The organism is Parabacteroides gordonii MS-1 = DSM 23371, assembly GCF_000969825.1.
GTDB classification, from domain to species: domain Bacteria; phylum Bacteroidota; class Bacteroidia; order Bacteroidales; family Tannerellaceae; genus Parabacteroides; species Parabacteroides gordonii.
The window spans coordinates 402,387-633,072 of record NZ_KQ033919.1 but is presented as its reverse complement, the minus strand read 5'-3'; the positions used below and the strand labels follow the sequence as shown (position 1 = coordinate 633,072).

179 protein-coding genes, 1 tRNA gene and 1 pseudogene (2 of these 181 only partly in view) are annotated in these 230,686 nt (G+C 44.1%); 98 read left to right on the top strand and 83 right to left on the bottom strand.

Features of this window, described 5'->3' with window-relative positions; all coding sequences use genetic code 11:
- Positions 1-188, top strand: the 3' portion of a protein-coding gene (gene lepA / locus HMPREF1536_RS02495; protein ID WP_028728570.1) for a translation elongation factor 4. It extends 1,600 nt beyond the left edge of the window; 188 of the gene's 1,788 nt are visible here — the last part of the coding sequence; its start codon lies off the left edge, out of view; its stop codon occupies positions 186-188.
- 160 nt (positions 189-348) lie between these two features.
- Here the strand turns inward: lepA and HMPREF1536_RS02490 are convergent, their stop codons facing one another.
- On the bottom strand, positions 349-1,188 hold the full coding sequence (locus HMPREF1536_RS02490) for a CvfB family protein (protein ID WP_028728569.1): 840 nt from the start codon (positions 1,186-1,188) through the stop codon (positions 349-351).
- Positions 1,189-1,386: 198 nt separating this feature from the next.
- Between HMPREF1536_RS02490 and HMPREF1536_RS02485 the strand changes: the two genes are divergently transcribed.
- The 8 genes from HMPREF1536_RS02485 to HMPREF1536_RS02450 are packed head-to-tail and all read left to right on the top strand — an operon-like array spanning position 1,387 to position 11,046.
- Positions 1,387-2,196: a polysaccharide biosynthesis/export family protein gene (locus HMPREF1536_RS02485; RefSeq protein WP_028728568.1), complete on the top strand. Its 810-nt coding sequence runs from the start codon at positions 1,387-1,389 to the stop codon at positions 2,194-2,196.
- 11 nt (positions 2,197-2,207) lie between these two features.
- Positions 2,208-3,830 (top strand): GumC family protein, encoded by a 1,623-nt coding sequence (locus tag HMPREF1536_RS02480; RefSeq protein ID WP_028728567.1) that lies wholly within the window; start codon positions 2,208-2,210, stop codon positions 3,828-3,830.
- Between the two features lie 14 nt (positions 3,831-3,844).
- Complete coding sequence (locus tag HMPREF1536_RS02475) at positions 3,845-5,653, top strand: aminotransferase class I/II-fold pyridoxal phosphate-dependent enzyme (RefSeq protein WP_028728566.1); 1,809 nt, start codon at positions 3,845-3,847, stop codon at positions 5,651-5,653.
- A gap of 21 nt (positions 5,654-5,674) precedes the next feature.
- Positions 5,675-6,616 (top strand): ornithine cyclodeaminase, encoded by a 942-nt coding sequence (locus HMPREF1536_RS02470; RefSeq protein ID WP_028728565.1) that lies wholly within the window; start codon positions 5,675-5,677, stop codon positions 6,614-6,616.
- 17 nt (positions 6,617-6,633) lie between these two features.
- Entirely contained in the window at positions 6,634-7,902 is a 1,269-nt protein-coding gene (locus HMPREF1536_RS02465; protein ID WP_028728564.1) for an oligosaccharide flippase family protein, read from the top strand.
- Positions 7,880-8,671, top strand: coding sequence for a LicD family protein (locus HMPREF1536_RS02460; protein WP_028728563.1), 792 nt, complete (start codon positions 7,880-7,882; stop codon positions 8,669-8,671). The genes HMPREF1536_RS02465 and HMPREF1536_RS02460 overlap by 23 nt, the downstream gene beginning before the upstream one ends.
- A 12-nt stretch (positions 8,672-8,683) precedes the next feature.
- Positions 8,684-9,850 carry a non-hydrolyzing UDP-N-acetylglucosamine 2-epimerase gene (gene wecB / locus HMPREF1536_RS02455; protein WP_028728562.1) on the top strand — a complete coding sequence of 389 codons (1,167 nt, stop codon included), beginning with the start codon at positions 8,684-8,686 and terminating at the stop codon, positions 9,848-9,850.
- Positions 9,851-9,861: 11 nt separating this feature from the next.
- The gene (locus HMPREF1536_RS02450) at positions 9,862-11,046 is read left to right on the top strand and encodes a glycosyltransferase (protein ID WP_044192672.1); all 1,185 of its coding nucleotides are present in this window, start codon (positions 9,862-9,864) and stop codon (positions 11,044-11,046) included.
- A 53-nt stretch (positions 11,047-11,099) separates the two neighbouring features.
- Here HMPREF1536_RS02450 and HMPREF1536_RS02445 read toward each other — a convergent pair whose 3' ends face one another.
- From HMPREF1536_RS02445 to feoB, 6 genes are all read right to left on the bottom strand, one after another.
- Positions 11,100-12,329: a hypothetical protein gene (locus HMPREF1536_RS02445; RefSeq protein WP_044192670.1), complete on the bottom strand. Its 1,230-nt coding sequence runs from the start codon at positions 12,327-12,329 to the stop codon at positions 11,100-11,102.
- On the bottom strand, positions 12,326-13,087 hold the full coding sequence (locus HMPREF1536_RS02440) for a glycosyltransferase family 2 protein (RefSeq protein ID WP_028728559.1): 762 nt from the start codon (positions 13,085-13,087) through the stop codon (positions 12,326-12,328). The genes HMPREF1536_RS02445 and HMPREF1536_RS02440 overlap by 4 nt, the downstream gene beginning before the upstream one ends.
- Positions 13,088-13,095: 8 nt before the next feature.
- Positions 13,096-14,061, bottom strand: a complete 966-nt coding sequence (locus HMPREF1536_RS02435; RefSeq protein ID WP_028728558.1) for an NAD-dependent epimerase/dehydratase family protein — start codon at positions 14,059-14,061, stop codon at positions 13,096-13,098.
- 2 nt (positions 14,062-14,063) lie between these two features.
- The gene (locus HMPREF1536_RS02430; RefSeq protein WP_028728557.1) at positions 14,064-15,191 is read right to left on the bottom strand and encodes a glycosyltransferase; all 1,128 of its coding nucleotides are present in this window, start codon (positions 15,189-15,191) and stop codon (positions 14,064-14,066) included.
- A 132-nt stretch (positions 15,192-15,323) separates the two neighbouring features.
- On the bottom strand, positions 15,324-16,556 hold the full coding sequence (locus HMPREF1536_RS02425; protein WP_028728556.1) for a metallophosphoesterase family protein: 1,233 nt from the start codon (positions 16,554-16,556) through the stop codon (positions 15,324-15,326).
- A gap of 279 nt (positions 16,557-16,835) precedes the next feature.
- Positions 16,836-19,319, bottom strand: coding sequence for a ferrous iron transport protein B (gene feoB / locus HMPREF1536_RS02420; RefSeq protein WP_028728555.1), 2,484 nt, complete (start codon positions 19,317-19,319; stop codon positions 16,836-16,838).
- A 150-nt stretch (positions 19,320-19,469) separates the two neighbouring features.
- Here feoB and HMPREF1536_RS26950 point away from each other — a divergent pair, with 150 nt between their 5' ends.
- A complete protein-coding gene (locus tag HMPREF1536_RS26950) occupies positions 19,470-19,889 on the top strand; it encodes a 2-amino-4-hydroxy-6-hydroxymethyldihydropteridine diphosphokinase (RefSeq protein WP_046148857.1) in 420 nt (139 codons plus the stop codon).
- Here HMPREF1536_RS26950 and HMPREF1536_RS02415 read toward each other — a convergent pair.
- The 9 genes from HMPREF1536_RS02415 to HMPREF1536_RS02375 all read right to left on the bottom strand — a co-directional run bounded on the left by HMPREF1536_RS02415 (position 19,818) and on the right by HMPREF1536_RS02375 (position 29,351).
- Entirely contained in the window at positions 19,818-20,828 is a 1,011-nt protein-coding gene (locus HMPREF1536_RS02415) for a class I SAM-dependent methyltransferase (protein ID WP_028728554.1), read from the bottom strand. The two genes, HMPREF1536_RS26950 and HMPREF1536_RS02415, sit on opposite strands and share 72 nt — an antisense overlap.
- Positions 20,815-21,945: a glycosyltransferase gene (locus HMPREF1536_RS02410; protein WP_028728553.1), complete on the bottom strand. Its 1,131-nt coding sequence runs from the start codon at positions 21,943-21,945 to the stop codon at positions 20,815-20,817. The genes HMPREF1536_RS02415 and HMPREF1536_RS02410 overlap by 14 nt, the downstream gene beginning before the upstream one ends.
- The gene (locus HMPREF1536_RS02405) at positions 21,938-23,185 is read right to left on the bottom strand and encodes a glycosyltransferase (RefSeq protein WP_028728552.1); all 1,248 of its coding nucleotides are present in this window, start codon (positions 23,183-23,185) and stop codon (positions 21,938-21,940) included. The genes HMPREF1536_RS02410 and HMPREF1536_RS02405 overlap by 8 nt, the downstream gene beginning before the upstream one ends.
- On the bottom strand, positions 23,182-24,267 hold the full coding sequence (wecB, locus tag HMPREF1536_RS02400) for a non-hydrolyzing UDP-N-acetylglucosamine 2-epimerase (protein ID WP_028728551.1): 1,086 nt from the start codon (positions 24,265-24,267) through the stop codon (positions 23,182-23,184). Before wecB (HMPREF1536_RS02400) ends, HMPREF1536_RS02405 begins: the two co-directional genes overlap by 4 nt.
- The gene (locus tag HMPREF1536_RS02395) at positions 24,264-25,565 is read right to left on the bottom strand and encodes a UDP-2,3-diacetamido-2,3-dideoxy-alpha-D-glucuronate deacetylase VimE (protein ID WP_028728550.1); all 1,302 of its coding nucleotides are present in this window, start codon (positions 25,563-25,565) and stop codon (positions 24,264-24,266) included. The genes wecB (HMPREF1536_RS02400) and HMPREF1536_RS02395 overlap by 4 nt, the downstream gene beginning before the upstream one ends.
- The gene (locus HMPREF1536_RS02390; protein WP_028728549.1) at positions 25,562-26,515 is read right to left on the bottom strand and encodes a GNAT family N-acetyltransferase; all 954 of its coding nucleotides are present in this window, start codon (positions 26,513-26,515) and stop codon (positions 25,562-25,564) included. The genes HMPREF1536_RS02395 and HMPREF1536_RS02390 overlap by 4 nt, the downstream gene beginning before the upstream one ends.
- A 118-nt stretch (positions 26,516-26,633) precedes the next feature.
- The gene (recA, locus tag HMPREF1536_RS02385; RefSeq protein ID WP_028728548.1) at positions 26,634-27,692 is read right to left on the bottom strand and encodes a recombinase RecA; all 1,059 of its coding nucleotides are present in this window, start codon (positions 27,690-27,692) and stop codon (positions 26,634-26,636) included.
- A gap of 5 nt (positions 27,693-27,697) precedes the next feature.
- Complete coding sequence (gene bcp, locus HMPREF1536_RS02380; RefSeq protein WP_028728547.1) at positions 27,698-28,156, bottom strand: thioredoxin-dependent thiol peroxidase; 459 nt, start codon at positions 28,154-28,156, stop codon at positions 27,698-27,700.
- 1 nt (position 28,157) lies between these two features.
- Positions 28,158-29,351 (bottom strand): saccharopine dehydrogenase family protein, encoded by a 1,194-nt coding sequence (locus HMPREF1536_RS02375; RefSeq protein ID WP_028728546.1) that lies wholly within the window; start codon positions 29,349-29,351, stop codon positions 28,158-28,160.
- A 526-nt stretch (positions 29,352-29,877) separates the two neighbouring features.
- On the opposite strand from HMPREF1536_RS02375, the gene HMPREF1536_RS02370 reads away from it, so the two are divergent.
- From HMPREF1536_RS02370 to HMPREF1536_RS02325, 11 genes are all read left to right on the top strand, one after another.
- A complete protein-coding gene (locus HMPREF1536_RS02370) occupies positions 29,878-31,242 on the top strand; it encodes a hypothetical protein (RefSeq protein ID WP_044192667.1) in 1,365 nt (454 codons plus the stop codon).
- A gap of 86 nt (positions 31,243-31,328) precedes the next feature.
- Complete coding sequence (locus HMPREF1536_RS02365) at positions 31,329-32,927, top strand: OmpP1/FadL family transporter (protein WP_028728544.1); 1,599 nt, start codon at positions 31,329-31,331, stop codon at positions 32,925-32,927.
- Positions 32,928-33,128: 201 nt separating this feature from the next.
- Complete coding sequence (locus tag HMPREF1536_RS02360) at positions 33,129-33,722, top strand: RNA polymerase sigma factor (RefSeq protein ID WP_028728543.1); 594 nt, start codon at positions 33,129-33,131, stop codon at positions 33,720-33,722.
- A gap of 120 nt (positions 33,723-33,842) precedes the next feature.
- Positions 33,843-34,019 (top strand): hypothetical protein, encoded by a 177-nt coding sequence (locus HMPREF1536_RS27815; RefSeq protein WP_167331511.1) that lies wholly within the window; start codon positions 33,843-33,845, stop codon positions 34,017-34,019.
- Between the two features lie 77 nt (positions 34,020-34,096).
- On the top strand, positions 34,097-34,747 hold the full coding sequence (gene rpe, locus HMPREF1536_RS02355; RefSeq protein ID WP_028728542.1) for a ribulose-phosphate 3-epimerase: 651 nt from the start codon (positions 34,097-34,099) through the stop codon (positions 34,745-34,747).
- 35 nt (positions 34,748-34,782) lie between these two features.
- Positions 34,783-36,066 carry a ComEC/Rec2 family competence protein gene (locus HMPREF1536_RS02350; RefSeq protein WP_225608111.1) on the top strand — a complete coding sequence of 428 codons (1,284 nt, stop codon included), beginning with the start codon at positions 34,783-34,785 and terminating at the stop codon, positions 36,064-36,066.
- Between the two features lie 44 nt (positions 36,067-36,110).
- Positions 36,111-37,160: a DHH family phosphoesterase gene (locus HMPREF1536_RS02345; protein ID WP_028728540.1), complete on the top strand. Its 1,050-nt coding sequence runs from the start codon at positions 36,111-36,113 to the stop codon at positions 37,158-37,160.
- 55 nt (positions 37,161-37,215) lie between these two features.
- On the top strand, positions 37,216-37,800 hold the full coding sequence (locus HMPREF1536_RS02340) for a BamK family beta-barrel-assembly machinery protein (RefSeq protein WP_028728539.1): 585 nt from the start codon (positions 37,216-37,218) through the stop codon (positions 37,798-37,800).
- Between the two features lie 12 nt (positions 37,801-37,812).
- Positions 37,813-39,201, top strand: coding sequence for a phosphoglucosamine mutase (gene glmM, locus HMPREF1536_RS02335; RefSeq protein WP_028728538.1), 1,389 nt, complete (start codon positions 37,813-37,815; stop codon positions 39,199-39,201).
- Between the two features lie 563 nt (positions 39,202-39,764).
- Positions 39,765-40,382 carry an HU family DNA-binding protein gene (locus tag HMPREF1536_RS02330; RefSeq protein WP_028728537.1) on the top strand — a complete coding sequence of 206 codons (618 nt, stop codon included), beginning with the start codon at positions 39,765-39,767 and terminating at the stop codon, positions 40,380-40,382.
- A complete protein-coding gene (locus tag HMPREF1536_RS02325; RefSeq protein ID WP_028728536.1) occupies positions 40,379-42,439 on the top strand; it encodes a VapE domain-containing protein in 2,061 nt (686 codons plus the stop codon). The genes HMPREF1536_RS02330 and HMPREF1536_RS02325 overlap by 4 nt, the downstream gene beginning before the upstream one ends.
- A gap of 145 nt (positions 42,440-42,584) precedes the next feature.
- On the opposite strand, the gene HMPREF1536_RS02320 is transcribed toward HMPREF1536_RS02325, so the two are convergent.
- On the bottom strand, positions 42,585-43,076 hold the full coding sequence (locus HMPREF1536_RS02320) for an NUDIX hydrolase (protein WP_028728535.1): 492 nt from the start codon (positions 43,074-43,076) through the stop codon (positions 42,585-42,587).
- 102 nt (positions 43,077-43,178) lie between these two features.
- On the opposite strand from HMPREF1536_RS02320, the gene HMPREF1536_RS02315 reads away from it, so the two are divergent.
- Complete coding sequence (locus HMPREF1536_RS02315) at positions 43,179-43,427, top strand: hypothetical protein (RefSeq protein ID WP_028728534.1); 249 nt, start codon at positions 43,179-43,181, stop codon at positions 43,425-43,427.
- Complete coding sequence (locus HMPREF1536_RS02310) at positions 43,424-43,702, top strand: Txe/YoeB family addiction module toxin (RefSeq protein WP_028728533.1); 279 nt, start codon at positions 43,424-43,426, stop codon at positions 43,700-43,702. Before HMPREF1536_RS02315 ends, HMPREF1536_RS02310 begins: the two co-directional genes overlap by 4 nt.
- Before the next feature lie 8 nt (positions 43,703-43,710).
- Here HMPREF1536_RS02310 and HMPREF1536_RS02305 read toward each other — a convergent pair whose 3' ends face one another.
- Positions 43,711-45,774 carry a DNA topoisomerase 3 gene (locus HMPREF1536_RS02305; protein WP_028728532.1) on the bottom strand — a complete coding sequence of 688 codons (2,064 nt, stop codon included), beginning with the start codon at positions 45,772-45,774 and terminating at the stop codon, positions 43,711-43,713.
- A 181-nt stretch (positions 45,775-45,955) separates the two neighbouring features.
- Between HMPREF1536_RS02305 and HMPREF1536_RS02300 the strand changes: the two genes are divergently transcribed.
- From HMPREF1536_RS02300 to HMPREF1536_RS02225, 16 genes are all read left to right on the top strand, one after another.
- Positions 45,956-46,552 carry an RNA polymerase sigma-70 factor gene (locus HMPREF1536_RS02300; protein WP_028728531.1) on the top strand — a complete coding sequence of 199 codons (597 nt, stop codon included), beginning with the start codon at positions 45,956-45,958 and terminating at the stop codon, positions 46,550-46,552.
- Between the two features lie 65 nt (positions 46,553-46,617).
- Positions 46,618-47,601 (top strand): FecR family protein, encoded by a 984-nt coding sequence (locus HMPREF1536_RS02295; RefSeq protein ID WP_028728530.1) that lies wholly within the window; start codon positions 46,618-46,620, stop codon positions 47,599-47,601.
- A gap of 196 nt (positions 47,602-47,797) precedes the next feature.
- Positions 47,798-51,115, top strand: coding sequence for a SusC/RagA family TonB-linked outer membrane protein (locus HMPREF1536_RS02290; RefSeq protein ID WP_028728529.1), 3,318 nt, complete (start codon positions 47,798-47,800; stop codon positions 51,113-51,115).
- A 12-nt stretch (positions 51,116-51,127) separates the two neighbouring features.
- The gene (locus HMPREF1536_RS02285) at positions 51,128-52,741 is read left to right on the top strand and encodes a RagB/SusD family nutrient uptake outer membrane protein (protein WP_167331510.1); all 1,614 of its coding nucleotides are present in this window, start codon (positions 51,128-51,130) and stop codon (positions 52,739-52,741) included.
- 48 nt (positions 52,742-52,789) lie between these two features.
- On the top strand, positions 52,790-53,848 hold the full coding sequence (locus HMPREF1536_RS02280; protein WP_225608124.1) for a metallophosphoesterase: 1,059 nt from the start codon (positions 52,790-52,792) through the stop codon (positions 53,846-53,848).
- A gap of 104 nt (positions 53,849-53,952) precedes the next feature.
- On the top strand, positions 53,953-55,362 hold the full coding sequence (locus HMPREF1536_RS02275) for a sulfatase family protein (protein ID WP_028728526.1): 1,410 nt from the start codon (positions 53,953-53,955) through the stop codon (positions 55,360-55,362).
- A 5-nt stretch (positions 55,363-55,367) separates the two neighbouring features.
- Positions 55,368-56,951: a sulfatase family protein gene (locus HMPREF1536_RS02270; protein ID WP_028728525.1), complete on the top strand. Its 1,584-nt coding sequence runs from the start codon at positions 55,368-55,370 to the stop codon at positions 56,949-56,951.
- 35 nt (positions 56,952-56,986) lie between these two features.
- Positions 56,987-59,491 (top strand): carboxylesterase family protein, encoded by a 2,505-nt coding sequence (locus tag HMPREF1536_RS02265; protein WP_225608110.1) that lies wholly within the window; start codon positions 56,987-56,989, stop codon positions 59,489-59,491.
- A 303-nt stretch (positions 59,492-59,794) separates the two neighbouring features.
- Complete coding sequence (locus HMPREF1536_RS02260) at positions 59,795-60,817, top strand: sensor histidine kinase (RefSeq protein ID WP_028728523.1); 1,023 nt, start codon at positions 59,795-59,797, stop codon at positions 60,815-60,817.
- 7 nt (positions 60,818-60,824) lie between these two features.
- On the top strand, positions 60,825-61,577 hold the full coding sequence (locus HMPREF1536_RS02255) for a LytR/AlgR family response regulator transcription factor (protein WP_028728522.1): 753 nt from the start codon (positions 60,825-60,827) through the stop codon (positions 61,575-61,577).
- A gap of 110 nt (positions 61,578-61,687) precedes the next feature.
- Positions 61,688-63,208 carry a 4Fe-4S binding protein gene (locus tag HMPREF1536_RS02250; RefSeq protein ID WP_028728521.1) on the top strand — a complete coding sequence of 507 codons (1,521 nt, stop codon included), beginning with the start codon at positions 61,688-61,690 and terminating at the stop codon, positions 63,206-63,208.
- Positions 63,209-63,228: 20 nt separating this feature from the next.
- Positions 63,229-64,608, top strand: a complete 1,380-nt coding sequence (locus HMPREF1536_RS02245) for an aldo/keto reductase (protein ID WP_028728520.1) — start codon at positions 63,229-63,231, stop codon at positions 64,606-64,608.
- A 205-nt stretch (positions 64,609-64,813) separates the two neighbouring features.
- Positions 64,814-65,215: a nickel-responsive transcriptional regulator NikR gene (nikR, locus tag HMPREF1536_RS02240; RefSeq protein WP_028728519.1), complete on the top strand. Its 402-nt coding sequence runs from the start codon at positions 64,814-64,816 to the stop codon at positions 65,213-65,215.
- Between the two features lie 93 nt (positions 65,216-65,308).
- Complete coding sequence (locus HMPREF1536_RS02235; RefSeq protein ID WP_028728518.1) at positions 65,309-67,228, top strand: TonB-dependent receptor plug domain-containing protein; 1,920 nt, start codon at positions 65,309-65,311, stop codon at positions 67,226-67,228.
- 339 nt (positions 67,229-67,567) lie between these two features.
- Complete coding sequence (locus HMPREF1536_RS02230) at positions 67,568-71,896, top strand: T9SS type A sorting domain-containing protein (protein WP_082207471.1); 4,329 nt, start codon at positions 67,568-67,570, stop codon at positions 71,894-71,896.
- A 12-nt stretch (positions 71,897-71,908) separates the two neighbouring features.
- Positions 71,909-72,979 (top strand): outer membrane beta-barrel protein, encoded by a 1,071-nt coding sequence (locus HMPREF1536_RS02225; protein ID WP_046151778.1) that lies wholly within the window; start codon positions 71,909-71,911, stop codon positions 72,977-72,979.
- 61 nt (positions 72,980-73,040) lie between these two features.
- Here the strand turns inward: HMPREF1536_RS02225 and HMPREF1536_RS02220 are convergent, their stop codons facing one another.
- The 8 genes from HMPREF1536_RS02220 to HMPREF1536_RS02185 all read right to left on the bottom strand — a co-directional run bounded on the left by HMPREF1536_RS02220 (position 73,041) and on the right by HMPREF1536_RS02185 (position 91,546).
- Positions 73,041-75,437, bottom strand: coding sequence for a glycoside hydrolase family 127 protein (locus HMPREF1536_RS02220; RefSeq protein WP_028730507.1), 2,397 nt, complete (start codon positions 75,435-75,437; stop codon positions 73,041-73,043).
- 208 nt (positions 75,438-75,645) lie between these two features.
- Entirely contained in the window at positions 75,646-78,099 is a 2,454-nt protein-coding gene (locus tag HMPREF1536_RS02215) for a glycoside hydrolase family 127 protein (protein WP_028730506.1), read from the bottom strand.
- A gap of 143 nt (positions 78,100-78,242) precedes the next feature.
- Complete coding sequence (locus HMPREF1536_RS02210) at positions 78,243-80,228, bottom strand: retaining alpha-galactosidase (RefSeq protein WP_028730505.1); 1,986 nt, start codon at positions 80,226-80,228, stop codon at positions 78,243-78,245.
- Between the two features lie 104 nt (positions 80,229-80,332).
- Positions 80,333-81,694, bottom strand: a complete 1,362-nt coding sequence (locus HMPREF1536_RS02205) for a DUF6055 domain-containing protein (RefSeq protein WP_028730504.1) — start codon at positions 81,692-81,694, stop codon at positions 80,333-80,335.
- 20 nt (positions 81,695-81,714) lie between these two features.
- The gene (locus HMPREF1536_RS02200; RefSeq protein WP_028730503.1) at positions 81,715-83,400 is read right to left on the bottom strand and encodes a RagB/SusD family nutrient uptake outer membrane protein; all 1,686 of its coding nucleotides are present in this window, start codon (positions 83,398-83,400) and stop codon (positions 81,715-81,717) included.
- A 19-nt stretch (positions 83,401-83,419) separates the two neighbouring features.
- Entirely contained in the window at positions 83,420-86,575 is a 3,156-nt protein-coding gene (locus tag HMPREF1536_RS02195) for a SusC/RagA family TonB-linked outer membrane protein (RefSeq protein WP_044193767.1), read from the bottom strand.
- 312 nt (positions 86,576-86,887) lie between these two features.
- Positions 86,888-88,480, bottom strand: a complete 1,593-nt coding sequence (locus HMPREF1536_RS02190) for a RagB/SusD family nutrient uptake outer membrane protein (protein ID WP_028730501.1) — start codon at positions 88,478-88,480, stop codon at positions 86,888-86,890.
- Between the two features lie 21 nt (positions 88,481-88,501).
- A complete protein-coding gene (locus HMPREF1536_RS02185; RefSeq protein WP_028730500.1) occupies positions 88,502-91,546 on the bottom strand; it encodes a SusC/RagA family TonB-linked outer membrane protein in 3,045 nt (1,014 codons plus the stop codon).
- Between the two features lie 346 nt (positions 91,547-91,892).
- Here HMPREF1536_RS02185 and HMPREF1536_RS02180 point away from each other — a divergent pair, with 346 nt between their 5' ends.
- From HMPREF1536_RS02180 to HMPREF1536_RS02155, 6 genes are all read left to right on the top strand, one after another.
- The gene (locus tag HMPREF1536_RS02180; RefSeq protein WP_028730499.1) at positions 91,893-95,939 is read left to right on the top strand and encodes a hybrid sensor histidine kinase/response regulator; all 4,047 of its coding nucleotides are present in this window, start codon (positions 91,893-91,895) and stop codon (positions 95,937-95,939) included.
- A gap of 6 nt (positions 95,940-95,945) precedes the next feature.
- A complete protein-coding gene (locus HMPREF1536_RS02175; protein ID WP_028730498.1) occupies positions 95,946-96,872 on the top strand; it encodes a hydrogen peroxide-inducible genes activator in 927 nt (308 codons plus the stop codon).
- A 260-nt stretch (positions 96,873-97,132) separates the two neighbouring features.
- Positions 97,133-97,978, top strand: coding sequence for a prephenate dehydratase (locus HMPREF1536_RS02170; RefSeq protein WP_028730497.1), 846 nt, complete (start codon positions 97,133-97,135; stop codon positions 97,976-97,978).
- Positions 97,953-99,137, top strand: a complete 1,185-nt coding sequence (locus tag HMPREF1536_RS02165) for a pyridoxal phosphate-dependent aminotransferase (RefSeq protein WP_028730496.1) — start codon at positions 97,953-97,955, stop codon at positions 99,135-99,137. The genes HMPREF1536_RS02170 and HMPREF1536_RS02165 overlap by 26 nt, the downstream gene beginning before the upstream one ends.
- A 9-nt stretch (positions 99,138-99,146) precedes the next feature.
- The gene (locus tag HMPREF1536_RS02160; protein ID WP_028730495.1) at positions 99,147-100,214 is read left to right on the top strand and encodes a bifunctional 3-deoxy-7-phosphoheptulonate synthase/chorismate mutase type II; all 1,068 of its coding nucleotides are present in this window, start codon (positions 99,147-99,149) and stop codon (positions 100,212-100,214) included.
- Between the two features lie 131 nt (positions 100,215-100,345).
- Positions 100,346-101,119 (top strand): prephenate dehydrogenase, encoded by a 774-nt coding sequence (locus HMPREF1536_RS02155; RefSeq protein WP_028730494.1) that lies wholly within the window; start codon positions 100,346-100,348, stop codon positions 101,117-101,119.
- Between the two features lie 9 nt (positions 101,120-101,128).
- Here HMPREF1536_RS02155 and HMPREF1536_RS02150 read toward each other — a convergent pair whose 3' ends face one another.
- From HMPREF1536_RS02150 to HMPREF1536_RS02130, 5 genes are all read right to left on the bottom strand, one after another.
- Positions 101,129-102,748 (bottom strand): SusD/RagB family nutrient-binding outer membrane lipoprotein, encoded by a 1,620-nt coding sequence (locus HMPREF1536_RS02150; protein ID WP_028730493.1) that lies wholly within the window; start codon positions 102,746-102,748, stop codon positions 101,129-101,131.
- A 15-nt stretch (positions 102,749-102,763) separates the two neighbouring features.
- Complete coding sequence (locus HMPREF1536_RS02145; RefSeq protein ID WP_028730492.1) at positions 102,764-106,087, bottom strand: SusC/RagA family TonB-linked outer membrane protein; 3,324 nt, start codon at positions 106,085-106,087, stop codon at positions 102,764-102,766.
- A gap of 185 nt (positions 106,088-106,272) precedes the next feature.
- Positions 106,273-107,955, bottom strand: coding sequence for a SusD/RagB family nutrient-binding outer membrane lipoprotein (locus HMPREF1536_RS02140; protein WP_028730491.1), 1,683 nt, complete (start codon positions 107,953-107,955; stop codon positions 106,273-106,275).
- A gap of 27 nt (positions 107,956-107,982) precedes the next feature.
- Positions 107,983-111,087 carry a SusC/RagA family TonB-linked outer membrane protein gene (locus HMPREF1536_RS02135; protein WP_028730490.1) on the bottom strand — a complete coding sequence of 1,035 codons (3,105 nt, stop codon included), beginning with the start codon at positions 111,085-111,087 and terminating at the stop codon, positions 107,983-107,985.
- A gap of 175 nt (positions 111,088-111,262) precedes the next feature.
- Entirely contained in the window at positions 111,263-112,291 is a 1,029-nt protein-coding gene (locus HMPREF1536_RS02130) for a FecR family protein (RefSeq protein ID WP_028730489.1), read from the bottom strand.
- 145 nt (positions 112,292-112,436) lie between these two features.
- Between HMPREF1536_RS02130 and gpmA the strand changes: the two genes are divergently transcribed.
- From gpmA to HMPREF1536_RS02095, 7 genes are all read left to right on the top strand, one after another.
- A complete protein-coding gene (gpmA, locus tag HMPREF1536_RS02125) occupies positions 112,437-113,189 on the top strand; it encodes a 2,3-diphosphoglycerate-dependent phosphoglycerate mutase (RefSeq protein WP_028730488.1) in 753 nt (250 codons plus the stop codon).
- Between the two features lie 107 nt (positions 113,190-113,296).
- Positions 113,297-113,857: an RNA polymerase sigma-70 factor gene (locus HMPREF1536_RS02120; protein WP_087880928.1), complete on the top strand. Its 561-nt coding sequence runs from the start codon at positions 113,297-113,299 to the stop codon at positions 113,855-113,857.
- Between the two features lie 97 nt (positions 113,858-113,954).
- Entirely contained in the window at positions 113,955-114,836 is an 882-nt protein-coding gene (locus HMPREF1536_RS02115; protein ID WP_028730486.1) for a DUF3078 domain-containing protein, read from the top strand.
- Between the two features lie 295 nt (positions 114,837-115,131).
- The gene (gene pheS, locus HMPREF1536_RS02110) at positions 115,132-116,151 is read left to right on the top strand and encodes a phenylalanine--tRNA ligase subunit alpha (RefSeq protein WP_028730485.1); all 1,020 of its coding nucleotides are present in this window, start codon (positions 115,132-115,134) and stop codon (positions 116,149-116,151) included.
- Between the two features lie 75 nt (positions 116,152-116,226).
- A complete protein-coding gene (gene crcB / locus HMPREF1536_RS02105; protein ID WP_028730484.1) occupies positions 116,227-116,613 on the top strand; it encodes a fluoride efflux transporter CrcB in 387 nt (128 codons plus the stop codon).
- A gap of 5 nt (positions 116,614-116,618) precedes the next feature.
- On the top strand, positions 116,619-117,260 hold the full coding sequence (gene nth, locus HMPREF1536_RS02100) for an endonuclease III (protein WP_028730483.1): 642 nt from the start codon (positions 116,619-116,621) through the stop codon (positions 117,258-117,260).
- Positions 117,261-117,263: 3 nt separating this feature from the next.
- A complete protein-coding gene (locus HMPREF1536_RS02095) occupies positions 117,264-118,166 on the top strand; it encodes a hypothetical protein (protein WP_028730482.1) in 903 nt (300 codons plus the stop codon).
- On the opposite strand, the gene HMPREF1536_RS02090 is transcribed toward HMPREF1536_RS02095, so the two are convergent.
- The 3 genes from HMPREF1536_RS02090 to HMPREF1536_RS02080 all read right to left on the bottom strand — a co-directional run bounded on the left by HMPREF1536_RS02090 (position 118,130) and on the right by HMPREF1536_RS02080 (position 121,099).
- Complete coding sequence (locus HMPREF1536_RS02090; protein ID WP_028730481.1) at positions 118,130-118,894, bottom strand: MBL fold metallo-hydrolase; 765 nt, start codon at positions 118,892-118,894, stop codon at positions 118,130-118,132. The two genes, HMPREF1536_RS02095 and HMPREF1536_RS02090, sit on opposite strands and share 37 nt — an antisense overlap.
- Positions 118,894-119,907, bottom strand: a complete 1,014-nt coding sequence (gene murB / locus HMPREF1536_RS02085) for a UDP-N-acetylmuramate dehydrogenase (RefSeq protein WP_028730480.1) — start codon at positions 119,905-119,907, stop codon at positions 118,894-118,896. The genes HMPREF1536_RS02090 and murB overlap by 1 nt, the downstream gene beginning before the upstream one ends.
- A 232-nt stretch (positions 119,908-120,139) precedes the next feature.
- Positions 120,140-121,099 (bottom strand): hypothetical protein, encoded by a 960-nt coding sequence (locus HMPREF1536_RS02080; RefSeq protein ID WP_028730479.1) that lies wholly within the window; start codon positions 121,097-121,099, stop codon positions 120,140-120,142.
- A 273-nt stretch (positions 121,100-121,372) separates the two neighbouring features.
- Here HMPREF1536_RS02080 and HMPREF1536_RS02075 point away from each other — a divergent pair, with 273 nt between their 5' ends.
- Both HMPREF1536_RS02075 and upp read left to right on the top strand, forming a co-directional pair.
- A complete protein-coding gene (locus tag HMPREF1536_RS02075; RefSeq protein ID WP_007652950.1) occupies positions 121,373-121,663 on the top strand; it encodes an HU family DNA-binding protein in 291 nt (96 codons plus the stop codon).
- Between the two features lie 341 nt (positions 121,664-122,004).
- Positions 122,005-122,658: a uracil phosphoribosyltransferase gene (gene upp, locus HMPREF1536_RS02070; RefSeq protein WP_028730478.1), complete on the top strand. Its 654-nt coding sequence runs from the start codon at positions 122,005-122,007 to the stop codon at positions 122,656-122,658.
- A gap of 3 nt (positions 122,659-122,661) precedes the next feature.
- On the opposite strand, the gene HMPREF1536_RS02065 is transcribed toward upp, so the two are convergent.
- The 8 genes from HMPREF1536_RS02065 to HMPREF1536_RS02030 form a co-directional block, all read right to left on the bottom strand.
- Entirely contained in the window at positions 122,662-125,031 is a 2,370-nt protein-coding gene (locus tag HMPREF1536_RS02065) for a sensor histidine kinase (protein ID WP_028730477.1), read from the bottom strand.
- A 158-nt stretch (positions 125,032-125,189) separates the two neighbouring features.
- The gene (locus HMPREF1536_RS02060; protein ID WP_028730476.1) at positions 125,190-128,648 is read right to left on the bottom strand and encodes a DUF1080 domain-containing protein; all 3,459 of its coding nucleotides are present in this window, start codon (positions 128,646-128,648) and stop codon (positions 125,190-125,192) included.
- 15 nt (positions 128,649-128,663) lie between these two features.
- Positions 128,664-129,920 carry a Gfo/Idh/MocA family oxidoreductase gene (locus tag HMPREF1536_RS02055; protein ID WP_028730475.1) on the bottom strand — a complete coding sequence of 419 codons (1,257 nt, stop codon included), beginning with the start codon at positions 129,918-129,920 and terminating at the stop codon, positions 128,664-128,666.
- Positions 129,921-130,019: 99 nt separating this feature from the next.
- On the bottom strand, positions 130,020-130,910 hold the full coding sequence (locus HMPREF1536_RS02050) for a sugar phosphate isomerase/epimerase family protein (RefSeq protein WP_044193739.1): 891 nt from the start codon (positions 130,908-130,910) through the stop codon (positions 130,020-130,022).
- 140 nt (positions 130,911-131,050) lie between these two features.
- Positions 131,051-132,583 (bottom strand): RagB/SusD family nutrient uptake outer membrane protein, encoded by a 1,533-nt coding sequence (locus HMPREF1536_RS02045; RefSeq protein ID WP_028730473.1) that lies wholly within the window; start codon positions 132,581-132,583, stop codon positions 131,051-131,053.
- 27 nt (positions 132,584-132,610) lie between these two features.
- Positions 132,611-136,015: a TonB-dependent receptor gene (locus tag HMPREF1536_RS02040; RefSeq protein ID WP_044193737.1), complete on the bottom strand. Its 3,405-nt coding sequence runs from the start codon at positions 136,013-136,015 to the stop codon at positions 132,611-132,613.
- A gap of 83 nt (positions 136,016-136,098) precedes the next feature.
- On the bottom strand, positions 136,099-137,088 hold the full coding sequence (locus tag HMPREF1536_RS02035; protein ID WP_028730471.1) for a FecR family protein: 990 nt from the start codon (positions 137,086-137,088) through the stop codon (positions 136,099-136,101).
- Between the two features lie 67 nt (positions 137,089-137,155).
- Positions 137,156-137,767 carry an RNA polymerase sigma-70 factor gene (locus HMPREF1536_RS02030; protein WP_028730470.1) on the bottom strand — a complete coding sequence of 204 codons (612 nt, stop codon included), beginning with the start codon at positions 137,765-137,767 and terminating at the stop codon, positions 137,156-137,158.
- Between the two features lie 335 nt (positions 137,768-138,102).
- Between HMPREF1536_RS02030 and prmA the strand changes: the two genes are divergently transcribed.
- The 7 genes from prmA to kdsA all read left to right on the top strand — a co-directional run bounded on the left by prmA (position 138,103) and on the right by kdsA (position 143,573).
- On the top strand, positions 138,103-138,954 hold the full coding sequence (gene prmA, locus HMPREF1536_RS02025; RefSeq protein WP_028730469.1) for a 50S ribosomal protein L11 methyltransferase: 852 nt from the start codon (positions 138,103-138,105) through the stop codon (positions 138,952-138,954).
- An 88-nt stretch (positions 138,955-139,042) separates the two neighbouring features.
- The gene (locus HMPREF1536_RS02020; RefSeq protein ID WP_028730468.1) at positions 139,043-139,264 is read left to right on the top strand and encodes a YtxH domain-containing protein; all 222 of its coding nucleotides are present in this window, start codon (positions 139,043-139,045) and stop codon (positions 139,262-139,264) included.
- A gap of 6 nt (positions 139,265-139,270) precedes the next feature.
- Positions 139,271-139,678 (top strand): phage holin family protein, encoded by a 408-nt coding sequence (locus HMPREF1536_RS02015; protein ID WP_028730467.1) that lies wholly within the window; start codon positions 139,271-139,273, stop codon positions 139,676-139,678.
- Positions 139,626-140,015 carry a hypothetical protein gene (locus HMPREF1536_RS02010; RefSeq protein ID WP_028730466.1) on the top strand — a complete coding sequence of 130 codons (390 nt, stop codon included), beginning with the start codon at positions 139,626-139,628 and terminating at the stop codon, positions 140,013-140,015. The genes HMPREF1536_RS02015 and HMPREF1536_RS02010 overlap by 53 nt, the downstream gene beginning before the upstream one ends.
- Positions 140,016-140,253: 238 nt before the next feature.
- Positions 140,254-141,255 carry a type I glyceraldehyde-3-phosphate dehydrogenase gene (gap, locus tag HMPREF1536_RS02005; protein WP_028730465.1) on the top strand — a complete coding sequence of 334 codons (1,002 nt, stop codon included), beginning with the start codon at positions 140,254-140,256 and terminating at the stop codon, positions 141,253-141,255.
- Positions 141,256-141,327: 72 nt separating this feature from the next.
- On the top strand, positions 141,328-142,245 hold the full coding sequence (miaA, locus tag HMPREF1536_RS02000) for a tRNA (adenosine(37)-N6)-dimethylallyltransferase MiaA (RefSeq protein WP_028730464.1): 918 nt from the start codon (positions 141,328-141,330) through the stop codon (positions 142,243-142,245).
- Positions 142,246-142,769: 524 nt separating this feature from the next.
- Positions 142,770-143,573 (top strand): 3-deoxy-8-phosphooctulonate synthase, encoded by an 804-nt coding sequence (kdsA, locus tag HMPREF1536_RS01995; RefSeq protein WP_028730463.1) that lies wholly within the window; start codon positions 142,770-142,772, stop codon positions 143,571-143,573.
- Between the two features lie 81 nt (positions 143,574-143,654).
- Here the strand turns inward: kdsA and HMPREF1536_RS01990 are convergent, their stop codons facing one another.
- On the bottom strand, positions 143,655-144,326 hold the full coding sequence (locus HMPREF1536_RS01990; RefSeq protein WP_369800839.1) for a Crp/Fnr family transcriptional regulator: 672 nt from the start codon (positions 144,324-144,326) through the stop codon (positions 143,655-143,657).
- A gap of 90 nt (positions 144,327-144,416) precedes the next feature.
- Here HMPREF1536_RS01990 and HMPREF1536_RS01985 point away from each other — a divergent pair, with 90 nt between their 5' ends.
- Entirely contained in the window at positions 144,417-146,699 is a 2,283-nt protein-coding gene (locus tag HMPREF1536_RS01985; RefSeq protein WP_081693451.1) for a DUF5686 family protein, read from the top strand.
- Here the strand turns inward: HMPREF1536_RS01985 and HMPREF1536_RS01980 are convergent.
- The 5 genes from HMPREF1536_RS01980 to HMPREF1536_RS01960 are packed head-to-tail and all read right to left on the bottom strand — an operon-like array spanning position 146,693 to position 153,245.
- The gene (locus tag HMPREF1536_RS01980; RefSeq protein WP_028730460.1) at positions 146,693-147,541 is read right to left on the bottom strand and encodes an N-acetylmuramoyl-L-alanine amidase-like domain-containing protein; all 849 of its coding nucleotides are present in this window, start codon (positions 147,539-147,541) and stop codon (positions 146,693-146,695) included. The genes HMPREF1536_RS01985 and HMPREF1536_RS01980 overlap by 7 nt on opposite strands.
- A gap of 14 nt (positions 147,542-147,555) precedes the next feature.
- Positions 147,556-149,574, bottom strand: a complete 2,019-nt coding sequence (uvrB, locus tag HMPREF1536_RS01975; protein WP_028730459.1) for an excinuclease ABC subunit UvrB — start codon at positions 149,572-149,574, stop codon at positions 147,556-147,558.
- Between the two features lie 2 nt (positions 149,575-149,576).
- Positions 149,577-149,777, bottom strand: coding sequence for a PspC domain-containing protein (locus HMPREF1536_RS01970; protein ID WP_028730458.1), 201 nt, complete (start codon positions 149,775-149,777; stop codon positions 149,577-149,579).
- A gap of 60 nt (positions 149,778-149,837) precedes the next feature.
- Positions 149,838-152,501: a DUF5916 domain-containing protein gene (locus tag HMPREF1536_RS01965; protein ID WP_028730457.1), complete on the bottom strand. Its 2,664-nt coding sequence runs from the start codon at positions 152,499-152,501 to the stop codon at positions 149,838-149,840.
- A 6-nt stretch (positions 152,502-152,507) separates the two neighbouring features.
- Positions 152,508-153,245, bottom strand: a complete 738-nt coding sequence (locus HMPREF1536_RS01960) for a copper homeostasis protein CutC (protein WP_028730456.1) — start codon at positions 153,243-153,245, stop codon at positions 152,508-152,510.
- Positions 153,246-153,476: 231 nt separating this feature from the next.
- Here HMPREF1536_RS01960 and HMPREF1536_RS01955 point away from each other — a divergent pair, with 231 nt between their 5' ends.
- Positions 153,477-154,400 carry a DMT family transporter gene (locus HMPREF1536_RS01955; RefSeq protein WP_028730455.1) on the top strand — a complete coding sequence of 308 codons (924 nt, stop codon included), beginning with the start codon at positions 153,477-153,479 and terminating at the stop codon, positions 154,398-154,400.
- Positions 154,401-154,524: 124 nt separating this feature from the next.
- A complete protein-coding gene (locus HMPREF1536_RS01950) occupies positions 154,525-155,721 on the top strand; it encodes an aminotransferase-like domain-containing protein (protein ID WP_028730454.1) in 1,197 nt (398 codons plus the stop codon).
- Here the strand turns inward: HMPREF1536_RS01950 and HMPREF1536_RS01945 are convergent.
- Positions 155,713-157,125, bottom strand: coding sequence for an aminotransferase-like domain-containing protein (locus HMPREF1536_RS01945; RefSeq protein WP_028730453.1), 1,413 nt, complete (start codon positions 157,123-157,125; stop codon positions 155,713-155,715). The genes HMPREF1536_RS01950 and HMPREF1536_RS01945 overlap by 9 nt on opposite strands.
- Before the next feature lie 108 nt (positions 157,126-157,233).
- On the opposite strand from HMPREF1536_RS01945, the gene HMPREF1536_RS01940 reads away from it, so the two are divergent.
- The 7 genes from HMPREF1536_RS01940 (at position 157,234) to thrC (ending at position 165,862) form a co-directional block, all read left to right on the top strand.
- The gene (locus HMPREF1536_RS01940) at positions 157,234-158,253 is read left to right on the top strand and encodes an HlyD family secretion protein (RefSeq protein WP_028730452.1); all 1,020 of its coding nucleotides are present in this window, start codon (positions 157,234-157,236) and stop codon (positions 158,251-158,253) included.
- Entirely contained in the window at positions 158,253-159,803 is a 1,551-nt protein-coding gene (locus HMPREF1536_RS01935) for a DHA2 family efflux MFS transporter permease subunit (RefSeq protein ID WP_028730451.1), read from the top strand. The genes HMPREF1536_RS01940 and HMPREF1536_RS01935 overlap by 1 nt, the downstream gene beginning before the upstream one ends.
- A gap of 65 nt (positions 159,804-159,868) precedes the next feature.
- Entirely contained in the window at positions 159,869-160,162 is a 294-nt protein-coding gene (locus HMPREF1536_RS01930) for a nucleotidyltransferase family protein (protein ID WP_028730450.1), read from the top strand.
- Positions 160,155-160,556 (top strand): HepT-like ribonuclease domain-containing protein, encoded by a 402-nt coding sequence (locus tag HMPREF1536_RS01925; RefSeq protein WP_225607999.1) that lies wholly within the window; start codon positions 160,155-160,157, stop codon positions 160,554-160,556. Before HMPREF1536_RS01930 ends, HMPREF1536_RS01925 begins: the two co-directional genes overlap by 8 nt.
- Before the next feature lie 350 nt (positions 160,557-160,906).
- A complete protein-coding gene (gene thrA, locus HMPREF1536_RS01920; protein WP_028730448.1) occupies positions 160,907-163,348 on the top strand; it encodes a bifunctional aspartate kinase/homoserine dehydrogenase I in 2,442 nt (813 codons plus the stop codon).
- Position 163,349: 1 nt separating this feature from the next.
- Complete coding sequence (locus HMPREF1536_RS01915; RefSeq protein ID WP_028730447.1) at positions 163,350-164,552, top strand: cofactor-independent phosphoglycerate mutase; 1,203 nt, start codon at positions 163,350-163,352, stop codon at positions 164,550-164,552.
- Positions 164,549-165,862 carry a threonine synthase gene (gene thrC / locus HMPREF1536_RS01910; protein WP_028730446.1) on the top strand — a complete coding sequence of 438 codons (1,314 nt, stop codon included), beginning with the start codon at positions 164,549-164,551 and terminating at the stop codon, positions 165,860-165,862. The genes HMPREF1536_RS01915 and thrC overlap by 4 nt, the downstream gene beginning before the upstream one ends.
- Positions 165,863-166,008: 146 nt before the next feature.
- Here thrC and HMPREF1536_RS01905 read toward each other — a convergent pair whose 3' ends face one another.
- Complete coding sequence (locus HMPREF1536_RS01905) at positions 166,009-166,377, bottom strand: DUF488 domain-containing protein (RefSeq protein ID WP_028730445.1); 369 nt, start codon at positions 166,375-166,377, stop codon at positions 166,009-166,011.
- 148 nt (positions 166,378-166,525) lie between these two features.
- Between HMPREF1536_RS01905 and HMPREF1536_RS01900 the strand changes: the two genes are divergently transcribed.
- The gene (locus tag HMPREF1536_RS01900; RefSeq protein WP_028730444.1) at positions 166,526-166,942 is read left to right on the top strand and encodes a DUF5856 family protein; all 417 of its coding nucleotides are present in this window, start codon (positions 166,526-166,528) and stop codon (positions 166,940-166,942) included.
- A gap of 103 nt (positions 166,943-167,045) precedes the next feature.
- Here the strand turns inward: HMPREF1536_RS01900 and HMPREF1536_RS01895 are convergent, their stop codons facing one another.
- From HMPREF1536_RS01895 to HMPREF1536_RS01825, 15 genes are all read right to left on the bottom strand, one after another.
- Positions 167,046-167,483, bottom strand: coding sequence for a DUF695 domain-containing protein (locus HMPREF1536_RS01895; protein ID WP_028730443.1), 438 nt, complete (start codon positions 167,481-167,483; stop codon positions 167,046-167,048).
- Between the two features lie 127 nt (positions 167,484-167,610).
- Positions 167,611-168,612 carry a LacI family DNA-binding transcriptional regulator gene (locus HMPREF1536_RS01890; RefSeq protein WP_044193763.1) on the bottom strand — a complete coding sequence of 334 codons (1,002 nt, stop codon included), beginning with the start codon at positions 168,610-168,612 and terminating at the stop codon, positions 167,611-167,613.
- A gap of 41 nt (positions 168,613-168,653) precedes the next feature.
- Positions 168,654-170,096: a sodium:solute symporter family protein gene (locus tag HMPREF1536_RS01885; protein ID WP_028730442.1), complete on the bottom strand. Its 1,443-nt coding sequence runs from the start codon at positions 170,094-170,096 to the stop codon at positions 168,654-168,656.
- A gap of 25 nt (positions 170,097-170,121) precedes the next feature.
- A complete protein-coding gene (locus HMPREF1536_RS01880) occupies positions 170,122-171,780 on the bottom strand; it encodes a ribulokinase (protein WP_028730441.1) in 1,659 nt (552 codons plus the stop codon).
- A gap of 6 nt (positions 171,781-171,786) precedes the next feature.
- Positions 171,787-173,700 (bottom strand): FG-GAP repeat domain-containing protein, encoded by a 1,914-nt coding sequence (locus tag HMPREF1536_RS01875; protein ID WP_028730440.1) that lies wholly within the window; start codon positions 173,698-173,700, stop codon positions 171,787-171,789.
- A 16-nt stretch (positions 173,701-173,716) separates the two neighbouring features.
- Positions 173,717-174,895 carry a glycoside hydrolase family protein gene (locus HMPREF1536_RS01870; RefSeq protein ID WP_028730439.1) on the bottom strand — a complete coding sequence of 393 codons (1,179 nt, stop codon included), beginning with the start codon at positions 174,893-174,895 and terminating at the stop codon, positions 173,717-173,719.
- A 78-nt stretch (positions 174,896-174,973) separates the two neighbouring features.
- A complete protein-coding gene (locus tag HMPREF1536_RS01865; protein ID WP_052349956.1) occupies positions 174,974-176,500 on the bottom strand; it encodes a RagB/SusD family nutrient uptake outer membrane protein in 1,527 nt (508 codons plus the stop codon).
- 26 nt (positions 176,501-176,526) lie between these two features.
- Entirely contained in the window at positions 176,527-179,628 is a 3,102-nt protein-coding gene (locus HMPREF1536_RS01860; RefSeq protein WP_028730438.1) for a SusC/RagA family TonB-linked outer membrane protein, read from the bottom strand.
- Positions 179,629-179,696: 68 nt separating this feature from the next.
- Positions 179,697-180,311: a NanQ anomerase/TabA/YiaL family protein gene (locus HMPREF1536_RS01855; protein ID WP_052349955.1), complete on the bottom strand. Its 615-nt coding sequence runs from the start codon at positions 180,309-180,311 to the stop codon at positions 179,697-179,699.
- Positions 180,308-181,228 carry a dihydrodipicolinate synthase family protein gene (locus HMPREF1536_RS01850; RefSeq protein ID WP_028730436.1) on the bottom strand — a complete coding sequence of 307 codons (921 nt, stop codon included), beginning with the start codon at positions 181,226-181,228 and terminating at the stop codon, positions 180,308-180,310. The genes HMPREF1536_RS01855 and HMPREF1536_RS01850 overlap by 4 nt, the downstream gene beginning before the upstream one ends.
- 6 nt (positions 181,229-181,234) lie before the next feature.
- Entirely contained in the window at positions 181,235-183,010 is a 1,776-nt protein-coding gene (locus HMPREF1536_RS01845) for an L-fucose isomerase (RefSeq protein WP_028730435.1), read from the bottom strand.
- Positions 183,011-183,324: 314 nt separating this feature from the next.
- Positions 183,325-184,284, bottom strand: a complete 960-nt coding sequence (locus tag HMPREF1536_RS01840; protein ID WP_028730434.1) for a transporter — start codon at positions 184,282-184,284, stop codon at positions 183,325-183,327.
- A 110-nt stretch (positions 184,285-184,394) separates the two neighbouring features.
- Positions 184,395-185,480, bottom strand: a complete 1,086-nt coding sequence (gene gcvT, locus HMPREF1536_RS01835; protein WP_028730433.1) for a glycine cleavage system aminomethyltransferase GcvT — start codon at positions 185,478-185,480, stop codon at positions 184,395-184,397.
- Positions 185,481-185,492: 12 nt separating this feature from the next.
- Positions 185,493-186,713, bottom strand: a complete 1,221-nt coding sequence (pepT, locus tag HMPREF1536_RS01830) for a peptidase T (RefSeq protein ID WP_028730432.1) — start codon at positions 186,711-186,713, stop codon at positions 185,493-185,495.
- 13 nt (positions 186,714-186,726) lie between these two features.
- Positions 186,727-188,130 carry an amidophosphoribosyltransferase gene (locus tag HMPREF1536_RS01825; protein ID WP_028730431.1) on the bottom strand — a complete coding sequence of 468 codons (1,404 nt, stop codon included), beginning with the start codon at positions 188,128-188,130 and terminating at the stop codon, positions 186,727-186,729.
- Between the two features lie 554 nt (positions 188,131-188,684).
- Between HMPREF1536_RS01825 and HMPREF1536_RS01820 the strand changes: the two genes are divergently transcribed.
- The 7 genes from HMPREF1536_RS01820 to HMPREF1536_RS01790 all read left to right on the top strand — a co-directional run bounded on the left by HMPREF1536_RS01820 (position 188,685) and on the right by HMPREF1536_RS01790 (position 194,235).
- Positions 188,685-188,758: transfer RNA gene (locus tag HMPREF1536_RS01820), tRNA-Thr, on the top strand.
- A gap of 113 nt (positions 188,759-188,871) precedes the next feature.
- A complete protein-coding gene (locus HMPREF1536_RS01815; protein ID WP_028730430.1) occupies positions 188,872-189,399 on the top strand; it encodes a DUF4199 domain-containing protein in 528 nt (175 codons plus the stop codon).
- A gap of 21 nt (positions 189,400-189,420) precedes the next feature.
- Positions 189,421-190,371, top strand: a complete 951-nt coding sequence (locus tag HMPREF1536_RS01810) for a glycosyltransferase family 2 protein (RefSeq protein ID WP_028730429.1) — start codon at positions 189,421-189,423, stop codon at positions 190,369-190,371.
- An 84-nt stretch (positions 190,372-190,455) separates the two neighbouring features.
- Positions 190,456-191,019, top strand: coding sequence for a manganese efflux pump MntP (locus HMPREF1536_RS01805; protein ID WP_028730428.1), 564 nt, complete (start codon positions 190,456-190,458; stop codon positions 191,017-191,019).
- Positions 191,020-191,030: 11 nt separating this feature from the next.
- Positions 191,031-192,758 carry a dihydroxy-acid dehydratase gene (gene ilvD, locus HMPREF1536_RS01800; RefSeq protein WP_028730427.1) on the top strand — a complete coding sequence of 576 codons (1,728 nt, stop codon included), beginning with the start codon at positions 191,031-191,033 and terminating at the stop codon, positions 192,756-192,758.
- Positions 192,759-192,822: 64 nt separating this feature from the next.
- Complete coding sequence (locus tag HMPREF1536_RS01795) at positions 192,823-193,848, top strand: FAD:protein FMN transferase (RefSeq protein ID WP_028730426.1); 1,026 nt, start codon at positions 192,823-192,825, stop codon at positions 193,846-193,848.
- Positions 193,849-193,857: 9 nt separating this feature from the next.
- Positions 193,858-194,235, top strand: coding sequence for a hypothetical protein (locus tag HMPREF1536_RS01790; RefSeq protein ID WP_028730425.1), 378 nt, complete (start codon positions 193,858-193,860; stop codon positions 194,233-194,235).
- Here the strand turns inward: HMPREF1536_RS01790 and HMPREF1536_RS01785 are convergent.
- Together HMPREF1536_RS01785 and HMPREF1536_RS01780 are read right to left on the bottom strand one after the other, a co-directional pair.
- Positions 194,232-195,449 carry an LpxZ family protein gene (locus HMPREF1536_RS01785; RefSeq protein WP_028730424.1) on the bottom strand — a complete coding sequence of 406 codons (1,218 nt, stop codon included), beginning with the start codon at positions 195,447-195,449 and terminating at the stop codon, positions 194,232-194,234. The two genes, HMPREF1536_RS01790 and HMPREF1536_RS01785, sit on opposite strands and share 4 nt — an antisense overlap.
- 109 nt (positions 195,450-195,558) lie before the next feature.
- On the bottom strand, positions 195,559-195,804 hold the full coding sequence (locus tag HMPREF1536_RS01780) for an RNA recognition motif domain-containing protein (protein ID WP_028730423.1): 246 nt from the start codon (positions 195,802-195,804) through the stop codon (positions 195,559-195,561).
- 433 nt (positions 195,805-196,237) lie between these two features.
- On the opposite strand from HMPREF1536_RS01780, the gene HMPREF1536_RS01775 reads away from it, so the two are divergent.
- The 7 genes from HMPREF1536_RS01775 to HMPREF1536_RS01745 all read left to right on the top strand — a co-directional run bounded on the left by HMPREF1536_RS01775 (position 196,238) and on the right by HMPREF1536_RS01745 (position 202,416).
- The gene (locus HMPREF1536_RS01775) at positions 196,238-197,530 is read left to right on the top strand and encodes an inositol-3-phosphate synthase (RefSeq protein WP_028730422.1); all 1,293 of its coding nucleotides are present in this window, start codon (positions 196,238-196,240) and stop codon (positions 197,528-197,530) included.
- Between the two features lie 112 nt (positions 197,531-197,642).
- Positions 197,643-198,344, top strand: a complete 702-nt coding sequence (locus HMPREF1536_RS01770; protein WP_028730421.1) for a nucleotidyltransferase family protein — start codon at positions 197,643-197,645, stop codon at positions 198,342-198,344.
- A gap of 3 nt (positions 198,345-198,347) precedes the next feature.
- Complete coding sequence (locus HMPREF1536_RS01765; protein ID WP_028730420.1) at positions 198,348-199,205, top strand: hypothetical protein; 858 nt, start codon at positions 198,348-198,350, stop codon at positions 199,203-199,205.
- Entirely contained in the window at positions 199,205-200,122 is a 918-nt protein-coding gene (locus HMPREF1536_RS01760; RefSeq protein ID WP_028730419.1) for a CDP-alcohol phosphatidyltransferase family protein, read from the top strand. Before HMPREF1536_RS01765 ends, HMPREF1536_RS01760 begins: the two co-directional genes overlap by 1 nt.
- Positions 200,123-200,127: 5 nt before the next feature.
- Positions 200,128-200,850, top strand: a complete 723-nt coding sequence (locus tag HMPREF1536_RS01755; protein WP_028730418.1) for an HAD family hydrolase — start codon at positions 200,128-200,130, stop codon at positions 200,848-200,850.
- An 86-nt stretch (positions 200,851-200,936) separates the two neighbouring features.
- Complete coding sequence (locus HMPREF1536_RS01750; RefSeq protein ID WP_044193727.1) at positions 200,937-201,761, top strand: metallophosphoesterase family protein; 825 nt, start codon at positions 200,937-200,939, stop codon at positions 201,759-201,761.
- Positions 201,730-202,416 carry a hypothetical protein gene (locus HMPREF1536_RS01745; RefSeq protein ID WP_081693448.1) on the top strand — a complete coding sequence of 229 codons (687 nt, stop codon included), beginning with the start codon at positions 201,730-201,732 and terminating at the stop codon, positions 202,414-202,416. The genes HMPREF1536_RS01750 and HMPREF1536_RS01745 overlap by 32 nt, the downstream gene beginning before the upstream one ends.
- Before the next feature lie 61 nt (positions 202,417-202,477).
- Here HMPREF1536_RS01745 and HMPREF1536_RS01740 read toward each other — a convergent pair whose 3' ends face one another.
- Positions 202,478-202,792: a hypothetical protein gene (locus HMPREF1536_RS01740; RefSeq protein WP_028730415.1), complete on the bottom strand. Its 315-nt coding sequence runs from the start codon at positions 202,790-202,792 to the stop codon at positions 202,478-202,480.
- 89 nt (positions 202,793-202,881) lie between these two features.
- On the opposite strand from HMPREF1536_RS01740, the gene HMPREF1536_RS01735 reads away from it, so the two are divergent.
- Positions 202,882-203,064, top strand: coding sequence for a hypothetical protein (locus tag HMPREF1536_RS01735; RefSeq protein ID WP_028730414.1), 183 nt, complete (start codon positions 202,882-202,884; stop codon positions 203,062-203,064).
- A gap of 82 nt (positions 203,065-203,146) precedes the next feature.
- Here HMPREF1536_RS01735 and HMPREF1536_RS28055 read toward each other — a convergent pair.
- Positions 203,147-203,284: pseudogene (locus HMPREF1536_RS28055) on the bottom strand (glucosaminidase); the annotation flags it as partial.
- On the opposite strand from HMPREF1536_RS28055, the gene HMPREF1536_RS01730 reads away from it, so the two are divergent.
- Complete coding sequence (locus HMPREF1536_RS01730; RefSeq protein WP_147337549.1) at positions 203,265-203,624, top strand: hypothetical protein; 360 nt, start codon at positions 203,265-203,267, stop codon at positions 203,622-203,624. The pseudogene HMPREF1536_RS28055 and the gene HMPREF1536_RS01730 overlap by 20 nt on opposite strands.
- An 85-nt stretch (positions 203,625-203,709) precedes the next feature.
- Here the strand turns inward: HMPREF1536_RS01730 and HMPREF1536_RS01725 are convergent, their stop codons facing one another.
- The 7 genes from HMPREF1536_RS01725 to clpB form a co-directional block, all read right to left on the bottom strand.
- Positions 203,710-204,339, bottom strand: coding sequence for an outer membrane beta-barrel protein (locus HMPREF1536_RS01725; RefSeq protein ID WP_028730412.1), 630 nt, complete (start codon positions 204,337-204,339; stop codon positions 203,710-203,712).
- Between the two features lie 30 nt (positions 204,340-204,369).
- On the bottom strand, positions 204,370-205,041 hold the full coding sequence (locus tag HMPREF1536_RS01720; RefSeq protein WP_028730411.1) for a DUF4136 domain-containing protein: 672 nt from the start codon (positions 205,039-205,041) through the stop codon (positions 204,370-204,372).
- Positions 205,042-205,292: 251 nt separating this feature from the next.
- Positions 205,293-205,973, bottom strand: coding sequence for a YiaD family glycine zipper/OmpA-like lipoprotein (locus HMPREF1536_RS01715; protein WP_028730410.1), 681 nt, complete (start codon positions 205,971-205,973; stop codon positions 205,293-205,295).
- 45 nt (positions 205,974-206,018) lie between these two features.
- A complete protein-coding gene (locus HMPREF1536_RS01710; RefSeq protein WP_028730409.1) occupies positions 206,019-206,345 on the bottom strand; it encodes a hypothetical protein in 327 nt (108 codons plus the stop codon).
- A gap of 73 nt (positions 206,346-206,418) precedes the next feature.
- The gene (locus HMPREF1536_RS01705; protein WP_028730408.1) at positions 206,419-206,757 is read right to left on the bottom strand and encodes a DUF6565 domain-containing protein; all 339 of its coding nucleotides are present in this window, start codon (positions 206,755-206,757) and stop codon (positions 206,419-206,421) included.
- Positions 206,758-206,838: 81 nt separating this feature from the next.
- On the bottom strand, positions 206,839-209,535 hold the full coding sequence (locus HMPREF1536_RS01700) for a glycoside hydrolase family 2 protein (protein ID WP_028730407.1): 2,697 nt from the start codon (positions 209,533-209,535) through the stop codon (positions 206,839-206,841).
- A gap of 99 nt (positions 209,536-209,634) precedes the next feature.
- Complete coding sequence (gene clpB, locus HMPREF1536_RS01695) at positions 209,635-212,223, bottom strand: ATP-dependent chaperone ClpB (protein WP_028730406.1); 2,589 nt, start codon at positions 212,221-212,223, stop codon at positions 209,635-209,637.
- Positions 212,224-212,502: 279 nt separating this feature from the next.
- Here clpB and HMPREF1536_RS01685 point away from each other — a divergent pair, with 279 nt between their 5' ends.
- Both HMPREF1536_RS01685 and HMPREF1536_RS26520 read left to right on the top strand, forming a co-directional pair.
- On the top strand, positions 212,503-212,772 hold the full coding sequence (locus HMPREF1536_RS01685; protein ID WP_028730404.1) for a hypothetical protein: 270 nt from the start codon (positions 212,503-212,505) through the stop codon (positions 212,770-212,772).
- A gap of 69 nt (positions 212,773-212,841) precedes the next feature.
- Positions 212,842-213,540, top strand: coding sequence for a hypothetical protein (locus HMPREF1536_RS26520; RefSeq protein WP_147337548.1), 699 nt, complete (start codon positions 212,842-212,844; stop codon positions 213,538-213,540).
- Between the two features lie 5 nt (positions 213,541-213,545).
- Here the strand turns inward: HMPREF1536_RS26520 and HMPREF1536_RS01675 are convergent, their stop codons facing one another.
- On the bottom strand, positions 213,546-214,310 hold the full coding sequence (locus HMPREF1536_RS01675) for an ADP-ribosylglycohydrolase family protein (RefSeq protein ID WP_028730403.1): 765 nt from the start codon (positions 214,308-214,310) through the stop codon (positions 213,546-213,548).
- 41 nt (positions 214,311-214,351) lie between these two features.
- Positions 214,352-214,864, bottom strand: coding sequence for a phospholipase D-like domain-containing protein (locus HMPREF1536_RS01670; RefSeq protein WP_028730402.1), 513 nt, complete (start codon positions 214,862-214,864; stop codon positions 214,352-214,354).
- Between the two features lie 228 nt (positions 214,865-215,092).
- On the opposite strand from HMPREF1536_RS01670, the gene HMPREF1536_RS01665 reads away from it, so the two are divergent.
- Positions 215,093-216,076 carry an immunoglobulin-like domain-containing protein gene (locus HMPREF1536_RS01665; RefSeq protein ID WP_087880950.1) on the top strand — a complete coding sequence of 328 codons (984 nt, stop codon included), beginning with the start codon at positions 215,093-215,095 and terminating at the stop codon, positions 216,074-216,076.
- Positions 216,077-216,164: 88 nt separating this feature from the next.
- The gene (locus HMPREF1536_RS01660) at positions 216,165-216,752 is read left to right on the top strand and encodes a DJ-1/PfpI family protein (RefSeq protein WP_028730401.1); all 588 of its coding nucleotides are present in this window, start codon (positions 216,165-216,167) and stop codon (positions 216,750-216,752) included.
- 123 nt (positions 216,753-216,875) lie between these two features.
- Here HMPREF1536_RS01660 and HMPREF1536_RS01655 read toward each other — a convergent pair whose 3' ends face one another.
- Entirely contained in the window at positions 216,876-217,517 is a 642-nt protein-coding gene (locus HMPREF1536_RS01655) for an HU family DNA-binding protein (protein WP_052349953.1), read from the bottom strand.
- Positions 217,518-217,767: 250 nt separating this feature from the next.
- Between HMPREF1536_RS01655 and yaaA the strand changes: the two genes are divergently transcribed.
- Together yaaA and HMPREF1536_RS01645 are read left to right on the top strand one after the other, a co-directional pair.
- Positions 217,768-218,532, top strand: a complete 765-nt coding sequence (gene yaaA / locus HMPREF1536_RS01650) for a peroxide stress protein YaaA (RefSeq protein ID WP_028730400.1) — start codon at positions 217,768-217,770, stop codon at positions 218,530-218,532.
- A gap of 80 nt (positions 218,533-218,612) precedes the next feature.
- Positions 218,613-219,659, top strand: a complete 1,047-nt coding sequence (locus HMPREF1536_RS01645) for a 6-bladed beta-propeller (protein ID WP_028730399.1) — start codon at positions 218,613-218,615, stop codon at positions 219,657-219,659.
- 129 nt (positions 219,660-219,788) lie between these two features.
- On the opposite strand, the gene HMPREF1536_RS01640 is transcribed toward HMPREF1536_RS01645, so the two are convergent.
- From HMPREF1536_RS01640 to pheT, 3 genes are all read right to left on the bottom strand, one after another.
- Entirely contained in the window at positions 219,789-220,526 is a 738-nt protein-coding gene (locus HMPREF1536_RS01640; protein ID WP_028730398.1) for a hypothetical protein, read from the bottom strand.
- Between the two features lie 148 nt (positions 220,527-220,674).
- On the bottom strand, positions 220,675-221,406 hold the full coding sequence (locus HMPREF1536_RS01635; RefSeq protein ID WP_028730397.1) for a YebC/PmpR family DNA-binding transcriptional regulator: 732 nt from the start codon (positions 221,404-221,406) through the stop codon (positions 220,675-220,677).
- A gap of 35 nt (positions 221,407-221,441) precedes the next feature.
- Positions 221,442-223,904 (bottom strand): phenylalanine--tRNA ligase subunit beta, encoded by a 2,463-nt coding sequence (pheT, locus tag HMPREF1536_RS01630; protein WP_028730396.1) that lies wholly within the window; start codon positions 223,902-223,904, stop codon positions 221,442-221,444.
- A 322-nt stretch (positions 223,905-224,226) separates the two neighbouring features.
- Between pheT and HMPREF1536_RS01625 the strand changes: the two genes are divergently transcribed.
- The gene (locus HMPREF1536_RS01625; protein ID WP_028730395.1) at positions 224,227-226,509 is read left to right on the top strand and encodes a sensor histidine kinase; all 2,283 of its coding nucleotides are present in this window, start codon (positions 224,227-224,229) and stop codon (positions 226,507-226,509) included.
- Here the strand turns inward: HMPREF1536_RS01625 and nrfA are convergent.
- The gene (gene nrfA, locus HMPREF1536_RS01620; RefSeq protein ID WP_028730394.1) at positions 226,481-227,968 is read right to left on the bottom strand and encodes an ammonia-forming cytochrome c nitrite reductase; all 1,488 of its coding nucleotides are present in this window, start codon (positions 227,966-227,968) and stop codon (positions 226,481-226,483) included. The genes HMPREF1536_RS01625 and nrfA overlap by 29 nt on opposite strands.
- A gap of 168 nt (positions 227,969-228,136) precedes the next feature.
- On the opposite strand from nrfA, the gene trmD reads away from it, so the two are divergent.
- The 3 genes from trmD to HMPREF1536_RS01605 form a co-directional block, all read left to right on the top strand.
- Complete coding sequence (gene trmD, locus HMPREF1536_RS01615; protein ID WP_028730393.1) at positions 228,137-228,817, top strand: tRNA (guanosine(37)-N1)-methyltransferase TrmD; 681 nt, start codon at positions 228,137-228,139, stop codon at positions 228,815-228,817.
- A gap of 211 nt (positions 228,818-229,028) precedes the next feature.
- Positions 229,029-230,264 (top strand): 3-keto-disaccharide hydrolase, encoded by a 1,236-nt coding sequence (locus HMPREF1536_RS01610; RefSeq protein WP_225607998.1) that lies wholly within the window; start codon positions 229,029-229,031, stop codon positions 230,262-230,264.
- Between the two features lie 37 nt (positions 230,265-230,301).
- Positions 230,302-230,686, top strand: partial view of a Gfo/Idh/MocA family oxidoreductase gene (locus HMPREF1536_RS01605; RefSeq protein WP_028730391.1) — the start only. It continues 1,130 nt past the right edge of the window; only the first 385 of its 1,515 coding nucleotides appear in the window; it begins with the start codon at positions 230,302-230,304; the stop codon falls past the right edge of the window.

Below are 230,686 nucleotides of genomic sequence, written 5' to 3'. Positions count from 1 at the left end.
CTAAGATTATTGCCCGTGAAACCATAAAAGCTGTTCGTAAGGATGTAACGGCAAAATGTTATGGAGGTGATATTTCTCGTAAGCGCAAGTTGTTGGAAAAACAGAAAGAGGGTAAGAAGCGAATGAAACAGATCGGAACAGTGGAAGTTCCGCAGAAAGCGTTCTTAGCTGTATTGAAGTTAGATTAAAAACAGCATTAATAAACGAACATAAATCAATCTATATAGGGTGACGCCGCACTAAACAAGCGGCGTCACTTTTTTTATGGTATTTGGGGCATTGGCTTAGTCACGTAGAAATAGTTTCATCCCGATGGAACAAAAGTTTCTTCAGTATGAAACAATAGTTTCAGCAAGGAGAAACTAAACTGATGCCTCCATCTTCCAATGTGATGAGATGTTGCCTGTAAAGAGCACCGATAGCTTGTTTAAAACTTTTTTTACTACATTGGAAAAGAGACTGAATGACTTCCGGATCACTTTTGTCGTGTACAGCGATAAAACCTCCCTGGCTTCTTAATGATTCGAGAATAACTCCGGCCAATCCTTCTATTTTCTGATAACCCAGCGGAACAAGGCTTACATCAATTTTTTCATCTTCACGGACTTCTTTGATATACCCTTTGAGTTCTTCCCCCTTTTCCAAACGGCGAAAGACTTCATTATAATATACTAATCCCCAGTGTAGATTATTGATGATAACTTTATAGCCGATCTCTGTTTCGTCAGCTACCAACAAATTTACTTCCTGATTGAATGTATATTCAGGCATTACATTATCCAGATACTTATCGATACGAGCGGAAGCGACGATCCGTCCTGTAATATGATCGAGATGGACATATACCAGATACCATCTGCCTTCACGCATCGGCATTTTCTGCTCTTTGAAGGGTACTAGCAGATCCTTCATTAATCCCCATTCCAGGAATGCACCTGTACTATTCACTGATTTTACTTCCATGAATTTAAATTCACCGACAGTAGCCAGCGGATGGACTGTTGTTGCTATTAGCCTGCCCTCATTATCATGGTAAATAAAAACTTCCACTTCATCCCCCGGCTTTACATTCTTAGGAACATAACGAGCAGGAAGAAGTATCTCTTTCCCATTGCCTCCATCCAGATAAACCCCGAAATCGAGGTCTTTAACTATTTTAAGTGTGTTGTATTTTCCTACTTCAAGCATAATCTTTTTCTTTTGATACAAAAGTACGGGATAATTTAGAAAAAGGAAGAAATTTAGGTCTCTTTTTAATTGGCTATGCAGCAATATATCAATAAATGCATCGTTATAAATGTAACTTTAGGATTGGAACTGTATTTTTCGTCCGTCCATTGAAATAAAAGTAGTATATTTGTAACTTGTTTGAATGAAATAAATTTTATGAGATTAACATTATTCTTTACGACGTTGTTTTTATTATTAATGGGTGCTTGTTCTGTGCCTAAAGATGTGGTTTATTTTCAAGGTGTAGATGCTTTGTCCCTATCACAGATAGAAGAAATATCTCAAACATACAATACAAAGATAGCTCCCGATGATTTATTAAATATTTCTGTAGGTTCGTCTGATCCGTCTGTTGTAACACCTTTTAATCTTCCAGTTTATTCTTATGCACAACAGGGAGAGGATCCGATTGCCCCAGCTGGAGGACTGTATACATATGCTGTAGATAAAGAAGGTAATATTGATTTCCCCGTACTAGGTCGGATACATGTAGCTGGTTTAACAAAGCGTGAACTGAGTGATGAATTGAAAAATAAGATAGTTAAATATGTAAAAGATCCTTTAGTTACAGTACAGATAACAAACTTCAAGGTGATGGTTTTGGGTGAAGTTACTCGTCCTGGAGGATTGGCGGTCAAGGGTGATAGAATATCTATTTTGGATGCTATTGGTTATAGCGGAGATTTAACAATCAACGCAAATCGAAAAAACATATTGGTGATTAGAGAACGTGAAGGTAAAAAAGAATTTGGGCGTATGGATATTACGGATCCGGGTATTTTTGCTTCACCTTTTTATTATTTGCAGCAAAATGATGTAGTTTATGTTGAACCTAATCCGGCAAAACAGAGAAACTCTAATTATAGTCAGAGTAAACAATATAACATAACTGTATTTTCTTCCATCTTGAGTACTGTTTCTGTAATAACAACCGTAGTTCTCGCTATTAGTAATGCCAAAAAATAAAGTAAGAAGATATGAACGAACTGAAAGACAAAGAAGTCATAGCTCTTAAACATATAATTGTTTATTATTTGCACCATTGGAAAGTTTTTGCTGTAGCATTTGTGATATCATTAATTCCGGCGGTATTATATTTACTGTTATCCCCCAAAACTTATGAAATGGCTTCTAACATCGTGATCCAAGATGATAAAAGTTTGCTTTCATCTGGAAGTATGGGACTAGGAGATGCAGCAGGTATTATGAAATCTTTTGGTCTTGGTGGTGTTTCTGGTTCTGGTATAAATATAGATGATGAACTTAGTGCGTTACAATCTGTTGATTTATTAAATAAGACTGTTTTGGATTTGGGATTGAATGTGGAATACTATAAGCCGTATGCTTGGAAATATCAGATGTATGATGAAACACCATTGTTGATTCAGGCTGATTCTTCTGTGTTTACTTCTGTGTATGAGGATATCGCATTGAATGTAGTAGTTGAAAAACAAAATGTAAAAATCATAGTTGAAACTGGTAAAAGAAAGAAAGAATATAAATTTACATCTTTGCCGGCTATATTGAATTTGGAACAGGGAATCTTCACTGTAAAATATGCAGATGATTTTAGAGATTCTTCTCCAAGTGTAGATATGCAGATTGTTGTTAGACCTTCTCGATGGGTAGCAGAGGAAATATTAGACGACTTGGTTGTTGAAGAATATTCAAAGACCTCTAATGTAATAGAGTTGGGGTGGCGTGACTATGAGAAACGAAGGGGGGTCGATTTGCTTACTACTTTGGTGAATAATTACAATAGTCGTGCAAATATGATTAAGCAAGAAGAAGGAGAAAAATCACTTGTATTCCTAAATAATAGGATTGATAGTGTAACTTTTGATTTAGGAAATATAGAAAAAGCTATAGCTATTTATAAGGCTAAAAATAAATTGACGGATTTAGAGTATGATATTCAATTTTACTCAGAACAAATGAAAGAACTTCAGTCTAAGATAATAGAAGTCGAAGCCCAATCTCATGTTATTGAGATGATGGATACTTATGTTAAAAATCCGGCAAATCAATATAATATTGTTCCGACATTGTTATCTGTTCAAGAAGGAGAAAAAGGTAGTGCTATATCACTTTATAATGAAGCCTTGATGGAACGTGCTAGGTTGTTACAAAATTCAAGTGAAAACAATCCGTTGATAGAGGCTATGGAGGATCGGATAAAGAGTTTGCGTTCAGGTGTTTTCTTGACTATAGCAAATGCCAAGAATGGACTAGTTCTGACTTTGAATGATTTGAAAGGCAAGGAAAAGTTGATTTATGATAAAATGTCAAGTGTGCCAGATCAAGAACGTGAGTATATCGATTATAAACGTCAGCAAGAAATCTTGCAGGGGGTCTATTTGATATTATTGCAGAAAAGAGAAGAAATCGCCTTGGCGATTAATGGACAAAGTAAATCTAGAGCTCTTGTCATTGATTCTGCATATGTCAAAAAAATGCCAGTGGGACCTAGAAAGTTATTTGCAGCGATAGGTATGCTTCTTTTTACATTGATTATTCCAATAGGATATTTGTTTGGGAAAGAACAGCTTTTAGAGTTGATCAAGATTTATAGAGAAAGTAAAGCTGCAAAGTTTAATTAAAAAATAGACTTAATATGCAAGTTGTTATTTTAGCAGCGGGAATGGGTAAGCGTTTAGGTAAGTTTACCCGGAATAATACAAAATGTATGATTCAAGTTAATGGTACGACATTGATAGAACGTGCTTTGACTCAATTTTCTGCTTTGGATTTGAAAAAAGTCATTATGGTTGTAGGCTATAAAGGAGATGAACTTCGAAATTTTATAGGTGATTCATACAATGGCTTATCTATTGAATATATAACAAATCCAATATATGATATTACAAATAATATCTATTCATTATTTTTAGCAAAGGATCATTTGCAGCAGGATGATACCTTGCTTATTGAGTCGGATTTAATATTTGAAGATCAAGTATTGGAAAAAATATTATCTGATCCTTATCCTAATATTGCATTGGTGGCTAAGTATGAAAGTTGGATGGATGGAACTGTTGTTACGTTAGATAATGATAATAATATATTAAATTTTGTAACTAAGAAGGCTTTTAATTTTGACCATAAGGACTCATATTATAAAACCGTTAATATATATAAGTTCAGTAAAGATTTTTCGATAACACACTATGTCCCTTTTTTAAATGCATACATTAATTCATTAGGTAAGAATGAGTATTATGAGCAAGTATTGCGTGTAATAGCATTGTTGGACAAACCGGATTTGAAAGCCTTGCCATTATCTACCGAAAAATGGTATGAAATTGATGATATTCAAGATTTGAATAATGCTGAATCAATTTTTGCGGAAGATAAGAATAAATTGCCTCTATATCAAAAGAGATATGGTGGATATTGGCGTTTCCCTTCTTTATTAGATTTTTGCTATTTGGTGAATCCATTCTTCCCTCCAGAGAAGATGAAGAAAGAGATGCGTGCGAATTTTGATATTCTTTTAAGCGAATATCCTTCGGGCTTAAATGAGAATACATTGTTGGCTGCCAAGTATTTTGGATTGTCTCGCGATTATATCTGTCCAGGAAATGGTGCCGCGGAACTCATTAAATCTTTGATGAATATGCTGCTAGGTTCTTTAGGTATAGTTTGTCCTACATTTGAAGAATATCCTAACAGAAGAAAAAAAGAAGAAATTGTAACTTATGTTCCCAATAACAAGTCTTTTAGTTATACCGCTAAAGATTTGGTTGAGTTTTTTGATTCAAAGGACATAGCAAGCCTATTATTGATTAATCCGGATAATCCTTCTGGAAACTTCATACCGAAAGAAGATATTTTTTTCTTGTCTGACTGGGCTGCCAGTAAAAATATCACCTTAATTGTAGATGAGTCGTTTGTGGATTTTTCAGACTCTTATGATGATAATTCTTTATTGCAAGATTCTATTTTGGAAAAGTATTCTAATCTCATTGTGATAAAAAGTATTTCTAAATCGTACGGTGTTCCAGGTCTTAGATTAGGTGTTCTGGCATCCAGCAATGTTGATTTGGTCAAAAGAATCCGTGAAGATCTTTCTATCTGGAACATAAATTCTTTTGCCGAATTTTATATGCAAATTTATAATAAGTATGATTTGGATTATAAGCATGCTTGTAAGTTGTTCATAAAGGAACGAGCTCGTTTTTATTCCGATTTGACTCAAATAGAATTTTTAAGAGTCATCCCCTCTCAGGCAAATTATTTTTTGTGTGAGGTTCTTGACGAATATTCTTCAAAGCAATTAACAGAACTACTTTTGACAAAGTATAATATTCTGATAAAGGATTGTAGTGAAAAAAAATCGTTTAAAGGAGAAAATTATATTCGTATAGCGGTGCGTTCTACAATTGATAATCAGGCGTTGGTGAAGGCATTAAAAGAGTTATAACATTTAGGAAAATTATCAATTATGAAATTTATCAATTTTGAAGCAATACAAAGACTGGAAATATCTTCTTCAATTTGCTTGGAGTGGGTTGAGTCTGCTTTGAGGATGAAGTATGACTGTTGTCTTCCCAGCAAGATAAGTATGAAAATTAATCCGGATATTTTTTTTAATACTATGCCTTCTTATCTTCCTGCCTGCGGACGTTTTGGTGTTAAGATCGTATCTCGTTTTCCGGAAAGAAGACCTTCTTTGTTGAGTGATATATTATTGTATGATTCAAATACGGGTGAAGCTTTAGCTCTGATGGATGGTAGCTGGATTACAGCTATGAGGACTGGTGCAGTAGCTGCTTTATCTATAAAATACTTGAAGTCATCTTTTGCGAAGGAATATGCATTTCTTGGTTTGGGGAATACGGCTCGTGCTACTCTATTATGCTTGTTGTCAATATTGGGCGATGAACCTTTACATATTCGGTTATTAGCTTATAAGGAACAGGAATTGCTTTTTATGGAGCGTTTTAAAGAGTTTTCCAATTTAACTTTTTCTATTTATAATGATACCGAAAGTTTGATTACAGGTGCAGATGTTGTAGTCTCGTGTGTAACAGTCGCTCATGAACTTTTTGCATCAGACTCTTGTTACAAACCGGGTGTTTTGGTTGTACCTGTGCACACAAGAGGATTTCAGAATTGCGACTTGTTTTTCGACAAAGTTTACGCAGATGATACCAATCACGTATGTGAATTTAGGTATTTTAACCAGTTTAGGCAGTTCGATGAATTTACCAATGTCCTATTACTGAAAAATCCAGGTAGAATTTCTGACGAAGAAAGGATACTAGCCTATAATATAGGTATTGCTTTGCATGATATTTATTTTGCGTCTGAAATATATGACAAACTAAAAGATTCTTTTTCTGATATTGCGAGTAATATGACTAATGAAAAATTTTGGGTATGACATAGTTTTGAATAGTCATGAAGTTAGGAAAATACAATAAATATAAACTAATAGCTCATAATACGACATATCTGACAGTATTGGAGATTTTAAAAATGATAATGCCTTTTGTCGCATTACCCTATTTAATTTCTACGGTAGGTTCTGAAAAATACGGATTGGTTGTTTTTGCTCAAGCTATTATTTCATATTTTATTATTCTTGTGAATTTTGGGCTAGACGTATCAGCGGTAAAGAATGTTTCGGTGAACAGAAATGATAATGGGAAACTTGGTGAGGTGGTTTCTTCCGTACTATTGATAAAGGCGTTTCTGTTTGTCTGTTCTTTTATTATTTTGTCGGTACTGTTGTTGTGTGTCAAACAATTTAGGGAAAATGCTGTTTTGTTTTTGTTGTCTTTTTTGTCTTGCTTGTCGGAAATTTTGTTTCCATCGTGGTTTTATCAAGGAGTAGAGAAGATGAAATACATTACTTTGATTCGTTTTTCCTCAATCTTATTTTATACAGTAACTGTATTTTTGTTTATAAAGAGCCAGGGTGATTATTTGTTGATACCTCTGCTTCAATCTTTGGGATGGATTTTATCGGGAACCATCTCTTTTTTCATGTTGATTAAGATTGAAAAGATCTCTTTGTATATTCCGAAATTTGAATCAATGAAGAAATACTTTTTAGAGAGTATACCATTCTTTGTTTCCAGAATATCAGTTGTTGTTAATGCTAGTATGGCTAAGACGGTGTGTGGTATTTTATTTTCTATGCATGAGGTGGCGGCATTTGATTTGGCTCAGAAAATCGCAATGACAGCTTTAGTTCCTCTGCAAATGCTGAATCAGGCAATTTTTCCTCATATCGCAAAGACGCTCGATCGCCTTTTCGTAAAGAAGTGTTTTAAGCTGATTTTGTTAGCTATATCATGCATTGTTGTTGGAGTTTACTTGTTTGCTCCTCTTATGGTTCATTTATTATCAGACGGGAAACTACCGGAGTCGGTTGATATATTGAGAGTACTATGCTTATTCATTTTTAGTGGAGGCATCACTTCCTATACAGGATCACCGGTTCTAGTCTCTTTTGGATATGCCAAGCCTTTTAATAGAAGTGTTATTTTATCCACTATAGTGCTGATAATTATTTATATAGGATTGTATTTTGCTGATTTATTATCTATTATAAACTTTGCATTGGCTTTGGGTATTGCAGAATTAGTAATAGCAGTATATAGATTGTATTATTGTAATCGTTATAATTTGATAAGATTTTATGGACGAACTTCGACGGTTTAATCCGGAAGGCTCTGTTTTAAGGCTTCATCAGAAAAGAATGCTTTGTTTGTTGGAATTTATAGATACAATATGTAAGAAACATCATATTGACTATTGGTTAAGTTCGGGAACACTTCTTGGTGCAGTTCGTCATGGAGGATTTATTCCTTGGGACGATGATTTGGATATTGAGATGTTACGGGCTGACTACGATAAATTAATGAAAGTGTTGCCCTCTGAACTGCCTGATAATTTGATTCTTCAGACAACATATACAGATAAGAATTATGTAGCTCCATATTCCAAATTACGTGAATTGGATTCTTCTATATCTGAAGTGAATGGAGTTGGAACAAATTATAAGTACAATGGTATTTATATAGATATTTTTTATTTAGAGGAAATACCGCGACCCTTAGTAAAACTATCTTCTAGATTACATGGGTATATTTATCGGTTGTCTTACATCAAAAATGATCGATATGGGATAAAAAAGGGAGTGATGAGAAGTCTGCTGTTTTTGTTGACTCATGTTGTTTATCCTTTTTTTCGTTTTATAGCAAAATTATCACCAACACAGGAATTGAGGTTGGGGCTAGGATCTGGTTTTTTAGGGGCAAGACGGAGAAAAGATATTTTCCCTTTGAAAGAGATTATGTTTGAAGGTAAAATGTTTTCTGCTCCTAATAATTGTGATGGTTATTTATCCTTACTTTATGGTGATTATATGAAATTGCCTAATTTAGATAGATTGGTGTATCACATAAGTGAAATTAAATTGGAAAAATAAATATAGACAGATATGAAAAAGGTAATGCTTGTTTTTGGAACTCGCCCAGAGGCAATAAAAATGTGTCCGTTAGTGAAAGAATTTCAAAAAGAATCGGATAATTTTGAGGTCGTTGTTTGTGTAACGGCTCAGCATCGTGAGATGTTAGATCAAGTATTGCATTTGTTTGATATCAAACCGGATTATGATTTGAATATAATGAAACAAGGGCAAGATCTGTATGATATAACGTCTCGTGTTTTGCTTGGCTTGCGTGATGTTCTGAAAGAAGTATCTCCTGATATTGTATTAGTACATGGAGATACGACTACATCTACAGCTGCTGCGTTAGCGGCATTCTATCAACAAATTGCTGTAGGACATATTGAAGCCGGACTAAGAACTCATAATATCTATAGCCCTTGGCCTGAAGAAATGAATAGACAAATAACAAGCTGTATCGCATCTTATCATTGTGCACCAACGTTGTTGAGTCGTCAGAATTTGTTGGATGAAGGTGTTTCTGAAGATAAGATTTGGGTGGTCGGTAATACTGTTATAGATGCTTTGCATATGGTCTTAACGCGGATTGGATCGGATAAAGATATTGAAAATAATATTCGGTGTAATTTGGGACAGAATGGGATTTCTTCTGCTCTATTTTATGAATGGGAACAGGGGAAAAGAAAAATGGTGTTGATAACAGGACATCGCAGAGAAAATTTTGGGGAAGGATTTATTCACATATGTAGAGCAATACGAACTTTGGCAGAAAAATATCCCAATGTGGATTTTGTTTATCCAATGCATTTGAATCCCAATGTGCGTCAACCAATTATGGAGGTATTTGGTGAAGATTATCATGAGAATCATTCAAATGTCTACTTGATAGAACCCTTGGATTATTTGCCATTTGTTTATATGATGAATCATTCAACAATCGTGTTGACTGATAGTGGTGGTATTCAAGAAGAAGCTCCCGGTTTAGGTAAGCCGGTTTTGGTGATGAGGGACACAACTGAACGGCCTGAAGCTGTAATTGCAGGAACTGTTAAATTAGTAGGAACAGATTATGACCGTTTAGTTAATGAAGTTTCAGCGTTGTTAGATAATAAAGATTTGTATGATGTTATGTCAAAGGCTAATAATCCTTATGGAGATGGCAAAACATCAAGTCGTATTGTGGACTTATTTCGTTGAGAAGAATAAGTATGAAGAAAAAGAATGTATTGGTAATTCACAGAGGTTATCCTTTGGGGATTGAAGCTGGCGACAAAGTAAGAACATTAAATATGGTTGGATCGTTGCAACATATGGGATATAATGTGATTTTGTTGGGCTTTTTTACTCGTGGAATATCACTGCTTAAAACAGAAAAGAAAACGTTACCCAAAGGGATTAAATCGATTTTTCTATATTCTTTACCTAATCGTATGCGATTGGCAAAAATAGCTGAGTTGTTTCGTGCTATAGAGACTTTTATTATTTGTAAATTTTATTCTATTGATATTATTCAAGCTGAATTATCTGCATCTGCTCCTTGCGCACGCTTTGTCCCTGATATACCTTTGATAACGGATTTTCATTCAGATCTTGTCCCTGAATTAGAGATGGGAGGATATAGTCAAGATGTAATTGAACATGCTGCATCCGAGAATAGATTTGCATTGAAACGTTCAAATAAAATCATTACAGTATCTGATAAATTATTTGAGAATTTGTCGGTTTATAATAAAATAGAAGCTCAACATTTTGTTCTTCCCTGTAATTTTAATGCTGAACCTTTTATGGTATTGAATTCGGATGTTCGTAAGCAATTACGAACTGAATACGGTCTTAATGATAAAATTGTTTTATGTTATTCCGGTGCTTTTCGAGTTTGGCAATGTATTCAGGAAACATTGGATGTTGTTATTCGTTTGAGACAATTGAACCCTTCTTTTTATCTGTGTATTTTTACGAATGATGATGTTACCCCCTACAGTAGTTTGTTAGAGCAATTAGAGGGTAATTATATGGTGAAAGGATTAAGTCGAACAGAAGTCCCTTCATATTTGTCAATGGCAGATGCCGGTTTTGTGTTGCGGGCTGATAGTTTGGTTAATATAAATTCATCTCCAACTAAGACTTCCGAATACTTAGCTGCAGGAATGATGGTGATTGCTACTCAGTATGCTGGTGATGCTCCTATGCAAATAAGTGAAAGTTCTTGTGGTATTGTTTTTGACGATTTATCAATTTCTGATGACGAGATAAGGATACTGAATGAGAAATTACTTTATTATGTTGAGAATTATGAAAAGTGTTCGGTAAAAGCTAAAAAGTATGTTTTTAATAATAGAATATGGAGCTCTAATGAAGTAAAGTTGGTTGATTTGTATAATGAATTAAGATAAATAAAAAGTGATAGTAAAAGAGCAAAACCAATAGTGAATTTTGCTCTTTTTTTTCAAAAAGTAGAGACTTTATTTTGTTTCTCATCTCGATCAGAGAATAGTAGACCAAGTATTATCATCATGAAAAAGCCTCTATGACCGGTAAATGTGGCATCGGCAATACTTTCAATGAGAAAATATCCTGTGATGAGAAGTGCAATCACTAAATTCTTAGGATTTTGATTTAACTTAAATATTTGGTAAGTTTTATGGGCTACGAAGAAAAAGAAATATATAAACAATAAGATACCAACTACTCCGAACTGGGCTAAACAGGGGTAATAAGTATCAGCAATATAGCTATAATCAACACTATTCATACCCCAAATCTTATCTATACCGTATTTAGCATATAAAGGGGAATAATAAACTCCGGACGAATAAGATGCAAAACTTGCAAAGCCTGAACCAAAAGGGAAATAATCAACAAGAACATCCAAAGATGTAACGTATAACATCATTCTGGCTAATAATCCAGTTTCAACATCTTCAGCATCACCGCTAATTGCAAAATATAAATCTAATTTTTGCCATCCTACTAAAACAAGACCTGCTACAATGAGTAAAAAAGCGATAATTGTTTTTGCATTAATTTTCAAGTTCTTGATATATGGAGAATAAAGAGTCAGTATAAGTGCAAGCAAATAGAAACCATAGAACTTGGAACGGGTTGAAAATAGACCTACGGAAAGCATTAGTATGAATATAAGCCTGTCTTTTTTAGTATTACCTCTACAGTAATAAAATAAGAACGAGACAGCTATAACCGAAGCAGCAAAGAAAGCGACATGGAACATCAAAGCATCTATTATGCGGGGGATAAATACGGATAAAACACCCAAAAAGAGTAGTATAAGCCAAAAGATAAAACAAATAATTCTGAGTATTGATTTTTGATTGTTTGAAAACCTGGGTTTTAAGTAATAAACCGCAAAAAATGCTAGATAGGGTTTAAACTGAATAATGAAATCTGAGATAATTGCTTTTTTTGTATTGCTACCAATATAAAATGAGTAACATAGGTAGAAAATAAAAATGGCTGAAATAACAAGGAAGGATTTATTTACGTACCAACCTTCCGTTTTAAAAATGACATATCCAAAAAATACAATTAACATGAGTGCACATATTTCATCTATCCCGTCAAATCCGATTGTTCCATAGAGCAATAACCCGAATATGAGGGTAAATATCAGATATTTGAAGAATGTGTTATTTATAAATTCTTGTAATACGCGATTCATTTTCTTAATTTTGATTTTGCATGTATAAATTGAGGTATTTTTGATAAAACTTTCAATGGTAAAGAGATATATGGGTTAAATCCATTATTTTTATACATTCTCATATCTTCTTTCCATTTTATTATTGTTTTATTAAAGCTTGTAGAAGCTCCTCCCATTCGCATGCGAACGATATACTCATCGAGATATGATATTTTGAAATTACTTTTATAGAGACATCGAACAAGAAAATCGGAGTCAGCTGCAATTTTGAAACTTTCATCATAATATCCTATTTGTGCAAAACAACATTTTCGCATGTATACGGTTGGATGTAATGGCAACCATCCTTTTTTTACTTTATTTTTATTGTATTTCCCACTAATCCATTGACGTGTGATTTTATTAATATTTTTACAATCAACAAATAGTCCATTGCCATAAACTAGTTCGGAATCTGTTTCTTCAAAACGTTTGACGATATGAGATATTGTGTTTGATGCGTATAAAATATCATCGGAATGCAATAGTCCCACAATATCTCCTGTTGCTGATCGGATCCCTTTATTGATTGCTTCATACATTCCTTTGTCTGGCTCAGAAACGAATGTTGCTATCTTTTCTTTATATTCGTTTATAATTTCAACTGATTTATCAGTTGATGCTCCATCTATCAGAATATATTCTATATTCTGATAATCTTGTGATAAAACACTCTCTATAGAGTCTCTGATTGTTTTTTCTCTATTAAAACAAGTAGTTATTATTGAAACTTTCATTTAAAATCTTATTTGTTATTTTTAATCCATTCAATGGTAGTTTTACTCCCATTTATACGATTAACTGGTAATACTGGAGCTATTTGTCGAATAAGCTCCAAATTATGAATATTATCTGTTGTCATATTTTTTAATCTAAAACTAGTCATAGGGAATACAATACCCATCTTCTTTAGAATATCTCCAAACTTTCCTGCAATATAAAATAGACAAAATGGAATCTTAGGAATTTTTATTCCTGCTATTTGGGCTATTTCATTTGCCCACTCTGTAATGTCGTAAGGTTCATAATCTCCGAGATAATAAACTTTTTTGTTTACACTTTCTTTATCAGCGCTGATTATGGATCGTATTTGGTATATAGTATTATCTATATAGCCATAAGTTTTCTTGCATGCTCTTTCCCCCATGTGAAAATAAGAATGGGAGAGCACAATTTTGAAAAACTTATTATAAGGTTCTCCAAAATAAGGTCCCCATATTGATGTAGGTCGAATGATGGACCAAGTGTAAGTTGATGGATTTTTATCTTTTATAATCTTTTCTGTAATAACTTTACTCTTACCATATATAGTATGTGGAGAGTAGTCTTCAAAGTTTGAAGGTTTATATCCGGGGCGGCAAACATACATTGATGATGTAAAGATGACTTGCTGGACAGAAGTAATGAGCTCTAATGCACTAAGTAAATTGTTTACACCAATAATATTTGCATTATAATCATCCAGACTTTTCCCATTTAAATCAGTTCGTGCTGCTAAATGAATGACTTTATTAGGTTGATATTCTGTTATAACTTTTATTACTTGTTCCTTATCACAGATGTCAACTTTTTTCCATACTGATTCATGCTCTTTAATTTTAGGAGCTTGTTTGTCAATATTTAACAGTGTTATATCCTCTTCTTGTAATAAGGAGGATACAAGGTGTGTTCCGATGAATCCACTTCCTCCTGTTATTAAAAACTTGGTCATATTTAATTACTTTTTTTTAGATACAAACGACTGTATGCTGTTTGATAACTTTGTGACATTTTTTTTGCTGTATACAATTTTTCAAATATACATTTAATTTCAGAACTAGCACTGTTTATATCTACAGATTGAATGATCTTATTTATTTTGATTTTTAAGTCTTCTGGATTTTTATTGTCAAATATGAACCCAACGGTTTGATTCATTTTAGATAGAATCTCGTTGTGGGATGGTATATCCGACAATAACAAGGGGAGACCGATTGTCATACTTTCCAATAGAGTATTGGCTAGTCCTTCAACATCAGATGCCGATATGTAATAATCAGATGCAATTAAATAATCGTATACATTCGTTTTAAATCCGGGGAAAACAATATTCTCATTTTCATATTTGCGTAAGTCTTCCCATAGCGGACCGTTTCCTAACATGATCAGACCTATCTCAGGATCTTTTAGTTGATGAAAGGCTTCTACCAAAATCTGAGGATTTTTCTCAAATGAAAAACGGCCTATGAAAATGAAATATTTAATATTGTCTTTCAATCCTAAATTATTTCGTATTACCTTTTTTTGTTCATTATTGTTTTCCCATACGGGCAATGAACAGCCATTGGGGATACTCATTATTTCCCTGTGTTTATTTTTTTTATATAGTTCGCTTATGCTGTCAGCGCAAGCAATAGGCAAATCTACTCTATGAGTAAAATAATGATTTAGCATATTAACAATGCATCCTTTTAATTTACCATATAATATTTCCTGCTGTAAACCTGGATAAATATGAATAGTGTAGGCGCATTTATACTTTTTGGGTAAGAAATACGATAGATAGAGTGATCTAGGGCAATGAGTATGTATTATATGAGGGTCAATCTTTATAACCATTGCTTTTAGAGTGTTGAACATTTTTCTTATTCCAACAGCATGTTCGTCTGTGATTTGATAAATGGCAATTGGTAATTTTCTAAAATCATTGATACGGGTATTCTCTTTTTCAGGAATCAATGTAATAATAGATACTTCAAATTTTGAAAAATCCATATATTGGATAATATTATACATAACATTTACAGGCCCTTCGTTGCATAGAGAAGAAACGATAAAACAGATTCGTATTGTACTATTCATTGTTGTTTACGGTTTGATATGTAAGAGAATGAACAAAGATACTATTTATTTCGGAAAAGAGTATGACTATTCAGTCTCTTTCTAGTAGAGAGCGGTTTAGCTAAAAGCGCACAATGGTTTTAGTTCTCTTTTTTAATAGGGAATACATTGTATATCTGAATAATCAGTTTTGTCACTTGGTTGATATGCTCCAAAGAATGTCATATAAATATTTCTTTCTTGGGTATCGATCGCATATATACAGAAACTATTGCTTGTCAGGCTGTTTTCTTCGCGTATTACCCGATTGTATACTCTTCCGGCTTCACTAGGAGCTTGATTGGTGCATAGAATCATTTTTTGAGGTAATAAATTATGGTTTCGGTTTTCAAGTTCTTTAATGTTGAAATGTGCAGTACAATGATCATGTCCTCCTAAATAGCAGACAAATTCGCCTTTAGTAGTAGTAAAATTGAAATCAACATGAATATCTTTTCCTGCAGATATTTTGTTTTTGAATGATTTTTTTACTGTTGTGCGGCTTCGATAAGCTTCAATGATCTCCGGTATCATATTCCATGGGTGTACAAAGTCGCCGTCGCATAAGTAGGTTTTAGCATCCGGTGAATATTTTTGAAAAGGGTAATGTTCCAATATAATAATGTTATGCTTATCTGTCATATTTTCTTTTAAAGCAATATTCCCGAGCCAGTCTATTTGTTCTTGGGAAAAATAAGCATAAAACATTGTATTGTATTCGTTTGACGGTTGATCTAACATATCTAAAGAAATAAAACGAAAAAATCCTCCTTGCGGATTTTTAACGTCTGCGTAATAATAATTTCGACCAGTGTGATTTTTGAACAAAATGCTGTTTATTTCCTTTCTACTTAAAAAATCGTTTGGAAATTGCTTTATTATGTTTGAGTCATGGTTGCCTGTACATAGAAAAGATGGGACGTTATTGTTTGCTGAGTAATATTTCATGAATGATTTAAGAAAAAGAATGGCATTTCCTTTTTTCTCATTGGAAATAAAGTCTCCTGTGGCCACTATTGCATTGATTTTTAATTGAGATTGATTTGCGAATTTTACAGATTCTATTAAGTTCTCAGGATATATATAGTTGTTGCTTGTAGATATGGAGGACAAATGTGAGTCTGAAATATGAACAATTTTAAATCGCTCATACTCTTGTGTAGTATCATTATACATGATGGAATGAACTCTTTTTATCGCATCGTTATTGTTTTGTATATAGAAATAAGCATTTGTACTACTTCGTAATAGTTTAGGTGGCAAATCTTTCTCTTGATCACCACAGCCTGTAAATATGAATAAATAGATCATGCTATTGCAGACCAGTTTAAATAATGTGTTTTTCATAAAATATTTTATTACTCTATCCTTGGCTTCAAATAGATTATGCATTTTCCAATACGAAGATATTGTAAATAATCAACTTGAACAATAATATTCTTTATTATTTAAACGAATGGTTTGCATTGTGTTTTTGATTTTTTAGTAAACATCCTTTACACCCAATACAAGATACATTGGATTTGGGTAGATCAATACATCTCTTATAAATTTTCCATCCTGCATACAGAACGGTGGTAATACCTATGATAATAATAGCTATTTCCTGCCACATAAAGAATCCTCCTAATTTATCAAATTAATAACCAAGCTCCCTGTCTGATAAACCACAAACGAAACTCCCCAAGCCAGCACACACGTATAAATAACTACAAATATACCCCATTTCCATGAACCAGATTCATTCACGATAGCCGATATTGTAGCTATACAAGGGAAGTAAATGAGAACGAAAAGCATCAGGCTCAAGGCGATAAGTGGAGTAAATACCGGATTGCCCTCAGCATCCAGATCTTGTTTCAGGCGTTCGGATAAAGTCTGGCTATCTTCTTCTTCGCCCGTGTATAATACGCTAAGCGTACTTACAACAACTTCTTTTGCCGCCATACCCGTGAGTAGACTTACACTCATTTTCCAGTCAAATCCCAACGGATTGAGTACGGGTTGTATTGTCTGGCCAATCATTCCGATATAAGAACTCTTTTGGTGTTCCATATTCTTCAGACGTTCCAGTTCTGCAACAGTATCAGTCTTTTCTGCAGAATCCAGTTCTGCATTCTCCACTTCCGCTATTTGCTTATCGAATACATCTCCTATTTCTGTGTTACGAGGAAAATATCCCAGGAACCAGATAATAATAGAAGCAACTAAGATGACACCTCCCATTTTGTGAAGATACTGTTTCGCTTTCTCCCACATGTGGATCATGATCGCTTTAGCAGTAGGCATGCGATAGGGAGGAAGCTCCATTACAAACGGAACATCTTCTTCATTGAACAGAAAACGTTTGAACAGCCGGGCCATAATAACAGCCAGGATAATTCCGGTTACATATAGTGCAAGCAACACGAAACTTGCATTATTCGGGAAAAAAGCTGCGGTCAATAAAACATATACCGGCAGACGGGCACTACAACTCATCAGCGGATTAACCAGCATCGTAATCATCCGGCTATTACGGCTTTCGATTGTACGAGACGCCATAATCGCCGGCACATTACAACCGAATCCCATTACCAATGGAATGAATGATTTTCCATGAAGTCCCATTTTGTGCATGATCTTATCCATGATAAAAGCCGCACGTGCCATATATCCGGAATCTTCCATAAAAGAAATAAACAGATATAATATGAGGATATTAGGCAAGAAAACGATTACACCACCGACTCCGCCAATGATACCGTCTACCAAAAGATCCTTTAAGGGGCCTTCACTCATGTGTGAACGAACGAAATTACCAATTAAGCCCACTAAATCTTCAATCCACCCCATCGGATACTCTCCCAAGCGGAATGTTGCTTCGAACATTATCCACATAAATAAGATGAAGATGGGGAAGCCCAGTACTTTATGAGTGACAAACAAGTCGATGATCTGGGTACTGGTAGCTTCTTTTATTTTGTTTTGTTCGAACGTTTCCCGTAGGGCTCCGGATATAAATCCATAGCGCGCATTTGTGAATGCCGTTTCGCAGTCTTCGAGTAATAACTCTTCGATTTGAGTCACATTGCGATCACGTTCCTGAAGGATTATTTCAGCACACGGCAATGTTTCTATGAAATTTTCAATCTCAGGATCACCTTCCAGTAACTTGATGGAGAGGTAACGTTTTGAAAGACTCTTTGCGATATTTGCATTCTCCTTAATCGCTTTGCGAACGTTTGTAATACCTTTTTCCAACACCTCTCCATAGTTTATATGGATATGCCGGATTACCGGATCTTCTTCTTCATAAACTTTGATGACCCGCTTAAAAAGATCTTCGATACCGAAACCACTTCTACTTACCGTGGGAACGATCGGAGTTCCGATCATGCGTGATAAAGAATCGTAATCAAATTTATTGCCTTGCCGCTCCAGTTCATCGTACATATTCAAAGCAATGACAGAACGGACATCCATATCGATAAGCTGGCAAGTCAGATATAAATTTCTTTCCAGGTTGGATGCATCTATAACGTTGATGACTACATCCGGCTGTTCCTCGCTAAGATGTTTACGAACGTACAGTTCTTCCGGTGTATATGCTGATAAAGAATAGGTTCCGGGTAAGTCTACAATCCGGAAAGTATAGCCATCCTGTTGGAATGTACCTTCTTTGGCATCAACCGTAACCCCGCTGTAGTTGCCTACATGCTCATGAGCTCCGGAAGCAAAGTTGAACAAGGATGTTTTTCCACAATTCGGGTTACCAACCAATGCCACATTGATTGTTTTTCCTTTATTGATGGCGATTGCCCGTAAATCTTCGGTGGAAGGAGAAATATAAGAATCTGCAGGACGTTTTTCTATTTCCTGCGAGGCCTGCACTTTGGCATATTCAGCTGCACTGATCACTTCTATCATTGCGGCATCGTTGCGGCGTAATGAAACATCATAACCCATTACCCGATAATGAATAGGGTCTTTAAGTGGGGCATTTTGTATAACGTCCACCTCTTTACCTCTGATAAATCCCATCTCGATAATGCGTTTGCGGAAAGCTCCGCGTCCCATTACCTTAACAATAACACCTTTTTCGCCTGTGTGAAGCTCTGATAATCTCATCTTCTTAAATTCTTGTGCAAAGGTAAAAGTAAAAGCTTGTATAACCAATACCTAAAAATAGGTATTCAACGCGGTGCGTAATATAATTTGTTATTTTTTTATAGCTTTGTAATTCAAAAAAGGAAGATTACCGGAAGTAGTAAAACAAGTATGTTGAATAAAGTGATATTATGTCTCGGTTCAAATCGGGATAAAGAAAGGAATATAGAGTTGGCAGATCAGCTTTTGCGTGATCATTTTGTTTCAATATACTTTTCTGAGGCGGTCTATACCGAACCAATGGATATGCGCAATCCTTCTCTTTTTTTGAATCAGGTGGCTATTGCTTTTACTTCGGAAGAGCCGGATCAGTTAATAGCTATATTCAAGCAGATAGAAAAAAAACTGGGGCGTGCGCCTGAAGATAAACAAAAAGAAAATATTCTTATGGATATCGATTTGTTGCAATGGAATGATCGCGTACTGAAACCTTACGATCTTCAACGTCCGTATATTCAATCAGCTCTCAGGGCGTTGTTTGATGCAGGACAAGAAAATGAAAGGAGCGATCAGAAAACCAACTTTGCCTGACAGGCGGATCAGTAGGTTTATACTTTTACATATAATCGAACTGACTACGCTTCTTCTGTCCGAATTATAAAAACCTTTATCAACTTTCAAAGAGTAATTGTAAGGACTTATCAATGAATGATAATCATTGATTGGAAGAATCCGTTCCGTCCAGTTTCCGCTTGCCGGATCACAGGTATTATGTTTGTCTTTTAATATCGGTAGTTTATTGGTTTTGATCGCTTTGTCTATATCCGGATAGATGAGCCCACGGGTTTGAAGAGTCCATTTCTCTATTTCATCAGTGGCAAGATGCGGATAGTTCTTTTCGATATATGTTTTCCTTAAGGTATAATAGTTAGGGATTTCAACTGTTCCTGTCTCACTACTATCCATCAATTTATGTAAACGACGTTTTACATACGGATTGAAGGGAGTGGAAGCGGTGGTGAAGATCATTTGTATTTTCCGGTTCAGACCGAAAAGATCTCTGAAGAAAACTTCCAGATCATAAACATGTTCAATCAAATCTGTAGCAATTAATAAATCCGGTTGAACGTTATTTTTATTGCACCAGCCGGCAAGCGTATCTGAATTACCGTGTAAGATAATATCCGGCCCAATGCCTGTCTCTTTCTTTAATACCTGAATCGTTTCTACCGATTTAGGATTAAGATCAAGATAAATAACTTTGCCGACTCCGGTTGATTTGGCGAGGATGCTGAGAAATCCGCTTCCTCCTCCGTAGTCAACCAAAATTGCATTTTCAGGAGAACAATTAATGATATTGAAGCCTTTTGACAGGCAGGCACTATAGATCTTCATATAATAATCCATCGCCGGCTTCAGATTGCTTATATACTGTTTGTTATAGTCGCTGATAGGAAGTTGATCATAGTCAATTTCCTGCAAACGTGCTGATAACGAACGGGCAATATGTGATAAGTCATGCTTTTTCATAGATCATTTTATAAAGTCGTTCCCCTTGTTGATGGTTGGAATAAGTAGGGAACAGAAATTCTTTTCTTTTCTCAATTAACTCCTGGGTCATAGGCTGCTTCATTAAACTGTTACAGGTCTTTATCATTTCTTCCGGAGTGTTGGCTATATGGCACAAAGGATCCAATCCGCTGCCTGTAACCATTTTCTGGTTTACGATTGTATATCTGCCGCCAAAGAGACTGTTCAGTAATTTAAGTTTTAAGCCTGTGTCCTGGAATGTAATCAGCATGTGGATCTGAGCTTCGTGAGTCAGGTAATCCATACGTTCGTCGGATGGGTTTGCTTCTATTGTGATGTTGGAATAGGGAGCCGCCGCTTCCAGTAGAGCGGATGGCGGGTTCATTCCGGCGATGATACAAGGACAATCCAGCTTACAGAATACATTCTTTATCAGGAACAAAGCCGCCTGTGAATTCTCCGTTACAGATAATTTCCCATGATACAAAACGAAATCAGACGATCCCGTTTTTACTGATATCTGATCATTGATGTGGAAGCTCGGCATATATTCCACTTTCTTATCAGGGAATATTTTACGCAGATAATCTGTATCGGTAACAGAAACAACAATCATCAGGTCTGCATGTTTTAATATATCCTGATATCGTTCGAAGCGCCAGGCTTCTACCAGAAAAAAATACTTCTTGATCAGATTGGTTTCCGCTTTGGCTAAGTGACGGTAATAGTCATGTTCGATATTACTTTCTCTGTATATCTTCATCCGTCCCTGCAATTGCGGGTGATTTATATAGTAGCAGGAATGTAGGCCGTCAAATAATATAGGATAATCATTCTGCAAAAGATTTTTCAGCAGCTCCGGATCTTTCCTGCTGAATACATTGTATGGCAATAAAGTAACATTCGCCAATAATCCGGTCTTTCGCTTATAATAGTAAACCTTTTCGCATAAAGCTTCCAGTTCTTTGGAGCGGGGACGTTCATATTCAAAACAGTGCAGGATGATCTTTACACCACATCTGTGTAGAGCCAACATTTTATAATAAACATCGATCACTCCGCCATAATTGGCCGGCCAGGGAATATTGAATGCAACTATATTGATATATTTATCCATGAGTTTTTATCTTTTCGAATATATGTATGAATTGTTTTGCCTGCTCTTCGCGCGAAAAACGAAGTAACTTACTTTTGTCTATCGGCGAAGATGTATACCCTTTCTCTTTCCATTCTTTATAATAAGATTTCAGGAAACGGCAAACCTCTTTTGTATTGGTTGCTGCAAGCCCGGCATTGGTATCATGGATAGCCGCTGCCAGATGGCTTTCGTCGCTTCGGACACAAAGTATCGGTTTCTCTACAGCCAGCGATTCAAAGAACTTCGTGGTCATGATCCCTTTAGGTCCGGTTCCTTCAGCCCTGTTGGTCAGTAGCAATAGGACAGAACTATTATTTAATATGGATGGGATCTCGGATGCCGGTACGTATCCTTTGAAATCCATATATGATAAGACTCCATATTTTTTAGCTTCTTCAGTGATGATTTTCCGGGAAGCTTCATCTACATACCAATAGACCCGGCAATCTTTTTCTGTAAAAAACTTCTCTGCAGATAGGGTCGCCAATGCATCCAACAACAGGCTGGGATCGCGCATTGCGGTGCTGAGTAACCTGCCCGTATAAGTAATGATAAATTGATCGGTCGTTTTTTGTTCCGGATAAAACAATTCCGGATCGAAACCATTGTAGATCAGTTCTACTTTCGGATTATATTGTTTTAAAACAGCCACATGCCAGGGGGAAATAGTTGTTACATAACCGGCCTTTTCCAATACCCGGTTCCTGTCACGAAGGCTCTTCCGCTTAAAGATCGAAACAAACAGTTTGTTAAATCCGCAAAACGAAGGTAATGCATGAGAAATAAATTCATCACCTGTATACTGTTCAATAACATCCCTTAAATCAACCACTAGAGGCAGTTTATATTTCTCGGCAACCTTTTGTGCAGCCGGTAATGGGAAAGTTCGGAAACTACTACATAATATCAGGTCAAACTTATTTTCTTTAACCAGCTTCCGGGCCGCATTATACATGCGGATGTCTTTATAACCGAAACAAAGATCGAGTAAAAGCGTACTGATCCACTGGAGTTTTTTTACAACCGGATTCTTTGCCGTATAGTAATTAACATAAGTAACCCGGTCTTTTCCAGCGAGAAAAGTAAATGTTTTCTCATCGACGGCTTCCGTCAGAATGACCGGTTTCCAACCATGAAGCTTAAGATACTTACATAAGTACCCCATACGCGGGCCAAAAGCTGGCGGAAAAAGGTCGCAGATGATTAGTACTTTCTTCATAACAAACCAATGATTTTATCTGAAGCATTGCCGGTTCCGTATTCCGGGATTTCTATCCGGGCAGGTTCGTTCTCCAGACAATGCAGAATATCCTGTTTTTTATATCCGGCGATCTGGTTCCATCCGGCTTCGACAGTCTCCACCCATTCTGTTTCATCCCGTAAAGTAATACAGGGAGTATGATGGAAATAAGCTTCTTTCTGTACGCCGCCTGAGTCTGTCAGGATTGTGGCGGCATGTTTCTCCAGCATCACCATATCTAAAAAGCTGATCGGTGGAATGATGCTGATACTTTCCTGCTTTTCCAGTGGGGAAAGCATTTTATATTTTTCCAGGCAATTCCGTGTACGGGGATGCAGGGGAAGGATAGTTGGGAAAGACGGAGACGAAATCTCTGTCAATGCGTCGATTATCTCGGATATGCGTTCCCTGTTATCTGTATTTTCAGCCCGATGAACGGTACAAAGCCTGAATTGTTTACTGTTAAGATGTTGCTGGGATAGTATCTGCGATGACTTATCAGCCAGCTTACCGAACAACAGGGCTGCATCATACATCACATCACCGACATGATGCACGCCTTGCTGTATATTTTCATTTGCCAGATGCTTAACGGCCGCAAAAGTCGGACAGCAAAGCAAAGTTGCCATATGATCCGTTAAAATACGGTTGATCTCTTCCGGCATCTGTTTGTTGAAACTGCGTAAACCCGCTTCCACATGGATGACCGGTATATGAAGTTTAGACGCAGCCAACGCTCCGGCTAATGTAGAATTGGTATCACCATATACCAGCACATAGTCAGGAAGTGTATCGAGTAATATCTTTTCGATCTCAATAAGCATGTGGCCGGTCATTTCCCCATGTGTCCCGTTTCCGCATTGCAGCTGCCAGGCCGGTTGAGGAATACCCATACTATTGAAAAAGATGTCGCTCATATTGGCATCGTAATGCTGTCCTGTGTGAAGAAGAAGCTCTTCAATAGGAGAAGTGTTATTTTTATTATGTTCCAGAATCGCCCGGCTTACCATAGCCGCCTTTACGAATTGAGGCCTGGCACCGACAATAGTAACAATTTTCATTTTCTTGCGAGTTCGTTTAATAAATGGCTGTAAAGCTTTCTTAAATAACTATCTGTGTTTTCCTGTGCACTGGTATTATGCCACAGAAGGGTTAACTCTCCACCGGCATTTTTCACCTGCTCGACTAAATTCATACTGTAGGTGAAAGCTTCATCCTGATTTAATCCCATATATTTTTTTTCTTCCAAAGAGCATTCCATCAATGTCAATGGATGGAGCCAGATAGAAGATAAACGGCGGTTGACGGGGTTGATCCATCGTACCGGATAACTGGTTCCTAACCTGAAACCGGCTATATCTGCGTATCCCATTGTAAAATCGTCTGTAATTCCAGCCGCTTCCAGTTGCGTCATATCCTCCGGTTCACGGCTGGCCAGGAAATGATGCCGGTTGCAGCGTATGCTCTTACCCACATTTTCTTCCAGTATTGTTTTCTCTTTCCCGATAAGGGTGGGAGTGATGCCTGCCTGGTAACTACTGTGTAACCCTATGGTCATACCATTGGATAGAACCGTTTGTATCAGTTGGCATATATCCTTGTTGCGTAAGCTGTAGTGAGGTTTATCCTGTTTGCATTTACCTCCGCTACGGACGAAAAGGATAGATTTGCATATCTCTTTCCCCACCTGATCCTGAAGTATTTTATTCTGTTGAAACATCCAGGGGAATGTGTAATACGGATCGTTTTCGACCGGGCCGCATTTTCCCCGGATGGATTTACTTAACCCTCTTCCGTCTTTGAGGGAACGGATGAAACCTTTCCAGGAACGGTAAAGAGTCGGTGCATCCAGATCGTGTGTCAGATAAATATGTTGTATCTGTTTTTTTATGTCAGGCACCCGAAGCCCGTACCGTTGCAACCAACTGCGTAATAAAAGCCTGTATTCGTCGACGATTGGCCGGTGAAGAAATCCTGCCCGGTAAGGTAAAGATTGTTTTCCGGGAAAACGCCCGTGCTCATCCCGTTCGTTCCGTTGGATAATTTCTTCGTAACGGGTAATGAGAAAGTATGTGCTTGCAACGATGTCAGCGTGAATGACCATCGTATCGCCTACCTGTTCTATTTGAGGAGTCCCGAACAGGAGAGGAGTCCCTTCTATTTCCTGCAACGGCAGTTTAGGTAGGGAAGCCGGCGTTCCGTATATATGATTGTTGAAGAAACCGGACGGAACGATCACTATACTGTAGCGGTCATACAATTTCCTGTTTGCCGTGTATCCGATAGCGGCAATCACCCTCCCGGAGATATCTTCCCCCAGAAGGAAACGTATTATATAATGTAAAGTGCGATCGTTCATTTCCATTTCGTTAACTTTAGCCAGGCTTTATATAATAAACTTAGATTTCCTTTGGTTATTGTGAAGAAAGGGGTTTGAATTGCCCCGAATTCACGAAAAAAGCGTTCAACACCAGGAATCATCGAGCCTTCGAAGTCGAATAGGTCTGTATATTGGGCGGTAAAACGGATGCCTTCCCATAAAATAAGGCTATGTGCACCCGATGCCCGTAATTCGGGATCACCTCCTCCGGCCAGGTAATAAGCGGAACTTTCCTGCCAGGCGATAAAAGCCACGGCGTGCAGATTCCCCTTGTCATCATAAGCTCCCCAAAGATCCCCCTGGTTGCGTTGCCGGCAGGCGACTATGATATTCTTCAGTATCTCAAGCTCTTTAGGAGCCGGTAATTGCTGGCGTTTAAATGTCAGAGCCTGAACTCTCAGGAAGTCATCGACAGGGATGCCTTTCTTTACAGTGATGTTATACTTTTCTTTTGCTTTTGTGATGTTCCGGCGGATATTAGAACTCATATTTTCCCATACAACTTGCTCGTCTTTGATATTCTTCAGCAGGTAAGTATAGCGGGTTGTCTGTTTATATCCTTCCCAGTAAAACGGTAACCAGTCTGTTATCCGGTAGTTGAAATGTTGCAGGAAATGAGGATATTTTTTCAGAGCGTTTGTAAACTCCTTGCAGATAGCCTGGTGTCTTCCCAACGTCCGGGTATATTTGGCATCCTGAGCTTCCGGGGCAAACCACGGGCCCATCGTCTGGGTGAAAGGGGGCATTGAAATAATCCCCCGGTGCGGAATATAGATTGGAAATGAGGCCTGTATTTTCTCTTTTTCTTCAACCAGCAAGACATCCCATAAGGTTTCGCCGCAAGCAGCATCCAACCACCAATCCCTCGAAAACAGAGGCAGGCTTGTTTCCTTACTACAAAGTTGGCGATATTTGTCTTTGTTAGTCATATTATAAGGTTAGAAAATAGTAAATCCCCGATATCTATGGTTTATATGAAGTGTGACGAAGACCGGGAAAAGGTCTTCGTCACACGTTACATACTACATAAAATTATATGTAAGAATATTATGCTTTTAAAGCTTCAAATATCAGACCCGACAGCTCTTCAGCCAATTCCGGGTTGTCATTAATCAGCTGTTTGGCAGCATCACGTCCTTGTCCCAGCTTTGTTTCATTGTAGCTGTACCATGAACCGCTTTTCTTGATGATGTTCAGTTCTGCTCCCAAGTCGACAATTTCACCTGCTTTAGAGATACCTTCGCCAAACATGATGTCGAACTCAGCCTTGCGGAAAGGTGGTGCCACTTTATTTTTCACCACTTTCACGCGAACCTGGTTACCTTTCATTTCGTCTCCGTCTTTCAACGTTCCGATCTTACGGATATCCAAACGTACGGAAGCATAGAACTTCAGCGCGTTACCACCAGTAGTCGTTTCCGGGTTTCCGAACATAACACCGATCTTATCACGCAACTGGTTGATAAAGATACAAGTCGTGTTCGTCTTATTGATCGTTCCGGTCAGCTTACGCAAAGCCTGAGACATCAAACGAGCTTGCAGACCCATTTTGCTGTCACCCATATCACCTTCAATTTCAGCTTTCGGTGTCAGGGCGGCAACAGAGTCGATCACGATAATGTCTACCGCAGAAGAACGGATCAGCTGTTCCGCAATTTCCAACGCTTGCTCACCATTGTCCGGTTGAGAGATCCAGAGGTTTTCTACATCCACACCTAACTTTTCAGCATAGAAACGGTCGAAAGCATGTTCCGCATCGATAAAAGCGGCGATACCGCCTTTTTTCTGTGCTTCAGCGATTGCATGGATTGCCAGCGTCGTCTTACCGGATGATTCCGGCCCGTATATTTCAATTACACGTCCTTTGGGATAACCGCCAACACCTAATGCAGCATTCAGGGCGATAGATCCGGTAGGGATTACTTCAATGTTCTCAATGCTTTCGTCACCCAGCTTCATGATAGAACCTTTTCCGTAGTTCTTTTCAATCTTATCCATTGCGGCGCGAAGCGCTTTCAACTTGTCGGCATTTACTGCCGGCTTACCGTCTGCTGCTTTTGCGTCCGGTGTTTTTCCTTCTTCAAATAAATTTTCTTCTTTTGCCATCCCTTTTATGAATTAAGGATTTGATTTGCATGGTCTTTAGTTTTCACCTCTTTCGGACCGATTATCTTCTCGATGATTCCATCTTCGTTGATAATAAAGGTGGTGCGAAGCGTCCCCATGTATGAACGTCCGTACAATTTCTTTTCGGCCCATACGCCAAATGCTTGTTGCAGGGCTGTGTCCGTGTCAGCGATCAGGTTGAAAGGCAGTTCCTGCTTGGCAATAAATCCCTGATGGGATTTTGCGCTGTCTTTACTCACCCCGACCACTTCGTAACCGGCTGCCTGTAATTCCTTGTAGCCGTCACGCAGGCTGCAAGCTTCCGCCGTACAGCCGCTGGTATTGTCTTTGGGGTAGAAGTAAAGTGCTAACTTCTTACCTTTAAAATCGCTGAGTTTTATTTCATTTCCGTTCTGATCGAGCCCCAATACTTCGGGCGCTTTGTCTCCTACTTGTAATGCCATATTATAGTTCCAGGTCTACGTTAAACATTTCATGCCAGGGCAGACCCTGTTCGTTCAGTTCTTTCATGAATGGATCGGGATCGAATTCTTCCACATTCCATACACCCGGTTTCTTCCATACGCCTTGCATAAACAGCTTGGCGCCGATCATGGCCGGAACACCGGTCGTATAACTTACGCCTTGTGCACCTGTTTCCTTGTAAGCGGCTTCGTGACTACAGTTATTATATACGTAGTAAGTCTGTTCCTTGCCATCCTTGATACCGCGGATACGGCAACCGATGGAAGTCTCGCCCGTATAGTTTTCTCCCAGGTCACCCGGGTTAGGCAATACGGCTTTGAGGAACTGGATAGGAACGATCTCCTGGCCGTTGTACATTATCGGGTCGATACGCGACATACCGATATTTTGTATCACACGCAGGTGAGTCAGATATTCCTGTCCGAATGTCATCCAGAAACGGGCACGTTTGATGGTCGGGAAGTTCTTTGTCAGGCTTTCCAGTTCTTCATGATACATCAGGTATGATTCGCGTGGGCCTACGTTCGGGTAATTGATCGGTTGATGAACTGTCAACGGATCTGTTTCCAACCATTTACCGTCTTCATAATATTTACCACGTTGAGTGATCTCGCGGATATTGATTTCCGGATTGAAGTTCGTTGCGAATGCCTTGTGGTGATCTCCTGCGTTGCAGTCTACGATATCCAGATATTGAATTTCATCGAAATGATGTTTCGCTGCATAAGCTGTATATACACCCGTTACACCCGGATCAAATCCGCAACCCAGGATAGCTGTCAGGCCGGCCTTTTCGAAACGGTCTTTATAAGCCCACTGCCAGCTATATTCATATTTAGCTTCGTCCAGCGGTTCGTAGTTGGCAGTGTCGAGATAACTCACACCGTAAGCCAGACAGGCGTCCATGATGGAGAGGTCCTGATAAGGTAAAGCCAGGTTGATAACCAACTCGGGCTTGAAGTCATTAAACAATGCAACGAGTTCGTCCACATTATCTGCATTGACCTGTGCTGTCTTTATTTTTACATTCTTAATATCAGCAGCGATCTGGTCGCACTTGCTTTTCGTGCGGCTAGCCAGCATGATATCGGTAAAAACATCGGCATTCATCGCGATCTTTTTAACAGCAACGGTACTTACGCCCCCGGCACCAATAACTAATACTCTTCCCATTTACAAATAGAATTAATCTTGTTAATATACAGTTTACAAGGTTTTAAACCAAAGGACAAATATACGATTTATCTTTGGAATAAATTATATCAGTAGCGTAAAAACAATTGTCTGCCCCGAAGGCTGCGGACAACTAGCTGCCAACTCCCGGTAAACTAATATTTTCCTCTCTTATTATTAGTTCAAAAGAATAATTATAAAGGAGGAAAATAATAAAAGGTAAAGACAAAAAGGTTAAGATACTACTACTTCTTTGTTAGTTCCTGCCGGGCTTGTTCCCTCTGCTATGTTCTTACCTGATGCAGCGTTTGTAAATGAAACGGCATCTTACCTTGTATAATAGATCATGTCAGGATAAATATTAAAGTTAAAGTATATATAAATGCTTGATCCTTATTGGGAACGTGTTATATTTGTATGTAGAATGCATTATTTTTATAGTTATTAAGAATGTGCGTTTAAACCCTGACGATGGAAACAGAGTCTAAACAATAGAATAAATATATAATGTAGAGGAGAAACGAATATGAAACCCATGAAATTAACATCTTTAGCGGTGATGCTTCTGGTAGCCTTTAGTGCTGCTGCCCAGGAGGAGTTCTTTGATGATGTGTATTTCTCTTCCAGTAAAGACAAAAAGAAAGAAAAGACAGAAGAGAAGGTTATACAACCCAAACAACAGGAGGAAACGAAGACATCATCGGGAATAGTATTGGCATCGGCCTCCGATTCCAATAGTTCCGCATACGACGAGAATCGTGATGTAGACGAATATAATCGCAGATATACATCTGTGGATGTAGAAGAACCGTACGATGAAGATATGGATGAAGAAGACGGCACTTATATCGAGGAACTGCCTGATAACAATCAGAAGGTTACAAAACAAAAGGAACGCCGTTCCGATTCGGAATATACCGAACGTATTGTTCGTTATCATTCACCGAGTAAGATCACGATTGCCGGTGCAGATCAGGTGGATTTGTATCTGAGTGACGGATATTACAGCTATGGTTATGATACGGATTACTCCGACGGCAATGCCAATGTGAATGTCAATATCAACATGGGCAATAGCTGGGGAGGCTGGTATTCTCCGTGGTATAACAACTGGTATGATCCCTGGTATAGTTATAGTCCTTGGTGGACTTACTCATCCTGGTATGGCCCCCGTTGGGGATTCGGCTGGGGATGGGGCGGTTTCTATGCCGGCTGGAGTAGTCCCTGGTACGGTGGTTATTACGGTCCCGGCTATTGGGGCGGTGGTTACTGGGGTGGAGGCTACTGGGGAGGTGGCTATTACGGACACCATCACCATCATTATTATAGCCCATACAACTATTCATCACGCGGACGTTCGACATCTAGCCGTTATACAACCGGAAGAAATTCTTCCAGTCGCTATAACTCGACTTCATCCGGACGTGCAGTATCCAATAGGTCGTCGAACCGTGCATCTTCTTTAAGAAGTGAAAGCAACCGCACGAGCAGTTCAAGAGGATTGAGTTCTGACCGTTATTCAACTCGTTCATCATCATCCACAAGAGGTGAAGGAACAAGCAGCAGCATTCGTTCAAGCAGAGGAACTTCTTCCAGCCGGGTACAATCGGAAGGAACAGTTCGCACACGTACAGCAACTCGTAGCGAGTATAACGGTGGTTCATCCACACGTTCTTCTTCCGGTATTCAGGCAAGTCCGTCTACAAGAAGTAGTAGTACACGTTCAAGTTACAGCAACTCCGCACCTTCAAGAAGCCAGAGTACATATTCTGCTCCGTCAAGAAGTAGCAGCAGTAGCCGTAGCAGTGGATCGTTCAGTAGCGGAAGCAGCAGTAGTAGCCGTTCAAGTGGCGGCGGTGGTGGCGGCGGTCGTTCAGGTGGACGCAGATAATGAGAGAGATAATATAATTATAGTATAAGGGCCTGTATCCGTACATGTGCCCTTATATATTTAAGGTATTAGAAATAACAGAAACGATGAAAAGAATAACGTGCTTATTTATATCGGCATTTTTCCTGGCCGGTGGTGTCGCATATGCACAAGGTGAAATGGATGCATACAAAATGTCTCAGACCGATTTGAACGGTACTGCCCGCTATTTGGGTATGAGTGGGGCTTTCGGTGCATTAGGTGGGGATATATCGTCTATGTCTACTAACCCGGCAGGGTTGGGGATATATCGTAGTTCGGAGGTGGTAACTACGATAAGTCTTTCGTCAATAAAAGCCAATACAAACTGGAATGGTTCGAAAGCGGATGAGAGCAAGACAAGGTTTAACTTTGACAACATTGCTTATGTGGGTTATTTCCCAACCGGAAATGATGAAGGTATCGTTGGATGGAATCTGGGTGTCTCTTATAATCGCGTAAAGAGCTTTAACCGTACTTATCGGATGAATGGGGCGCAAGACTTTTCGCTGGCTGATTATGTGGCTGATTTAGCATATGGTGTAAAGCCGGGTGACTTTAAGCCAGAGGGGGGGTATGATCCTTATTTTAATTCGAATATATCTTGGCTTGCAATTTTAGGAAGTGATGCAGGTTTTATAGATCCATATGATGGGAAGAATGAATATCACTCAGCATTTGGAGAGCAAGGTGCTGATGGTTGGCGGCCTGCTATCCCTCAAAATGTGGATTTGCTAGTGAATGAAAAAGGTTCTATTGGTCAGTATAATTTCTCATTTGCAACAAATATTTCGGACCTTGTCTTTCTGGGGGCAACAGTTGCTGTAACTGATATGGACTATAGTTTGAATACCAGTTATGCAGAGGATTTTACTAGAACAGAGTGGTTGACATTGGATAATGGTCTTACTACAAGCGGAACAGGGTATGCATTTAATCTTGGTGCTATTGTTCGTCCGACAGATTTTCTTCGTTTGGGTGTTGCCTATAATTCTCCGACATGGTATAAACTGACTGATTATTTTCATGGAGACGCAACAACTACGATAAATGGGGAAGAATGGAAAAATAATACACCTGACTATCAGTCGGGAAGTTATCATCTTCGTACTCCGGATCGTTGGATATTCAGTGCAGCCGGTGTAGGTAAAAACTTTCTAGTAAGTGTCGATTATGAATTGACAAATTACAAGAGAATGAATCTGAACGATTTGGATGGAAACGACCTGCAGAGTACAGATGATATAAAGAAGGACTTTGGTATGTCTGGCACATTAAAAGTCGGTGCCGAGGTGAAGATTACTCCTCAGTTCTCTGTACGTGCCGGAACTTTATGGAGAACATCTCCGATGAAACAGCATGTGAAAGATGGAATTTCTCCACAGAAAGCTGATGGAACTTATTATGCCGATGCAGTAGGTATTGTTGGTACTATACCTAATTATACAGTGGATAAAGGTACTAATTCTTATTCTATTGGTCTGGGATACCGTTTTACTCCGAGTTTCTATGCTGATCTGGCATGTGTATATCGTGAATATAAGGAAGATGCTTATGCATTCCCAAGTACATTCCGGGAAAATGGAGAAGTATTTGTTAAATCCGATCCCGCTTCACTTAAGACAAAGACAACCCAGGTTGCTTTAACTTTGGGTTATAAGTTCTAAAAATATAGTTTGTTAGCAAATGTCCCCTGTTTGTACATAAAACGTACAGGCAGGGGACATTTTTGTATAAAAATAACAGAAATGTTTGCCTGTTTAAAATACTTTTTGTTCTTTTGCTTTCGAAAACGAAATTGTCTAACATTTAAAACCTCATTGCCTATAGCATAAACATTACTCAAGAAACTATAAAATACAGAAGTAATGAAGACTTTAAAATCGATGACAGACGAAGATCTGGTTGTCCTTTATGCACAGGGTAATAATGTCGCTTTTGACGTGTTGTTGAATCGTCATAAGAGCAGTATCCATTCCTATATTTACTTTATAGTCCGCAATAAAGAGTTAACGGAAGATATCTTCCAAGAAACTTTTGTGAAAGTGATTATGACTATTAAACAAGGCCGTTATACAGAAAACGGTAAGTTTAAAGCATGGATCACCCGTATTGCACATAATCTGATCATTGATAACTTCCGTCAGGAACGCAGTGAAAATACTGTATCCAACGATGAGGTGGAAGTGGATCTGTTCAATAATATCAAGCTTTGTGATGGAACGATTGAAGACAATATCGTGCGTCATCAGGTGTTGTCGGATGTGAAGAAGTTGGTGAAGCATCTTCCCGACAGTCAGCGCGAAGTGTTGGAAATGCGTTACTATCAGGATCTGAGCTTTAAAGAAATCGCAGATATTACAGGTGTCAGCATTAATACAGCATTGGGACGTATGCGTTACGCTATCCTGAATATGCGTCGTATGGCTGACGAGAATCATATAGAGTTGTCTTTGGCATGATCGGTTCGCGGAGCGAGCCAATTATGATTTTTATTATCAGGTAAAAATATTCTGTCATTTATGCAATAAGTAGAAACTGCCCCCGTTTTATTATCAAACGAATAAAAAAAGGGGATGCCTATGAAGAGATTTTCTACTCAATGTATGGATGGATTGAAGGATAAAACAAAGAAAAACCGGAACGAGAAGAAAAGTGCACCAAGCCGACAAACGCTTGATTTCTTATCTCAATTTGCAAGGAGTTACCATGCTGAACCTGCTTTGCAACCGGAGTTTTGTGGTTATGTGATGAACTAAGAAATTGAAGGAAAGAGGACACTTGTCATAGTGTTCTCTTTCTTTTTTTTGTACCTTTGCGCAAAAGACTTGAAATTATGAAACATAAGATTGCTCCTTCTTTGCTGGCTGCCGATTTCCTGAACCTGCAAAAAGAGGTGGAAATGATAAATAATAGTGAGGCAGACTGGTTGCATATGGATATTATGGACGGAGTATTCGTTCCTAATATCTCTTTCGGTTTTCCGGTTCTCGACGCAGTAAAACCCATTCTGAAGAAGCCGATGGATGTGCATCTGATGATTGTCGAGCCTCAGAAGTTTGTCAAAGAGGTGGCTGCTGCCGGTGCTTATATGATGAATGTTCATTATGAGGCCTGTACGCATTTGCATCGTACGATCGGTGCGATCAAAGAGGCTGGAATGAAAGCGGCTGTAACATTAAATCCGCATACTCCGATCAGTTTGCTGGAAGATATAATACAGGATCTGGATATGGTGTTACTCATGTCGGTTAATCCGGGTTTCGGTGGGCAGCGTTTTATTGAGTATTCGGTAAATAAAACGGCTCGTTTGAAAGAAATGATCCGGGAAAAAGGATTGGATACTTTAATTGAAGTGGATGGTGGTGTGAATCTGGATACTGGAAAACGTCTGGTAGATGCCGGGGCAGATGTGCTGGTGGCCGGAAGTTTTGTTTTCAGTTCTCCTGATCCGATACGAACAATAAAAGAGCTGAAAGATATGTAAGAGTATATAGATTACCAACCAAAACCGACCTTTGTATGATAATAAAAGAAATACAAAAGCGGCCTTTTATCAGGCCGCTTTTCATCTGGATAACCGGGATCTTACTGCAGGCTTACTTCGATTGCCGCATTGTGTCATTGTTTCTGATACTATTCCCCTTATTGATCATCCTGTTTTCTTATATGGCTGTAATCTCCGGGACGGAAAAGTCTCATTGTAATTATGAGCTTCGTTGGCAGTGGGGAGCTGTATTTCTATTGTTGTTATTGTCTTTCTCCATTCAACGGACGGCTTACTGGCAGGAGAGGGACGAACGACCCGTTTTCTCGTTAGTATCTGAACTGGCAGAAAGAGGGCAGGAGCGTTTATTGAAACCTTTCGACATTTTGCACTTGTCGGAAGAAGAAAAATCTGTATTGGCAACGATCACGTTGGGCCACCGGAAAGGGATGGATCAGGAAGTAAAAAGAAGTTTTTCGGTAACGGGTGTTGCTCATTTGTTAGCAGTAAGTGGTTTTCATGTGGCTATTGTTTGCGGCTTCCTTTCCTTATTCTTATCCTTCTTGCCCAAGAGCGCTTTTTATAGATGGTTGAAGTATCTGTTGACGATCTGTTTACTTTGGTGTTTTGTTGTCATTACCGGATTTGCAGCCTCTGCTATCCGTGCCGGATTGATGCTGACGTTGTATCTGACAGGTAGAACGTTACGGCGAAGAACGGACGGGTATAATACACTGGCTGCTTCTGCATTTTGTATGCTGGCGTTTGATCCGTTTTATTTATTTGATATCGGTTTTCAGTTAAGCTATCTGGCGGTGTTGTCTATTTTGTATTTGCAACCTCGGCTTCAAGGTTTGATCGAGGTTCGTAACCCTTTGGTTGCTGCTCCCTGGAGTTGGATAACTGTTACACTGGCTGCGCAAGCGGGTACGACATTGCTTTGTTTATACTATTTCCGGCAGTTCTCTCTGGTCTTTTTGTGTACAAATCTGCCTTTGACCTTTCTGGCGACCTTTCTGATACCAGCCGGACTGATCTGGGTTTTATTACCTGTAAATTTTCCCGGTTATGAATATCTTCAACTGTTTGTGGAGAAGACGACACATGCTTTGTTACAGATTGTTGAGGCTTTTAGCAGGGTACCGGGAGCAACCTTTTCTTTTCAAATTGACTTGTTGCTGACTATTCTGGGTTATGGGATTGCTCTCTTTTTTCTGTTGTTCCTGCAAACCCGGCGTCCTCGATTCTTATTCGTCTCCTTACTTCTATTGTTATTTCTATTGTTTGATTTGCTTATTGAACGTTTTTTTACTGTGTAGAACGTAAAAAAGTAGTACCTTTGTCCATGTAAACAAGAGAAAATATGATTACAAAAATCATTCACGAAGAGAAAATTCAGAAAGCCAAGAAATACGTAGAGAAAGGCGAAAGTTTTGTTATTGTTACCCATGTTACTCCCGACGGCGATGCCCTCGGTTCAGCTTTGGGATTGTATCATTTCCTTACTGCCTATGGTAAAGATAACGTAACAGTTATTGTCCCTAATGAATTCCCCTTATTTTATAAATGGATTCCGGGAGCAAAAGATATTGTGATACATGAAAAGTATCCGGAATTTGCAGAACAGTTGATCCATGATGCGGATGTTATTTTCTGTCTGGACTTTAACGAGCCTAAGCGTATAGAGAAACTGGCTCCGGCTGTTATTGCAGCAGAAGGCCGTAAGGTCTTGATCGATCATCATCTGAATCCCGCAGATTTTTGCCGGGTGATGATGTCGTATCCCGAAATGTCGTCTACCAGTGAGATGATTTTCCGCTTTATCTGCCGCATGGGAATGTTCGACCTGCTAAATAAAGAAGCAGCCGTTTGTATTTATACCGGAATGATGACGGATACAGGTTCTTTTACCTATAATTCGAATAAGCCGGAAATTTATACGATCATCGGTGAACTGATAAAGAAGGGAATAGATAAGGATTTGATTTATCGCAAAGTCTTTCAGGTGTATTCTGAATCACGCCTTCGTATGCAGGGATATGTCCTGTATGAAAAGATGAGGATTTATCCGGAGAAACATGCTGCATTGATTACTCTTTCGCAGGCCGAATTAGACCGGTTTAACTATGTAACCGGTGATACGGAAGGTTTTGTAAATATGCCATTGAGCATACAAGGTGTATCATTTAGTGTCTTTATTCGTGAAGATAAAGATTATATAAAGATATCTTTGCGTTCTGTAGGTGATTTTCCATGTAATCTGTTTGCTTGCCAGTATTTTAACGGGGGTGGTCATAAAAATGCTTCCGGTGGAGAATTTCATGGCTCTTTGGAAGAAGCTGTAGCTGTTTTTGAGAAAGGATTAAAAGAATTTAATCCTAATAAAACAGAAGAAATAGAGAAACTTGCCTGAGATATGGCGGATATTATTTACATTTGTCGCTCATTTATACATTAAAGAATAACAGATGAAGAGAGGTTTTTATATCCTGATGATTATGTGTGTAGCTCTGGTAGTAGTATCATGCGACAAAACGAAGTCGTATACGGAGTACTTGAAGGCTGAGAGGAAAGCTATCGATCGATTGATCGATAATGAAGGAATAAGGGTTCTTAAAAATTATCCGTCTGATGGTGTTTTTAAGGAAAATGAATTTGTGAAGTTGGATAATGATGTGTATCTGAATGTAATAGACTCAGGTAATGGCAATCGGGCCGTATTAGGAACAACCAAAGTTTTGTGCCGTTTTATAGCAAATGACATCATGGACGCGGATACTGCTCAACTGATGGTTGATAATTTATCTTCCAAGTATAATAATAGATGGGGATTTCCTACCGAATTTATTTTTGGATATAATGTCTATTCCGGTGAATCCAGAAGTTATGATCCGGATATATTTGTAGGTGAAGGGCTGGCTGCAGCCTTATATCATGTAGGAGAAGGGGCTGAAGTTAAATTGATTGTCCCGTTCAAACGAATGGGGAGTTATTTTCAAAGTAATTATACTCCGGTCTATTTTAGCAAAGTGAAATATACATTTGAAAAATAATCGAACTTACGTATGACTTTAATTAAATCTATTTCCGGTATCCGCGGTACAATCGGTGGAGCGCCGGAAGACGGATTGAATCCGTTAGCCATTGTGAAGTTTGTAGCAGCTTATGCTACCTTCATTAGAAAAAGCACAAAAGCAACATCCAACAAAATCGTAGTAGGACGTGATGCCCGTATCTCTGGCCCGATGGTAAAACAGGTGGTTTTAGGTACTCTTACAGGAATGGGCTTTGATGTTGTAGACATCGACCTGGCAACAACCCCCACTACCGAATTAGCTGTTGCTATGGAAGGTGCCTGTGGCGGTATTATTTTGACTGCCAGTCATAATCCGAAGCAATGGAACGCTTTGAAGCTGCTGAATGAAAAGGGTGAATTCCTGAATGCGGCTGAAGGTGCTGAAGTTTTGGAAATTGCAGCTTCTGAAAGCTTTGAGTTTGCAGATGTCGATCATTTAGGTAAAGTGATCGTTGACAATACATACAAACAAAAACATATCGAGAGTGTACTCAATCTCGACTTGGTGGATGTAGAAGCTATTAAGGCTGCTGACTTCCGTGTCGCTATCGATGCTGTAAATTCCGTAGGTGGTGTTGTTCTGCCGGATTTACTGTATGCTCTGGGTGTGAAGGAAATATTCAAACTGCATTGCGCTCCTCATGGGAACTTCTCCCATAATCCGGAACCTCTTCCTGAGAACCTGACGGAGATTTCCGATCTGATGAAGCATGCAAAAGCAGACGTAGGTTTTGTTGTCGATCCTGACGTGGATCGTCTGGCTATTGTTTGTGAAGATGGTGAAATGTTCGGTGAGGAATATACGTTAGTAGCAGTAGCCGACTATGTATTGAGTCATACTCCGGGTAATACGGTAAGTAACCTGAGCTCGAGCCGTGCCTTACGTGATGTAACCCGGGCTCATGGTTGCGAATATAATGCAGCCGCAGTAGGAGAGGTGAATGTCGTGGCAAAAATGAAAGCAACCAACGCTGTGATTGGCGGTGAAGGTAATGGCGGTGTGATTTATCCGGCTAGCCATTATGGACGTGATGCTTTGGTGGGTATCGCTTTGTTCCTGACTCACCTGGCAAAGAAAAAGATGAAAACAAGCGAATTACGTGCCAGCTATCCTCCGTATTTCATCTCCAAGCAGAAAGTTCAGCTTACTCCGGAGATCGATGTGGATGCTATTTTAGCCAAGGTAAAAGAAAAGTTCGCTCAATATGATATTACTGATATCGATGGTGTAAAGATCGATTTTCCCGATAAATGGGTTCACCTTCGTAAAAGTAACACCGAACCGATCATCCGTATCTATGCAGAAGCTCATACAATGAAAGAAGCCGAAGAGATAGGTGGCGAGTTGATTGCGGTGATTAATGAAATGTGTAAGTAAGCTTTATAACATATAATAAAACCGGGGATACTTATTAATTAGGTATTTCCGGTTTTGTTTTTATAGTTAGTATTTTTTGATAGTTTACGGTTCTATTTCTTTGGAGCTATGAATTGATTAGTGTCAATTTATAAATCGCAGGTTTACATAGTGAAATATGGTTATAAACCATTCACTCTTCATTTTTGTCTATCTAATATGCTGATTTGTTTCTATTTAAATAGGTGAATTGTTGGTGAATGGTTGCTCGAAAAGGTGAATAGTTGATGCAAACCTTTCACCTTTTATTTATTACCCCCCTTTCTCCCTTAAAATAATTATCACTTTCCTCCCTATATATTACCATAAAACCAATAATAATCTATACCTTTAGTTACGACTTATAAACCAACGGATGGCGATCGTTAACCTTTGCGACCGTTGTCGTTAAGCATACTGACGGTGCTAGGTAAGCTTGCCGACCTTGGTCGTTAAGTAAATAAGTTATAGGGTTTGCCTTAAAGAGTATTAACTAACCTCTTACTGTACACTAGGGTAAGGGGTAGAAAAACACAATATTGTATATGCCGGCTAAGTATCTGTTTTACAAAAATCCCCATTCCCCGCATCAGACAGAAGAAGAGGAGGGAGTGCTGCATGCCCGTATCGTGGAAGGGCAGGTGCTGCGTTTTGAGAAGTTATGTGAGAAGATTGCTGATCGTAGTACCTTCAATGAAGGAGAGGTCAAAGGTCTGATGACTTGTTTTAAAGAAGAGTTAATCCTGGCGCTGAAGGAGGGTAATCCGGTGGAGATCGACGGGATCGGTTTGTTCTCTGTGACGGCGAAATGTCCGCCGATACGTAACCCCAAAGAGATCAGGGCGGAAAGTATTCACTTTTCGAAAGTTGTTTTCCGGGCTTGCAAGGAGTTGAAAAAGGAGATGAATTCGATGACTTTCGAGCGGGCAACGGATTACAGGAGAAAAGATGCGTATACTCCGGAGCAGCGGCAGGAACGCATCCTGCGTTATCTCTCGAACCACCGGGAGGTGTCCAGTTCTGATTGTATGGGAGTGAATGTCTGTTCGCGTTATCTGGCACAAGGAGATCTGAAACGGTTGAGGGAGCAGGGACGGATCGTTCGCCTGGGTGGGCCGAAAGTGGCTGTTTACGTCTTACCGGAGAAGGAGGATACAAAATGAAAGTTACGTTATTAAAAGGAAATCTAGGTCCCGGTAAGTTGGTGGAGCTGGCTTCGGTGGTAGCGCGTATTAAAGATACGACTCAGGCTAAACCGGTGGAGAATATGCGTGAAATGATTCCCTATTGTACACCGGGAAATCGGGTGGCAGATGCAGAGAAAGTTCCGGTGGTAATTTTTGCATCCGGTTATAAAGATCAGGTTTGGAAGCATTATAACGGACTGATTCTGCTGGAGTTTAATCGTTTAGCCAATCTTTCGGAAGCCAGGCGGCTGCGTGACGAAATAGTCAGGTACAACCAACCCTTGCTGGCTATGATTGGTTCGAGTGGTCTGAGTGTCAAGGTTGTGGTGCGTTATACGTTGCCCGACGGTACATTACCGGTCGACCGGGAGAAGGCCATCTGTTTCCATGCGCACGCTTATCGCAGGGCGGTATTGCATTATCAGGCACAGTTACAATGGCAAGTCGATATAAAGGAACCTTCGCTCGACCGGGGATGTCGATTGTCCTATGATCCGGAATGTTTTTATAATCCGGAAGCATTGCCGGTCAGGATGGAACAACCGCTGGCAATGCCTGAAGAACCGGGATATATGGAGCAGGTCATACAGTCAGACGATCCATTGGCGCGTATCTTGCCGGGAACGGAGCAACGGAAGAAGATAGAAATGCTTTTTGAAACCTGCCTCAATCAAGTTTACCGGGAGCATGGAGCCGGATGGGGAGAGGAAGAACCGAAGGATTTTGTAGCGGCGGTAAGTGCGTTGTGTTTCGATTCCGGTGTCCCGGAGGAAGATACGGTTCGCTGGCTTTATTTCCGGATGTGGAGTTTAGAAGATCAGAACCTGTTGAGACTGACTGTGCATAATGTGTATCTTGCGCGTAAGTCGTTCGGGAAGAAACCTTGTCTGCCGGTTCCTATGAATTTGCTGGCACGCATGGAGGAATTTCTGAAGCGGCGGTACGAGTTTCGTAAGAATGAAATTATCGGTGAGGTGGAATACAGGGAGAAGCATTCGTTCTGTTTCCGTTTCCGGCCTGTCACGGCGGAGGTGTTGAATGGTATTTGCCTGAATGCCATGGAAGAGGGGCTCGATATATGGGATAAAGATGTGCGGCGGTATATTTATTCTCCCAGAGTTCCGAATTATAATCCGCTGGAGCAGTTTTTGTATAATCTCCCGGCATGGGATGGGAAAGACCGGATACGTGCACTGGCGGATACGGTGCCGACCAAAGATGGCGAATGGAGGAACCGTTTTTATGTGTGGTTTATCAGTATGGTTGCCCACTGGCAGAAGACGGACCGTTTGTATGCCAATAGCCTGGTGCCCGTATTGGTTGGGGGACAGGGCATTTCAAAGTCGACTTTCTTTCGTTTGCTTCTCCCGCCGGTGTTAAGGGATTATCATGCGGAAAGTATTAATCTCGAGAATAAAAGTGAAGCGGAATTGCTGATGGCACAAAACCTGTTGATTACCATCGATGAGTTCGACCGCTTAAGCAAGAAATATCAGGCGGATCTGAAACATTTGATCCAGAAGCCGGAAGTGAAAGTACGCCGTCCGCATCAGAAGACATTTCAGCAGATGAGACGTCTGGCTTCATTTTCGGCTACAGCTAATCCGATGGAGTTGCTGACCGATCCGACGGGAAGCCGTCGGTATGTTTGTGTGCAGGTGACAGGGGCAATCGATGTATCGGCGCCTGTAGAGTATGAACAATTGTATGCCCAGGCGGTCCATGCCATTCGTTCGGGTGAGCGTTATTGGCTGAATAGTGAGGAGGAGCAGTTGCTGACAAAAAGTAATGCCGGGTTCCAGGACGAACCGCTGGAGATGCAATATCTGTTTTCTTATTTCCGTTTGCCGGAAGAGGGGGAGAAGGAGGAGCGGTTTACGTCGGTCGAGTTGTTGGATATTATTTCGGAACGTTCCAAACGGAAGTTCAGTAATACTTCCGCCTGCCGCTTCGGTAAGATGCTGAATGCATCAGGCATCCGAAAGATACATACAAAGACTGGGAATTATTATTGTTTGATAAGGAAAGGTTAGAAAAATATGAAGGTGAACGGTTGAATGAAACCGTTCACCTTTTGACGAAACCTTTCACCTGTAAAATGAACTGTTATGTTTTGTATTATAGCAGTTTATCCTGTTTGGGTGAAAGGTGAAGGGTTTTTGTGTCGTTTTTAATATGTTATAGAAATAATCGTCGGAATTCTTGTTCGAAGTTAGGAGTAAATACGTTTTTCCCTAGGTTTGCTTTCACCTCTTCTATCGGCCAGAAACGTCCGCCGTCCAACTCTTCGGTGTCCGGTATGATTTTACCGTCATAGATGGTACGAAATGTATTGACCAGCTCTTTTTCGATGGACGATTCAAAGACATAGCGGGTGATAAATTCCGGAATAAAGTCTGTTATTCCTAACTCTTCGTGCACTTCCCGACGAAGAGCCTCTTCTACTGTTTCGCCATAATCGATATGCCCGCCTACGGCAGTGTCCCATTTACCGGGCTGGATATCTTTTGTCATGGAGCGTTTTTGCAGATATAATTCGCCTTCCTTGTTGAAGATATGCAGATGTATAACCGGATGCAGCTGCTTACTTCCGCTGTGACACTCTTTACGGGTCGCCTTGCCTATTGTTTCTCCCTCCTCGTTTACCAGAGGGAACCATTCGTCTCTCATCTTTTTCTTTGTTTTTGAGGCTACAAAGATAAGGAATAAAGGTTGTTGGAATATGGAATTTAATTGTTACTTTTGTCAAGGACATAATAAAAAGGAATAACTATGACAAAATCAACTATGGCCTTGGAAGCTGAAAAAGCCGAATTGGCGAGAATAATATTAGATTTGGATGATATGGAATTAGTAAAGAAAGTGAAAGCTTCCATTAAACGTATTACCACTCCGAAAGAAGATCCCTTTTTTACTAATCCGGCGAATCTTGCCCATTTCCGGAAATCAGTAAAGCAGAAAGAGAATGGTGAGGTGGTGGAATTGACTCCTGAACTTCAGAAGGAGTTACTTGGTTTATGAGATATACATTAATTATTACTGAGGATGCGAAGATAGATATTGCTTCTTTTTCTTACACTGGTGATAAAGTCGGTGCTAAGAAAGTGAATGTTTTGTTAGATGAACTGCGTGAACATCCTTACACCGGTACCGGTAAGCCTGAACCTTTACGGGGGAACTGGTCTGGTTACTGGTCTCGTCGTATCAATAAAAAAGACAGATTAATCTATACAGTCGAAGAAGATCGGGTGATTGTAACGGTTGTACAAGCAAAAGAACATTATAACGATAAGTGACCATGTAGTTATAACTTACCGATCACTTTTGCCAATTCCTCATCCGATAGCCCTTCGCCATAAGTCGCATAATCCATGCGGAAGGTACAGCCTTTCTTATATTCGGAACAACCGTAAGCTGTTTTACCCCGCAGGATACTTCCTTTCTTACAGACCGGACAAACCGGTTTTTCCGGTTGTTTGGGAGCTGTTTTCTCTTTCGGAGCCTCTTCCTTTTTTGCACGCGGCTTACGCGGTTTCTTTTCTTTTTTCTCCTCTTTGGGCTGTTCTTTGACAGCCTCTTCGATTGTTATTCTACGGGTCGACTGGTCAGACAGAACGTTGATGACTACCTGGTTGACCATTTGCTTCAATTCTTCCAGGAATGTCCGTGCTTCGTAAGTGCCCCGTTCGATCTGACGCAGTTTCTTTTCCCAAAGACCTGTCAGTTCGGCACTTTTGAGTAATTCCTCATGTATAGTGTCGATCAGTTCCACACCGGTGGCTGTCGGGTATAGATTCTTACGTTCCTTGCGGATATAATTACGTTTGAACAATGTCTCAATTATCGCAGCCCGGGTGGAAGGACGGCCAATACCATTCTCTTTCAAGGCATCACGAAGTTCATCATTATCGACCAACTTACCTGCCGTTTCCATCGCACGGAGCAATGTCGCTTCCGTGTAGGGCTTGGGGGGAGTAGTCCATGTTTCCTTTAAAATAGGTTTGTGCGGGCCACTTTCACCTTTTACGAAGTCCGGCAATACACCTTCTTCTTCGGTCGGTTCGGCATCCGGATCCTTTTGTTCGGCACCGAATACAACGCGCCATCCCGGTTTGAGGATCTGCTTTCCGGTTACTTTGAAATCAACCTTGTCTACCTTACCGAGCACGGTGGTGGTAGATATATCGCAATCCGGATAGAAGGCGGCTATGAAGCGGCGGGTAACCAGGTCGTATACCTTCCGCTCGTTTTCCGTCAAGTTACGGGCCGGTACCCCGGTCGGGATAATGGCATGGTGATCTGTTACTTTAGAGTTGTCGAATACCCTTTTGCTCTTAGGGATCTTGGCGGCTAATACCGGAGCTGTCAACTCAGTATAATCGACCAGCCCTTTTAGGGTGTTAGGTACCTTCGGGTAGATGTCATCACTCAGGAAAGTAGTATCCACACGCGGATAGGTGGTCACTTTCTTTTCGTATAATGACTGGATCAGTTTTAATGTATCGTCGGCGGTAAAAGCAAACTTTTTGTTGCATTCTACCTGCAATGAAGTCAGGTCGAAAAGCCGCGGAGCGTATTCTTTCCCTTTCTTTTCAGATATATCGGTGACGGTGAAGTCTTCCTTTTGTACAACTTCAAGGAAAGCTTCGCCTTCTTCTTTTTTAGTGAATTTCCCTTTTGTAGCAGAAAAGGTAGTATTCCGGTAGATCGTTTTCAATTCCCAGTAAGGTTCGGGTTTGAAATTGTCGATCTCTGCCTGGCGGTTGACGATCAGGGCCAGTGTCGGTGTCTGAACACGTCCGATAGAAAGCACCTGACGGTTCTGTCCGTAACGGATCGTATACAGGCGGGTCGCATTCATACCGAGCAACCAGTCGCCGATAGCACGCGACAACCCGGCTTCATATAATGTTCTGAATTCTGTTTGTTCTTTCAGGTGCTGGAAACCTTCGCGGATAGCTTCTTCTGTCAGAGAAGAAATCCATAAGCGGTACACCGGACAAGTACATCCGGCTTTTTGCATTACCCAGCGCTGTATCAGTTCCCCTTCCTGGCCGGCATCACCGCAGTTGATCACCATTTCGGCATTCTGCATCAAGGTCTCGATCACCTTGAACTGCTGCTCGTAAGTGGGGTTACTGATCAGTTTGATACCGAAGCGGGGAGGGATCATCGGAAGGGCACTCAGGCTCCACCGTTTCCATTCGTCGGCATAATCATGCGGTTCTTTTAGTGTACACAGATGTCCGAATGTCCAGGTAACCTGATATCCGTTTCCTTCAATATACCCATTCATTCTTTTTGTAGCCCCCAGTACTTCGGCAATCTCGCGTGCCACACTCGGTTTTTCAGCAATACATACTTTCATCTGCAATCTAATCCTTTCGTAAAAATCACACAAATGTACACTTTCCTGCTGATATTTCCATGAGAAAGTTGCAACCGAAACAAATACTTCTTCCAAATGTAATAGGGGATATAACGGAATGTTTTTATATTTGACGGTTGAAAAAGTATCTGCAAGTATAGAAAAGGGAGATTTATAATAGATGTATATCAACTCGGAACAGGAACGACAACTAATAACGGGATTACTCAATGATGATGAAACCGCATTCTGTGAATTATACGCTTTGTATAAGAACAGGCTGATGTATTTTGCCATGACATTTCTGAAATCCAAGGAATTTGCTGAAGATATTTATCAGGATGCTTTTGCCTCTGTGTGGCAGAATCGTCGGTTCCTTAATCCGGAGTCTCCTTTTGCACCCTATATTTATACTATTGTAAAGAACAGGATATTGAACGTGCTCGCCGGTATCGATAAAGAACAACAACTAAAGAATAAAATTTTATCGGCGGCAGTAGAAATCACAAATGATACGGAGGAAGCCATCTTGGATGCTGATTTGAACGGATTGTTGGAGAAAGCCCTAATGAACCTGACTACCCAACAACGAAGGATATTCGATATGAGCAGGAAAGAGATGAAATCGCATAAAGAAATAGCCGACGAATTAGGTATTTCCGTCTATACGGTTCAGCAACATATCTCAGCTTCATTGAAGATAATCCGCATTTACCTGGCTAAATATGCCGGGACATATACCGATCTATTGTTACTTCTATTCTGCTTAAATGTATAATAAAAGTTAACGGTATCCCAGTTGCGCTGCTTATCTCTGTACTATTAATAGACACGTAAAAAGATATGGAGCAATTGAAGCATATAAATATAATTTTAAAACGATTTATCAGTGGAATATATACCTGTGAAGATGCAAATCGGATCATGGATATGTTTCGTTCGCAGCAGTATACAAAAGAGATAAATGAAGAAATGGATCTGGTTTGGCAATCAGTACCAGAAGAAGAAACGACTTCCTTGCAGCATGAACAGTATACAGCGGAAGCGCGAGCATTATTAACCCGTATACGCAAAGAGGAGAGAAAAATACCGTTTGGCTCATTACTTAAATATGCTGCGATCTTTGCTCTTATTGTATCGGTGGGATTCGGTGCATATCAATTTACACGGATCACGGACATGCAAAATATAGCATACACGGAAATAAGGGTTAAAAATGGAGAGCATAAGCGGATTGTTTTGCCGGATGGGACAAAAGTAATTCTGAATGCCGGTTCTTTCATGAAATACCCGGAACGGTTTACACAGGACTTCCGCCGGATAGAAATGGATGGAGAAGCCTTTTTCGAAGTGGTGCATGATGAAGATAAACCATTTGTAGTATCCACAAAAGATGCCAGTGTAAAAGTATTGGGTACTTCATTCAATGTAAAAGCTTATGATGTGGATGAACAGATTCTGGTAAGTGTACGCTCCGGAAAAGTCCAGGTAGATATGACCGATGCAATGATGCGCTTGTTACCCGACGAACAGCTTGTCTTTTCCCGGAAAAACGGTGAGATACAGAAGCGAAACGAAAGTGCCCGCCATGCAACGGTCTGGATAGACGGAGGCCTGTATTTTAATAAGACCCCGATCCGTAGTGTAGTCAAGGAGTTGGAGCGGATGTATAACTGTAAGATTGAACTGTCGGGTGATAAACCCTATGATGATTATATCTATGGGGAACATGATAATAAAAGTCTTGAGTCTGTACTTAAGTCTATTCAGTATTCTACGGATATAAAATACCGAAAGGAGGGCGATAAAATTATTTTCTATAAATAGATCAGATTATTAACCTGTTAATCGAAAAAGTTATGAAAGATACAACCTGAGAAAACACCAAAAGAAAAGGAAGACCTGAAGCAGACCTTCCTTTCAAAATCCTGTAAAATAATGCCAAGCGTCCACTCCCGGCATTGTTTTATACGGAGTCGTTTTTAATATTTCTATTTAAAACAACAATTAAACTCCCAAAGTTATGAACTTCCTAACTAATAAGAAGTATCGCTGGGCTGGTTATTTCATTCATTTTGTTTTTTTAGCAATTTTGTGTTTGCAACCTGTAACCGCCCAGACCAACCGATCAGAGAAAATAACAATTCAAGTGCAAAATCAGCCTGTAGAAAAGGTATTCAAAGAGATATCAGAGAAAACAGGACTGAAGTTCTTTTATGGAGAAACTGTCCTTAAAGCCAATCAATCCTTAAGCCTAAGCTTTCGGGATGCTTCTCTCTCTACTGTATTGGCAGAAATAACCAGGCAGGCAGGATTAAATTTTGAGCGGACTGATAATACGATTTCAGTCAGCAAGAAAGCAGTCGGAGGAGAAGCCTCTGCTTCCCGGTCATTACGTCCTGTCTCCGGTGTGATTGTAGATGAAAACGGAGAACCTGTTATCGGAGCAAATATTGTGGTCAAGGGAACTACAAACGGCACGGTGACAGACCTGGATGGAAAGTATGTGATTGAAGCCGGAAACAATGACGTTCTGCTGGTTTCTTACATCGGGTATCTTCCTATGGAGATAAAAGTCGGAAATAAGACTGTACATAATCTTAAATTGCAGGTAGATGCCCAGAACCTGGAAGAAGTTGTAGTGGTTGGTTATGGAACGATGAAGAAAAAAGATTTGATGGGAGCAGCCTCTGTCCTGAGCGGTGAAAACCTGGCTACCAATTCTAATATTTCGGTTGGAGGAGCTTTACAGGGTAAGATGTCGGGTATGTCCGTTTTGAGTAGCAGTGGTTTCCCCGGTGCAGAAACTTCCATTAAGATACGTGGTGTCGGGACTTTCGGAAGCGGTAGCGATAGTAATCCGCTGATCATTATCGACGGTGTTCCTGTTACGTCCGGCTTTGAAACATTGAATCCCGGTGATATTGAAACGGTGAATGTCCTGAAGGATGCTTCCTCTGCTGCCATTTACGGATCGCGTGCGGCCAATGGTGTGATTCTGATCACAACCAAGAAAGGTTCGACCGGTGCAGCCAAAGTATCTGTCAATGCGACATGGGGTATTCAAAAAGCTTCCAGCATTATGGATTTGCTGACTGCTGAAGAATTTGTCTCTGCTATCCAGGAGATGCGCGATAATAAGCAGGCTATCGACGGAGGTAATCCTACAACTAAATTTGACGGTATCGATCCCGCTACCTTCGGGAAAGGAACAAAATGGAGCGATCATATTTATAGCTCAGCGCCTACCTATAATATAAATACAAGTGTCTCCGGCGGTGGAGAGAAAACCCGTTATTACTTGTCGGCGGAATATCTGAACCAGGATGGTATTGCGATTAATACCGGTTTCCAGAAAGCCTCTTTACGTGCCAATATTGAAGGGCAGGTTAACAGCCGCCTGACTATCGGTAATAATGTGCACTTGGCTTACCGCAACACCAAAGGAAGCAAGGATAACCGGTATTCCGATGTTATCTTCAATGCTCCGATCATTCCGGCCTACGATGCAGATGGAACCTATGGAGAACCGGATCCGGCCTATACCAGTTCCAAGAATGCCATTGCCGAAGTGGGTTGGAATACCCCGACGAATGATAACTACCGTGTACTGGATAATCTGTTTGTCGAATATAAGTTTACGGACTGGTTGAAATTCCGTTTCAACGGAGGTATTGATATGGTTTATTCGGAAGACAAATCGTTTTTACCTCTTTTCAGTGACGGGGGACAGACCAATAGCCAGAATAGTTATTCGGAAAATCGTCAGAAAGAGTTTATGTGGGTAACAGACTATCTGCTTTATTTCGATAAAGTATTCGGTAAGCACACGATCAATGCGATGGGAGGTTTTTCCCAGCAGCTATTCTCCAAAGATAACCTGAAAGGAGTCGTAAAGGATTTCGTATCGGAAGTCGATAATATGCATGTGATCGATGGCGGAACGAATTCGACCGACCGGACATTGGAAGGTGGAAAGAGCCAACTGGCTTTGGCTTCCTGGTTTGGGCGTATCAATTATGATTATGCCGGGAGATATCTTTTCTCCGTCAATTTGAGAGCCGACGGTTCTTCCCGTTTCAAAGACGGCGAACGTTGGGGCGTTTTCCCTTCTTTCTCAGGAGCATGGCGTATTTCGGAAGAAGATTTCTTTTCGGTAAAACCGATCAGTTCATTGAAGCTGAGAGCATCCTGGGGGCAATTAGGTAACCAGTCTATCGGTTCATGGTATCCGACGATTGCAGCAGTGGAAAGCCAGAAAGTCATGTTCGGCAATGGCGGTAACAATCAGATCCTGTATTCCGGCTATAGTCAGACTGCTTTATCCAACAAAAAACTGAAATGGGAAACGACCACCATGACCAACATCGGTGTCGATCTGGGATTGTTTAACGGCAAACTGTTTATGACGGCAGATTATTTCATAAAGAGCACGGATGGTATTTTACGCAGCATGGTATTGCCGTTGTCGGTGGGGATGACTGCTCCGAATGTCAACTATGCGAAAGTACAGAATCGCGGTTTTGACCTTGAAGTCGGCTATAACGGTAAGGTAAGGGATTTCACTTTCAGTGTTTCAGGGAATGTATCTTTCCTGCATAATGAAATAAAGAAACTAAGTGAAGGAGTCACCGAGGAAGTAACTTCCATCGGAAGCTACGGTGGCGTGACGATCAATCGGGTCGGCGAACCGGTCGATGCTTTGTATGGCTATAAGACCGGGGGCGTGATTACGACTCAGGAAGAAGCCGATAAATATAAAGCGATGGGACAAGGGAATGCCAAGATCGGACGTTTGAAATATGTCGACATGGATGGTAACGGCAAGATAGACAGTGACGACCGTGTCATATTAGGCAGCTATATCCCCAAAGTCAGTGCCGGTCTGACTCTGTCCGCCGACTGGAAAGGATTTGATTTCAACGCTGTGTTTGCCGGAGTTTTCGGAAGGAAGCAACATGCACCGATGTCGTTCCAGAACCGTTTCCCTAACCGTAACATGAGCCGCCACTGGTATGACAACCGTTGGACATTGGGTTCTGATCCGGAAGGAAAATATCCGGCGTTGATCCAATCCGAATCGTATGAAGAGATGACAGACCTGATGGTTGCCAATACATCTTTCGTGAAATTGCGTTCCTTGACTTTAGGCTATACGGTTCCTGTAAAGTCTTTCAGGACACGTGTATTCGTATCGGGCGAGAATCTGTTCACTATTCATAGTAAATCATTCGACGGTTTCGATCCGGAGAATGGCAACGGGGTAGGGCACTATACGAACTGGGGGGATGACTTCCCGACTCCGAGAATATTTTTGGTTGGTTTGAATTTAACATTTTAATAGGAGATGGCTATGAAATCGAAAATAATAGGATTATTGATCTTGTCATGTGTATTGACAACAGGCTGTATGGATAATTTCCTGGATAGGAATCCCTACGGTTCAATCGATGAAACGACATTCTTTACACAAAAAGAACATGCCGACCTGGCAGCGATGGCATGCTATGCCAAATTACAGAAACTGAATGCCCATTGGGCCGATGCTCAGTTGGAACTGGGAATGACAGGCGATTTGTCGTCTGCCGGTTTTAAAGATGCCCAACCTTTTTATGTCGGTTCTTTCAACCCGAACGAGTCGAATCTGGTGAAAGGCATCTGGCAGCGCGCTTATCAGGGAATTGCTGTCTGCAATAAAAATATAGAAGGCGTTAAGAACATGCCGGATGATATAATCGATGAGGATACCCGCAATAAACATCTGGCCGAGATGTATTTTATCCGGGCATTCTGGTATTTCCGCCTGATCCAGTTCTATGGGGATGTTCCTTTACGTTCTGCTTCCGTGTCGGATCCAACTAATAAAGACGATGTGCAGTTGGCTGCTACCCCCAAGGGTGAGATAATAAAACAAGCCATCCTTCCCGATCTTGAATTTGCTGCACAGAACCTGCCGGATGCCTGGGAAGACAAGTTTCAGAATCGGGCGACGAAAGGGGCAGCATATGCCTATCTGTGTGAAGTCTATTTGTATGAAAAGGATTATGAGAATGCTATAAAAGCCGGTGAACAGGTCGACAAGTATGGTTATTCTTTGATCGAAAATCCGGGTAATGTATTGCGGGTAGATTATGAGGCATGTCCTGAAATCATTTTCTCCGTCGGTTTCGGTAGCGGAGTGGAGACGTATCGTGAGTTCTATTGGGGAACAATAGAAGATTTGGGAGAGGACGGACGTGTTATGCGTGGCGATACCTATTCCGGTGATTATTTCTATCCATCCTGGGAACTGGTCGGTTTTTATGAAGCGATAGACGGTAAGCCGGTCAGTGAGTCTCCTTATTACAATGCAGATGAAAGCTGGAAAAACCGTGATCCGCGCTTTGATGCGACATTCTTCACTATCATGGATGATATCGAAACGACTACCGGAAAACAGATGAAATGGAAACAGGATTGGCTGGTGAATACGGCAACCGGTTATGATATTCAGAAAAGGGGAGTATGGTATGGAGAGAATACCTGGAATAAACGGGCGGATATTCATCTGATGCTGTTGCCGCGGGTTTATTTGCATGTAGCCGAAGCCTATGCTTTAAAGTCTTCTCCTGATTTTGCCAAATGTTCGGAATATATAGAGAAAGTCCGTTCCCGTGCCCGTCAGTTCGCGCTGGCCAACCGGGAAAAATATATCCCCGAAGGAATGGCCGATAAGGATGTATTGCCTGCTTTTACCATCCGTAACGCCCAGGAAGCGATGGATGCAATAAATTACGAGTCGAGGGTGGAACTTTTTGCAGTCGATTGTATGCGTTATTATGATCTGAAACGTTGGGGTACTTTGAAAGAAGAATGGCCCCGGGTAGGCGGATTTACCTGGGATGATAAATTGTTGGATCTGCCTTATCCGGCGGATGAGTTGAACTCGAATAAAAATCTGCAACAACATTCCGGTTGGGGTAATTGATTGGTCGATAAATAAGTAGATAATATGAAGAAGTTGATTTATATATGTATGCTGTTGCCATTTCTGATGGCAACAGCTCAGAATAATAGCGGAGTGCAAAGAGTAGGGAAACCTGAGCTGACGGATTCCGAATCGTTTTCTATGATCCTTTTACCCGATCCGCAGAGTTATACCAAATTTGATACCAACCAGCCTCTGTTTGATCTGATGACGGCATGGACGGCAGCCAACCTGGAGAAGTTGTCGGTAAAGGCTGTGTTGTGTACCGGTGACCTGGTGGAGCAAAACGAATATATCGTGCCGGATAATGTAAATGGCAACCAGACTAGTACCCAGCAATGGAAAGCGGCGTCCAACGCCTTTGCAAAACTGGATAATAAGATACCTTATATCATCTGCGGAGGAAACCATGACTACGGATATACCCGTTCGGAAAACCGCCTGTGCCGTTTCCCGGAGTATTTCCCGGTGGAACGTAACAGTGCCTGGAAGAATTCGCTGGTCAGCGTGTGTAATAACGCATTCGGGCTCCCCACGTTGGAGAACGCCGCTTTTGCTTTCGACGAACCGCATTGGGGAAAGATCCTGATCATAACGACTGAGTTTGCCCCCCGTGACGAGGTGCTCGAATGGGCGAAGGAACTGGCTGCAAGCAAGAAATATGCCGATCATAAGGTTTTTGTGCTGACACATTCCTATTTGAGATGGGATGGAACGGTCATCGAGTCCGAGAATTATAAAGTTTCTCCGGCTAATTATGGAAAGGCTGTCTGGGAGAAATTGTTATACCCGTCTTCCAATATTCGTATGTTGATTTGCGGTCACTATTGCCTGGTGGATGATTTTTGCCACAATGTAGGACGCCGTACAGATAAGAATATCGCAGGGAAAAACGTATTCCAGATGATGTTCAATGCCCAGACTGCCGGAGGTGGTTGGCATGGGAACGGAGGCGACGGTTGGTTGCGTATCCTGGAATTTATGCCCGACGGGAAAACGATCAAGGTAAAAACCTATTCTCCTTTATTCGGTATTTCTCCGACAACGGAACAGTTCGCCTGGCGTACGGGAGACTGCGACGAGTTTGAAATTGTGATTGAACCCTAAGCATTTGTAAGGGAAAACTACTGTAAGAATATTTGTTTCTTTAGAAAACTTTGCGAACTTTGTCTACTCTAAAGTTCGCAAAGTTTAACAAGAAACATAATATCATGAACAGTAAACTATGGTTATTAACCGCCGCATCCGCATTTTCAATGACTGGTGTGGCCGCAAACTACACCAACTTTATCATCATCAACCTCGATGATGCCGGTTACGGAGACTTTTCCTATAATGGCGCATACGGATATAAAACGCCGAACATCGACCGTATGGCTGCCGAAGGAGTCCGCTTTACTCATTTTCTGGCCGGACAACCTATCAGCGGGGCATCACGTGCCGGATTGCTGACCGGATGTTATCCGAACCGTATCGGTTTTGCCGGAGCGCCCGGGCCGGGTTCTGACTATGGTATCAGTCCTGATGAAATGACGATAGGAGAACTTCTGAAACAGAAAGGATATAGTACGGCCGTTTTCGGTAAATGGCATTTGGGAGACGCCAAACAGTTTCTCCCTTTGCAAAACGGCTTCGATGAATATTACGGATTGCCTTATTCCAACGATATGTGGCCTTTCCACCCGCAACAGGGAGAAGTATTCAATTTCCCTGATCTGCCTACTTATGACGGAAATGAAATTATCGGTTATAATACGGATCAAAGCCAGTTTACAACAGATTATACGAACCGTACGGTCAACTTCATTAAGAAGAATAAGAATAAACCGTTCTTCATTTATCTGGCACACTCCATGCCGCACGTACCGCTGGCTGTATCCGATAAATTTAAAGGGAAGAGCGAACAGGGATTGTATGGCGATGTGATGATGGAACTGGATTGGAGTGTCGGTGAAGTATTGAAAGCACTTCGCGAACAAGGTCTGGAAGAAAACACACTGATCGTCCTTACTTCCGATAACGGCCCGTGGACTAACTACGGAAACCATGCCGGTTCGGCCGGGGGACTTCGTGAAGCTAAAGCGACTACCTTCGATGGCGGTAACCGTATTCCCTGCGTGATGTATTGGAAAGGTGTTACCCAACCCGGAACTACTTGTAACAAGCTGGCTTCCAATATCGACCTTTTGCCTACATTGGCTGAAATCAGCGGTGCACCGCTGCCACAGCGTAAGATCGACGGTGTAAGCGTCTTGCCTTTAATCAAAGGAGAAAAGGATGCAAACCCTCGCGAGTCGTTTGTCTATTATTATCATAAGAATGATCTGGAAGCCGTTACGGATGGCATGTTCAAGCTTGTTTTCCCGCATAAGTACGTGACTTACGGAGCTTATGTGCCGGGCAACGATGGACAACCGGGACAATTGACCAACCTTGAACTGAAGAAAGCTGAAATGTATGACCTGCGTCGTGACCCGGGAGAACGTTACGATGTCATTTCCCAATATCCCGAAGAAGCAGCCAAGTTGATGAAGATTGCCGATGATATGCGCAAGGATCTGGGAGATAATCTGACACGTGTCAAGGGAACAGGACGCCGCGAACCAGGTAAATTAAAATAACAAAGATGAAAAACGCTGATCTAATTTTGAAAGCAGGCATGTTGGCTACATGCCTGCCTGTTATTGGTTGTAGCTCGAACAAGAAAGCAGAGAAAGAGGCAGGAGAACGCCCGAACATTCTCTTTATTTTGTCTGACGACCACACTGCCCAGGCATGGGGTGTCTACGGAGGCATCCTAGCCGATTATGTTAAGAATGAGAATATCCGCCGTTTGGCCGATGAAGGCTGTGTGCTGGATAACTGTTTCTGTACCAACTCGATCTCCGCACCGAGCCGTGCCGCTATCATGACCGGGGCGTATAGCCATCGTAACGGTGTCTACACGTTGGAAGACGGACTGGAGCCTGCGGTCGATAATATCGCCAAGCAGATGCAGGCGGGCGGTTACCAGACGGCCTTGATCGGTAAATGGCATTTGAAAAGACAGCCTGCCGGTTTCGACCACTTCAATGTCTTCCACGACCAGGGGGAATACGTGAACCCGATCTTCAAGACTGCTGAAAACTGGGTGGATGACGATAAGGGAAAGCAGGGAACCGAGGTCAAAGGTTTCTCTACCGATATCGTAACTGACCAGACGATGGAATGGATACGCAACCGTGATAAGGATAAACCTTTTATGATGTGCTGCCATTTCAAAGCGACGCACGAACCCTGGGACTTCCCCGAACGGATGAAACATCTTTACGATGACGTTGTTTTCCCTGAACCCGAAAGTATGATGGAGTTCGGCCCCGAAGAGTCGGGCAGGGCATTTAAAGGTCAGCAGTTGGAGAACATGGGATGGCGTTGGGAGACAGCTTCCAAAGATCCGGATGCCTGGTGGTGCCGTTACCCGGAACTTCCTTTCTCTACGAAAGGTATGGATAAGGTGGCTGCCCGCAAGAAGATCTATCAGAAGATGATCAAGGACTACTTGCGTTGCGGGGCGACGATCGACGATAACATCGGCCGCTTGCTGAAGATGCTGGACGAAGAAGGGCTGAGCAAAAATACCATTGTCGTTTACGTCTCCGACCAGGGCTACTTCCTGGGCGAACATGGTATGTTCGACAAACGAATGATGTACGAAGAACCTCTGCACATGCCCTTCGTGATCCGTTACCCGAAAGAAATCCCAGCAGGTACACGCAACAAAGACATTATCCTGAATGTGGACTTCGCTTCTACATTGGCTGATTATGCAGGAGTGAAAGCCCCGGAATTGTCGCAGGGAAAGAGTTTCCGCGAAAACCTGAAAGGACAGACTCCGGCCGATTGGCGCAAGGAAATGTATTACCGTTACTGGACGCACCATGATATCCGTCCGGCTCATATGGGTATCCGTAATGAACGCTATAAACTGATGTTCCTCTATGGCGACCGCCTTAATGCAACCGGTTCGGATCCGAAACCGACCACTCCGGCTTGGGAGTTCCACGACCTGCAGGTAGATCCGAAAGAGGATAAAAATATGTACAACGATCCACAGTATGCAGACGTGATCAAAGAGATGAAGCAGGAGTTGTTGAAGCTCCGTGCCGATGTGGACGACACCGATGCAGACACTCCCCGCATGAAGGAGATTATGGATCAATATTATTGGTAATAAACGTCGTCGCTTAAACCACTAAATTATATCACATGAAGAAAATGTACATTATGGTTGCTGCCGGGCTTTTTATGAGCATGACCCCGCTACTGGCGCAACAAACGACAGGGAATATTGTCGAATACTTTGGCAAAGAGAGAGTGGAACGTGTGGATGAAGGCATTATCCTTCATGCCTTCAAGCAGGGATATTTTGTCCCGGTAACAGCCCCTTCAGGTTATTTATTTGCCACTTCGGATGGCCTTGCGTGGGAAATCGCAACAGGCAAATTCCGTACCCCTACGGAAAAAGACCTGACTGCAACGAACTATGGGCGTACCCGGGAGGCGGTACAATGGACGCCGATCACAGCCGACTCGACCGGCAAGTTTACCAACCGTGCCTTACGTCGCGCCTATGTTTATACAGGCTATGAGGCCGATAAACCGCAGGTGGCCCTGTTGGAGTCGAGCGGAAACACCCGTACTTTTATCAATGGCATGCCCCACGAAGGCGATCATTATGATTTTGCCTATACGCTGATCCCTTTCCATTTGCAAAAGGGAAATAACGAATTTATCTTCACCCCGGGACGTTTCGGACGGGTCGAAGCTAAGTTGATCATCCCGTCTAAACCGGTGATGTTCACGAAAAGAGACATGACCCTTCCTGATATTATCAACGGAGAAGCAGGGGAGAAATGGGCGGCTATCCGTGTTGTCAATGCACAGGAAAAAAGCCTTTCCGGATTAAAGATACAATGTAAGTTGGAAAGTGGCGAATCGGCTACCGTGGCTACCGACGATATTATGCCGATGATGGTTCGTAAGCTCAAGTTCCGTATCCCGGCAGCTACCTCAATCAAAAAGGGAGAGACGAAAGCGACTGTAACTCTCCTGGATAAATCCGGAAAGGAGATCGACCGCGCAGAAATCGCATTACAGCAAAAGGATGCTTCCTCTATACATGAACGTACGTTTATCAGTCACGTAGACGGCAGTGTGCAATATTACAGTGTGACCCCATCTACTACGCAGGCCGATAACCAGGCATTGTTCCTATCTGTTCATGGAGCCTCTGTCGAAGCACGCAACCAGGCCCGTGCCTATGCGCCGAAAGACTGGGGGCATATCGTGGCTCCGACCAACCGCCGCCCGTTCGGTTTCAACTGGGAAGAGTGGGGACGTATCGATGCGCTGGAAGTTCTGGCGGAAGCCGAACAAGTATTTAAAACCGATCCGTCGCATACCTACCTGACCGGCCATTCGATGGGTGGACACGGTACCTGGTTCCTGGGCGTTACCTATCCCGACCGTTTTGCGGCGATCGCTCCCTGTGCCAGTTATCCGGATATCGCCCGTTACTCGCGGCGGAATGCCGACGCAGCCAATGCCGGTGAGAAACATTTCGATATGATCTGTCAGGCTGCCAATGCCGGACGTACACTGGATTTGAAAAAGAACTTCCTTCAATCGGGTATCTATATCCTTCATGGTGACTCGGATAATGTAGTCCCCATCCAGCAGGTACGCCAGATGCGGGAGATATTAGGCACATTCCATCCGGACTTCTGTTATTACGAATATCCGGGCGGTTCACACTGGTACAGCAACGAGAGCGTGGACTGGAAACCTATTTTCGATTATTTCCGCTGGCATAAAGTCCCGGCTGCGGACGAAGTGAAGCAACTGGAGTTCTGTACCGCTTCCCCGGCTATCTCTGCCAAAGATTACTGGGTAACCGTCAACCAGCAGGATACGGCGTATGCCTTTTCTTCCGTTTCTTTCAAACAGACAGGGAAAGGCCTTGAAGGAACAACCTCGAATGTGGCTTCCCTTACATTTGATCTGCCCGCATTGAAGCTGTCGGAAGATGCTACTATAACGATCGATAACGAAACACTTCGGGCAGATGGTGGCAAACCGGCCGTTTTGAAAAAGGTTTCCGGTAAATGGGCTTTGGTGGACGAGGTTCCGGCAACGGAGAAATATCCCTCGCGTTATGGTGGTTTCAAACAGGCTTTCGACAATAAGGTGGTCTTTGTATATGCAACCGGAGGAAATAAGGAAGAAAACACGTGGTATCAGAACAAAGCCCGTTTCGACGCTGAAACATTCCTTTACAGGGGCAACGGTTCTATCGACGTTATTTCCGACCGGGAATTTATTCCGTCTGCCTATGCCGACCGCAATGTTGTGCTTTACGGCAATGCAAGCAATAACAAAGCATGGAACAAACTCCTGAAGAATGCCCCTGTGCAGGTTCTGAAAGGTGAAATCCGTATGGGAGATAAGGTGCTGAAGGGCAACGACCTGGGTACTTATTTCGTCTATCCCCGTCCTGACAGTCGTACGGCCAGTGTAGGCGTGGTGGCCGGAACGGGTATCGAAGGAATGAAAGCTACTTATCCGAATGATTATATCTCCGGTATCACCGGTTATCCTGATTTACTAATATTCAACGTAGATGTGTTGAAAGAAGGTATTCGTGGAGTTGAGGTATCAGGCTTCTTCGGCAACGACTGGAGTGTGGAAAATGGTTATTTTATAACTGAATAAAGAGGCTTCCGGCAGGGTGCGGCAGCCTTTTTCCGAGGGATGCGGCACCCTTCCTCGGACACCTGCGGCACCTCTCTCCAGACACCTGCGGCACCTCTCTCCGGATATCTGCAGCAGATGTCTCCGAGTATCTGCGGCAGATGTCAGAGGAGACCTGCCGCAGATGTCGAAAGGTCGCCGCCGGAGATCGCGGAGAGCGACTTTGAGCCCTTTTCGTTTTTAAGTCCCTTTTTTTCGCTTTCCCTCTCTGGGACTGTGAAGTAACGATTATTTTGTTTTTCTTTGTTCAGGAAATAAGATGCTATGGACTCGTTCGATATTTATATAACCCGTAGACTTACGCTGGTCAGCCTGATCAGTACGGTTTTTATTGTTTATCCCAATATAGCCTGCATCCCTTGGGAATTGAAATATATAAAAGGGACAGACCTTGTAGTTCTGTTATCCTTTTTCGTTTACCGTTTCTTTTTCTTCTGGGGATTGATCAGCCTGCTGATACGTTATAACCTGAAAAAGATGCCCGACGCTTTGTTCAAGCAACGGCTGATGCATAACTTCCTGTTCTCATTCGTCGCTTATCTTCTTTATGCCTCTATCTCGTATGGAGTGTCTTCTATGGGGATTCGTACGGATGCGTTGGGAAGTATCCTGATTTTCCAGTTTTTTGTCACTTGTTTCCTTTGTACGTTTATCGGCTATATATCCATGTTGTATTCCGGGCAGCGGGAGAAGGAACAAGAGATCGAGCGTCTGCGTTTTGAGAACCTGCAAAGCCGTTGTGATGCGCTGGCGAACCAGATCAACCCGCACTTTTTCTTTAATTCGCTAAACGGTATCTCCGCATTGATCCGTAAGAAGAACGATGAAAAGACACTGATGTATGTGCATGAGTTGTCCGATACCTTCCGTTATATCCTTCAAAGCGACCGGAAAGGACTGGTCTCGCTGCGGGAAGAACTGGAGTTCGTACAGTCTTTCCAGTATGTCATGGAAGTACGCTTTGCCAACAAACTGGTCTTTTCGGTGGAGGTGGAAGAAGGGCAGCAGGATCTGTTGAGGTTGCCGGTTCTCTCTTTGCTGCCGTTGCTGGATAATGCGGTTGTCCATAACCAGATCGACAGCGAGCATAAGATGGAGGTTTCGATCGTGCTGAACGAATGGGGGGAACTGGTGGTTTCTAACCCGGTTTACCCGAAACTGTCTCCTTCCGACACGAACGGGACAGGGCTCAAGAACCTGGAAAGTCGTTTTACTTTGTTGATGAATAAACAGATCCGGATAGAATGCGATGAGGATATATTCCGGGTTTATCTCCCTTTAAAGTGATACAGCTATGAGAGTACTGATTGTAGAAGATGAAACAGCAGCTTATGAAAATTTAGTGGATATATTGAAAGAAGTCGCGCCCGATATCCGGATTGCGGGGAATACCGAAAGCGTGACCCAAACGATCCACTGGCTTCAAACGAACCCGGCACCGGAACTGATCTTTATGGATATCCACCTGTCGGACGGCTCGGCTTTCAATATTTTCGATAAGGTCGAGCTCGAAACGCCCATCGTGTTTACCACCGCTTACGACCGTTATGCCATCGAAGCCTTTAAGGTGAACAGCATCGATTACCTGCTGAAACCCATCAAGGTGGAAGATATCAAACACGCCCTGGATAAGTATGGCAAACTGAACCACCAAGATATCATCCAGTATCTGTCGCAGTTGACCCGTTTAGCACCTGCACCTAAGTATAAAGATAAATTCCTGTTACCATATAAGGACAAGTTGTTGCCGGTCAGCGTAAAAGATATCTCCTGCTTTTATACATCGGATAAAAATACGATCGTCTATTTGAAAGATGGCAGTAAGTATCCGTATTCCCGGACACTCGAACAAATAATGCCTTCCCTCGATCCGTCCGGTTTTACCCGGGCGAACAAACAGTTTATTCTCAACAGGGATAGCGTCACCAACATAACAATCTGGTTCGACAGCCGCCTGCTTATCACGCTGGATGTGGAAGTGCCGGAGCGTATTTATGTCAGCAAAAACAAAGCGGCTGAATTTAAGTCGTGGCTGGTGAGCGATTAAGGCCTATTCGCGATCATTCCCTTTTTTTTCGTTTTGACGAAACAACCGTATCTTTTAAAGTAGAAATCCATCACCTTTGTAACCGTATTACTAACCAATAAAGAGATACAATGTTAAGAAAAATCAGACTGACAGCAGCCATAGTATGCTTCGTACTCATCACATTGTTGTTCCTCGACTTTACCGGGACATTGCATGGATGGTTCGGATGGCTGGCAAAGATCCAGTTCCTACCTGCCGTGTTGGCTTTGAATGTGGGTGTCGTATTGTTTTTAGTTCTTCTGACCCTGGCTTTCGGACGTATTTACTGCTCGGTGATCTGTCCGCTGGGTGTTTTCCAGGATGTTATCGCGCGGGTCGGCAGGAGAGGGAAGAAGCTACCCTATTCTTATTCGCCGGCACTATCCTGGTTGCGTTACGGAATACTGGCCGTTTTTATCCTGGCCTTGGTGGCGGGGATCGGTTCCCTGGTCGCTTTGCTCGCTCCTTACAGTGCGTATGGGCGTATTGCTAATAACCTGTTTCAGCCGCTTTGGATGTGGGGCAACAATCTGCTGGCCTATCTAGCGGAGCGGGTGGAGAGTTATGCCTTTTATGAGGTGGATGTATGGATGAAGAGCCTTCCGACCTTCCTTATCGCCCTGGCTACAACGGTGGTGCTGATCGTATTAGCGTGGCGCAACGGACGTACCTATTGCAATACGATCTGTCCGGTGGGAACAGTGCTGGGTTTCATCTCCCGCTTTTCCCTCTACCGTATCACGATAGATACGGATAAATGTAACGGTTGCGGTCTTTGTGCCCGCCAATGTAAAGCAGCCTGTATCGACAGCAAAGAGCATAAAGTGGACGGTAGCCGTTGTGTGGCCTGCATGAACTGCCTCGAAGTTTGCCGTAAGGATGCGCTTCGCTATGCCCCGGTATGGAAAACAAAGAAGCAGGCAACCGGTGAGGAACAACCCGCTCCGGAAGATAAAACAAACCTTTCCCGTCGCCGGGCTTTGTCGGCCACTGGCCTGGTTGTGCTGGGCGGTACCTTGAAGGCACAGGAAAAGAAGGTGGAAGAGGTCATTATGAAAAGAGACGGCGGACTGGCTCCGATAAAAGAGCGGAAAGAAACGGAGCGTCTGACGGCTATTGTCCCCCCCGGCGCACAAAGCATACAGAATATGAGGCATCATTGCACAGCTTGCCAGCTCTGTATCTCGGCCTGTCCGAATCACGTCTTGCGTCCTTCCGGTGGTTTGATGACTTTGATGCAGCCGGAAATGTCGTACGAACGTGGTTACTGCCGCCCCGAGTGTACGAAATGCTCCGAGGTCTGTCCGGCAGGAGCCATCACATTGATAACGAAAGCAGATAAATCGTCCGTCCAGATCGGTCATGCCGTGTGGGTGAAAGCGAATTGCATCCCGCTGACCGACGGTGTCGAGTGCGGTAACTGTTCCCGCCATTGTCCGACGAACGCCATAGAGATGGTTGCCTCTGATCCGGATGATCCGAAATCCCTGAAGATACCGGTCGTTAACACCGAACGCTGCATCGGTTGCGGAGCCTGTGAGAACCTTTGTCCTTCGCGCCCGTTTACGGCCATCTATGTGGAAGGGCATGAAAGACACCGAATTATATAATCCGTTTAAAGAATAGACCTATGAAAGATCAACATATCAACCGCCGCGATTTTCTGAATATCGTAGGTATCACGGCTGCCACTACGACCGCCGCACTTTATGGCTGCGCCCCGAAAGACCCGAAAGGTTCCGGTAGCAAAGCCGCTTCGCCTGTTCCGACCGACCAGATGACCTACCGTACTTTCCCGGAGCTGGGGGATAAGGTTTCCCTGCTGGGGTATGGCTGTATGCGCTGGCCCACTATCCCTTCACCCGATGGGAAAGGGGATCTGATCGACCAGGATGCCGTCAACGAACTGGTAGACTATGCCATCGCCCACGGCGTGAACTATTTCGACACGTCGCCCGTCTATGTGCAGGGCTGGTCGGAAAAGGCTACCGGGATCGCGCTTAGCCGCCATCCGCGGGAGTCGTATTACCTGGCAACCAAGCTGTCTAATTTCTCGAACTATACACGTGAAAACTCGATGGCCATGTACCGCCGGTCGTTTAGTGAACTGCAAACGGATTATCTCGATTACTATCTGCTCCACTCCATCGGAGGCGGGCAGGGAATGAAGACGTTCAACGACCGCTATATCGATAACGGAATGCTGGACTTCCTGCTGAAAGAACGGGAAGCGGGACGCATCCGTCATCTGGGTTGGTCGTTCCACGGTACGTCGGATGTATTCGATGAAGTGCTGGCTATGCACGACACCGTTCACTGGGACTTTGTACAGATACAGTTGAATTATGTCGACTGGCGTCATGCAACGGGACGGAATGTGAATGCCGAGTACCTCTATCAGGAGTTGGAAAAGCGGAATATCCCCGCAATTATCATGGAACCGTTGTTGGGAGGCCGCCTGTCGAATGTGCCGCAGCATATCGTTACCCGGTTGAAACAGCGCCGCCCCGAAGATAGTGTCGCCTCATGGGCTTTCCGTTTTGCCGGTTCGCCGGAGTTGGTGCTGACGGCGTTGAGCGGTATGACCTATATGGAACATTTGCAGGATAACATCCGTACTTATTCCCCGCTCATACCGTTGACCGATGAAGATAAGGACTTCCTGGAAGAGACGGCGCAGCTGATGATCAAATATCCGACAATCCCCTGCAACGACTGCAAATATTGTATGCCGTGCCCGTATGCGATAGATATTCCGGCCGTGCTTCTTCATTATAACAAATGTGTGAACGAAGGGAATGTACCGAAGAGCCGGATGGATGAAAACTACCGCGAAGCCCGCCGTGCCTTCCTGGTCGGTTACGACCGTAGCGTGCCGAAACTGCGGCAGGCAGACCATTGTGTCGGTTGCGACCAGTGCAACGAACATTGCCCGCAAGCGATCGACATACCGAAAGAGTTGCGCCGCATCGACCAGTTCGTCGAACAATTGAAACAGGAGACGCTGTGAGACGGGTGATCCGGGTTGGGAAATATTTTATGGTTTCCGTACGTGAGCCTTGGTTTATATCGACCGGGTATAAACCAAGATTCACCGGATCTGTAATTAAGGTAATATTATCTGTAATTTATATTACGCTTTTTCTTTTTAATCCATTTACCTTTGTATCGGTAATAAATAGTATATTTACCGCCTAAATAGAATGCAAAATCGTATGGCAATAAAACGTTTTGGTGTCTCCCTGGAAGACAATCTGCTGGAATCGCTTGATCAGTATGTGAACGAGAATGGCTTCGCCAACCGCTCGCAGGCTATCCGTTTCCTGATAGAGAAGAACGTGGCGGAGAAGAAATGGCAATGCAACCATATCGTGGCCGGTACCATTATTATAATGTACGACCAGGAAAAGAAAGCGATCGCCTCTAAGATTGTCAGTATCGAGCAGGACTATCAGGACGTTATCCTGTCGTCTTCCCAATATTATGTCAACCGGCATTTTTGTCTGCATATCGAGACGGTGATGGGTACTGCCCACCGCCTCACCGAACTGGCCGATAAACTGACCGCTATCAAGGGAATAAAACACGGCAAACTGGTGATGAGCCGGGCGGATTGAGCCTATTTTTTTATCCCTATGGTAACACGTTTTCAAAGAATGGTGTTACCTTTTGAGCAAAAGCAAATAACAAATTATTATACAAGTTGAATTATGAAGAAAGGATTTTTACTTATTTCGGGCTTATTGGTCACTACGGTTGTTTACTCTTCCGTGCCGGTTGAGCCCGTTGAACCGCTGGGAATAGACAGCCTGATCAACCTTCAAGGCGTTGTCGTCTCGGCTAATAAGATACAAGTGAACCGCAACAGCGTGCCGCTCTCCATATCCGTGATCGACAGGGAGGAGATCGAAGCCAGCAGCGAGTCGGCACTCCTTCCGGTACTCTCGCAGCGTGTCCCCGGATTGTTCGTCACCCAGAAAGGGATCACCGGCTTCGGGGTGAACGACGGGTCGGCCGGAACCGTCAACATCCGCGGGGTGGGACAGGGAAACAAAGTACTCATGCTCTTCGACGGACAGCCGCAGTGGGCGGGGATCTTCGGACATGCCTTGCCCGACACCTACGTGGCTTCCGACGTCGAACGCGTGGAAGTGATCCGAGGCCCGGGCTCCCTGATGTATGGCTCGAACGCGATGGGAGGGGTGGTCAACATCATCACCCGCCATCATAAGCAGGAAGGACGCCGCACGCAGGCCCGTATCATGTATGGCTCGTACAATACCCAGAAATACATGGTGAACAACGGCTACAATATCGGCAACTTCAGCAGCTTTATCTCCCTCAACCACGACCGTACCGATGGCCACCGTCCGAACTCCAAGTTCCACATCACCAACGGTTTCGCGAACCTGGGCTATAAGATCAACGAACACTATAGAGTGACCGGCGACCTGAGCCTGGCCAAGTTCAAGACCCAAAACCCGGGCGAGATCGATGCCCCTGTGCTCGATTATCTCGTGGATGTGTTGCGCGGTACCACCTCTTTTGCCCTCGAGAACCACCACGAAAAGACAAGCGGTGCCTTGCGTGTCTTCTACAACTGGGGTAACCACGAGGTCAACGACGGCTACGAACCGGGAGGAACCCCGCGCTCTTACCTCTTCCGCTCGGACGATCATAACACGGGCGTCCTGCTCTATCAGTCGTTCCGCCTGGTGGAAGGGAACACCTTCACGGCCGGTATCGACTACAAGAACTGGGGAGGCCATGCCTGGCAGGATAGTATCAACAATAATAAAAATGAACTTATCGATAAATCGGTTAATGAGATTGCCGGGTATGTAATCATGCAGCAGGACTTGTTCGACATGCTAAGCATCAACGCCGGCGTGCGTTACGAGCATAACAGCGTATTTGGTGGCGAATGGGTTCCGCAGGCAGGTCTTACTTTTCGTCCACTTGAAGGAAATGTGATCCGTGCCTCTTTCTCGAAAGGTTTCCGTAGTCCGAATATTCGGGAAATGTATATGTGGGGAGCTGCTAATGCAGATTTGAAGCCGGAGAATATGTTGAATTATGAAGTAGCTGTCGGCCAGTCTTTCCTCGACGGCCGCCTGTACGGGGAGGTGACGGCTTTCTTTATCGACGGTAAGAACATGATTGAGTCGGTTCGGGTGAATCCCGCGAGCCAATTCCCTCAGGAAAACCGCAACGTCGGCACCTTCACCAACAAGGGGATCGAGCTGGAGGGACGTTATCAGATACTCCGCAACCTCAGCATGGATATGAATTACAGCTACCTGCACACCAGCAAGCCGCTTCTGGCTGCCCCGGCTCACAAACTGAACGTCGGTGCCACTTATTCCCCCGGCCGTTTCACCTTTAATGCGAACGTGCAATCCGTTTACGACCTGTATGTCCGCCTGGAAAATCCGGCAAACAAAATCTCCGAAGTGAAGGAGAACTACACCGTCCTTAACGCCCGGGCTGCCTATCGCTTCGGTTCGCGCGACAAAGGGCTGAACCTCTTCGTCAAAGGAGAGAACCTGACCGCTACCCGTTACACCATCAATTATGGCTTCCCGATGCCGAAAGCCGTGTTCATGGGAGGGATCGATGTGACGTTCTAAGTGATAGAGTAAATAGGATATCTGCAAAGAGACTGCTTTGAAAAAGGCAGTCTCTTTTTGTTTTCCGTCGTCTTTTATGAGTTTTTGTTAAATAGGTTGAAAATTTAACTAGTATGAAATTTACATTTTGTTCGTTTTGTAAAGGGGGATGACGGAAATGTTTACCGTATAGCTTATGTATTTCAAAGCTGAGTTAATCTGTTTAAATTAACTACCACACCTCATCCTAATTTGTAAATTTGCGCCAGTCGGATAATAGATTTTAACTGTCTGGGAAAGGAAAGAACCCATTTTTTCTGGGAGAACGATATTTTATAGAACTTTATTTTATTTAGAATTATGAGTGAGAATGCTACAGTGTTAGTAACTGGCGGTAGGCCGGTCGGGTTTGTTAGACCTCGTGTCTATAACTACAGAAGCAAACCTATTGTTTTGTTTTTTGCCTTGTTCTTATTGATACTATTTCCCGCTAAGTCGCTAGCGGCGGATGTAGAAGTCGGAACGGTTGGAGAATTGCAGGATGCGGTGACCAATGCTAGTGAAGGGGATGTTATCACATTATCAAACAGCTTTGTATTTGGTGAGGTATCGCTTTTGATGCCTACCGTCAACGTTACGATCGACGGAGGGGATAAGGTGTGGAATATAGGGACTTTCCGTATCTCCGGTGCCGGAGATAAGACCCTGACAATTAAAAACCTGAAGGTGGATGGTGCCACAGCAACGAAACGGTTGCTTTATAGCACGGCAACCAACGGTAAGCTGGTGCTGGAGAGGATGGAATTTTACAACTCTTCGTTCGGGGCCTTGGATATGGGCACTGGGGTAGATGCCTCTACGGTTGTTTCCTATACGAGGATATACAATAATACGGCAAATAACACCGCCCCGGCCGTTTGGGTGTCCGGTTATTCGAAGGTGGCGATCAACAATTGCACCATCGAGAACAACATCGGTACGGGTGCGGGCTACGAATGTGGAGCTATCGGCTCGAAAAACTATCTGGGGACACTTGAGCTTAACAACACTATCTTGCGAAAAAATGTGAACAAGTGTCTGCTTTCCGGCCCCTTTGGAGGTGGTGGCGGTGCCATGTCGATGCATTATTTCTACGGAAACCTGACTATAAACGAATGCCTTTTCCAACAGAATGAAACGAACGGGGCAGACGGAAATGTACAAAATACCTTTGACGGCGGAGCAATCTATATAATCGATGGTGGAGGAAGTACCTACGGCGCGTCATTAAATATCAACAAAACGACCTTCGACAGCAACCTGGCTTACGACGATGGCGGCGCCATGATGATACAGGTGACCGGGACAGTGGGCATGACGACCAATATAACCAGCTGCACGTTCTACAACAACCGAGCATACGGGTTGGACGGTGCGAACGTTACCGGAGGAGCTATCCAGTTCTTCCTGAACGGCGGTAGCAGTAAAATGAGCAACATCCTGACAAATTGTACTTTTGTGGATAATGTATCGGGTAACGAAAATTCGAAAGTAGACCAGCGTGGGGGGGCGATAGGCCTGAGCGGAAACAGCTCATGGGGTATCGTGGCTTCCGTTACGAACAACGGCTCTTTGTATATGGGAAATAAGGTCTATAATTCAAGCGGTGTGCTGAATACAGCAAGCAATTATAAAGATATTTCCAATTCGACAACCGTCGCGGCGGGAACAAGAAACGTGCTCAACGCCGACAAGGGCGCTACTCCGGCCTATACCGTCGACGATGTGCTGGGAAAGAACTATAAATTCTCCGCCAACCTCACCGGTGTAAAGGCCGGTGTGAAAGACGAAATCGTGAAAACCGTCCCCATCAAGCCGGAAGGTATTGCCGACAACTCCTACAACTACTCGACAATACTCCCTACGACCGACCAGCGGAATTTCAAAAACTTCAAAGACCAGGGCGCAATAGAGATGTCGTGGGTAAAGTATAATTCCAACGGCGGAACATTCGGTTTGACCCCCCAGACGGAATACGTGGGCGAGGTCTATTACGAAGCCGGTTCCGACAATAAGGCAACCAATTACTACACGATCGGCACGATCGACGGGAAAACCACGGTTGTAGACGGCAAGACCACCCTGAAGGCGACCCACGCCACGAAAAGTTTCTTGGGTTGGGCCCTGACCGACGACGCAACCGAGCCAAATGCCACTTACAAGGTGGGCAACAGCCTGACGTATGCTGAAGGGAACCTCACCCTATATGCTGTTTGGGGCGATGGCGGGAAAGTGGTCTACCACTCCAACTTCGACCCGGATCAGACCCATGAAGTCTCTTATGACGGTGGAAACGTAACTACCGCCACTTACCCGGAAACCGGATTACCCAACCGTCCGAACCATATCTTCACCAAGTGGACAACGAACGCCGACGGCACCGGGACGACCTATCTGCCGGGTTCTACTTTCACGGTGACGACGGCCACCGACCTCTATGCACAGTGGGAACCGAATACGACCCTTAAACTTCAATGGTCTGTCTCCAAGACAACTAACGAACTGCATGAGTTCAACGACGTACCTAATAACTCCACCACTTCAGTAATGGTGGGAACGCCTGTTTATGTGCAGATCAGGCCTGTCAATCTTACTAATATCGATTACGACACGTGGTCAATCGAATATGCGGCTACGCCTGCGGATTACCACTATCCGATGGATGCCCCAATCGCTAAAACGGTGCGCTACGACTTCAACAAGGGAGACGCCCATACGCTGGAGGGTACTTACTATTATAATGTCACCAAGTTGATCCTCTACAAAGCAGGTGCCGAAGTAGCCACCTACCTGTACCGTAACGCAAGTTGTACGCATAAGGTCATCATCGAGGACAACCCCGTCAAACCGGTTCCCGCCCTGCAATGGTCGGTTTCGACCGTCACCTACGAGCAGCCCTACTTCAAAGATGTGAACGACCAGGCGACCACTTCCGTGAATTACGGAACCCCCGTCTTCGTCCAGATCCGCCCGGTAGGACACGAAGGCCTCAACTTTGAACGCTGGGCTATCGAATACACCGTGACCCCGGCAGAGCACTATTACGGCATGAACCCGACGCTCAAAACCGAACGTCACAACTTCAACAACCGGGAAGCACATACCGAAATCGGGACTTACATATATACTGTCACCAAACTGACGCTGTATGACCTCTACGGTAACCAGGTGGTCGAAACATACGACTATGCTACTTCCCCGTACCGTCACACCATCATTATCAAAGACGGTGAAGGCCCCGGCCCGGGCCCCGGAGGAGGCCTGCAATGGTCTGTCTCCACCACTTCGAACCAACTCGAAGATTTCCGCGACGTGGACAACCTGACCACGACGGCGGTGAACAAAGGCACGCCCGTCTACGTCCAGATCCGCCCGGTAGGTTTCAGCAACGTCACCTACGACCGCTGGGAGATCGAGTACACGGCCACGCCCGTCGACTACCATTATCCGCTGGATGAGGCCGTTGCCAAGACCGAACGCTACACCTTCAACAAAGGGGAAGCCCACACGCTCGTAGGCACTTACGTCTACACCGTCTACAAGCTGACCCTTTACAACGGTGAAAGCATCGCCACCGAGCACTACTATACCGAGCCGGCCTACGTCCACACCGTCATTATCCGCGACGGCGGCCTGATCGGCCTGGGCGACATCGCCCCGTATTGCGGGACGGAAAGCGAGTTCCGTATCCCCATCCAGCTGCTCGACCCGGACAATATCCTCGAATACGCCGTCCGCTTCTCCGATGAAGCGCAGCAGGCCGGCTTCAGGGATACGGACTACAAGGACGTGACGGCGAACTACCTGACCGTCCCCGTCAGCAACATCATCGCCAAAGGCATCTACTCCGGCAGCGTTTACGTACGTAAGAAGAGCGATCCGGGACTGGTGGAAGTGCATCCTTTCGAGATCGAAGTGCTGCAAACCACCACGATCACCAAGCAGCCGCAGTCGGTGAAAGTCTGCGACGGCGACAACTTCGTGCTGAAAGTGGAAGCCATCGGCATCAACCTCAGCTACCAGTGGTTCTTCAACGAGGAAGCCATCCCGGGAGCAACGGCCGACACCTACGAGGCACCGCTGACCCCGCAGAACGAAGGCATCTACTACGTCGACGTCTACGGTGACTGCGGACTGGAAACCAGCCGCAAGGTAACCGTCGCCAAGAACGGCCTGCGTATCCAGATCAAATGGAACGACTTCATGTACATCACCAACCCGGACAACGAATACGTCCGCTTCCAGTGGTACAAAGACGGTCAGATGATCGAAAAGCATGCCAACTCGATCTACTATTCCGTGCCTGAAGGCCTGCTGGGAACTTACTGGATCCGCGCCTTCCGTGCCGACGACACCTATATAGACAGTTGCCCGATCACGTTCGAGACGCTGACCCAGTTCCCCGTCACCCGCGTCTTCCCGGCTATGGTGAGCAAGAGCACCCCGATCACGGTGCAGACGGGAACGCCCGGCGACGCACCCGGATCGGCCGTCGTGGAGGTGTACAACCTCAACGGCCAGCTTGTCAACCGCCAGGAGATGAACACCTGGGAGACAACGATCCCGACCGACATGGCTTCAGGCAGTTACATCGTGAAGGTAACGACCGAAGAAGGCAAGACAACAACCCATAAAATCATCATCAAATAAACGAATCCAAATATGACACACATGATATCCAACATAAGAAGCATCGTATTATCGCTGGCTGCCGGCTGCCTTGTAACGACCGTTTCCGCGCAGCAGGGAACGGGCAGCCGCGAACGCAACCGGTACGGCGACCGCCGCCAACAGCCGCGTGAGTACCGCGAGTCGGAGCAGGACACCACGAAAAGGAAGACTTCCTACCTCACCGTTTCGGGCGGGGTGGGTTCCTCTTCCTTCCGTTACGACCTGAATTACCAGATCGAAGGTTTCCAGGAAAAAGGCAACCGGGACAGCAAACTCGGCTACGAGATCGATATCCGTTACAGTTACTTCTTCAACCCGCACTGGGGCTTCGCAACGGGGGTAGGTATCTCCCGTTACGCCACCGTAGGCCGGTTGAGGGGCGATATGTCGGACGACAAGTACATGAAACTGGGCAACATGATCGACGACGACGATTTCTCCGGCCACCCGCGCGAGTTTGAACTGCGTGCCCGCCTGAAGAACCTCGAAGAGAAACAGACGGCCTTCCTGCTCGATATCCCCCTGATGGCGATGTACCAGACACGCTTCGGCGAGGAAGAAAAATGGGGCATGTACGCCGGCCTGGGCGTCAAGCTCCAGATACCTGTGCAGACGAAATACAAGGTGCAGGGCAATCCGGCCAGCGAGCTGAACATATCGGGTTACTACCCGCATATCCCTTCGGACGTGGGTTCGCCATCGGAATCGCCTGTCCCTCACCACGGCTTCGGCACGATCAGCGACCCCGGCCGGGAGCTGGGCTGGAAGGGCAAGAACAAATTGAAACTGGGTGTGGCGGGAACAGCCGAACTGGGCTTCCTTGTTGCCTTGGGTGAAGACACCGACCTGCTTCTGGGCGGGTATATCGACTACGGGTTCACAGACATGAAAAAGAAAAAAGACCAGGGCCTTTTATCCTCTCCGGCTTCATACCATCCGGAAGGAAACAAAACCGTTGGCCAGGGAATACCTTACAATGGCATGCTTAACTCAAATATTACTGATAAAGTCAAGGTAATGTCCTTTGGCGTAAAGCTAGGGTTTAGGTTTAAACTAAATTAAAACTACTAGTATAAATCCTTTAAAGAGAAAGGGGAGGGCCGGGAGGTTCTCCCCTTTTTGACTATTCCACCGCCCACTCAAAAAGACCGGCTGAATTTTTCTCCGGTTGAACCACTTCCAACTTGACGGCAGAAGTTTTTACCGGAGTGAAACGAACGGTATTAGGTTCTCCTTTGGCAATGCCATAAGAAGAAGTGTTCGCTACGGGTTGCCAGTTACCGGAAGCGTCTTTATAATAGATTTTCCAGCTTTGCGGGATACGGCAACCTCCCCAGGGAGCATCGTCATACCAGTAGATAGTGGTGCTGGAAATTTCTTCCGGCTGTTCAAACTCATAAGCGATCCATTCGGTTGTTCCTTCCTGCGGCCACCAATGATAATAAGGAGCCGTACGGTCATTTTCATCCTTTGGGGTCAAGCCGTCGTTGATGGCAGAGATTGATTTTGCCATGTGGGAAGCTGTGATCTTTGCTTTGGAAGCGATCGTTGGTGGCATTACCGGACGGGTGGCACTCACGTCCTGTGGCAACCAGACAGCCATTTCACCGGTACCACGATGTGCCCAGGCATAATAAGGGATCAGAGTCAAAGTGACATCTTTAGTCACCAAACGGCCGGTTTCGTCGTAACCCAGGGTTTGCGCCTGTGTTTTCAGTTCGTCGATACCATATAGCAGTTCCGGTTTACGTTCTACGGTAAATTCCGGCTTACGATTCATAAAGACACTCAGTACGCTGAAGTCATTATCCGGCCATTCGGCGCAATAAACAAGCGGGCCACGTTCCACAGAGATCTTTCCACGGTCGGCTTCCACCTTTGAATTGGCTTTTACCGTACGTGGTTCCATATCAAAATGAACTTCCACGACATCCCCTTTTTTCCACAGGCGGTTTATAGCGAAATAACCCTTATCGAGATTACTTCTGAATGTTTCTCCATTCACTTTTACAGAATAATTCAATTGCTTATTATCGGTAAATGAATATAGATTGCTCGGAACGACTTCACCCTGTACCCAGCCTGGTATACGAATCTTTAAGGTGAAGTTTTGTTTTCCTTTCGGAGAAACGGATACGCGGATATCACCGTTCCAGGGATATTCTGTAGTCTGGGTCAAGGTCACTTTCTTTCCTTCTACATTCAGCTCGGATGTGTTGCTCATAAACAGATTGACATATACATCCTTATTATGTACCGCATAAACATATCCGGGTAAAGACGGAATAAAACGGCAGATATTAGACGGACAGCAGGCACAACCGAACCAGGGCTGACGTTGATGCTGGCCGATAGACTCCAACGGGTTCGGATAGAAGAAACCGCCACCGTCCAGAGAGACACCGGAGATCAGCCCGTTATATAACGAACGTTCCAGTACATCGTAATACTTCGATTCTCCATGCAGGAGAAACAAACGATAGTTCCAATAAACATTACCGATCGCAGCACAGGTTTCACAATAAGCTGACATATTGGGTAATTCATAATTTTCCCCGAATGCCTCACCATTACTTGTGGCACCGATACCTCCGGTAACATACAATTTCTTCGTTACCACATTATCCCATATCTTATCGATAGCATGTACATATCCGGTATCACCGGTCAGGGCTGCGACATCCGCCATGCCTGAATACATATAAGCCGCACGAACGGCATGGCCAACTGCCTCATCCTGTTCCAGAACAGGTTTATGAGCCTGGCTGTACGCATCCGTACGGGAAGTATAACCACGTTTATCGAGAAAGAATTTAGCCAGGTCGAGATATTTCTGTTGACCGGTTACAAGATATAGTTTAGCTAGCGCCATCTCTGCGATCTGATGGCCGGGAACGCGAACGAGCTGTCCGGGCTTATCCCCTATCTCCCGTTCCACACAATCGGCATACTTAATGGCGATGTTAAGGAAGTTCTTTTTTCCGGTGGCCTGATAATGAGCGATGGCGCCCTCTATCATATGTCCTAAATTATAAAATTCATGGCTCAGGTCTTCTACCTTTTCCCAACGTTTGCTTCCGGCCCATTCATGCGGATTCTCCGGATTCATGGTACGAGAAGTATACAGATACCCGTCGGGTTCCTGTGCGGCAGCGACTATCGTCAGTACGCTATCGATATATTTAGCCAGTTTCTTGTCCGGATAAGTCTGCATGGAATAGCTGGCACCTTCAATCGTTTTATAGACATCGGTATCATCAAAAGCAAGACCACCCACCTTATACTCGCTACTGGGATGAGCAGCTTTACAGAAATTTTCATAACGGCCGGTTTCTTCACATTTGCTGAATGCCAGGGGTATTGTCACTTCACGACTGGCTTTCAGGCGTTGTCCCCAAAAGCTGTCGGTTACTTTTACAGAAGTGAATGGTACGGGAGTGATCGGATACCCTCCGTCATGTGTCTGCGCACTTCCGGCCAGGCATATACCGGTTAGTGCTATTACCAGAATACTTTTCATGTTATTAGTCATTAAGTGTATATCATTATACTTATTTATTCATGGTGTAAAAGTAACACCTTATCAATAAATGAGTGTATCATCGGACATGTTATTAAGCAGATATCTAAAGATTTAATGCAGGCATTGACCTCCCGTCAAGCCTGCATTATTTCAAATCAAATACTTAATCTACAAAAAGTGTGTGTGTATAACAGTCTATGATGTTTTAGTTAACTTTCCATTCGATCACACCGCCCGATTCACCTTTCTGTAAGTTGATTACGAGTTTCAGGCCGGAAGTTGTGACGGGTTCGAAGTCGACCGAATTGTAACAATCTTTCTTACAACCGTATTCACCATTAGCCTTCACATCTTTCCAGGTGTTTCCTTCCTTATATTGAACTTTCCAGTTGGCCGGAACACGGTAGTTACCATCGTAATGGTCGAACTCGAGCCAGTAGACTTCGACATTCTTCACTGTTTCCGGTTGGTCGAATACATATTCGATCGCTTCTTCCGAACCCGTTTTCAACCAGAAATAATGATAGGGTTTCGACATATCGTCCGAGCTTGCAGGATCCCACTGATCGTTTACACCGTAACAATACTCACGACGTTCGATTGGCAAGCCGTCTTTCTGGATCGGTGCACTGACAATAGTAAATGATTTTGCACGGGAAGCGATACTCGGCTCCGGAGTTGGCTTGGCATAAGCGGCGGATGCAGGGATCCAGACAGCCATTTCAGCATTCCCCCGGTTATTCCAGGTTGAATAAGGGATCAATCTGACCGGAACATCTTTCTCTCCGACCGTTCCGTCTGCATTACGATCCAGTTCTTTAGCAGTTCCTTCGAGTTCTACGATTCCATTCAGTTTATCTTCCACATATTTATAAGAGAAAGAGTTATTATCCGGAATATACTTATTAAAGACATGTTTGTCAGGCATATCCACCCCTTCAAGACAGTAAACGACCGGGCCGCGTTCAATAGCCAATAAACCTTCGTCCGCTTTTACTTTATCATGTGCTTTGACACGGCGTACATCCATCGGCAAAGTCAGCTCGACAATATCCCCTGCATTCCACTGGCGGTCGATAGCTATATATCCCTCGTAAGCTTTACTTTTAACAGCTTTTCCATTTACAGAAACAGTATATTTATCTGCTTCCTGTGAAGTAAAGGTGTACAGGTCGCTTCCTGTGACAGGTTCGTTTTCCGCCCATCCCGGGATACGCAATTTTAATGCGAAGTGGGCTGGTTTCTGAGGAGTAACGGTCAGTTGCACTTTCCCTTCCCAAGGGTATTCTGTAGCCTGATCCAGTTCGATCTCATTTTCTCCGAGTTTAACAGCACTATTGCTGGCAATATACAAGTTTACGAAAACACTGTTTTCCTGTGTTGCATACATATACATCGGGACAGAAGCCATAAAACGGGTTACATTACCCGGACAGCAGGCACAACCGAACCAGGGAGCACGTTCGTGTTGTCCCATAGACTCCAGCGGATTATCGTAGAAGAATTTATCTCCGCTTAGAGAGACACCGGAGATCACACCATTATATAAGGCGCGTTCCAACACATCCACATATTTAGCATCACCGGTTGCCAGGAACATACGTTGGTTCCAGTAGACATTCGCGATAGAGGCGCATGTTTCACAATAGGCACTGTGATTATGTAATTCATATTCCGGCCCGAAGCCTTCGCCCTGCGCTCTTGAACCGATACCGCCGGTGATATACAGTTTCTTCGTTGCCATATTGTCCCAGATACGGCAGATGGCATTGAAGTAAGCAGAATCTTTTGTCAATGCAGCCACATCGGCCACACCGGAATAAAGATAACCGGCACGTACGGCATGTCCGACAATCTCCTCCTGTTGCAGGATAGGCATATGATCCTGACTGTATGCATTCAGGCGATGACCATCGGTTCCACGTCCTGTTTCTTCCACGAAGTAGCGGGCCATATCCAGATATTTCTGATCGCCTGTCACTTTATACATCTTTGCCAGTCCCATTTCTACAATAGGATGCCCCGACGGCACATGTTTCTGTCCTTCTTTCGGGCCAAAGACTTCGCAAACCAGATCGGCATTTTTTATGGCAACGTCCAGTAACGAGCGTTTACCCGTAGCCCGGAAATGGGCAACTGCGGCTTCATATAAATGTCCGCAATTATAGAGTTCATGGCTATTCAGTTTCTCCCAGCGTTCTTTTCCCCACCAGCGCGATAATCTTTCGCATTTATTGGTTACACAGGTAGTCAGGTAGCCATCCGGTTCCTGGGCGGCACCGATCAACGTGATAACACTATCCAGATAAGCATCCAACTGCGGATCATATTTAACGGCTAATGAATAAGAGGCCCCTTCTATAATCTTGTACGGATCGGTATCATCGAAAGGAAAATCTCCTTTATGTTCTCCTTTGATAAGTCCGCCGGCTAAGGCGAAATTATCGAAACGTCCGTTCAATTCGCATTGTTTGAATGCAGACGGGATAGAGACTGTCCGGTTCACTTCGATACGGGGAGCCCAAAAATTATCTGTCAGATGAACTTCGGTAAACGGAACTTCAACGATCGGTTCATTCGACGTATATCGATCCGGATTAGACTGGCACGCGAACAAACCTACTACGGAGACTGATGCAAATAAAAGTTTTTTCAGCATAGTGTGAATATTTTGTTTTATACTACTTAATCGAAAATTACAAATGCAAATAAAGAGAATAAGAAGCGCTTTATATAGAAATATTGTCCATTAGAATAACAGATTAGACTATTCTACCATTATTACGGACTAATAATACACTCTTATCGCTTTTTCAGGGAAATGGCAATACCGCCGCCTGGGACCATCAACAACTTCAACCGGGTTTGTGAAGTAACAACCTGTTCTTCCTTTTTATAGTCGGCAGCCTGCTTTGCCGCATTTGCCCCATCTTTAAAAATTGTAGCCGTATAGTCGCCGCTATCAAGAAAAGAAAGATCCAGTATCACCTCGCGAGGCTCCCAGTTTGTCATTCCACCGATATACCAATCTGTCCCTGCACGGCGGGCCGATACAATATATTCTCCCATTTTTCCCTGAAGAATACGTGTCTCGTCTATTCCCGTATTGGGAATACTAACGATAAAGTCGGTACATTCCTGTTCCTTCCGGTAGATGGTGGGGTTATCGGCCAGCATAGTCAGCGGTGAATCGTGCACAATATAGGCAGCCAGCTGATGGCAGCGTGTTCCCTGGCTCATCGGGTTATAGTAAATATCTTTGAAATCTTTCTTTGAGGCATTCCTCATCGCTCCCGGCGTATAATCGACTGGGCCGGCCATCATACGGATATAAGGCATGATCACATCATATTGCATCATATCTTTTTCAACCGTACTCCATTTCATTTCTTCCATACCGAACACACTTTCGAAGTTGATTATATTCGGGAAAGTACGGTTAAGTCCTGTCGGTTTATAGATGCCGTGCAAATCCAATGTCAACTTATGTTTTGCTGTCGCTTCGGCAATCCGGTAAACCATATCTACTGCTGTCTGATCATCCCTGTCAAGGAAATCGACCTTGAAGCCGCTGATACCAAGTTCTGCGTATTTTTTGCAGGCAGCTTCCAGTTGTTCATCGAGTACATTAAAAACAGTCCACAAAATAATATCTACATTTTTACTTTTAGCATAATGAACGAGTTCGGGCAAATCCAGTTCCGGTATAACCATCAGCATATCACCGGATTTCGGATCGTACCATCCTTCATCCAGTACAATAAACTCAATCCCGTTCTCAGCCGCAAAGTCAATATAATATTTATATGTATCCATATTGATACCAGCCTTAAAATCCACGCCATAAATTCCCCAGTCGTTCCACCAGTCCCAGGCAACCTTTCCCCCTTTTACCCATGAATAATCTCCGATACGATTCGGGGAAGCCAAAGCATACACCAAATTATTCAAAGGCATCTGTGTATCATTTTCAGATACGGCAAGAATACGCCAGGGGAAGCTGCGTGTACCTTCCGATTTCGCTATATAATCATTGCGTTCGACCACATAACTCATGTGCCGCCACGGGTGATAATCCATACGAGAGGGATAAGAGGCAAACTCTCCTTTCAAAGAGGTCGTTTTGCCATCTCCTTTTACAAACATTCCGGGATAAGCTTCCAGATCGGATTCCGTTATTGTCAGTTTGACTCCATTGGCATAATCTACCGTCACAGGAAGAAAGGCTACATTTTCCGTATCAAAAGAGGTTAGTGGTGCTTTTACATAAAGATTCTGGAAAGCCATAGCGTATGGATCCTTATTCTTTGCTGCCGTGGAATAAGCCATATAGGTTGTATAGTCTTGATCGAAATTAAATTCAGCCAACTCATTTTTCAGGATAAATGGCTCCTTGAAGGATGTATTAAAGCGATATGCAACACCATCGTTATATGCACGAAAAGTGACACTATACTTTCCTTTGAATGAAAGGTTTATCTCATTATAATCCGTAATAAATGAGGGCACACGATAAAACGGAGAATGTACCTTTTCCGAAACTGTCTTGATTTTCTTCGAAGCAACCTGTGGATCCTGTCCTAGTACATGATCCTCCAATATTAAAGCAATTGAACTTTTATTCAGTAGTTGTTGTCCAGCAAAGTTAAGGGAGTAAGTAATTTGTTTATCTACATTGATCGTTGTGACCAGTTTTCCATCCGGTGATTTTAATATATAATCTTTCCCGTATGCAAAGGCTCCCATACAACACATTAAAAACACAGATACAATTTTAAAACTTTTCATGTCAATGTATAATTAGAATTTGGAATAAAAAAGGGAGATGCCCGATAAACAAGCGATATAAAACTCAGACATCTCCCGAACAATTAAAAGAAAATTCGTATTGATTACTCTATATCGGTACCCGAAATTTTAATTTTATAGGGCCATTGAGCATCGACTTCAGTAGATGAATTCATCCAGTGTTCTGTCGGAGCTCCCATTACAACCAACCACAAGTACGATAATTTTACATCGGAAGGAGTTGTAAAGGAAATCTGCCCTTCCGCATCACGGCCAACGGTTCCCAAAACGGATTTCCCTTCAGTCGTAACACCTACAAAACCATAACGCCAACCGGCTTTATCCGCATTAATCATGTTATAGCCTGTAGCTTCTGACAAGCCTTTGAAATAGACTTCTACAACCTGTCCTGCTTCCGGTACCTTAAGTTTAATAGCATTAAATCCGTAATTCTCCGGACATGCCTCCTTTACAACCTGTAACCAACCGCTTCCATCCTCTTTCAGATTTGCTTTAAAGGGGGCAAACGAGTTGGCCCATTGTCGGGTAAGATCATAGACACGGTCGTAATCGAGATTGACCAAATGCAGATAAACATCCATCATTTCATCATTAAACTGCTCCTGTGTCATTTCATTCATCCTTTTATAGGTAATGACAGGATCTTCACCTTTCAATCCCTGTCGGAACATCTCTGCGATAATCGGCAACCCATGTTTAACACCCCAATATTCCAGCACGTAAGGAGAATGATAAATATTATCAACATGAAGGAATGCTTTATGTGTCAACTCCTTAAATGCAACCCAGTGATAGTTTTCATCCTTCATCCAATCTGGATTTACCTGCCAAAGCATCCACTGAGACGCCATTTCATAAATGCCGTTTCCTCCCCAGGCTTCGCCTTGTCCGTCGGCAATGATCTGTAACTGAAAGCTATGACCGAGTTCGTGAGCGACGGCATTCAGTTTTTCGTCCTGTAACCGGTTAGGTGCTGCCCAGAATGCTCCGATCTTATTATCGTAAGTACCGCCATAGGCTGTTCCTTCCAATGAATACATGATCATGACCATCATCCGGTATTTTTCACTCAGAGAACCCGGTTTGACGAATTGCAGTTCATCACGAAAATAGGTATAGAATGTTTCCAGCTTCTTTTTAAGGTTGTCAAGATCGACTTTCATCGACTTTCCTTCCAATTCCGGAGGGTTCGCCAGGTTTTCTCCAAAACCTTTTTGCCAGTAAATAACCAGATTATCGGTATAATCCATCCGGTTATAACTGTAATCGCAAGTATCCGACCACCAATTCTGCCCGGAAAATTCTTCGGGACGATAGAGTTCTTTACCTTCAGGCAGTTTCCCGGTTTCACCGGAACCACCTTCTTCGCTATCTTTACTGCACGACGAACAGGCGGCAAATAATAATAAGGCGGCAACCGGAATGCATTTCAAATATGTTTTCATTCTCATTTTCTTTATACTATTTATTCATACGGGAGCAGATCAATGAGTGGAGCTTTTTCATATTCTTCGCGCATAACCGGCATCCAATAATTCTTCTCTCCGTTAAAAGTCATAGTGCGGATCGGGTCAGGATTTCTCACATACAACTTCGAACCATTTGCATATTTATAAATTGTCATGCTATATCGCGGATGTGAATACACTTCCTCCAGTTTTTTCCAGCGACGCAGATCAAACCAACGCTGCCCTTCAAAAAGCAACTCCATCTGACGTTCATATTCATATTCCGCACGAATGTCTTTACCTGTTGCTGGAGGTAATAAAGCACGCTCACGGACTAAATTGATATACTTTAAAGCTTCCGTATTATTACCCAGTTCAATCTGACATTCCGCATAATTTAAATAAACCTCAGCCAAACGAAATACAAACCAGGGGGTTGAATTCGATAATGTTCCACTCGTATCAAAATTCGGATCCAAGAATTTACGCATACTAAAGCCTGTTATTGTAGCATTCCAGTAAGAAGGGCCGCCACGACTGTCCAGACCGGCAACAACGCCATCCTCTCCAGGCATAAAATACTCAACCGTACGTTTATCGGCACCATAGCCCCATTCATCTCCATCAACCAAAATATTTGCTTTCAAGCGAATATCCCGGTTATCCCACGGATATTCATCTTCTGCTTCAATTTTATATTCAGTACCATCAGCACATTGGAAACGATCGACTATTTCCAATGTCGGTTGCATCGTACCCCAACCACCATAACCACTACCCGTACCACAAGGTGACTGATGCAGGAATGAATTATTAGTTTCAGATACTTTCGACTGCGTATCATACAATTTTTCAAAAATTACTTCAGGGTTGTTCTGATCCAGGAACAAATCGGCATAATCATCCGATCCGGAAACCGATTTCAGATTGTATACTCCCAGATCGATCACAGCTTTATTGGCATCTGCCGCTTTTTGCCATTTATCTGTAGAAGGAGTTCCGAACAACGGACTTGCCATATATAATAAAGTGCGTCCTTTCAAGGCCAACGCAGCCCCTTTGGTTGCACGTCCCAGGTCATCTCCCGAACTATAAATGGCAGGTAATAACATAGCTGCACTATCGCATTGTGAAACAATATAGTTACCAACATCATCCAGATCAGCACGTGTCTCCGTAAATTCCGAATTCAATTCATGCGTATTACTAATCAAAACAACACGTCCGTATAAACTATATAACATATGATAGAAATAAGCACGGAGAAAATATCCCTGTCCCTTTAACTGATCTTTCCATTCTTCATTTTCTTCCGTTTCAGCAGGGACATCATCAATATGCTCCATAAAATAGTTCACATCCTTAATTGCGAGGTAATAAAATTCCCACATTCGATACTTACTTGCATCATAACCGATTGCAAAATACGGGTAGTCAGTTCCTAATGTACCATCCAACGCATGTTCCGTCCAATAAGAATGCATCTGGTGAACCTCGTCTGTCAAACTGGCAAACCGGCTTCCACAAGAGTTTTCAGCCACTATTTTAATATAGCTGTTATTTATATATGTTTCAGCTAATGCCAAATCGTTCCATACAGATTCATCCGTAAATGAGTCCGTCGGTGATACATCCAATACATCACAAGAGGATATCCCGAAAAGCGCAGTTATTAATGCGACACTGCATATATATTTTTTCATTTTCATAATCTCTAATTAATTAAAAGGTTACATTGACTCCAAAATTGATTGTCCGTTGCAACGGATAACCCAAAATACCACCGGAAGAAACCAAATAGCCATCGTCGTTATAATAACTTGCCACTTCCGGATCCGAAACCTTAATGTGATCTAATGTAAACAGATTATTTGCATTCAGATAAACACGTGCCCGTTCAATACCTACGTTCTGTAAAAGAGTCTTAGGTAACGTATATCCTATTTCAATTGATTTTAAACGCAGGAATGCAGCATTCCTCAGCCACCAGGTAGAAGATACTCCGTTGACATCATCCATATAACCCGAGTCATTGATACAAGCACGCGGCCAGCGGGCTGCGGCATTTTCCTCTGCGCTATTGGTTGCAATCCAACGTCCTTCATAAAAATCTGTCAACATATTCATGGTCGGTGTAATCAACTGATGAGCCATAGCTTGTCCCTGGAAAAAGACATTCACATCCAGTCCTTTCCAACCTCCGTTTAAAGTGAAACCATAAATAATTTTAGGTACAGCAGAATAATTATCATAATATCTCATATCATCTGCTGTTATCTGACCATCATTATTAAAATCTTCATACTGCAAATCGCCAACCTGAGTTCCTGCCAAATGAGGGGAATTATCGATCTGTTCCTGTGTCTGGTAGATACCCAATGCATTGTAGAGCTCCAATCCTCCGTAAGCACGGCCTGTCACCCTCCGCCATTCGACTTTATTTGTTGCTTCATCGGAGTAAACCACTTCATTTTTAGCAAATGTAAAGTTTCCGGTTACCCCCCAGGAAAATTCATCATTTCGATCCTGATAAGAAGCAATGAACTCAATACCTTTATTATTCATCTTACCTATATTTTCAGCCGGCAATTTCAATCCGGAATACAATGGGATAGACGCATTACGGGTAATCAAAATATCACTACGTTTAGAAAAGAAATAATCTACATCCAAACTAAACTTACCATTTAAGAATTGAGAAGAGAAACCTAAGTTAGTAGTACGTGCCGTTTCCCAGGTAACCAGAGGGTTCGCAGTACGGGAAAGATACAGACCTTTATTTTGTGAACCGAACTGTATACTACTTTCATTAAATAAATACTGGGACAGATATTGGAAAGCCGTAATATCATCATTACCCATTTTACCCCAGGAACCTTTCAGTTTGAAGAAATTGACAGTCGGTTTTAAATTTTCCCAAAAGGCTTCTTCCGACATGACCCATCCCGCAGAGAAACCGGGAAATAATCCCCAACGATGCCCTGGTGCAAAGTTCATGGAGCCATCGTAACGCAGCGTTACTTCTGCCAGATATTTATCCTTATAGCCATAGTTGACACGTCCGAAAATATTCTGACGGGCTGTCTTTGTGGAATAACCGCTGTTGGACTGGTCTTCCGGATCATCGCTACCGGCATTGATTTCAGGAATTTCTGTCGAAAGGTAGTTCGTACGATAAGCCCCCAAACTGCTAAAATCATACTTACTTTGTTCGTAAGCGACAAAAGCATCTACTTTATGATCCTCATTGAATGTACGGCTATACCCTAAGCGGGCATTCAATGTTATACGGGTAGAATTGTCAGACCATTGATTTACACTGATCGCTCCGGTTTGATCACGCTGATTTTCATATTCTCCCCATACACCTTCATTTTCCCGTCCGGAAGAAACATATTTGTACACGTCATACGGATGGTTAAGTGTCTTACCATTACGGAACATAAAGTCCATAGCTGCATACCCTTCAAAATACAAGCCCTTCGTGATAAAATCCATATCGACACGTATGATAGGCTTTAGATTCAGATAATTGTATGTATATTTAGTTTCACCCGGATCTTTCGTTACCATGACAGCCGGGTTTGTCGATGCATATTCCATGCCGACCAGCGGATACTGACCATCAGGAGAATAAGCTCCGTAAATCGGCTTGCACTTCATCAGGAAATCAAATAAGTAGTTTGTCGAGAACACGCCGCGTGTACGTTTTTCCTGACGTCCCTGAATATCTAATCCGACTTTTATATATTTACCGACCTTTGCATCGATATTGGAAGTTAACTGATACTGGCCATAATCCTGAGCAGCCTTCTTATAGATAGCATCCTGCCACATATACTGTGCAGAAGTATAAAAAGAAATTTTATCATTACCACCGTTCACCGACACACTGTGTTCCGTTTGCGTAGCCCAGTTTTTAGATACCGTATCCCACCAGTTCGTACTCGGATACTGATAGGGGTTTTCGCCATTCTGTGCCCAATTTATTTGATTTTCCTTGAAAGTAGTTTCCAGTCCGTGACCTGTCTGGTACTCATTAACGTAGGTCATATACTGATAAGAGTTCAACATTTCCGGAACCCGTGTAGGCTGTGAAAAACCTACACGTCCGCTATAAGAGAGAGTGGTCTTTCCTTCTTTACCACGTTTGGTTGTAACCAGGATAACACCGTTCGCGGCACGTGAACCATAAATAGCAGCAGAAGCATCTTTCAAAATAGAAATCGATTCGATATCTTCCGCATTCAAACGGCTGAAGCTACGATCGGCAATACCGTCAACTACAATCAGTGGGCTGGTACTGCCAAATGTTCCCTGACCACGGATCTGAATGGTCGCTCCATCTTCTCCCGGTTCACCAGAACGAGTGTTAGCAATTACACCAGCTGTTTTACCAGCCAGGGTATTACTCAGGTTGACAGCCGCCACCTTCTTTAATTCTTCCCCGCCGACAGAAGAGATAGAACCGGTCAATGTCGCCTTTTTTTGTGTTCCGTATCCAACAACCACCACTTCATCCAAACCTATATTACTTTCTGATAAGACCACATTGAATACAGTTTTATTTCCAACTGTAATTTCCTGTGGTTGCATACCTATATATGAAACTACCAAAACGGCACCCGACGGTACTTCCAGTTCGAACTTACCATCGATATCAGTTACCGTACCTATTGTTGTACCCTTTACCTGTACAGCTGCCCCCGGCACTGAAATACCTTGCTGATCGTTGACAGTTCCGGTTATCTTCCTGTCTTGTTGTACAATATCCACAACTGGTATACGATCATTCATCAGATGTGACACATCTGATGCTGTAGCACGTGCTACAGCAAATACCGGAGATAGGCCTAACAGTCCTATTGCCAGCAACATTGTCCTGTTCTTACTTAAGCAATTAATGCCCTCCACAGGATACAAATTCTTCAATTTGTTTTCTTTTACTTTTTTCATACTAATAGATTATTAGATTTATAATCCGTTTGCTATATACAAAGGAAAAGGATATGTAACATTTATTATAAAAGAATCAAACAATACGATCACAAAATAGTCCAATTCGGCCATCTTTACTCGCAAGACATCAAGCATTAATAATCAAACGATTCAGACCAATACTTGAATTATTTTTCTATTTATATGGATAAAAATTACATTTCACAAAGACCCTTAAATAAATGATTGATTCTAATACCCCGGATTCTGTTTCAAATTCGTATTTGTATTCAGATCATCCAAGTGGATCGGGAACAAAATAGCATGATTACCGACCGGTTTATGATTGAACCAACTCTTTGTCTGGAATGTACCGAAGCGGATCATATCTGTGCGACGTCTGGCTTCTGCGGCGAACTCCCATCCCCACTCATCGTACAAACCGCCTAATTCGACAGGAGTACGATCTCCCGGATCTGTGATATTGCCGTTTTCATCCAGGATACCATATTGGATCTTCGTATCTGCTTTCAGCTCTTCCACTGTTACACGGGCTTTCTCCGGATTATTCTTAAAACTACGTTCACGGATCTGAGTGACCAGATTGGCTGCCTCTTGTTCGTCCTGTCCCAGTCGAAGCAAACATTCCGCTTTCATTAATAAGACTTCTGCATAGCGGAAGTAAGGAAAGTCATTACTCAGAGCAGACTTAGCGCCATAGGCAATCTCATACTTCCCTACACGATAACCATCGTATGCTTCCGATTTATATAAACTAGGTAGTTTATTGGTATATTCAAAGATGGTTTCACCGGCTGAATTTTTCTGCGGCCCTTGTAACCAGGTATCCTGCATACGCTGGTCGTCAGGATCATAACTATTAATGAATTGAGGGTTGGCTCCGCTGCCATTCCAGGGTTGAGCCAACATATCGTATACCTGATTACTTTCCGAAGCTAACCACTTCATATGCATTCCGAACACCGGGCCATTATTGGTTCCCATATTAAAGATAGCATCATAAGGGATGGCAAAGATGGCTTCGCCGCTATTTTCATTATCCGTCTTGAAGTTATCTTTATAATTATCTTCCAGAACAAATTTGTTGGATTCAATGATCTTATTACATTGTTCCAAAGCCTTGTCCCACGCCGGAGTACCGGTATATACTTCCGCATTCAGATACATACGGGCTAACAGACAACGAGCTCCCCACTGGGTCAGACGCCCGTAAGTAGACTTATTCACATCCTCTGACAAGGTCGGCAGCACTTCCGTCAACTCTTTGATAATAAAATCAAATACCTCCTTTCGGGTAGATTGTTTTGGAATATCCGTCGAGAAACTGGTTTGTATAGGAACATTCCCATGAGAGTCGCAAAGAATTGCATACCACAAAGCGCGGATTGCCCTGACTTCAGCAACTATCGCATCCTTCCGCTCCGGGACAAAGAAACCTTCATCTGCTCTAAACAGTATCTTATTTGCATTATTAATTCCATTAAAACAATTCTCCCAGGTAGTTTGCGGTTGCCCCTGCTGATTAGTCCAGGTATGCAGATGCATCCTTTTATAGACACCACCGTCATCCCAACCGTTCGGACGGGTGGGTGTAACAATCACATCACCCGATTCTTCCTGTAAATCAAAATATCCATACCAATCCATAATAAAACGGAGAGGCGTATAAGCGGTTGCCAATACAGGCACTTCATCTTCTGTTGAAGGGACATAGACATCTTCTGTAATTTCAGAATAAGTTTCTTCATCCAGATTAAAACAACCATTCAAGGTTAACATGGAACCTAAGCAAAGGGCATATATGCCATATTTATATCTTTTCATGATCAAATGCATTTTGTGTGATTAGAATGTTACGTTAACACCGAAAGTATAGCTTCTCACGGTTGGATATTTATCGCGGTTATCCGTACCTGCATCGAGCAGACCGTAATCGTTTGAGCTCAACGGTACTTCAGGGTCTATGCCTTTATAACCGGTAATAGTTGCCAGGTTCAATACAGAAGCGTAAATTCTCAGGTTCTTGATGATGTTTTGTTTGCCCAGATTGAATGTATAACCTAATGTAACATTGTCGATCTTCCAGTAATTACCATTCTCTATATAATGGCTGACATAACGCTGGTCATCTTTAACCGGGCTCTTTCCATATACCGGATCGAAGGCTGAATTCAGGCGGTTGTACTGGATGGACGACTTGGCATTTTCATAATACATACGCTGATAGTTCAATATCTCGAAACCAAATGCACCACGCATATTGATACCCAGGTCGAAACCTTTATAATTGATCGTATTGTTCCAGTTCAGATAATGTTTGGGAATACCGTTTCCTAATACCTGCCAGCTGTTTGCATCGGTTTCGTCGGCTCTCATCGGTTCCCATTTTTGAGTTTCATTGTTGAAGCCATCGACAATCCATAAGCCATCGTCTGTGATATCGATCGATTTCAAACCATAGAATGTTCCTACGGGCAAACCGACCTTTACAATATGCGAAGTAGTCTGTATGGGTTCTCCTACATATCCGGTATAAAAATAATCATTCGTCATCTGGAACTTATCGTTTTGGATAGACACCACTTTATTGTTATTGGTGGAATAAGACACATTTGTACTCCATTGAAAATCTTTTGTCTGAACCGGAGTAGCATGTACCAGCATTTCAAAACCATTATTTTTCAATTCTCCGGCGTTAGCCAATATCGTTCCGTACAAATAAGGAGGAACAGGTACGCTATAATCCCAGACTGCATCTTTCGTAATACGGGTATAATAATCTAACGTTCCACCCAAACGTCCCTCCAAAACATCCCAGTCTAAACCGACATTATATTCCAGCTTTTTTTCCCAGCGAAGATCCGTGTTATTATTACGAACGGTAATCAGTGCTTTCTTCCAGGTTCCGTTATATAAAAAAGAACCTTGATAGTTTATACTACTGATAGAAGTATAAGGATCAGCAACATTGATACCTGTAACACCGAAACCGGCTCTTAATTTCAGATTATCCAGCCAGGTATAATTTTTCATAAATTTTTCCTTATTGACTCTCCAGCCGACAGAAACACCCGGGAAATTACCCCATTTATGATCGGCACCGAATTTAGAAGAACCTTCGCGACGGATCGAGAACATAAACAAATAACGATCGTCATAATTATATCCCACACGGGCAAACAGGCCAATCAATTTATCGGAATCTTTATAGCTTGACATCGTCGCTTCACCTCTTTGCAGGGCGGCTCCTGCTTCCATTTTATTATAAGAATAAATATCGGAAGGGAAGTCATAGTTGTCGATCGCCATATTCGAATTGGTATTATCTTCGTAGTTATATCCAACCAATGCATTCAGATTATGTTTACCAAATGATTTCTGATAATTGGCAGTAAGTTCGGCCAGATTATTTGAAAAATCGGAGTCTTTACGATAGGCATATCCGTTTTTACCATTCTTTGTATTGGAAACATGCTTTTTGGTTTGGTAATAGCCATCCATAGTGGTGGTACTTCTACGGGCATACATGGCTTTTAATGTCAATCCTTCTACAGGACGATAAGTCAGGCTACCGGTAAAGCGGGTATTCTTACGTTTCATTTCACCGATAGTTTCTTTTACATAACTTACCGGGTTATCATAAAAATACAGGGTACGTTCAAACCAACTTCCGTCTTCATTCTTTACAGGTTCTGTCGGGTTATGGATCAAAGCCTGGCGATATGCATAATTATTCCAGCTACGCGGCATTGTATGTTCACTCAAAACAGCAGATACATTTGCTGTAATCTTATTATCGAACATCGAATGATTGATATCGAAACGGCCGGTCAACGATTCGAAATCCGTGTTGATAAATGTACCCTGACGGTTACGGTAGTTCAAGGATGCAGTATAATTTGTTTGTTTACTACCACCACGTAAAGAGAGATTATGCACATGGCTGACTGCGGTACGGGTAATTTCATCCAACCAATCAGTATCATACCCGAAGTCTTCATTATTAGCACCAGTAAACTCATATCCTTCCGACCATTTCTGGCGCAAATCGCTTGCCGACATGAAATCAGGTTTTCTTAATGTATTAGAGACTGAGATATATCCCGAATAATCGATCGTAGGAGGCATTTCCTTTTGGCTGGTTTTCGTTGTGATGATAATTACACCGTTCGTTCCACGAGTACCGTAGATAGCAGTAGCAGAACCATCTTTCAGGACATCTATAGATTCAATATCCTCCGGTGCCACCGTATTCAGGCTACCGGGAACACCGTCTACCAGAACAAGAGGAGATGTTCCCCCTTTCAAAGAAGAAATACCACGCAACATGATCTGGGTACTTCCGGTCGGGTCACCCGAAGGCATCGATATATTCAGACCAGCTACTTTCCCCTGAACCAGTTGCCCGGCATCGAGAACAGCTCCCTTCACAAAACTTTCTGATTTTACACTGGAAATAGCACTGGTCACATCCCCTTTCTTCTGTGTTCCATAACCAATAACCACCACTTCATCTACCAGTTGTGAATCTTCCATCAACTTCACTGTGACAGACTTTTGATTACCGACAGCCAGCTCCTGACTCTGGAAACCGACGTAAGAAAATTGTAAGATTGCTTTCGTATCAGATACAGTGAGCGTAAACTTTCCGTCCATATCACTCATAGTTCCGTTCATGGTTCCTTTCTCAACCACATTTACTCCCGGTAATTCCATACCTGAAGCATCCTTGATCACTCCGGTAATCGTTGTACCCTTTTGCTGTGAAACTTCCAATAAACTGTTTTCTGTACTGGCAAACAGTTGATGGCTTCCGGCATTCGCACTTAGTAAAAGACAAGCAGATAATAAGAACTTGCTGTAGCCTTGATTGTGGAATCTTTTTCTCATATCATTATATATTAGTAGGTTGTTAACATTGAACAGATCGGATATTTTTATTAAATCAACGACAGCAAAATAAGCGTACATTCGCCATTTATCATGCAAAAATCGTTTAATACGATGAAAGAATAATACATTTACCGGAAAGTTGACCATCGGCAAAAAGGCTTGATAAACAATACACAGACAATTCCAGTAGACTATTTTGTTATTTTATTGGACAGATTCTATTGCTTTTCTATGAACAGATTGCCTGACTGAAGTTCCGGAATAGTGTAATTTTTACCTGCACTGCCCGGATATTCTATATATTTTCTACCTTTGTACCCTATAGTATATCTCCGATAATAACATGAAAGCACTATCTAAAGTCCGATATATTAATATTATCATTGTTTTCCTGTTATCCTGCCAATGGATTTATGCGGAACAATTCAGGTTCATCCATTATGAGGTTGAGAACGGATTGTCTTCCAATACAGTCCGCAGTATCACGCAGGATAGCCAGGGATTTATGTGGTTTGGTACGGAAAACGGGCTGAACAGATTTGACGGTTATAATTTTAAGATATTCAAAAACATTGTCGGAGACTCCACTTCTATCGGCAACAACTATATTTATTCCTTATTGGAAGATTCTGATAAAACATTCTGGGTAGGTACGGATGAAGGACTTTATATCTACAACCCCGAACTCGAACAATTCAAGTATTTTGCAGTCCAAACAGACGAAGGGGTCAATATCAAGAGTAATATCACAGCTATCGCAGAAGCATCCGACGGAGATATCTGGTTTGCCACATTAGGACAAGGTGTATTCTGTTATAACAAACAAACACAGCAACTGAAGCAATATATATCTGTCCCGGGTGATGATAATACGCTGAATTCAAATACAATATTCTATTTACATATCGACAATCAAGGATCGATATGGGTTGCCCCGCAACAAAACAAAGGAGCTATAAGCTGCTATGACCGGGATCACGACCGGTTCATTACTTACCAGATAACAAAGAGGAACGGGGAACCGTGTGACCTGCGAATCTATGCAATCGAAGATGGCGACGAGAATAACCTATGGATAGGAACCTGGAATCACGGCATTTGCCGGCTCAATAAAAAAAGCTTGCAAATGCAATCGTATCTGGCTCCGGGAACACCAAACGGCATTTCTCATGTCCATTATATAGCCGAGTATCAACCAGGCATCCTCTTGATCGGCTCAGACGACGGACTCGCTTACTTCGACACAAAAACAGGAAAAGCCGAAGTCATGACAGCTACCGAATTAAAGAACAGCAGCCTCTCGAATAAATTCATCTATCCTATCTACAAAGACCGGGAAGGTGGTGTATGGGTCGGCACTTATTATGGTGGTGTGAACTACGCCGCCCCGATAAAAGGTATGATCAACGGATATACTCACTCCGACTACAGCAATTCCGTCGGTGGAAATATCATCAGTTGTTTCTGCGAAGATCCGGACGGAAATATCTGGATCGGTTCGGATGACGGCGGCCTGAGTTATTTCAATACGCAAAACAAAACATTCAGGAACTATCTGCCGGATCCCAGCCGTAACAGCCTGTCATATCATAATATCCATGCTTTATTCCTGGATAATGATAACTTATGGATCGGAACATATTCCGGCAACCTGAACATTTTGAATACCCGTACCGGTAAATTCACCCAATACCCGGCCGGCTTGTCCGATAAGCTTCCGGCAGATATGAGTAGTGTTTATTCTATCTACAAAGATAAACAAAGCAATATCTGGCTTGGAACAATGCAGAATATCATACGTTATGACCGTAAAAACGACAGTTTCATCAATGCCAAAGAAACCGGAACTACGACCAGTTGTATATTGCAGGATACCGACCATAATGTCTGGTTTGCAACATTGGGCAAAGGAGTTTACTGTTTTAAGCCGGGACGAGAAGAGTGGAAACAATACACATTCAATCCGGATGATAGAAACACATTATCAACCAACCAGATAAACAGCCTTTGCCTGGATGACAAACAACAATTATGGGCGGGTACCGATAATGGGATTTGCCGGTACGACAAAACGACCGGTAACTTTGTCCGCGTACCGTTGAGCATTTCACAAGCTGCCGTAACCGGTATTGTTTTTAATCAGGGATATTTATGGATCAGCACGATAAACGGTCTTATTTCTTATTGTCCTGACACCGGAGAACAACGGATTTTCTTTAAAAGCGATGGTTTACAAAGCGACCAATATGGAGTCAATGCCGTTTTACTGGCCTCTTCCGGACTTCTGTACCTGGGAACGACCAACGGTTTCTGCGAACTCGATACCCGGACGATCTCCCTCAACGCTTATATACCACCGGTAGTTATTACCAACCTGCAGGTATTCAACAAAGACGTCAAGATAGGAAATGAGAGCCTCCTGCCCCAATCGACAACCAGCATCAAAGAAATCGAACTCTCCTATAAATATAATGTATTCAGTATCGAATATGTCAGTCTGAGTTATAGCGTACCGGCAAAGAACCAGTACAAATACAAACTGGAAGGCTTCGACAAAGACTGGAATTTTGTCGGCAACCAGCGAAAAGCGACTTATACCAACTTGCCGGCCGGCAAATATAAGTTCCATGTAATGGGTTCCAACAACGACGGGATATGGAACGAAGAAGCTACTACTGTCGATATCGTTATTCATCCCCCTTTCTGGCGTACCACTTTCGCCTATTTCCTCTATATCATCTCTGTCATAGGATTGATCTGCTACATTATATATGCCATGAAACTGCGGACGGAGAAACGTCATAAGGCCCGAATGCTTCAGCTAAGTGTGGAAAAAGAAAAAGAGCTGCATGACGCAAAGATCAATTTCTTTACATTGATCGCCCACGAAATACGAACCCCCGTGTCGCTGATCATCGGCCCGCTGGAAAAGATAATGGAAGCTTCGTCCACACTTCCTGCGACAATCCAGGATGCCCTGAAGATAATCGACCGGAACAGCCAACGGCTTCTGTCACTGGTCAACCAGTTACTGGATTTCCGGAAAGCGGAGCAAGGCGCGTTTGTGATCAATTTCTCCGTACAAAACATATACGAACTGCTCCTGAACCTGTACGATCGTTTCAAGCCGATGATCGAACAGAAAGGGATTGTTTTCTCCTTTGGAATGCCGGACAAAGAAATGACAGCCATCGTCGATCCGGAAGCGATCACCAAAGTAATCAGCAACCTGCTGACCAATGCGACCAAATATGCAGACAAGAAAATAACAATGACCTGTGAAACAAACAACCGGTTCGTTGTCGTCAGAGTAAGCGATGACGGCCGGGGAATATCCGAACAAGAACTAAAAAATATATTCCTTCCTTTCTACCAGGTTGCCCAAAGCCATAAACCGGGTACGGGACTCGGACTTTCACTGGCCAAACTGCTGGTGGATGCCCACCACGGCAGGATCGAAGTAGAAAGTGGGACAAATCAAGGCACTACATTTATTGTTACAATCCCATTGGTACAGCAGAACGCCGTTCCAACCGTAGCAAAGAAAAATAATCTGGTAACGGCTTGTACGATTCCCGACGAAGAACCATACACCGCAGAAGATGCCACCAGGCAATCCGCTGCCTCTTCCATCCGCCCTACTCTGCTGATTGTAGAAGACAATACGGATATGCGAAGCTTCCTCCACGACAGCTTCATGGATACATATAATATACTATTGGCCGGGAATGGGCAGGAAGGGCTTGAACAACTGAAGAAACAACCTGCCGATCTGATTATCAGCGATGTGATGATGCCGGTAATGGATGGTTTCACCTTTGCGAAAGAAGTGAAGGAAAACCTCTCGTACAGTCACATCCCATTGGTCTTGCTGACAGCCAAGACCGACAATACATCAAAGGTTGCCGGCATAAAGTCCGGAGCCGATGCCTACATAGAAAAACCATTTTCCACACAGGTGCTGCGCGCCCAGATCGAGAATCTGCTCGAGTCGCGGAAGAAGCTTCGGAAAAAGTTCTCCGAAATGCCGTTCGTTCCCCTGGATAGTGTAGCCGTCAATAAAGCAGACGAAGAATTCCTTTCGAAGATGAACGAGATCATCGAAAAGAATATTTCGAATGTAGACTTCTCCATCGATTTGCTGGCAGAACAATTATGTATCAGCCGATCCGGCCTGTTCGCCAAAATAAAGACGCTGGTGGAAATGACCCCGAACGAACTGATACAGCTGGTTCGTCTGAAAAAAGCCGCCGAGCTGTTAGCAACACAGAAATATCGCATCAACGAAATATGTTACCAGGTTGGTTTCAACAACCCTTCTTATTTCTCCAAATGTTTCCAGAAACAATTCGGAGTTTTACCGAAAGATTTTATGAACAAAAAAAACTAAAGTAGTATGAATATACAACAACTCGAGTACATTCTGGCAGTAGACACCTATCGCCATTTCGCAAAAGCAGCAGAGCACTGCAGAGTAACACAACCTACCCTCAGCATGATGATTCAAAAGCTGGAAGACGAACTGGGTATCAAATTATTCGACCGCAACATGCAACCCGTCTGTCCTACCCCGGCCGGACGCAAAGTGATCGACCAGGCACGTACCGTTTTATATCAGGCTTCCCTGATAAAGGATATCGTGAATGAAGAGGAACAATCGTTGAAAGGAACTTTCCGCCTAGCAGTCCTGCCGACCATTGCCCCTTACCTGCTTCCCCGTTTCTTCCAGCAGCTATCGGAAAAACATCCGGATCTGGATATCCGTATCCTGGAAATGAAAACGGCTCCCACAATGGCTGCCATATTGAATGGTGAGATCGATGCCGCCATCATAGCTAACCAGCCATCGGAAGCACAGCTTCAGGGCGATACATTATATTACGAACAATTCTTCGGTTACGTAGCCGAGAATGATCCCGTATTCAAAAAAGAGCTGATCCGCACAGCCGATATCAGCGACGAACATCTCTGGCTACTGGATGAAGGACACTGCTTCCGCGACCAGTTGATGCGTTTCTGCCAGATGGAGAAAGTGAAACTACGCCAGGCCGCCTATCGCTTGGGAAGTCTGGAAACATTCATGCGCATGGTTGAAAGCGGCAACGGAGTCACTTTTATTCCCGAACTGGCCACCCTGCAACTCAGCGAAGAACAAAAGAAGCTGGTACGTCCTTTCGCCATCCCCAAACCGGCACGCGAAATCGTATGGATCACCCGCAAAGACTTTATCCGGCATACCATTGCCGGTATGCTGATAGAGAGTATCAAAAAGTCTGTGCCTAAAGAAATGCTGACGTTACAGGCCGGATTAAAGGTCGTCTAAACATTATTTTTACTGCATGACGAAAAATATTATCACTTTTTGCTTGTAGTTTCCAAAAAAGCGTTACTTTTGCTGCGTATTTAAAAACAAACGAAACAAATGAATCGATTTAGCTTTACATATTTCTTTTATTACTTTTACTTTAGCAGAGTGAAGGCAGGAATTTGTATGTAAAGCGTTGATGATAGAAATGTATCAATAAATAATATAAAGTCCTGCCGGTTTCGGTGGGACTTTTTTTGTGACAATAAATTAGAAAGATGAAAAAGAAAGTAGCAATTCAGGGAATAGCCGGTTCGTATCACGACATCGCCGCCCGTAGCTTCTATGAAGGTGAAGATATTGAAATTGTTGGATGCAATACATTCAGAGATGTTATTTCAGCCATAAAGAAAGACCCGTCTTTGTTAGGACTGATGGCCATCGAGAATACCATTGCAGGAAGCTTGCTGCAGAATCATGAACTGATCCGCGAAAGCGGTCTGCGGGTGATCGGCGAATACAAACTACGCATTTCGCATTCGTTGGTTGCGCTGCCGGGAACGTCGATACACGATGTCACGGAAGTCAACTCCCACCCCATCGCACTGATGCAATGTACCGACTTCCTCGATACCTTGCCAAATGCCAAAGTGGTGGAAAAAGAAGATACCGCGATGAGTGCCCGATGGATTGCCGAGAATAAGCTCGAAGGACATGCTGCTATCTGCGGGAAACTGGCCGCCCAGATCTACAAGATGGAAATACTGGCCGAAGGGATAGAAACCAACAAACGCAACTTCACCCGCTTCCTTGCCATAGCAGACCGCTGGACAGCTGAAGATCTTCTTGAGAAGTCAGACGTCAACAAATCTTCACTGGTATTCGCTCTCCCTCACACCTCCGGCAGTCTCTCCAAAGTTCTCTCTATTCTTTCTTTCTATGACATGAATCTTTCTAAAATACAATCGTTGCCGATCATCGGCCGCGAATGGGAATATCTGTTCTATATCGACCTTACATTTACTGATTATACAAGATACAGACAGGCATTGGATGCAATCATACCATTAACAAAGGACTTAAAAATTTTAGGCGAATATGCAGAAGGAAAACAAAGTGTGTAACATCACACCCGCTGACCGTGTAGGCAGCGTACAGGAATACTACTTCTCAAAGAAACTGAAAGAGGTAGCCGAAATGAATGCCGCAGGCAAGAATGTGATCAGTCTGGGCGTAGGTAGCCCCGATCTGCCCCCTTCGGAACAGACCATCGAGACCTTGTGCGAACATGCACATAATGCGAATGAGCATGGTTACCAGCCGTATGTGGGTATCCCCGAACTGCGTAAAGGTTTCGCCGACTGGTATCAGACATGGTATGGAGTCGAACTGGATCCGAAGACAGAGATACAGCCGCTGATCGGTTCCAAGGAAGGAATTTTGCATATCTCGCTAGCATTTCTGAATCCCGGAGATGGCGTATTGGTTCCCAATCCCGGTTATCCTACTTATAGCTCTGTCAGCAAACTGGTACAGGCCAACCTGATCTCCTACGAACTAAAAGAAGAGCTGGGATGGCAACCGGATTTCGAAGCATTGGAAAAGACGGATCTCTCCGGCGTAAAGCTGATGTGGGTCAATTACCCGAACATGCCGACCGGCGCGAACGCCAGCATGGAGCTTTTTGAAAAGCTGGTTGCCTTCGGACGTAAACACGGTATCATCATCTGTAACGATAACCCTTACAGTTTCATCCTGAACGATCAGCCGTTAAGCATCCTGAGTGTTCCGGGAGCCAAAGATATCTGTATCGAAATGAACTCGATGAGTAAGGCGCACAATATGCCGGGTTGGCGTATGGCGATGCTGGCCTCGAACGCACAGTTCGTCCAATGGATACTGAAAGTAAAGAGCAACATCGACTCCGGCCAGTTCAAACCGATGCAGCATGCAGCCGTTGAAGCGTTGAAAGCGCCGAAAGAATGGTACGACAACATGAACCGTACCTATCGCAGCCGCCGCGACCTGGCCGTACAGATCATGCACACGCTGGGATGCGAATACGACGAAAACCAGGTAGGTATGTTCCTCTGGGGAAAGATCCCGGCAGAAGCGGAAGGCAGCGAAGCGCTGGCAAACAAAGTGTTGTATGAAGCCAACGTATTCATCACCCCCGGATTTATCTTCGGAAGCTGCGGCGAACGTTACATCCGTATCTCACTTTGCTGCAAGAACGAAGCATTACAGGAAGCATTAAACAGAATAACAAAAATAATAAAATAGAATATCATCATGGAAATGGAATTAGAATCAATCTTATTACCCGGTGTAGACCCTCAGCGTCCTATCATCATCTCAGGCCCTTGTAGTGCCGAAACAGAAGAGCAAGTAATGGAAGCGGCTACCCAGCTGGCATCCAAAGGCGTTAAAATATTCCGTGCCGGAATCTGGAAACCCCGCACGAAACCGGGTGGCTTCGAAGGTATCGGAGCTGAAGGCTTGCAGTGGTTGAAACGTGTAAAGAAAGAAACAGGCATGTATGTAGCTACCGAAGTGGCAACAAAAGACCATGTATTCGAAGCATTGAAAGCCGGGATCGATATTCTGTGGATCGGTGCACGTACCACTGTCAACCCGTTCGCCGTACAGGAAATTGCAGACGCTTTGAAAGGCGTGGATATACCTGTCCTGATCAAGAACCCGGTAAACCCTGACCTGGAGTTATGGATCGGTGCTTTCGAACGTCTGTATGGTGCAGGTATCCGTCGTCTGGGTGCCATCCACCGCGGTTTCAGCTCTTACGACAAGAAGATGTACCGTAACCTACCGTTGTGGCACATCCCTATCGAACTGCGCCGCCGTATGCCAAACCTGCCGATTTTCTGCGATCCCAGCCATATCGGTGGTAAGCGCGAACTGATAGCTCCGCTGTCACAGCAGGCGATGGATTTGAGCTTCGACGGTTTGATGATCGAGTCGCATCCTTGTCCGGATTGTGCCTGGAGCGACGCTTCACAGCAGATCACACCGGATGTACTCGATTATGTTGTCAACCTGTTGGTTATCCGTAACGAGACACAGACTACCGAAAACCTGGCCGAACTACGCCGCCAGATCGACGGCATCGACGAACAACTGCTCGAACTGTTGGCTAAACGTATGCGCATCTCCCGCGAGATCGGTGTGTATAAGAAAGAACATAACATGCCCATCCTCCAGTCACCACGTTACAGCGAAATCCTGGAAAAACGTTCGGATATGGGGCAGACGATGGAACTGAATGTTGATTTTGTAAAGGAGATATTGAAAGAGATACATGAAGAATCTGTTCGCCAGCAGATGATCATCATGAATGAATAATAGCGGTTTTCATCGGCGGTAAGAGACGGTAGCCGTCACCCCTCGTTGACGGTTGTCGTCAACGAGGCCAGACGTTACCCGTCACCTCCCGTTGACGGGTAGCGTAAATTATAGACAAAAAGAATAAGACAATGAAAATATTAATATTAGGTGCCGGAAAGATGGGTTCTTTCTTCACCGACCTGCTGAGTTTTGACCATGAAGTGGCTGTATTGGAAAACGATCCGAAGCGGATGCGTTTCATTTACAATGCCCTTCGCCTGCAGAAACCGGAAGAGGTTGCAGGGTTTGCCCCCGAACTTGTTATCAATTGCGTAACATTGAATTACACGATTGAAGCATTCAAGGCAGTTTTGCCTTACCTGCAGCCGTACTGTATCATTTCAGACATAGCATCCGTAAAGACCCATCTGAAAGAGTTTTACGAAACCTGTGGTTTCCCGTATGTTTCCACTCACCCGATGTTCGGCCCGACATTCGCCAATCTGGGTAGCTTGGAAAAAGAGAATACGATCATCATATCGGAAGGGGATCACCTGGGAAAGATATTCTTCAAAGATATCTATTCCGCCCTGCGTCTGAATATCCGCGAATATACATTTGAGGAACATGACAAGGTGGTTGCCTATTCTTTAGGTATTCCGTTCGCTTCAACAATGGTATTTGCTGCCATCATGAAGCATCAGGATGCTCCGGGTACGACATTCAAACGCCATATGAAGATTGCCCGCGGTTTGCTGTCTGAAGATGATTATCTATTGACGGAAATACTCTTCAACCCGCGTACCCCGAAACAGATTTCCCGCATACAGGAAGAATTGAATATCCTGCAGGAAATTATCAAAGACAAGGATTCGGAAGCGATGAAAGGGTATCTGACCAAGATCCGCAAGAATATTGAATAAGAAATAACATCAGAAATTCCTTCCCGTATCCCACCACAACCGGGTACCGCAATTATCGGGGCCTCCGAGGGCTTCGACCAGAGCGTTGTACTGCTCCGGGTTGGCGGTCTTGATACCGACGAAGAAATTGAAACGACGAGGGCCCAGGGCGGTATCGACCGTTCCCTGGCTATCGTTCACCAGGACGGGAAAGAGACGCGGATAGCCCGTACGACGCTGTTCGGCCCAGGCTTCGCAGCCTTCGGGATAACAGGCGATCCATTTCTGGGTGATGATCTTTTCGAGTTTCACTTCGGGGGAAGCCGTTTCGTCCCAGGCCGGAGTAACCCGGCTCACGGGCTGCACGTCGAAGGCAGCACTGAAAGCATCCTTATACGCAACCGGCGTACGGGTATTCTGAAGATACGGCACGACATCGCCTGCACTCCACTGCGCAAAGGAAGCCCGGATGCCATTCTCGTAGCACCACTGCACGTTCTCCGTCGACCATTTCCGCAGGGCAGCCTCGGCACGGAGAAACCAAACCTCAGCAGCAGTCATCAGCACGGCATTGGTCGACTGGGTAATCGTCGTTTTTGAATGCCCGCTATAATTCTTATGGTTGAACCCCGTTCCCTGGCGAATACCCTTATAGGTACCGTCCACCGGAAAGAGCTCAATACCTTTACCACCGACGGCCCTGGAGAAATATCTCGGCAGGCGGGGATCCTGATACCCCGTCAGATACGACTCCATATTGGCATTCATGATCGCTTCGCCCCAAGCTACGTTGATCTCTCCCAGCGGATTATAGTAGCCGCTGCCGTTGGCCGAGACGGCAACGATATCGTCGTCCTCCTCCAACAATCCTCCCGCGTCGGACAGAGCTTTACGGGCTTCGGAAGCGGCCAGCTGCGGGTCGGCCATCGCAATACGGACAGCCAGGCGGAGACGCAGGGAATTGGCAAAACGGATCCACTCGGCATAAGTACGTTTCCCCACAGGCATAAGGATATCGAACTTGGCAAAGTTCTCCACTTCCGGATGTTCAGCCATATACTGGCGGATCATTTCGATACCGGTATCAAGATCTTTGAAGAAAGCGCGGTAAGCCTTCGGCTGGGTATCGGGCTTCGATCCGGTCTTCGACCCGAAGTCCGTGTAGATAATGGGCCCATACAAATCCGAAACACGGTGCATGCTTTCCACTTTCAGGATGCATGCTATTCCGAAAAAGGAGGCATACTTTTTTTCGGTCAGTTCCTGCGCCTTCAACACTTCGGGTAGGATGAAACCGTAGGTGTTTTCCCAAAAGGAACCGTTCCAACCGTCCTGCATGTTGTAGATGGTGTTGCCCCGTCCCTCGATGAAGGGGTTGAAATCGTGGAAATAGCCCGCGAACATGTCCGCACCGAGGTTCTGCATTACCTGGAACGTCCAGTTCTTTCCCCCACCCCAGTCGTAATTGAAATAGATTCCCTGCTGGACAACTTTCAACGGAAGGCCGTATTTATTGAATTCCTGTTCCTTCAGCCCATCCGGAAAGCCGGTATCGTCTGTATTATACGACTCGAAACTGCCCGTACAGGAAGCCATGCCCAGCAGACAGGGCAGCAGGGCAAAGGCGATATATCTTGTGCACTTTTTCATCTTCATCTGTCACCGTTAGAAAGTAAGTTTAACATTCAGTCCCAAGCTGCGGGTGGTCGGCATACCGAACACATCCACGCCCTGGTTATCATTCTTCGTAGAAAGCACCGCATCGGGGTCGAACGGTGCCGATTTATGCAGGAAGAACAGGTTGCGGCCAACGAACGAGAGCTGCACTCCGCGCAAAAGCTTCGACTTTTCCATCAGCTTCTCCGGGAACGTATAGCCCAGCGAAAGCTCGCGCAGGCGGATGTTCGTGGCGCTATACATATAGTATTCGGAACAACCGTTACGGCCACTCACGATGGTATAGAACTTCGACGGGTCGAGGTGGGTACCTTCGAGATCGACATAGCCAGCGTTACGCGCCTCGCCCGACTCCCAGCTGACGCCTTTCTGATCCATATCGGCCTGTGTTTGCGACAGCACATCACCACCGAAACGTCCATCGATCAGAAAATAGAGGTTGAAGCCCTTATAGCTAAGCGAATTGCCCCATCCGAGCATAAAGTCGGGGTTGCTGTTGCCCACCTTCTCTGTGTTGCCCGAGCCGATCACCACGGGTACCTGGTCGCCATCCACATCCTTGGTGTAGACGATCCGGCCGTTCGCGTCGCGCTTGAAAGCCTTTCCGTAGATGTCGCCCATCGAGCCGCCTTCGACCAGGCGCATGGAGTAAGAGGACGAGAAGCCCTCGTCACCATAAATAAAGGTTTTCAGGTCGGGATGAAGCGCGATCACCTTGTTGCGGTTGGTCGAAAAGTTGAGTAAGGTTTTCCACTGGAAATCGTTTGTCAGCACCGGCGTGACGCCCAGGCTGGCTTCTATGCCCTGGTTCTGGATATTCCCGGCGTTGACATAGTAGTACTTATAGGTCGCACCGGCGGACGAAGGCAGGGTGAAGAGTTGGTTCTTCGTGTTGGTTTTATAATAGGTAAAGTCGAAATCGACCCGGTAATTGAAGAATTTCCATTCCGTACCGACCTCCCAGGAAGTACTCATTTCGGGCTTCAGCTCGTCGAAAGGTGCTCCGGTATTTGTCTGGATCGCCCCCCCGGCTATGATCTGGTCGTTGCTTCCGGCGATGGGGTTACTGAGGAACAGGGGTAGGTCGTTGCCCACCTTACTCCACGAACTCCGCAACTTGCCGTAGTTGACCCATTCCGGCATCGCAAGCGAATTGTTGAGTACCCACGAGAGCCCCACCGAAGGGTAGAAGAAACTTTTGTAGCGGGTGTAGGCCAACGTTGACGACCAGTCGTTGCGGGCGGTCAGGTCGATGTACAGGCTTTCCTTCCAGCCTAGCTGCGCGGTGGCGAAAACCGACTGGATAACGCGCTTTTCATTGATCTGTTGGTTGATATAGGCGGCGGTCGACATGATGATGTTAGCCACCGTGAAAAGGTTTGGGTAGTAGAGCGAAGCCGTTTTCGAGTCGAGCCTCAACGAATTGACTATCCGGCTGTTGATGCTTCCCCCGAGGGCTCCCGTCAGGGTGATGTCGTCCCATTTCTTATTCACCATCGCCATCACGTCGCCATAGTAAAGGTTTTCCGTATAATTGAGGTTGATGTAACGCCCGTTCGCTCCCGCCAGGGCCGGAGCGGTAGAGGCATACATTTTCTGTTCGAATGTATCGTGTGCGTAGTCGGCCGTACCGCGAGCCTGTAAATTCAGCCAGTCCGTAATCTTCAGGAATGCCGTGAGGGAAGCGATGACGCGGGTACGTTTGTCGTCGCTCTTGATGCGGTTGGTGAGCCAGTATGGGTTCTGCTCCATGTCGAGCTCGCCATCGGTGTACCAGTTTTGTTCCATCAGGTTGCGTTGCTCGTTGAAGGTTTCGAAACGGGTACGGTACTCGTTGATGTCTTCGCCCCGCGGGAACCGGTAAAGTCCCACCAGAGGATTCATGTAGTAACCGCCCGAAGCCGGACGATCCTTGATGCCCTGTGTCATCAAATTGACGTTGGCATCGAGTTTGAGGTAGTCGTCGAAGAAGCTGGCGGTTTCGCGAAAGTTGAGGTTATGCTTCTGCATCTTGTTGTGTTCGACGATGCCCCGGGCCGAAGTGTTGGCATAAGAGAAATAACTCTGCATCTTCTCGTTGCCGGTTGTGAACGACAGGGAGTTGATAGCGGTCAGGCCGTTGCGAAAGAAGTCGCCCACGTTGTCGTAACGAGGCAAGGCGGTTTTCGCACCCCAGCTGGTCTTTGTTTCGCGATCCATGCCGTAGTCGTTCTGGAACCGGGGGAGACTCACGGCATGGTCGACCGTCAGGCTCGACGAGAAGGTGACGCGCTGCACATCCTCCTGTCCCTTCCGGGTAGTGATCAAGATCACGCCATTAGCGGCCTGCGATCCATATAAAGCGGCAGCCGATGCACCTTTGAGGATACTTATACTCTCGATATCGTCGGGATTGAGGTTGGAGATACCGTCGCCACCGTCGCGGTTTCCGGCATCCGCCGTGCCACCGATGGCGGATACGGCCTGTTCGTTGCTGCTGTTCAGCATCGGGACGCCGTCAATCACATACAAAGGCTGGTTGTTTCCCGACACAGACCGGTAACCACGGATGATAACTCTTGCCGAGCTACCCAGTCCGAAAGAGGTGCGGTTGATCTGTACACCGGCGGTTTTCCCAGCCAGCGTCTGAATGAAATTCAGGTCTTTCGCCCTCACCAACTCATCACCGGCCACCAATTGGGTAGCGTATGGAAGGGAGGCCTCCTGCTTATGAAGCCCGAGGGCGGTAACGACCACTTCACCCAACTGCTGGGAGTCTTCCGCAAGTTGGATCTGAAGAGTTTTCTCTCCATCATACTGGATTTTCTGCGGAAGATAGCCGATATACGACACCTGGAGAGTAGCCTTGGGCGGCAGATAGAGCGTGAAACGGCCGTCTGGATCGGTCACAGTGCCTTGGCTCGTGCCTTTGATCAGGACGTTGGCACCTATAACCGGCTCACCGCTTTTATCCTTTACGGTGCCTGTTACCCGGCGGGGAGCGTTTTGCTGCATACGGATCACATCTTCGCGGTGGTTCAATATGATTTGTTTGTTAACGACCGTGTAGGCGATATCGGTGTCTTTAAATAAAAGATATAAGAGATCGAACAGGGTTTTACCTTCCCAGTTGTCGCGGACGGGAACAGAAAGGTCAATCACCTGCGCGTCATATATAAAGGAATAAGGGGTTTGTTGCTCGATCATGTCCAATATCTGCGCCAGCGTTTTCCCGGATATATCGGTTTTAAGCACAATCAGGTCGTCCCGGACTACCTGTGCTTTGACCCCGACACACAAAAGCAACCCCAACATTAAGAGGTAAATTTTCATAGTAACGTTATTTATCATGCTTTATAATCAGATCTTATTTCGGGTAAATGTACGCAATTATTACACAAATACAACTTCAGCCCATAAAAAAACTCACCTAAAGGCCCCATCTTCACAGAAAGAGCACTTCAGGTGAGCTTACTATTAATTATGTTGAAATAATTTCAAAACATGTCCAACCGGATTTATTCGGCAGAGGTACAGTAATTTGCATTTTTGTCCCACCATAGGTTGGCTGCAACGTTGTCCTTACCACCCAACATCTGGACACCTCTATTATATTCATCCTTGTTTACCAGACTTTCCTTTACCGGATACTTGATACGTTTGATGAAGTTCTTCGGATCCTTGATATCTTTCGAATAACCTCCGTAAACGGTTTCATCACGGTAGATAGCTACATCCAGGCGCGGCAGGTTCAGGCGGCGTTTGTCGCTCCAACCTTCCCAGGACAAATCGGGAGTACCGGCAATGTATTTCTGAGTGATGATCTTTTCAAGAGCGGTGTTGCCAGCTCCGGCCTGATCGTCATATTTGGCACTTGTTCCGGCCAGGTTCTTTTCCGTAGAGGCCAGGTATGCATCGGCTTCACTACCTACGCCCCATTTTTCGAAGGATGACCTTACACCTTCTTCATATTCGTGCTTGGCATCGCCCGACAGAATACCACGGGCAAACAATTCAGCTTTCAGGAAACATACTTCTTCGTAAAGGAATACGTCGTACGGGCGTGAGTTGTATTTGCCACCGTCTTTCACCAGGTAACCCAGTTCGGCGTAGTTCTTCACCACGTACTCGCCCTTGTTCTGTTCTTCCGAACGGGCACCATACGGCAGACCTTGCCAGTTACCGCCTGTGATAGAAGGCTGGAAGATTTTCGGAGCACGCGGGTCGACCTTAGCCGGATGAACGGAAGATACCGGAATTGCCGGATCACCGTTCAGTGTCGGAGTCGTATTTTCAACGCCGTCAGGCCATGCAACACCACCAATGTTAGTAACCAGTTTCTCAAACGATTTCGACATACTCAACGGGCCGCCCCAGGTGATCTGGAACATCACGTAGTTGTAATCCTGTCCCCATGAGCCGTCAGCCTTCGGAGGCATGTAGGCGTTCTGGCGGGAGCTGCTGATCAGGCCACCGTCGGCATTGATCGCTGCCTGAGCTTGTGCCTTACAAACGTCGGGAGCGACTTCGGAAACGCGGAGAGCCAGACGCAGGCGAAGTGAATTGGCGAAACGCTTCCAGGCCTCATTGTCGCACTGGTACACGATATCGTTGCTCTTATCCGTGAAAATACTCTTTGCACCGGAAGTGAACATCTTCGGAGCTTCGTCGAGTTCGGTGAAATACTCTGTATAGATATCCTCCATCTCACGGTAAGGCGGGTTGGCCTCGGCGTCGTCGGACGGTTTCGGGAAAGGCATCGGGCCGAACAGGTCGGAAGCCATCGAGTGTACATACACACGCCAGATACGTGCAAAGGCAATTGTATTTGCATAACTATCGGCATCTTCACGGGCCGAAAGGTCGCGGATCACAATATTCAGGGAAGCGAGCTGTTTGAGGTATTGTTCCCAGATAACCAGGTTCCACCCATCGTTCTGAACATAGTTGGCTGTCGACCAACCGCCTCCATCGACCAGCATCTGAGAATACAGGTCAACCTGCAAGGCTTTTAAACGCTGTTCAACATCACCGTCTATGATTTTACCTCCACGGACGGTACCGAGCAGACGCGGCTCGTTCATATTATAATCGACATCGTTGGACGGCTTGTTTGGGTTCTCGTTCAACCCCGTCAGATCACAACTGGACACGCCCAGTAAAAGAAGTGAACAAGCAGCTAATATCTTAACATTTTTCATAACAATTCTTTTTTAGATTAGTAGATTTTAGAAAGCCACATTCAGGTTGAAACCTAAGCTACGCATCGTCGGCATAGAACCGTATTCGATACCTTGTGCATTACCTGAAGTATAAGCTGCTTCCGGATCGAACCCTTTGGTCTTACTGTAGATCATAAACAGGTTGCGGGCAACGAAGCTAAGCTTTAATGCTGTGAACGGAGTCTTTGAAAGCATTGACTTCGGCACGCTGTAACCCAGGCTCAGCTCGCGCAGGCGGATATTGGTTGCATCATACATCCAGGCTTCCGTAATACCGGAGATACCGTTCCAATACTTTTCAGCACTTACATTCTGTGTATTCTTGGAACCGTCGGCCAGTACACCCGGAACAACGATACCGTCTTCACGTCCGTCGAGTGTCATTTCTAACGAACCATTGGTTGAACCCTGACGGATAGATCCCATGTATACATCACCACCCTTACGCATATCGATTAAGAAGTTCAAAGAGAAGTTCTTGTAAGAGAAAGAGTTGTTCCATCCCAACATCCAGTCCGGCTGGTTGTTACCCAGTTTCACCATATCTTCTGAACGCAAGGGCACACCGTCGGCACCGACCATTATGTTACCATTATCGTCACGCTCGTAAGCATATCCGTAGATATCGCCAAAAGCACCCCCTTCGTGAGCCACGATTTTCAGGAAGGTAACGGAAGGGTCACTTAAAATCTGCTCTTTCGTATCGCTGGTCAGTGAAACGACCTTATTCTTATTTTTTGACCAGTTCAGCTGAGTGTCCCAGGTAAAGCCTGTTTCAGTAATCACCGGAGTAGCGTTAAGAGCGATCTCGACACCGCTATTCTCTATATTACCAGCGTTGATCATTTTCTTCTTAAAGCCGGTTGCGGAAGGAACATCGATCTTAAGGATCTGATCTTTTGAGTTTTTCTTGTAGTAAGCCAGGTCGACACCTACGCGGTTGTTGAAACCTTTCAGTTCAAGACCCAATTCCCAGGAGTTGATCGTTTCGTTCTTCAGGTTAGGATTAGCCATCCAATCTTCGTTGTTCGCGCTGAAGATACCACCCTTGATATCATAACCGATCTTATAATAGTCGCGCAACATATATGCGTCGGTATCGTTACCTACCTGTGCCCAGGAAGCACGCAGTTTACCGAAAGTAAGGAAACCTGTGCTACCACCCATCTTATTGATCATCTGGGTAAAGATCCAGCTTGCACCCACTGACGGATAGAAATAAGAAGCATTGTCTTTAGGTAAGGTAGACGACCAGTCGTTACGGGCTGTCAAATCCAGATACAGGTAATCGTCCCATGACATAGAAGCCGTTGCATAGACAGAATTGATCTGTTTGCGTGTCTTTTCATACTCGCCGCCATGTGTCTTACCGTTGGCGATAGCATGGAAATCGGGAATGATAAATTCGCCGGAGTTCTCGGTATAAAGAGCGGTAGAGCGATACATGATATTGCCACCTACTGTACCCACGATACCGAAACGATCCCAGTTACCTTTGGCAGTCAACAGGAAGTCGGAGTTGATCTCGTTGAATTTTTCGGATTTGGCCTGCATACTACCGTTTGTTTCCCAGTACGGTGTACCTGTACCACGAACCCATTCATACTGAACGGTATAGTTATCCATACCTGAACGCAGTTTCAAGCTCAACCAATCTGTAAATGTGAAATCCAAAGCTGCGAAACCAATCAAACGGTCTTTCTTATCATTGTTAGTCATACGGTAGGCAGACCAGAAGGGGCTCTCCGCATTTGTCTTGTGATCCACTACGAAACCGGCAGCACTACCATCGGCACGTTTCCAGTTGTTGGATTCATAACCGGAATAATCAGAGAAGCCCACACTACGCGGCATGCTCAGGTAATTCAGGAAAATGTTGTCGGGGTCGGTAGCCAGCTTGATACGGTTATTGGTATGCTGGTTGATATAGTTTACTTTCACGTCGGCAGATAACCATTTAGCCAATTTAGCGGTAGAACGCAAATTGATAGAGGTGCGGTCGAGGCCGCTGTTAGGAACTACCCCTTTGTTGTCAAGGCGGGTCACACCTGCACGGAAAGTAATATCTTCAGAGCTCTTGCTGATGTCGACACTGTTCGTCCAGGAAGTACCGGTACGCAGGAAGTCTTTATACAAATTGTTGTCGCGTGCAGCATAACCGAATGAACCTAAAGCCATGTCCTTTGTCGATCCGTCCATCTTCGGGCCCCAGCTACCATATACATTATTATCAAAGGCACCGGCTGCACCCTGTCCGTAAACGTTCTGGAAAGTAGGAGTCTGCATCGGGTTCTCAGCAGTAAAGTTCAGGTTGTAGTTTACGCCTACGCCTTTCGACTGCGAACCTTTCTTGGTTGTGATCATCACAACGCCGTTACCGGCACGGCTACCATACAGCGCAGCTGCGGCCGGGCCTTTCAGAACAGACATGCTTTCAATATCGTCGGGCGAAATATCCGACATACCGGAACCCTTGTCCACGTTACCGTTACCGTAGAAGTCGTCGGTACCCCCGCTGAAGTTGTCGATAGGCACACCGTCGACTACAACCAACGGCTGATTGTTACCGGCAATCGAGTTGTTACCACGAATCACGATACGGGTAGAACCGCCTACACCAGTACCGTTCTGTTTGATCTGCAAACCGGCCACTTTACCAGCCAGGGCGTTAGCCACGTTTGCATCGCGAGTCTGGGTAAGCGACTCCCCTTTCAGTTCCTGCATAGAATATCCCAGCGCTTTCTTTTCGCGCTTGATACCCAAAGCGGTAACCACTACCTCGTCTATTTTCTGTGTGTCTTCACTTAATTCTACGTCGATCTTAGTTTTGCCGTTGATGGCAACCGTAATCGTTGCGTATCCTATATAACTGAATTGCAGATCTTTTCCACCATCCACATCAAGTGTATAGTTACCATCCACGTCGGTGATTGTACCGTTAGTAGTACCGGGTACCAAAACGCTTACGCCCGGAAGTCCGAAACCATCATTTGCATCCGTCACTACGCCGGAAACCTGCTGTGCACTCAGGTAACCACATGCTACCAGTGCGATGAAAATACCCAGTAATTTTCTTAATCCTGAGCAATTCTTTAATAAAGAGTATCTCATATCATTCTTATTTAGGGTTACAAAGTATTTATGAATTGGTTTTCATAACTTTGTGTTTTTTTAATGAATTAAACAATAGATATATAAGGCTGTCGTTCAAAACAGCACACGTCGGTTGAAATTCCTAAGTATATTCCATAGGCAATCAGATTATTTAACAATTAATACTAGTTTATTATTTTGATATTTCTATTATCGGGATGTCTTGCGTTTGAGTTGAGTTAACAGGTACTTTGTGGATAGTATATTTGATCCCCGAAGCCAGACGGAGATATTCCATCACCTGGGGTAGTTGTTCATCTTTAAACCTGGCTGTAATGATCGACTTCAGTACCAGGGAGTCTTTCACCTCGAACTTCACATGGTAGTGACGGCTTAATACCTTAAGTACCTGCGACATCGGATGATTGCGGAAGATTAGTTCGCCATCTTTCCAGGCTGTTTCATGTTCCGGATTAACGGTTTCCACTTCAAGCTCTTTCGTTGTTTTGGTGAAGGTTGCCTTTTCGCGGGGCCTTATCCGGCGGGATAGTTCCTGTCCGCCGACAGTCTTTACATGTACGTTGACGGAGCCTTCCACCAGCGTTGTCTCGATCCGGTCGTCGTCGGAATACGCTGCGACGTTGAAAGTTGTTCCGAGCACTTCCACTTCATACTCCTGTCCGGCATGGACGATAAAAGGTTGTGCAGCATTATGCGTTACTTCGAAATAGCCTTGTCCTTCGAGTTCCACCTCGCGGCTACCGGCCACGAAGTCGGACGGATACGTCAACTGGCTGGCCGAGCTCAGCCAAACGCGTGAACCGTCGGGCAGGTTGAACATCGAAACGACGCCCGGATTGGTGCGCACTTCAACCATGCGCACCTCCTTTTTACCTCCCTGCATCCAGAAGAATGCAGCTAAAACTAATAACGGAACAAACAGAACTGCGGCTACCCGCTGTGCTAAACCAATCATCCGGCGAAGGCGAACCTTCTTATCTAACTTATGAACTTGCGCTTTGAAACGGCGTAACGATTGTTCGGGGTCGACCGACTGCATCACGCGTACCCGACTCACCACTTCACGGGTGAAATAAAGCTGCTCCAGCAACTTCTCGTTTTCGGGAGAAGCAGCCAGCCACTCTTCCACGGCTGCCGCGTCATTTGCGGTCAACATTCCGTCGATGTACTGTAATAATATTTCCTCGTTTATCGTTTTCATATTCTTCTGCTTCTAATATTAATACAATTCAGCGAATAAACCTACTAAACAGAAATGCAATTATTTTTAGAAAAAATTCAAAATCTTTTCCGCTTGTTCGGTTGTTATCCTATAAGACAGAGAGTTATCACTAATAAAAAAGTTTATGAAAAAGATTGTTTTACTCCGCCACGGCGAAAGTGCCTGGAACAAGGAGAACCGTTTTACCGGCTGGACCGATGTCGATCTCACCGAAAAAGGAATAGAAGAAGCCCGTAAGGCAGGCGACCTGCTGCGAAAAGAGGGGTTCGTTTTCGACAAAGCCTATACCTCTTATCTGAAACGTGCTGTAAAAACTTTAAATAACGTACTCGACCGGATGGATCAGGACTGGATTCCGGTTGAAAAAAGCTGGCGACTCAACGAAAAGCATTACGGCGACCTGCAGGGGCTCAACAAGAGCGAGACAGCCGAGAAGTATGGCGACGAACAGGTACACATCTGGCGCAGAAGTTACGATGTGGCCCCGCATGCCCTCGGAGAGGACGACCCTCGCAACCCGCGCTTCGAGCTCCGTTATAAGAATGTGCCCGACGATGAGCTGCCGCGCACGGAATCGCTGAAAGATACCGTAGAACGCATCCTGCCCTACTGGAAAGAGGTTATCTTCCCTTCGCTCAAGACGTCCGACCAGATCCTGGTGACCGCCCACGGCAACAGCCTGCGGGGTATCATTAAATATGTACGCGATATAGCCGACGAAGACATCGTGCATCTGAACCTTCCCACCGCAGTGCCTTACGTGCTCGAATTCGACGACGACGGCATCCTGGTAAAAGATTATTTCTTGGGTGACCCCGAAGAAATCAAAAAGCTGATGGAAGCGGTAGCCAACCAGGGAAAGAAAGCAAAGAAATAGTTATTTAATTCAAATTCAAAGCCCGGAAGCATAAAAAAATTCCGGGCTTTGCCTGTTTAATAAGGAAATAATTGCCTATGTTTGTACGAAACAAAAAACTAGCTATTGTGATTACGGAAAATGAACAAACCTTACATCTCTTAAAAACGGGGGACGAACACGCCTTCGACACGATCTACAAGCAATATTACCGGGGGCTGTGCGCCTTCGCTTCCCAATATGTAGCCGAAACTGAGATAGAAGAAATCGTACAGGAAGTAATGATGTGGCTCTGGGAAAACCGTGCTTCGCTGGTTCCCGAACTGTCGCTGAAATCATTGCTCTTTATGATGGTGAAAAACAAATGCCTGAATAACATCACCCACAACCAGATTAAGCAACGGGTGCATGAAAAGCTGTTCGCCAAATTCGAAAACCAGTTTGAAGATCCCGACTTTTACATAGAAAACGAGTTGATCGCCTTGGCAGCCAAGGCGATCCGGGAGCTCCCGGAGGATTATAGAAGAGCGTTCGAAATGAACCGTTTCGACAACCTTACCTATAATGAGATTGCAGAAAGGACGGGGGTTTCGCCCAAAACTGTGGCCTACCGCATCTCACAAGCGCTGAAGATCCTCCGCGTCGAACTCAAAGACTATATGCCGTTGCTCATGGTTTTGCTGAGCTAAATGAAATCAAAACAAATGTACGTTTAAACAAAATATAACCAAACATGTTTAAATAATAGGGTACCCTCTATTTAAAACAACTAAAATAAACGATAAAATGAAACGTACATTATTCATGATATTATTTGCCGCACTGGCAACGATCGGATATGCTCAGACCGACGACAAAGGCTATGAGGAAGGAAAATATGTATTGAAAGGCGTATCAGGCCTCAACCTGTCGCAAACGGCGATGACCAACTGGTCGGCCGGCGGCGAGAACTCCGTAGCCGGAAATGCTTACCTCAACGGTTCGCTGACACATAAAAACGGCAACTGGCTTTGGGTGACCAACCTCGTACTCGACTACGGACTGACGAAAACCAAGTCGCAGGGCATGCGCAAAAGCACCGACAAGATCGGACTTTCCACCCAGCTGGGCTACTCGACCAACAATGTCTGGTTCTACACCCTAATGGGCGACCTCAACACGCAGTTCGCCAAAGGTTACAATTACCCGGACAAGGAGCATTATATCTCCAACTTCTTCGCCCCGGCCTACTCCAACGTTTCGCTGGGTATGGAATACCGTCCGAAGAGCAACTATTCAGTCTACCTCTCCCCCGTTTCGGCCAAGATGACTTTTGTGGAAGACGATTACCTGTCGGAGATCGGAGCTTTCGGTGTCGATCCGGGCGACCGTTTCAAGATCGAATGCGGTGCTTATCTCAAGGCTCGTGCCGAAATGCCGGTGATGGAAAACGTGAGCCTGATCACGACGGCCGACTTCTTCACCCCTTACAGCAACCAGTTCGGCAACATCGACGTCAACTGGGATATGCTCATCAGCATGAAGATCAATAAATTCCTTTCCGCCACGCTCAACACGACGCTTAAATACGACAACGACGTGAAAACATTCGACGACAACGGCACCAAACACGGCGCAAAAGTGCAGTTCAAAGAGATACTCGGCGTGGGGCTGGCCTACAATTTCTAACCAATCGGTCAGGTTCTACATGAAGCAGATATCGATCCCCATTAGGGATAAAGCAATTGTGCATTGCTTATGGCACAGTTGTGCCACACGTAGTGCACAAAAATGCCATACCTAGTGCACAATTGTGCCACTACTATGGCACAATCACCGGGATAGCCTGAAACTGACCATTCTTTCCTATCAGAGTAACTTTTCCATCCGAAGCAATCTTTTTTCCTGAAAAACCTGCTACAATCGGTTGCAGTATCCAAAAGAAAGGACTAAATTTGCACGTCGAAAACAAATATGATTAGAAATGATCAATAAAATCAAGGCTCTGCTACAAGAAGTAGAGAACATGAAGGCAGCAAATGCCGAAGAGCTGGAAGCTTTACGCATCAAATACCTCAGCAAAAAGGGAGAAATCTCCGCGCTGATGAATGATTTCCGCAACGTGGCGGCCGATCAGAAACGTGAAGTAGGACAGTTCCTTAACCAACTGAAGGAAACTACTCAGAACAGGATAAACGAACTGAAAGAGAGTTTCGATAACGTGCAGACAGGCAACGATGATATCGACCTGACCCGTACGGCTTATCCCGTTGAACTGGGAACACGCCACCCGCTTTCTCTTGTTAAAAAGGAAATATGCGACATCTTCGGACGTCTGGGCTTCAGCATCGCAGAAGGCCCCGAAATCGAAGACGACTGGCATGTATTCTCTTCATTGAATTTTGCCGAAGACCATCCTGCTCGTGATATGCAGGATACATTCTTCATACAACATAATCCGGACGTTTTACTCCGTACACACACATCCTCCGTACAGACCCGCGTGATGGAGACTCAACAGCCTCCTATCCGTATCATCTGCCCGGGACGTGTGTACCGCAATGAAGCGATCTCTTACCGCGCACACTGTTTCTTCCACCAGGTAGAAGCGCTGTACGTCGATAAGAATGTTTCATTTGCCGACCTGAAACAAGCCCTGCTTTTCTTTGCAAAAGAAATGTTCGGCCCGGAAACAAAAATACGTTTACGCCCCTCCTACTTCCCGTTCACGGAGCCCTCTGCGGAAATGGATATTTCCTGCAACCTCTGCGGCGGCAAAGGATGTGCATTCTGTAAGCATACCGGCTGGGTAGAAATCCTCGGTTGCGGTATGGTAGACCCGAATGTTTTGGAAAGTTGCGGTATCGACAGTAAAGTTTATACTGGCTACGCCCTGGGAATGGGTATCGAACGTATCACAAACCTGAAATACCAAGTTAAAGACCTTAGAATGTTCTCAGAGAACGATGTTCGTTTCCTGAAACAATTCGAATCAGCCAATTAAATTGAAAGCCTAAATCATTTACCATCTTCCCCGGGCCTTTAACCAGCCCGGGGGAAACACACAAAGGAGGATAACATGATAAAGGTTTTAATTTTAATTACAGGAGGTGCAATCGGCACTGTATTACGCTATGGAGTTTCCATGTGGGTACAGCGTTTGTTGCAATACTCCTTTCCCTTCGGAATTCTTTCCGTCAACGTAATAGGCTCTTTCCTGATCGGCTTTTGCTGGAGCCTGGCCGAAAGTTACAACTTCTCCGTCAACACACGGGCATTCCTGTTTACCGGACTTTTCGGCGGATTTACCACTTTTTCTTCGTTTGCACTCGATACAATGTCGCTGATGAAAACCGGCGATTATAAACTTGCATTCATAAACATACTGGCGAGCAATGTTTTAGGACTTATTGCCGTATTTCTGGGTTTGCTGGTCGGAAAAAATGTATTATCTTTCGTGAAATAATAAAGATGAGAAAAGAGGAACGATATAAAGGTGTGCTCAACTGGTTCAACGAAAACGTACCGGTGGCAGAAACGGAGTTGCATTACGACAACCCCTATCAGTTGCTTATTGCCGTGATCCTGTCTGCCCAATGTACAGACAAGCGGGTGAATATGATAACCCCGGCATTGTTTGAAGATTTTCCGACGGCCGAGGTGATGGCAGCGTCCACCCCCGAAGTCATCTTCGAATATATCCGCAGCGTCTCCTACCCCAACAACAAGGCGAAACACCTGGTCGGGATGGCCCGGATGCTGATCTCCGACTTCGGAGGAGTAGTGCCTTCCGACATCGACGAATTGCAGAAACTGCCGGGTGTGGGACGCAAAACGGCCAACGTGATTGCTTCTGTGGTCTACAACAAGCCGGCGATGGCGGTAGACACCCACGTGTTCCGCGTGGCCAACCGCATCGGTCTGACCAACAACAGCAAAACACCTCTCGAAACAGAAAAAGAGTTGGTGAAGCATATACCGGAGAAAATGATCCCGATCGCCCACCACTGGCTAATCCTTCACGGACGGTACACCTGCATCGCCCGGAAACCTAAATGCGAAGCGTGCGGCCTCAAGCCCTGGTGCAAGCACTTCCTGACAACAAAAACGTAAAACATGATGGCCTATAAGCGGGAAATAGTCATTTTTATCATAACTGCTCTCGCTACGCTGTCAGCAGTCTACTACTTTTTCGGTGATATGGAAGAGGGTAAGAATGTGGCGCAAACCGACCTTTATACGCTGACAGCTCCTTCGCCGGAGGCCATTCTGTCCGTAAACCGCCCGGCCGCCTTTGCCAAACTGATACTGACCAAGCAGCCGGTATATCAGGCTTTTGCATCGGAAATACCCGAAATATTCCTCTCGATCGTCCAAAAGAACACGGCGATACCTGCCTTACAGTTCTCTTTCCACACGCAAGGGGTAGTGATGTACGCCAAAGCGGACAAAAGCATCGTAGACAATATCGAGAATAAAATACTGAAGAGTTCCTTCGGAGCATTCGAGCCCCAAAAACAGAAAAAAGGAGAGATTACGTTCACTTATTTCCCGGATGCCGGAAATCGCTTTTTCGGATATTATCAGTACGAGGGCATCTGGGTGGCCAGTTACAGCAAGAAGCTGCTTGAAGAAGTAGCCACCATGCAAACCAACCATACGAATCAGCTGCAAAAAGAACAAATCCACCTGTGCAAATCGCTCGACCGGAATGCGCCCCTTAACCTGCTGATCCGCTCTGAGAAGCTCAACCTCTACGTAAAGACGAACGACTCCACCCAGTGGAAGATTGACGACAGGTGGCTGGGAGCCGACTTGTTTGAGAGCGAAGGCAACATCTGTTATTTCAGCAACCTGCCTTACCATGCCCCGGCCGACACGCTCTACCGAACTATCGCCGATACACTTTCGTTACGGCTCGAACAGCATTTCCCGCAACTCCATATCTCCAGCCAGAGCTACGAAGAGGACGGGAAAGTGTTTTATACGGGGTGCACTTCCACCACGCAACCGTCATAAGCCAGATGCACATGCGGGGGCAATATCTTTTCGACCTCGGCATGCAAACCTATCCGGTGACTCATATGAATGAGGTAGGCCTCCTGCGGACGGATACGTTCAACCTTTGCCAACGCTTCCTCCAACCCTTCGTGCGCAGGATGTTCCCCTTGCTTAAGGGCAGTGAGGATCAGTAGTTTCAATCCTTCCAACTTGGCATATTCTTCTTCCGGCAGCGACTTCAGGTCGGTCAGGTAGGCCATATCCCCTATCCGGTAACCCAGGATAGGCAAGCGCCCGTGCATCACACGGATCGGCAGGATCGGCAGGCCGGCTGCCATAAAAGGCTCATTGCTAATATGATGGAGGGCAAACTTCGGCACGCCCGGATATTTATGTTCACGGAAAGCATACGGTATGCGGGTTTCTATCGCCTCGGCCACATATTCTTCGGCGTAGATATCCAGATCCGTATAACGGGTAAAAGGACGCAGGTCGTCCAATCCTCCTACATGGTCGTAGTGTTCGTGCGAAATCAAAACGGCGTCGAGCTCATACGTCTTACTTCGTATCATTTGCCAACGGAAATCCGGGCCGCAGTCCAACAGGATGCGTTTCCCTTCCGTTTCCACCAAGACAGATGTACGCAGGCGCCAGTCGCGCGGGTCTTTGCTCGTACAAACTTCACACTGACAGCCAATTTCGGGAACTCCGGTAGAAGTCCCCGTTCCCAAAAAATTAATTTTCATTATCCTACATATTTAACCTCCGGCATTATCTCTATGCCGAAACGATCTTTCACAGCGGCACGGATACTTTCGGCCACCAAAGCGATCTCGTGCCCCCTGGCCTCTCCCAGATTGACCAGCACAAGCGCCTGTTTCTCGTACACTCCCACCGCCCCATGCGATTTTCCTTTGAAGCCGCACTGTTCGATCAGCCAGCCGGCAGGTACTTTCACCTTGCCTTCGCCGGCAGGGTAAGATGGTATCTCCGGATACTGCGTCTTCAGTTTCTCGAACTGTGCGGCAGGGATGACCGGGTTCATAAAGAAGCTTCCGGCATTTCCCAGCACCTCCGGATCAGGAAGTTTCTCCCGGCGGATGGCTATGACGGCTTCCCGGATCGTCTTCAGGGTGACTTCCGGGTATTTAGCCAACTCATCCTTCAGGTTACCGTAGTTAACGGACAGGCGGGGGTGTTTATCCAACCGCAGTGTTATATAAGTAACAATATGCGGATCGTTATGTTCGTTTTTGAAATAGCTGCTGCGGTAACCGTACAGGCATTCTTCGTTCGTGAAGATACGTTTCTCGAAAGTCAACTGGTTGTAGGTCTCCACCGTTTCGATCACATCCTTCACCTCTGCACCGTAAGCGCCGATATTCTGGATAGCGGCTGCTCCGGCCTCCCCGGGTATAAGCGACAGGTTTTCGATACCTCCCCACCCGTTCGATACGGCATAGGCAACGACATCATCCCATTGTTCGGCGGCACCGACACGGAGATAGACATGATCGTCCGTTTCCTTCACCGGCGTCATGCCTTTTATGGCCGAGTGCAGGATAATCCCGTTGAAGTCATTTATAAATAACAGATTGCTACCACTTCCTATATGTAACGACAAACATTCCTGGAAATACTCATCATGCAAAATACGTCCCAGCTCTTCTTCATCGGCATACTCCATGAACCAACGTGTTTTAACCGGCAAATGGAAAGTGTTATGCTTTTCCAGCGAGTAATTTTCTTCTATCCTCATAATATCTGTTTATTTATTGCAGGACAAAAGTAGTTATAAAATTGAAAACAGGGAATTCAAAACTGAAAATTACGTCTCACCCAAACGCAACGTTGCATCTAGCTTCGATGTAACGCTGCATTGAGACTAAGTGTAACGCTACATCGACACCCGATGCAACGTTATACTGACACCCGATGCAAAAACAACCATGTCAAAGTGCCTTTACTATACATTAATATATAGGCAAAACCTATAATGTATCGACTATTTCCCTTTGTTTCGTGAAATAGATCATTCGCTGTATTTCTCCGCTTTGGGAAATCAGGGTGGAATATCGTTTCAGGGATTGTATCCACTCCTTTTGTGCGCGGCATATTTCCGGATGTTGCGAATCCATATAATTAATAGCATAAAGGCGGTACATCGACAACTGGAAACTACCTTTCTCTACAAAGCTGTAGGTCGCTTCAAAATTGATGTTCGACAAATAGAGGTAAGCCTGCTTCCCGTTGGAGAACTCACCAGAAGATGCAACATACTCCAGGTCGTCCAACAGGCGGTGCAGTTCGGTCTTCATCACCTCGATATCCTCATCCGACAGCATGTTCAATCCGGCAAAATATTTTACTTCCCTTACAAACGACTGGAACAGGTTATTATCCAGAATAGTATAAGTAGTAGGCATCAGGCGGATCTCCTGCGTCAGTTTCTTCTGCGACTCCAACACTTTCTCCGGAACCACTACGTCTGCCATGCTTCCGGTCATCTTCATTCCGTTATTCTGGTGCATCCACCGGCACAGGCGGAACTTGGTCATTCGCTCGAAAGGCGAATAAAGTGTATAAGGAATAATATTGCAAGCTGTACTGACCACCGCTTTCGGATCATCCTTAACAAAAGAGAATAGCTTAAGGTAACGTTTGATGATATCATGGTAGTTATCGATATGACTGGTGCCATCGGCCACATTCAGGTTAAACACGGCACCTTCCGCCCTGTTCGTACCGACGATCTGATCCAGCGAAATGCCCAGACTCTGCGACAGAAGTGATACCTCATAAAAAGTAAACGGAACTTCCCCCCGTAACCGGCGATAAACTGCTTCCTTTCCTATGGATATTATATCCATAATATAGTTAGCCAAATTAGTCTCCTCCGGGAGATGTTCCCTCATGGCTTTGATAAGCCCGTTATTCAATGCATCTTTCATAATTATTAGTGTGCTATTTTTATTGTTTTTACTCATGTTTTCCATAAAAAAATATCCGGCTTTGTATGGGCAAATGGCATTAAGCCTTGTTTTTGTTTCGATTACCGCAAACAGCCATCAATTAACGTTTTTTGTTTCTCTAATCGTAACAAAAGCCTGTAGCTATTGTTTAATAAGAAATGAACGCTGATTTTCTTGTCTGCAAAAAGACACCATTTAGAAAATACTATGGCGTACATTTGCAATGTATATAATCATTAAAAAGAAACACTCATGAACAAAGCAGAACTTATCGAGGCCTTAGCAGATAAGGCAGGGTTACAGAAACAGAAAGCAAAAAAAGTATTAGATGCTTACATCGAGATCGTAACCGAAAAAATGTCACAAAAAGAGGAAATTACTCTTATTGGTTTTGGTACACTGATACCTAGACCTCAAACAAGTCGCCTGGCTCGTAATCCAAAAACTGGTACTCCGGTACAGATTCCAGCCAGAACAACGGTAAAGTTCAAACCCGGTAAATTCTTGCTGGAAGCTATGAACGGCACTGGCGAAAAAAAATAATATGATTTGTTTTTCTAACTTCCTTCATGTTAACGCATGGGGGAAGTTTTTTTTCACCTCCTTTTCTCTTATTTTATGACATCTGCAAAAATACACATAGTATTTTAGTAAAAAGAGGTGTTTTTAAAGTATACCACAGCAGCCCGGTTCTAATTAAACAACCGCATGTATATCCCCACTCCTATTATCGCAACAAACGAATCCGGACATAACTCTTTGTTTCGGAATACGAAACTTTGTGCCTACACGGGGATTTTATCGGTAAACATTTGTAGGATGCTCTAATTATATCTAATTTCGGCTCCGAAAAATTAATTGTCCGGTACATACAAAATACTCACATGAAAATAGTTAATCTGGGAGAATCAAACTCCATCTTAAACAGGTTCGTTTCTGAACTGCGGGATGTCAATATTCAAAAGGACAGCCTTCGTTTCCGTAGAAATATCGAACGGATAGGTGAAATTATGGCTTACGAAATCAGTAAGGATTTTTCTTATAGCCAAAAAGATATACAGTCACCGCTGGGGATCGCCCCCATGAGCACTCCCGACGACCGGGTTGTAATCAGCACCATCCTGCGTGCAGGCCTGCCGTATCACCAGGGCTTTTTGAGTTATCTCGATTATGCGGAAAACGCTTTCGTCTCAGCCTACCGCAAATACAAGGATCGCCTGAACTTCGATATTCACATCGAGTATATAGCTTCACCGAGATTAACAGACAAGACGCTGATCATCACCGACCCGATGCTGGCTACCGGTAGCTCGATGGAACTGGCCTACGAAGCATTGCTGACAAAAGGCCATCCGGCCCATATCCACGTCGCCTCCATTATCTCCAGCAAACAGGCTATCGAATACCTGCAAAGGAAGATGCCGGATGATAAAACGACCGTTTGGATCGCCGCCCTCGACGACGAACTGGACGACCATTCCTACATTATCCCCGGACTGGGGGATGCCGGAGATCTGGCCTACGGAGAAAAAGAATAGGAATCAGCGGGGTAAGGAAAACCAGAAACAGGAACCTTTACCGACTTCGGATCTTACCCCGATCTTTCCTTTCATCTGTTCCACAATGCTTTTACAGATAGAAAGGCCAAGACCTGTTCCCTGCTTGAAATCATTCCCTTTATAAAAACGGTCGAATACATGTGCACGAACTTCCTCGTTCATGCCTACCCCGGTATCCGTTACAGAAAATTCTATTTCGGACGGACGGATCTCATATCCCAACATAATCGAGCCATGCTCTGTATATTTAATCGCATTGTTTACAAAATTAGCAAGCAACTGAGTCAGCCGGATCTGGTCGAAACTGAATACACAAGGTTCCAGCCCCGGTACACAACCAAGCGTTACCCGCTCGCCTACCTTTATACTCATCGAACGGACGATCTCTTCCAGAAACTCTTTCAGCTTTATCTCTACCGGCTTGAATTCTATCGTATTGGCTTCAATCTTTGCTAAGTCGAGAATATCGGAGATCAACTGAAGCAATAGTTCATTATTCTTCTGGATGATACCGACAAACTGTAGCTGCTCGTCCCTGTCGTCGGTATCGACCAACAAGGTGGAGAAACCGACAATAGCATTCAGCGGCGTACGTATCTCATGGCTCATATTGGCCAGGAAAGCTGACTTCAGGCGGTCGAGTTCTTCCGCCTTCTCTCGTTGCTGCTCGGTTTCTTTCAGTTCCGTGATGTCATAATTCACACAGATCATTTCCAGTTTATCCGGATTGTTCGACTGAGGGTTGCGCATGACATTTACGCGAATCCACTTCCAGCTATCCTTCGTCCTGACACGCAACTCCTTACGGATACTTGTAGCTTTTCCCTCCTTTACCTTTTCAAAGAAGTCGAGCATTACAGCACGGTCTTCAGGGTGCACGGCTTCGTACAAACCGATTATCTCTTCCAACGGTTTACCATCCTTCTCGCCAAGATTATGATACCACTGGCTGATGGCATATCCTTCGCGAGTCAATAAATCAAACTTGGCATATCCGACTTTAGCATAATGGCTTACCAACGTAAAGAAATATTCGAACTCTTCTATACGGTTATAGGCTATTGTCTTATCCGTATTATCCAGGTTTATAAACAAATAGTTTATCAGTTCTCCCTTATTATTATAAAGCATACAGACCTTTGTGAGCAAGTCGATCGCTCCTTCTTTGCGGGTTGGGTAATAATTACTGGATACCACCTTAGTGAACGGATAGCTCAAACGGAAAGATACCGGCTTTTTATTGCGCATCTTGTCGAGGACATCACTGGGGATCACCGGATTATCAAATATATTCACACCTAGAGCATCCTTAGGAGAGCGCAGCCCGAATATCTCCACATCCTTTTTATTTATGTCAATAAGATAGCCATCCTTATCATAAAGTTCAATTCCAACCGGGATATTTGTATAAATATTACGCAACAACTTCTCGCCCCGGTCGAGTGCTTCGTTAATTCGAGCCATCTTGGTTATGATACTGATGATGTTAGCGATCGACGAGAACCACTGGTAATCCTCCAGGCTCCAAAGCCGGTTCCTATCCATGATATCGATACCGATATATCCCCAAGCCTTATTTTTTATTACCAGCGGAACCAGTATCAGGGAGAGTGATCCACGGAGTTGAAGGTAGCGCTTCTCTTCGGCAGCTTCAACGGGCAGTTCATCCAGGTTATTGATCAGCACCGGATAGAAATTCTGTATTTTCCTAGTCGACCAGGGAAGTGTAGAAACGGGTATATTTTGTAAAGAGGAACTAACAGAAGCCACTCCTTCGCTGCATACTTCATGCGTACAACTCAGCGTTTGCAGGTTATTGCCATACTCCATAATACAGGCGCGTCCCTGTGCACCGATAGAATATAATATTTCCGAAAGAACCTCATGGATCGACTTAGGCAGATCATTTGTCTGGATAAAAGAGTGCAGTGCACGCGAAAGGCTTCCTAAATGCCGGAGAAGACTATCCACCTGGTTGGTCATACTCTGCTGGGTATCTTCCACATTATGAGGGAGCAGTTGCAGGATACCCAGCACTTCTATTTTCCCGTTGGCATCGATCTCCCGTTTGCAGATCTTCGAACGGACAAACTTAAACCCGTAGCAAGTCTTCAACGGGAATATCTGTTCATAGATACCTATTTCCTTGAAAAAAGCGAATTCACTAGCAATCCGGCTTCTATAATCTTCACGGATCAATTCCATAAAATGATTGATAGGGATATTCCTGTCATGCAACTCCAACAGACTCATTATATAGTCCGAACATATATAACACCCATTTTCGAAGTTGGCTTCCCACCAACCTACCTGAGCATTATCCAACAACAACTGATATTGATCTATATCCATTTGCTTTCTTATAGCTAATATGCATACAAAATACGTTATAATAAACCATATCCGCAAATTTTAATTACGTTAATATTCAAGGGATTTCGAAGTTTTAGTTAAAACAAAAGCGGAGACAGGTAAAACCTGCCTCCGCTTCGCAAATGGACAATACTATCTTATTTCAGTTCTTTGATACGGATATTACGGAATTTAACCGGCGAACCATGACCCAAGAAGCCGATATGCCCTTTCTTGTTGAACAATCCCGGGTGTTCCTTTCCGTCGGGAGTTCCGTTCTTCACAGCATCGCGGATGTTACCTTCGAGGATAACCACACCGTTCACTGTTACGCGGATATTATCTCCGTTAGCCACGATCTCTTCCTCGTTCCATTCGCCCACTGGCTTGAAAGCCTTGTGGTGATCGGCATTCGTAGGAATAATCCCGTAAACGGAACCATGATGCTGATATTTGGTAATATCCTTATAGATAGGATGTTCGCAATCAAGTATCTGGATTTCCATACCGACATAAGCGGCATCCCCTTCCATCGGGGTACGGATCCCCACTCCGTTGTTAGCCCCCGGAGTAAGCTGGAACTCAAAGCGATAAACGAAATTACCGAACTCATCCTTGGTATACAGGTTTCCGCCATAACTCTTGCTCGGTATCATGGAGATACAACCATCTTCGATGGTATAATCTACGGTGTTACCTGTCCACTGATGCATGTTGGTTCCGTCAAACAAGACTTTGAAACCTTCTTTCTGTTCTTCGGCAGAAAGTTTGAACGGCTCTTTACGTTCCAGTTCCTTCACATATATATTACGGTAGTAAACCTTGCTTCCGTGAGCCTGTAATTCCAGTTGCTCTACCGGGAAGATCGGGAGCTTACGATCCCAATAGTTTTCAAGGATTACGTCGTCTACCACCTTCTCGCCGTTGAGTACAACCGTCACACGGTCGCCAACCATCTTGATATAGAAGCTGTTCCATTCGCCCAACTTGTTGTCTGCCACTTTCGAAGGTTTGCTTGGATTCACCTGGTTATTATACAAGCCGCCTGAACCAACCTGAGCACCCACGTTTACACGGGAAGTATCCCAAATCTGCACTTGGGGCGTTCCACGCAGATAGATTCCGGCATCCGCTTCCGGGCCGGCCGGATCGAGCATCCAGTCTACATACATTTCAAAGTCGCCATATTGCTTTTCGGAGCACAGGTTATCATATCCCGTACCATCGAACACCAACATACCGTTCTCCACCTTCCAGTCGCGACGCATGTTTTCGTCCGCTTTTGCCTGTGCTTTCGCCAGCTGTGCAGGCTTCATCTTTGCTCGGGCGATAGGGTTTTCTACCAAACCTTTCCAACCCGTCAGGTCTTTGCCGTTGAAGATAGATACGAAACCTTCCCCCTGCGGCATTTCAGCCAAATGCTTCTTAATCGCTTCTTTCTGGTAACCGGCGTCCGGATTGTCGAGCACCTGCATCACCTTGTTCAGCAATTCGCGAACGTTCGTACCCATATAATCCTTATTGCCTAAAGCAATATTCATCACGGCATTGGCAGCCGCTTGCTGGACAGGCTTCTGATCGAGGAACTCGCCGGCATACAACATACCGAGGAACGTACCTGTCCGTTCGATCTGTCGCAGGATTGCGATTTTCTGTTCATCCGTCTTGGCTATTTCCATCGCCTTGCGCAGACCCAGCAAACGGTTTTCACCCGTAAAGGACGGATTTGCAACCAACTGGATATAAGCTTTCAGGGCACGATCGAAGTAAGCAGACGAAGAAGCGTCCTTGCAAATAGCGAATAACTCGTCAGCCGCCTCGATACCTTTCCAGTTCAGTAAAGCCTCGAACGCAGCGTCACGGGCATCGCCTTTCCCTTTATGGAAGCCATCCACAATAGCTGCCAGGGCATCTTGCTGACCGGTTGTTGCCAGAACGATATAATAGAGATACTTCTTGCTGTCGCCGGCCTGAAGCATACGGCGGGTAATCGTTTCCTGTTGCTGGGCAGGAGACATAGAGGAGATAGCGGAGATAACAGCCTGCTGTATAGGAGCAATGGCAGAAGCGTCCGCCGTTTCCAACATACCGCACAAGTTAACCAGGTCACCTTCCGAAACCACATCCTTCAAAGCCGTATAAGCAGCCTTCTTCACCTCCGGAGAGCCGGACTTAATCAGTTCGAGCACGTTGTTAAGGTTGGCCGTTGCCTTACGCATAGCCAGTAATTCAGCAGCTGCGATCTTACCTGCATCCGTAGCAGACGGGATAACGCGAGCCACAGCCTGGTCGATATCTCCGTTAAAGGCAGACAGGGCATCCTGACCCAGCAGGATTATCTGTTTGTCGTTGCTGGCAAGCAATTCGGCCAATACAGGGATCACCTGCTTGTCCCCGATCTTAACCAACGTCCAGACCGTAGCCTGTTTCACATCGAAGTCCGTACTCTTCAGCTGAGCGAGCAGCACCTGCATGGCAGTCAGGTCGAAACGCAGTTCGAGGTTCTTGATAACATCATGTTTCGACGGGCATTTCGCCTCGCGTCCGATCCAGTTGATGATATCCACCTTCGCTTCCGGTTTTGCTTTCTGCATCGCCTTCATCACTTCGATATATACCTCTTTGTTTGCAAAGTCTGAAGCATAATTCAGAGCTGCGTTGCGGTAAGCCTTGTCCGTATCCTTCAGGGCTGAAAGCAACAGCTTGGTACTGTTTTCCTTCTTCAGCGATAAGAGGATTTGCAGGGCGGCATCACGTGTTTGCGTCTTTCCGGCTTTCGTGGCCTTCTTCAGCAAATCGTTGGCAGCTTTTTCCACCTCTTTCACGTCGCCTTGTCCGGCCACACGCTTCAACAAAGCGATATAGGCTTCATTCGCTTGCGTATTGGTCATCGTATAGCCCGCAGCAGCAGCGGCATCGGCCATTTCCTTGATGGATGCCTTGCTACCGACACGACTCAGCGCGTGCAAAACGGCTTTCTGCATATTTTCGTCACCCGAACCCAGGAGCGCCTTCAGCAGTTCTTCCGAATCTTTCACCTGTGCTTCGCCGATGGCTACAATAATATCTTTTTGTGTTTTCGGAGTACCCATACGGCGCATCAGAGCCGCTTTCAGGGCTTTGCCTGCATTTTCGGTGCCGATAGATGCGAGCGCACGGGCAGCCGGGCCACTCAGGCTCTCTTCGTTCAGGTAAGAAGACAGGGCATCGATACATTCATCCTGTCCCAGCAGTTGGAGCTGACGGATGATAAACGCTTTTGTTTCGCGTTCGTTCACCATATCGAGCGCTTTCAGATAAGCGTTGGCGGTTGCCAGGCGGGCACTTTCCTCCCCTTTCGCCATCACATAATGCGTCAGTCCGCTCAGGGCATAGTCTACCTGCGCGTTACTTCCCTTACCGGGAGCGTTGATCATATTAACCAGCATCAGAACACCTTCTTCACCGGTTCCTTTCAGATCGCTGATCAGTTTATTATATTCAGCCTGCTTTTCCGCGGGCATCTGCGCCAACACATCGGCCGCAGTTGTCTTAGCTGTACGGTTTGCCGGTGCCTGAGCCATCAGGACGCTGCCGAATAACAGCAAACTGGCAATAGATATATATACTTTTCTCATTTTATTTTCATTTAATTAGATGTTCCAGGGAGAACGCATTGGCTGATCCAGCAAACGATTAGCGGCCTCATCATTAATAAACTCAAGTTTAACGGGGTCAAACTCCAGCGTACGGTTCAAGCGGAGAGCAACGGCACCCATATTCACGATTGTTGCCGAACGGAAACCATTCTGCTCGTTCAGGGCGAAAGGCTGGCGTGTCTTGACACATTCGATAAAGTCGGTCACCTGTGGTTCCGGTTCCGGATAATCAGCCAGTTTCTTCTCCCAGTCGGGGATATCGCATACAAAGTTCTTATATACATTACCGTTCGGGCCGGAGATATAAGGTGTATTCGGATCACCGAAGTCGCCACCCCAAAGAACGATCTGGCAACCATCTTCATAAGTATATGTAATTGAGCGCCATGTACCTACTGCATCCGGGTGCTGCTGCGGAGCATCCACTTCCACCTTCACAGGGCTTGTATGGTCTTTTCCGAGGAAATACTGCACAGGGTCGATATAATGCTGTCCCATATCTCCCAGTCCGCCGCCATCATAATCCCAGTATCCGCGGAAAGTACCGTGTACGCGGTGGGCGTTGTAAGGCTTGTAAGGAGCCGGGCCCAACCACATGTCGTAATCGAGTTCAGATGGAACGGGTTGCGGTTCGAGATACTCCTTACCCACCCAGTAGAACTTCCAATCGAAACCGGTATGTTTACTGATAGTAACCTTTAGCGGCCATCCGAGCATTCCGCTCTGAACGAGTTTTTTCAATGGCTTAACGGGTGTACCCAAACCATAGAACGGATCGGCAAAACGGAACCAGGTGTTCAAACGGAACATACGTCCGTTCTGTTTCACGGCTTCCATCACGCGTTTACCTTCGCCGATAGTACGTGTCATAGGCTTCTCACACCAGATGTCTTTGCCTGCCTTGGCGGCTTCTGTCGACATAATGCCATGCCAATGGGGCGGAGTAGCGATATGTACAATATCTACGTTCGGATCGAGAATCAGATCACGGAAATCGTGGTAAGCGGCAATCTTATCTTTCACCAGCTGTTTTCCTAATTCAAGATGTTTTTTGTCGACATCGCATACCGCTACCAGACGTGTTCCGGCATAGTTCACATGTCCTCGTCCCATACCGCCTGTACCGATAATACCCTTTGTCAACTGATCGCTTGGAGCAATAAAGCCTTTTCCAAGCACGTGGCGCGGCACAATAGAAAAGGCCGCAATACCTCCCAGAGTTTTCAGGAAGTCCCTTCTGTTTGTTCTCATAGTATGAATATATGTAAATGATTAGCTATCACTTCTGTTTTCCATGTTTAAAAAAAGACGTTAGAAAGCAAATGATACCTCTAACGTCTCACAAAGATATTATTTATCCAACAACTCTTGCAAATATTTACGAGTTTTTATGACATAATCATGGCGGGAACCATTTAACTCACATTCAATAGTTACAGCCCCCTTAAAACCCTGTTTTTTTAACTCGGCAATTACTGCTGGAAAATCCACTTCACCGGTAGGTATAGGAACCTCTGCACCTAATTCATATGGATTATCAGGATCCGGATACTTGCCATCTTTCGCATGAAACTCTTTAATTAGAGAGCCGAATAATTTCACAGCATCCAGAGAATTCGCCTTGCCGTACATCAATAAATTTGCCAAGTCGCAGTTGATAAAAACATTTCCGGTACCTATATCTTTAATAGCACGAATCAAAGTAGTAGGTGTCTCCTGCCCCGTTTCAAAATAGATCATGACCTTACGTTCTTTCGCATAGTTGGCCAGCTCCTGCATGACTTTGATAAAATCCTTATATTGTTCAGAAGAAGGATCTTCGGGGATAAATCCGAAATGAGAATGCATGGCCGGAATATCCGCCATTGCACAGAAATCGATCATTTCATGATATACTTTTATTTTATCCGCACGTTCTTCCACAGGAACAAGACCTATAGTAGCCGGCCCCTGCCGAAAGTTCCATACACTTTTACTTCCCGGCACACCGACCAACGTCGTTACTTTAATATTGTGCTTCTTTGATGCCATTTTCACCTGTTCTGCAAAGTCTTTCGTCAACGCATTTTTTTTGTAATTAATCTCGCATGAACCGAATCCCTGATCATGCAGATCTTTGAAACTTTTATCGATATTACTCAAATCATACTGGATAACACCGATTGTGATTTTATCCTGGGCTATCATTTCAAAACACATAAACAGCAAAACGAAGATCAATAAAGAGAATTTAGTTTTCATCGCCTGATATAGATTAAGTTAATTAATAATGAAAAAGAGAGGGACAACCAAAGGGGTGTAAGTCTTTTGGCTTCCCTCTCCATTTATGAAAAAACAAAAGTAACAATTTATTATATTGTTATATTAAAAAGCCGACAGAATCAATATCCCGGATTTTGTTCTAATTTCGGGTTCAAAGATATTTCACTATCCGGAATAGGCAGCAGGTTATTTTTATTCAGATCATAACCATTCGGAAATTTCACCTCTATCAATTCTCCCAAACCACCGATCACATCACACGGATAGAATTCAGGGCCAGCATTCCAACGTTTAATATCATCCCAGAATTGCCCTTCGAGAGCCAACTCTATCCGACGTTCATGACGCAATACCTTACGAGCTTCTACCTGTCCTATTCCCTTTTTGATTAAAGGCAACTTCACATCATTCCGCTCAGAACGGATACGGTTAATCAAATCGATGGCTCCGTCTATATCCGTATTAGTCTCAATCAAGGCTTCCGCTTTACATAACAAGACATCTCCATAGCGCAGAATCATAAAATCAAGTGGCGACTGGTTAGCGACTACCTGCATCGTCTCAATCGTATATTTACGTATGCCGAAACCTACCTTTTGCCCTGTGTGATTCTTTATTTCAACCGGATATAATTGTCCCTGAAAATAAGCACCCGGACGCAAGATCGTAAAATCCAAACGAGGATCTCTGTTTTTATAAGGATCAGACGGATCCACAGGTGAACCATCCAATGTTTCATATTCATCAACCAACAATTGAGTCGGAGCAACAGAATTGGAACCATCCATTCCATATTTCAGATTTTGAGGTTGCCAATGCCGGTCGAACGCACTCCCCTGAGAAAAAGCACCATCCATAAAACAAAGAGCGAATAGTGTTTCGTCATTTCCTTCATTTTCATACTGAAATAATCCATAATAAGAGGGGAATAATTTATATTTCCCAAGTGCATCGATTTTATCGCAAAACTCCAACACCTTGTCCCATTGAGAAGTATACAAATATGACTTCATCTTCATGCCGAATGCAGCTCCCAACGTTGCATGTCCATTTGCTACGGCATCTTTCGGAAGCCGTTTTATAGCTTCATCAAAATCGGCATGTACCTGACCCCATACTTCTTCAGCAGAAGCACGTACCACATTACGTCCTTCTTCCGAAGTAAGTGTTTGTGTTACAATAGGGACTCCACCATACGACCTGACTAACAAATTATAAAAAACACCCCGCAGGAAATACACTTCACCCAGCATCACCTCTTTTTCTGCTTCATCCAACCCTTCTATTTTATTGATATTTTCAAGAAAATAGTTTGCACGATAAATTCCACGGTAACAAAATTTCCAACGTTCGGAAACGATTGCCCCGGAACCTGAAAAGATAGAACCATCCCCAACCTGCATATGCTGTCCTTCCCAATGTGCCCATTGATAAGCATTCGGAGTACAAGCATCTTCACCTCCGCCATATCCATATACATAATCATTCCTCAAAACATTATAAACCCCATTCAAGGCCAGAGTTGCATCTTCAGGAGTCGTCCAGAAGGTTTCGCTTGTAATCTTATCATCCGGAAGGATATCCAAGTAACTCTCACAACTGCTAAAACCCAATGTTGCGACAGATAATATTAGTGTTGCTATTTTTTTCATATTTCTTTATATTAGAATCGTTCAACATTAAAAAGATAGATTTAAGCCTATCGAAAAAACACGAGGTATCGGATAATGTCCATATCCATCAGCAAAAGTGTCCCTTTCCGGATCAAACCCTTCATATTTACTACTTACAATAGTGAATACATCTGTTGCATTTACATATACATAACATTTTTGTAAAAACATCTTATTGGCTAGTGCCGTAGGCAAAGTGTAGCCTAACTGGATATTTTTCAATTTAAACCACGACATATTACATGCCCAGAAAGATGATTGCTGCCTATTCCAAGTGTCATTTACTTTTATTTGAGGTAATTCATTCGATGGATTTTCCTTTGTCCAGGCATTACGCCATCTTTCTGTAATAGAGCCACCCGAAATGCCAAGAGGCTCAGTCCAGGCATTCTGGAAATAACCATGTACACCGGCAATCCCTGCAAACTGGAAATTCAGATCAAAGTTTTTCCAGGAGAGACTACCGTTGATACCATACGTAAATTTAGGTATCGTATTACCAATTTCCTCTTTATCCCTGTAATCCAATTTACCATCGCCATTCACATCCTTATACCTCAAATCACCGGCAGTCGGCACATATCCATTGTCATACATATGTTTCTGTGCTTCTTCATCCGTCTGGTAAACGCCTTCCTGAATAAAACCATATAATGTTTTATAAGAATATCCTTCACGGATCAGATAAAGCTGATCAGGCGCTTTCCCTCCCCGGAATTTTGTTACTTCATTATCCACATACGTTAAATTAGCACCTATGCTGTAGCTAAAATCAGAAGCGGCGATACGATCCTGCCAATTGACATTCAGTTCCAAACCCGCATTTTTCATCTCTCCTACATTTTCAAAAGGAGCGGTCAGTCCACCTAATATTGTCGGAATAGGAAGCTGCACAATAATATCGGACGTTTTCCTTACAAAATAATCGGCTTCTATATTCAGTCTGTTTTTCAGGAAACCCAAATCGAGCCCTATATCTGTAGTGGTGGTTGTTTCCCATGTGATCATCGGATCAACTAAACCTGTAATAGCAGCTCCGGGAGCCAGCGTATTGTTGAAATTATAGCTATTCTCATAATCCTGTGTCAACACTGTCAGATATGGGAAATAGTCTCCATTACTAGGATTGCTGAGATCTCCGATATTCTGATTTCCTAATTTTCCCCATGAAGCACGAATTTTCAGGTTATCGAAAACACCCAGTTTTTTAATAAACTCTTCTTCACCTAAACGCCATCCGGCAGAGAAAGAAGGAAAATACCCCCAACGGTTCCCTTTTGCAAAACGGGAAGACGCATCCGCCCTTAAATTGACTTCTGCAAGATATTTTCCCATTAAGGCATAATTTATACGTCCAAAATAAGAAAGCATACGCCATTGGTATTTATTACCTATTGCCGTCGGATTCTTTGTTCCGGAACTTACCTGATGCAAATCTCCTTTGGAAGGGTCTGTTTTAGAAGCTTCGGTCACCCGCTTGGTTAAAGCTTCCTGCTGATATCCGAGCAATGCCGATATATCATGTATCTCACCAAAGGTTCTATTAAAATTGATATTGGCAAAGAATGTGGAGTAAAACTCATCCGACACTTTACGGTAAACATTTAAAGTGGAAGGAAAATCTAACGGTTTACTTTTATTGGAACCATTCAGATCGGTATAACAATAATGAAGCTGGTTATATTTATCCTGGTTATTATTGTTATATTGTCCACTATATTGTGCAGTCAGACTCAAACCCTCCATAAAGTCAATCGTGGCATAGACATTTCCCTTCATAAAATTATTAATAGACTGATTTTGCCCATTATATAAATCAGGGAAAGGATTACGGGTATCAACTATCGGTTGCCCGGCTTTATCCCCGGAAAGATACAAAGCCTGCGTTCCTCCAAATGTTTTTCCATCCTGTAGATAAGGAGTAGAGAACGGATGACCGTTTGCCATCATATAAATAACACGGCTAATCCCATCATAAGGTTGATTACTCACCTTTCGCATTAAACGGGCTCTTGCTCCCAAACGCAACCAGTTACTTACTTTCGCTTCCGTATTTACAGTCAAACTATAACGTTCCGAATCCGTATTTTTCACAATACCGTTATTCTTTAAATAACCCAGCGAGATATAACTGTTAGATTTTTTCCCTCCTATCGTTGCCGATAAATTATGCTGGGTCGTAAACGAGTTATGGAAAACTTCATCAAAATAATTCGTACTTGGATATTTATAAGGATCATTTCCATTCCGGAAAGCCTGGATCACATCATCCGGAAACAAAGGATTACTACCACTGTTGGTAAATGCAGAGTTCCAAAGTTCCATATACTCCGGACTGTCCGTAATGATATCATATTTTCGACCTAATTGCTGCACACCAAAATATCCCGTATAATTAACAGAGACTTTATCGCCCGAACCTTTCTTCGTCTCGATCAGGACAACACCGTTTGCAGCACGTGAACCGTAAATAGCAGCAGATGCCGCATCTTTCAATACAGTAATGGAAGCGATATCATTAGGAGCCAGTTCTGACATCCGTCCTTCCACCCCATCGATAAGAACCAACGGATCCGTGTTATTCAACGTTCCATAGCCACGCACTCTGATAGTAGCCCCATCAGAACCGGGTGCACCCGAATTCTGGCTAACCCAAACACCTGTCACTTTTCCGGACAAAGCCTGGGAAGGGTCGGTAATAGGCCTATTTTCTAATTCCTGACCATATTTTACAGTCGACACCGAGCCTGTCAGATTTGCTTTCTTCTGGACTCCATATCCTACCACCACAACTTCATCCAGTTTTTGTGTATCCTCTTTCAGATTGATATTCAATACGCTCTTTCCGGAAACCGGTATTTCCTGATCTAAATAGCCTATATAAGAAACCACCAATATGGCTCCTTCCGGAATATTATCAAGCACAAACCGACCGTCCGCATCGGTAATCGTTCCATTTGTCGTACCTTTTACTACAATATTAGCTCCGATAACAGGAATACCGGAGTCATCAAGTATAGTTCCCGATATTTTTTTGCCTTGTTGCACAACCGCTAAAACGTTATTCACAACGTTCTCCCCTTTTGATTTCAGATTATCTTTCAAAAAGATACGATTATCTATAATTTTATAGCTTATACCAGTATTATTAAAAACTCTGTTCAAAACATTCTTTATAGATTCGTTTTTCATCTTAACCGAGATATCTCTTATTTCTCTATCCAATAAGGCTTCATCATAAGAAAATTCATATCCGGTTTGTTTACTGATATGTTCGACTAAAACACCAACTGTCGTTTTATTCAATGAAAGTTCCAAATTTACATATGTTTGAGGGGAGCTTACAGCTAATGATGGCGGAACAACCCCTAGCAATAAAACCAATGTCGCAATATATGCTTTGCTATTCATAATATGTGATTTATAAATTAGTATTAATTTCAGTTATAACTTCTCTTTTCGTATTTTCTGAATACGCTTTCTCTCTCTTCTTTTTACTCCATAGGCATTCCATTTTGTTGTTCATATATAAAGACCTCTTTTCCCTCTATCCGGTATCGGATCGGAGCTAAAAACGTGAGAAGTTTCAGGATGTCAGGCAGGCTCTCATCCTCATTGATTACACACCGGAACTTACGCCGGGCAAGAATAGAAGATTCAATGTTTATATTCACATTAAATTTTACGGAAAGTTTATTTGCTATTTCACGGAGAGTTGCATTTTCAAAAACGAACTGATTCAAACGCCAGGCTGTATAAATATTGGAGTCTACAGTCTCCATAGTATATTCATTCCTGCTTTGGTTATATGTCACTTTTTCGCCCGGGGAAACATCCAGAACTTTATTCCAGGCTCTATCCAACAAATCTATTTTTCCGGTTACTAAAACCGTTTCGACTTTCTTATTTCCGGCGTCTACTTTCACATCAAATGAAGTTCCTTTTACACGCACATGCATATAATCAGTAGAAACACAGAACTGTGATTCAGCATTCTTCGTTACGTCAAAAAAGGCTTCTCCCTGTAAAGAAACCCGACGTTTTTTAGTAGAATACGATTCCGGATACTTCAGTGTAGACCCACCTCTCAACCAAACGGTAGTTCCATCGACAAGTATCACCTTTTTTACATCCTCTCCGGAGTTAACTGTAATACTTATCTGTTTTTCAGGCTTGAAATATTCATATCCGCTATAAGAAAAAGAGAATAAAACAAGGATGATTGCCGCATATTGTATTACCTTATACAAAAGCCGTTTATAGCTGGAACGATCTATCCTTACATTCAGTTTTTCAAGAGCATCATCAATACGGCTTGCATCACCATAAAGCATTGCATTCCAGGAGATACGTAAACGCACTACCTCCGAAAACACTTGCTTATTTTCGGAAGACAGATTGCTCCAATCTGCCACCTCACGCATTTCATCGGGTGAGATATTATCGGCTAAATATTTTGCAAGAAGTCCGTAATCAAAATCCATTCGTCAATTTCTCTTTTTATAAGCGAAACGAACGAACGGGAAAAACTACGGAGACAAATACGATTTATCAGGAAATATTTTTCATTACCATTCCCTCTGTAAGCAAAAGAATATACAACAGGTAAAAATCTTTTTTAGACATATGCTCTTTCAGATACTTAACAGTCAGATAGATATGACTCTCCACCGTCCGTTGCGGTATTTGAGTCCGGGCGGCAACTTCTTTTGCTTTCAATCCATTAATATAAGTCAGAATAAATACTTCACGCCGCTGAGCAGGCAATTGGTCTAACAAATCATATAACCGCTTATAGAAATCTTTCGAATATAATTTTTCCATTACTGAAGTTTCCTCCCTCAGTAAATCACCATACTCCTTTAGATAGGTTTCCTCTACATGAAGGTTGTATTTTCCTGCTGATTGCTGCTTTTTAAAATGATCGAGGCAACGGGTATAGGCCGATTGAAATAAATAGGAATGAAAACCATCCCCGGCATACAACTTATTGCGGTTTTCCCATACGTACAGAAAAACATCCTGAACGATATCTTCAGCAATCTCTTGTTCCACCATAGTAGTAACATATGCCATAACACGAGGATAATAATGACGGAAGAGACTGTTAAAAGCCTCCCGGTTCCCTTCTTTCAATTGACTTAACAAAGCAACATCAAACATACTTGTATTAAATTTATAAAGAAAGCGTGGAAGCTATTGATATTACTACATTTGAGGCTCTGGACGGCCCATCACACTATAATATACAATAGCCCCACGCTTATGATTGCATATAGGTTCCTTCTTCAGGTAAGTATATAACAACATAGGCGTAGGAGCATCTTGGATATTATCCAGTATGATGAAATTGTCCAGATTTCAAATGTAGGATAATATGTAACGCTTCTACGTTTTTTTAGTACGTCTGGCAAAGGTAGTATCAAAATAAATAAAAACAAAGGTAGCATATGAAATATTCAATACCTTTGCCCCTACAAATTACTAAAGATAAAAATATGAATTACTACGAACTGAAATTCACATACGAATCGCCTGTCGAAACAACCGTCATCAACGACATTCTTGCCGCCGAACTGGGTGAGATCGGATTCGAGAGCTTCACCGAAAGCGAAGACGGGTTGCTGGCCTACATATCCGACTCATTATATAATGTAAATACATTACAGGACAAACTGAAGGAATTCCCACTTGAAAACGTCGCCATCCATTACACCGCACAAGAGGTGGAAGGCAAAGACTGGAACGAGGAATGGGAAAAGAACTACTTCAAACCCATCCGTATCGGCAACGACTGCATCATCCGCGCCTCCTTCCATGAACCGGAGCCAGGCTATACATATAATATAGTAATAGACCCCAAAATGGCATTCGGGACAGGTAATCACGAAACGACCTTCCTCATGATCAGCGAAATGCTGAAACTCGACCTCGAAGGAAAAGACCTGCTCGACATGGGATGCGGCACAGCCGTACTGGCTATCCTGGCGAAGATGAAGAAAGCCGGTAAGGTGGTCGGCATCGACATCGACGAATGGGCTTACAACAACGCCCTTGAAAACACACGCCTGAACAATACGGAAGATATACAGGTCGCACTGGGCGGAGCCGAACAGATCCCCGCCTTCGGACAGTTCGATATCGTGTTTGCCAACATCAACCGCAACATCCTGCTGAACGATATCAAACATTATACCGAATGCATGAAGCCGGGCGCGCTCCTTTTCATGAGCGGTTTCTACACCCAGGATATCCCCTTCATCCGCGAAGAGTGCGAACGTAACGGGTTGATATTCCTATCGCATGCCGAAAAAAACAACTGGGTGGCTGTCAAGACGCAGAAGCCATAACTTTATTTAACAGTAAAAGTTAACACAGAAGTAAACTATCACTCGAAGAAAAGCGTTATTTTAGTAGACACATTTAAATGTAAGAGTTATGAAAAATGTAGATTCTAAATTATTACTAGGTTTGGTAGTGGGTGCAGCAGTGGGTGCAGCAGTCGGATATCTGGCAGCTACCGATAAGAGAGAACAGTTACTGGAAGAATTGAACGGTGTAGTTGGAAAAGTAAAAGAAGGCTTTAATTCCGCTCTCGCCAAGTACAAAGAAGGTAAAGCTGAGGTAGTAAAAGCTACAGAAGAAATTGTAGCTGAATAATCATTTATGGAAAAGGATTCAGGAAAAATCTTTCGTGAGCTGAAAGAAGACGTTTCAGCTTATGTAGAGTTAAAGCTTGAACTTTTGAAGTTAAGCACATACGAAAGAAGCGGCCAACTGATCGCGGTACTTTCGTATGGCTTAATTTTACTGTTTCTGGCTTTCTTCGCTATCCTGTTCATATTCCTGGCTTTAGGGTTCTTTATGGGAGATATCTTCGGTTCGATGGGAACCGGGTTTGCCTTTGTGGCAGTGCTATACCTCCTATTGATCGGGCTCATTATAATGAACAAAGGTAAAATCTGCCATACAGTACTCAACGTAGTGATCGCAGCATTAAACGGTAATGACGAAAAAGACGATGCAACAGAAGCAAAACAAGCCCCTGACACCGCTGGAGAAGCTGATTTCTGATAAAGAGCGTATCCGCAGGCAATGTGTTATACAGGAACAAAAACTGAATGACGACTTTTCTTATATCCAGGAGAATGCAGGAAATCTGCTGATTTCCGGTTTTACCACCCTATTATTCCCGAACACTAAATCGAAAAAAACAGAATCTGCCGATCCGTCGGCCTCATCCGCCTCCCCCGCAGAAGCAGCAATCCCTATCGGCTTCTCGGATTACTTAAGCATAGCGCAAGGCCTTCTTCCCGTCGCATGGGACGTTGTTAAGCCATTTTTGCTTACCTGGGGAATACGAAAGGCTCAGAGCTGGTTTACAGGCTTATTGTTCAAGAAAAAGAAATAGCCGTGAACAATTAATTTATGTTAGAGGGCATATTTTTCTCTACATAATAAATGTAAAATAGAAAAAACATGACTACATTTGCAGTCGTTAAAAACAAGGATAAATAATGAAACATAGTATTTCTCTTTTGATCGCATTCACAGGAATGCTCCTGATGTTGGTTTCGTGCGCAACTCCTTGTGGCTGTTAAATGGATTTTACGTAATATTTTTAATAAACCCATAAAAGTTTTATTACAATGATTAAAGTAGGTATTAACGGTTTCGGCCGTATCGGACGTATGGTGTTCCGTGCTGCAGTTAAAAACTTCGGCAATGATATTCAGATCGTAGGTATCAACGACTTGTTGGATGCTGATTATTTGGCATACATGCTGAAATATGATTCAGTACACGGCCGTTTCGATGGCACAGTTGCTGTAGAAGGTAACAATTTGGTTGTAAACGGTAACAAAATCCGTTTGACTGCAGAAATGGATCCTGCTAACCTGAAATGGAACGAAGTTGGTGCTGACGTTGTAGTTGAATCAACTGGTTTCTTCCTGACAGACGAAACAGCTCGCAAACATATCCAGGCTGGTGCAAAGAAAGTGATCATGTCTGCTCCTTCTAAGGACGCTACTCCTATGTTCGTTTATGGTGTTAACCATACTTCTTACGCAGGACAGGACATCATCTCTAACGCTTCTTGTACTACTAACTGCTTGGCTCCTATCGCTAAAGTATTGAACGACAAGTTCGGTATCGTTAAAGGTTTGATGACTACAGTTCACGCTGCTACTGCAACTCAGAAAACAGTAGACGGTCCTTCTAAGAAAGACTGGAGAGGTGGCCGTGGTATCCTTGAAAATATCATCCCTTCTTCTACAGGTGCTGCTAAGGCTGTAGGTAAAGTTCTGCCGGTATTGAACGGTAAACTGACTGGTATGGCTTTCCGCGTTCCGACTTCTGACGTTTCTGTTGTTGACTTGACAGTAGTTCTGGAAAAGGCTGCTACAATGGACGACATCAAAGCTGCTATGAAAGAAGCTTCTGAAGGCGAATTGAAAGGTGTACTGGGTTACACAGAAGATGCAGTTGTTTCAACTGACTTCCGTGGTTGCTCTAACACTTCTATCTTCGATGCTAAAGCTGGTATCTCTTTGGATGACAACTTCGCTAAGATCGTATCTTGGTACGACAACGAATGGGGTTATTCAAACAAAGTTTGTGAAATGGCTCGCGTTATCGCTGGTAAGTAATCAAATACAAATCAGTATATGGAAGCCGTCCGCTGCAAAGTGGACGGCTTTTTTTATTATCTTTGCTTCCCGATGAGAACATATCAACTTATTACGATACTTGGGCCGACCGCTTCCGGTAAAACTCCTTTTGCCGCAGCCCTGGCCGACCGGCTGGAGACGGAAATAATCAGTGCCGACTCCCGCCAGATCTACCGTGGCATGGATATAGGCACCGGGAAAGACCTGGCCGATTACACCGTCAACGGTAAGCTTATCCCTTATCACCTGATCGACATCTGTGATCCGGGATACAAATACAACGTTTTCGAATACCAGCACGATTTCTTCCGTGCCTATCAGGATATACGGGAGAAAGGGAAACTGCCTGTCCTCTGCGGCGGCACGGGCATGTATATCGAAGCTGTACTAAAGGGATATAAACTGCTGGATGTCCCCCAGAATCCGGAGCTGCGTGAGTCTTTAAAAGAGAAATCACTGGCAGAGCTGGAACAAATATTGTCGACCTACAAGGTTTTGCATAACAAAACAGACGTCGACACTGCCCAGAGAGCGATCCGGGCGATAGAGATCGAAGAGTATTACAAGGCGCAAGCCCCGGATACCAACGAATACGATCCGATCGACAGCCTGATCATCGGTATAAATATAGACCGTGAGCTGCGTCGTGAAAAAATATCCAGACGATTGCGTACGCGCTTGGATGAAGGCATGGTCGACGAGGTAAAAGGGATCATCGACTCGGGCGTAAAGCCGGAAGATCTTATTTACTACGGACTGGAATACAAGTATCTGACATTATATATCATCGGTGAACTTTCATACGAGGAGATGGTTTCCCAGTTGGAGATAGCCATCCACCAGTTTGCCAAACGGCAGATGACGTGGTTCCGCGGAATGGAACGCCGGGGATGCACGATTCACTGGATCAATGCCACCCTGCCGACCGAAGAAAAGATAGAAAGGACATTGGAATTATTGAACGGATAAACAATATAAAAAGGAATACATAAATGTTTTTTTAAAATAAACTATCACACTATCACTTTTTGATGTAAATAGCTATATATCTGCTATTTGAACAGTGATAGTTGGTCGTTTTAACTATCACTCATCTATCACTGAACTATCACTATCCTGTTTTAAAATGAAACGGGAAGTAGTATTTTTTCAGAAAGTATATGACTAAAGTTCAGATAGATAGTAATAAAAGTTGGTTGACACCCGGGTGTTGACAGTCCCGACACCCGGGTGTCAGCGGCATTGAGACGGGGGTGTAAACAGTATTGAAACGGGCATTCCGGAAACAAAAAGCAGGTATCCGGGCGTAATAAAGCAATAGCTTTGGAAGAAAAAAGTCCGGGGAAACGGATAAATACGCCGGTATGCAGTAGCACAGATCGTTATTTGAGAGCAAAATGATCATGCATTAGTTAAAATAGCTTATTCCTTGTTGTATCGGATAGATATAGAAAATGTTGAACCTTAATAACGAAATATAAATTCAAACAATTATGATAACAGTAAACGATTTTAAGAATAAAGAGAACTTCTTCCTGATGGCCGGCCCTTGTGTGATCGAAGGAGAAGATATGGCGTTGCGTATCGCAGAAAAGGTTGTTGGTATTACTGAAAAGCTGAATATACCATACATCTTTAAAGGCTCATACCGCAAGGCAAACCGTTCCCGCCTGGACTCATTCACCGGGATAGGCGACGAGAAAGCGTTAAAGATACTCCGTAAAGTAGGCGAAACCTTCAACATCCCGACGGTAACGGATATCCATGAAACACACGAAGCAGCTATGGCCGCCGAATATGTGGATGTCCTGCAAATCCCCGCTTTCCTCTGCCGGCAGACCGACCTGTTGGTTGCAGCCGCACAAACAGGAAAGATCGTCAACATCAAGAAAGGGCAATTCCTTTCTCCGGGAGCTATGCAGTTTGCCGTACAGAAGGTCGCCGATGCAGGTAATAATAATGTCATGGTGACGGAACGCGGGACGACATTCGGCTATACCGACCTGGTTGTCGATTATCGCGGCATTCCTGAAATGCAGACATTCGGTTACCCGGTTATCATGGACGTAACCCATTCCCTGCAACAACCCAACCAGACATCAGGAGTAACAGGTGGCCTGCCCGCATTGATAGAGACAATAGCCAAAGCAGCCATTGCCGTAGGAGCAGACGGTCTCTTTATCGAAACACACCCGGAACCTTCCAAGGCAAAATCCGACGGTGCCAATATGCTGCAACTGGATCTGCTGGAAGGACTGCTGACACGCCTGGTTCGTATTCGCGAAGCGATCCGGTAAACAATCGCTTAACCATAAAAAGAAAGGGCTTTCGATTAACGAAAGCCCTTTCTTTTATATTCTCAAATATCCTGGTCTTTATTATCCCATCTTACTGATCTTCCTCAACTTGTCGTCGTCTATCAACTTGATTTTTCGTCCGTCGATAGCGATGATACGTTCGGAGACAAAGGTAGATAATGTACGGATTGCATTGGAAGTAGTCATGTTCGACAGATTTGCCAGATCTTCACGGGACAGGTAGATACTTAAAGTAGCACCGTCCTCTTCCAAGCCATAACTATCTTTCAGGAATAACAAAGACTCTGCCAGACGACCCCGGATATGCTTTTGAGTGAGATTCACGGTGCGTTCGTCCGCAACTCCCAGATCAAACGACAACTGACGAATGAAGAACATAGCCAGATGCGGATTACCCATCAGCAAATCAGTAACAACTGTCATCGGTATCAGGCAAACGACAGATGCTTCAAATGCAGAGGCATTTGTCAAATAGTTTTCCTGAGCAAAGTTAGCACGGTAACCAAAGTACTGAACAGGCTTAATCATACGGATAATCTGGCTTCGACCGCCAACACCTTCCTTAAAGATTTTCACCTTGCCTTTTAGTAAGCACATCATGTCCCTTGGTTCGTCGCCCTCGCAATAGATCAACTCGTTACGTTTGAAATGCTGGATCGTCGAATTATTACGGAGCACCTCCCGTTCTTTATCGGTCAGAACTCTCCATACTTCTGCTAAACTGGCCGACAGATCGACCTCTTCTTTTTGTTGCTTAACCACGACTGTTTTATAACATACTTATGAAGCACAAATGTACAACTTTTCTTTTGAATTAGTAAAATGTTTAATACGATAAATTGTATTTTCAATTACATTTTACTTTCTTTTACTACTAATTCAAATTTTATTCGTTACGTTTGTAGCAAAAGGGGTGATAATTTGTTGAAAAGATACGTTTTGATATTTGCTCTGATTTTATTGACTGTAACGACTTTCGCCAAACCGGAAAGTGGTTATAGAAGCAGGGTATTGCCCGACTCAAAAGAGAAAACGGAGTCGTCCGTGCGGGCAGATTCCATTATGAAAGAGGTAATTAAAAATGCCGATAAATACCAGCATATCTTATCCAAGTACGAAGCCGAGATCTACATCAAAGGACGTACGGAGATACTCAAACACAACTTTCTGCTACGGTTCGGCCACCATCTCTTTCCTGTCGACAGGAAAAACAAAGACATGATCTTCGAGATGGTAAGCAACTCCAAGTTCACCGCCCCGAACAGTTTCCTGCATAATTTCCAGGCAGTGAACGGGAACAGCATCCCAAACAGCAAAAAGCAGCAGGAAGCATTAGGTTTCCTGAACCTCAACGTATATTCCTCCACCATCTATAACGAGGGGATCATCACCCCCATGACCAAAAGCGCATCGAAGTTTTATTCCTTCAATCTCGAAGAAGTCTCCGACTCTACCGGACTGAAGATATATAAAATCAGGTTTATGCCTAAGCTGTGGAGCCAGAAGCTGGTCTGCGGCGACCTGTATATCCGCGATAAATCATGGATCATCGACAAGATAGATGTGAACGGGCGTTTCGACTTCGCAGAGTTCAACCTGGTAATGACGTTCGGCAGGGACTACCGCCGCTTCATCCTCCCGGACAAAGCCAGCCTGTTCCTTCGCTACCACGTGCTGGGGAACGTGATCGCGACCAGCTATCACTCATCTTTCAAATACAACGCCGTCGAATGGGTAGAAGAAGATAACGAAAGTAAGAAATGGAGATCGTTAGACCTCACCGGATACTATAAACTATCCTCAGACACCGTACCTATTATCCGCGATACGGCTTTCTGGAATAAGGAACGCGACCTTCCGCTGACCCCGGAAGAAAACAAGCTGTACGAGATAGTCGACAAGGAAACCCAGCAGGAGACAGACACCGCAAATATCACCAAATATCTGAAGCTGACGGAAAAGTTCACCAATACGATGAGCATGGATTATAAAACGACCCGTCTCAAATATTCGGGAATCTTCAACCCGTTCCAGTTAGGATATTCGGGACACAACGGTATCACTTACAGGCAACGCCTGCGCATCAGTAAGACATTCGACAAAGACCGCCAGATCCGTTTCCGTCCGGATGTCGGTTTCGTATTCAAAAGAAAGGAAATATTTTTCAGCGTAAACGGCGACTGGGAATACCAACCGGAGAAGAAGGGAATACTCAGCATCTCTTTCGGTAACGGCAACGAGAGCTACTCGTCCGCCATCATGAAGGATATCAACGAGCAGTTAAAGGATTCATCCTTCAACTTCGACGACCTTAACCTGGAGTATTTTAAACATTACTATGCGGAAATACGAAATAATATAGAGTTGTTCAACGGCTTTCAGTTGTGGGCAGGCGTCACGTACCACCGCCGCATTCCGGTAAAGAAAAAAAGTGAAATACCCGATCCGGGAGAGGGAGTGGAAGAACTGATCAACGAGAATTACCACGATTTTACCCCTGTGATCGGAATATCCTATACGCCCCGCCAGTATTACTGGATGGACGGATACCGGAAGGAGTACCTCTATTCCCACTATCCGACCATATCCGTAGAGTTTGCCCGTGCCATCCCCGGAGTAGGCAAAAGTACGGGTGACTATGCGCGTATAGAAGCCGACATCCATCAAAGCATCCCGCTGGGATTGTCCCGGAAACTGAATTATCACCTCAGCGGCGGGGTGTACCTGAATCCGAAGTCGATTTACTTTGCGGACTTCCGTTATTTCTCCCGCAGGCAATTCCCGGAATCGTGGGGAGATGAGTTCGGCGGGGTATTCAACCAACTGAGAAGTTTCTGGTTCAATGCCTCCGACAAGTACGTGCAAGGGCATCTGATGTACGAAAGTCCTTTTATCCTGTCGCAGTTGTTCAAGAAAAAGACATCCAAATATATCCTGTCCGAACGATTTTACTTCAGCCAGTTGTGGACACCGGTGTTACCCAGCTACACGGAAGTCGGATATGGTTTCGGTAACCATATCTTCAACGTTGCCGCCTTTGCCGGGTTCGACAGGTGGAAATATCAGAATATCGGCATCAAGTTCGCCTTCGAATTGTTTCAATGATTTGCCTGCGGACGGACAACCATTATCCCGCTGTTCCGTTTGATGCCTTCGACATATTCCTGCAAAGGTGCCTCATTGACGATCACTTTCTTCTGTGTCGTGGAAGCGTGGACGAAGGTCAGCTTCTCTCCTACCCGGCAAATCACACCGACATGCGATATATCCAAGCCTTTTATCGTGGTGACAAAGCAGACGATATCGCCTTCTTTTATGCCGGATGCCAGCTTGTCGATTTCCGATTCGGGAATATAATAATAAGGACGGGCGCTGATCTCCTTTTCTTTCGAAGCGATCTTTGCTACCAACGACGGATTCTCCTTCAACGGTTTGTAACTATCCGGGTGGGTAGACATGAAGGAGACTGATACCGGAAGGGATACCCCTCCGATCCCGTGGGTTACATCTTTCAGGAAACCTCTTTGTTCGTTCTCGAATATCCAGTCGGTCGTATAATGAAGGCGGCTCGTATAGTCGTCGATCTCTCCGTTGCGATAGCGAAGGGATTGCAGCGTCTTACAGAACATATCGAAGGAAGGAGAAGCACTTTGCAGGGTTCTTGTCAGGGCAACCGTATTTTCCACCAGGGTCATACAATCCATTTCCCGCAGGTTGATCACCAGTCCTTCCGGCTCCTTCTCCAACGTGGCAGCCACATAGGGAACGCCCAGGAAGAAACGGGCGGTCTTAACCATCAACTCGCCGGTGGGCAAGGATTTGTCGGTCAGCATGGTTGAGAGATAGCGGTCAAAGACAGCCCGGTCTGCTTCGGTATAATAGACTTTGTCGGCTGCCTGGCCACAAAAGAAAAAGAAGGTAAAGATGAATAATAAGATTGTCTTCATAGGATCATTTCTTTCTACGCTTTTGTTTTCAACTGATCTTCCAATTTGATCAACTCATCCCTGAACTGGGCGGCTTCGAGGAAGTCGAGCTTTTTGGCTGCTTCGGTCATTTGTTTCTTCGTACGCTCGATGGCTTTTTCAAGCTGCGGACGGCTCATATACTTAACAACAGGATCGGCCACCAAGCTTGGTTCCGGTTCGATATAAGCATACGGTTCGGCGGTAGCCTGCTTTTCTCCCAGCAGAGAGACACTATTCTTAATCACCTGCTTAGGCGTGATACCATGCAGTTCGTTGTAGGCCAGCTGCTTTTCCCGGCGACGGGTCGTTTCGTCCATCGTCAGGCGCATACTATCGGTTATCTTATCGCCGTAGAAGATCACCTTCCCGTTCACGTTACGGGCGGCACGTCCGGCGGTCTGTGTCAGCGAACGGTGCGAACGAAGGAAGCCCTCTTTGTCGGCATCGAGGATAGCGACCAACGAAACTTCCGGCAAGTCGAGTCCCTCACGAAGCAGGTTGACGCCGATCAGGACATCAAAAAGCCCCTTGCGCAAGTCATCCATGATCTGGATACGTTCCAGGGTATCGACATCGCTATGGATATAGTTACAACGTATTCCCATACGGGTCAGGTAAGAAGTCAGTTCCTCCGCCATGCGTTTGGTAAGGGTTGTCACCAGCACACGCTCGTCGACTGCCGAACGCTGGGTGATCTCTTCCATCAGGTCGTCGATCTGGTTCAGGGTCGGGCGCACTTCGATAATCGGGTCGAGAAGTCCGGTCGGGCGGATCACCTGGTCTACCACGATCCCTTCGCTCTTCTCCAACTCGTAATCGGCAGGCGTCGCACTCACATAAATGGCCAGCGGGGTAAGCGACTCGAACTCATCGAACATCAGCGGACGGTTATCCATCGCGGCAGGCAGGCGGAAACCATATTCCACCAGGTTCTTCTTTCGTGAATAGTCGCCACCGTACATAGCACGTATCTGAGGGATCGTCACATGGCTTTCATCGACCACCAACAGGAAATCCTTCGGGAAATAATCGAGCAGGCAGTAAGGACGATCGCCCGCTCCACGCCCGTCGAAGTAACGGGAATAGTTCTCGATACCCGAACAATGACCCAGCTCACGGATCATTTCCAGGTCGAAAGTGACACGTTCGTACAAGCGCTTCGCTTCGTAATGCTTGCCTATCTCTTTCAGGAAGTTCACCTGTGTGCCGAGGTCGACGTCGATCTGACCGATAGCAGCGTTGATGCGTTCCTGGGTAGTGACGAACAAGTTGGTCGGATAGATATTCAGTTCGTCCTGTTCGTCTATCTCCTGCCCCGTTTTCGGATCGAAGGAAGACAGGCGGTCGATCTCATCGCCCCAGAATTCTATCCGGTAAGCCACGCCGTCGAATGTTTCGATAGCCGGGAATATATCGACCGTATCCCCGTTCACACGGAAGCAGCCGCTATTGAACTCCAGTTTGTTGTTTACATACAGTGCATCAACAAACCGCCGCAATAACCTGTCGCGGTCGATCTGCATCCCTTTTTCCAGATGGGTCACCTTCTCGGCGAAGGCTGTCGGATCCGCCATACCATACAAACAGGAGACGGAAGACACCACGATCACATCCTTTCTCCCCGACAACAAAGAAGCCGTGGTACGGAGACGGAGCTTGTCTATCTCTTCATTGATCTGCAAATCCTTCTCGATATAGGTATCGGAAGAAGGCAGATAAGCCTCCGGCTGATAATAATCGTAGTAGGAAACGAAATATTCTACCGCATTGTTGGGGAAGAAAGCTTTAAACTCGCTATACAACTGTGCAGCAAGTGTTTTATTATGACTTAGTATCAAAGTAGGCCGTTGCACCTCCTTGATCACATTGGCAATAGTAAATGTCTTTCCGGAACCTGTCACCCCGAGGAGCGTCTGGAAAGGCACACCACTCTCGATGCCCTCGGTCAGTGCCGCTATTGCTTCCGGCTGGTCTCCCGTAGGGCTGAATGGTGATGATAATTCAAAGTTCATTCTTAATAAAAAGTCTTTTTAGGTATTACCAACCAAAGGATAAAATAGGCTATCACTCCGGAAAACATCGTAAACAGACTCAACAGGATATATCCGACACGAACCAGCGTTGGGTCTAAATCGAAGTAATCCGCTATGCCGGCGCATACACCGGCAATCATACCGTTATTCGAACGGGTCAGTTTTTTAGGTCCTTCTTCCATGATTTGTCTTTTTAGTTTCGTAAAGATACGGATAATATATATAAGGAAGAAGATATGGGGTTATAAATTGAACCAGTAATTCATCTTCAGCATAAAAGTATTGGTTGCCGGAAGGCCGAACATCCGGTCGAGGTTGTTCCCCCAGCCGCTTACCATCCGGTTGTCCTGGTTCGACATCCGGTGTTCCCACACAAAGTAAAGAGTGGAACCCGGCAGATACTCCCAGCGTGCCACCAGGTTGGAACGAAACTCATTGAAACTGAAATCGGGGTTCGCAAACGAAGCCTCCCAGTTGCCGTTCTTTATCGCATAGACGCCATCCGCATAGCTGATCTCATCCGGGGTAAAGACATGGAAGCGCTTGTCGTACGTATGCGACCGGGTATCGGCCGCTTCCTTAAAGTCGCTGAACTTCGCTGTAGAGGTAAACGGAGAGCCGTAGAACTGGATGGAGATATCGGGAGTCACATTCACCTGCAACTTCATAGTCAGCCCATACGTTTTCTGCTCCATATGCCCCATCAGGTAAAGCAGGGACGGGTCATTTTGGGTAAACAGGCCTTTCGACGACTTCAGCGTCCCGACATACTGCATATTGTCCGTGTTCCAGGCATAATCCACCTGCCCCGACAGATAGACATGGTTGCCCAAACGGAAAGTCAGGCTCGGCATCAGCGTATTGAAACGGTTATAGCCGTCGAGATTGTGATTGCCTTCATATTTAAGCATGAACATCACCCGTTTGGCCTTATCCGTATTGACTTTGACGGAAGTCTGGAAGTAAGGATCGAGACGCATATCAGGGCCTCCGCGAAGCATACGGCTGTCGAGGCGATTCCATACGAACGTCTCCTTCATATCCATTTCATACCGGTTCATCGTCATGCTCTGCCAGCGGAGAGCCAGGTCGTTGCTGAACGGATTGCCTCCGTAATCCCACTGGTTTTTCTGTGTCAGCGTGAAAGCATTATAGCGGAACATCTTCCAGATATTGGTCTGGCGATAAGCCACTTCCGACTCATTCGTCCGGTTGTCCGCCTCTTTCATATATCCCATATCATTGAGGTCGAAGCCGGGAGACGACCAACTGAATGTTTCGGAGAAAGCCCATTTCGCGTTTCCTTTCCGTCCGGCTTTCACATATCCGCCTGTCCCGTTCAGGGAACGGCGATCCGGATCGACACCCAGATAATCGGAAGCAGACGCCCGCTGGTAATAATGAACCGGGCTCATCTGCCGCAGGGCAATCGCTTCTTTGCTGCCACTAAGGGAGCTGAACATCCCTTTCATATCGATATAATAAAGCCGGTTCTTGAAATACTGTGTGAAGTCGATCCCGGCGGTAAAGGCATTGCGTACCATGAAATCTTCGAGGTAAGGCTGATCCAGGGCACGGTTGACGGACGTAACCATTCCCCCCAGCAGGCTGTTCCCTTTCCAGTTTTTCTGCACACGGGCAACCGTGTAATTCGTCAGGGGTTCAACCACTTCCACATCTTCCGCGCCGTTACGGGTCACTTTGGCGGACGAACGGGCGGTTACGCTTTGTACCACTCCCACCGTCACCCCTTGCCGGTTCGTCCCTGTCAGCTTCAGGGCGCCGATGATAGGCACATTCTCCTTGCTGTCGGCAAAGCTGTTTATATTGTCTATCCCATCGGGGCTATACGAAGGGGCTGCTCCGATGCGGCGGGTATAAAACATCATATCGCTGCCGTTGGCGAAGTCCAGGATATGTTTCCCTTCGAGGAAGAAAGGACGTTTCTCGTCGTAAAAAGTCTCGTAGGCGGTCAGGTTCATCACCGAGGGGTCGAGCTCCACCTGGCCGTAATCCGGGTTGATCGTCAAGTCGAGCGTAAAATCAGACAAGGCAAATTTGGCGTCCAGCCCGACATTGCCTCCCCAGCTATGCCCTTTCTGGTAGGGGCTTCCGGGTATCTTCGGTTCGTTCCGGTATTTCCCCATCACGTAAGGAAGGAACTCGATACCTCTTGGTTTGGGCAAGTCCGTCATCCCGTGCATCTCCCCGAAAGAGAAAACATGTCCGTTGTTCTTCAGAGGGATCATACTCCAGTTCTGCACTTCGTTGTTGCGGCGGATGATGCGGCGGACATGCAGCCCCCAGATCCCGTCGTCGGAAAGTTGGTTATACCGGAGTTGGCTGAACGGGATACGCAATTCGGCCGTCCAGCTCGAGTCGGCCAGGTCGATATGTGTCTTGCCTTCCCAGACGGCATTCCAGCTCAGGTTGACATTGAGTTTGTCGGTGACTACCAGGTCGGTCTTGTTTCCTCCCAGGTTGATATTGAATTCGGGCGCCGCCCTGTAATCATGGTAGGTATCGAACGCCACACTGATCAGGTCGCCCATGCTGTTGTCGTCGCGGTTCCCGATGAAACGGTTCATCTTCTCCGGCCTTATGTCCTTGCAATAGACACCGACGTAGATATATTTATTATCGTAGAACAGCTTCACATAGGTAGGAGAATTGGTGAATTGCCGTTCATAAGGGATGATCTGGACGAAACGGTCAGACCATTCCCCCTGCTTCGTCCAGAAGTCTTCATCCAGACGGCCGTCCATAACCGGCCTCTCCCCCGCCACCTTCGTTATGGTATAGGTACGTTTGTAAGCATTTTCGAAGGGGACGATAGAGTCCTGCTGTGCATGACAAAAGGTAGTGCACAGCAACAATAAGGCTACAAAGGGCGACCGGTTTTTCATTTCACATTACAGGTAAGCCGATACTTTGTTCCTGTCCGTCTCCACAGTCTCGAACTCGGACGAGACGATGCTGCTACCCATCGGGACGTTCTCGTTGCGGTATTCCATCTTACTATATACGATGCTGCGTGCCGAGGTATGGAACTCCTTCGCACCTGTCTCCGCCTCAATCTGCGCAACGTTGTTTTCGCGTACGCCACAGCCCGGCATGATGATGATACGTCCGTCGGCACGTTTCACCAGTTCGGCGATCAGGGGAATACCTTTCACGGCATCCGACTGCTGACCGGATGTCAGGATACGGTCGCAACCCAGCTCTATCAACTGCTCCAGGGCTGCGAAGGGATCGCGGCAGACATCAAAGGCACGATGGCAGGTCACGGACAAAGGTTTCGCCGCGTCGATCAGCTTCCGCATCAGAGGAACGTCTATATCGCCCTCTTTGGTCAGGCATCCGAACACGACACCGTGTACTTTCAGCTGCTTGCACAGTTCAATATCCAGCAGCATGGCGTCTATTTCCGCCGGTGTGTACAAAAAGTCACCGCCACGCGGACGGATAATCACATTTATATCGATCGACGAGGTCAGTGCCTGGGCTGTCTTGATTTCGCCATAACTGGGAGTGGTTCCACCTTCCGGTATCCCGGCGCAAAGTTCCACACGTTTAGCCCCTCCGGCTTCAGCCTCCACACAACTTTGTGCCGAGTTGGCACAGATCTCGATTATACGGGTTGATTTCATAGACATTCTATTTTATAATGTTCGCAATACAAAGATACGATATTTTCATATGACAGCCTACCGAAATAGTAAAGCATACATGCTTTTTTCAGAAAGGGCGCATCCTTTCCGGAAAGAGGGTACATGCTTCCGTTTCAGAAGGGGTATGCTTTTCCGGACAAGCTGGCGGGGAAAAGAGAAGGATATGTGAGTATTATCGCTACATTTGTACCGGATTAAAACAGCAAGACGATGAACACGGAAAAATTAAAGGGTCATATATTAATTCTGATCGCAAACATATTGTTCGCCATCAATATGCCCATCTCCAAATACCTGTTGCCCTCCCATGTACAGCCTGAAGCACTTACGATCATGCGAATGAGCTCCGCCTGCCTGTTATTCTGGCTCACTTCGCTCTTTATAAAACGGGAGAAGGTGACGATGAAAGACCTCGGCTTGCTCTTTATATGTGCTCTTTGCGGTGTCGGGATCAACCAGGGATTGTTTATCGTCGGACTGAACCGTACTTCGCCTGTCGATGCATCCATTATCGCAACGGGGGTTCCTATCTTCGTCATGTTGCTGGCGGCCATAATCCTGAAAGAGCCGATCACAAAGATGAAGGCTTTCGGGGTATTGCTCGGATGTTGCGGAGGTATCTCGCTGATCCTTGCTTCCACCCATGCTACGGGACAGGCGAGCAGCCTGGAAGGTAACCTGATGATCATCGTTAGCGGCTTCGTCTACTCTATTTACCTCGTATTATCCAAGCCATTAAGTTTGCGCTATTCGGCCGTAACGATGATGAAATGGATGTTCCTCTTTTCTACGCTTGTGCTATTGCCCTTTACCTGGCAACATGTACCCGGAACACCTGCCTTTCACCGGGAGGCATTCGATATGAAAGAGATAGGTGCAATCTGCTTCGTCCTGATCGGCGCAACGTTCATCCCTTATCTGCTGATACCGATGTCCTTAAAACGCATCCGCCCTACAACGGTTAGCATGTACAACTACATACAACCGATCATTGCGTCATTGATTGCGGTGATGGTCGGACAAGATACCTTTTCGCTGCAAAAAGTATTGTCAGCCGCTCTTGTCTTTGTCGGCGTTTACCTGGTGACCCAGAGTAAGAGCCGGGCAGATATGGAGAAAGAGAAAGCCGCCTGACAGCCATACGGGTACACGCCAACTGATCTGTACCCGTTTATATATTAAAATTTATATCTGTTTCCATCCCCTTTTTCTGTTTTACTTTGCAACAATTTAATACTCAACAATACTTAATAGGATGATGAAGTTAGGTTTTGCAAAAAGGATGTCTTATATAAAAGCATCGGAAATCAGAGAGATACTGAAGGTGACGGAACACGAAGAGGTCATTTCGTTTGCAGGAGGTTTACCTGCTCCCGAACTTTTCCCGATAAATGAGATCGACGAAGTAAACCGGATCGTTTTAAGAGAAGCGGGTACCAAAGCGCTTCAATATACGACCACCGAGGGGTGTCCCCCGCTGAGGGAATGGATCGCCGCCCGGATGAACGAACGCTTGGGGACGGCTTTCGACAAAGATAACATCCTCATAACCCACGGATCGCAGCAAGGCCTCGACCTGTCAGGAAAAGTCTTTTTAGATGAGGGCGACATCGTCTTGTGCGAAAGCCCGACCTACCTGGCCGCCATCAGTGCCTTCAAGGCTTACGGATGTAATTTCATCGAGATCCCGACGGACGAAGAAGGTATGGATATGGGGGCACTCGAAGAGGTGTTAAGTAGCACTCCCAACATAAAACTGATCTATGTGATCCCCACTTTCCAGAACCCCACAGGAAAAACATGGAGCCTGGAAAGACGCAGGAAGCTGGCTGAAGTATCGTCGAAATACAGCGTCGCGGTCATAGAAGACAATCCCTATGGCGAGTTAAGGTTTGAAGGGGAGCATCTGCCGTCCGTCAAGTCTTTCGATACGGACGGGAATATTTTATGTACAGGTAGTTTCTCCAAGATTTTCTGTCCCGGCTTCCGGATCGGATGGATTGCCGGAGATAAGGATATTATCCGCAAATATGTGCTGGTCAAGCAGGGCACAGACCTGCAATGCAACACGATCGCCCAGATGACCATCGCCGAATATCTGAAACGGTACGACATCGACAAGCATATCGGACGGATCGTGGAGGTCTACAAAAAGCGCAGGGACGTAGCTCTCAGATGCATAGAGCTTTACTTCCCGGCGAATATAAAGTTTACGCATCCCGAAGGCGGTTTATTTACCTGGATAGAACTTCCCGAAGGTATTCCGGCACGTGAAATACTGGAGAGCTGTCTCGAAAGGAAAATAGCCTTCGTACCCGGCGGCTCTTTTTTCCCGAACGGGAACAGGGAGAATACGTTCAGGATCAATTATTCCAACATGCCCGAAGAGAGGATAGAGAAAGGACTCAAGGTGATCGGCGAAGTCGTGAAGGAATACATTGCCCGGTTACAGTGATTTCCGGATGATGTCTCCCAACATCTTCAGGCGTTCTTCGATAAGGGGGCTCCAACGTTGCCCGTAACTCAGGCGCATACAGTTCCTGAACTGATCCTGCAACGTGAACATGCGCCCGGGGGCGATACTGATTTTCTCCTGCATAGCCCTGCGGTAGAGGTTCGCGGTATCGATCCTTTTGTCCAACTCCACCCAGAGCATAAAGCCTCCTTGCGGGGTGATGCACCGGGTATCATCGGGAAAATAATCCATAATCGCTTGTATGAAACGCAGGCTATTGCCATGCAGCTCATGGCGTAGTTTGCGTAAATGGTTCTCGTAACGATCGTTTTCCATAAAGTTGGCGATGGCTTCCTGGTTAAGGGTCGGCGTGGATATCTGATGGATATGCTTCCGCCGGATAACGGCTTCTTTGAACCGACCGGGGGCAATCCAGCCTACCCGGTAACCGGGTGCCAGCGTTTTCGACACGGAACCGCACCATAGCACACCACCCGCTTCATCGAAAGCCTTGCACGGGCGGGGGCGCGATTGGCCGAAAAAGACATCTCCGTAGAGGTCGTCTTCGATCAATGGTATATCCCGCTCCGACAACATCTGCACGATCGCTTTTTTATGTTCGTCAGGCATGCAGCTTCCCATCGGGTTACTAAAGTTGCAGATAAGCAGGCAAACATTTATTTGGGGCAGTACCTTCCTTAATGCCTCGGGGTCGATCCCGGTAACAGGGTTTGTCGGCAGTTCCAGCACACGGAGTCCCATGCTGGTAGCCAGTTGCAGTATGCCGAAATAGACAGGGCTTTCGACGGCGATGGTGTCGCCTCTTTGTGTCGTGACGGACAGGGCGAGTGAGATGCCGTTGGTCACGCCCGTTGTCGTTACGATGTCGTCTTCGGTCAGGTTCCCGTTCCAGTTATAAGTGAAGCGGGCTATGTCTTTCCTCAACCGGATGTTGCCTTGCGGGTCTTCGTAGCGGGTGCCGTTACCCGGAAGGGAGTACATCGCACGGGTAAGTTCCTTATTGAGTTTAGCGATAGGCAACAGTACATCTTCCGGTATCCCGAGGGAAAAGCGGGTAATGGATACATCTTCGATGGAATGATAGACCTCGGCAATCAGGTCTTCATCCTCTTTTCCGGCAAACTGCACCGGAGGTTGTGTGGTCGCAGGAGCCGAGAGACGCAGCGGTTTATAGTTGACAACATATCCCGACTTCGGACGCGAGATAATGAACCCGTCCTTCTCCAGTTCGTAATAGGCCTGGATTGCCGTATTCAGGCTGACACCGTTTTCATGGCTGATAGTGCGCAGGGAAGGCAGCTTCTCTCCTGTTTTCCACACGCCGTTCTTTATCTGCCAGGCGATTGTTTTCGCTATTTTCTGATATAGGATCTCTTTTTCCATACTTATTCTGCACCCCTGCAAATATACAAAATAGGATCTGTATCAGGCTGGTAAATATGAACCTTTGCATATCTTATTTGTTTTATGCAATAAATATACGTCAAAACTATGGATACAGTAAGTCCCTCTAAAAAAGCATCGGGCAAAGGTATGGTATGGCTGATCGCCATCCTGGTTGTCGCAGTTGTCATTGCTTTCCTGTGGTGGTGGAACTACCGCAAATATATAACAACGGATGATGCGAATCTCGACAGCTTCCGGGTAAGTGTCGCTGCGCAGGTCATGGCTCCCATGCTGAAACAGTATGTCTGGGAAGGCGATACGGTAAAAGCAGGCAGGGTACTGGCCGAACTGGATAGCAGTACTGTCGTGGCAAAGTTGCAAGAAGCCGTTGCACGACGGGAACAAATGATTGCCAACCTGAAGCTGGATAAGGAAAACCTCAACACGGCTATCAAGAACCTGAGCCTGGCGGAAATCAGTTACCATCAGGCGGAAGTGAATTTTGAACGCGACAAGAAACTGTACGGCAAGGATGCTGTTTCGCAGGAGACTTTCCAGAATACCGAGGATATATATAAAAGTACGCGCATAAAGGTGGAAGTTGCCAAAGACCAGATCAAGGTGTCACAAGCGCAGATTGCCGCCGGGGAAGCGGCCATCGCTTCTGCCAATGCAGCCATCGAATCTACCCGTGTCTCTCTGGGGTATTACCGTGTCATCGCGCCGGTCGACGGGGTGATCGCCAAACGCTGGTCGCTTCCGGGGGATATCATCCAACCGGGACAGACACTTTTCACCATCAACGAAGGGAAAGATCTCTGGGTGGCTGTCTATCTGGAAGAGACTAAATACCGTAATATCCGGCTGGGACAACCGGCAGACTTCACACTCGACGCTTTCCCCGACCTTATGTTCTCGGGAAAGATATTCTATATAGGAACGAATACCGCTTCCGAGTTTTCGCTTATCCCGCCCAGCAATGCTTCGGGAAATTACACCAAAGTGGCGCAACGCATCCCGTTGAAGATATCCGTCGAGAAGGCGATGAAGAAAAAAGAGAAGGTGGCAATGCCCCGGTTAGTGTCGGGAATGTCTGCAACCGTTAAGATCATCAAGGAGAAATAATGGGTACGACCGGTAATACAGATAATAGCGCATACAAATGGCTGGTGCTGGGAAACATCATGATCGGTACGTTCATGGCCGTGCTCGACTCTACCGTTGTCAACACCGGGCTGCCTGCTATCATGGGGACGCTCGGTGCCAGTATCAATACGGCGGAATGGGTGTTGACGGGTTATATGCTGGCCATCGCCAGTATCCTTCCGGCTGCCGCCTGGCTCTCCGACCGCTTCGGGTACAAAAAGATTTATTTCCTCTCCCTGCTGGTGTTTACCTTCGGCTCGTTTATGTGCGGCAACTCCACCTCGATCGAGGAACTGATCTTCTGGCGGGTGATAGAAGGATTGGGATGCGGGGCTATCATGCCGGTCGGTATGGCGATAGTAAGTAATGTTTTCCCGCCGGAACAACGGGGGATGGCGCTCGGTTTCTGGGCGATTGCCTCAGCCGCTTCCGTCTCTTTCGGCCCGTCGATAGGGGGCTATCTGGTGGATAACCTGAACTGGAACTATATCTTCTATGTCAACGTTCCGGTCGGTGTGCTGGCCTTGTTCTTTACGGCAATCCTGCAAAAAGAATATAAGGCAGAAACGGTACAGCCGTTCGATATTGCGGGGTTCATTACTTCGGGTATCTTTCTTCCTTTGTTCATGTATGGTTTGTCGGAAGTAAATTCGTCGACCAACACACAGGGGTGGAACAGTCCGGTGGTACTGGGTTCGATGTGGATATCGGCCGTCGTGTTCATCCTTTTTATCTATTTCGAGCTGACGGTGAAACATCCGCTGATCGACCTCAGGATATTCAAAGACCGTAACTTCGCGTTATCCAACCTGATGATGTTCATATTCGGGATAGGGATGTTCGGCAGTACGTTCCTGATACCGCTTTACCTGCAAAACAATCTGGGGTATTCGGCGTTCCAGGCCGGTATGTTCTTTATTCCGGTAGGGATTATCCAGGGTTTCTGCTCTCCCACCGCGGGTGCTTTAGGGCAGAAAATCAATCCGAAGATATTGATAGCGGCCGGATTGCTCCTGATGTCGCTCAGTTTCTATCTTAACTTCTTCCTCTCTTTTCTCACGGAAAAGAGGTATATCATGATGAGCCTTTACCTGCGTGGTGTGGGAATGGGGATACTTTTCACGCCGCTACTGACTTTATCGCTGGCTCGTATCGGTGTCGACAAGATGGCGCAGGCTTCGAGTATTACCAACATCGTCCGCCAGATGGGTGGCAGTTTCGGGGTAGCGATCTTCAGCCATATGCTTACACAGCGCACCAGCTATCACACGCAACGTTATAGCGAAGCATTGAATTATACGGGCGAAGCCTACCAACAGACCATCGACCGCTTAAGTTCTTTCGCCCAACAGACCGCCGGGGCAACCGGCCATACGGCACAATCGCTGGCCGAACAGTTAATCATCAAACGGCTTGAACTGGAAGCATACATAGGCGGCATCAACGATGATTTCTACATTGCGTTCATAGTCACCTTGCTTTGTATCCTTCCGGTGTTCTGGCTTCGCAGGGTTAGAAAAACCAAATGACTTATCTTGCTTTTATCCAAACTAAATCATATCTTTGTTTCCATAAAAGCAAATAGATTGTCTAAATGGAAACAACTCAGGAAATCCTCAACAAACTACGCGACTATAAAGCCGCTTTTGCAGAGAAATACGGGATCGAACGTCTCGGCCTGTTCGGTAGTTGTGCCCGTGGCGAACAAGACGACCGAAGTGACATCGATGTGGTAATCAAGATGAAAACGCCGAGTTATTTTACACGTTTCGATATTCGAGAAGAACTCGAAAAACTCTTTAGAAGAAAAGTAGATTTAATAACCTTACACGAAAATCAGTTCCCTGCTTTTCGTCAAAATGTAGAACGAGATGCGATCTATGTCTGAAATGAGCATATTGCAACGCTTGGAATTTCTCACAATGAAAGCCCGGCAAGCTGTTGACCGTACATCACATATTACGAGTCATCACGACTTTTTATGCTCACCAGACAACATGGATTTATTTGATGCTACAGTATTAAGAGTTCAAGTTACAGGAGAAATGTTGAAACAAATAGAAGATATCACTCAAGGTCAACTATTAACGCCCTATTATCCCCAAATACCATGGCGGGCAATATTTGGTTTGCGCAATGTCATTTCACATGAATATGCAATGGTTGATCCGGAAGAATTCTTCAGAATATTAAAAACAGATCTTCCTGAATTATTAATTGTACTTGATAACATCATTACTGACTTCCGTGCTGGTCGGTTCAATAATAAATTTATACAATAGACTATAATCTGCCCCCTTTTCCTGTCAAGTTTCCACTATTTTATCACTTTCTACTGAAAAAATGCTTGCATTTGAAAAATAATGTGTAATATTGCCCCTGCAATAAGATATGAAAACTAGAAAAGTAAAAGAATGATTGCAGGTATAGCATATTATACATGGGCATTGATGACCCCTTGGGGGGTTAGAATTTACAAATAAACAAGCGCAGCGGCCACGTCCTGCATTGTTGCAATCATTTGTATTGCATCCTTTATGCCGGTTCTTTCCGGTTCTTTTTATCAATTAATTTAGTACAAATATATTGTCAGTTGTCAACCGTCAGCTGTCAATTAAAATAATACATACCGATGAAAGTATTGAAATTCGGCGGAACGTCCGTAGGTTCCGTGAATAGTATTCTGAGTGTTAAGAAGATAGTAGAGGCTATTGAAGAGCCTGTAATCGTTGTCGTATCGGCCCTGGGCGGCATAACCGACAAGCTGTTGGCAACTTCCGTCATGGCTTCCAAAGGGGATGTCGGATACGAAAGAGAGTTTTCTGAAATCATAACACGTCACCTGGATGTGATTGAAGGCGTTATACCTGGCAAGATGCAGCGGATCGAAGTGCAGAAAAAGGTCATGAGCCTGCTGGATGAACTGGGAAATATCTTCAAAGGTGTGTACCTGATCAACGACCTGTCGGCCAAGACTTCCGACACGATCGTAAGTTATGGGGAACGTATCTCTTCCCTGATTGTTTCAAACGTGATCGAGGATGCGCAACTGTTCGACTCACGCAAGTTTATCAAGACGATCAAGCAGTTCAACAAACACATCGTCGATTTCGAACAGACCAACCAGTTGATCAAAGAGACATTCAACCCGCTGCCTAAAGTTTCGCTGGTACCCGGTTTCATCTCGTCAAGTACGGAGAACGGGGAAGTGACGAACCTCGGACGCGGTGGTTCCGACTATACCGCCTCTATCCTGGCAACCGCCCTCGATGCTAACGTCTTGGAAATATGGACAGACGTGGATGGTTTTATGACTGCCGACCCGCGCGTGATCAGTTCTGCTTACGTGATCGACCGGCTGACATTTACCGAAGCAATGGAATTGTGTAACTTCGGTGCCAAAGTGATCTATCCGCCGACGATCTATCCGGTATATCATAAGAATATCCCGATCCGTATCCTGAATACGTTTAACCCGACCGCTCCGGGTACTTATATCTCGAAAGAGAAAGTAAAGGAAGAAGGTAAAGCCATTATCAAAGGTATCTCTTCTATTAACGATACTTGCCTGATCACCGTACAAGGTTTGGGCATGGTCGGTGTGATCGGCGTCAACTACCGCATCTTCAAGACATTGGCAAAAAGCGGCATCAGCGTATTTATGGTATCACAGGCCAGCTCTGAAAACAACACCACTTTCGCCGTCCGTAATGCGGATGCCGATCTGGCTGTGCAGGTGCTGGACGAAGAGTTTGCCCTGGAACGTGCGCAAGGCGATATGAACGATACAGTTGCTGAAAAAGACCTGGCAACCGTAGCGATCGTCGGTGAAAACATGAAACGTACGCCGGGCATTGCTGGTAAGCTGTTCGGTACGCTGGGTAGTGCCGGTATCAGTGTGATTGCTTGTGCACAGGGAGCTTCCGAAACAAATATCTCGTTTGTTATCAAGCTCAAATACCTGCGTAAGGCGTTGAACTCCATCCACGACTCCTTTTTTCTGTCACAATATAAGGTACTCAACCTCTTCATTGCCGGTGTAGGTACTGTCGGTGGGAACTTACTGGAACAGATACGTATCCAGCAACCCAAGCTGATGGAGCAAAACGGCCTGAAGCTGAACGTGGTCGGTATCGCCAATAGCAGGCGTGCCCTCTTCCTTCGCGAAGGACTGAACCTGGAAAACTGCATCGAAGAATTAAAAAAGAACGGTGAAGCAAGCTCTCCCGAACATCTGGTGGAAGAGATCCTGAAAATGAATATCTTTAATTCCGTGTTCGTGGATTGTACAGCTAATCCGGCTGTTTCCGACTTATACGAAACACTGCTCAATAATAACGTATCGGTAGTGGCAGCCAATAAGGTAGCCGCCTCTTCTTCCTACAGCAATTATATCAAACTGAAGGAAACAGCCCGCCATCGCGGCGTTAAGTTCCTGTTTGAGACAAACGTAGGTGCCGGACTTCCTATCATCAATACGATGAACGATCTGAGAAACAGTGGCGATCATATCCTGAAACTGGAAGCTGTTCTGTCGGGAACATTGAACTATATCTTTAATACACTGAGTGCAGACATCCCCTTCAGCAAAGCTATCCTGATGGCTAAAGAGGAAGGATATTCCGAACCCGATCCCCGCATCGACCTGAGCGGAAAGGATGTTCTTCGCAAGCTCGTAATCCTGGCACGTGAAGCCGGATATAAGGTAGAGCAGCAGGACGTTCAGCGTAAGTTATTCATCCCTGAAAAGTTCTTTGAAGGATCGTTGGATGAGTTCTGGTGCAAGATCAAGGAAGTAGATACCGAATTCGAAAGCAAACGCCAGCAACTGGAAGCAGAAAACAAACGTTTCCGCTTCGTTGCCAAAATGGAAAACGGTGCTTGCGAAATAGGATTGCAGGAAGTTGACAGCCACCACCCGTTCTACGAGTTGGAAGGCAGCAACAACATCATCATGATCTCTACCGAAAGATACCACGAGTATCCCATGATAATAAAAGGATATGGAGCCGGAGCCGACGTAACGGCAGCAGGAGTATTCGCCGATATTATCTCGATTGCAAACATTCGATAAGATGAAAAGTATAATTATTCTGGGAGACGGCATGGCCGACGAACCGATCAAGGCACTTGGAGGTAAAACCCCTATGCAATATGCAGATACTCCTTATATGGATAAGCTGGCTGCACTGGGGGTTACCGGACAATTGAAAACAGTTGCCGACGGTTTCCATCCGGGCAGCGAAGTTGCCAACATGGCCGTATTAGGATACGACTTACCGAAAGTATACGAAGGACGTGGCGTACTGGAAGCTGCAAGCATCGGCGTCACGCTCCAACCGGGCGAAATGGCGATGCGTTGCAACCTGATCTGCGTAGAAGGAGAAATCCTGAAAAACCATTCGGCCGGACATATCTCCACCGAGGAAGCCGATCAACTGATCCAATATCTCAACGAGAAACTGGGATCCGACCGGATCAAATTCTATACCGGCGTCTCTTACCGTCACCTGCTGGTAATCAAAGGAGGCGACAAAAGGCTGGATTGCACACCGCCTCACGATGTGCCTCTCCACCCCTTCCGTCCTTTGCTGATAAAGCCGGAAGTACCCGAAGCACAGGAGACAGCCGACCTGCTGAACGACCTGATCCTAAAGTCGCAGGAAATACTGAAAGATCACCCGGTCAACCTGAAACGTATAGCGGCAGGGAAAGACGCGGCCAACAGTATCTGGCCCTGGTCGCCCGGCTACCGTCCGGCCATGCAGACCATGCACGAAATGTACGGCATAAAGAAAGGTTCCGTTATCTCGGCGGTCGACCTGATACGCGGTATCGGTGTATATGCCGGACTTGAAGTCATCAACGTGGAAGGTGCTACCGGGCTTTACGATACCAACTACGAAGGCAAGGCTTATGCCGCCCTCGAAGCCCTCAAGACAAACGACTTCGTTTACCTTCATGTGGAAGCCAGCGACGAAGCCGGACACGAAGGTGACGTAGATCTGAAGATAAAAACAATCGAGTATCTGGATAAACGGGCTATCCGTATCATTTACGAGGAGTTGCAGAAATGGGACGAACCGGTTGCGATCGCCGTCCTGCCCGACCATCCTACCCCCTGCTCGATCCGTACCCATACCAATACACCGATCCCCTTCCTGATCTACAAACCCGGACAGGAACCGGACGCAGTGACCTGCTTCGATGAATTCAGCGTCCTCAACGGCAAATACGGTGTATTGGAAAAAGATGAATTTATAAAAGAGTTATTATGAAATATTACAGCACAAACAAAAAGGCTCCCCTGGCCACACTCGAGGAAGCCGTTGTAAAAGGCCTTGCCGGTGACAAAGGGTTATATATGCCCGAGCACATTGTCCGTCTGGACGAGGGCACGATCAACAATATGAAGAACCAGTCTTTCCACGAAATAGCCTGCACCGTAGCACAAGCTTTCTTCGGTGAAGATATTGATACGGAAACATTGGACGAGATCGTAAAAGACACGTTGTCGTTCGACACCCCAGTGGTTCATGTCAACGACAATATATACAGCCTTGAATTGTTCCACGGCCCTACACTGGCATTTAAAGACGTAGGCGGCCGTTTCATGGCACGTGTGCTGGGATATTTCATCAAAAAAGAAGGTCTTAAACAGGTAAATGTGTTGGTTGCCACTTCGGGAGATACCGGAAGCGCCGTAGCCAACGGCTTCCTGGGCGTACCGGGCATCCATGTATATGTGCTTTACCCGAAAGGAAAAGTAAGCCCTATCCAGGAATGCCAGTTCACGACATTGGGACAGAACATTACCGCTTTGGAAATAGACGGCACCTTCGATGATTGCCAGGCGCTGGTTAAATCGGCTTTCATGGACGAAGAACTGAACCGTCACATGAAACTGACCTCTGCCAACTCCATCAACGTAGCCCGTTTCCTTCCGCAGTCTTTCTATTACTTCAATGCGTATGCCCAATTGGACAAGATAGGTAAGGCCGACAACCTGGTGATCTCCGTCCCCAGCGGTAACTTCGGAAATATCACCGCCGGCCTTTTCGCCAGTTGGATGGGATTGCCTGTCAAGCACTTCATCGCAGCCAATAATCGCAACGACGTATTCCTGGAATATCTGAATACGGGTGTTTATACGCCGCGTCCTTCCGTTGCCACCATCGCCAACGCAATGGATGTAGGCGATCCAAGCAACTTTGCCCGTATCATGGATCTGTTCGACGGCTACGGTGATAAACATGAGGAGATATGCCAGTGGATCCACGGCTACCGCTTCACCGACGAAGATATCGAGTATACAATCAGATACGTATATAAAAACGACGGCTATCTGCTCGACCCGCACGGTGCCTGCGGCTATCAGGCATTGATACAGGATGCACTTGAAGCAGATGAAACCGGGCTCTTCCTGGAAACCGCCCATCCGGCCAAGTTCAAAGATACTGTCGACCGTATCCTGGAAGCGGATATCGAAATACCTGCCAAGCTCAAAGCCTTCATGCAGGGAACCAAGCAAAGCATCGAATTAAGCAAAGATTTCGATACATTCAAAGCCTATTTAATGAAACAATAACACACTTCTTGAAGTCACCGCGGCGATCTCTTCATCTCACCGCGGTGACTTCTTCATCTCACAAAGCTGAGTTCTTCATCTCGCGAAGTCTACTTCTTCATCTTGCAAAGCTTACTTCTTCATCTTTCAGAGTTGAGTTCTTTATCTTAGCTTTGTGAGTTCATCTTCTCATCCAAAAAATCTTTCAGGATTAGCGCATGATTATGATCCGGGCTCTTGGAAGCATAAAGCAATGTGACAACCGGATATTGCCTGATCTTCTCCACAAAAGCCTTTGCAGCATCCGAACCGTTCAGTTCCTTACGATACAACCCGGCAAACTCATGCCATCTAGCATCGGGATCCTGATGAAACCACTGGCGTATCTCCGGCGAAGGGGTAATGTCTTTCGCCCATAGGTCATAATGCATAGCTTCCTTTTTCATTCCTCGGGGCCACAAACGATCAACAAACACTCTGTAACCGTCCGAGCTTTCCGGATCTTCGTACACTCGTTTTATCTTTATCTGTGTCATATCCTTTTTATTTACATCATTTTAGGTATAAACAAGGTCGATAAACCGATTGTTGCAATCAATCTTCATAACTTGTTTTCTATCTTTTCCATAAACTTTCTTTTAATCCGAGTTGTTAGATAAATGCAAAACATAAACATATAAAGTTATGAGTACAACAACCGTAAAAACAGAACAGAAAAAAGAAGCTGCCCGTACATCAAACAAAGAGATCGCAGCATTTATTGGAGAACTTTTCTCATTCAACAGCAGTTTGAAACTTTTCCATTGGAGCGTTACCGGAACCGGTAGTTACGCCAAACACATGGCTCTGGACGAAGCCATCGCTTCTTTACTGGATGTGATCGACAGAATTACAGAAACAACATTCGCTATGGTTGGCGACATGAATATCTCAATCCCCGAAACAAAAACTCCGAAGGATATCGTTAAGCATGCCACCGATTTCTACAACTATGTAGAAAAACACAGAGACTTGTTCCCGGAAGCATTTTCACAATCAATTATCGACGACTACCAGGAAGCTATTCAACAATTGGTTTACAGATTGGTCAGACTGCAATAATCCGCAAACCGATACAACTGTCATTTTAGGTTTATATAGAAAAAGGTTATCTCCAAAAACGGGATAACCTTTTTCATATAATTAATATCACTTACAAAACAGATCAATCGACAGCCCACTGTTTCATTTCATACATATCAAGATACTCCTCCCATTCAGGATCTACTTCCGTATAGATAGAAATAGGAAGCAACTCGAAAGAGGCTAAAGCTTCATTCAACCGTTCGCCAAAAACACGAACCGTACGGGTATAGAAAACCCAGACCTTCTCTCCTCCTCCGGTATAAACACCTGTAAGGATAGACAGTTTATCTTTCTCCATGGCTTTCTTCAAAGTCTCCTGCACGTTTTCCATTTGTTCGGCAAGCTCCTCACTGGGCATTCCCTTTTCATCCCCCTCATATTTCCAGGTGATTTCCACACGCTCTTTAAACTTGCCCGACTGAACAAACTCCGTCAGTTCGTCACGACCAGATACAGCTACCAGATTTCCGGATTCGTCTTCCGACAAGGCAGTAAACCATTCATTGCTTAATTTCATATAATTATTTTCTTTATTATTCTAAGCGATATCATCCGAATAAAAGACAGCGCTTTCATCTTTTAACGAGTACAAACTTAGATAAAAATATGGGATTTATACCGATCCGGCAACAAATACTTATGTTCTATTTTTTGACTAGTCTGGCGGTTAATTTGTGTATGAGTTCTTCTCCCAACTCTACATCTTCAATCTGTTTGATCAATAGCTGGGAAGCTAACCGTCCCATATTGGCTATCGGTTGATGGATATAGGGAATAAAAACAGGCATAAAGTCAAATGCGTCACTCTTATCAAAGCAGACAACGTGTACGTCTTCCCCTATCCGAAAGCCCAGGTTCAATAGTTGCTTGATACCGGTCATGGCAATCGTATTCGTCGCAAAGAGAATGCCATCCATATCCTTTCTTTTCTGAGCTAACCAGGTAATTGCTCCGATTATATCCTCATCCATGTATTTATACCTAACTCTCTTTATAAGTTCTTCATCATACAGGCCGGCATCTTTCAAAGCATTGGTATACCCTCTTTCACGTTCGATCATATGCGGCTGGCTGTTCTCGTAAATGAGCAACGCAACTCTTTCACAATGAGTATCTATCAGATAACGGGTCGCTTCGTAAGCCGCCTGGTAGTTGTCGATCAAAACACCATTCACCTGCAACGAAGGGTAATAACGGTCTATCAGAACCAAAGGTATACGGTTATCTACCAGTTGTGCAATACTTTTCTCACCAAATTCAGTTGGAACGATAATGAAACCGTCGACCTGTCGACTCCGCAACAAACTGATCATCCTTTCCATCTGAACGTCACTTTCGTCAGTATTCATTATTATTACTGCATATCCGGCCTTTTCCATTTCTTCCTGTACATAAAAAGCTAATGTACCGAAGAAGGGGTTGGATATATCGGCAACCAGAAGGCCTATTGTCTGCGAACGACCACTTTGCAAACTCATAGCCAATCGATTCGGCTGATAGTTCATTTCGTGAGCCACCTTTTTTATCTTTTCAGACATTTCCTTACTGACACGACCGTTTTTATTTTTTCCAGTCAAGACTAGAGATACAGTGGCTGTAGAAACACCTACAGCCAATGCTATATCTTTTATTGATACTCTTTTCATACGTTCCATCATAAATCCTCCGCAAAGTAACAAAAAATGCTCTATTTATTACGTTGTTTTACAGCGAATAGAGATAATAAGAAGCCTACTAAAAATATAAGGATCGTTCCAAATACGATTGTCAGATAACTATGGAATACCGTATTATTGCCAAAGCTCATCCAGGCAATCAGGATAACGCCACAAACGACTCCGATCATTGCATGGATACTTTTGACCCTCTTCACCATATACCCTAGCAGGAAAAGCCCTAACATACCTCCGCTGAATATGGCAGCCAGACTCCACCAAGCTTCAAGAGCACTTTGTACAGACATCATTGCCAGGCCTAACCCCATGCCCAGAACTCCCAGGATGAAAGAAGTTACATACAGAACATACATATTTTGCTTATCCGTCATCTTTCGTTTATGCTGGAAGAAGTCTGTCAGGATAATCGTAGCCGAACTATTGATACTGGTAGAAACCGTGCTCATTCCCGCTGCACAAATCGCCGCAATCAGCAACCCGGTAATACCCGTTGGCAAACCATGAACAATAAAATAAGGGAAAACAGCATCGTTCGCCGTCCCTTCCGGAAGCAACTCGGGAGACGCGGCATAGTAAGCAAACAGGGCTGTCCCGATAAAGAAGAAAAACATACTTACCGGAACATACAGAAGCCCTCCGAACAAGGCTGCAGAACGTGCACCTTTATCGTCTTTCGCCGTTTTATACCGCTGTACATAATTCTGGTCGATGCCATAATTTTGCAGATTAATAAAAAGTCCATATACCAGAGTGACCCAGAATGTGGTAGTCCCCAGGTCAGGTCCGAAACTACCTAAAGAGAATTTGTCATACTCCTTTGCGATCGAAAACAACTGTGAAGGACCCTCCGGCATGGAGAACAGCAGAACTATGACACAAGCCAATGCTCCGGCGATCAACACAATACCCTGTATCGCATCTGTCCAGATAACGGCAGTTATTCCCCCCAGGACGGAGTAAATAACTACGCAAAGCCCGGAAACCATAATAATAACAGGAATGCTCCACCCCAACATGGAGTGTAACGGTAACGCCATCAAATACAGGACAGACCCGATCCGGGCTACTTGTGTCAGCAAATAACAACAGGAAGCATACACCCTGGCCCAATACCCGAACCTTTCTTCCAGATAACTATAAGCAGAAATACTATTGATATTCCTGTAAAAAGGGACAAAATATTTAGCTGCGATCCAGGAGGCGATCGGTATAGACAAACTGAATACAAACGGGTTCCAGTTTCCCATATAAGCGTTTCCCGGCAATGCTAGAAAACTGATGCTACTGACATAAGTTGCAAATATAGACATCCCCACCACCCAGGCCGGCAATCTTCCTCCGGCAGAGGTATATTCGTTTGAATTTCTGTTTTTCGAGAAAAAAGAACATCCAAACAATAGAGTTCCTGCCATAAAGGCAAAAAAGACGATAAAGTCGAGTATTGATAGTTCCATAAGTATTCTTCTAATATAAATTATATCACAATCTTGTTTCAATAAAATGGCCTAAGTCCAGATATTTTTGATAAAGTGGCAGGTATTGATGGTGTATATCCTCATCCGGATCATATTGGGTGGCAAAACCTTTTCCCATTATCTGTTGCGCTTCTTCTATCCTGGAATAAACTCCGGCAGCCACAGCCGCGAACATGGCTGCACCTAAAGCGCAGGCTTGTTCTGAACGGGCTACTTTAATAGGCATATTCAATACATTGGCAAGCGTCTGCATCACAAAAGGTGATTTTAAAGAAATGCCCCCGATCGCAGTTATACTCTCTATCTTTACCTGTTGTTTCAGGAAACAATCGACAATCGATTTTGAGCCGAAAGCGGTAGCTTCTACCAATGACTTAAAAAGTAACGGGGCAGAAGTCCCCAAAGTCAAACCAGAAATAAGCCCGGTCACATTTTGGTTTGCATCGGGGGTACGCCTTCCGTTCAGCCAATCGACAGAAACCGGTATGCTTTCACTAACCGGTATTTTCCTGGCTTCTTCCGTCAGTGAGGGTAATATCCTACGATCCAGCAACCGGACAATGTTTTCTGCTTCCTCTTCATTATAAACCGACGGCAAAATGTTTTTCAAAGGCCATAACAACATATCTTTAAACCAGGCATATACATCACCAAAAGCTGATTGTCCGGCTTCCAGTCCGACCATCCCGGGTATTACAGAACCATCAACCTGTCCGCATATTCCGGATATCTGAGAATTCTTTATCTCATCATAAGAAGCCACCATAACGTCGCAAGTAGATGTGCCCATCACACGAACGAATGTTTTCTCAGAGATCCCGGCCCCTACTGCCCCCATATGGCAGTCGAGGGCACCGACACCTACGGCAACCTGGATGGGGAGCCCCAAACGTACCGCCCATTCTTCCGATAAATATCCGGCACAAGCATCACTTGTATAAGTAGATTGATAAAGGTGACCTTTAAAGATATCCAATAAGGGATCCAGTGTCGTAAGAAAATCAGAAGAAGGCAGGCCGCCCCATTTCTCACACCACATTGCCTTATGTCCGGCAGCACAGCGGCTCCGACGGATATTTTCCGGAAGAATATTTCCAGTTAACAAAGCAGGCATCCAATCACAATGCTCCACCCAGCTATATGCAGATTTCCGGATTGACGGATCGACACGAAGCAGATGCAACATCTTAGCCCACACCCATTCTGCAGAATAAATACTTCCACTATATGCTGTAAAATCTGTTTCCCATCGTTTAGACAAATCATTTATCTCACCCGCCTCCTTCACTGCCGTATGGTCTTTCCATAAGACAAACATGGCATTTGGATTATCCGAGTATTCGGGTAATAATGATAATGGCATTCCGCTTTTATCCAATAAAACAGGGGTAGACCCGGTTGTATCGATTGCTATACCGACAACTTTCTCCGCTGTTCCTTCCGGACATTGGCTTAATGTCCGCCTGACAGCCAACTCCATACTTTCCATATAATCTAACGGATGCTGGCGATACTGGTTTATTGCAGGATCACAATAGAGTCCTTTCTTCCAACGAGGATAAAATTCTACATCTGAAGCCAACTCCTCTCCTGTAATTACATCAACCAATAATGCCCGGCAGGAGTCAGTACCGAAGTCAATACCAATTACATATTTATTCATAACTACTTACTTTTTCTTATTTGGGTTTGTAAATAAATAAAGATGACCATCTTCTGCTCCAACCAAGATATCTTTTACTCCATCTTTATTCCAATCCGAAACCGTCGGACAAGTGGTATGTCCTGCCAGTTTCTTTTCTCCCATATCTCCCCTATCGATATAATAGACCTGTCCATTATCTTCTTTGAGATTTTCCAGATAGGCAACATTCTTGCTGTTTATGATAATATCCAAATCACCGTCACCATCCCAGTCTACAAAGCAAAACTTCCTCCTCCCTGATGCTCCAGCCTGCTTATCGTTCAATCTTAAAAGTTCCGTTTTATCCGATTGTATCCGGTGGAATATACGTTTACCCGGCTTTAACCAAAATTCGTCACCTTGCTTGAATCGTTCATAAAAGCATAAATAACCTTCATTATCCAGCATGACAAGATCGGTCAATCCATCCTTATTCCAGTCAATAGCAAAAGCAGACGTACGCCATTGAGTAACCAGATCTGTTGGCCCCGGATTCCACCAGTTCCATGCTGGTTTCTGAGGAGTTCCTCCCCAATCCACCTTCATTTTAAATGGTCCCTGAAGATTGATAGGATCTCCTGTGTTTTTATACCAAAGAATTTCCCCCAAAATAGAATTAATAATTATATCTGCTCGACCATCATGATCCCAATCAGCCACAGTTGGTACCGTATATCCCCATTTTGCCTCACAGGGACCTTGTATTGAGCCATTTTCACCAGCCAATATTCTGATCGGCTCATTATTTGCCAGTAAAAAAATCGGGGCTGCCCATACCGGATTTTCACCACCTGAAAGATTTTCGATAAATGCCAAATCTCCTGCAGAATTTCCTACGATCAGATCTTCGTCTCCATCTCCATCCCAGTCAACGCTATAAGGTGTCACTAACGCACCGAATTTCACGTTATCTGCTTTTTGTTTTAAATAAACCAGAGATTCAAAAACAGGCATGTTATCTTTGACCTTTCCTGTATTTTTTATGAACGCAATTCTCCCATCTTCTTCACCTGCAAGAATATCAACATGGCCATCTCCATCAAAATCAATAGCAACCGGAATAAACATCTCCAACGTTATCTTTATCAGTCCTTTTTCGTTCTCTAAATAACGCCCCTCTCTAAAGACCGGCTTTTCACGGGTTCCTATATTTTCATACCAGGTTAGTTTATCAACAAACTCTCCACATATGATATCCAGATCACCGTCTCCATCAAAATCGAACATCATCGGACAAGGATATCCATAGCTGTCTATCGGTCTGCCATCCGCATTCAACCGACCTTTATTGATGTATTTTCCATTTTGATTTTCCAATAGATAAACATATCCGTGCAATGGGCCGTTCTTCCAATTCCCGTTCGCATCAAAAGCATTATCCCAACCATAATCGCTCCACTCATCGATACCGACCAAAATATCCCAGTCACCATCATTGTCGTAATCAACATAACTCCATTTATTGCTTCGGGTCTTCTTTATATCAGTAGCCGGATTCACGTCTACATTTATATCAACCAATTCAGAAAACAAATTCTTTCCAAAGTCTCTATATTCACCACCAGGCTTCAACACATGCAATTTATTCCCTTTATAAGACGGATAAATAGCATTTGTACCTTCTGCAATCCATACAGGTTTATCAAACAACGGCTCGTTCTTTGTTCCGATGTTTTTATAAAAATAGAGTCCTTTATTTGGAGCAGAAGTACAGGATACCAATATATCCAATAACCCGTCATCATCATAATCCACCGGGATGGGAACAGGCCATAATCCGACTTCCAAATCGACAGTCAAATCCGGATTATTATATTTTATGATCGAGAAATCTTTACTCTCTCCATATAATGTAATTCCAGTAAATAAGAATAAGAAAAGGATACTTATGCATTTCATACCACACTATTTTATATTAATCAATACTCACTTCAGAGAGCTTTCTAAAATCTTTTATCCGATGGAATGTCAAAAAATTAGCATCGTGATTATTACGTGCTCCACCTGTTTCATCATCAAATGCAGTACGGGAAAGGAATATGATATCATCCCCTTCAAATAGCCATTCTACATATTGGAAACCATGATATTTGACATCCGGATGTTCTAAAACGATCTTGTGAACCGTCCAGTTCTGTAAATCTATTGAACTACACAGAGCTTGCGTATTACGAACTCCGGCAGGATTACCTTTGCCTCGGAATTCCGGTTTAACGTAATTACTCAACATCCAATACCGTTGTGATTTCTCATCATAACGAATGGTAAATTTCTTACTACCACCAGGGAGTTTTATAAATCCTGTTTCCGGATCAAATGTTGCTTTTTTCCCATTTTTGCTGATCTTGACAATGGCCGCATACTCGTCTTCTCTACTGGGAGCATCCACTCTCAATATATCAAACATTTCACCTTTAGGACCAACGACGGCATTTCCTTCCAACCATGCATTAAAAGCTCCATTCAGATATGTAGAATCATACATTAAATAATTCGTCTTACTCCAATTATCTGCATTCAATAAATCAGAATTAACCGGAGCAGAGATCATCATTGCGCTATATCTCTGTCCCCACTTCGTTGTAGGTGCCGTTGCATATTCTAAAGCTCTCCATATCCGTCCGTTATGAATTACCATAGGCATTGGCGCTGTATGATACTCTCCCGGTAAGATCAATCCGTTTTTCGAATGATAAGGGATTGTCCATGTATAACCGCCATCATCCGAACGACGTATATTAAAATTTCCATGATGTTTATTTGGGCCCATAACATAAACTATACCATTATGCACAAATAAATTTGACCAGAACTGCCCATCAATAGTCGCAATCTGTATCCAACTCCCCCCTCTGTCTTTCGATAAAAATATGCGAGTTTGCGCAGATCGAAATTCTGATGACTTAGGGCCGAACTCATCATGCGAGGCTAAATAACTTCCATCCGGTAAGACACACATACCCGGTGATCCGATATACTTCCCTGTTTCCTTTGAAATATGGCTCACGACTACTCCCGGAGGATTGTTCTGAGCAAAACAAACACAATTCAAACAGACAAAAAAGAAGAAAGCATAATATTTAAGATGTTTCATATACAATGTTTTTATGGTTTAGAGAAAAGAGCAGTTTTCACCAGTTTGTTCAACTGCTCTTTTAATGTACATATTAACTTATTTCAGCCACTCAGAATGCTGAACTAGATTCTTCGCTTTATCAATAGCCGACTGAGGCAACGGCCATACATAATGCTTATTAGGATTAAACACTCTCGTTTCAATGATTTTAAGAGGAAGAACCCCTGGGATTTCATAACTTACAATCTCTTTATTCAATACTTTCTCTGCAATTCTCCAACGTAAAATATCATAATATCGTAAGCCCTCTCCTGCTAATTCAACACGACGCTCGTTTCTGATAAATTCCCGTAATTTGTCCTGAGTATTATACCTATTTCTATCCACAACCGGCATACCAGCTCTCTTTCTGACCTGATCCAATGCATCATAAATAGAGGCATCAGGCCCTGAAGCCTCATTTTTAGCTTCCGCATACATTAATAAGACATCGGCATAACGGAAAATGATCCAATTCACCCACATAGAACGCTGCTGAGTATACATATCGCCTATATATTTTCTAAAATAGACATAAGTCTTTGCAGCAAGCCCGTCATGTTGGTTATTGATGGGGTCATAAGTCACACCTGCAAATGTTTCGAAAGGGACAATAAAGTTCATCTTAAAACGAGGATCTCTGTTTTCCCAGGGATTCTGAGGATCGAACAGAGAAGATTCTGTAATAGGTAAACCATCAGAGCATTCATAAGAATTGACCAAATCCGGTAACGGCATAGATAAACTGGAGCCACCAATTGTATAGAATCCATGAGCAAAACACATGGTATGTGTCTCCAGATTTTCAGCATATTGACGAGCTAGAATAACTTCTTTTGTTTGATTATTAAATGCTGTCAAAAATAACTCATCATAATTAGGATGTAATTCATAAGCATTCAAATCCATTACACCTTTTGCAGCTTCAGCAGCTTCACTCCAGCGCTCGTTGTATAATAATACTCGAGCTTTTAAAGCGAGAGCTGCCCCCTTAGTAGCCCGACCAGCATCTGAGGCAGGCCAGGAAACCGGTAACTCATCTATTGCCAAATTCAACTGCTCAAGTAAATATTTCAAGACTTCTTCTTTCGGAGATTTTTCAATATCACTTTCATCCATAGACAAGACACTGGTCACCAATGGTACATCCCGGTATAAAGTAATCATCTCAAAATAACGCATCGCTATAATAAAGCGAGCCTGACCCGCTAAATTATTTTTCTCCTCCGCTGTCAAATTAGGTATGATTTCAAGCTTATTCAATAATTCCAGGCAATGACGGATATAAGTATATCCCCATTTATAGGAAACAATATTCGTTGTTGACTCAAAAGTTCCATTAGCTACCAGGTTACAATTTCCACGTCCCGGGCCAGCAGAATTATCACTCATAGGCTCAAAAGAATAATCCTGCCAACCAGGCAAATCCTTATAAGCATTATTGACCCACATCTCAGCCCGGTCATACGAAGTCCAGAATGTTGCATCGGATGGATTCGCCAAAGGTGGCGTTTCCAGAAAATCAGAACAAGACATCAAGCTCAATCCGATACCCAGCAAATATATTTTATTCAAAAGTTTCATATCTGTATTATATTTAGGTTATACTATTAAAACGACACATTAACACCAAAAGAACATACTTTAGTTAACGGATACATATTACCATTACCAACTGGTGACTCAGGGTCAACACCTTTCATTTTGGTAAATGTAAACAGGTTCTCTGCATTCAGATAAAAGCGAATGCGCTCCATTGACAATTTCTTTACAAAACCTTCAGGAAGAGTATATCCGATCTGGATATTCTTAGCTCTCAGATAAGCTGAATTCTGTAACCAGAAAGAAGAGAAACTACCGACATTGATACCGCCGATCCTCAGTTTAGGATATTTTCCGGCTATCCAGCTTCCATTGTCATCCTGATGCCAACGATCCATGTGATGTTCCTGAAGTGAGCCCAAACTCTCCGGTAACGGAAGGCCACCATAGCTATTAATATATGTTTTCTGAGACGCTACACCTTGTAAGAATATATTCAAATCAATACCTTTCCATCCAAAATCAAGATTAATACCAAATGGGAATCTAGGGCGGGAACTACCTAAGCGAACGCGGTCGTTTGCATTAACAGTCTCGTTTTCATCTGTATCCTGATATTTCAAATCACCAATACCTGTTTTTATATTTTGGAATGCATGATTTTTTACTTCTTCGTCACTGGCAAAAATACCTTCACATTTCCAGCCATACCATTCATTCATTTCATGTCCTACTTCTGTAATATAATTACCGCTAATTACCGGACTACCGATCATCTCTTTCACTTTATTCTTTGCGTCCGAAACCTGTAATGTTACTCCCCATCTAAAGTCATTTTTCTGGTCACGATAAGAGAACATAGCCTCCCAACCAATATTATCAACCACTCCTACATTCATAATCGGAGCACTCATGCCATAAGTGTCAGGAACAACCGGAGTCATTAAAATATCGGAAGTACGGTCTTTAAAGCCATCCAATGACAAAGAGAATTTATCATTCAAGAAAGAAACATCCACCCCTATATTGGTTGTTGTTTTTGTTTCCCATGTCAACTGATCGTTAATAGACTTTGTATAATATGCACTTGTATGCGACATACCACCAAAATAATATGCAGAAGTGGAGATAGTGGAATAATGTTGATATAAAGCAGATGTATTCTGGTTACCGGCCTGTCCCCACGATACTCTCAATTTAAGATTTGAAATATAGTCTTTTGCACGGAAAAACGGTTCTTCCGAAATACGCCATCCGGCAGAGAAAGCCGGGAACAAACCCCATCTCACCTTTGAAGAGAAACGTGAAGATCCATCATAACGCAAGTTCGCTTCTGCAAGATAACGACCTTTCCATGAATAATTTATACGTCCAAAGAAAGAAGCGATAGCCCAATCGGAAGCTGTTCCGGAAGTTGTCCAGACATTAGGATCCGCACTACCGGCATTTATTACATAGATATCATCAGTTAAAAAATCACGTCTGCCTACTGTTTCCTGGTAATCTTTATTCCATTCAATAGATGAACCCGCCATAACCTTTAAATCATGATCTTTGGCAAATACTTTGTCATACGTAAGAAGAGCCTGCAGGTTATGTTCGTAATTGGATTGATTAAATACAGTCATTGAGTTTGTACTATAATCAAAATCAACAGTTTTACAATCTTCCGGACTAATAAACTGCATACGCTTACTAAAGTTGACTTCACGTGTAGGGTCATATTTACCAAAATAAGTTCCTTTCAGATTCAAGCCATCCAAAATATTCCAGGTTAAAGATAATGATCCATTAATACGATTGAATTTCCTATTCTGGAAACCACCATCTTCCGAGGCCAGACCAAAACGGTTGGCCCAGGCTGTAACAGAAGCCCATTGTCCGTCTTCTGTGAAAATAGGCAATGCTGAAGGACGCCTGTAAGCAGAAGAAATAATGTCACCTAAATTACGGGTAGGCCCACTAGGATATGTCGCAGTAGATGGAGCATGCCGAGTCGATGGCATAAAATTTAATATAACTTCAGCTGTTAATTTCTCAGTTATTTTATACTGATCGTTTACCCTGAAGTTCAAACGATTGAAACTGGTATTTTTCATAATACCATCTTGATACAAATATCCGAATGAGAATAAAAAAGTATTCTTTTCACTACCTCCGGACACAGTTACGTTATGTTGAGTTTGAATAGACGGATCAAACAAATAATCAGGTCTGTTCGCACTAGGTTTCTTACCCGTACGGAATTCTTCCACTTGCTCCTCCGACCAGGTATAAGTCGTTGTATTCGGATTGTCATTATACTCAGCTTCCCTGAATAACCGGGCATGATCATAAGCATTTACCATTTTAGGATAGGTAGTTGCATCCTGTACACCGACATAGCCATCATAGGAAACACGTATTTTGCCCGCCTTTCCTTTTTTGGTTGTAACCAGAATAACACCGCCAGATGCCCTCGCTCCATAAATAGCTGCTGCTGCCGCATCTTTCAAAACCGTAACACTCTCGATATCCTGTGGATTCAAATTAGCCATCGAAATAGCTTGTCCGTCTACGATAACTAACGGATCATTCGAACTAAATGTACTTTTTCCGCGAATACTCATATTCATTGCTTCATTACCGGGTTGCCCACCTGTCTGAGTAACAGTTAACCCCGGTATTTGTCCCTGAATAGCCTGTTGTACATTCGTATAAGATCTGTTCTGAATTTCTTCTGAATTAACAGAAGCTACGGCACCGGTCAAATTCACTTTCTTTTGTGCACCATAGGCAACAACTACAACTTCATCGATCTTTTGAGTATCTTCCACTAACACAACTCGGAGATTTTTACCGTCACCCACCGGCATGTTTTGAGAATTATATCCGATAAAAGAAATTTGTAAAACAGCATTAGGGGAAACTTCGAAAGAAAAACTACCGTCAACATCCGTTATAGTCCCGTTTGTGGTTCCTTTTTCTACCACATTAGCTCCGATAACAGGTTGTCCGCTTTTATCAACGACAATTCCAACCACTTTCTTTTGCTGTTGCGCAACTTCGATCGCCATATCACTAATATCCTGTGTCTTAACAGGATTCTCTGCTAAAATTATAGCAGGACTCGCTAACATAAAAAACAAGGCGATAAACGCATTATTTTTCTTGTAAAAATCAGTTTTCATAATACATTTTGAATAGGTTACTATATAAAGAATTAAGTATAAAGTATGAGATTTAAGGAGATTGCCTCTCAATCATTCCAAGGTATTTTCACTACAATTTTCCGAACCATAGCCGTCTTTCCTATTTCCAGGCATGGTTTGTGCACATCATCGGGGAAAAAGACAAAAAAATGTTCTTTATCTGCATGCAAACGTGTCCCGGGTTTCCCTTCTAAAAACATTATATCAGCTTGTTCATCATAATCCGGATTTTCTGTTACTTCATTCATAGGTAATAAATCAATATACTCCTCTCCTTTTGAAACATATTGAATATCGATATATTTCCTATGCGCCTCATATCTGGCTGTCTCATGTTTTTTTGTTTCATATTCAGACACTGTTGCATATATTCCGTCATCCGATAAATCATACCGTCCAAGGGCTAATTCATTCAGATTATTTTTTTTCAGAAAATCAAATGCAACCTGCCATGCTTTTCCATTTCGTTCATTTTGTAAAACGAACAACTCCTGATTAATACTCTTGTCTGGTTTCATCGCCAACTCTTTATACCAAGCCGATTTAGAAATCCATTCATTTATATATTGTGTCGACAATTCAGAAGTTTTTTTCTTTTCAGATTTACATCCCATTATAAAAAAAAGAATGATAATGATTAGATAATAAAATACTTGCCTCATAAGTCATCAGATTTTATATTCAAATCCATTAGGTTTTTTCTTATGATTTCACGTTCCGCATCTTTAAATTTATGGAACGGTTCTCCCATATAATCACTGCAGACCCCCATCAGGTTTAAAGCAGTTTTTACCCCTTTTATATAACTGGAAGCATATTTTCCGATATTATATAAAGAAAGGCTGATTTTTAAAACCTGGGATTGCAGTTCTGCCAGTTTCTCAAAATCTTTACAGGCTGCAGCATTGTAAAGAGCAACATATAAATCCGGGAATAGATTCGCTCCACCGTTCACACCGCCATGCCCTCCCATCAAAACGACTTCGGCTGTCATTTCTTCCGGGCCACATAATAATGTAAATTCCGGATCGTCTTTAAGTAAATAGATTAACTTCTGGAAATAAACCCCATTCGCAGAACTATCTTTCAATCCTATGATATTCGGATTTTTAGATAGAGACAGTACTGTTTCCGGTTCGATCATCACCTTTACATGGGAAGGCATATTGTAAAGGAACAACGGCAAAGGAAGTTGATTGGCCAGATCGTTATAATATTGAATCAATTCTGCTTGGCCGGGAGCAAAATAATAAGGAGGAGCTGCCACCAGAGCATCTGCACCATAATGAGCAGCACTTGCTGCTAAAGATAAAGATTCAGAAAAACTAGTGTCCGTAATCCCAACCAGAACGGGAACGCGTCTTGCCACAATACGGCATGTTTCTTTGATCAGTTCTTTTCTTACATTATAACTGATATTCTGGGCTTCACCACTGGTACCCAAAATGAAAACACCGGAAACACCTCCTTGGATCATACGATTCAGAAGTTTTTCCAATCCAATGATATCCAACGTATCATTATCTATCATTGGAGTAATAGCTGGAGGAATAATTCCTCTTAACGGTTTAGTAAGCATAGATGATTATTTATATAATGGTCCAAAATTTTTACATGCACGATAATCTGCTCCTTCCAGGTTAGATCCGAATGCATTCCAGGCAGAAGGACGGAAAACCTTATCATCCTCTACATTATGCATACAAACAGGAATAGATAACATAGAAGCCAGTGAGATCAGATCCCCCCCTATATGTCCATAACTAATAGCTCCGTGATTTGCTCCCCAATAGTTCATCACAGAATACACATTTTTAAAATGACCTTCGCCTGTGACTCTGGGAACGAAGAAAGTAGATGGCCAGGTTTTATCAGTCCGTTTATTTATGATATTAAAAACATGATCAGGGAATGTAGCAGTCCATCCTTCGGCGATCTGCAATACAGGTCCCAATCCCTTAACCAAGTTCAAACGACACATAGTTACCGGCATTCCGGAACGGGTCAGAAAATTTGAAGAATAGCCATTGCCACGAAAATATTCAAGCGAAGCCGGATACCATATCGTAGCTTGTAACATTTTATCCACTTCCTCATCCGTGATTTCCCAATAAGGTTTCATTATAGGTAAACCATTTCCATCTTCTTGTTGTCCTGTCCCATCCAATGTGGTCGAGCCTGAATTTATCAAGTGGATAGCTCCATCCGCCAGAAGCCCATCCGGTTTCCAACCACTCACACGCTCTATTGCTTCCGGACTCCAATAAGTTCTAACATCAGAAAATATCTGCGCACGGTTTGTCAATAAATAACCAAACAACATAGAAATACCATTCAAATGATCATCCTCTGTTGCAAAAGGAATAGGTGCTCTCTTTCCATTCCAGTCGAATGATGAATTTAAAATAGCCTCTGAGAAATCCCCATTCGGTAAGAAATCCGTCCATTGCCGCTGTCCTTGAAACCCTCCGACAATTGCATTATGCCCCATTGCCTCTTCTTCATATCCCATATCCCACAATTTGGAATTTCCAAACATCAGGTCACGCATGATGATCGTCATTTTAACAACAAACTCCCAATCTGCATCCTTTTGTTCACGCGTTTTACGAATAGATTCCGGATTGTAATCTTCTCCTTCCCGAGGCATACAATTAGTCTTTGTCCATTCCAGTGCTTTTTCATATTCATCCTTATCATAAATATTCAATTGAATACGTCTAAGCAATTCCGAACAATCGACATACTCCGTACGCATGCCCAAATATTCCTGCAAAAAATCAGGATTCACAATAGAGCCGGCAATACCCATAGAAACAGAACCTATGGCCAGATACGACTTTCCACGCATCATGGCAACAGCCAATCCAGCTTTAGCAAAACGCAATAATTTCTCCTTTACATCCGAAGGTATTTCAGTATCTGTCACATCCTGAACATCTTTACCATAAATACCAAATGCAGGTAATCCCTTCTGATTATGAGCAGCCAATGCCGCTGCCAAATAAACAGCCCCCGGGCGTTCTGTTGCATTAAATCCCCAGATAGCTTTCGGGATCAAAGGATTCATGTCAATCGTTTCAGAACCATAACACCAACAAGGCGTAACAGATAATGAGAGTCCAACTCCTTCTCTTTCAAATTTTTCAGCACAATTAGCTGCTTCTTTTACTCCACCGATACAGGTATCGGCAATAACACACTCTACCGGAGAACCATCCGGATAACACAATGTCTCACTATACAGCTTTGCAACCCGAATAGCTAACCCCATTGTCATTTCTTCCAATGACTCCCGAATACCACGACGTCGCCCATCAATAATAGGACGAATACCAATTTTAGGATAACAGTTTTTCATGATTTCATAAATTAGAATTATATTAAACGATTAACTCAAGAAAACACAACAATTTTAATTCTCTAAACAACTAATTTCCGCATATAATTAAACGATTAACTTTAAGAATTAAAAAAATATCTCCTTTTACAGTTGCAAACATAGTTAAGTTAAACGATTAATCAAAGATGTAATTACATGTTATTAAACAGTTTATTTTAATTTTCCCCGTAAATTATCCTTATTATTATCATTTAGAATAGACATAGCAGACATCTATTCATCAATTTCCAGAAACTTCTGCTGATTAATATTCAATAAACATATCCATAAATTTAATCGAATCTTTCAGTCTCTTTCTTCCTCTTTTTCCACAATTGGTAACTATTAAAAATATTCTGCCACAATACATACGATCCCGGCCCTACTGAAGAAACCGGATCGAGATAAGTATAAGACATCCAGATTGCGAGCACCGTATTCTTTTGTCCCAAAGCCTGTCCGGCACTGATACGGTCTTTATAAATAGTACCAATTCGCTTGCCGAGAAAGAATTGCAGGGCACAGGTTATAAAACCGGCAAGCGCGATCAAGATCTCCACTTCCACCGGAATAGTACTATGCGCCAGCGATTTTACAGTTTGAGCCGTGACGATAGCCAAAGCCATTCCCCACATATAAAAAGCCAGGTCATGAAAACCCAACAGGAAGTGATGTATTTTCGGAAGGCAATACCGGAAGAACAAGGCCAGAAAGAACGGGAAAAGTAACAACGGAAATACCTTACTCAATATCTTCAGAAAGGCAGCAAAGAAAGTGACATCCGCATGAGGTTCGACCAAAGGAAATATCAATGGCACGGCTACCGCAGCCAGGATATTCGATAATAAGGTATAAGTAGTCAGACTCGACGCACTCCCACCCAACTTTCCTGTAATCACAGCCGCCGCCGTTGCCGTCGGACAGATCAGGCAGACCATTGCCGCTTCAAAAACTTCCCGGTAAGAACCTCCCATAGGGACAAAGATCAGCAGTGCAGCCAGCAGACATGATGAAACGATCTGAAACAGCAACAACCAACCATGCCACGGAGACGGCATCAACTCCCTCCAATCTACTTTACAAAAAGTAAGCAACAACTGACCAAAGATTAAAAGCGGGGTTAGATACGAAACAAGCGTATTTACAAACGGTTTTGTCGGCTCCAGAAATGTAAAGTTGGCAAAAATAAAATATCCCAGTGCACCGGCCAGCATTGCAATAGGCAACGTCCAGTTTTTCAGAAAATTCAACATAGCACCTATCTTTAGATTTTCGGGACAAAGATAGGTATAATACTTAAACGAAGAGCCTCATTCGTTATGGAATGAGGCTCTCTTTTTTATTTATCTTCAGATCGGAAATCTTATTTTCTGAACGGCGCTTTCACCACCTGGGCTTTCAGGTTCCTGTTACGCACTTTCACGAAGATTTCCGTACCGGCCTTAGCATACTCAGGTTTCACATATCCCATACCGATACCTTTCTTCAATACAGGAGACATCGTTCCGGAAGTAACCACACCGATCACCTGGTCTTCGGCATCGACGATCTCGTAACCATGACGGGGTATACCCTTGTCTATCAGCTCGAATGCACATAACTTACGGCTTACGCCCTCTTTCTTCTGACGTTCCAGTTCTGCACGGTTGGTAAATTCTTTTCCTTCGGCAAACTTGGTGATCCAACCCAGACCGGCTTCAATCGGAGAAGTCGTATCATCCAGGTCGTTACCATACAGGCAGAAGCCCATTTCCAGACGAAGCGTATCGCGGGCACCCAGACCGACAGGCTTGATACCTTCCGGCTTACCTGCTTCGAAGATGGCATTCCAGATCGTCATAGCATCATCCAGATAGAAATAGAGCTCAAAACCTCCGGCACCGGTATAACCCGTGTTAGAGATAATGACGTTCTTGCATCCGGCAAATTCACCTGTTACAAATGAATAATAAGGAATAGAAGAAAGATCGACCGGAGTAAGGCGTTGCAGCACTTCAGTCGCTTTCGGCCCCTGGATAGCCAGCTGGGCTGTACGGTCGGAAGAGTTTTCGAGCTCTGCCCCCACTGTGTTATGGCTTACACACCAATCCCAGTCTTTCGCAATGTTACCGGCATTTACAACCAGCAGATACTTTTCCGGTTCGTAATGATAAACCAGCAGGTCGTCCACAATACCGCCCTTATCATTCGGGAAGCAAGTGTATTGTGCCTTACCCAAAGGTAAAACAGAAGCATCATTGGATGTGATACCCTGGATGAAAGCCAGTGCGTTCGGGCCTTTTACCCAGAACTCACCCATGTGAGATACATCAAATACACCTACACCGTTCACAACGGTCATGTGTTCGTCAATGATGCCGGTATATTCGATTGGCATGTTATAGCCGGCAAATTCGTGCATTTTTGCTCCCAATGCGATATGCACATCGGTAAACGGAGTTGTTTTCATGTTATTATTCGTTTAAGATTTCTGAGCTAGCAGCTCGGTTATTTTTATTATGGTTTGCATACTTTTTTCCAGTGAGTTGACCGGAAGGAACTCGTAACGTCCGTGGAAGTTCAGCCCGCCTGCAAAGATATTCGGGCAGGGCAATCCCATGAACGACAGACGGGCTCCGTCCGTACCGCCACGGATCGGCTTAACCAGCGGCTTAACGCCGACAGCTTCCATCGCTTCGAACGCCAGGTCTACGATATATTTCTTCGGTTCGACCACTTCACGCATATTATAATACTGATCGCGAAGTTCGAGCGTTGTGCTGCCCGGATGAATCTCATTCATACGTTTTACCAGCAGGCGCAACTGTTCTTTCTTCTCTTCAAACAAGGTACGTACATGGTCGCGGATGATATAAGACAAGGAAGCCTCTTCAATCGTTCCGGACATATTGGTCAGATGATAAAAGCCTTCATAACCGGCCGTATGTTCCGGGCGCTGTGAGACAGGCAACCAGGAAGCAAACTCGATAGCCAGCAGCGAAGCATTCAGCATCTTATTCTTTGCATAACCCGGATGCACATTCAGTCCTTTGAAAGTAACCTTTGCTCCGGCCGCGTTGAAGTTCTCATACTCCAGTTCGCCGATCTGTCCGCCGTCGATGGTATAAGCCCATTCGCAACCGAACTTCTCCACGTCGAAATGATCGGCACCCTGTCCGATCTCTTCATCAGGAGTAAAGCCGATACGAATCTTTCCATGTTCAATTTCCGGATGGTCTTTCAGATACTGAACAGCCGAAATGATAGCTGCTACGCCAGCCTTATCGTCGGCACCCAGCAAGGTCTTACCGTTGGTCACGATAATATCCTGGCCTTTATAGTCGTTCAGTTCAGGGAACATCACGGGAGAAAGTACGACATTCTCTTCTGCGCACAACACGATATCGCCGCCTTTATAGGATACGATACGGGGTGTTACGTTCTTACCGGACATATCCGGACTGGTATCCAGATGCGCAATAAAACCGATGGTAGGTACCTTCTTTGCCGTATTGGCGGGAAGCGTAGCCATGAGATAACAATTGTCATCCAGGGTAATATCTTCCAGACCGATTGCTTCCAGTTCCTTTTCCAATTCAAGGGCAAGCACCAGTTGTCCGGGAGAACTGGGCGTTGTGCCCCTCTCTTCGTCCGACTGCGTGTCGAACGTAACGTACTTCAAAAATCTCTCTGTCAGATTCATAAGGCTGTGTTTTTTAGAAACAGCTTGACCCGTCGTAGCAATGCGTACAAACACATTCCTTAGGCAAGCCGATCGATTGAATTAAATCTTCTACGGTGTTAAATTTGAGCGTGGTGATGTTCAACTGTTCACGGATACGCTCAACAAGGTTATTATATTGTTCGGTACCCGTTGTGGAATACTTATCCAGATCTTTTGCATCATCACCCTCTATTTCTTTAACAATCCGGCGGGCAATAAGTTCGAGATGAGATTTGGATGCAGAGAAGCCTACAAACGGGCATGCATGCAGGATAGGCGGACATCCGATACGCATATGTACCTCTTTTGCCCCGTATCCATACAGTATATTTACATTATCGCGAAGCTGTGTTCCGCGCACGATCGAGTCATCACAGAAGATCACCCGCTTGCCACGCAGCAGTTCACGATTAGGGATCAGTTTCATTTTAGCCACCAGGTCGCGCACAGCCTGGTTAGCCGGAGTAAAGCTCCGCGGCCATGTCGGCGTATATTTTACAATGGCACGGCGGTAAGGAATACCTTTTCCTTCGGCATAACCCAGAGCCATACCGATACCCGAATCGGGAATACCGGAAACGAAGTCGGCTTCCACCTCATCCTTCTTAGCCATCGAAACACCGCTGGCATAACGGGAAGCGTCCACATTCACTCCTTCATATTCAGACACCGGATATCCGTAGTACACCCAAAGGAAAGAGCAAACTTGCATCTTCTCATTCGGTTTACGCAATTGTGTCATCTTATCAGCAGTAAGATGTACTATTTCGCCGGGGCCTACATTATATTCCACTTCATATCCCAGGTTCGGGAAACTGCAAGGTTCACTGGTTGCAGCATAAGCACCTTCCTTCTTACCTATTAATATAGGGGTACGTCCCCATTTGTCGCGGGCGGCAATAATACCGTCTTCGGTAAGGATCAGCATCGAGCAGGAGCCTTTTACCTTTTCATGTACGATTTCTATTCCTTCCAGAAAAGTCTTACCCTGAGAGATAAGCAGTGAGATCAATTCGGTTTGATTGGTTTGTCCGGAACTAAGTTCGGAGAAGTGACAACCTTTATCCAACAATTCTTTCTCCAGCTCGTCCAGATTATTCACCTTTGCAACCGTTACTACGGCATATTTGCCCAAATGAGAATTAAAGAAGATCGGCTGCGGATCTGTATCGCTGATGATACCTATACCTGAATTTCCTTGAAATTTATCCAGTTCACTTTCAAAACGTGTACGGAAATAAGAATTTTCCAGATTATGGATAGAACGTTTAAATACGCCATTGTGGAGAGTTGCCATACCGCCTCTGCGGGTTCCCAAGTGAGAATTGTAATCTGTGCCGTAGAATAAGTCGGTAGCACAAGCCGAGTTAGAAATAGTTCCGAAAAAACCACCCATTGTTCTTACTATTTTTGATTTTTGAATTAGGACACAAATGTACAAGAATATTTAGACATATACCAAACCTGATAGTATTCTATCTAAAAATTATAATGGAAACATCTCAAACCTTAATATATATCCGTAAGCATTCGGCGTAGTGTATATAAACAACCTCTGAATGCTGCTTATGGAAACAGTATTACCTAAACTGTTTCATAGTAGTGAAACAAGTGTTTCACCTAGGAGAAACAACTGTTCCATTTAAGTGAAACACTTTTTCTAAAGAGTGTTTCATATCGGAAAGAAATAGACTTTCGACTAAAACTACGGTAAACAAAGAGCACCGATACGCAGTAAACATTTTTTAACTACACCAAAAACAAAAGGTTTCCAGCCATTTAGAAACAAATATCACTCCCGGTGAAAGAAAACGCTTGCATTGTAAAAAATAATATCTACTTTTGCACTCGGGTAAGTCCTACACGGCATGCTCCCTCGGAATCCCCCAGGGCTTGACCGCAGCAAGGGTACTTGGTTGTAGCGGCGCGATGTAGTAAGCTTACCCACCTGCCTCTTTAGCTCAGTTGGCCAGAGCACGTGATTTGTAATCTCGGGGTCGTTGGTTCGAATCCGACAAGAGGCTCTCCAAAAGAGGAAGTTTATTTATGTAAACTTCCTCTTTTTTTTATTATCATAATTGCATATTCTTGCAAAAGGATTAATTTTGCTGATGTAAACATTAAAACAGCAATATACATGGAAGAAAATAAAGGTTTACTATTAAAAAGCGCGATGACTTATGGCCTGGTCATGGGTATTTTCTGGGTGATAAAGTATCTGTTCTTTATTTTCAGTAATACAGTGCCCTCTCTTAATATTGTTTATCTGGGGTTGACACTGCTCGTTCCGTTTATCGCCTACTATCTGACCAAACGATATAAACAAGATATCGGAGGAACAATCAGCTTCTTCCACGCCTGGCGTTTCGGTACGATGCTGTATTTCTTCGCAGCTTTGATCGTTGCACTGGAGCACTTTGTGTTTTTCCAGTTCATCGCACCTGCCGACTTCCTGTCGAACTCGATCAACCAAATGATAGATGTACTGAAAGACTCACAGGTGAGTACCGAAGTAATGGAGGCTGTCGGAAAAACAAACTTCACTCCTATCCATATGGCTATTCAAGGTATCTTTAACAATATATTTTACGGCATCATACTTTCTATCCCGGTAGCTGCCATTTTATGCAGAAATAATGAAACCGGAAATGTCGGACAAGCATAACAAGGAGAAACAAGACAAATAATGGACATATCAGTAGTTATTCCGTTGTATAACGAAGCTGAATCACTTCCCGAGCTGGAAGCATGGATTGAGCGGGTAATGAAAGAAAATAACTTTACTTACGAAGTTATATTTATAAATGACGGGAGTACGGACAACTCATGGGAAGTAATCGAAGAGTTACAACAAAAGAACACATGCGTCAGAGGCGTTAAGTTCCGTCGTAATTATGGTAAGTCACCCGGGTTGCACTGCGGTTTCCAGCGTGCCAAAGGGGATGTGATCATAACGATGGATGCCGACTTGCAAGACAGTCCGGACGAGATCCCCGAACTGTACCGTATGATCAAGGAAGACGGTTACGACCTCGTTTCCGGATGGAAAAAGAAACGCTACGATCCATTATCGAAAACAATACCTACCAAGCTGTTCAACGCAACAGCCCGCAAGTTCTCGGGGATAAACAACCTGCATGACTTCAACTGTGGACTGAAAGCATATAAGAATATTGTAATAAAGAATATAGAAGTGTATAACGATATGCACCGGTATATTCCTTATCTGGCTAAGATCGCAGGTTTTCATAAGATCGGCGAAAAGGTCGTGCAACACCAGGCACGCAAATACGGTACTACTAAGTTCGGGTTGAACCGCTTCGTGAACGGTTACCTCGATTTAATTACACTGTGGTTTACTTCCAAGTTCGGAAAGAAGCCGATGCATTTCTTTGGTTTGTGGGGAAGCGTTATGTTCTTTATCGGTTTTATAGCGTTGGTGATCGTGCTGAGCATGAAACTGATCTCGATGTTCTCCGGTGATTTGCGTCCGCTTGTGACGAACTCACCTTTCTTCTATATCTCGCTTACCGCAATGATATTGGGAACACAGATGTTCCTTGCCGGATTTATCGGCGAGCTGATATCCAGAAATGCACCTAACCGGAATAATTACAAGATAGAAACGGAAATATAAATACGTATTCCGGAGTTATTCGCCCGGACTCCGAAAGAAAAGGAAGGCGACGCTAAAGGTTAGCAAAAGGGAAACTTTTAAGTTATGTCAATTATAGAAATAGTGTTACTAGCTATCGGTTTATCGATGGATAGTTTAGCCGTGTCTGTGACCGGCGGTGCAATGATACGTACATGCACCGTATGCAATATGGTTAAGATAGGCTCTTTTATGGGGATCACACAAGCGGTAATGACAGTTCTGGGTTATCTGGCAGGGATCGGGTTCCAGAGATATATTACGGCTTTCGACCACTGGATCGCTTTCATTCTTTTATTGTACCTGGGAAGTAAAATGATTTACGACAGTACACAGGAAGAGGATGAAGAATGTAAAGCCAATCCGCTTTGCAACAAGACATTGTTCGGGCTAGCCATTGCTACGAGCATCGATGCGATGGCAATCGGCATATCACTGGCAATTCTTAAATCGGATATTGTCATACAAGCATCCCTGATCGGTATCGTCACTTTCCTGATGTCCGTTTCCGGTGTTTACTTCGGAAGCCGTTTCGGACGCAAGGTCGACTTAAAACTCGACCTGATCGGAGGATTGATACTGATCGGCATCGGAGCTAAAATATTAATAGAACATTTGTTCTTCAGTTAAGAGATACCATTATGAAAAGCCAGGAGTTACGCAGACTAGCCCCGGAAATCGACTCACTCCGCCTTGGTAGCGGATGGAGCATCGATGACCTCAGCAAGCCCCAGATCATCGTTGAAAGCAGTTACGGACACAGCCACCCCGGCAGTGCCCACCTGAACACACTGGTCGAAGAAGCCGGAAAAGGCGTTGGCGACGCCGGAGGATGGGCAGCCAATTATTATGTAACCGACATCTGCGACGGCGAAGCACAGGGACACGATGGAATGAATTACTCGCTGGTATCGCGCGACATCATGGCCGCCATGATGGAGATACATGTAAAAGCGACTCCGTTCGATGCCGGGGTATTCATCACCAGCTGCGATAAATCCGTACCGGCTCACCTGATGGCTATTGCTCGCCTGAATATGCCGGCTATACTTGTGCCCGGCGGAATCATGAAAGCCGGCCCCAATCTCCTGACATTGGAACAGATAGGCAAATACAACGCACAATACGAGCGTAAGGAGATCAGCGAAGAGCAATTCCTGGCTTATAAAAAGGATGCTTGTCCGTCCTGCGGTGCTTGTTCGTTTATGGGAACAGCTTCCACCATGCAGGTGATGGCCGAAGCATTAGGTATCGCTTTGCCCGGCTCGGCTCTGATCCCTACCCATATACATTATTTAAAAGAGACTTCCCGTCGTGCCGGCCAACGTGCCGTTGAACTGGGATCAGAAGAATTACTTCCTTCCGACATTCTTACTATCGACGCCTTTAAAAATGCGATCATGGTACATGCCGCCATAGCCGGATCGAGTAACAGCCTGCTACATTTACCGGCTATCGCACACGAACTGGGCATCCAGCTTCCCCCCGAACTATTCGATGAAATACACCGGAAAATTCCTTTTCTGCTGAATATACGTCCAAGCGGATTCTGGCCGGGCGAATATTTCTGGTATGCAGGCGGTGTTCCAGCCATCATGGAGGAACTGAAAGATGTCCTGAACCTGGATGTACGAACCGTTACAGGTAAATGCCTGGGAGAAAACCTGGAAACTCTCCGTCAGAACGGCTTTTATGATGGATGCCGTAAATATCTGCCGCCACTCGGAGTGAAGGTCGGCGATATTATCAAGCCTTTCGATAATCCGATCCGCAAACAAGGAGCGATTGCCATATTAAAAGGGAACCTTGCCCCGGAAGGAGCCGTAGTAAAACACGCCGCCATCTCCCCCAACCTGATGCAAGCCACGTTGACAGCACGTGTATTCGACAGCGAAGAAGAGGCATTACAAGCCGTATTGCAAAAAGATATCCATCCGGGCGATGCCGTCTTTATCCGCTATGAAGGCCCGAAAGGAAGCGGTATGCCCGAAATGTTCTATACAACGGAAGCGATCGCATCCGATCCGGAACTGGCGGAAAGCATTGCCCTTATTACCGACGGACGTTTTTCCGGTGCAACCCGTGGCCCGGCTATCGGCCATGTCTCACCGGAAGCACACGAAGGTGGCCCTATTGCCCTGGTTGAAGACGGCGATCTGATCCATATCGATATTCCGGCACGCAAGCTGGAGATAACAGGAACGAACGGTGTACAACAGACTCCGGAAGAGGTAGACCGTATACTTTCGGAACGCCGTACGCTATGGAGTAAGCCCGCTTCCCGCCATACGCATGGCATTCTCGATATATTTACGCACAACAGCACTTCGCCCATGAAAGGGGCTTATATGGAGAACAGAAACGCTTAAACATTTGATATTAGTTGAAATACAATAAATTTTAGTATCTTTGCCGACCTAAAATTTAAAAGAGATGTATAAGAAAATCGGCTTTCTGGCAAGTCTATGGATACTTGTTTTCACTGCTTGTACAAACCAGAAACAATATTTTGAAGAGAGTGGTTCCGTATTTCATACGCTCTACCATATCAAGTACGAGGCCCCTGAGTTACTGACAGAAAAGATTGACGCTGAATTCCAGAAATTTAATCTTTCATTGAACCCGTTCAACCCGAACTCTATCATAGCCAAAGTGAACCGGAACGAACCTGTAGAAGCAGACGACTGGTTTATCGAGGTATTCAACAAGGCTACAGAAGTCTCCAATAACTCCGAAGGCCTGTTCGACATTACCTGTGCCCCGCTGATTAATCTTTGGGGATTCGGCTTCAGCAAGATGGACAGTGTAACTCCGCTAATGATCGACAGTATCAAACAGTTTGTCGGTTATCAGAAAGTAAAACTAAACGGACGACAGGTCGTTAAAGACGATCCGCGTATCTTACTGAACTGTTCTGCCATCGCTAAAGGATACGCCAGCGATATAATCGCCCGTCTGCTCGAACGCGAAGGCGTAAAGAATTATATGGTTGAAATCGGCGGAGAAGTAGCAATGAAAGGGGTCAATCAGAACGGAGACTGCTGGCTCATCGGTATCAACAAACCGGAAGACGATTCCACCGGAATAAAAAATGAGATAGACGAAGTAGTTCAGCTATGCAAAAAAGGCGGCGTTGCCACTTCCGGTAATTACAGGAATTATTATGTAAAAGACGGCAAAAAATACGCGCATACAATCGATCCGCGTACAGGATATCCGTCTGAACAAAATATCTTAAGCGCAACAATCGTTGCAGACGACTGCATCACGGCAGATGCCTATGCAACTGCTTTCATGGCGATGGGACTTGAAAAAGCACGCCAGGCAGCCAAAAACATTCCCGGTATTGAATATTATGTTATCTACTCCGATGAAAATGGTAAACATCAGATAGAATACTCCAAAGGTATGCTTCAATATCTACCCGACAGGCAGTCTGAAGCAATACTGAACGAGTAATATTTTTTTATGAAGAATTTTTTTAATCAGTTCGAATGTAAAGAAGTCAAAGCAAAAGAAGTAGCATACGACACGGAGTCGATTGGTAATGTATTACTTTTTGTTACAGTCGGAAAACTTCTTATCAGCTCAACGACATCGACACCGGCCATAGAACTAAACGAAGGACATTTTGTATTGCTACCAGCAGAGAATCGTTATTTCATTACGGCCGTTACAGATGCAAAAACAGTGTTAATGCATGCAGGAAGCTTATCAGCGATGATCACGGAAGATCCCGAATGGAATCCGGAAAGACCGGTAATCCTCCCGATCTTCCCTTCATTAGCTAAAACGATCTACCTGCTTGAATCCTATCAGAAAGAAGCAAAGACGAAGCTTAATTAAAAGCTTTTGATCAGGAATGACGGATTTATCCGGAAATAAATCCCGGCAGAGAAACTGGTAGCACTACCGGATTTACGGATTCCGTCAACTCCCTGCTCATACATGTTGACAGACAGATGTTGATAGACATCAACATCTACACCCACGGAAAAGCCTTTTCCGAAGCTCCGGGAGTATTCCAGTCCCAGATATACCAAATTTTGCCCGTCGAACCTTACACCTTCCGTAGCTGTCGACATTGCACCATAAAAAGGACTGCCGAACATCGAGATGAATTTATTACTGTTCCAATAAGAGGTCTTTACACGGAAATCATAAATATCGGCAGAAGCCCGGACATAAAAACCGGATCCGCTACCATAAGGCCATAAGTCGCCGGCTTGCTGGTAATAACCGGCCACATCAAACTCCAGGTTCACATTTTTAACTATCGGATTACCGGTATTCCAGACAGCCCCGGCACCAACAGCCCCGTTCATCAGGGTCTGGACGGAATTCGTGTAGATCGTATCGATCTCCCCTCCTCTATGTTGAGCAAGCCCCTGCAACGGCATATAGAAATGAAAACGCGACTCCGGATCATTCAACTTATATCGGGCCGATAGTCCGACTGTAAACGCTTCCTGATGCGTATCGCCATGAAATATAAAGCTTTCCCAGTTCACCCACACATCCAGGTCGAACCGGCGGGAATCATACAGCAGTTGCAAGCCGGCTTCAGGATCGGCGGTCAGGTTCAGTTCGGGATTATACAAGGGTTCGATAAGGTTATGATTCGCTCCCCCATAAATATCTCCCAATACGATATTTACATGATCCGACAATGCCATCTGCGCACGAAAAAAAGGAAGCACATGAAAGCCATGCTGATACTGGTTCCCCTTCCAGGCCGCGATGTCCTGATAAGCCAGGCTCGGATATTTTGTAGCTCCCCAGTAACGCAACATATGTGCACCGACCTCAAGCTTGATATTACTTAACGGATAAAATACCACTTTAGGCTGAACCCATAATCCGGGCAAGGAATACCCCTTCATGATAGAGCCTGAATATTCATTGTCCTTAAAGAAACTTATATTATCCAGTTCTACGGATAATTGCCCTTTCTTATCCGGATCAATCCGGTGATCCGATTTAAATACACGTTCGGGGATTTGTGCAGAGACAGTTTGTATGGCTAACAAACCCATAAGCACAAGAGTTATCATTTTCATTTGTTTTCTAAATTTGCAGCAAACGTAAGAAATTATCGGCATAAATAAAAAGGGATACGGAAGTTTTACCTTCCATATCCCTTTTAATATCCTATTTGTTAAAACTAGCTCAACGTCTCGGAGTAGCTTCTTTAACAACCATCTGACGACCTTCGTATTCAGCACCGTCCAATTCTTTGATCGCATTTCTTGCTTCGCTTTCATTAGTGAACTCAGCGAATGCAAAACCTTTAGATCTGTTAGTGTCGCGATCAATGATTAACTTTACTGATTCTACAACTCCATACTCTTCCAGAACCTGCTGTAAATCAGATTCTCTAACCCGGTAATTCAGGTTACCAATGTAAATATTCATACAAAAATGATATAAAATAATTAATAAAAAAGGGAAACAAATAATCTTGGAAAGGTCGATTACTACAAAATAAATTCATTTTTGAATATTACATCGGAGATAAAAGAGCTATTTCTGAAAACTATGTTGTTCACTTGGGACAAAGAAAAGTATTTTTATTTGATAAATCATCATAATAACGAATTTATTTGCCACCTAATTTACATTTTATAATTTTGTAACATAAAAAACAGGGCATGAAGCATATAGCCGAACCGCCATATTACAATACATCCGGATAAAACAGATTTCTACGAAGTCATACTTTAACAGATATATCCGGACAAGTTAATGGAAATTATAGTATTTTTGACCAATTATATCGCATATTTATCCTTTTTAATCCAAATAAGAAGGGCTAAATTTGCACAATTATTTTTGAACTTGAATTGACATGGAAAAAATCGAAGTAAAAGATGCCAAGGGTAAACTTGGCATTCTCGTTGTGGGTGTAGGTGGTGCAGTCTCTACCACTATGATAACAGGAACATTAGCCGCCCGTAAAGGGTTAGCCAAACCAATCGGATCGATCGCTGAAATGGCGACCATGCGTTTGGAAAATGGAGAAGAGAAAGCAATCAAGGACATTGTTCCTTTGGCAGACCTGAACGATATCGTATTCGGCGGATGGGATATATTCTCCGATAACGCATACGAAGCTGCCATGTATGCTGAAGTATTGAAAGAGAAAGACCTGAACACTGTAAAAGACGAGCTGGAAGCTATCAAACCAATGCCGGCTGCCTTCGATCACAATTGGGCCAAACGCTTAAACGGTACACATATCAAACAAACCACTTCCCGTTGGGATATGGTAGAGCAGATCCGCCAGGACATCCGCGATTTCAAAGCAGCCAACAACTGCGAACGTATGGCTGTGCTATGGGCTGCAAGTACTGAAATTTACATTCCTCTGTCAGAAGAACATATGTCGCTTGCTGCACTGGAAAAGGCAATGAAAGAAAACAACACGGAAGCAATCTCTCCTAGTATGTGCTACGCTTATGCAGCCATCGCAGAAGGCGCTCCGTTCATCATGGGTGCTCCTAACCTGTGCGTAGATACGCCTGCCATGTGGGAATTCTCCAAACAGATGAATGTGCCTATTTCCGGTAAGGACTTCAAGAGCGGACAGACATTGATGAAAACCGTACTCGCTCCGATGTTCAAGACACGTATGCTGGGTGTAAGCGGTTGGTTCTCTACCAACATCTTAGGAAACCGCGACGGCGAAGTACTCGACGATCCTGCAAACTTCAAAACAAAAGAAGTAAGTAAGCTGTCGGTAATCGACAACATCTTCGAACCTGAAAAATACCCGGATCTTTATGGAGACGTATATCATAAGGTACGTATCAACTACTATCCGCCGCGTAAAGACAATAAGGAAGCATGGGATAACATCGACATCTTCGGATGGATGGGATATCCGATGGAGATCAAGGTAAACTTCCTTTGCCGCGACTCTATCCTTGCCGCTCCTATCGCGCTCGACCTGGTGCTGTTCAGTGACCTTGCCATGCGTGCCGGTATGTCAGGTATCCAGACCTGGTTGTCATTCTTCTGCAAAAGCCCGATGCATGATTTCGAACACCAGCCTGTTCACGACCTGTTCCAGCAATGGAGAATGGTTAAACAGACGCTGCGTGATATGATCGGTGAAAAAGCGCCCAGTTATCTGGATTAATAAAACACATACAGAAATAAAGGTTTCTTCTTTCCGTGAAAAGCTTGCCTTCTCACAGAAAGAAGAAATTCTTTTCGTATATCACTCTTTTTAATTCAAACAAATTCTGAATATGGATTATGCAATCATTGCAGCAGGCGAGGGTTCCCGGTTGGTGCAAGAAGGTGTTAAATGGCCCAAACCTTTAGTACAGCTAAATGGGATAACTCTGATAGACCGTCTGATCAATGTCTTCCTGAAAAATGATGCGTCTTCTATTAGTATTATTGTAAATGAGGAAATGACAGAAGTACAGGAGCACCTGCAGAAGCTGGAACTTCCGGTTCCCTTCTACCTGCTGGTAAAGTCCACCCCCAGTTCGATGCACAGTTTTCACGAGCTCAGCCATTACCTGGACAGCGACAATATCTGCCTGACAACTGTCGATACCATTTTCAAGGAAGATGAATTCAGTGGATATATACAAGAATTCCTGAAAGAAAGCCGGTTGGACGGTCTGATGGCCGTAACCGATTTTATCGATGACGAAAAACCTTTATACGTAGATACAGACAACGATTTAATGATCCGCGGCTTTTTAGACAAACAGGGAGAGCCCGCATGTACTTACATATCCGGCGGGATCTACTGCCTGAGACGTTCCGGACTTACCGTTCTGAACAACGCTATCGAACAGGGTATGTCGCGCATGCGCAACTATCAGCGTCAGCTTATAGCCGAAGGCTTAAGGCTGAAAGCCTACCCGTTCAGCAAAATCGTAGATGTCGACCACGCAGAAGATATCAAAAAGGCCGAAGAGTTTTTAAAAGATTAAACAATGAGTAAACTAACAATAGCAGGTATCCGTCGGGAAAATCAATTCTCCCCCAATCATATTGGAAACGATGCCGCCATCTTTTCGCTGACCGTTCAGCATTTGCGCGATCTGGGATGTGAAGTAAACGAATACATAGAATCAGACCTGATTATACGTAACTTTGAGGAAACAGCCATCTTCAATATGGTACGTAACTGGACTTCCATCCATAAGCTTCAGCAAATGGAAGACGAGGGGTACACCGTTATCAACTCCGGTTATGGGATTGAAAACTGTACACGCGAGAAAATGACCCGCCTGTTAATGTCGAACAACATCTCACATCCTGCCAGCCTGATCCTTCCTACCGATGAAGATCCGACCGCTGCGCTCGAAGAAGCCGGTTTCTATACAAGCTGGATCAAACGCGGTGATTTCCATGCGATCCACCGGGAAGATGTCACGTACGTAAGGAACCCGGAAGAAGCCAAAACAATTCTGAAAGAATACGCTATCCGCGGAATAAAAACAGCTGTGATCAATGAACATCTGGTAGGCGATCTGGTCAAGTTCTATGGAGTGACCGGAACCGATTTCTTTTACTGGTTCTATCCATCCAACCAGCATCACAGCAAATTCGGTTTAGAACAAATAAACGGAACGGCCAAAGGCATTCCGTTCGACGAGCCAAAGCTGCTGCAGCTTTGCAGTCAGGCTGCGGAAGTACTGAATATACATATTTATGGTGGCGACTGCATCATATCCGAAGACGGTTCCATCCGGTTGATCGATTTCAACGACTGGCCAAGCTTTGCCCCTTGCAGAGACGAAGCTGCTCCCCGGATAGCCCGCCGCATCTATAACTTAATCAACAAATAATGGAAGGAGCAAAACAGAAACCCAATATAGAATCGACTCTCAAGTCATTAGATACGGAAGAGTTTATCGATATTCATTTCTATCGCCCGATAGGTTATCGTTGGGCTTTGTTCTTCAACAAACTGGGAGTATCGCCCAATGCCATCACCGTTGCCAGCATATTCATTGGGATTGCGGCAGGTGTCTGCTTCTATTTCCAGAGCCTGACGATCAATGTAATAGGTATGCTGCTGCTTGTATGGGCTAACTCCTACGACAGTGCAGACGGACAGCTGGCCCGCATGACCGGTAAAAAGACGCCACTGGGACGTATCCTTGACGGAGCTGCCGGCGACTGCTGGTTCATAGCTATCTATGCCGCTATCTGCCTCCGCCTTACCCCGGAATGGGGGATCTGGATATGGATATTTGCCGCTATCACCGGTTTTTTCCATAGTAAACAGGCGGCTATGGCCGATTACTACCGGAACATTCATTTGCTATTCCTCAAGGGGAAAGCCGGAAGCGAACTGTCCTACTCTCCTATTCTAAAAGAGAAATACAAGACTATGAGCTGGAAAAAGGATTTTATCTACAAGCTTTTCGAAACGTTCTATATTAACTATACAGTCGGGCAGGAAGCTTTGAGTCCTAAGTTCCAGAAGATGATGAACATCATCCGTACCCAATATCATGACGAGGCACCGAAATGGTTCCGCCAGGCCTTCCGCAAGAAGAGCCTTCCGATGATGAAATATACGAATATGCTGTCATTCAACACACGCGTAATCGCATTATTCATCAGCTTGTTTATCGATATGCCCTGGTTGTATTTCGCATTTGAAATAACTGTTCTGAATATAATGCTGGTATATATGATATATACGCACGAGCATTTTTGCACGGTATTTACGAAAGAACTTGAATCAAAATCATAATTAATATGTTCGAATCAGACAAGATCAAAGGGATCATTTTCGATTACGGCGGTACCATCGACAGCAACGGCATGCATTGGGCTGAAGTGATCTGGATGGCTTACCAGGCGGAAGAAGTGCCGGTAAGCAAAGAAACCTTCCGCGAAGCCTATGTGCATGGCGAACGGACTCTGGGCAAAAATCCGATCGTACAACCGCATCACACCTTCCTCGATATGCTGCGCCTGAAAACGGACTTGCAAATCGAATGGCTTAAAGCCGGTGATTTTCTTCCGGAAGAACTGGCCACTCCCGGATTAAAACAGCGGCTGGCAGACTGGTGCTACGCCTATGCCCGTAAATCGATAGACTCGGCCCGTCACATACTCGCCGCTCTATCCCGAAAATACCCGCTGGTACTGGTATCCAATTTCTATGGGAATGTCGAAGCTGTATTGAAAGACTTTCATCTGGATTGTTATTTCCAATCGATCGTCGAATCGGCTGTAGTCGGCATCCGTAAACCCGACCCGGCGATATTCCGGTTAGGTGTAAAAGACCTATTACTACCGGCAGAAGAGATTGTCGTGATCGGTGATTCTTACGACAAAGACATCGTTCCTGCCACTTCCATCGGCTGTAAAACGATCTGGCTGAAAAGTATCGGTTGGAGCGAATACGAAGGAAATGAAACGGCAGACCTCGTGATCACCGACTTCGCAGAGTTGGAACAAACGTTCGGCCTATAGGTATTTCGACCATCAAAAGTTCAATAGAGACCTTTCCAAAAATAAAAGTCGCCCTATCTTTGTAAGAAAAAAGATAGGGCTTTATTATGATAAAAAAATACGCTTTACTGCTGCTTATCACACTTACCTCGTGTGATCTGATCGATTATCACCCGTATGACGGAAGAATATCAGATAAAGAAGACAAAGACATCAATGCAACAAATATTGCCAGGATAGAAAATGCCTGCATGAATAAAGATACGATCCGTTTCGTCTTTATCGGAGATACACAACGCTGGTACGATGAAACTGACGACTTCGTGAAACACGTCAACCGGCAGGACTCCATCGATTTCGTTATTCACGGCGGAGACCTGACTGATTTCGGTATCAAAAAGGAATACCTTCTCCAACATTCTATCCTGTCCAAACTGAATGTACCTTACATAGCCCTGATCGGCAACCATGACATTATCGGTAAAGGCGACCTGGTATATGAGGATTTATATGGTGACGAGAATTTCTCCTTCCGTGCAGGAGGTTCCCCTTCAAATGGAGGAAATATCCGTTTCATCTGCCTGAATACGAATGCGCTTGAATACGACTACTCTACACCGGTACCCAACTTTACCTTTATCAAGGAACAGCTCAAAGAGACGACGGAAGAGGATAAACGTACTGTCTTCGTCATGCACGTTCCACCGGGAAGCGACCAGTTTAACAACAATGTATCGGATATATTCCAGGAAAAGATCAGGGAGTTTCCCTCTCCCCTTTTCTGCTTACATGCGCATGAACATAGTTTTAAAGCACGCGACCTGTTCAATGACGGGATTATCTATTATGGCTGTGACAATATCGGGAAACGAACTTATCTTATCTACACTATAACACCGGATGGCTATTCATATGAAATCATTAAATACTAAATATCTCCTACTGTTTCTATTCTTGTCCTTCTCATTTTGCATCAATGCGCAAGATAGCATTCCTGTTCCTACCTTGTATGAAAGGCATATGGAAAGATATACCTCGTTCTGGGAGAATCTGATCCCACGATACAGCAAAATACAATTTGCAGGCTCCATAGGTATGTTCTCTTTCGGATTGGGATGGGATTATTACCGCCATCACTGGGAGACAGACCTGTTATTCGGGTTCGTACCCAAATCGACCCGTAATCTGAGTGCGGAAAGTGCCAAAAGACGCCATGCAATGGCAACCTTTACACTGAAGCAGAATTATATCCCCTGGCGGGTTCCTTTACATAAAAGCATCGATTTCGAACCACTGACAACAGGTTTGTATATCAGCACCCTGCTCGACCGGGATTACTGGGTACATAGCCCCGGCAAATACCCCGACGGATATTACTTCTTCCCGACACGGATACGTACCCACATCTTCCTGGGCGAACGCGTCACCTTCAAATTCAACAATCCTGGGCGATGGCATAAATCCGTCACCCTCTTTTACGAACTCAGTACCTGCGACTTATATCTCCTCAGCAAATTCGGAAACAAATACCTCAAACCGAAAGACTACCTGAGCCTGTCGTTCGGGCTGAAGTTCCAAATATTATAGAGTCCATGCTTCCATAAGTTTTCTAGGATGATGAAACATAGAGGGTAATTATCTACCCAACTCATATGATAAACAGTTTATACAAACACCCGATGCCCCCGGCAGCCATCAGGCAATAACCGGCTATGTCTATAGGTTGGATATCGGAACGGAGTCCCCAGTCACCTTGCCGGAGAGCGAGAGTATCGCTCCGATCGCTGTCAGGGTCACTTCCGTTTGTTCCATCAGGAGAGACAGCAGGGTGATCGCCATCAGGAAGAGGACGAGGATAGGGATGGGGACAAGGGCAGTCGCCGGCTGCCGGCTTTCGCTTGCGGGGAAAGATGATCCGGGCAAGACTGGTGAGGAAGGCAAGAATCGTTTCAAGAACATTCATGATTGATTGAAAATTAATGATTGAAAAATGATTACGGATTAATAGAATTATCTTATCTTTGCATAATAACCAAGTAAAAATATTGTCTTATGAAAAAATTGAATGAATATCCCATTGCAGAGAATGACGCTTCTTCGGTAAAAGAACCGGAAGCTACATACCAAACATCTTATCCTTATATGTCAAGAGCTGAAGCCCTAAAACACGGGATGCCTTTAGAAGAATCCAAAAGACTTATCTTAGAACGGATTCATAGAGATTTCCAAAAATAAGCGATATGGACGTAATGATTAGCGATCAGGTTCATGAGGTTATCATGGACTTTTATGTTTATGTTCATGACGCTTGTCATAGCTATTTGTATACAGAATGAATTAATTTTCCGATCGACCGGCAAATCGAAACCAGCATTCGCCGATACGCTTCGCGGTTGTCGCCGTTGACTTCGCTGATGTATTTGCTGTAACTGATTTTGAGGGCGAAGGCAGAAGGACATTTGGAGTCTAACCTGTCACCGGCATTAAAAAGGATAGCCGGCGAACTGCATACGGAATATGACCGGATATTCCAGGAGGAAGAAGCGGCATTCGGGTTACTTTACCCGGGAGCGTCCAATGTACGGGATATCTATCTGACCCGTTTGTTATTCCTCTACTCCGAAAACCGTATCCTCAGGGATATACAAAAAGAGGTTACCCGGTTATTAAAAACTCCTTCCGGAAATAAAGAAAAACGCTTATCCCATCTTGTCCGTATTGCCGACCGACGGGAACAACTACGTCATGTATCGGAAAATCTGGACAGGCCGGGAGCCGTTTGGGATCATCTATGAAAAAAAAGAACGGGAAGCTGCCGCTGCAGTCTTCCCGTTTTCTTTAATAAACTACATAAAACACTTAAAAGAACAAACTTCTGGTTTAGAATGCAACACCAAAGCGTACGCCCCAGTTATTTATTCCATCCATAGAATAAGTCAGGACTTTACTTTTATTTGTTGCATAATTATAGTAAGCGGCTACGTGCAAACCGAATTTCTTTTCCGGAGTAAAGAAAATATTCATACCGACTTCGGGAGCTACATAAAATCCCCACTGACGGTCGTATACTTTCATTACATTCATATAAGTTGACATTTCGCTGTACTCGGTACCTAATTTAGCTGATACATAAGGTTCGAACAGACCTTCGCGGGTAAAGCTATAGCGGAAAGCCGCACCGAAAGGCAACTGGAACAAAGAGTGCTGCTGATCGGATGTGATAGCTGATGTTTCACCTACAGAAAGAGTCTGGCGATCGATATATTTATTATTCGTGTGATAAGAAATAAAGGCACCTACTGCAAAGTTAGGAACTACATAATAACCGGCTTCACCATGAGCACCCCAGCCGCTTGTCTTATCTGCAAAATCATTGCCGAACGGAGTGTTAATATCCCAGTCGATATTGAAATACATATTGTTTACAACCTGGGCGCCAGCCAGAGAAGGCATCGCTAAACAGGCGATAAGTAAAGCGACTAATTTTATTGATTTATTTATCTTTTTCATAAGACTCAAATTTTACTGATTCGCGTTTAATTATTTCCTGATATAAGAAGACTGAACAAATGCCTGATCGAGGGCACGGATGCATAACTGAGTATCTACCTTGTCAGAACCTGACAATAAGCCGGACATATAAGCCGTCCAGATAACCGGCAGTTTAGTATCTGCTTTTGGAGTCGGCGATTTCAGGTCTACCATTTCAGCAAGCAGTGAACCTACACTATAGCTGTAGACAGTTGCATACGGATAATACCAATCGTGCCAGTCATAACCCCAGCTTGGGCCCCATCCCGGTCTCCAGTAATTCGGTGTCCAATAACCTGGGTAACCCCACCACCAGTAGTTGTTGTTATAATCATTATACCAGTTTGTAAAATAATTTACATTTTCTACAAAAGATACCTGCAAACCCAGGTCGGCGCTTTCTTTATCCATCGTACGGGTGTAACCACGGCTTTCCATATTACCGATCAATGTTGTGATGATATCGTCGGCTTCGGTGGCTGTCCAGTACTGAGTTTTTTCGCTACTGCCGATTAACAGCACGCTATCGGGTACATAGAATGTAGTGAAGGACTTAAAGTCCGCCTTGCTATCGTGATCCGTGTACACCACAAAATCATTGTCCAGTTTAGACATATCCGGATCTTTCTGACAGGATGCCAGTAAAAGGATCAACAAGAAAAAAGGAATAATCTTTTTCATCTCATTTTAACGTTTAAAACAGTTTATACTATTATTTGTGCTTATATATAAGTTATCCATGAAACAACAAAAAATTAAAAAAGGTTCTCTTTGATGTTATTTTGGCTGTGTTAATTAACTTGTAGTAAGACTTCAAAACGCTTCTAAACGATAGTTAAACGAGACCGCACAAAAAAACGCAGGCTCCTGCAGATCATCCATTTAGGATATCTCTGCGTGAGCCTGCGTCACTATTTAGCGTATTTGCTAGTTTACTTCAAGGTACCTTGCTGTGCATCCTGTACCATCTTTTCGTTGGCAAGGATCAGGATTTCCACACGGCGGTTCAGTGAACGTCCTTCCGGAGTGTCGTTGCTGGCAACAGGGTCGTGAACGCCTTTACCTTCATACTCCATACGGCGGCCGCTTACACCCTGGTCGACCATCAGATAATCGTAAACGCTTTTGGCACGTTTTTCAGATAATGTCTGATTATAATCTACCTTACCGGTGTTGTCGGTATAACCAACGATCTTGATGTCGGTATCCGGGTTCTCATTCAGGCTGACAGCCAGTTTACGCAGTGCGCTGCGTGAAGCATCGCTCAATGTACTCGAGTTGGTTGCAAATAGAATACCAGAGTCGAAAGTCACCTTCAAAGCCTCGCCATTGTTGATTGTCTCCACAGTGGTTTCGGGTGGCAAAGTCGCTTCGAGTTCCTTCTTCTGTTTGTCCATCTTCTTACCGATCAGGGCTCCGGCCGTACCACCTACGGCAGCACCGATAACAGCACCTAAGGCCGTATTACCGGCCAATGCACCGATCCCGGCTCCGGCAGCAGCGCCGCCACCTACACCGATGGCTGTTCCCTTACCTGTATTTGTCCATGTCCCGCAACTTGTAAATACTACTGCCATACATAGCAGTATTGATAATAACTTAAAACTCTTCATGATTTTTTTACTCTTTTATAAACCTTATATGAATATAACAGTTTATCAATCGAACATGTTGATAGAATCGCAATATTCAAGTTCGCCCTGCACGATAAAGCTGATCGCTTCGGCATCGAATTTGCCTACGCCATCCTTCTGTGCGTTTTTGATTACATATTCGATCAATTCGTCTTCGTCGATTTCGATATCGGTGTTATCGTCGGCATCATCGTTCAGATAACCGCGTGATTCGTAGAAATCGTAGATCAGGTCTACAATATAATTGATATCGTCGTTACTGAATTTTCCTTTCAACTCCTGCGGAAGATAGTTCTGAATAAATTTTACAGATTCGTCTTCGTCGTAAATCAAATCGTCTTTCTCGCTCATAACTTTTTCAGTTTAATTGGTTACATACTTATGCAAAGATATTCTTTTTTTGGATTGGAATTATCTTTATCCGTTATTTCACTAAACTATCGAGTGCCTTTTGCCCCTCTTTGATGGCATTGTTGATGCCGTGCTTTGCCTGGATGGTGATATACTCCGCTTTCAGCTTGGTGAGTTCGAACATCTCGTCGGTAGTCAGTTCGGGGCTGTATTTGTCGTATTTGGTAACGGCAAATTCAGTGAATGTCTTTTCTACCTTCTCCCAGTCGGCAGCCTTATAGTTGTCAGCTTCTTTCTTCACCTTCTCGATAAACTTTGTGAAGTCCTTCACATACGATTCTTTCGTCTCGCTGCAACTGCTGAATGTGAAGAGCGTTATCACAGCGACCATTACCATTAAAAACCTTTTCATATCTTTTCCTTTTTAGATTAATTGCAACAAAAGTAAACAAAAAAAGAGGATCTGCCTTGTCCGGCAGAGCGAAACTGCCGTTTAGAAGTAACTTACCGTAGTCACAATCCGCTCTGACGTCCAACTATCAACCACTACCTGTATCCGGTCTTCGGGTAAAGAGGTGGTGAAGCTGATCTTAAAAGTAGAATAGTCACCCGGCATAAGCGTGACATAATTATCCGAATAATGAACGGGAAGGATGCGCTTTCCGGTTTCTTTATCCAACACTTTGATGCGGTTGAAAAAAGAGATATTTGTTTCCGAATGGAGCGATATGACACCGGAATAGGTTGTTCCTTCGCGTTGCAGGGAGACTTTTACTTCAGGCTTTGCTTCAGGCAAACGGGTCAAGCCGGAATAATCTTTCGGGAGCGTAGTCAGCCAATAGATATTCGGTGTTTCCGGTAATACAGCGTCTGCATTGGAAGGCAGAGTGGGCTCGGCCGTTTGCATAGACAGGCGGAGAAAATAAACACCTTGTATCTCTTCCGGGACAGAAACATCAAACAAGGGCTCTACCGTATTGGCTTTTGCCTTCGGATTTATTTCCTTTTCCCAACAAAGTTTACCGCCGGTGTTGTAGATACGGGCATTTACAATCAAATCCGGGTAATCGGACAAGGTGGTATTCAACAACTCTACCTGCCGGGTGACGGGATTATAGAAGGGATGCAGGGGTTCGCATCCTTTACGTGTACCATAAAGGGAAGCGTTGACGTCGAGGAACCAGTCGTACATCTGGCCACGAAGGGAAGTCCACGGATTCTGGGTTTTCCAGATCAGTATGCCGGTGTACCAGTCCCACAGGTGAGACCCCCAGCCTTCCATGAAACTGCGGTATTGGTCATAGTTCACAACCTGGGCGTATTTGCAATAGGTTTCGATGTCCTTCACTTCACCGTAACGTTCCAAATGATCCTGATAACCCAGGTCACGATGATAACGCCAGGTGGCATTACGGGTAAAACCTTTCCGAGGAAAGCCTGCCAGATCTCTTTCCGTCATCATCTCCCGCATGCTCTCTACTTCGGGCGAACCGACCGAGCCGGCTTCGGGATTGAACGGATGTGAACGGAACGTAAAGAACCATTCCGGCTCCTGGATACCGTAAGGGCCGTCGCCATTATCACCCAAGAGGTTGCGGGTAAAGAGGGAGTCGGTCGAATAGCTGACGAAAAGGCGTTCGGGATCGAGTTGGGGGAATACTTTTTCTTTCAACTGTTTGTCGATGTTCTTTGCCAAAGGCCATTCGTTGGCTCCACACCACAGGCAAAGGCTCGGGTGGTTACGTATCATTTTTACCTGGTCTTCTACCGAGGCGATAAAGAGATCGTGATTATCGGGGTATTCCCAGCGACGCTGGCGTGAGTCGGTTTTCATCGGGTCTTCCCAGGCACCGTTGCAATCGCCGCTTCCCCAGAGATCCTGGAATACCAATATTCCAAACTCATCACAGGCGGCATAGAATTCGGGACGTTCGAGCAGGGCACCACCCCAGACACGGATCATGCGCAGGTTCATTTCGGCATGGAAACGGACTTCATCGCGGTAGCGTTCGGGGGAAAGACGGAGAAGCCAGTCGGAGGAGATATAATTTCCCCCTGTCATATAGATCTTCTGTCCGTTGACGAAGAAACGACGGCCGCCATTGTCGGGGCATTTATCGCTTGTGATTTCACGGATACCGTATTTTAAATGTTCGCTATCGCTGATCCGGTTATCCGACTCGAAATAGATATGCATGTCGTAAAGGGGTTGCTCTCCTATTCCGTTCGGCCACCACAGGCGTGGATTTTTTATTTTCAACGGGGTGAATTGTACTTCTTTCTTTTCATAGGGAGACAAGGTAAGTTGCTCGGTCAGACGCATTCCATTCGTTTCACAAATCAATACGCCTTTACGCGGCGTTTCTGTTATATTCTCAACCTCTACCGAAGTCTTTACAAAGGCATCTTCCTGTGTTTTTTTCTCCGGTGAACGGACACCCGGAACCTTCGTTACAACATAAGGTGACCGGACGGTAACAGCACCGGTGGTAGTGATCGATACTTCATCCCAGATACCGGTATTACGATCCCTGATCGGTTGTACCCAGTCCCAACCGGGGGTATATTGCATGGTGTTGTTGCGGGCGATGAGTCCGTCGCCGCCTTGTCCGCCATTCGGATCTCCCGGATAAGTGGGGGGATAGACGAGGACGGCCAGGATGTTCGTTCCTTCTTTCCGAAGATGATCTGTTATATCGAATGATTTCCGCAGGAACATTCCTTCGTGGGTCGTATTATTGAGCCGTTTACCGTTCATAAACAGTTCGGCTTTGTAGTTGATACCACGGAAGTTCAGCCAGACAGTCCGTCCTTCCTGCAGGGTAGGTGTTTCAAATTGGCAGACAAACCAGTAGGTGTAGAAATCATTGCCTGCTTCATAGATATCGGGGATTAGGTTATTGTTCATGCCGAATTCGGGAGCAGGATAGAGATTGTTTTCGAGAAGGGTTGTCAGGACGGTTCCGGGTACACGGGCGGGCATCCAACCGGCTTTATCCAAAGGGGCGGTGCTCAGGGTATTTCCGTCCGTTTTCATCTCATTAGCCTTGCGTGCCAGCCATCCGGAATTGACCAGGGTCTTCTCCCCCGGTTCGGGGATTGTCAACAGGTTCTTTTGCTGCGCAGAGAGCGGAAATAATCCGCAAGCCATAATAAACCAGCAAAGTAAAGAAAGAGAATTGTGTTTCATAAGGTATTCAATTTAGTTGCCGTAATATACAATAAAAAGAGAAAAGGCCTCTCCCTGATACGGGAGAAGCCTTGTTCTTTATACATTATTAATATATGATTAATTCTTAAACACTAATCCATCTCCTTCCCTATCAATCAGGATCGGGCGGTTGCGGTCGATCTTCATACCGAGTATTTCCTTCGACAATTCATTGAGGACATACTTCTGGATAGCACGTTTCACAGGACGGGCACCGAATTGAGAATCATATCCGGCATCCGACAGGAAGTCGATGGCAGGCTCTGTGAAGTTTAAAGCCACACCGTTATTAGCCAGCATCTTCTTCACACTGTTCAACTGCAAAGTAACGATCTTGCGGATCTCTTCTTCATTCAGCGGGGTGAACATGATGATTTCGTCGATACGGTTCAGGAATTCCGGACGGATCGTCTTTTTCAGTAATTCCAGTACCTGTATACGAGTTTCATCGATCACCTGCTCACGGTTGTCGGGAGTGATCTTTTCGAAACTGTCACGGATCAACGACGAGCCCATATTGCTGGTCATGATGATGATCGTATTCTTGAAGTTTACGACACGTCCCTTATTATCCGTCAGACGACCGTCGTCCAATACCTGCAACAGGATGTTGAATACGTCCGGATGCGCCTTCTCTATTTCATCGAAAAGGACTACGGAATAAGGTTTACGACGGATCGCTTCCGTCAACTGGCCACCTTCATCATAACCGACATATCCCGGAGGTGCTCCGATCAAACGGGTCGCACTGAATTTCTCCTGATACTCGCTCATATCGATACGGGTCATCATGTTTTCATCGTCAAACAGATATTCAGCCAACGCTTTGGCAAGCTCTGTCTTACCGACACCGGTTGTACCGAGGAAGATAAAAGAACCGATCGGACGTTTCGGATCCTGCAATCCGGCACGGCTACGGCGTACGGCATCAGCAATAGCGCTGATAGCTTCCTCCTGGCCGATCACACGGGTATGCAGTTCGTCTTCCAGACGAAGCAGCTTATCTTTTTCACTCTGCATCATCTTGTTGACAGGAATACCCGTCCAACGGGATACCACGTCCGCGATATCTTCACTATCCACTTCTTCCTTGATCATAGCGGCGGCACCCTGCATCGTATGCAGTTTCGCCTGTATTTCCTTGATCTCTTCTTCCTTCGCCTGGAGTTTGCCGTAACGGATTTCGGCTACTTTACCGTAATCACCTTCACGCTCGGCCTTATCGGCTTCAAACTTCAGGTTTTCGATATCTATCTTATTCTGCTGGATCTTGTTGATCTGTTCTTTTTCGCTTTCCCACTGGGCTTTCTGTTTCTTTTCTTCTTCCTTCAGGTTCGCGATTTCCTTGTTCAACTGTTCCAGTTTCGGCTTATCATTTTCACGTTTGATTGCTTCGCGTTCAATTTCCAGCTGTTTGATACGACGGGAAACTTCATCCAACGATTCCGGCACCGAGTCTACCTGCAAACGCAGACGGGCAGCAGCCTCATCCATCAGGTCGATCGCCTTATCCGGAAGGAAACGGTCTGTAATATAACGGCTCGAAAGCTGAACGGCCGAGATGATAGCATCATCTTTGATACGTACCTTATGGTGATTCTCGTACTTTTCCTTCAGACCACGAAGGATGGAAATAGTATCCAGCTCATCCGGTTCTTCCACCATCACCACCTGGAAACGACGTTCCAGTGCTTTATCCTTTTCAAAGTATTTCTGATACTCATCCAAAGTAGTTGCACCGATGGAACGCAGTTCACCACGTGCCAGGGCAGGTTTCAGGATATTGGCGGCATCCATTGCACCGTCGCTTTTACCTGCTCCTACCAAGGTATGTATTTCATCAATGAAGAGGATGATCTCACCATCCGACTTAGTCACTTCATTGACTACGGATTTTAACCGTTCCTCAAACTCCCCTTTGTATTTGGCTCCGGCAATCAGGGCACCCATATCCAAAGAGAAGATCTGTTTCGACTTCAGATTCTCCGGAACGTCTCCACGTACGATACGATGAGCCAGACCTTCAGCGATCGCAGTCTTACCCACCCCCGGTTCACCGATCAGGATCGGATTGTTCTTTGTACGACGGCTCAGGATCTGCAAGACACGACGGATCTCGTCATCACGACCGATCACGGGATCGAGCTTGCCGCTTCGGGCACGTTCGTTCAGGTTGATAGCGTATTTACTCAATGAGTCGTACGTATCTTCAGCCGACTGGCTGGTTACCTTATTACCTTTACGTAATTCTTCAATAGCTTTACTCAGTTCATTTTCTGTAACACCTGCATCTTTCAATATCTGTGAAGCAGTACTTTTTACTGTCAACAGGGCGAGGATGATATGTTCCAGAGAAACATATTGATCTCCCATCTTGCCCGAGTAGTCGATTGCCTTCTGCAAAACGGCATTCGATTCACTGGACAAATAAGGTTCACCACCGGATACTTTCGGATAGGATTCTATCTGACGATCCAGCACCATGTTCAGATTCTGGATATTCACGCCCAGTTTCTGAAAGAGGAAGTTGGTCACGCTTTCGCCCGTCATAATGACAGCCTTAAGCAAATGCACCGGCTCGATCACCTGCTGGTTATTCTTCTGAACCAACTGAACGGCCTGCTGAACAGCTTCCTGTGACTTGATTGTAAAATTGTTTAAATTCATACCTTATATTCTTTTCTTGTTATCTTTCTTATTTCAAATTTCCACCTATATCTCTACAAAACAGATACCAAATCAAAAACAAGTCATTTTGTCATATTTATATAAATACAAGAGAAAGAAACTATGTCGATCAGTCGGTATTAACGACATATTGTGCACTTTCGGTATCAAAACAACAGGAAAGCAAAAAAAGTTTGCACAAAAACAAGATTACTCCGACATTATAACTATACGGACGGATAGTAGTATATTCGCCTAGCAATAAAAAGATCATACATTGTGACTTTTTCATTTGCCGGGGTACTAATCCTATACAAACTAAAGGTAACAAAGCGGAATTATTGCAGCAGCCCGGTCGGCATAGCCGGAATCTTTTTAATCATCAATGCCCCCATATTTACGACTACCGAAGGCGCTATCATGATGCTTCTCATCATGTTCGTCATGGCTGCCTCGATCTTTATTAATCTGAAGTACATCTTACCTGCGCAATTCAAAAAGCTGAATGCGGAGATAAAAAAGATTAAAGAGATAGAAGATGGGAGATAAATAGAACTTTCTCTTGATCATTCAGATTAATATCGTACATTTACAGATGTACTCAAAACTGTTAATCCCATGAAATCAAACTATTTATTTGGAACACTGTTTATCGCTTCATGCAAGTGTACCAGAAAATTCCTGCTATTTTCATGCACTATCATCTTTATATGTTGTAGTTCTCCCCGTAATACAGGATTAAAGAATGACCGGAAATTATGGGAAGAAGCTAATAGATACCGTGCTACTATCACTGATTCAACCTTTCTAAAGACCACAGAAGCCATGTCCTATGATGCAATAGACGCTCTGAATACAAAAGGATGGAACTATGATTACGCATATAATCAAGTGGTTTATCTGGAAGCTTTAACAAGGGCAAAAAAAAGACTTTCCGTTAAAGACAACAGACTGGTTCTTAATTTGACATCTGGTAAAGAGGCTGGCATGTCTGAAGATCTCTTTCAGTTTATCGTGATGGTCATAAACTCCTGGAATACATGGATAGGAGAAGGCCGTCATGAAATAATAAAAACTGCCGAAGGTTACTATGATATCAGTCCTATACATGAAAACGTACCATCAATGTACAACAACGGATATATCCTTAATAAACAATCAAAAACAATAGGATATTATTCTAACGGATATATTCTGGACAAGGAAAAGAAGATACAGGGTTACTATTCAAATGGCTATATACTCGACAAAGACCGTAATGTCATCGGGAATTACGCCAATGGACACATAACCCTGAAGGATAAACTAACGAAATAACGAGATCACTTGTTTTTGAATTCTTTTATCACTTTCTGAAAAGTTCCGGGCAACTTATCAGAAACTTGTTTTTCTATATCTTCCGGAATACCATAAAAAGCCTCAGCGATCCCACCGGTAATACAAGCCAACGTATCGCTGTCGCCTCCTAAAGAGACAGCTAAGCGGATAGCATTCTCAAAATCAGAGCTATCCAGGAAAGCAATCATTGCTTCGGGGACGGTTCCCTGGCAACTTTCATTAAAACGATAGAAGGGTCGTATCTCGTCGCAGGTACGACCCAGATCGTAGGAGAAAGTCGTTTCGATATATTGCTTAATATCCTGTTTGCTTTTCCCTGTCCGAGCCAGATAGATAGCGGCGGCGGTAGCTTGTGCACCTTTTATTCCTTCAGGATGATTATGAGTAACGACGGCTGTTTCCTTTGCTACCTCCAACGTCTTTTCCAACGAGTCGAACATCCATCCGACAGCACTTACTCGCATTGCCGATCCATTGCCCCAACTATTATAAGGTTGCGGCTCTTTTTCACGAAGCCAACCGCTGAAACGTCCGCCATAACCACCTGTAGGATACGGATATTCACGTCCGTATCGTTGCATGACTTTCGCCAGGTCTCCCCCATTCAGCAACCAGTCGGCTACGGCAACCGTCATGATCGTATCGTCCGTATAATCACTTTCGTTCGTAAACAGCGGAAAGTCCGTCGTCTTGATATTATCGAATTCGTAAACGGAGCCGATAATGTCTCCTGCTATTGCACCTGTCATAATCTATTTATATTTAAACTATTTTTGACCACCGATACTTATCAGGCAATCCTGTCCGAACAAAACTTCTTCCGCTTACAACTCTTACACGGAATGCCCATCCATAAGCAATCGAACTGTTCGACCGCTTCTTTAACCAGCTCCTCTACCGAAGTAAACACTCCCGCTTCGAAATTCCGGTTGTCTTTCCCTTTCATGCCTAAAGCGGCACCTGTCAGGTTAGCTGATCCGATATAGACTTGCTTCAGATCGAATATCAACAACTTAAAATGGACACGCGGGCAAAGTACACGTTCCATCCGGCTCCAAAGCAACGGGTACTTATCGAAGTCATCCCGAAAGTTCTGTCCCGGCTCCTTGGCATGGATCAAACGGATCTCCACCCCTTCCTTCACCTTCTGTTCCAAAAGCTTCAGCAAGGGGACAGCCTCTTTTCCTTCCTTAATATACAGGTCTTTAATATCGGCAGTCCCGATCCATACTGTTCGTTTGGCCTGCCGGATCGCTTCGATAAGGAAAGAGTAATGTTCTTCGTTTTTGATGTATCGGAGCATAAATAATAATTTCTCTGATGAAACCCTGGTGTCATACCATACGGTTATTCAAATATATAGGATAAATTCCATTCCGACAATTATTAAGCGAGCGATAAGAAATAAAAATCGCACTTTCTATCGGTTCTCAGATTAATTTCATACTTTTACAGATATACCCAAAGAAAGACATTCCAGCCATTCTACCGGATACGGAAGAATGAACGTTGAATCATAAAACGTATACCTATGAGATCAGTCATTTTATACAATCTGTTACTTTGCATTCTTCTTACCGGATGCACCAACAAACAAAAGCAACCGACAATTATTGGCGGTGCAAGCGGTACAACCGAAATCACCATTGCCGATACCGACACACAACAATACGACATAGATGCCCCTATCCCTTTGTCAGAGATAGAACAATATAACAAACGAGTGACCTTGAAACGTATACCTAATGTAACGATCACCCACCCGGATGCTTATAAGATAAAAACCCAAAAGCCAGTTTATACGACTAAAACGAACGAAATCATATTAGACGTGGTCAACGTCGATGCTCCTTCCGCCGAACTTGAATACCACAGAATGGAACAATGGGAAAACGGGGAATGGATTGAATTCCCATTCATTGACAATATGGGGTTTGCCGGAGTAGGTCGAACTCTGTCCAAGGGAGACACATTGCCGGAACATATCAGCATGTCAGAATTTAAATATCTTTTAGAGCCTAATAAATACAAAATCCATTTCTATGTCTTTGCCAATATCTATACCTATTGTACCGTAACAGACAATAGTATTCAATCCGTAAAAAACAGCGAAATGAAAGGTGCTTTCAAATTCCGTGTATTGAACTCAAAGAACGATTCACTTCACATTCTGTTTGAAAATCACACCAACCTGTCAGTACAACCCATATTCCTACCCAGTGTCGGAACAGACGAATTGCACAATGTCCATCCGTATGCCCGTTCAGGCTGGATTGGAGAAGTCAAATGGATGAAAAGCCATGCCCTATTGAAAGGCGGGGAAGCCATGCTATTCAGTATTCCGATATCATGGGACACCAATGGTTTACAATCACGCCACGATAAAGAGAGTTTCAAAGCAGGAATACTAGCTCCCGGAAAATACAAAATAGGATTACAGATTGAGGTTTATATGGAGACAGAGTTTAAGGTAGAGTATTCACCTATACCTTTACAGTCCACGGAAGCCACTTAAATTACAATACCCTATACCACTATATGAATACATTAGCGATAAGAGTAAAACAGATAGTAAATTTAACAAATTAATAATGTTGAAAAGTATGCAAAAGAAGAAAGTATTGCTGTTTCTGGCAAAGGCATTTGAGACAATGGAATTTAGTGCTTTTATAGATGTTTTAGGTTGGGCCAGAGTTGATTATGGTCATAATTTATTTGTAGACACTTGTGGTTTTACAGAAAAGGTCATAAGCACTTTCAATGTTCCTGTAATAGTAGATAAAACCATTAATGAAATAAACATTGACGAATATGATGCTTTGGCAATCCCCGGTGGATTTGAGGAATTCGGTTTTTATGAAGAAGTATATGACGAAAGATTCCTTGACTTAATCAGGGAATTCAATGCAAAAGGTAAAATTATTGCGACAGTTTGTTCCGGAGCATTCCCGCTAGGAAAAAGTGGAATCCTTAAGAACCGGAGAGCTACTACTTATCACTTAAGAGACGGCCATTGGCAAAATAAACTGAAAGAATTTGGAGTGAATGTTGTAAACGAACCAATAGTAGTTGATGGTAATATTATTACGTCTTATTGCCCCGAGACAGCTCCCAATGTAGCATTTGAATTATTAAAGATGCTGACCTCGGAAGAAGACACAGCAGTAATAAAAAGAGCTATGGGATTTTAAGAAGAGCAGAATTTACAATACTTTATATCTACAGTAACTAAATAAGTAATTTCCCATTCATTTTTAAATCGCCAGTCGTTGGCTGACGATTTAAAAATGACCTTCTCTTATTTTCATTTCATTCTATTCCTCATTTATTTCCCCCTCTTTCCGCATCCCTTTCTGCCAGTTTTCCGCCAGCACATAATACTTCTGTTTGCCCCTTCCCAGCCGGAGCAGTTTACCTAGTTCGTGAAGCTTCTTCAGATCTTTCAAAGCCTGATAGCGGCTGCATTGGTTAAAACACATACAGTCGGATGAGGAAATGAGGTGGTTAGTTTCCAGTTTGGTGAGGATGCGTTGCAGGCGAACCTCTTCGGCCTGTTCCTTGCGTTTGGGAAGGACGGCGCGTTCCAACGGCATTGCTCTTAGTTGATGCTTGAGTTGGGGAGAAGAACGGTAAACAACATTGTTGAAGCTGATCGACTCGGCACGGATCTGTTTCGGACTGGTGATGTCTTTCGGTGTTTTTAAGGTAACGGAGAAATTACCTATACCATCCAGATCAACGGTTTCTCCATATTTCAAATGAAAGGCCAACCTGTCCGACAAAGCACGGATCACCCCCTTTACATCTGCGGAACTGAAGGAACAGATATCGGCTATCTCATCAGCCAGATTGTCGGTTGTAACCTTTCCACCGGAGACCACTTTCGCATATAATGAACCTGTTTCTCCCGTCTCACGGTTCGGCGGATTCTTATAGAACGTATATTTAGCACACATAAGCAATAGATTTAAGTTTTAAGTCCTTATTATTTAGTTCGAAATATACGAATAATTATTCTTTTGTGCAAGCATAAAATCAATTTTGAGCTAGCTCAAAATTAAATTCGACCATGCTAAAAATTAATTTCGAGCATGCTCAAAAGCAAAATAATATAGGAGAAAAATAATAGTTATTCGTATGTTTTGAGTTAGGATATAAGGAAGAAAGCATTAAATTTACCCGGTAAACCAGAAACAACAAGTAAATATGCTGATTATCCTCACGTCGGCCAAGACAATGACCGGCACCTCTAAAATAAAAGCTCCTGCGGGATCGACGCCCCGTTTCGCACAGGAAGCGAATGAAATCGCCCTGAATATGGCGCAGTTCTCTATCGACGAACTGAAAAAGATATTGAAGCTGAACCCGAAACTGGCACTGGAGAATTACAACCGGTTCCAGGAGTTCCATACCGAAGAGGTTCGCTCTCTTCAGGCATTGCTGGCTTATACCGGAGTGGTTTTCAAGAATATCAACTCCAAAGATTTTACGGAAGAAGATTTCCTGTATGCCAACGACCATCTGCGGATCGCCTCCATCTGCTACGGATTGTTGCGCCCGCTCGACCAAATCAAGCCTTACCGGATGGAATATGAAGTGAAACTGCCGGAACTGGGCGAAGGGAATATGTACAATTTCTGGCGTCCGCGGCAAACGGAACTGCTGATCGACGAGGTAAAGAAGAACGATAACATCCTGATGAATCTGGCCAGCCATGAGATACAAGGGGCATTCGATTGGAAAAAGCTAGGCAAAGCAGCCCGCATCATCACACCCGAATTTAAAGTCTGGAAAGACGGTAACGCGAAAACCATCGTGATCTATACGAAGATGGCACGCGGACAAATGACCCGCCACATACTTAAAAACCGGATCACCGACCCGGAAGAACTGAAAAACTTCTCGTGGGAAGGTTTCACTTGGGACGAAGGTATGTCGGATGGTGACAACTGGGTGTTCCTGCAAAGCTAGGTGAAAAGAAATCAGCCTTTCGCTCAATAATCGGAAGATAAAAGCGTTATATTTACGTTCCTTTTTAAATGAATGATGAAATGAAAAAGACCTGTTTACTATTGCTTTTGCTCGTTGGGATAATCTATATAAACGAAGGTTATAAGATTATAAGCGAAGATATGCCGGTGAAAAGCACCACCAAAGGTTCCCTGTCCGACATTGCCGAAGAGGTGATCGCCATCCCGTTGGAAACGACTTCCGATTGCCGATTGAAACATGCCACGCAGATCAAGCGCGACAGGAATGAACTGTTCCTGGTAAGCAACGGACAGCTTTTCCATTTCGACTGTTCCGGCAAGTTCCTGAGCCGGGTTACCAACAATCAGCATTTCCTGGTTGCCGACTATGTGATCGATCCGGTCGAAAGACAATTGATCATTATGGACGACAAGGAAAATGTCTATTATTATGATTACGACGGGACGTTGCTGGAAAGAAAAAGCCTTGCCGGGATCAATCCCCTGAATACTCCTACCCGGCTGATGTATCACAACCGCCATATCTGGATAACGGCACAATCGTTGTCGCCTTCCGCAAATGAGCCCGGTAAACAATGCGTCAACCAGTGGCTCTATAAATTCGATACGACACTTAATCTGCAGGATGCACGTAAACTGACGGCTGCCGACCTGGGACGTTTCTATCTCGGAGCCTGCTTCCCTGCCGAACTGTCTGTTGCCGACGGGAATGTGTATGCCTACTCGCCTTCCACCCAGCCGGACGAGTTACTGGCGGACACGCTCTATCTGATCAACCGGAACAAACTGAATATCCATGAAGATTATTCATCGATCCTGCCGCTATGCATAGCCGGACGCTATCTGGTTTCCACCTACTCGAATGCCGCCGATGAAGAGTTGAATTATACGTTCTGCTACGACCGCCGGGAAAATTATGCGTACAATGTGACGGGTGGTTTTGAAGATAACTTCTATCACACAGGAAAAGTCCCCGACCTGAAATCGCTGGATGCCTATAACAATTCTTTCTGCTATTGCCGTTCGGGGGAAGAGGTGAAGAATGCTTTCCCGGATCGTACGGAAGAGGATAATCCGGTCTTATTTATCGTCCGGATGAAGGCATAATGAAGGGAGAATGAAAGCTAAATGAAGGCTCTACCATCACTGCCCCATCTATTAAAAAACAAATATCCAGACATTTACCTTCAAGAAATGAATGCTGAAGGCAAATGTCCGGATAAACTATTTACAGGATCAGAATAACCGGCCGCAGAAACGAACCTTCATCACCGGATAAACGGTCAGCTTATCCATGACCTTAGTGAAATCATCGTCACTGTCTGCTAATGCACCACTCAAATCTCCGGCACTTGAGTAAAGTTTCGGTGATCCGTGGAATTGTACTCCCAGTTCAAACTGTACGCCTATACGCTTTTTAGGAACAGCACGTCCGAAGCCTACACCGATATAAGGGCGGAATCCCGATACCTTAAAACCACCGGATACATTACCGTTCTTATCGACCGGAATCTCTTGATCGCCGATAATAATACCGGCCTGGCCACCTTCTTGCACATACTCGGCCAATTCATCGCTATGCCCTTTGACCTTCAGCAGCTTGTTGCCACCGAAATAAGCACCGGCAGTAACAAAAAAAGAAGAACTCAGGAACGGATAATAATTTACCAGCAACTCACCGGATGCACGTTTCATGTTACCTGTAAGATTAAGGGATGAGTTTTCTTCTAACTTCGGGTCTTTCAAATCCACATCCACATCCGTATCAAAACTGATACCCGGCATAAAAGAAACACCTCCGCGGATAGCGAAATGGGGAGTGACGGGGGTTGCCACATCAATGCCGATACCTGTTGTACCCGCACTTACACCCACCGAAAGAGAATTGAAAATACCCAGCTCTTTTTGAGCAGAAACAGGACTACACATCATAGCAATGGACAAGATTGCCCAAAGAAAAATGATCTTTTTCATACTTGATAGAGTTTAATATTATATACTAGTTCAGAAATTAATAAGATGTATTTATCTGCCGCGAAAATACATAAAAATCAAACGATATAAAAAAAGTGATGCGGGAATTACTCCGGCATCACTTCCTTTTAACATATTGAATAGGACTTTATTCTTCCTCGCTGTCGTCTTCCTTGATATTATGGAACACATTTTGAACGTCGTCGTCCTCTTCCAGCTTTTCGATCAGCTTATCCAATGTTTCACGTTGTTCGGCTGTAACTTCTTTCAGGTCGTTCGGGATACGTACGAACTCGCTACTGGTGATTTCGTAACCGTTCTCTTCAAGATATTTCTGGATAGCAGAGTTCTGGGAGAATTCGCCGTAGATAACGACTTCGTCTTCATCCTCATCCACTTCATCCACACCATAATCGATCAATTCGAGTTCCAGGTCTTCCAGTGAAATGCCTTCCTTCTTCGCAATATGGAATACGCACTTATGGTCGAACAGGAATTCGAGGCTACCGCTTGTACCCAATGAACCACCGTGTTTGTTGAAGTAACTGCGCACATTGGCAACCGTACGGGTTGTGTTGTCAGTGGCTGTTTCCACGAAGATAGCGATACCGAACGGGCCGTATCCTTCATAGTTCATTTCCTTATAACCGGTAAAGTCTTTTTCTACAGCACGCTTGATGGCACGTTCCACATTGTCCTTCGGCATATTCTCCTTCTTTGCATTCTGCATCAATGCACGCAAATGGGGATTGTTTTCCGGATCAGGGCCACCGGCTTTCGCTGCAATAGTGATTTCCTTACCCAGTTTTGTGAATACGCGGGCCATGTTACCCCAACGTTTAAATTTTCTTGCTTTACGGAACTCAAACGCTCTTCCCATATTATATCTATATTATATTATTATAAACTTTTGTCTTATCTCAATGATGCACCCAACTTGCTTTCCAGATTCTTACGGATCTTCTGCATGATTGCGTCGATCTGTTTATCGTTCAATGTCTTTGTTTCGTCCTGCAGGAAGAAGCTTACGGCATACGATTTCTTTCCTGCCGGCAGGTTCTTGCCTTCGTAAACGTCGAACAGAGAAACTTCCTTCAACAGCTTGCGTTCGCTTTCTTCGGCAATCTTTTCGATTTCAGCAAACTGTACGGATTTATCGAGCAACAAAGCCAGGTCACGTTTTACTGCCGGGAACTTGGAGATTTCCGAGAAAGTAACCTTGTTCTTCTTAGTATCCTTCATCAGCAATGTCCAGGACAGTTCCGCATAATAAACATCGAAGTCGATATCCATTGCTTTGCAGATCTTACGGTTTACGATACCGAAAGTACCCAGTTCGCGACCGTTAGCAGTCGTGATACTTACACCCGTTGAGTAGATATCGTTGCTCAGGTTTCCGAAGATGACCTTCTTCATATTCACACCCAGGCGGACAAGGATATTTTCAACATAGGCTTTGAGTTCGTAAACGCTAGACTTTTCGTCTGCATGAGCCCAACTGTTCTCTACACGGTTACCGCATACCCACATACCCAGACGATAATCTTCCGAATATTCGGCCAACGTGGCATCTTCTCTTTTCTTTTCTACATTATAATCGTAGCAGTTACCGAACTCGAAGAAACGGATATTGCCGTTCTTACGTTTCGCATTATGTTCGATACTTTCCAGACCGCCGAACAAAAGTGTCTGACGCATGCCGTTCAGGTCTGCACTCAACGGGTTCATCAGCATAACGCAATGAGAAACCGGATAAGTAGTCAGTTCGTCGTAATAAGCGGAACGTGTCAGCGAGTTGTTCATGATTTCATTGAAACCGGAACCGCAAAGCTGTTCGGAGATCAGGTTCTGCAATTCGTAGCTACGGTCGGTAGCGGTCTTGTAGCTCAGGTTCGACTTCACACTGTCGCTGAACTCAATATTGTTATATCCGTAGATACGAAGGATATCTTCGATCACGTCTACATCACGCTGTACATCGATACGGTAAACCGGAACATGGATCGTCAATCCTTCGGCTGTTTCCGAAACGATCTCCATTTCCAGGCTGGCCAGGATACTCTTAACTGTCTCTACCGGAATATCTTTACCGATCAGGCTGTTGATCTTATCGTAGGTCAGTTCAACCGTGTAAGGCTGTACCGGGTTAGGATAAACATCCTGGATAGCTCCGGTGATCTTACCTCCGGCCACTTCCTGTATCAGCAGGGCGGCACGTTTCAATACATAGATCGTATTGTTTGCATCCAATCCACGTTCGAAGCGGAAAGAGGCATCCGTATTCAAACCGAAACGACGGGCTGTCTTACGGATCCAGGTCGGATGGAAGCAAGCCGATTCCAGGAATACATCCGTAGTCTGTTCCGTTACACCTGAGTCCAGGCCGCCGAACACACCACCGATACACATGGCATCTTCCGTGTTGCAGATCATCAGGTCGCGATCGGTCAACGTACGTTCTACGCCATCCAGCGTCACGAACTTCGTTCCTTCCGGTTGTGTCTTGACGATCACTTTATTGCCCTTTACCTTGCCTGCATCGAATGAGTGCAAAGGTTGTCCCATTTCATGTAAAACAAAGTTCGTTACGTCCACTACATTATTAATAGGACGCAAGCCGATTATATTCAGACGGTTCTTCAACCATTCCGGACTTTCTTTTACTGTCACGCCCTTGATTGTCACACCAGAATAACGGGGACAGGCTTCCGTATTTTCAACGATCACTTCGATAGCCGGAGTTTCGTCGTCTATTTTGAAAGCATCGACGGAAGGACGTTTCAACGCTGTCGGCTTACCGTTTTGTTTCAAATAAGCAGCCAGGTCGCGAGCCACACCGAAGTGGGAAGTACCGTCTACACGGTTGGGAGTAATATCCACTTCCAGCACATAGTCGCTCTTTACATTATAATATTCCTTTGCAGGAGTTCCTACAACCGCATCAGCCGGGAGAACAATAATACCGGCATGGTCTGTTCCGATACCGATCTCATCTTCCGCACAGATCATACCGTTCGACTCGACGCCACGGATCTTTGATCTTTTGATTGTAAAGACTTCATCACCATCATACAGTTTCGTACCGTTGACAGCAACAACCACTTTCTGGCCGGCTGCAACATTCGGGGCACCGCAAACGATCTGTAAAGGTTCTTCGCCACCTACATTTACGGTCGTAATATGCAGGTGATCGGAATTCGGATGTTCTTCACAAGTCAGAACTTCACCGATAACCAATCCTTCCAGTCCACCTTTGATAGTTTGAACTTCTTCCACTCCGCCGGTTTCCAAACCGATAGAGGTTAGTGCTGCTGATACTTCTTCAGGCTGTAAATCGAAATCAAGATACTCTTTCAGCCAGTTGTAAGATATATTCATTGTTTTAAAATTTATTCAATCAAACAAATATCCTTTTGCAGGATTAACTACAAAGGGCAATTTGACCGACAAAAGTACAAATAATAGAATAATTATTCAACGTGTGTGCAGACTTTATTCTCACGTCATTCTAAAAAAACTTATAAATCAACGGTTTTTAAGCATTTCACATCTAAATTCTTTGTTCAATATAAAAATTCAGTCTAATTTAGAGGCATGTTTTCGGCCAAAGAGATAGACCCGGAGACTTCATAGGGATCATTTTCGAGATATTAAAACACATAAAACACTAGGGATAAGACTTTTATTCTATCAAAAATATATGCTAAGCAAGCTAGTACCCATACAATATATATGTATGCTCTTTCTATTTTTATTTTTAAATAGTTCCTGCAACCAGACGACTCATCAAAAACATATATTAATCATACAATCTTATGAAAACGGATTTCCGGGATATAAAGAGATTAAAAAGATATTTGCCGAACAATTGCAGGAAAGGGATATAAAAGCAGAAGTTCACTCGCTTTATCTGGACTGTACTAAAAAGACAGAAAAACAACAACGGCTAATTGTATATGAGAAACTGAATGCTTTGTCGTCGTGGAGTCCGGACATAATTCTGACTTGTGACGATCAGGCCCTGAATGCCTTACTTACCTGCGACCATCCTTCTGTTAAAACGATTCCGGTTGTCTTTACCGGAGTGAATTATCCGAATAAGGCTTTTATCCAAAGATTTCCCAATATGACCGGTTTTCATAACAAGCCGGATTACAAAACAAATGTTGAACTGATAGAACGACTCATCGGAAAATGTATTGTAGTACGTGTTACGGATGATTTTGAGACTGATAAAGTAATCCTGGCAGATATGGATCAACAAGTCAAGGATATCTGTAAAAATAACAATATTCTTTCAACCCAGGGAATACGGTTGTCCGGAAAAAATGGCATATCGATATCCAAAGACAAAAAGATAATACCGGATGCAATGTATATAAGTACCATCAACGGAAAAGCAACCCGGTCACTGGTAAAAGGGCTGGGTGAAAACTATTATAACAAAGCTTATCTGGCAATCAAGAGGGATTATCTGACCCTTTCGTTGGGGCGCTTCAGTTCTTTCCCCGGCTTTTCTGTCATCAACGAGATGATCGGTTATAATTATGGTGTGGTCGGAGGCTATGTGACGACACAAGAAGAGCAGACTATCCAGGCTGCCAACCGTATAGCCGATATATTGAACGGAGCGCCGGCCAATAGTTTTCCGCAAATTACGGAAACTGGCAAAAAGTATGTCTTCGATTATAAGATACTGGATCAATGGGATATCAGCCTTAACAAACTCCCTGCCGGAAGCGAGATCATAAACATTCCTTTCTATATACGCTATCAGTTATATATAATATGTTTAGCCATTTTATTGGGAATTGTACTGATAGTCATTATCATTTATCAAAGGATATTATATAAAAGAGAGACAGCACATAAAAAGGAAGTACAGGAAAATTTGAAACGGGAAAAGGAATTTCTTTCCTTTGCCCTGGAAAGCGGTAATATATTTACGTTCCGTTACAAAAATGGTATCTTTTATTTTGATAAAGAGTTTTACCATTATCTGGATATGCCGGAAAAACCGATCAGTGCAGAAGAGTTCAGCAATGCCATTCATTCGGATGAACAGGCAGACTTCCAGCTGAACAGGTATAAACTGGATCACGGCTTCCCTTCCCGGCAGATTACGAGAAGGAGATACGACTTCAACAAAAAAGGCCATCAGTGGTGGGAATTCCGGTATGCACAAAACACGAACATTAATACTGAGAACAACGACTATTCTGTCGAAGTAAACGGTCTCTGCCTGAATATACAGCAAATTAAAGAATCGGAGATAAGTCTGACCAAAGCGTTGAAAAAGGCGGAAGAGTCCGATAAGATGAAATCTGCGTTTCTAGCCAATATGAGCCACGAGATACGCACACCGCTCAATGCCATCGTCGGATTCTCCCAGTTGCTCAGTTCGGATATGGAGCTGGAACAGGAGGAGAAGAATGAGTTTATCAACCTGATCAATACAAATAATGATTTGCTTCTTAAACTGATCAGCGACATTCTCGATTTATCACGTATCGAATCCGGACAGATCTCTTTCACTTATGCCGACTGCGATCTGAACCAGCTGGTGGAAGATATATTTAATACACACCGGCTACTTATGCCCGAAGGCGTAGAGCTGATCAAAGAAGTTCCGGTGGTTCCGGCTATTATCTATACAGACCGTTTCAGGTTGACACAGGTGGTTACGAATTTTATTAACAATGCGACCAAGTTTACCACCCAGGGATATATCAAAGTCAGATACGAGTACGATGCTGAACGCATCTTACTTTCAGTTGAGGATACAGGAAAAGGTATTCCCCGGGATAAGATAAAACAGGTGTTCGAACGCTTCCAGAAACTGGATGAGTTTGCTAAAGGAACAGGCCTCGGACTGGCAATCAGCCTGAGTATAATAAAGACATTCAAAGGGACTATTCTCCTGGATTCAGAGGAAGGGAAAGGAAGCAAATTTACTATTTCGCTACCTTATATTCCTCTATAAAGCGTTTATTGGCTTTAGCTTCCTCAATCCATTGAGGTACAACTATTTTAAGAAACTCTTCTTTGGCTGTCATTTCCGATTGGATATCCAGTCCGATGTATTTCTGTGCTTTCTCTTTTGTTGAGATATCCGGCAGAGGAACATCATCGTTGTAACCATGTTTATTCAGTACCTCCTTTACTTCCAACCGGGCTTGCATTGTTTTATAAAGGCCGTCTCCCAATATACGTTCCACTTCCTGGGGAGCGTGAAATGCGGCACCATGTGAAGCTATACAAAAGTCCCAACGCCATTGAGCCTGCCGCAATAACTTAAGAACGGGCTCCATCTGTTTCTCCGTGGCTCCCCTATCCCAGGCAAACTTCGCTTCGATATGTGCTTTCACCAGTTCCTTTTCCAGGTGGGTTCGTATCTCCATCACCTTGTTCTGCCGGGTATATACATCCTGACGAAGTACATCCGCACTTTGACGGTGACAAGACTGGCAAGTTTTTTCGACCATAGCCAACGGACTTTGTATATGATGGTTATTATACGCTCTCAGTTCTTCTTCCATATAGGGCATATGACACTCGCCGCAGGAAACGCCTCTGCGGGCATGAATTCCCATCTGTGCCAGTTCATAATCCGGATGCTGGGCTTTCAATATGGGTGCTCTGCTTAATTTATGGGTAAAATCCGTAAAGCCGATCTGATCATAGTAGTTTTCAATCTCTTCAACCGTATATCCGTTATCCCACGGCAAAACGACTTCTTGATTTTCTCCTTTCAGATAATATTCTGCATGGCACTGGGCACAAATAAGTGAACGCATCTTTTGGTTAGAGGCATTCTCTATTGGATTATTCCCCCGTTTCAAAGCATCGGTCAGAAAGGAACGGGAAACTCTCAGATCCATGCTTTCCGGATCATGACAATCTGCACAACCGACAGGATTGACTACTTCTGATCCCCAATCATACCATTTCTTTTTGTAGAACCCCTGCAAACCGATCTCATCCACCAACCGGGGAACGTCCAGGCTTTTACATGACCAGCAGGAAGCCGGTTGCGGACCGTCATTTGCCTTTCGGGGAGAACCCGTACGCAGACTATGATGAAGATCATCGATAGCATACATGTGTCCCCTTGGAGAATAATAACTTTTAGAAAAACCATAGCCTGCCCACAAAATAACCATCGCAGGTCGCATAGCCAGAATATCTTCCGCCTGGTTCCCGTTATACAAACTTTTGAAAGTAGTATCTGATGTGTTCTTCCAGCTATTATACTCACTGGAGTTGGATAAATTCAATTCATCGGATTGGAGACTAGCCTCTATATCTCTGTTGTCCACCTCATCAATAAATGTGATCTTTCCCTTGTTAACATAAGAATATCCGGTAGTCACAATTAAAATGGCTATCGCAATTACTATCAGTAACACCGTAAAATGCCCTACACCAAGTGTTTTCTTCATGATATATTATTGCTTGTATCAAACTCCTGCTTCTAAAATGCAAAAGCCATTGATTTTTCTGCTGTTTTTATCAGATTACAAATGTAGTAAAAAGAAATTAAGCTCCAACAGAATTTTGATAACTATAAAATAATGACGTATTTTTGTACCATAAATAAATGAACTTCTATGCGTATTGACATACTAACCGTACTGCCGGAAATGATCGATGGAATGATAAACTGTTCCATCGTAAAAAGAGCACAGGATAAAAACCTGGCCGAAATACATTTACATAATCTACGTGATTACACGACCGACAAGTGGCGGCGCGTGGATGACTATCCTTTTGGCGGTGAAGCCGGAATGGTCATGCAGATCGAACCGATCGACCGGGCTATATCTGCATTAAAAAGCGAACGCGACTATGACGAAGTTATTTACACTTCTCCGGATGGGGAAACATTCAACCAGCCGATGGCGAACAGTATGTCGATGCTCAACAATGTGATCATCTTATGCGGTCATTATAAAGGGATTGACTACCGTGTCCGGGAGCATCTGATCACCAAAGAAATATCCGTTGGCGATTATGTGCTGACCGGTGGCGAACTAGCAGCGGCAATCATAACGGATGCCGTCGTTCGATTAATCCCAGGTGTAATTGGCGATGAGCAGAGTGCCCTCTCCGACTCTTTCCAGGACGACTTGCTGGCTCCCCCGGTTTATACACGCCCAGCCGAATATAAAGGATGGAAAGTACCGGATGTCCTTCTTTCCGGCCATCAACGTAAAATTGAAGAATGGCGGTTACAACAATCGCAGGAACGGACAGCACGGTTACGGCCTGATTTGTTGAAAGATAAATAAACTCTACAGAAGCCGGTTCAATTTAAATTGATCCGGCTTTTTGTTTAAACCACATTACTACACTTTCCTTTTGTTAAAATAGATAAAAAACCAAATCCATTGTAAGTACCTCCCTCCCAATTCTTGTCACTCTAGTAAAGTTATATATCATAAAATTTAAATGATGATTACAGAAAAATATTCAAGCAGACTTTACTTATCAGTGGTAATTATGATTATGTTCGGATTTACATCTTGTAATAATACGGAACACAATACACTGACAGATCAGGAAAAGGCAGAGGGGTGGCAACTCTTGTTCGACGGCGAGACTTTAAATGGTTGGCGTGATTATAATGGCATAGCCCTTACCGGACCCTGGGAAGTAGTAGACGGGACTATTCAGGCAAATGGTCATGGTAGCGATGCCAGCGGTTATATTGTAACCGACAAAATGTATGAGAACTTCGAAATCACGTGGGACTGGAAAATATCAAAAGGAGGAAATAGCGGGCTATTATACCATGTTCTGGAACGTCCGCAATTTGCAGTTCCTTATATCACCGGCCCGGAATATCAGTTAATCGACGATGACAATTTCGCCGAACCGTTAGAAGACTGGCAACGTTGTGGAGTTGATTATGCAATGCATTTACCCGACTTCTCAAAAATCACAATCAACCCGGCAGGACAATGGAACAACTCGAAGATCATTTTTGATAACGGACATGTGACCTATTTTATGAACGGTAAAAAGACAATCGAGTTTGATGCTTGGTCTGACGACTGGTTTAACCGCAAAAACAGCGGGAAATGGGGGCATGCACCTGAATACGGATTAGCCCGTAAAGGATTGATTTGCCTGCAAGATCATGGTTACCCGGCATGGTTCCGTAATATTAAGATCAAAGAATTACCTCGAAAAGCAGAAGAAGTTAATTTATTTAATGGCGTAGATCTTCAGGGATGGGAGAAATACGGAACAGAATTATGGTACGTAAAAGACAGCCTTTTAATATGTGAAAGTGGCCCGGACAAGCAGTATGGATACTTGGCTACACGCAAATACTACGATGATTTCGACCTTACCGTTGAATTTAAACAAGAGTCTGACGGCAACTCAGGAATATTCATCCGCTCCTTTGTCGAAGAAGATGTCAAGATAAACGGCTGGCAGGTGGAAGTTGCTCCCACCGGTTTCGATACCGGAGGTATTTATGAATCTTACGGCCGTGGCTGGTTAATCCAGATACCTGACGAAAAAGAGTCTATTTTAAAATATGGTGACTGGAATACTATGCGTATCAGAGTACAAGGTGAGAATGTACAAACCTGGCTGAACGGTGAGAAAATGGTCAATATCAATGATGAAAAGATCGGTGCCGGACAAGGACGTATCGCTTTACAGATACATGATGGAGGTGGTATTAAGGTTCTCTGGCGTAACCTTCGTTTAGTTACTTTATAAATAAAACAAATATAGTTTTCTTTAATTTTTAATAGTTATGAAAAACATTTCAAGAAGAAACTTTTTAAAGACAGGAGCCATAGCGGCGGCAGGTCTGACTATCGTTCCCGGTTCTGTATTAGGAAAGTCTTTTGGACATACGGCACCCAGTGATAAATTGAATATTGCAGGTATTGGTGTTGGTGGTATGGGGCGTCGTAACCTGGCAAATATGAATACAGAAAATATTGTTGCCTTATGCGATGTGGATTGGGGATATGCCGATAAAACATTTAAAGATTACCCGCAGGCCAAACGGTTTAAAGACTGGCGCGTCATGTTTGATGAAATGGGGAAATCGATCGATGCAATCATGGTCGCCACACCGGATCATACTCATGCAGGTGTTACCGCCCATGCAATTACACTGGGAAAACATTGCT

Excerpts from the sequence above, each read along its gene's own strand:
- HMPREF1536_RS02490 (WP_028728569.1), bottom strand. The coding sequence starts at position 1,188 with ATGCTTGAAGTAGGAAAATACAACACACTTAAAATAGTTAAAGACCTC.
- HMPREF1536_RS02485 (WP_028728568.1), top strand. The coding sequence starts at position 1,387 with ATGAGATTAACATTATTCTTTACGACGTTGTTTTTATTATTAATGGGT.
- HMPREF1536_RS02480 (WP_028728567.1), top strand. The coding sequence starts at position 2,208 with ATGAACGAACTGAAAGACAAAGAAGTCATAGCTCTTAAACATATAATT.
- HMPREF1536_RS02475 (WP_028728566.1), top strand. The coding sequence starts at position 3,845 with ATGCAAGTTGTTATTTTAGCAGCGGGAATGGGTAAGCGTTTAGGTAAG.
- HMPREF1536_RS02470 (WP_028728565.1), top strand. The coding sequence starts at position 5,675 with ATGAAATTTATCAATTTTGAAGCAATACAAAGACTGGAAATATCTTCT.
- HMPREF1536_RS02465 (WP_028728564.1), top strand. The coding sequence starts at position 6,634 with ATGAAGTTAGGAAAATACAATAAATATAAACTAATAGCTCATAATACG.
- HMPREF1536_RS02460 (WP_028728563.1), top strand. The coding sequence starts at position 7,880 with ATGGACGAACTTCGACGGTTTAATCCGGAAGGCTCTGTTTTAAGGCTT.
- wecB (WP_028728562.1), top strand. The coding sequence starts at position 8,684 with ATGAAAAAGGTAATGCTTGTTTTTGGAACTCGCCCAGAGGCAATAAAA.
- HMPREF1536_RS02450 (WP_044192672.1), top strand. The coding sequence starts at position 9,862 with ATGAAGAAAAAGAATGTATTGGTAATTCACAGAGGTTATCCTTTGGGG.
- HMPREF1536_RS02445 (WP_044192670.1), bottom strand. The coding sequence starts at position 12,329 with ATGAATCGCGTATTACAAGAATTTATAAATAACACATTCTTCAAATAT.
- HMPREF1536_RS02440 (WP_028728559.1), bottom strand. The coding sequence starts at position 13,087 with ATGAAAGTTTCAATAATAACTACTTGTTTTAATAGAGAAAAAACAATC.
- HMPREF1536_RS02435 (WP_028728558.1), bottom strand. The coding sequence starts at position 14,061 with ATGACCAAGTTTTTAATAACAGGAGGAAGTGGATTCATCGGAACACAC.
- HMPREF1536_RS02430 (WP_028728557.1), bottom strand. The coding sequence starts at position 15,191 with ATGAATAGTACAATACGAATCTGTTTTATCGTTTCTTCTCTATGCAAC.
- HMPREF1536_RS02425 (WP_028728556.1), bottom strand. The coding sequence starts at position 16,556 with ATGAAAAACACATTATTTAAACTGGTCTGCAATAGCATGATCTATTTA.
- feoB (WP_028728555.1), bottom strand. The coding sequence starts at position 19,319 with ATGAGATTATCAGAGCTTCACACAGGCGAAAAAGGTGTTATTGTTAAG.
- HMPREF1536_RS26950 (WP_046148857.1), top strand. The coding sequence starts at position 19,470 with ATGTTGAATAAAGTGATATTATGTCTCGGTTCAAATCGGGATAAAGAA.
- HMPREF1536_RS02415 (WP_028728554.1), bottom strand. The coding sequence starts at position 20,828 with ATGAAAAAGCATGACTTATCACATATTGCCCGTTCGTTATCAGCACGT.
- HMPREF1536_RS02410 (WP_028728553.1), bottom strand. The coding sequence starts at position 21,945 with ATGGATAAATATATCAATATAGTTGCATTCAATATTCCCTGGCCGGCC.
- HMPREF1536_RS02405 (WP_028728552.1), bottom strand. The coding sequence starts at position 23,185 with ATGAAGAAAGTACTAATCATCTGCGACCTTTTTCCGCCAGCTTTTGGC.
- wecB (WP_028728551.1), bottom strand. The coding sequence starts at position 24,267 with ATGAAAATTGTTACTATTGTCGGTGCCAGGCCTCAATTCGTAAAGGCG.
- HMPREF1536_RS02395 (WP_028728550.1), bottom strand. The coding sequence starts at position 25,565 with ATGAACGATCGCACTTTACATTATATAATACGTTTCCTTCTGGGGGAA.
- HMPREF1536_RS02390 (WP_028728549.1), bottom strand. The coding sequence starts at position 26,515 with ATGACTAACAAAGACAAATATCGCCAACTTTGTAGTAAGGAAACAAGC.
- recA (WP_028728548.1), bottom strand. The coding sequence starts at position 27,692 with ATGGCAAAAGAAGAAAATTTATTTGAAGAAGGAAAAACACCGGACGCA.
- bcp (WP_028728547.1), bottom strand. The coding sequence starts at position 28,156 with ATGGCATTACAAGTAGGAGACAAAGCGCCCGAAGTATTGGGGCTCGAT.
- HMPREF1536_RS02375 (WP_028728546.1), bottom strand. The coding sequence starts at position 29,351 with ATGGGAAGAGTATTAGTTATTGGTGCCGGGGGCGTAAGTACCGTTGCT.
- HMPREF1536_RS02370 (WP_044192667.1), top strand. The coding sequence starts at position 29,878 with ATGAAACCCATGAAATTAACATCTTTAGCGGTGATGCTTCTGGTAGCC.
- HMPREF1536_RS02365 (WP_028728544.1), top strand. The coding sequence starts at position 31,329 with ATGAAAAGAATAACGTGCTTATTTATATCGGCATTTTTCCTGGCCGGT.
- HMPREF1536_RS02360 (WP_028728543.1), top strand. The coding sequence starts at position 33,129 with ATGAAGACTTTAAAATCGATGACAGACGAAGATCTGGTTGTCCTTTAT.
- HMPREF1536_RS27815 (WP_167331511.1), top strand. The coding sequence starts at position 33,843 with ATGAAGAGATTTTCTACTCAATGTATGGATGGATTGAAGGATAAAACA.
- rpe (WP_028728542.1), top strand. The coding sequence starts at position 34,097 with ATGAAACATAAGATTGCTCCTTCTTTGCTGGCTGCCGATTTCCTGAAC.
- HMPREF1536_RS02350 (WP_225608111.1), top strand. The coding sequence starts at position 34,783 with ATGATAATAAAAGAAATACAAAAGCGGCCTTTTATCAGGCCGCTTTTC.
- HMPREF1536_RS02345 (WP_028728540.1), top strand. The coding sequence starts at position 36,111 with ATGATTACAAAAATCATTCACGAAGAGAAAATTCAGAAAGCCAAGAAA.
- HMPREF1536_RS02340 (WP_028728539.1), top strand. The coding sequence starts at position 37,216 with ATGAAGAGAGGTTTTTATATCCTGATGATTATGTGTGTAGCTCTGGTA.
- glmM (WP_028728538.1), top strand. The coding sequence starts at position 37,813 with ATGACTTTAATTAAATCTATTTCCGGTATCCGCGGTACAATCGGTGGA.
- HMPREF1536_RS02330 (WP_028728537.1), top strand. The coding sequence starts at position 39,765 with ATGCCGGCTAAGTATCTGTTTTACAAAAATCCCCATTCCCCGCATCAG.
- HMPREF1536_RS02325 (WP_028728536.1), top strand. The coding sequence starts at position 40,379 with ATGAAAGTTACGTTATTAAAAGGAAATCTAGGTCCCGGTAAGTTGGTG.
- HMPREF1536_RS02320 (WP_028728535.1), bottom strand. The coding sequence starts at position 43,076 with ATGAGAGACGAATGGTTCCCTCTGGTAAACGAGGAGGGAGAAACAATA.
- HMPREF1536_RS02315 (WP_028728534.1), top strand. The coding sequence starts at position 43,179 with ATGACAAAATCAACTATGGCCTTGGAAGCTGAAAAAGCCGAATTGGCG.
- HMPREF1536_RS02310 (WP_028728533.1), top strand. The coding sequence starts at position 43,424 with ATGAGATATACATTAATTATTACTGAGGATGCGAAGATAGATATTGCT.
- HMPREF1536_RS02305 (WP_028728532.1), bottom strand. The coding sequence starts at position 45,774 with ATGAAAGTATGTATTGCTGAAAAACCGAGTGTGGCACGCGAGATTGCC.
- HMPREF1536_RS02300 (WP_028728531.1), top strand. The coding sequence starts at position 45,956 with ATGTATATCAACTCGGAACAGGAACGACAACTAATAACGGGATTACTC.
- HMPREF1536_RS02295 (WP_028728530.1), top strand. The coding sequence starts at position 46,618 with ATGGAGCAATTGAAGCATATAAATATAATTTTAAAACGATTTATCAGT.
- HMPREF1536_RS02290 (WP_028728529.1), top strand. The coding sequence starts at position 47,798 with ATGAACTTCCTAACTAATAAGAAGTATCGCTGGGCTGGTTATTTCATT.
- HMPREF1536_RS02285 (WP_167331510.1), top strand. The coding sequence starts at position 51,128 with ATGAAATCGAAAATAATAGGATTATTGATCTTGTCATGTGTATTGACA.
- HMPREF1536_RS02280 (WP_225608124.1), top strand. The coding sequence starts at position 52,790 with ATGCTGTTGCCATTTCTGATGGCAACAGCTCAGAATAATAGCGGAGTG.
- HMPREF1536_RS02275 (WP_028728526.1), top strand. The coding sequence starts at position 53,953 with ATGAACAGTAAACTATGGTTATTAACCGCCGCATCCGCATTTTCAATG.
- HMPREF1536_RS02270 (WP_028728525.1), top strand. The coding sequence starts at position 55,368 with ATGAAAAACGCTGATCTAATTTTGAAAGCAGGCATGTTGGCTACATGC.
- HMPREF1536_RS02265 (WP_225608110.1), top strand. The coding sequence starts at position 56,987 with ATGAAGAAAATGTACATTATGGTTGCTGCCGGGCTTTTTATGAGCATG.
- HMPREF1536_RS02260 (WP_028728523.1), top strand. The coding sequence starts at position 59,795 with ATGGACTCGTTCGATATTTATATAACCCGTAGACTTACGCTGGTCAGC.
- HMPREF1536_RS02255 (WP_028728522.1), top strand. The coding sequence starts at position 60,825 with ATGAGAGTACTGATTGTAGAAGATGAAACAGCAGCTTATGAAAATTTA.
- HMPREF1536_RS02250 (WP_028728521.1), top strand. The coding sequence starts at position 61,688 with ATGTTAAGAAAAATCAGACTGACAGCAGCCATAGTATGCTTCGTACTC.
- HMPREF1536_RS02245 (WP_028728520.1), top strand. The coding sequence starts at position 63,229 with ATGAAAGATCAACATATCAACCGCCGCGATTTTCTGAATATCGTAGGT.
- nikR (WP_028728519.1), top strand. The coding sequence starts at position 64,814 with ATGGCAATAAAACGTTTTGGTGTCTCCCTGGAAGACAATCTGCTGGAA.
- HMPREF1536_RS02235 (WP_028728518.1), top strand. The coding sequence starts at position 65,309 with ATGAAGAAAGGATTTTTACTTATTTCGGGCTTATTGGTCACTACGGTT.
- HMPREF1536_RS02230 (WP_082207471.1), top strand. The coding sequence starts at position 67,568 with ATGAGTGAGAATGCTACAGTGTTAGTAACTGGCGGTAGGCCGGTCGGG.
- HMPREF1536_RS02225 (WP_046151778.1), top strand. The coding sequence starts at position 71,909 with ATGACACACATGATATCCAACATAAGAAGCATCGTATTATCGCTGGCT.
- HMPREF1536_RS02220 (WP_028730507.1), bottom strand. The coding sequence starts at position 75,437 with ATGAAAAGTATTCTGGTAATAGCACTAACCGGTATATGCCTGGCCGGA.
- HMPREF1536_RS02215 (WP_028730506.1), bottom strand. The coding sequence starts at position 78,099 with ATGCTGAAAAAACTTTTATTTGCATCAGTCTCCGTAGTAGGTTTGTTC.
- HMPREF1536_RS02210 (WP_028730505.1), bottom strand. The coding sequence starts at position 80,228 with ATGAAAAGTTTTAAAATTGTATCTGTGTTTTTAATGTGTTGTATGGGA.
- HMPREF1536_RS02205 (WP_028730504.1), bottom strand. The coding sequence starts at position 81,694 with ATGAAAACATATTTGAAATGCATTCCGGTTGCCGCCTTATTATTATTT.
- HMPREF1536_RS02200 (WP_028730503.1), bottom strand. The coding sequence starts at position 83,400 with ATGAAAAAATATATATGCAGTGTCGCATTAATAACTGCGCTTTTCGGG.
- HMPREF1536_RS02195 (WP_044193767.1), bottom strand. The coding sequence starts at position 86,575 with ATGTTGCTGGCAATAGGACTGTTAGGCCTATCTCCGGTATTTGCTGTA.
- HMPREF1536_RS02190 (WP_028730501.1), bottom strand. The coding sequence starts at position 88,480 with ATGAAAAGATATAAATATGGCATATATGCCCTTTGCTTAGGTTCCATG.
- HMPREF1536_RS02185 (WP_028730500.1), bottom strand. The coding sequence starts at position 91,546 with ATGAGAAAAAGATTCCACAATCAAGGCTACAGCAAGTTCTTATTATCT.
- HMPREF1536_RS02180 (WP_028730499.1), top strand. The coding sequence starts at position 91,893 with ATGAAAGCACTATCTAAAGTCCGATATATTAATATTATCATTGTTTTC.
- HMPREF1536_RS02175 (WP_028730498.1), top strand. The coding sequence starts at position 95,946 with ATGAATATACAACAACTCGAGTACATTCTGGCAGTAGACACCTATCGC.
- HMPREF1536_RS02170 (WP_028730497.1), top strand. The coding sequence starts at position 97,133 with ATGAAAAAGAAAGTAGCAATTCAGGGAATAGCCGGTTCGTATCACGAC.
- HMPREF1536_RS02165 (WP_028730496.1), top strand. The coding sequence starts at position 97,953 with ATGCAGAAGGAAAACAAAGTGTGTAACATCACACCCGCTGACCGTGTA.
- HMPREF1536_RS02160 (WP_028730495.1), top strand. The coding sequence starts at position 99,147 with ATGGAAATGGAATTAGAATCAATCTTATTACCCGGTGTAGACCCTCAG.
- HMPREF1536_RS02155 (WP_028730494.1), top strand. The coding sequence starts at position 100,346 with ATGAAAATATTAATATTAGGTGCCGGAAAGATGGGTTCTTTCTTCACC.
- HMPREF1536_RS02150 (WP_028730493.1), bottom strand. The coding sequence starts at position 102,748 with ATGAAAAAGTGCACAAGATATATCGCCTTTGCCCTGCTGCCCTGTCTG.
- HMPREF1536_RS02145 (WP_028730492.1), bottom strand. The coding sequence starts at position 106,087 with ATGAAAATTTACCTCTTAATGTTGGGGTTGCTTTTGTGTGTCGGGGTC.
- HMPREF1536_RS02140 (WP_028730491.1), bottom strand. The coding sequence starts at position 107,955 with ATGAAAAATGTTAAGATATTAGCTGCTTGTTCACTTCTTTTACTGGGC.
- HMPREF1536_RS02135 (WP_028730490.1), bottom strand. The coding sequence starts at position 111,087 with ATGAGATACTCTTTATTAAAGAATTGCTCAGGATTAAGAAAATTACTG.
- HMPREF1536_RS02130 (WP_028730489.1), bottom strand. The coding sequence starts at position 112,291 with ATGAAAACGATAAACGAGGAAATATTATTACAGTACATCGACGGAATG.
- gpmA (WP_028730488.1), top strand. The coding sequence starts at position 112,437 with ATGAAAAAGATTGTTTTACTCCGCCACGGCGAAAGTGCCTGGAACAAG.
- HMPREF1536_RS02115 (WP_028730486.1), top strand. The coding sequence starts at position 113,955 with ATGAAACGTACATTATTCATGATATTATTTGCCGCACTGGCAACGATC.
- pheS (WP_028730485.1), top strand. The coding sequence starts at position 115,132 with ATGATCAATAAAATCAAGGCTCTGCTACAAGAAGTAGAGAACATGAAG.
- crcB (WP_028730484.1), top strand. The coding sequence starts at position 116,227 with ATGATAAAGGTTTTAATTTTAATTACAGGAGGTGCAATCGGCACTGTA.
- nth (WP_028730483.1), top strand. The coding sequence starts at position 116,619 with ATGAGAAAAGAGGAACGATATAAAGGTGTGCTCAACTGGTTCAACGAA.
- HMPREF1536_RS02095 (WP_028730482.1), top strand. The coding sequence starts at position 117,264 with ATGATGGCCTATAAGCGGGAAATAGTCATTTTTATCATAACTGCTCTC.
- HMPREF1536_RS02090 (WP_028730481.1), bottom strand. The coding sequence starts at position 118,894 with ATGAAAATTAATTTTTTGGGAACGGGGACTTCTACCGGAGTTCCCGAA.
- murB (WP_028730480.1), bottom strand. The coding sequence starts at position 119,907 with ATGAGGATAGAAGAAAATTACTCGCTGGAAAAGCATAACACTTTCCAT.
- HMPREF1536_RS02080 (WP_028730479.1), bottom strand. The coding sequence starts at position 121,099 with ATGAAAGATGCATTGAATAACGGGCTTATCAAAGCCATGAGGGAACAT.
- HMPREF1536_RS02075 (WP_007652950.1), top strand. The coding sequence starts at position 121,373 with ATGAACAAAGCAGAACTTATCGAGGCCTTAGCAGATAAGGCAGGGTTA.
- upp (WP_028730478.1), top strand. The coding sequence starts at position 122,005 with ATGAAAATAGTTAATCTGGGAGAATCAAACTCCATCTTAAACAGGTTC.
- HMPREF1536_RS02065 (WP_028730477.1), bottom strand. The coding sequence starts at position 125,031 with ATGGATATAGATCAATATCAGTTGTTGTTGGATAATGCTCAGGTAGGT.
- HMPREF1536_RS02060 (WP_028730476.1), bottom strand. The coding sequence starts at position 128,648 with ATGAGAAAAGTATATATATCTATTGCCAGTTTGCTGTTATTCGGCAGC.
- HMPREF1536_RS02055 (WP_028730475.1), bottom strand. The coding sequence starts at position 129,920 with ATGAGAACAAACAGAAGGGACTTCCTGAAAACTCTGGGAGGTATTGCG.
- HMPREF1536_RS02050 (WP_044193739.1), bottom strand. The coding sequence starts at position 130,910 with ATGAAAACTAAATTCTCTTTATTGATCTTCGTTTTGCTGTTTATGTGT.
- HMPREF1536_RS02045 (WP_028730473.1), bottom strand. The coding sequence starts at position 132,583 with ATGAAAAAAATAGCAACACTAATATTATCTGTCGCAACATTGGGTTTT.
- HMPREF1536_RS02040 (WP_044193737.1), bottom strand. The coding sequence starts at position 136,015 with ATGAATAGCAAAGCATATATTGCGACATTGGTTTTATTGCTAGGGGTT.
- HMPREF1536_RS02035 (WP_028730471.1), bottom strand. The coding sequence starts at position 137,088 with ATGGATTTTGATTACGGACTTCTTGCAAAATATTTAGCCGATAATATC.
- HMPREF1536_RS02030 (WP_028730470.1), bottom strand. The coding sequence starts at position 137,767 with ATGTTTGATGTTGCTTTGTTAAGTCAATTGAAAGAAGGGAACCGGGAG.
- prmA (WP_028730469.1), top strand. The coding sequence starts at position 138,103 with ATGAATTACTACGAACTGAAATTCACATACGAATCGCCTGTCGAAACA.
- HMPREF1536_RS02020 (WP_028730468.1), top strand. The coding sequence starts at position 139,043 with ATGAAAAATGTAGATTCTAAATTATTACTAGGTTTGGTAGTGGGTGCA.
- HMPREF1536_RS02015 (WP_028730467.1), top strand. The coding sequence starts at position 139,271 with ATGGAAAAGGATTCAGGAAAAATCTTTCGTGAGCTGAAAGAAGACGTT.
- HMPREF1536_RS02010 (WP_028730466.1), top strand. The coding sequence starts at position 139,626 with ATGCAACAGAAGCAAAACAAGCCCCTGACACCGCTGGAGAAGCTGATT.
- gap (WP_028730465.1), top strand. The coding sequence starts at position 140,254 with ATGATTAAAGTAGGTATTAACGGTTTCGGCCGTATCGGACGTATGGTG.
- miaA (WP_028730464.1), top strand. The coding sequence starts at position 141,328 with ATGAGAACATATCAACTTATTACGATACTTGGGCCGACCGCTTCCGGT.
- kdsA (WP_028730463.1), top strand. The coding sequence starts at position 142,770 with ATGATAACAGTAAACGATTTTAAGAATAAAGAGAACTTCTTCCTGATG.
- HMPREF1536_RS01985 (WP_081693451.1), top strand. The coding sequence starts at position 144,417 with ATGTTTAATACGATAAATTGTATTTTCAATTACATTTTACTTTCTTTT.
- HMPREF1536_RS01980 (WP_028730460.1), bottom strand. The coding sequence starts at position 147,541 with ATGAAGACAATCTTATTATTCATCTTTACCTTCTTTTTCTTTTGTGGC.
- uvrB (WP_028730459.1), bottom strand. The coding sequence starts at position 149,574 with ATGAACTTTGAATTATCATCACCATTCAGCCCTACGGGAGACCAGCCG.
- HMPREF1536_RS01970 (WP_028730458.1), bottom strand. The coding sequence starts at position 149,777 with ATGGAAGAAGGACCTAAAAAACTGACCCGTTCGAATAACGGTATGATT.
- HMPREF1536_RS01965 (WP_028730457.1), bottom strand. The coding sequence starts at position 152,501 with ATGAAAAACCGGTCGCCCTTTGTAGCCTTATTGTTGCTGTGCACTACC.
- HMPREF1536_RS01960 (WP_028730456.1), bottom strand. The coding sequence starts at position 153,245 with ATGAAATCAACCCGTATAATCGAGATCTGTGCCAACTCGGCACAAAGT.
- HMPREF1536_RS01955 (WP_028730455.1), top strand. The coding sequence starts at position 153,477 with ATGAACACGGAAAAATTAAAGGGTCATATATTAATTCTGATCGCAAAC.
- HMPREF1536_RS01950 (WP_028730454.1), top strand. The coding sequence starts at position 154,525 with ATGAAGTTAGGTTTTGCAAAAAGGATGTCTTATATAAAAGCATCGGAA.
- HMPREF1536_RS01945 (WP_028730453.1), bottom strand. The coding sequence starts at position 157,125 with ATGGAAAAAGAGATCCTATATCAGAAAATAGCGAAAACAATCGCCTGG.
- HMPREF1536_RS01940 (WP_028730452.1), top strand. The coding sequence starts at position 157,234 with ATGGATACAGTAAGTCCCTCTAAAAAAGCATCGGGCAAAGGTATGGTA.
- HMPREF1536_RS01935 (WP_028730451.1), top strand. The coding sequence starts at position 158,253 with ATGGGTACGACCGGTAATACAGATAATAGCGCATACAAATGGCTGGTG.
- HMPREF1536_RS01930 (WP_028730450.1), top strand. The coding sequence starts at position 159,869 with ATGGAAACAACTCAGGAAATCCTCAACAAACTACGCGACTATAAAGCC.
- HMPREF1536_RS01925 (WP_225607999.1), top strand. The coding sequence starts at position 160,155 with ATGTCTGAAATGAGCATATTGCAACGCTTGGAATTTCTCACAATGAAA.
- thrA (WP_028730448.1), top strand. The coding sequence starts at position 160,907 with ATGAAAGTATTGAAATTCGGCGGAACGTCCGTAGGTTCCGTGAATAGT.
- HMPREF1536_RS01915 (WP_028730447.1), top strand. The coding sequence starts at position 163,350 with ATGAAAAGTATAATTATTCTGGGAGACGGCATGGCCGACGAACCGATC.
- thrC (WP_028730446.1), top strand. The coding sequence starts at position 164,549 with ATGAAATATTACAGCACAAACAAAAAGGCTCCCCTGGCCACACTCGAG.
- HMPREF1536_RS01905 (WP_028730445.1), bottom strand. The coding sequence starts at position 166,377 with ATGACACAGATAAAGATAAAACGAGTGTACGAAGATCCGGAAAGCTCG.
- HMPREF1536_RS01900 (WP_028730444.1), top strand. The coding sequence starts at position 166,526 with ATGAGTACAACAACCGTAAAAACAGAACAGAAAAAAGAAGCTGCCCGT.
- HMPREF1536_RS01895 (WP_028730443.1), bottom strand. The coding sequence starts at position 167,483 with ATGAAATTAAGCAATGAATGGTTTACTGCCTTGTCGGAAGACGAATCC.
- HMPREF1536_RS01890 (WP_044193763.1), bottom strand. The coding sequence starts at position 168,612 with ATGAAAAGAGTATCAATAAAAGATATAGCATTGGCTGTAGGTGTTTCT.
- HMPREF1536_RS01885 (WP_028730442.1), bottom strand. The coding sequence starts at position 170,096 with ATGGAACTATCAATACTCGACTTTATCGTCTTTTTTGCCTTTATGGCA.
- HMPREF1536_RS01880 (WP_028730441.1), bottom strand. The coding sequence starts at position 171,780 with ATGAATAAATATGTAATTGGTATTGACTTCGGTACTGACTCCTGCCGG.
- HMPREF1536_RS01875 (WP_028730440.1), bottom strand. The coding sequence starts at position 173,700 with ATGAAATGCATAAGTATCCTTTTCTTATTCTTATTTACTGGAATTACA.
- HMPREF1536_RS01870 (WP_028730439.1), bottom strand. The coding sequence starts at position 174,895 with ATGAAACATCTTAAATATTATGCTTTCTTCTTTTTTGTCTGTTTGAAT.
- HMPREF1536_RS01865 (WP_052349956.1), bottom strand. The coding sequence starts at position 176,500 with ATGAAACTTTTGAATAAAATATATTTGCTGGGTATCGGATTGAGCTTG.
- HMPREF1536_RS01860 (WP_028730438.1), bottom strand. The coding sequence starts at position 179,628 with ATGAAAACTGATTTTTACAAGAAAAATAATGCGTTTATCGCCTTGTTT.
- HMPREF1536_RS01855 (WP_052349955.1), bottom strand. The coding sequence starts at position 180,311 with ATGAGGCAAGTATTTTATTATCTAATCATTATCATTCTTTTTTTTATA.
- HMPREF1536_RS01850 (WP_028730436.1), bottom strand. The coding sequence starts at position 181,228 with ATGCTTACTAAACCGTTAAGAGGAATTATTCCTCCAGCTATTACTCCA.
- HMPREF1536_RS01845 (WP_028730435.1), bottom strand. The coding sequence starts at position 183,010 with ATGAAAAACTGTTATCCTAAAATTGGTATTCGTCCTATTATTGATGGG.
- HMPREF1536_RS01840 (WP_028730434.1), bottom strand. The coding sequence starts at position 184,284 with ATGTTGAATTTTCTGAAAAACTGGACGTTGCCTATTGCAATGCTGGCC.
- gcvT (WP_028730433.1), bottom strand. The coding sequence starts at position 185,480 with ATGAAAACAACTCCGTTTACCGATGTGCATATCGCATTGGGAGCAAAA.
- pepT (WP_028730432.1), bottom strand. The coding sequence starts at position 186,713 with ATGAATCTGACAGAGAGATTTTTGAAGTACGTTACGTTCGACACGCAG.
- HMPREF1536_RS01825 (WP_028730431.1), bottom strand. The coding sequence starts at position 188,130 with ATGGGTGGTTTTTTCGGAACTATTTCTAACTCGGCTTGTGCTACCGAC.
- HMPREF1536_RS01815 (WP_028730430.1), top strand. The coding sequence starts at position 188,872 with ATGGAAGAAAATAAAGGTTTACTATTAAAAAGCGCGATGACTTATGGC.
- HMPREF1536_RS01810 (WP_028730429.1), top strand. The coding sequence starts at position 189,421 with ATGGACATATCAGTAGTTATTCCGTTGTATAACGAAGCTGAATCACTT.
- HMPREF1536_RS01805 (WP_028730428.1), top strand. The coding sequence starts at position 190,456 with ATGTCAATTATAGAAATAGTGTTACTAGCTATCGGTTTATCGATGGAT.
- ilvD (WP_028730427.1), top strand. The coding sequence starts at position 191,031 with ATGAAAAGCCAGGAGTTACGCAGACTAGCCCCGGAAATCGACTCACTC.
- HMPREF1536_RS01795 (WP_028730426.1), top strand. The coding sequence starts at position 192,823 with ATGTATAAGAAAATCGGCTTTCTGGCAAGTCTATGGATACTTGTTTTC.
- HMPREF1536_RS01790 (WP_028730425.1), top strand. The coding sequence starts at position 193,858 with ATGAAGAATTTTTTTAATCAGTTCGAATGTAAAGAAGTCAAAGCAAAA.
- HMPREF1536_RS01785 (WP_028730424.1), bottom strand. The coding sequence starts at position 195,449 with ATGAAAATGATAACTCTTGTGCTTATGGGTTTGTTAGCCATACAAACT.
- HMPREF1536_RS01780 (WP_028730423.1), bottom strand. The coding sequence starts at position 195,804 with ATGAATATTTACATTGGTAACCTGAATTACCGGGTTAGAGAATCTGAT.
- HMPREF1536_RS01775 (WP_028730422.1), top strand. The coding sequence starts at position 196,238 with ATGGAAAAAATCGAAGTAAAAGATGCCAAGGGTAAACTTGGCATTCTC.
- HMPREF1536_RS01770 (WP_028730421.1), top strand. The coding sequence starts at position 197,643 with ATGGATTATGCAATCATTGCAGCAGGCGAGGGTTCCCGGTTGGTGCAA.
- HMPREF1536_RS01765 (WP_028730420.1), top strand. The coding sequence starts at position 198,348 with ATGAGTAAACTAACAATAGCAGGTATCCGTCGGGAAAATCAATTCTCC.
- HMPREF1536_RS01760 (WP_028730419.1), top strand. The coding sequence starts at position 199,205 with ATGGAAGGAGCAAAACAGAAACCCAATATAGAATCGACTCTCAAGTCA.
- HMPREF1536_RS01755 (WP_028730418.1), top strand. The coding sequence starts at position 200,128 with ATGTTCGAATCAGACAAGATCAAAGGGATCATTTTCGATTACGGCGGT.
- HMPREF1536_RS01750 (WP_044193727.1), top strand. The coding sequence starts at position 200,937 with ATGATAAAAAAATACGCTTTACTGCTGCTTATCACACTTACCTCGTGT.
- HMPREF1536_RS01745 (WP_081693448.1), top strand. The coding sequence starts at position 201,730 with ATGGCTATTCATATGAAATCATTAAATACTAAATATCTCCTACTGTTT.
- HMPREF1536_RS01740 (WP_028730415.1), bottom strand. The coding sequence starts at position 202,792 with ATGAATGTTCTTGAAACGATTCTTGCCTTCCTCACCAGTCTTGCCCGG.
- HMPREF1536_RS01735 (WP_028730414.1), top strand. The coding sequence starts at position 202,882 with ATGAAAAAATTGAATGAATATCCCATTGCAGAGAATGACGCTTCTTCG.
- HMPREF1536_RS01725 (WP_028730412.1), bottom strand. The coding sequence starts at position 204,339 with ATGAAAAAGATAAATAAATCAATAAAATTAGTCGCTTTACTTATCGCC.
- HMPREF1536_RS01720 (WP_028730411.1), bottom strand. The coding sequence starts at position 205,041 with ATGAAAAAGATTATTCCTTTTTTCTTGTTGATCCTTTTACTGGCATCC.
- HMPREF1536_RS01715 (WP_028730410.1), bottom strand. The coding sequence starts at position 205,973 with ATGAAGAGTTTTAAGTTATTATCAATACTGCTATGTATGGCAGTAGTA.
- HMPREF1536_RS01710 (WP_028730409.1), bottom strand. The coding sequence starts at position 206,345 with ATGAGCGAGAAAGACGATTTGATTTACGACGAAGACGAATCTGTAAAA.
- HMPREF1536_RS01705 (WP_028730408.1), bottom strand. The coding sequence starts at position 206,757 with ATGAAAAGGTTTTTAATGGTAATGGTCGCTGTGATAACGCTCTTCACA.
- HMPREF1536_RS01700 (WP_028730407.1), bottom strand. The coding sequence starts at position 209,535 with ATGAAACACAATTCTCTTTCTTTACTTTGCTGGTTTATTATGGCTTGC.
- clpB (WP_028730406.1), bottom strand. The coding sequence starts at position 212,223 with ATGAATTTAAACAATTTTACAATCAAGTCACAGGAAGCTGTTCAGCAG.
- HMPREF1536_RS26520 (WP_147337548.1), top strand. The coding sequence starts at position 212,842 with ATGAAATCAAACTATTTATTTGGAACACTGTTTATCGCTTCATGCAAG.
- HMPREF1536_RS01675 (WP_028730403.1), bottom strand. The coding sequence starts at position 214,310 with ATGACAGGTGCAATAGCAGGAGACATTATCGGCTCCGTTTACGAATTC.
- HMPREF1536_RS01670 (WP_028730402.1), bottom strand. The coding sequence starts at position 214,864 with ATGCTCCGATACATCAAAAACGAAGAACATTACTCTTTCCTTATCGAA.
- HMPREF1536_RS01665 (WP_087880950.1), top strand. The coding sequence starts at position 215,093 with ATGAGATCAGTCATTTTATACAATCTGTTACTTTGCATTCTTCTTACC.
- HMPREF1536_RS01660 (WP_028730401.1), top strand. The coding sequence starts at position 216,165 with ATGCAAAAGAAGAAAGTATTGCTGTTTCTGGCAAAGGCATTTGAGACA.
- HMPREF1536_RS01655 (WP_052349953.1), bottom strand. The coding sequence starts at position 217,517 with ATGTGTGCTAAATATACGTTCTATAAGAATCCGCCGAACCGTGAGACG.
- yaaA (WP_028730400.1), top strand. The coding sequence starts at position 217,768 with ATGCTGATTATCCTCACGTCGGCCAAGACAATGACCGGCACCTCTAAA.
- HMPREF1536_RS01645 (WP_028730399.1), top strand. The coding sequence starts at position 218,613 with ATGAAAAAGACCTGTTTACTATTGCTTTTGCTCGTTGGGATAATCTAT.
- HMPREF1536_RS01640 (WP_028730398.1), bottom strand. The coding sequence starts at position 220,526 with ATGAAAAAGATCATTTTTCTTTGGGCAATCTTGTCCATTGCTATGATG.
- HMPREF1536_RS01635 (WP_028730397.1), bottom strand. The coding sequence starts at position 221,406 with ATGGGAAGAGCGTTTGAGTTCCGTAAAGCAAGAAAATTTAAACGTTGG.
- pheT (WP_028730396.1), bottom strand. The coding sequence starts at position 223,904 with ATGAATATATCTTACAACTGGCTGAAAGAGTATCTTGATTTCGATTTA.
- HMPREF1536_RS01625 (WP_028730395.1), top strand. The coding sequence starts at position 224,227 with ATGCTAAGCAAGCTAGTACCCATACAATATATATGTATGCTCTTTCTA.
- nrfA (WP_028730394.1), bottom strand. The coding sequence starts at position 227,968 with ATGAAGAAAACACTTGGTGTAGGGCATTTTACGGTGTTACTGATAGTA.
- trmD (WP_028730393.1), top strand. The coding sequence starts at position 228,137 with ATGCGTATTGACATACTAACCGTACTGCCGGAAATGATCGATGGAATG.
- HMPREF1536_RS01610 (WP_225607998.1), top strand. The coding sequence starts at position 229,029 with ATGATTATGTTCGGATTTACATCTTGTAATAATACGGAACACAATACA.